The sequence below is a fragment of the Streptomyces sp. NPDC090088 genome (genome assembly GCF_044747345.1).
GTDB lineage: Bacteria > Actinomycetota > Actinomycetes > Streptomycetales > Streptomycetaceae > Streptomyces.
Genome location: NZ_JBIVDZ010000010.1, coordinates 283,594 through 511,438, shown reverse-complemented (window position 1 = coordinate 511,438; position 227,845 = coordinate 283,594). Strand labels below are relative to the sequence as shown.

Here is a 227,845-nt window from a genome sequence, read left to right as displayed (position 1 = left end):
CGTCAGGACCGTGGACGCGCGGGGTTCGGGTCCGTCCACCGTCATGCTCTCCGGACCCGATGCGAAGACACTGAACTATCGTTCAGAGATTGACAAGACGAGTACGCAGTTCCGTTACAAACGGTTTACTTTCCTGAGCCGAACCGGGCATACCGCGCCCCGCCCGGCACGTAAAGCAGTACATGTGTTCAGCTATCCCTGTGCGCCAAGGCGACGGCTCCGACCTCGACGCGCAGCCCGTCCCGGGCAAGCCCGGGAGCACACTGCGCCAGCCAGGACACCTCCCGCTCCCCCACCCGGTCCCGCAGCACCTCTCCTGTCACGTCGAGGACGTGGTCGCTCACCTCGACATGCAGGGTGCGGATCTCGACGACGTCCCCCCAGCCGTAGCCGCGCGCCGCGAGTGCGGCACAGAGCGCGGCACAGGCCGCCTCGACCTCGGCCTCCAGGCGGGAGGGCGTACGGCCGTCACGCAGCCGCCCGTGATGCCCGAAGCTCTCCAGCCGGTCGGCCGCGACCGCCCCGTCCGGTCCCAGGCTCCGGTGCCGCACCCACCCGGGCGCGCCGGAGGGCCGTCCGGGGTTCCGCGGCTGTCCGGCGCTCCGTGCCAGCCGGTACAGCTCCACGAACAGGTCCATGCCCGCCCGCATGTCACGATCCGGGTCCAGCAGCCACTGCGTCTGCAGACCGTCGCTCACCGCCATGAACAGCTGGGCGGTCGCCTCCCGCTCGGCCTCCCCCAGCGCCTCCAGGTCCTCGGCCAGCACCGCCCGCACGTGCTCCCGCGCGGCCTCGTACCGGTCCACGAACCACCCGTGCGCCGGATGTTCGGGATCGGCCGCCTCCGCCACCAACGTCGCGAACAACCGCACCAGCCCCGGCTGCGACATGTTGTACGCCACCAGGTTCTGGAAGTAGCCGGCCGCCTCGGCCGGCCGGCTCTCCACCGGGAAGAGATCCCTGTCCAGGCGCTCGCGCTCCTCCAGTACGGCGATCAGCAGGGCGTCCTTGCTCCCGAAGTGGTGCAGGATCCCCGACGCCGACACCCCGGTCTCCGCCGCGATGTCCCTGAGCGACGAACCCCGGTAGCCCTGCACCGCGAACCCGGCCAACGCCGCGGCCAGGATCTCCGCACGCCGAGCCTCCCCCTTGGCATAGACACGGCGACCCACCGGAGACGCATCCTCCGCCACACCCACTCCCTCTCCCGCCGACCCCGAACGCGCTCCCCACGGCACGCCGCCGCGGACACAGCGCTGTTCAGGTTTGACCCGACCGCTCCACCATAACGCTGTACAGTCATTCAGCGTCTATGTGAAGTCTCCGCCTGGGTCACGGGTCGCCGAAGCCACCGCTGCCGAGACGCACCGGCACGAGGGAGACGGCCGGGACGGTGACGACGGGTTCCATCGCCCCGACGGCTTCGGTCTCATCGGGAGTTTTCACCACTGCGCGGGAACGCGCGGACCGGGTCCCCGCCGCCGCAGAGTCCCTGCGGCGGCGGCCCCTTTCAACCGCCGGCGCCCGAACGGGGCACCAGGGCAACCGCGCCGACCTCGACACGCACACCGTCATGTGCGAGGTCGGGGGCGGCCTGCGCCAGCCAGGAGACGTCCCGGCCGCCGGTCCTGGCGCTCAGCACCTCGCCGGTCACGTCGAGATACGAGCCGGCCAGGTCGACGTGGAGGGTCCGCACCTCGACGACGTCGTCCCAGCCCGCCCCCCGCCGGGTGAGCGCCGCACTCAGCGCGGCGCAGGCCGCCTCGACCTCCGCCTCGTAGGACGTGGGCACCCGGCCGTCCGCCAGCCTCCCCTGGTGCCCGTAGCTCTCCAGCCGGTCGGCGACCGCGGCACCCTTCGGCCCCAGCCGCACCTGCCGTATCCGCCCGGGCTCCGCCGTCGCGGTGGGCCCGGGCTCCGCCTGGTGCGCCGCCCCCGCATGCTCCCGGTACCGCTTGGCGCGGACGTAGAGGTCGACGAAGAGGTCCATTCCGGCCCGCATGTCACGTTCCGGGTCGAGCAGCCACTGCGTCTGCAGACCGTCGCTCACCGCCATGAACAGCTGGACCGTCGCCTCGCGCTCCGCTTCCCCCAGCAGGGCGAGATCCTCGGCCAGCACCGCCCGCACATGCTCCCGCGCGCCCTCGTACCGCTCGACGAACCACGCGTGCGCCGGGTGGTCCGGATCGGCCGCCTCCGCCACCAGCGTCGCGAACAACCGCACCAGCCCCGGCTGCGACATGTTGTAATCGATCATGTTCCGGAAGTAGTCGGCCGCTTCGTCCGGTCGGCTTTCCACCGGATGAAGCTCTTTGTCCAACCGCTCGCGTTCCGCGAGAACGGCGGTCAGCAGCGCGTCCTTGCTCCCGAAGTGATGCAGGATCCCCGACGCCGACACCCCGGTCTCCGCCGCGATGTCCCTGAGCGACGAACCCCGGTACCCCTGCTCCGCGAACGCGGCCAACGCCGCGGCCAGGATCTCCGCACGCCGAGCCTCCCCCTTCGCGTACACACGACGCTCCACCCGTGACCCGCCCTCCGCCACAACCGTCCCTCCATGTTCGGCCGCCGACCACCGACAGCCACACTCATTCAGTCAGTATTGCGGGAATAGAGCTGAGCAGATCGCCCCCGGCAGCCGCCACCAGGCCCGATTGTGTCCGCTCCTGGCATCTTCCGCCCACTGCACAGGTTCCCCAGCGGGTGTGGTGGCGGGAAGGTGCGAGCGAGATCCACAAACCGGCGGAGCGTCGTGCCCGGCAGGCCGCTCCAGCAGCACCGTGCAAGCGGGCAGGACACCGTCCCATCGGTCGTGACCACCGCCGGCCTCCTGGGCGGCGGCCTCCTCCGCGGCGAGCAGGGTCGGCAACAGTACTACGTCGACTTCGAGGATCGTCTCCAGGGAGTGCGGACGGACGGCTGTGGCGCCGCCGACCTTGCTGGAGCGCTCACTGTGGAGCGTGAGCCGCCCGGAAAGTCGGAGCCACCAGCGTTCACGGTGCGGACCTCACCGCACCTACCCTGCGGGGACGGTCGGCGGTTGCGGGATCGGCGCGCGAAGCCGCAACCGTCCGTACGGGAGCGGGACATGAGGCGTACGGAGGGCCTGCTCGGCGGCGTCGCGCAGGTGCTGCGGGTCGTCGATCAGGTCGATCAGCCGCACGCCCGGTGGCAGCGGGTGGACGAGGTCGTCGGCATCGAGCAGACCGACGCGGTCGCCGTCGGGAGCGGCGTAGCTGACGAAGCGCACGAGGGGGTTCTCCGGAATCGGGGTCGGTGACGGTGCTAGGGGGCCTGGTGCAGTTCGGCCGAGGCCGCGACGATGGCGCCCCAGCCCTGCGGCGGCGTTCCCGGCAGGGGCCTGCCGGAGGTGGCGATACGGCCCAGGACGCGCTCGGCGCAGGCGTCGGCCTGCGTGAGCAGACCGGGCAGGTCGGCGCCGGTGAGGTGGCCGTCGCGTTTGGCGAAGCGGCCGGCGACCAGGACGTGACGGACGTCGCCGGGGGTGGTCTGGAAGACGAGGGTCGCGGCCGGGTCCAGGTGCGGGTGCTGGGAGAGACCCGGGCCGCCGGTGACGATGACGTCGGCCTGCTTGCCGGGGGTGAGGCTGCCGATGCGGTCCGCCATGCCGACCGCGTCGGCCGCGTTGACGGTGGACCAGCGCAGCGCGTCGTGGGCGGTGATCGAGACGGCGGTGGGGTCGCCGCCGCCGAGGTTGAGAGCCTCGGTGTCGGCCCAGCGCTGGAAGGCCAGTCCCATCCGGGTCTGGGTGAACAGGTCGCCGGTGTTGAGGGAGACGATGTCGCAGGACAGGGTCGGCTCGATGCCGTGACGGCGGGCCGCGGCGAACGCGGGCCGTCCCATGCCCATGTTGAGTTCGGTCTCCACCGAGATCGACAGCTTGGCGCCGTGGTCGGCCATCAGCCGCCACTCGTGGTCGGTGAGGGTGTTGCAGTGCACGTGGACCTGGTCCGGGCCGAGCAGCCCCGCGGCGGCGAGTTCGCCCACCCCGGTGGGCAGGGACCACACACAGCCGGTGTGCATGACGATCAGCGCGTCCCGCTCCCGGGCGGCCATGATCTCGGCGCGGGTGGTGTCGAAGGGCAGCGTGCCGTACTCGGTGAGCGCGGCCCCCAGGGTCACCAGCGCGTCGCGGCTGGAGAAGTGGGTGTCGGCGACGCGCGCGAAGTCCGAGACACGGGCGGCGTGGTCGGCGAAGTGCGGCGGCTTGGCGGGGTTCGACTCGAAGAAGCCGTAGCCGAAGACCGCGCGGACGCCGCTCTCGCGGAGGCCGGCGATCGCCGCGTCCGCGTGCTCGGGGGTGTTGTTGCAGTGCGAGAAGTCCAGGATCGTGGTGACGCCCGAGTTCAGCGCGTCCAGGGCGCCCAGCCGGTTGCCCAGGCGTACGTCGTCGGGCTCGAAGGCGGGCGAGACACCGAGGCGGACGCCGAAGAGGTAGTCGATCAGGGTCCAGTCGGCACACAGTGCCCGCAGGGGCGTCTGCCAGGTGTGGCGGTGGGTGTCGATCATGCCGGGCGCCACGACGTGCCCCGTCACGTCCACGATCTCCGCCTCGTCGACGGCCAGTTCCGGCGCGACCGCGACGATCACCCCGTCCTCGATCAGTACGTCGCCTCGCGTCAGGGTCCCCAGTCGCGGGTCCATGGTGAGAACGGTGCCGCCGCGCAGCAGAATGCGGTCCTGGGCCATGCCGATGACTCCCTTGTCATCCGAACGTCGTGTGAACCACGGGGGCCGTGCCTTCCGTGGCCTCACCTCACCAGGGAGCCCGGCGGGGATCATCAGCCAAAACGGTTCTGAACCGGTCGTGGCCGACGGGTTGACGCAATCCGCCGCGATCACGTAGACGGACGGGGAGGGATGGAGGTACGCGATGGACATCCGGGCCCTGCGCTATGCGGTGACCCTGGCCGAGGAACTGCACTTCGGCCGGGCGGCCCAGCGCCACTACATCAGTCCCCAGCCCTTCGGCCGCCACATCCAGCGCCTGGAACAGGACCTGGGTGCCATGCTCTTCGACCGCACCAGCCGCCGCGTCACGCTCACCCCTGCCGGAGAACGGCTCATCGCCCAGGCCCGCACCCTGCTGACGGCCCTGGACTCGCTCACCGACCGGCACGCGGAGGGCCCGGCCGACCCACGGCACCTCACGCTCGGTGTCCTGGGCTTCGGCCTGGCCGAACGCGGCACGGATCTCGTCCAGGCCGTGCACGCTCTCGATCCCGCGATCGCGTTCTCCTACGCCGAGCTGGACCTCGCCGACCAGTACGACGCGATCCGCGGCCACCGGGTCGACGCCGGCATCGTCCAGTACGTCGGCCCCGTCGACGGCCTCGTCTTCGAACAGGCGCTGACCCTGCCGCGGGTCGCCGTCGTCCCCGCCCGCTCCGCGCTCGCCGAAGCGGACCGCCTGACCGAGGCCGACGTCGCCGACAGCGCCTGGCTGCCCACCGCCTTCCCCAGCTCCGCCACCGCGGCCTGGTCAGGGCCCGCCGCCGACGGAGCTCACCACCGCGACGCCCTGCGCAGCCCCGCCGCCATCCCCGCGGCGGTCGCGACGACCGGCAGACTCGCACTGCACGCGGATGCCGCCGGACGCTTCTACCCGCACCCCGGTGTCCGCTTCGTCCCGCTCGACGGGCCGCCCGTACAGATCGCACTCGCCACCCGCGCCGCCGACGACCGGCCCGCCGTCACCGCCGTCCGGCAGGCCGCCCGGCACCTGCGCGCGCAACCCGACGGTTGCCTCACGCACCAGGACCTGGATCAGCCGGTGGTGTAGCCGGTTTCCAGGAGTGCCAGTGGTCCTTCTCGGCCACAGCCTGGGCTCATTCGCCGCCCAGGACCACCTGCTGCGTCACTCCACGCCTAGGCAGATCCCGCCGTCTCAAGCAGGGGCGGTTCGTGTGTCGCCCTTCACTCAAACGTGTGTCGACGTAATGAGCTTCTGATTTCTCGGGTAGGTGCGGGCGAACCGAGTCGTGCCAGACGCCGTAGATCGTGTGCGCTTCGCCGTGGTCACGGCTGTCACTCTCGGGCGCACGCCAAAACCGCCATCCGCTACGCGGACTCGGCACACGCGCGTCTGGGAGACGCTGCCGAGGGGCTCAAGAAGAAAATCGATGGAGAACCGGCGGGCACGATGCTGGGATGGCGCGATGCAACATGACGCGTCGGTGGTCGTGGACCGGGGCCAATACGAAGATGCGGTCACGCCCTGGGAGCAAGAAGCCTGGCGAGACGCTGCCCTCGGATGGGCTGAGCGCGAGCTTGCCGCTCGCGGCCTACGCGAGACAGGGCAACGAAGAGTGCGGCTACGACCGTGGTCCGTTCTGGTGCGTCTGCCGGTCGAAGAACACAACGCCGTATGGTTCAAAGCCAACCCGCCTGCCAGCGCCTTCGAGGCGACGCTGACCGCAGCCCTGGCCCACTGGGTGCCGCAGCACGTATTGGAACCACTCGCCGTCGACGCCGACCACGGCTGGTCGCTGCTTCCCCACGGCGGCGAGCTCTTCAGGGACGTACTCAACCGCAGCCCCGCCGATCCACGAGTCTGGGAAGAACTGCTGGGCCAGTACGCGAGCATGCAGCACACGCTTGTTCCGCACGCTCACGAGATCGAACTGCTCGGTGTCCCCAGCGCACGCACCACTGCGCTTCCTGACGTCTTCGACCGGCTCATCACGGAGAACACCACACTTCAGCCGGACGACCTCAAGAGGCTGTATGGACTCCGGCCGCGCCTCGTGGACTGGTGCGCTGAACTCGCCGACGTAGGCATCGCTGACTCCCTCGACCATTCCGACCTGCACGACGGCCAGCTGTTCAACCCAGCGCCAGGCCGATTCACCTTCTTCGACTGGGGCGACGCCGCGGTCTCCCACCCGTTCTGCAGCTTCCTGGTCCCGGCCCGCGCAGCCAGTGCGCGATACGGGTCCGAAGTGCTGCCACGGCTACGGGACGCCTACCTGGAACCCTGGACGGGAGAAGGTCGGACGAGCGCAGAACTGCGACGCGCGGTGACTCTGGCATGGCGACTGAGTGCTCTTGGCCGCGCGTGCTCCTGGGGCCGCCTCTTCCCCGGAGCAACCACAACCACAGGCGGCGCGGAAAGCGCCAACTGGCTGCTGCAACTCTTCACCGAACCACCGATCTAAATATCGGGGCCGCCAGCCACCGGTGACCGTGGTCATCACCGGCAGGCCGAGGGTGTCGACCGCGATGTGTCTTCTTGCGGCCGTTGATTTTCTTGCCGGTGTCATAGCCCCGGCCAGTCGTGATCGACTCTCCCTTCGCCCCTCGATCAAGGTCAACTGCCATGATTCACTGCGAAGTTGATTCATACCCTGCCCTCCCATTCCAGGAGTCCACATGAGTCAACCGCCACGGCTGAGGCTGTCAACAATCTGCCTCGCCGCACCTGACGCCCACGAGCTGGCCACCTTCTATCGCCAGTTCCTCGGCTGGCCCATCGAGCGCCAAGAGTCCGACTGGGTGAAGCTCAGCCCGCCCGAAGGCGGCCCCGGACTCTCATTCCACACCGAAACCTCCTGCGCCAGACCAGTCTGGCCCGCCAGCCCCGGTGACGAGCAGATGATGATCCACCTCGACATCGAAGTCGACGACCTCGACAGCGCCGCAGCCCACGCGATCGCCTCAGGCGCCACCCTCGCCGAGCACCAAGCTCAAGACGACGTACGCGTTCACCTCGACCCAGCCGGACACCCGTTCTGTCTCTGGGTACGCACGTGACCCACGACTCGGCCCGGCGCCCCCGCCAGGCCACCCGGACGACCGCACCACGGCTACGTTCCCAGGCCCACCGAGTGAACGACGCCGCAAGTCACCGGGCGGCCTTGGCCGGCTCGCGCCGACGACCTCCCGGACACTCCGCCTGCTCGCCCGACTGCATCGCAGCCACCGTCTGTCGGGTCCGCCGACGCCTCCGCCGTGAGCTTCCGTCAACTTGAAGTCGCAGGTCAAAGGGCTGGCGTGACGGTCGTTCGGGGTACTCGCGCTGGCCGTGGGCGGAAGTCCACATAGTGGATATCCGGCAGGGGATGGGTTCGGTTCCTGCTTCAAGTTGATGGACTGAGAATCCCCGTCTGAAATGAAGATGATCAGTAGTCGATCAGACCTCTAGCCTGACGTTCGTGACCTCACCTGCCTATCCTCCAAAGCCTGTGCCCGGTGACGGCATAGCGATCATCTCTCCTTCGTCTGGATTGCCCGGGCTCTTCCCTCTTCCGTACGAGCTGGGGCTCAAGCGTCTGCGTGAGGATTTCGGCCTCGAACCAGTGGAGTACCCGACCACTCGCAAGATGGGCTCCACACCCAGGGAACGCGCCGACGACATCCACGCCGCGTTCGCCGATCCCTCGGTCAGGGCGGTGATGGCCAGCATCGGTGGCGACGACCAGATCACCGTGCTTCCTTTGCTGGACCGCGAGCTGATCCGCGCCAACCCCAAGCCGTTCTTCGGCTCAAGTGACAACACCAACCTGCTGCTCTTCCTGCATAACCTAGGCATCGTCGCCTACCACGGCGCCTGCGTGATGACCGAGATCGGCCGCCCGACAGCACTCCATCCCTCCACCGCCGAGTCGGTGCGCGCGGCCCTGTTCACCTCGGGCCCCTACGAACTCCGCCCTGCCAAGCGTTACCGCGACACCGCCCGCGACTGGGCCGACCCGGCCACCTTCGAGACGGAACCGGACTCGCAGCCCGCCGACGGCTGGATCTGGCATCAGCCCGACCACGATGTCACCGGCCGTGCCTGGGGTGGCAACCTGGAAATCCTGTCGTGGTTGCTGATGGCCGACCGCGAGATCGAACGCGATCCCGCAGCTTACGAGGGCGGCGTGCTGTTCCTGGAGACGTCAGAGGAAATGCCGAGCGGGGAGGAGGTCTTCCGGATCCTGCGCAACATGGGAGAGCGCGGCCTGCTTGCGCGCTTCCCAGCCCTGTTGATGGGCCGCGCCAAAGCATGGTCCTTCCAGCAGCCGAACAACGAGGAGGACAAGCGGCGCTACGCCGTTGAGCAGCGCGACGCGGTGCTGCGTGCGCTGGCCGCGTACGCCCCACACACCATGGCGGTGTTCGACGTCGACTTCGGGCACACCGATCCCCAACTGGTGATCCCGTACGGCGGAACGGTCAGCGTGGACGGCCCCGCGCAGCGGATCACGGTGACGTACTGACGGCTCTGAACATCCTCAGCTGACGACAAGGGGCGAGAAACAGGCTCAGACGCCTGCTCATGAGGGTGATGAGCGACCAGTTCACGTGCGCCTCGGAATGCTGCGGAAGGCAGTCTTCTGCTCGCCCCTGCATCTCAGCGTTGCGCGTCATCCGGGGCACGCAGGCTGGTCAGCTCGGAGGTCGCCGCGAGTGAGGGCTTGAAGTAGCGGCGGGCTTCTCCGTCTTCTGGTGCCTCGGCTTCGCTATCAGCGGGGAGGCGCCCGGGCCGGGGTCTGGGAGGGGGTTTGACGGTGAGGCGCCGGCGCAGGTGGAGGTTCTCGGCGTACAGGTTCGCCGTGACGGTGGCCAGGGCGTCGAGCCGGCCCTGGAGTTCGCGTGCGTGGCCGCGGACCTGGGTGAGCTGGGTGCGCAGGGCGGTGATGGTGTCGTCGCGTGCGACTTCACTGGGGGTGCGTCGGATCGGACGGGTGACCTGGGCATTCCATTCGGCGAGGACGCCGGTGGCGCGGTGGACGGTGGCGTGGCTGACGCCCGCTTCGCGGGCGAGGTTCTCCTTGGTGAGGGCGCCGTCGGTGCGCTGGGGCTGTCCGGCCAGGAGGCGGGCCATGGCGGCGCGGAGGCTGGCGCCGGAGGCCGGGGAGACGGTCATGCACAGGTCCTGGGTGAGGGCAGTGGTGATGGGCTTGATGTCGTCGAGGCGGGCGCGCAGGGCGGCGCGGCGGGCGGCCAGTAGGCGGCGGTCGCGCAGTCGTTCGGTGAGGTCGTGCTGTTCGGCCAGCCAGATCGGGGCGTGGGCCGCGGTGACGGCGGAGTTGCGGCAGCGGGCGGGCTGGCAGGCGCCGATCAGTGGTGCTCCGCGCTCGGCTTCGGGCAGATGGCGGGTGCACTCGGCCTGCTCCGCCTGCCACAGACAGTGGTTGAGGGTGCCGAAGTGCAGGTCGGGGAGTTCGCTGCGCAGCACGTCGGCCGCGGTGCGGGGGTCGGCGGCAAGGTCCAGGTGAGCGGGTTGGCAAGGTTGGCGGTGACCCCTTTCCAGAACGCCCAGGATTCGTTCCGGGCGGGGACGGCCTGTCCGTGCCAGAGGCGGCGTGCGTCGCGAACGGCGACGAAGGACGCCTGGCCTGGACGACGGCCGTGATGATCCAGGCGAAGGCCAGGGCCGGTATGAGCAGGATCAGGTCGGCTGTGGCGGAGCCGAGGATGATGCGGAAGGCGGCTTTGTAGCCTTGGGTCGGCGCCGGCGCGGCCCTGTCCGTCGGCCCGATCTTCGTCACCAGCCCCAGGCCGCCGCGAGCAGGATTCCGAGCCAGAGCACCTGGATCATGAGGGGTTCTCCTTGCTCGCGGGTGGTTGGGGGCTGGTGAGGTGCGCGTTGGCGGTGGGTTCCCTGATGGTCTCCAGGGCGTGCCAGCAGGTAGTTGTCCTCGCCGTCGACGTCGTGGCATTCGAGGTTCTGCGGCTCGAGATCCTGTTTGCAGGGCGCGAGGATCGATGGGCGTGGTGTAGCCGCGGATGATGCCCTCGCGCTCCCTTCGTCCCCCGGCCCTCTTGCCGGTGAGTCAGTCCTGGGCGAGCCGGTCGAGGAACTGGCCGGCCAGTTCCAGGCCGGTGCGGAGGGTCTCGGTGTCGTCGGCGAAGCCGATGCGGACGGTGTGCTCGATGTCGAAGGCGGCGCCGGGGGTGAACATGACGCCGGTCTCCTGAAGGAGGCGGGTGCAGAACTCGTAGGAACCGAGCGTGGCGCTGTAGCGCAGGAGCGCGGTGGTGCCGGAGGCCGGTCTGACGTAGGTGATGTCGTCGCGGCAGGTGACCCACTCGTCGAGGATGGCGAGGTTGGTGCGGGTGATCCGGTGGGAGCGGGCGAGGATGGCGTTCTTGTTCTCCAGGGCGACGCAGGCCAGGAGGTCGTCGACGCGTCCGACGCTGATGGTGGTGTAGTCCCGGTGGGTGGCCACGTCGGCGAGGAGGGGGGTGGGGCCCACGATCCAGCCCAGGCGCAGTCCGGCCAGGGAGTAGGGCTTGGACATGCTGCCGGTGGAGATGCCGCGCTCGTACAGATCGGCGATCGAGGCGGTGAAGCCGTCGCCGTCCTGGTCGACGCCGCGGTAGACCTCGTCGCACAGCACCCACGCCCCGGCTCGTTCGGCGATCTTGGCGATGCGGGCCAGTCCGGCTTCGCCGATGAGGGCGCCGGTGGGGTTGTTGGGGTTGTTGACGGCGATGAGCCTGGTGTCGGCCGAGACCACGTGGTCGAGTTCGTCGAGGTCGGGCAGCCAGCCGTTCTCCTCGCGCAGCGGCAGCCGGGTGACGCGGGCGCCGTAGCTGTCGGGGATGGAGTAGTGCTGCTGGTAGGTGGGGACGACGGCCACGATGTGGTCGCCGGGTTCGACGAGGGTGGCGTGCACGAGGGCGTTCGCGCCGATCGCGCCGTGGGTGATCAGGACGTTGTCCGGGCCCTGGCTGTCGTAGAGGCCGGCGACGAGGCCGCGCAGGCTCGGGCTGCCGGGGATGGGACCGTAGGTGAGCGGGGTGGCGTCGAGTTCGGCGAGGATCTCCTCCCGCCGTCCCGACATCTCCAGCAGTTCGCCGGCGGTCAGGGAGCGGACGCAGGTCTCGGCGAGGTTGTAGCGGCAGGTCTCCTCGTAGTCGTTCATCCACTGCTCGACGGCGAACGGGCGGATCTTCACCAGGGCTGTCCCTTCGTCATGACGTTGTCGCTGTGCAGGGCGGCCCAGGCGACGGCCGCGTCCTCGATGCCCAGCCCCACGGACCGGAAGTACACCGGCCGCTCGCCGCTCGGGCCCTGGGCGTGGCCCGCCAGGAGGCCCGACAGGTCGCCGCGTACGGCGGCGGGGTCCCAGCCGTCAGCGGCGGCGCGGGTCAGGTCGGCGGCGACGTGCAGGGTGGTGAGCGCGTCGACGTAGACGTCGAGAGCCCTGACAGCGGCGGGCGGTATCTCGCGGGCGCCAGGTGCGTTGGTCGAGATCGAGGTGACGACCGTGCCGGCGGGCAGGGTGGCGGGGTCGACCACATCGCCGGCGGCCGAGGTGCACAGCATCACCAGGTCCGCACCCGTCACCGCGTCCTCAAGGCTCGCCGCGGCCCGGACGTCGTCGCTGGCCTCGTCGATGCCCCTCGGGGAGAAGGCGCGGACGGCCATGCCGGGGCGCAGGCGGCGCAGGTAGCGGGCGTGCGCACGGCCGACCCGCCCGTACCCGATGACGGCCGCGGTGCGGGCGCCGGGCGGCAGGAGCAGGTCGGCGGCGAGCACGGTGGTGGCCGCGGTGCGCTCGACGGTCAACTCGGAGGCGTCCAGCAGCGCGAGCGGCTGCCCGGTGGACAGGCTCACGAGCATCGTCCACGCCGTGACCACGGCGGGACCGGCGGGGGCGGGCAGGTACGGGGAGACCTTGACCGAGTACACGTCGGCATGGGGCAGGACAGCCGGGTAGTGGATGACGTCACCGCCGCCGGGCAGGTCGACCGTGAACTGGCCCGGAGGCGGTGCCGCATGGAGGGAAGGGGCCCTGAAGGCGTCACGGAGAGCCGCGAGAACGGCCTGCTCGGAGACGCGGGGAGAGCTGATCACACGCATAATGAGCAATATATTGCCCATTCGGCCGGGTGGCAACTTTTTTGCGCACTATAGTTCTCACCATGAGTCGTGAGAGCACCCCCGACGGCCAGGCCACGCAGGAGTTCGTCACCCGCATCGGCAGACGCGTCCGCGCGCTGCGCAAACAGCGAGGCTGGGGCGTCCAGCAGCTCGCCGACACCGCCAGACTCAGCCGGCGCATGCTCACCGACATCGAGCTCGGCCACGCCAACCCCAGCCTCGCCACCGTCGACCGTGTCGCCCGCGCCCTCGACACCGACTTCGCCACCCTCGCCCTGCCCGAGACCGACGCTCCCGGCACGCAAGCCGAAGGCACGCTCGTGTGGGAGGCCCCGGACGGCAGCACCGCCCTCCTGCTGGGCGCCACCGACAACCCGCGCGCCGAACTATGGCGCTGGACCCTCGCCCCGGGCGGCCGTTACGACGCCGAACCCGACCGGCCCGGAGCGCAGGAGATCCACCACGTCCTCGCCGGCCGTCTCACCCTCGTGCTGGAAACCGGACCGCAGGTGGTGGGGCCGGGACAGAGCGCCACCATCCCCAGCGACCAGCACTACGCCTACCTCAACGAGCACACCCGACCGACGGTCTTCATGCGGGTCGTCAGCGGCGCCTGACACCGTGGGCCAGATCAGCAGCTGCAACAACAGCGACGGCACCGCCGACTTCGTCATCGACTCCAGCGGCTACTACGCCTGGCCAGACCACCGACTCCTACCTGCACACGGTGTACGACGAGCCCGCGCCGGTGGTCACCATCCTCCGCTGAACGGCCGTCCCCGCACGCGAAGGACTGCGTGGGTCGCGGCGGGCGCTCCCCCGGGCGCGGCCGGTCACTCGGAGTCGTACCAGAGACGAATGAGCTCGCCGTCGGCGGAGGAGGCCATGGCTCTGTTGTCCGGCCCGAAAGCGAGCGAGGTGACCTTCTGGAGACCGATCTTGACGGCGGTCACGTCGCCGGTCGCCAGGTCGCACAGGTGGAACGCGGTGTTGCCGCCCGCGGCGAGGGTTGCGCCGTCTGGGCTGAACAGGGCTGGGTGGCGGGCTCTGCCGCCGGTCAGGCCGGGTACGGCGACGCAGTGTCCTGACGCGAGGTCCCACAGGACGATGCTCGCCGTGTCTCCTCCGACGCCCGCCAGTGTCCTTCCGTCCGGGCTGAAGGCGAGTGAGCTGATGCCGGCGTCCGGATGCGTGAGGGTGCCCACAGGGGTGCCGGCGGCGGCATCCCACAGCGACACCGTCGCGCCGGCCCCGCCGACCGCCAGCGTCGTCCCGTCGGGGCTGAACGCGAGGCAGGTCGTCGCCTGGGCACTGACGGACTCCAGCGCGACGGTCTGCAGGCCGGTGCCGACGTCCCAGAGCCCCACCGTCCTCTTCGCGCACGCGGCCAGTGTCCTGCCGTCGGAGCTCAGGGCGATCGTCTTCGGGTGGCTGATCTTGATCTTCCGGACGGCCTCGCGGTCGCCGGTGGTGAGATCCCACAGCCACACGGCCCGGCCCGCCCCTGCCAGCACCCTGCCGTCGGCGCTGAACAGCGGATCCACCGGATTGACGTGGCCGAGGAGGTGCGCCACATGGCGGTTCTCGGTCAGGTCCCAAAGATGCAGGTCCCTGCTGGCACTCGCCATCTTCGTGGCACCGGGGCTGAGCGCGACGGTGTGCAGGCGCTTCGCGAACGGCGGTGTGAGGCTGACCGGCCCGGACGCCTGCCGTGACGCGACGGGCATCGTGGTGTTCCCGATGCTCATCGCGGTCTGCGGGCGGGTGGCTGTCAGGGTTCTTCCCGGGATGGTGTTCGCGGCGGTCCACGTGCGGGCCGTCGGCAGGCCGTCCAGCAGTCGCAGCGCCTCGGGCAAGGTCGCACGACGGGACGGGTCCTTCTCCGTCAGGGCCTGGATGAGCGGTCCGAGGCGGCCCGCGTGTGTCATCACGGGAAGCGGCCCGACCAGGATCGCGGTGACGGTGCCGGTCCGGGTCTCCTTTGCGAACGGTGAGTACCCCTCCACCGCCTCGAAGAGGCTCACCCCGAGGCTGAACAGATCGGAAGACGGGTCGCCGGACCTGCCCTCATGGCGCTCCGGTGCCATGTAGGGCGCGGACCCGATGACCACGCCGGTGCGGGTGAGGCCGCCGTCACGGTCGCTCTTGGCAATCCCGAAGTCGGTGAGCAGCGCCCGCCCGTCTCCCTCGTTGATCATGATGTTGTGCGGCTTCACGTCCCGATGGATGATTCCGGCCTCGTGCGCGAAGCCCAGAGCCGACAGCATCTGTCCGGCCACCGCGGCAACCTGGTCCACCGGCAGGGCGGCCCCGAGGAGTTCGGCCAGCGAGCGACCGCGGACGAACTGCATCACCGTCCACGGCATGCCGCGTTCGATCACGACGTCATGGATGGTGACGATGTTGGGGTGATCCGCCAGCGCGGCTGCGTTGCGTCCTTCGAGGACGGCCCGATCCAGGAACTCCTGCTGATGGATGGGCGGTATCAGGTCCAGGGACACCTCTTTGATCGCGACCGTCCGATCGAGGCGGGTGTCGTACCCCTCCCAGATCGTCCCCATGCCGCCGGAGGCGATCCGCCGAACGAGCAGGTACCGTCCGCCGCCGATCGCCTCTCGCGCCGCCTCGTCCGTCACTTCAGCCTTCTCCCCCTCGTCACCGCTGTCGTCGTCCAGCGGTGGGCAGCCCGCGCGGGGCGATGCCCCGTGCCGGTCCATCGTCCTGGGGGCCGCCCGGCGGATCAAGGCGCGGGGGTGTCGGTGATGCCAAGGCTCCGCTGCCCGGCCCCCACGTCTGCGGCACGGCCTTTCCGTCGGCACCGCCACTCGGCATGGCCACGGGCCCGCCCTTCGGAAGGAAGGGCGGACTGCGCGCGGCAACGGTGGATGTACGGGTTCCGGGCCAGCCGACGGAGTCAGGTCAGGCCTTGCCCCTGCTGATCACCCACTCGCCGTGGATCCAGTTGCCGACCCGCTCGTAGCCGGAGCGGAAGGAGCCGAGCCAGTTCAGGGTGAGGTTCGCCTCGGCGGTGGACTTGACCGCGGTGTAGCTGGAGGGGTCGTCGGCCGAGCCGCCCGTCGTGTTCTTGGCGATGGCCGGGAAGGGGTAGGTGGGCCGGGACGAGGTGACCTTGCCGGTGCTGTCGACCGTCGAAGTCAGCAGGCTGGCCGGGGCTTTGCCCTGGGTGACCCAGTCGGTGATCGCGGTCAGCGCGTCCAGCTTGTCCGGGCCCTGGCCGCCGCCGCAGTGGGCTACGCCGGGGAGCAGGAACAGCCGGGCGAAGCTGGTGGTGGCCGCCTCTCCGCCCATGACCCTCTCAACTGCCCTGTAGTAGGCCATCGTTCCGACGGCCGGGATGTGCTGGTCGCCCAGCCCGTGCCAGAGGATCAGTTTGCCGCCGGCCTTCTTGAAGGCGATGAGGTCGGGGTCGGTGGCGTCGTAGATGCCCGCGCCCAGCTCCATGACCTTCTTGTAGTAGGCGGCTGTGAACTTGATGTCCTTGTAGGTGAGGGCGGGCTGCGGGCTGTCGAAGATCTGGTAGCGCAGGGTCTCGCGCACGAAGCTCTGGTCACCGGTGGAGCCGGTCGCCGAAGTGGGCACGATGATGCCGGCCCAGTTCAGCTCCGAGCCGCGCAACTGGTAGCCCGGGTAGAGGAGTCGGCCGTGCTCGTCGGTGGGGCCGGAGTAGATGCGGCGCACTGTGGTGACCTGGTCGGAGGTCAGGCAGTAGTCGTCGGACGTGGAGGTCTGCCCGGCCTTGCACCGGATGCTCGCCGGGTCCCAGGTGCAGGCCAGCGGGTCGGCGATGATGCCGTCGGCCGGGGCGCCGCAGCCCTTGAGGACGGCGGCGTGGATGGGGGCGAGGTCGGCGGTGGTGATGGTGGCCGGGCCGCCGTCGAGGTACACGGACTGGGCGGTCCAGGCGTGCGAGAAGGTGTTCAGCGCGGTGAAGTTGTTGGCCGGGGCGCCGGCGACGATGCCGTCGAAGTCGGCCGGGTAGCGCTGGGCCTCGGTCAGTGCCTGGTGGCCGCCCTGCGAGCAGCCGTCGAAGTAGGAGTGCGTGGCCGCCCGGCCGTAGTACTGCTCGACCAGGACCTTGGCGACCTGGGCGAGCAGGTGGTCGGACTTGTAGCCGAAGTCCGCGCGCAGGCTCGGGTCGGTGGAGAACAGCCCGCCGCCCTGGGAGTGGCCCTCGTCGCTGGAGCCCACCGCGAAGGCGCCGTCCGTCAGCGGGACACAGCCGTAGGACGCGGCGGCGTTACCGGTGTTGACGCTGCCGCACAGGCCGCCGCAGCCCAGCTGCAGGTAGTTCGCCTGCCAGCCCGTGTCGGGCAGCCGCAGCTCGAAGTGGATCTGTGGGGCGATGACACCCTGCACATCGCAGTACCCCCAGTTGCCGAGGGTGTTGCCGCTCGCGGCGACCTCCGCGGCCGAGCCGACCTCGAAGGGCACCCCGGGCACGGCGGCCGCCAGGTCGAGGGACGTCACGCCCGAACACGTCATCGCCGGGGCGATGCCGGAGGCGGTGGTGGCCGCGTTGACCGCCGCGGCGGAACCGGAGGTGGACGCGCTGCCGGGCGTCGCGCCGGCGAGGGCGATGCCAGCCCCGGTCACGAGGGCGAGGGCGGCGGCCAGGGTGGCCATGAAGGCGGTGGACTTCCACCGGCACCATCTGGGGAGCATACGCATACTCGGTCTCCGTTCGATCGCTGAGCCGAGGCGAGTGACCGTCGCGGCGCTGCGCGGGGCACCCTCTTCGGGCTGCCTGCCCCGGAGCACACCGCCACACCTCGCGGCCCCCACCCGGCCCCTGGCAACTGCGGCTTCACAGGGGCGGTACGGCGAGGACCGTAGTCTCGCGATCTACAAGGACGCAAGATTGGTCAACGAAATTGTTGACGATTCTGGGCGGTGGGACGGCCGGTTCCACCGACGCCTGCCAGGCCTCACACTGTCAACCCGCGCGGCGCGCAATCTGAGGATTCGCGGCGAACACGGTGAGTACCGCGGGCCCTGTTGCGGCGAGTGAGAAGGGGACACGCCCTCCTGCTAGCGTCCTGCGGTGATCTCTCTGGGGGAACCAGCCTTCTTCACCCGCCTGCGCGACGCGCGACGGGTGCTCATCGCCGGTGCCGGCGGCGGCTTCGACGTGTACGCCGGACTGCCGCTCGCACTCTCGCTCCGGGCCGCGGGCAAGGAGGTGCACCTGGCCAACCTGTCCTTCGCCGACCTCTACGGCCTGGACCTCGACGTGTGGGTGGACCAGGACGTCGCGGCCGTCGGGCCCGAAACGCCCCTGCGCGGCGACTACTTCCCCGAACGGACGCTCGCCCAGTGGCTCGCGACGCAGAACCTGCCGTCGACCGTGTACGCGTTCCCGAGCATCGGGGTCGGTCCGCTGCGGGCCGCCTACCGGACGCTGATCACGCATCTCGGCGGGGTCGACGCGGTCGTGCTGGTGGACGGCGGGACCGACATCCTGATGCGCGGCGACGAACACGGCCTCGGCACCCCGGAGGAGGACATGGCGAGCCTGGCCGCCGTGAGCGGGCTCGACGAGGTCCCGCAGCGGCTGGTGGCCTGCCTCGGCTTCGGAGTGGACGCCTACCACGGCGTGAACCACTCGCTCGTACTGGAGAACCTGGCCGCCCTGGACCGGGACGGCGCCTATCTCGGCGCGTTCTCGCTGCTCGGGGCGGGGCGGGAGGGCGCGCTGTATCTCGACGCGGTGGCGCACGCGCAGCGCCACACCCCGAGCCACCCGAGCATCGTGAACGGCTCCGTCGCCGCCGCCGTGCGCGGTGACTTCGGCGACGTCCGGTTCACGGAGCGGACCAAGGGCGGCGAGTTGTTCATCAACCCGCTCATGGCCCTGTACTTCTGCGTGGACCTGCCCGGACTGGCCCACCGCAACCTCTACCTCGGTCTGCTGGAACGGACTTCGCTGATGCGGCAGGTGAGTTCGGTGATCGAGGAGTTCCGCAGCACGCTGCCCCGCCAGCGCCCGCCGCGGGCGTTCCCGCACTGACGATGGTCAGCTCTTCCCCGTCCCGTCGAGGCGGCCGGCCACTGCCCGAGGGCGCCGACCCAAGCCAGCGTCAGGGCTGTTGCGGTGCGGACGGCGCCGGCGATGACGTCCTGCGGGCCGAGGCCACACAGGTCGGTCAGGGAGCCACGCGGGCGGCGGGGTTGCTCGCGGTGCCGGAGCCGGAACCCTGGCGGGAGAGCCGCGGCGAGGCAGGCGCTGAGCGGGCGGTGGTACTCGGTGAGGAGGGACGAACGGCCGTCCGGGCCGGGAGACGGTGGCCGAGATCGTCGCACGTACCGACCCCTGGCGGGCGGAGTGGCTTGCCGGCCGTGGGCGGATCGCGGGGCAACGGCCTGCGGGAGTTCTGTGTTCGCCCCGGTCGACCTAGCGGCGGACCGCCGAGATCAGTCCGCCGGGCCGCTCCTCGTGCCGCGGCGGGGTGTTGATGGGGCGGCCGTAGGCGGCGGCGCGCTCGCGCAGGGTGTGGGTGTCGGCGTCCCAGCCGTGCCCGGCCAGCCAGGCGACCGGGTCGTCGGGCATCTCCGAGACCCACATGGACGCCGCGGATCCCGGCTCGGCGTCCGCGCCGAAGCGCTCGATCACGCCGCGCGAGCCCAACGTCAGACCCATCCGACTGCCCGGCGCCGACTGCGCGCCGATGCGGGCCAGCAGTAGCTCCACCGCGTCCTCGGGGAGGTAGATGAGCAGCCCCTCGGCGATCCACACGGTCGGCTCGGCCGGGTCGTGCCCCGCCGCGGCCAGCGCGCCGGGCCAGTCCTCACGTAGATCCACCGGGACGGTGATCCGCTCGCAGCGCGCGACGGCCCGCTCCTGGCGCAGCACCGAGGCCTTGAAGTCCAGTGGAACGGCGGTGTCGACCTCGAACAGCCGGGTGCCCTCGGGCCAGTCCATCCGGAAGGCCCGGCTGTCCATGCCGGCCCCGAGCAGCACGACCTGCCGGACCCCGGACGCGGAGGCCTGCTGCAACAGCTCGTCGAGGAACTTCGTCCTGATGACGATGGAGAACGCCACGCCCAGCCAGCGGCGGCGCGCGGCATCGCCGTCGGGCAGCGGCGGCGAGGAGGGCCACAGGCCGCCTGCGGCGGCGAAGGCCCTTGCCAGTGGGTCGTGGAACAGCGCGTTCTCGCGCGCGGTCTCCAACGCCCTTACTCTGGCCACCCCCACGGCTGTGGCCCACACTCCGGACGGCCGTGTCCGCTCCTGCTCATCAGTCACCACGCCAGCCTAGGCGATCGATTCCAGGGGCCCGCCGGGGCCGGCGGGTCGTCGGTCATGCGGTCGCCTGGGCAGGGAGGGACTCGCCCGTGAGGTGTTCGGCCTCCCGCCACAGACGGGCCGCAGCGGCCTTGTCCCGGCCGGGGCGCGGCACTGCGACGGGCTTGGCCGGGCCGACGACCGCCCAGCGAGGACCGTAGTAGCCGCCGGGGGTGGCGCCGGGGTCGGCCGCGGCGTAGAGCAGGGGTTCGGCGCCCTGCTCGGGTCCCTGGGAGGGGACGATCCTGTAGGCCAGGGCTTCGATCAGGCCGGGGCGGCCGCCGTTGAGGTTCGGGCCGGAGGTCATCAGGTTGGTGCGGGTGTAGCCGGGGTGCGCACCCGTCGAGAGCAGGGGCCAGCCGCGCTCCGCGGCGAGGCCGGCCAGGCGGGTCATCAGCAGCAGGTCGGCCAGCTTCGACTGGGCGTACGCCCGGGTCGGGCTGTAGCGGCGGGCGGACTGCAGGTCGTCGAAGTCGATCCGTGCCCGGGTCGCCACGCCGCTGCTCATCGTGGCGACCCGCGGCGCGGGGGCGGACAGCAGCAGCGGCAGGAGCCGGACCGTGAGGGTGAAGGGGCCGAGGAAGTTGCTGGCCAGCTGCAGTTCGAAGCCGTCGACGGTTTCCGTGCGCGCGGGCACGTTCATCACGCCGGCGTTGTTGACCAGCACGTCGAGCGGACGGCCGTCGGCGATCAGACCGTCGGTGAACGCCCGCACCGAGGACTGGTCGGCCAGGTCCAGGCGGCGGACCTCCGCCCGGGCGCCGGGGTGTGCGGCCAGGATCTCCGCCTTCGCCTGCTCCCCCTTCGCCTCCGTGCGTACGGCGAGGACGACGTCGGCTCCTGCCGCCGCGAGGCGTCTGGCCGTCTCCTTGCCCGTGCCGCTGTTCGCGCCGGTGACGACGGCGAGCTTTCCCTGCTGGTCGGGGACCTGGTACATGACGAACTCCATAACGTACTGCCGGTATCTTGCCTTGCGACCAACGTAACGTACCGACGGTCCGCTAGTAAAGTACCGTTGGTCCGTAAGTCGGGGAGGCGACTTTCCAGCGAGCGCGAACCGATGAGCAGCGCAGCGAGCGGCGGCGGATCCTCGATGCCGCGGACGCGATGCTGACCGAGATGACCGTGGCCGAGCTCAGCCTCAGCGCCCTGAGCCGCCGGGTCCGCCTGGCCAAGGCCGACGTCCTGCGCCACTTCGAGTCGCGCGAGGCGGTCCTGCTGGAGCCGCTGGCGACCCAGGTCACCGACTGGGTCGCCGAGCTGGAACGCCAGGCCGTCCCCACTGGCGGCGGCAGCAGGGAGCGCGGCGACCGACTCGCCGATCTCCCGGCCTCCTCGATGGCACGCCGGCCCGTGCTGTGCGACCTGCTCGGCTCGCAGGCCGCGGTACTGGAACACAACATCTCCGCCGAGGTCGCGATCCGGCACAAGCAGACCGCCCGGAAGTCCCTGGGAAACCTGGTCGCTCTCGCCGGCCGGTACCTGCCGGAGCTCGGCGACGACGGCGCCGCGACCCTCGTGGAGACGACACTCCTGATGGCCGTGGCCGCCCGGCCGCGCAGCCGTCCCCCGCAAGCCGTCCTCGCCGCCTACGCCTCCGATCCCGCTCTGGCGGCCATGCGTATCGACTTCACCGGCACCGTGCGCCGGACGGCAGAGGTGACCGCCTCCGGCCTCCTCGCCCGCAAGGAGACCCCGAAGGCGACCACCGCGGCGACCACCACCTGAACGCGCACCGGACGCCCCGGACCCGGAGGCAGGCACAGGCACTCATCTACAGGAGGCGTCCGGTGTGGCGCGAGATGTCATGAATGTGCCGCATTAGCGTTTGCGGCATGACTGAATCCTCATTTCAGGACGACGTACTGGACGGACTCGGCGACCACGACCTCAACGAGATCGCGAGTCTCCTGGGCACCGACACCGGCGGGGCGCGCGAGGCGGTGGCCGAGACCGCCGGCGCGATGAGCAGCCATCTGCGGCAGAAGGCCGTCGCCGACGACGATGACGCCGAGGAAGTGCGCGAGGCCATCGCCGGAGTGGCCGAACCCCCGCTCCAGGGCGTGGCAACCCTGGGCGGCGGCCTCGCCGGGGGCCTGATGGCGGGCCTGCTCACCAAGATGAGCAGGCCCGTCGCCCAGGCGGTGTCGAAGAAGACCGGCATTCCCGCCGCGAACGTCGACCGGATCATCAGGGTGCTCATTCCCGTGGTGATGGCCGTCTTCGCCAAGCGCGCGGCCGCCACCAAGGGCGCTGCCCCGGGGGCGGCCCCCTCAAGCGGCGCGGCTCCCGGCACAGGCTCGGGTGGCCTCGGGGAACTGCTGGAGCAAATCCTCGGAGGCGGAAAGCAGTAGTCGTCCCGGGCCGGAGAACAGGCAGGCAGACCGAGGTGACGGGCAGACCGAGGTGGTGGACATCCGCCCCGCATGACCCACCACTCGGGTGCCGTCGGCCACCAGCCCCAAGTCACGGCGGGGCCGGGCGAGGTGATGAGTGATGAACGCCGGCTTCGCACCACCGCAGCACTCGCCTCGCGGCGCCAGCCAGCATGCAGACGACCGGTGGAGCCCAGCTACCGGTAGCGGCGCAGGGCGTGGGCGTTGTCGCCACGGGCGTTCAAGGCGAGGACCTCGGCAACCGCTTCCCTGACGTCGGCGATCAGGGCGGCGGCCGGCGCTCGGCCGCCGCCATCAACCTGATGGCATCGAGCAGTTGGGCCGGTACGACGCCCTTGCCGAGGAATCCGCTCGCTCCGGCCCTGAGTTCCTCGACCACGAATTCGTCGACCTCGAAGGTGGTCGGGACGAGCACGTTCACGCCGGCCAGGTCCTCGCCCCGGCCGATCAGCCTGCCAGGTCTCGTCGTCCGAGGCCATCGCCGCGCCGTTGCCCCAGTCGTCGGCCTCGGTGAAGGCGGCCGGCCGCTCGCGGTCACGCAGGAGATCCGCCAGGCAGGGTTCCGGGTCGGGCAGGCAGGACAAGGGCATGTCGGTGCGGAAGTGGCTGCGGCCGACGCACCGGACCGGGCGGAGCGATCCCGGCCGCCGGCGGGGTCCTTGGAGGGTTCGGTGCAGGTGCCGTAGGAGCCCTGGGTCTCGCCCCCGAGGGGGCGTGCTCGGAGGAGAGGATGGCCTTGGCCTGGCGCCGGACGTGGTTGCGAGCCGGGCGAACTGCATCGCCGTGACATGCTCGGCCGCGTCCCGTCGGCGTTTCTCGCCGCCCCTGTAAGAGCGCTGCGTAGCGCCGAGTTGGCGACGGTCGTACGGGAACCTTCCCCGGCCGCGGAGCGGACACCACGCCTGGCCGTACGCCAGAGCCCGAGCCGCGCTGCGGGACGCCGGCGCCTCGCGGCGACGGCCGCGGCCACGCCGGCCGGACCGGGTGGCGCAGTTGGGACATGTCGCAGTCGCGACATCGTGGGGTCGTGACATGCTCATCCGCTCGGCAGATTCTTTCGGACAGCGCGTGATCAGGCGTTGCACGAGAGGTGTGTGGCTGATGGCATGGATCCGTCTGACGGCGGCGATATCGACGACACTGGTGCTGACCACGGGAGGCCTGTCGTCGGCCTCCGGGCGGGCGTCCTCCCCCGGTACGGCCGAGGAGGTGGGCGCCGCCAGGCCGGCGTCCACCGTGAGGCTGGTGACCGGTGACCGGGTGACGGTGACGCCCGGCGGCGACGGCCGGCGCACCGCCTCGGTGGTACCCGGTCCGGGCCGCCGAGGCATCGTCTTCCGCACGTACGAGCAGGACGACGGCGCCATGACCGTACTCCCGTCCGACGCGGCGGAGTTGGTCGCCGCCGGGACGCTGGACCGGCGCCTGTTCGACGTCACCGCCCTCATCGCCCAGGGCTACGACGAGGCCGGCACCTCGGCGCTCCCGCTGATCGTGTCCCCCGAGCCGGGCGACGCGGCGGCCGGAGGGGCGGCGAGCCGCAAGGCAGCGGCGGCGACCGCGGACCGGCTCACCGCGTTCCACACGGCGTCCGTGCCGGAGCGCCGGCTGGAGAGCATCGACGCGACAGCCCTGCGGGTGGACGACGACGACCTCGGCGCGTTCTGGAAAACCCTGCGCCCCGCGCACACGGCCCGGCTCGCGCAGACCCCCCGGGTGTGGCTGGACGGCAGGGTGGCACCGGCGCTGGACCGCAGCACGGCGCAGATCGGCGCGCCCGCCGCCTGGAAGGCCGGTTTCGAGGGGCAGGGCGTCAAGGTGGCCGTCCTGGACACCGGTGTGGACGCCGGCCACCCGGACCTGGCGGGCCGGATCGCCGAGTCCAGGGACTTCTCGGACAGCGGCAGCGTGACCGACCACTTCGGGCACGGCACGCATGTCGCGTCGATCGTCGGCGGCAGCGGAGCGGCGTCCTCCGGTACTCGGCGCGGGGTCGCGCCGCGGGCGGACCTGCTGATCGGCAAGGTGCTGGGCGACGACGGGTACGGCTCCGAGTCGCAGGTCATCGACGGCATGGAGTGGGCGGCCGCGGAGCACGCCAAGGTCGTCAACATGAGCCTGGGTTCGGACGCGCCCACGGACGGCACCGATCCCATGAGCCAGGCCGTCGACACCCTGTCCGCCTCCGGGCAGACGCTGTTCGTGGTCGCCGCGGGCAACGCCGGTGACCAGGGCGCGTCGACCATCGGTTCGCCCGGTGCGGCCGACGCCGCGCTCACCGTGGGTGCCGTGGACCGGGACGATTCCCTGGCGCCCTTCTCCAGCCGCGGCCCGCGCCTGGGTGACAAGGCCGTGAAGCCCGACGTGACCGCGCCCGGCGTCGGAATCGTCGCGGCCCGCGCCTCGGGAACGGCCATGGGCACCCCGGTGGACACCTACTACACGGCAGCGTCCGGGACGTCGATGGCCACACCGCACGTCGCAGGCGCCGCCGCCCTCCTCGCCCAGCGGCACCCCGAGTGGAGCGGGCCACAGCTGAAGGACGCGCTCATCAGCACCGCCCACCTCGTGTCCGGCACCAAGGTGACCGAACAGGGCGGCGGGCGCATCGACATCGGCGCGGCCATGGGGGCCCTGACGGCCACCGGCTCCGTCACCCTGCCCGCGCTCCAGACCGCCGACGCGGGCGGACCGCGGCAGGTGGCGACCCTCCACTACACCAACGAGAGCGACCACGCTCTCGACCTCAAGCTGTCGGCGTCGCTGAACCGCGACAACGGTGTCGCCCTCGCCGACGGTGTGATCACCCTGGGCTCCGGCACCGTCCGTCTCGCCCCCGGTGCCTCGGCTGACGTCCCGGTCCTCGCGGACGGCGCGGACGCCGCACGAGGCGCCTACTACGGCTACGCCACCGCGACCGGCCCTGACGGCACCACGCTCGCCCACACCACGCTCTCCCTTGTCGTGCACGCGCCTCTGCACCGGCTCACCGTGATCGCCAAGGACCGCGACGGCAAGGTGATACCGCAGGCCGCCCCGACGATCTGGGGAGCGGACGGCTTCGCCCAGTACACCAGCCTGGACCCGGCCGTCGCCGTCGTCGAAGAGGGCACCTACCAGGTCAGCTTCGGCACCCTGGACAACGCGGCCGACGGCCAGGAGCTGCGCGAGGTGATCGACCCGCAGGTGCGGGTCACCGAGGACTCGACCGTCACCCTCGACGCGTCGAAGGTGACGGAAGTGAAGATCCGCACCCCGCGCCCGTCCGAACAGCACGGCGCGCTCAGCTATCAGACGTACCGTCGGATCGACGGAAACGGCCTGATCCAGGGTGTCATGTACTTCGACATCGCCAAGCGGATCTACGTCAGTCCCACCGCGCAGGTCACGGACGGCACCTTCGAGTTCGCCTCCCGCTGGCAGCTGACGGCCCCGCAACTGACCGCCACGGCACAGGGAAGTCCGCGGTCCTTCACCCCCTACTACCTGCCGACGTCACCGGTGTTCGACGACAAGGGCGTCCAACTGACCGCCGTGGACGCCGGCACGGGCACCGCCGCCGACCTCAAGGCCGCCCACGTACGCGGCCGACTGGCCGTGATCCGCTACGACTTCGGTGACGACACCGCCCTCGCGCGGGCCGCCGCCGACGCCGGCGCCAAGGCGCTGATGCTCGTCATGCCGGAGGGCTTCTATCCGTGGACACGCTGGAGCCCGGACGGAACACGCCTCGCCCTGCCCGTCATGCGCGCGGGCAACGCGGACGGCACCGCGATCCTGAAGCGGAGCGCGCGGACCGCCACCCGGATACGGTTCACCGGCACGGTGCGCAGCCCCTACCTCTACGACGTCATGCAGGTGTCCCGTCAGCGCGTGCCGCAGCACCTCGTGCACACCGTCTCCGGACAGGAGAGCGCGGTCGTCCACGCCACCTACGCCCGCACCGGCGCCTCCGACTGGGCCAGCGAACAGCGTTTCGCCTGGCGGCCCTACCAGGACACCGCCTGGAACCAGTACACCCGCAACGTGCCGGTGGGCCGGGAGCGCGTGGAATACGTGACGGCCGGCGACACTCTCTGGAACCACGTCGTCCATCACGACACCGTCCTGGACCAGGACTTCCCGCTCCAGGCCGGCATGCGGGACGCGACCCACACCTACCGGGCCGGACAGCGTTCCACGGAACGGTGGTTCACCGCTCCGGTCCGCCCGTCCGTCCCGGACGGCGTGGCCGGCTGGCCCGCCTCCACCAGGTACGGCGACACTCTCTCCCTCTACGTCCCCGACTTCACGGACGCCGCCGGACACTGGTCCTTCGCGGAGAGCGACAGCCTCGGCGGCGTCGGCACCCGTGCGTCCGGCACGGGCGACACCTCGGTCGCCGACCTTTACCGGGACGGACAGCGGGTCGCCCATTCCGACACCGGCGCGTGGGGCGCCTTCGAGGTGCCGGCGGGGCGGGCCGGCTACCGGCTGGATCTGACGACGGGACGCGACTCGGACGACTGGCGCTTCGGCACGCGAACCGAGACCTCGTGGTCCTTCGGCTCGGACACCACCACGAGCCCCGCGCTCCTTCCGCTGCTCCAGGTCGACTACTCGGTCCCCGTCGACGCCGAGAACGCCGTCGGCCCGCAGCGCACCCACACGCTGGGGTTCGACGTGCGCATGCCCGACGGCCTGCCGGCCCCGCACGGCACGAAGCTCACGGTGCAGACGTCCTACGACGACGGCAGGACCTGGGTGACGGCACGGACCTCCCCAACTCCCGGAAGGGGAACGGGCGGACATTTCACCGCGACCGTCGAACGGCCGTCCCGGGTGCGCGGCGACGCCTGTGTCACACTGCGGGTCACAGCGGCGGACGACGCCGGGCACAGCGTCCGGCAGACGATCGACCGCGCCTTCCTCCACCGGGGGTCCGCCACGCGGCACTGACCCGGTGAGGCGGCGGAACGGGAAGCGGCGGCCGCCGGTGCGCACGGCACCGGCGGCCGCCGCCACGCGAGGGACGGAGAGGGATCGCCGATGCTGGAGGCGGCAGGGCTGACGGCCCTGGAGGAGACGGTGTACCGCCTCCTGGTCGGAGCGGTCACGGCCTCGGCTCGCGAACTGGCGGAGCAGAGCGAACTGCCGCACGCCACGCTGGAGGCGGTGCTGGCAGGCCTCACCGGCAAGGGTCTCGCCAGCCCCACCGATCACGTGCCGCCCCAGTACTCCGCCGTGCCACCGGACGTGGCGCTGCTGCCCCAGCTGCAACGGCGTACCGACGAACTCGACAAGGCTCGCAGCACGGTCACCGACCTGCTGGATCTGTACCGCAGCGCCCGGCGCCGCCAGGACGCGGGCCAGCTGATCGAGGTGATCACGGGCGCCGAGTCGCTGCGGCAGCATCTCCGGCGGATGCAGGACAACGCCAGGCACGAGATGCTCTGGTTCTGCAAGGCCCAGTACGTCGCGATGCCGTCGGGCAGCAACCGCGCGGAGTACGACGCCCTGGCCCGCGGGGTGCGCTACCGCGTCCTGTACGAGCAGGCTTTCTTCGACGACGACCACGCCGTGGACAACGTGATCGAGGGGGTGCAGGCCGGGGAGATCGCCCGCAGCGTGCCCCATCTGCCGCTGCGGCTGGCCGTGGCCGACCGGGCCATCGCCATCTGCCCGCTGGTGCCCGGCGGCCCCCAGGGCTCCCCCGGTGAACCCACCGCCGCCCTGGTCCGCGAGAGCAGTCTCCTGGACGCGCTCACCTCGCTTTTCGAGCGCTACTGGGAGACCGCGGTCCCCCTCGACGTCAGCGCCGCGGGCACGATGCCGGACGCCGCGGCCGTACAGGCGGGCGACCCGCTGTCCGGCACCGACCGGCGCATCCTCTCCCTGCTGGTGGCGGGTATCGCGGACAAGGCGATCGCCAGTCAGATGGGGCTCAGCCGGCGCACCATCCAGCGCCACATCCAGCGGATGATGTCCCTCGCCGGGGCCACGACCCGTATGCAGCTCGCCTGGCAGGCGGCCCGCCGCGGCTGGCTCTGAACGGCCGGCGGCACCGGTGCCTCACCCGGCGCCGATCGGGCCGCACATCAGGTTGCCGGGTTCGCAGGGGTCGTCGCTGGTCCAGAACTGGGTCCACAGCGCGGCGAACTCGGGGCGGCTGAGGTAGCCGTCGGCATCCTGGTCGAGCCGGTCGAAGACACCGCCGGTCTCCACGGGCCGTCCGTGCCAGGTGTCGACCAGGCGCTGGTGCTCGCCGCGCGAGATACGTCCGTCGGCGTTCTCGTCGACCGCGTCAAAGATGGTGTCGGCGGTGGCGGTGACGGCTTCGGGGATGGTCGGCAGCAGGTCCACCATGGCGAGGAGGTCGTCCATGTCGATCCGGCCGTCCCGGTCCGTGTCCACGGTCTCCGACAGATGCCGCCACCAGCCCTTCAGCACGCCGTCCACGCGCCCCGCCAGTTCCGATCCCTCCCTCACCCGCGGCAGCCGGCTCCAGCGGTCGGCCAGGGCCGCGAAGTCCGCCTCCTCCAGATAGCCGTTGCCGTCCGCGTCGAACGCCTCGAACATGGCCTGGAGCTTGGTCCGCTGGAACTCGCTGGACATCACATGCCTCCTCACGCGCAGTGCTGAGGACATGCTTTCCGCGGCCGGCCGCCCCTCAACGGCGCTCGCGCTCACCACGGCCGGGACCCGCGCGCCCGCGCGCCCGCCCGGTGCGCCGGGCGCCGGTTTGCCCGCGGCGAACCGAGGAACGGTTCCCCGGCGGCCGTACACCCGTCCCGGGCCGTCGCCGATTCCGTACCCTTGCGGCATGCGCATGCGCCCCACGCTGAGCTGGACCCCCGCCGCGGACCTGCCGCCGGGCACCACCGACCTGGAGCCGGTCGTCGACGCACTGGGCGCCGGCGGTGTGCTGGTGCTCAGCGGGGCGGGCATCTCCACGGAGTCGGGCATCCCCGACTACCGGGGCGAGGGCGGGAGCCTGAGCCGGCACACACCGATGACCTACCAGGACTTCACCGGGAGCGCCCCCGCGCGCCGCCGGTACTGGGCGCGCAGCCACCTCGGGTGGCGCACCTTCGGGCGGGCCCGCCCCAACGCGGGACACCTGGCGGTGGCCGCCTTCGCCAGGGACGCCCGTGTCTCGGGTGTGATCACCCAGAACGTCGACGGTCTGCACCAGGCCGCGGGCAGCGAGGGCGTCGTGGAGCTCCACGGCAGCCTGGACCGGGTCGTCTGCCTCTCCTGCCGCGCCTTCAGCCCGCGCCGCGAGCTCGCCCGGCGCCTGGAGGCCGAGAACCCCGGCTTCGACCCGGTGGCCGCCGGGCTCAACCCCGACGGTGACGCCGACCTCACCGACGCGCAGGTCGGCGACTTCCGCGTCGTGCCGTGCGCCGACTGCGGGGGCATCCTCAAACCGGACGTGGTGTTCTTCGGCGAGGCGGTGCCGCCACAGCGCGTCGAGCACTGCCGGCGCCTGGTCCGGGAGGCGGCCTCGCTGCTGGTCCTCGGCTCGTCGCTGACGGTGATGTCCGGGCTGCGTTTCGTCCGTCAGGCGTCGCAGGAGGGCAAGCCGGTGCTGATCGTCAACCGGGACCCCACCCGGGGCGACCCGCACGCCCTCACCCGGATCGCGCTCCCGCTGGGACCGGCCCTGACCACCGTCGCCGACCGGCTCGGCATCCCGGTCGCCGGCCCGGCCGCCTGAGCCACCGCCCGACGGGCATCCGCAGCCGCGGGTGAAGGGCGGACGTGGCGCATCACGAGGAAGGTCCAGCGCCGGGGCGTCGTCCTGTCCGCGCGCCTGTCGAAGGAGGAGAGCCCGGGACACGGTCCGGTGGTGGCAGGACGACGGCCACGAGTACGACGACTCCCCGACCCCCGAGGCCTCAGAACGTACAAGAGCAAAGCCCCGGCAAGGGCTCCCATGACGGAAGGCGGTGTGCGGGCCATTGAGGCCGGTGGAGTCGGGCCGGCCGGCGGCAGCAGCCGCCCCGCCCACCAGTTCCTGGCGATCGGCCCGGAGGCGGCCTGGCTGGTCGAAGCCGCGGAGGCGGGCACCCGGCAGCTTCGGGCGAAGACGGCCGACGCCGTTGTCCTGGCCAAGCTCCACGGGGCCGCCGATTTCGAGGGCGCTCTTGGCACTGCGGCGACGGTCGGGCTTCCTGCGGTTCACCGAGAGCGACCTGCTGTCGATCCTGCACCACCGGGACGAGCACGGGCGCACAGAGCCGATCCGCCGCGGCAAGACCCACATCCTGCAGCCGGGAACCTCCGCCCGGTCCGGGTTCACGACGCCGTGATCCGCCCTGGACTCAGCCGGCACCGTCGGCAGGACCGTCCTGCCAGCCGGGCAACGCCAGCTCGTCGTCGCGAAGCGACCACACCGGCCGCTGCCCGGACGGCGGTCCGGCCAGGACCCGCAACTGCTGGGGGCGGTATTCGTCGCGCGCGTCCTCGACGCTGAAGCCCGCCGAGGCCAAGACCTGGGCGATTGCCTGCATCATCGCGGCGCCGACCACCCTGGAATGCCTCAGGACCGACTCGTCCAGCTGCTTCAGCCGAAACGCCCGGCTCGCACAGGCCCGCAGACGCGGGCTTGCCTGCCAGGCCACGAACACACCGCCCGCCGCGTCGGCTCCGTCGTCGATGTCCACCTCGGCGCCACCTGCCAGGACCGGGTCCAGTCCCGGCGCGATCACGGGCAGGCCCGCAGCCGCCAGCTCGCCGCGGACCTTCCACGCGAGCGCCTCCAGGGCCGCGGACTCTTCAGCACCCACTCGTTCGAACACCCGCTCAATCTAGCCAACCGCACCGAAGGATCTCGCGCTGGCTGACACCGCAACCGCCCCCGCCGGGCCCAGACTCGCCGTCCCTGCCTCCGGCGTCGCAGCCACGACCGGTACCGCATTCGACGAAGCGACCGCCCTGACGCTTGCGCCTGAAACTGCCTCGCATCCGCCAGGCGACAGCTGAGGTCATCCCCACCGCGAAAGCGCGGCGACGGGGGCCGGCCGAGGTCGGCCGCGCGATCCTGGCCGAGGAGGCCCCCAGCCGGGACACAGCCAACCGCCGCACCCAGGCAGCCTTCCCGACCGGCAAAACCTTCCACAACTGGAACGAGGAACCCTCCTCGATGCCCGTCCCGACCCACACCCCATTACAGACGCGCTGGAACAGGTCGCCCTACGGGCGCATCATGTCAGCGCGGTCGGGCCCTCCGGCACCGGAATGCCGCACTTCTGCGAGGCCCTCAGGCAGGCAGCCGTCAACGCCGGGATGACCGTCGCCCGGTTCACCATCGAGGACCTCCGCGTGTTGGTACGACGGCACCGCATCGACGACTCCGTCTCGAAGGCCATCAGCCACATCACCCGAACCGACCTGGTCATCGCTGACGACATCGCCCTCCTACCGAACGATCGCCAGCTCGGATGCCGAGTTCCACCGCTGTCTGTTTGGCCTGCTTGCCGGCGCGGATCAGCGCGATGGCGCGCCCGGAACTCCGGAGGACAGGGCCGAGGCATGACTGCCGGCCTTCCGTGACGGGCTGTCAGGCAGCCACCAGACACGTGTGCCGAGTTGGCGTCGGTGTTGCTCTGCTCGGCTGGAGACGGTAAGGCATAGAGTCATGCAGGGATGGAAGAGGGTTGCAGTCGTTCTTGTCGCGGTGGTGTGCGCGGCGGCGGCCATTGGATTGACCGCCGTCGCCTTCGCCGTAGATCTGGAGACAGCGAATCAAGTCGCCTCCATTGTGGGCGCGTTGGTAGGGCTAGCAGGCTTCGTGGTGAGCGCATGGGCACTGCTGAGATCGGCGCGTGAGACTGTTGAGGCGAGCAATGGGGCAGTAGCGGCCGGCAACGACATCGGCCGTGTCGTGAAGGGCAACAACAATCGAGCCACCGGGGCATTGCCGACGCCACCGAGTGCGGCTGGCTTGGGCACGAGTAGCAAGGCAGACGGGCTCGGAAGCGTGGCAGCAGGGGGCAGCATCGGCGAGGTCATTGGCGGAGACGGCAACACGACGTGAGTCCTTTCGGCAAGAAGGTGAGTGCCTCCAACGACTCGGCGGCGGCCGGTGGTGACATCGGGTTCGTGATTCGAGGCGACAACAATCAAGTCCAGGTCACCCCTTATCCTGCGGAGTTAGTCGCTGGAGTGACTGAACCGGTAGTTCCGGGCAGACCGATCTCTGAATGTCATCCGCTGGACCTAGAGGTTCACCACGCGATCGAAATGGGCACGCCGTCGAGTTCCGTGCTGCCCGTCTACGTGCCCCGACCGCACGATCTGCGGCTGCGGACCCTCGTCGAGGAGGTGCGCGCCGGTCACAGCCGGATGATGATCCTCGTCGGCGGGTCCTCGACGGGAAAGACGCGCGCCTGCTGGGAGGCCGTGCAGCCATTGGCCACACAACCGGAGTGGCGGCTTTGGCACCCCTACAATCCTGGGCGTGTTGAGGCGGTCCTCAAGGAACTGCGCCACGTTCAGCCTCACACCGTGATCTGGTTGAACGAAACACAGCATTACCTGGCTCCTGCACATGCAGGGGAGCAAGTCGCCGCCGAGGTGCGCGCGCTGCTGTCCGATCCTGCCCGCGGCCCCGTCCTCGTCCTGGGCACATTGTGGCCACGCTACTGGGACAACCTCACCGCGCTGCCTGACGAAGGCGCTGAAGACCTGCACACCCAGGCACGTGAACTCCTCGCAGGACGTGATCTACGAGTCGCGGAGTCCTTCACCGAAGCTCAGTTGGTGGCGGCCCGAGCTGCCTTCGATACCGACGAACGGCTGTCGCTCGCGCTCGATCAGACCACTGACGGCCGCATCACCCAATTCCTGGCCGGCGCGCCCGAACTCGTGAAGCGCTACGAGAACGCCCCGGCTCCCGCGCGAGCCGTACTGGACGCGGCGATCGATGTACTGCGACTCGGCTGTGGTGTCCACGTGCCGATGGGACTGCTCGAGGCCGCTGCCCCCGGTTACCTGGACAAGGAAGAGTTCGACTCTCTCAGCGATGACTGGCTCGAACAAGCGCTGGTCTACGCAGCTCGCACTGTTCACGGTGGCACGGCAGCCCTACGGCCGGTTCGTCACCATCCTGGTCGCCCCCGTGCCGCGGACGGCCCCCTCTATCGGCTGGCCGACTACCTACTCCAGTACGCACAAAACGGTGATCAGCCCAAGCGATGTGAACCACCCGAGCTTTGGGACGCTCTGGTTGCCCACACGAGAGATTCGCAGGAACTACTGAAGATCGAAGAGGAAACACGCAGCCGAGGCATGCAGCGATCGCACTGCTGAGGGCAGCCGAGAGCGAGGACGGCGCATCCGTCCAGAGACTAATCCGAACCCTAATTGTCGACAATGAACGGTACGATCTTGCTAAACCCTACCTACAGCGAGCAGCAGAGCTGGGGTCAAGTGAGACATGGTGGACTCTCACAAAGTACGGGGATCCGGAGCAGCAGATCGAAGCACTTCGACGACTAGTGGAGTCCTCCAACCGCAACAGCATGGCCGACCTGGCACCAAGGCTTCACGAAGAGGAGATGGCTAACCGAGCCATCGAATGGTTGACGCCTGGCGCAGAACGCGGTGACACAAGCTCGTTAGGAGCCCTCGCCTTTCTTCTTCAGTCGACGGATCGAAGCCATGACGCCATTCAGTTGTTGACCCCTCACGCCGAGGGCAACGCAGAAATCGGCAGCATGCTCGCCCATCTACTCGAGGACGCAGGCAAGAACGACGAGGCGATGCGACTACTTCAACAGCTGGCGACTAGCGGAGATTGGCATATATCAACCTATTATGCGGAATTGCTGGTCAGGGAGGGGAAACACGAGGAGGCCATCGAAGTACTGTCTCATAGTTTTCAAAGGGACGGCAGCGGAGCCTACCGGGATCTCGCAGATCAGCTTGAACACAACGGACGCCTTGACGAGGCCTATGACGTTCTTGTCCAAGCAGTGCGGCTCAACTACGGCAAAGCACTGCGGAGGCTGGAGGAGATGTCGGAGCGACATGAGCTCCTCGAAGAGTTTACTCACACTCTGACCGACCTCATCACCGATCCATCGATCGACCCTCATCGCGTGGTGGATGCTCGCTTCACATTGGCTCAGACACTTGCACAGGCAGGGCGGCGCCCCGAAGCTTCCGCAGTATACGAACAGTTGAACCGCGACGGATACCCGCATGCCAGAAGCAGGCTGTCCGACATGTATGCCGATCATGGTCTCATCGATGAGGCAATCACCCTTTGGCGTGCTGAGGCTGAAAATGGTGCCGCTGAACCACAGTACAAACTCTTCGAGATTCTGCACCAAGCCGGTCACACACAGGACGCTCGGAAGTGGCTCCGTCGCAGTGCCGAGCAAGGGCTTGATATCGCTCTACGGACGTGGCTCGAACATGTCGCCCTGGGCCAATACACGAGTGAAGACAAAAATCTCCTCCTCAGCCTCGCCCTGGATGAGCAGCGGACGGTGCTGCGCCACATCGCGAACGACCTCCGCTGCTCAGACACTTTGCGCCTGGTCGCCCCACACATCAGTCGCATGAAGGGAGCCATTCCCTGGCGCGCCCTCCAAGACGCGGGTCTCACCAAGGAGGTACGGGAATGGGCATGGAATCAGGTCCAGCTCAACTCCCACGACGCCTTCCGTACGCTACTCAATGTCCTTGAGAGGCAGGGCTGCCACTCTGACGCGGTACAGCTCGCCCGTTACGGTTTGACGTCCTCCGGAGGTCCAGCCCAGGCATGGACATGGGAGGAGATCTCGCAAACCGCTACCAGCGTCGCCCGGCGAAACACCACGGCAGACGCATGACCAGCTCACACAACTCCTCTACACAGTAAAATGGTGGCGAACCGACATGGAATCCGGCACCCATCGGGACGCCGGACGAATGAACCGTCGGTCGGACCGGCGGTCATTGCACCCGGCATCCGACGGTCTCACCCAATGCGGTTGTCTCAGCAGATCAGAGTGCAAACGCTGTCGAGGTACGGATTTCTACTTTCGCCGGGGAGAGTAGAAACTGCTCGACCCGGCGTTTCCACGGTTCGGCCGATTGCCGTGCCCGGTCCGACGGTCGATCCGGTTCCCTTTCCCGCGCGGGCGGCCGTCGAGCGCTCGCCGCACCGGAACATGCCACAGGTGGGGGCCGTCTCGGGGACACGGAGAGCGCGCAGAGGGGTGTCGAGGCGGCGGCCGCTCAGAGGTGGTCGTCCAGGAACTTCCGTACCTCGGCGGTGGTCATGGGCCCCGTGCTGTGCGCCACCGGCCCTCCCTCCTTCAGCAGGACGCAGGACGGGGCTCCGGTGATCCCGTATCGCTCGGTCGCGGCCGGACAACGTGTGATGTCGGCGCGGACGACCGTCAGACGGCCCGTGTAGTCGTCGGCGATGCCACCCACGACGAGGTCCATCGCCCGGCAGGGCTCGATCGCCTTGGGCCATGTCCCGGTGAAGTATGCGAGGACCGGAACTCCGCTCATCCCGAGGATGAAATTGAACTCCGCGTCCTCACGGGGCCGGTGAACCCGCTTCGTCATGGAAGCTCCTGACCTCACGTACGTTCCTCCATTGCATCCCCATCATCCCTCGCGCGGTGTGCCAGGCCGACCTGGTCGGTGGTTCGGCTGACCTGCCGGAAGGGAGGCACGGGGTCGTCGCAGAACCATGATGGTCCCCGGCTGCAGCCCACCGCGTGCCCATGGGTCGGCTCGTGCCAGGACAGCGCCCTCTACGACGACATGGAGCCGTTTTCCAGGGCACAGCGAGCCGGTACGCATCGTCCACCGGATGCAGTGGAACCGTATCCGCCACCGCGCTTCCCGGAGACAGCGCCCCCGACGGGCCGCCCGAGGCCTTGTCCGGTCTTCGCATCAGCACCCGGTGTCAGCCGGCCGATACCGGTCTTGCCCGGGCCGCATCGGCCAGCTGACGGCGCTGACGGCACCGAGAACGGGGCACGATTCCTGGACCGCTCGCAGACGCCGGTCGTGGGCGGTCGAAGTACGCGTCAGCCGACCCGAAGACCGACCGCCAGCGTCAGTTCGAGGACCCGGTGTGGCGATGCGAGATCCGGAAAGAGTTCCCGCAGCTGCGACATCCGGTAGCGGACCGTCTGGGGATGGACGAACAGCGCGGCCGCCACCTCGTCCCGCCGGCCCTGGTGCAGTAGCCACGCCCGCAACGTCTCCTCCAGCCGCCGTGCGGTCGTCACAGGCAGGGTCCGCAACGGTGCGAGGGCTCGGGCACGCAGGTCCGCGAACGCGTCCACGTCGGCGCTCAGCACCAGCTCGGGCAGGTGGTCCTCGGTGTCGCGCACGTCGGAGGAGAGGGAGCGCGCGCGTACGGCTCGTGCGTACGAGGCGGACGCACGAGTCCATGGCCGGGCCGGGCCGACCACGGCGGTGCGGTCGGTCAGCTGCCGCAAGAGATGTGACCGGTCGGCATCGGGGACGAGCAGCACACCGGTGGCGTCCGGCAGATCGTCGAGGACGAGAGTGCTCGGGTCGAACGCGCGGTAGGCAGGCCGGGCCTGGGCGGCGGGCAGCAGGACCGCGGTCAGCGAAACCGGAGGCTGCCACCCGGCCCGTTGAGCAGAGGCCAGCAGCACGTCCGGGCTCGCGCCGGCGAGGAGGTCGCGGGCCAGCTGCTCCAGGTGACGCTCGTGATCCCTGCCCCGGGCGGCCAGTTCGTCGGCGTGGCCCGCGGCGCTCGCGGCGGAGAGCTCGTCGATGTACGCGAAGGTCAGCTCGGCGAACTTGGCGACCTCGGCGGCGGGCAGACCGGCGGGTACGGCACCCGCCGCCAGGCACCGCCAGGCCACGCGGGCGCCTACGCGGTAGGCGCTGAGCAGGGCGTCCATCGAACGGCCGTCGCGCACCTCGCCGCGGCCGAGCTCGTAGGCCGCGTCTCCGCCGTCGCCGCCTGTGGCGTTCCCGCTCGCGAGGTCCAGGTAGTGCCCCAGGGCGGTGCGGACGGCTCGGCGGATGGTGGCGCCCATGTGGCCCGTAAGGGCGTTGGCGTAGGGAGGGACCTCGTCGATGATCGCCTGGACGACCTCGTCGGCGGTGGCCTTCAGCCCGGCCCGAAGCACGGTGACCGTCGTCTCGTCCAGGGCCAGTTCGCTGGCCCTCCGGATCACATGGTTCACGTTTTATTCCCTGCGAACAATTCTACCGTTCAGATTTACGTCCTGCGGTCAGGACCTTACGCCCTGAGGCACAGCAAGCTGGAACCATGACGAGTACAGCCCTCCGCAGCAAGGCGTGGAAACTGCTGGAGATGGTCACGACGCCGCTGCTGCCGTCGGACTACCTCGACCTGGTCAGCCCGCTGCGTGCGGGCGCCGACCTGCGGGGGCGCATCGAGGCCGTGCACCCCGAGACGGGTGACGCCGCGACCATCGTGATCAGACCGGGGCGGGGCTGGCGCGGCCACACCGCCGGTCAGTACGTGCGGATCGGGGTCGACGTCGACGGGGTGCGCCTGTGGCGTGCCTACTCCATCACCTCGCCGACGAACCGCCAGGACGGCCGCGTCACGATCACCGTGAAGGCGATCCCGGACGGCAAGGTCAGCAACCACCTGGTCCGTCGGGCGGCACCGGGCACGCTGATCCAACTCGACCAGGCGACCGGTGACTTCGTGCTGCCGCAGGCCAAGCCCGCCAAGGTGCTCTACCTGACGGCCGGCAGCGGCATCACGCCCGTGATGGGCATGCTGCGCGACACCGAGTTCGACGACGTCGTCATGGTCCACTGCGCGCCGCAGCCGCACGACGTGATCTTCCGCAACGAACTGCACGACCTGGTCGCGGAGAAGAAGCTGCGGCTCACCGAGGTCCACACCGCCACGGACGGCATGCTCGACATCGCCCGTCTCGGCGAACTCGTGCCTGACTGGGCGGAGCGCGAGACCTGGGCTTGCGGGCCCGCGGGCCTGCTCGACGCCGCCGAGGAGCACTGGACCGAGCACGGCGTCCAGGAGCGCCTGCACACCGAACGCTTCCGTCCCGGCATCGTCGTCACCGGCGACGGCGGCGAGGTGACGTTCAGCGCCACCGGCAAGACCGTCGACGCGGACGGCGCCACGCCGTTGCTGGACATCGGCGAGGAGGCCGGTGTGCTCATGCCCTCCGGGTGCCGCATGGGCATCTGCTTCGGCTGCGTCACGCCGCTCAAGGCGGGCGCCGTCCGCGACCTGCGCACCGGCGACATCACCGAGGCCGAGCCGGGCGTCCTCATCCAGACCTGCGTGTCCGCCGCCGCGGGCCCCTGCGACATCGAACGGTAGGAACACCTTGACCGCCATCGACCCCACCGCCCACCTGACCGCGGAGCAGATCGAGGAGCTCGGCCGCGAGCTGGACGCGATCCGCGACGAGGTGATCGCCGGCCGCGGCGAGAAGGACGCCGCCTACATCCGCAAGGTCATCGGCGCGCAGCGCAAGCTGGAGCTGGCCAGCCGGGCTGTCCTGTTGTTCTCGATCTTCCCGCCCGCATGGCTGATCGGCACCGCCGGGCTGTCTGTGGCGAAGATCATGGACAACATGGAGATCGGCCACAACATCCTGCACGGCCAGTGGGACTGGATGCGGGACCCGAAGATCCACTCCACCACCTGGGAGTGGGACCACGTCTCGCCGGCCGAGCAGTGGAAGCACTCCCACAACGAGCTGCACCACACGTACACCAACGTGATCGGCAAGGACAACGACCTCGGCTACGGCATCATGCGCGTCGACGAGGACCAGCGGTGGCACCCGTTCCACCTCGGCCAGCCGCTGTGGAACTTCATCAACGCCTGCTTCTTCGAGTACGGCATCGCGGCCTACGACCTGGAACTCGGCAAGAACCTGCACAAGCGCCGCCGCAAGAACCCGGAGTTCCGCGCGCGGGCCAGGGCCGTGGGCCGCAAGATCCGCAAGCAGGTCCTCAAGGACTACGTGATCCACCCGCTGCTGTCGGGCCCCTCCTTCCTCCCCACGCTCGCCGCCACGTTCACCGCGAACCTGGTCCGCAACCTCTGGTCCCACTCGGTGATCATGTGCGGGCACTTCCCCGAGGGCGTTCAGGTCTTCGAGCGCCGGTCGATCAAGGGCGAGACGCGTGGCCAGTGGTACCTGCGCCAGATGATGGGCTCGGCGAACATCAGCGGCAGCAGGGCCATGCACTTCATGACCGGCAACCTGTCGCACCAGATCGAGCACCACCTGTTCCCGGACCTGCCGAGCAACCGGTACGCCGAGGTCGCCGTGAAGGTGCGCGCGCTGTTCGAGAAGTACGAGCTGGAGTACGTCACCGGGCCGCTGCCCAAGCAGGTGTTCTCCGCGTGGCGCAAGGTCGTCCGGCTCTCGCTGCCGAACAAGAAGCCCAAGGTCAAGACGCCGGATCGCGAGCAGGAGCTCGTCGCGGCCTGATTCCCGGTAGCGGTTCGGATCCTTCGGCCGTACCGGCGCCACCGCCGGGTCCGGTGAGATCCGTTGCGTACGGTGGGCGGCCGCGGCGTCAGACCACACGACACAGGATCCGGGCAGGCCGGTGTCCGGCCGCGCCGCCTGGACGTGCGCCAAGAGCTCAGCACACACCCTGGTCTCCGTCGGCGTGGGCCGGACGCGACGGCGCTGGACGGCGAGACCGTGGTGTACGTCGCCGGCGGCGACGGCACCGCGCATCTCAGCTTCGCCGCGACGCAGTCCCGCGCGCTCTCCCGCCCTGTGTCGATGGCCGGCCCGGCTGGTCGGGCGAGTACCCCCCTCCCCGGATCTGCCGTCCGAAGCCCACGGCCCGTCCGTCCGTGCGGTTCCAGTTCTGAGGCGGTGTCAGGTCTCGCACTGATCGCCGCAAGCGGGACCGCCCCGAGCCTTGTGGCGTACCGGCCTCCCACCTAGACTCGCCAAAGTGAAGTAAGTTCAGTTCAGGTAATGGTAGCGGGGCGGGGATTCGGGAGCAGACTCGTGGTGGGTTCGTTGGACGGCAAGACCGTGCTCGTCACCGGTGCGGGGCAGGGGATCGGGCGGGCGATCGCCGTGGAGATGGCCCGGCAGGGCGCGTCCGCGGTGGTCGTCGCCGACCGGGACGAGAAGACGGCCTGCGAGGCCACGGAGCTGGTGCGGGCGGCCGGAGCGCGCGCCGAGGCGGTCGTCTGCGATCTGCGCGTCCGGGACGACATCGCGGACATGGTGGCGCACGCGGCGCGATGTTTCGGGGGTCTCGATGTCCTCGTCAACAACGCGGGGGTGATCGAGACGGCGTTCACGGCCGCGCCGGAACGCGGCGTCGACTCGCTCCCGGAAGAGGTATGGGATGCGGTCTATGAGGTCAACCTGAAGGCGGTTTGGCTGACGACCAAATTCGCCGCGCCGTATCTGCGTCGCTCCTCGCGCGGGCCTGCCATCGTCAACACGGCGTCCGTCTCCGGTCTCACCGGGTTTCCCAACGCCCCCGCCTACGGCGTGACGAAGGCCGGCGTGATCCATCTGACCAAGGTCACCGCCGTCGACCTGGCCCCGGTGCGCTGCAACTGCTTCTGCCCCGGGGTCATCGACACCCGGCTGACCCAGGAATACCTCTCCGCCGCGCCGGACCGTGACGCCATGGAGCACGAACTGACCTCACCGCAGCTGGTGGAGCGGCTCGGACGGCCGGAGGAGGTCGCGAGGCTGGCGTGCTTCCTGGCCTCCGACGACGCCGCGTTCATCACGGGGTCGTCGTATGTCATCGATGGTGGCGCCCTCGCCTGGCTCGGCGTACGGGACTGACGACCGTCGGACGGACCGAGGAACACCGAGAGGATCGAGGGGCCCATGCAGGCGAGACTGACCGGGAAGACGGCGCTGGTGACGGGTGCGACGGGAGGCATCGGCGAGGCCGTCGTGCGACGGCTCGCGGCCGAGGGCGCGACGGTCGTGGTGACCGACCTCGATGTCGACGGCTGCGAGAAGTTGGCCGACGAGGTCGGGGGCGGGGCGCTGGGGCTGGCCCTCGACGTCTCGGACGAGTCGGCGTGGCGCGATGCGGTGGCCCAGGCGACCAGTGTGCTGGGCGAGGTGTCCGTGCTGGTCAACAATGCCGGCATCGCCACGATGCACACGGTGGAGAGCGAGACCATGGATTCCTGGGACCGGGTCCTGGGCGTGACGCAGACGGGGGTCTGGCTCGGCATGAAGCACGTCGGCCCGTCGATCGAACGTGCCGGTGGCGGCTCGATCGTCAACGTCGCGTCGATCTTCGGCACGGTCGGCGGCTTCGGCGCCCAGTTCTCGTACCACGCGGCGAAGGGTGCCGTACGGCTGATGACGAAGAACGCCGCGCTGCACTGGGCCGAGCGCGGCGTCCGGGTGAACTCCCTGCACCCGGGGTTCATAGAGACGCCGCGTTCACGGGAACTGTGGCGCGGGACACCCCGGTTGACGGCGATGGTCGAGGGGACACCGCTCGGCCGGCTCGGTACGCCCGAGGAGGTGGCGGCCGCCGTCGCGTTCCTCGCCTCCGACGACGCGAGCTTCATGACCGGCTCGGAGCTCTACGTCGACGGAGGCTGGACGGCGCGTTGAGCCGCCCGCTCGACGGCCTCAGGCACCGGCGGCCGCGTACCGGTTGACTCCGCCGGCCTCCGTGCACCGGGCCTGCCCGCGGGCCACGAGCACGTCCAGGTGCGCGGCCGTCTCGTTGACGGCGAGCATCTGGTCGAAGGCGCCCAGCTCCGCGAAGGCGACCTTGCGCCGGGTCCACCCCAGTTCCCCCGCCACCTCGTGCGCGGTGCGCGTACGGTCGCCGAGGGCGGCCAGGGTCTCGCCGAGCCGGTCGTCGTGGTGGGTCAGCAGCTCCCCGACCCGTGCGTGCACACTGTCGCCGACCGGGCCGTGGGCGGGCAGCAGCCGCGCGTCGGCGAGCGTCGTCATCAGGTGCAGGGAGTCGAGGTAGTCGCCCAACGGCAGTGCAGGGCCGCCGAGTTCGAAGCCGATGGACGGGGTGATGTGCGGCAGGACGTGGTCCCCGGAGAACAGCAGTCCGCGCGCCCGGTCGAGGTAGACGACGTGCCCCTGGGTGTGGCCGGGGGTGGGGATCACCGTCAACCTCGCGTCCCCGAAGCGGAGTTCCTCCGCCCGCAGCCAGCGGTCCGGTGCCTCCCACACGGTGGCGTCGAAGTCCCCGCGGTACATGGCGGTGAGGCGCTCGACGAGATCGTGGGCGCCGGCCCGGCGCAGTGTGGCGAGCGAACTGACCGGTTCGTCCGTGCGCAACTCCCCCAGCAGCTCCAGGCCGCGCCGCTCGCGGGCGCCGAGGTAGACCCGGGAGCCCAGCAGCCTGCGGAGTTCGACGGCCTGGGTGTAGTGGTCACGGTGGATGTGCGTGACGAGGATATGGCTGATCTCGCCCAGGTCGTGGCCGAGTTCGGCCAGGGCGTCCTCAAGGGCCTTGCGCGACTCCGGGATCGACCAGCCTCCGTCGATCAGCACCAGTCCGTCGTCCGTGAGTCCTTCGAGCGCGTAGACGTTGACGGCCCGCAGTCCGTCCTCCGGCAGCGGGAGGGGAACGCGGTGGACGCCGGGGTGTACGGTCTCGGGTCCGCCCTGCGCCCAACGGCCGCGGTCGAAGCGGGGGGTGCGGGTCGTGGGGGTGGTCATGCATCTCCTTGCCGGTGTTGTCCGGGGTGTGCGGCGAGCCCGGTGTGCAGGTCGTGGGCGAGCCTGCGGGCTCCCGAACGGTCGAGCTTGCCGACGGTCGTCTGCGGCAACTCGCTGACCGTGAAAGCGAATTCGGGCCATTTGGCCTTGGAGAGGCCGGTGCGGGCGAGGTGGGCGGTGATCTCGTCGAGGCCGAGTTCACCGCTGCCGTCCTCGACCACGACGAGCACGGCGGCGCGTTCGCCGAGGAGCGGGTCGGGTACGGGGGCGACGCAGGCGCGGGCCACGGCGGGGTGTGCGGCCACGGCACGTTCGATCTCGGTGATGTCGAGGTTGCGTCCGCCGCGGATGATCACGTCCTTCTCCCGGCCCATGACGGTCACCGTGCCGTCCGCACCGGTCACCAGCAGGTCTCCGGTCGGGAAGTAGCCGTCCGGGGTGAGGGCCGGCGGCTCGACCTTGCCGTCGCGGGCGTAGCCGAGGAAGAGGGAGGGGCCGCGGACCTGGGCCTGCCCGGTCTCCCCGGGCCCCAGGATCCTGCCGTCCGCGGCGACGGCCCTGAGGTCGGTGCCGGGGAACGGCCGTCCGTCCCGGCCGAGGCGGATCTCCTCGGGGTCGTCGGGCCGGGGCGAGGTGTGCCCGAGGCACTCGGACATGCCGAAGACGCGCAGGATTCTCGTGCCCAGCGAGCGCTCGGCGCGGGCGAGCGCGCCCTGGTCCATCGGCCCGCCGCCGACGGTGATCGAGCGGACTCCGTCGAGGATCCGCGAGCCGGCGGCAGCCGAGCCCATCTGGAGGGCCATGGTCGGCACGCACATGGTCCACCGGACGTCGTATTCAGCCATGCGGGAGAGCGCTTCCTCGCGGTCCCAGCGGCCGGACAGGACGAGCGGTCCACCCAGCATGAGCGCGAGACAGACACCGAAGCAGTAGGCGGCGGTCGAGGAGAGCGGCACGACGGCGGCCACGGCGTCCCCGGCGTGCAGGCCGTTGACGTCGATCGTGCACGAGCACGCGTACCGCAGGGCGCTCTCGGACTGTACGACGCCCTTGGGCCGGCCGGTGGAGCCGGAGGTGAGGCCGATGACGGTGCCTCCGGACCAGCGGGAGACATCGCGGGGCCCTCGGCCGGCGCGGACCGCCCAGCCGTCGAGGGCCTCGGCCGACCGTGTGTCCGGCAGGGCCCGGTCCGCGTGCCACTCCTCGACCGCGGACGGTTCGGCGATCAGGACGTCCGGCCTGATGTCCTCGACGGCGGCGGTGAACTCGGCCCGGGTCGTGTGCCGGTTGACCAGGGCCAGAACACCGCCCGCCCGGCCGACGGCGAGGGTCGCCGCGACGGTGCGCCACGAGTTGTCGGCCTGGAGGAGGACGGTGCCGCCCTGTGTGCCGTTCGGGGTGGTCCCGGAGGTACCGTCCGGGCTCATCGCCTCGGCCAGCTCCGCCGCCCGGCGCAGGAGATCGCGCGCGCCGTGGCGTCCGTGATCGTCGACGACCGCGGTGAAGTCGGCCTGTTCGGCCCGTTCGTGGAACTCCCGCACTGTCTGTCGCATCCACTTCCTCGCCTCGTTGCGAAGGGATTCATTCAGTTCAGGGAAGGCGGTGGGCCGCGCCGGCGCGCTCAGCCGCCGTACATCTCCATCTCGCCGCCCATGACGGCGATCCGGCGTCCGCGCATGTCGCCGACCTGGGCGACGGCCGCCGCCCACTCCGGGCTCCGCAGGGCCTCGCGCAGGTCCTCGGCGCTGTCGAAGCCCAGGACGGACACACCGTCCCATCCCTCGGAGCGTGGTTCGAGGGCCGTGTCGATGTCGGTGTGCCGCCAGGATCTGAGGCCGGGCAGGTGCCGGGTGAGTTCGGCGTGTTCACCGCGCCACCATGCGATGAACCGTTCGTGGGTCCACTCGGGCGGCCGGGCGGCCAGCAGGACGAGGTTGTACATGGTGCCCCTCCTCGGGCATCGCGCCATTTCAGGTGAACAGGACCGCGGGCGAGCGCCCGATCAGCAGCCGTCGTACCCGGCCCTGGTCGTCCAGCCGGGCGGAGGCCACGAACGTCGCCTCGGGTGCACCGGACCTGCGCACCTCGCCGAGGTACAGCTCGTCGAGGCCGACGGTGGACGCGGTGAGCAGGTGGTGGGTGCGGACGCCCACCGTGCGCTGGGCGAGGTACCCCTCCAGCGCGGCCCGGCCGCCGTGGAAGTCGGTGCCGGTGTCGCCTCCGGTGGAGAACAGGATGGAGAAGGAGAAGTCGTCGCTGATCAGGTCGAGGATGCGGTCGGCGTCGTCGCTGTCCAGGATCCCGAACCAAGTGGTCAGGAACGGGGCGGCGGACGTGGACGGGGCGCTCACGGCCGGTCCACGAGGTCGAAGTCGGGCGTGAAGAAGGACTGGTAGCTCGCCATCAGTCCGCCGGCCGACACCTGTACGGCGGACAGGAACGCCCCCGTCGTCACGCCCTCGTCGACGACGAAGCCGTACGCCGTCTCGACGTCGCCGTCGACCGCGTACCGCACGATCTCGTGCCTGCGGTCCACCGCGTTCCGCCCGGCGATGTAGCCCGCGAAGTCCTCGCGGGAGGTACCCGTGCGCTGCCCGCCCGGGAGGGAGATGAGGAACCGGAAGCCGGGTTCCAGGAGTTCGAGGGCCTTTTCCGGGTCCTGGCCGTCCATTCTGGCCATGTATTCGCGAAGCACCATTGCTGATCGCTCTCTCTCAGCGCCATGAGCCGACAGGCGTGAACCACATGAAGCAACCTGAGTTCAGTTCAGTTTGACTGTAAGGCCGCTGCCCTGCCGCCGACAATGGGCAGGACGTGACCTTGTGGCGCGGGGCTACTCCGCGACCATCCGCACCACACACCCTTCGATCATCTCGCTGATCTCCGACAGCGGGATCGCGCCTGTCGGGCGGTACCACCGCCAGACGCTGACGATCATCCCGAGGACCGCGAGTCCGAGGGTGTGGGCGTCCCGGACCGGGAAGGCGCCCTTCGACATGCCGCGCATGAGCAGGCTCGTCCAGTCCCGCTCGACCATCTGCACCAGCTGGCGGGCCGCGACCCGCTCGGTCTCCTCGCGCTTGGACTTGCGGGGGTTGGCGAGCAGCGACATGTTGGCCTGCAGGATGCGCATCTGCCGGATCTCCTGCTCGCTCACCGCGAACGCCGCCCGGACGGCGGCGCGCAGCTCCTCCACGGGGTCCGTCTCCTCGCCCGTGGCCTCGACGAACTGGTCGTGCGAGCGCTGGAGCTCCAGACGCATGATGGTGAGCAGGCAGTGGGCCTTGGACTCGAAGTAGTGGTAGAGGGCCGTCTGCCCGATGCCCACCCGGTCCGCGACCTCCGACCACTTGGTGTTCTCGTAGCCGTCCTCCCCGAACCGCTCCACGGCGGCCACGAGGATCGCCCCGCGCTTCGACCTGGGCCCCTCCTCCGGATCCACGATCCGTGCCCTCGCCATCGTCTCTCCCTCTCCTTGACGGACCGTACCGATCACCGTCCGGTCGTCCGAGACTAGACCCAAGTTCAAGTCGGGTACGAATCGAGGTCCGGGCGGATCCGTCACGCACCGTCCCGCCGGACCGCGCCGGGTCGCTCGGGCCCGGGACGCGGTGGCTCGGGCGGCGCGGCCTCGTGCCGGGAGAAGTCGGGGCGGCGCCCGGCGAGGAACGCCGCCACTCCTTCCCGGCCCTCCGAGGACACCGCGGCGGCGGCCAGCTGACGCGCCTCCGCGTCGAGGTGTTCGGCCAGCCCGATGGAGAACGCCCCTCGGACCAGCCGTCGCGTCGCCCCGTACGCGACCGTGGAACCGTGCGCCAGGTCGCCCGCCGTCCGCACCGCTTCCGCCATCAGCCGCTCCGACGAGACGACCCGGCTCACCAGACCCATCTGCACCGCCTCGGCAGCCGTGACACGGCGATTGGTCAGCAGCAGGTCCGCGGCCCGCTGCGGTCCGACGAGCCGGGGCAGCGACCAGCTGACCCCGGCGTCCGGCGTGTACCCGATCGCGGTGTACGCGGCCGTGAAGCCGGCGTCGGCCGCCGCGAGACTCACGTCCGCCGCCGCCATGAGCCCCAGCCCGGCGCCCGCGACGGCCCCCTGCACGGCGACCACCAGCGGGGCGTCCAGCCCGGCGAGGATCCGCAGTGCCCCGTGGAGCGCGTCGGTGACGTCCGTGAGGTGCGCCGCGAGGCGTTCTCCGGGCAGCGCGGCGAACTCCTTCAGATCACCGCCGACGCAGAAGGACCGTCCCCGCCCGGTGAGCAGCACCGCCCGCGCCCGCGCCTTCTCGCACTCCCGCGCGGCGTCGAGCAGCCCGCGTGCCATCGCCAGGTCGATCGCATTGCCTGCCCCACGACACATCTCCACCCGCGCCAGCCCGTCACCCACCACCTCGACCGAAACCCGCATCGCATCGTCAGCCCTCATCGCGCCGTCCACCCGCCGTCCACGGTCAGGACGTGCCCGGTGCAGTACGACGACGCGTCCGACGCCAGATAGAGCAGTGCCCCGTCCAGTTCCCCCTGCTCACCGCCGCGCCCCAGCATGGTGCCGCGCTCGACCCAGCGGCGGGACCGCTCGTCGGCGAACAGCCCTTCGGTCATCTCCGAGCGGAACCACCCGGGCGCGAGCGCGTTGACCCGCACCCCCGTCGCGCCCCACTGTCCGGCCAGTTCCCGGGTCAGCCCGACGAGCCCGGCCTTGGACGCGGCGTAGGCCGCACCGCCCAGCGGGGCGCCGGAGACCAGCCCCAGGACGGACGAGACGTTCACGACCGAACGCGAACGACCGGAACCGGAAGGCGGGACCTCGGTCAGCAGCCGTGCGAGGTGGAAGGGGGCCACGAGGTTCACGGCCAGGACGTCCGCGAAGTCGTCGGCGCTCTCGTCCGCGGCGTGTACGGCACCGGGCGCGCCCGCGTTGTTGACGAGGACGTCGATACGTCCGCTCTCGTCCAGTGCCGTCTCCATCAGCCGCACGCGGTCCGCCTCCTGTGAGACGTCGCAGCCGACGGGATGGATACGCGGGTCCTCGTCGGCGATCCGCTTCAGCTTCTCCAGGCGACGGGCGGCGGCGTAGACGGTCGCGCCGGCCGACGCCAGGACGGTGGCGAACCGGGCCCCGAGGCCGGACGACGCCCCGGTGACCACGGCGGTCCGCCCGTGCAGCGAGAACAGCTCCGCCACCGGATGGGGGGCGGGGCTCACTCCTCCACCCCGATCGGCAGCACGGTCGCCCCACCGTCCAGGACCAGCGTCTGTCCCGTCATCCAGGAGGAGGCCCCGGAGGCCAGGAAGAGGGCCGCGTGGGCCACGTCCTCCACCGTCCCGAGTCTGCGAAGCGGCAGCCTGGCCGTGAGGATAGGCTCCCTCGGTTCCCAGACCGCCCGGGCCAGTTCGGTCTTGATCAGGCCGGGTGCGATCGCGTTCACCCGCGCCTTCGGTCCGAGTTCGTAGGCGAGTTGCCGGGTCATGTGCAGCATGGCCGCCTTGGTGGCGTTGTACCAGCCGATGTGGGGGTCGACGACCAGTCCCCCGACGGAGGCGATGTTGACGACCGCTCCCCCGTGCTCGCTCATCCACGCCCGCCAGGCGCATCGGGTCCAGGCGACCATGCCGTACTGGTTGACCCGGACGGTCTTCTCGGCGCGCGGCAGGTCGAGGTCGAGGAGGTCGCCCATGTAGGGGTTGGTGGCCGCGTTGTTGACCAGGATGTCGAGCGCGCCGAGGCGGGACACGGTCTCCTCGACGCAGCGCTCGGCGTCCTCGGGCTCCCCCGCGTTGGCGACGACTTCACGGACCTCGCCGTCCCCCTTGACCCGCAGCAGTTCCTCGCGCGCCGCGGCCAGTCCGGCCGGCTTCCGGGCGGCGATGACCACATGGGCGCCCGCCTCCCGGTAGGCCCGGGCGATGCCGAGGCCGATGCCCCGCGAGCCGCCGGTGATCAGGGCGACCTGCCCCTGGAGTTGCTGTCCGTTCACGCCGATTCCTCCGGGTACTTGGCCAGTTCACGCCGTGCGACCGTCCGTAGATGCACCTCGTCCGGTCCGTCGGCGATCCGCAGCGCCCGGGTGATCGCGTACAGCCGTGCCAGTACGGTGTCGTCGCTGACCCCCGCGGCGCCGTGTGCCTGGACGGCCCTGTCGACCACCCGGTGGGCGACCTCCAGTGCGGCCACCTTGATCGCGGCGACCTCGGTGCGGGCGGCGGCGTTGCCCGAGGTGTCCATCAGCCAGGCCGCCTTGAGGACCAGCAGCCGCAGTTGCTCGATCTCGATGCGGCTGCGGGCGATCCATTCGCGCACGACGCCCTGTTCGGCGAGCGTGCCGCCGAAGGCGGTGCGGGTGAGAGTCCGGCGGCACATCAACTCCAGTGCCCGTTCGGCGAATCCGACCGCGCGCATGGCGTAGTGCATGCGTCCGGGACCCAGGCGTCCCTGGGCTAGTGCGAATCCCTCTCCCTCGCCGCCCAGCATCGCCGACGCCGGCACCCGTACGTTCTCGAAGAGCACGTCGCCGTGGCCGCAGCGGTCGGTGTAGCCGAACATCGGCAGATCGCGCAGGACAGTGATGCCGGGGGTGTCGCGGGGGATCAGCAGCATGCTCTGCTGCCGGTACGTCGGTGCGTCGGGGTCGGTGACTCCCATGAGGATGATCAGCCGGCAGTCCGGGTCGAGGATCCCTGACGTGTACCACTTGTGTCCGTTGACGACGTACTCGTCGCCGTCCCGGGTGATCCGGGTGCGGATGTTGCGCGCGTCGGAGCTGGCCACCGCGGGCTCGGTCATGGCGAAGCAGGACCGGATCTCGGCGGCCAGCAACGGCCGCAGCCAGCGCTCTTGTTGCTCCGGTGTGCCGAAGAGGGCGAGCAGTTCCATGTTGCCGGTGTCGGGGGCGGAGCAGTTGAACACCTCGGGCCCGATCACCGACCGTCCGGCCAGCTCGGCGAGCGGCGCGTATTCGAGATGGGTGAGGCCCGCGCCCAGGCCGCCGTGTGCGAGAAAGAGGTTCCACAGGCCTTCGGCGCGCGCCTTCTCCTTCAACTCACGCATGACCTGGGGCAGTTCGTGTGGGTCGCCCGCCTCGGCGAGCTGCCGATCGTAGACGGGTTCGGCGGGCAGGACGTACTCCTCCATGAACGCGGCCATGCGCGAACGGAGTTCGTCGGCCCGAGGGGAGAGTCCGAAATCCATGGTGGCGCTCCTTCAGGGCCGTCGGGCGAGGATGTGGCCGGCTGTGCGGATCATCTCCGCGATGGTCGGCGGCAGCCGTTCCTGGTCGGGGTCGTGGTGCTTGCCCTCGCGGTGCCGGCGCAGGTTGTGGCCCATGATCGCGGCCATCTTGGTGCGGGCCAGGGCGCGGAACCAGTCGAGGGCGGGTGGTTCGGGACGGCCGTCGAGATAGGCGGTGAGCAGTTCTTCCTCGTCGGGCAGGCCGGGGACGGCGCGGCCCAGCCGGGGGAAGTTGCGGTGGTCGGTGAAGAGGAGGAACCAGGCGAGATCGATGCGGGGGTCGCCGTATCCCCAGATCTCCCAGTCGACGACGGCGGCCGGTCGTGCGCCCTGGCACAGGACGTTGCCGAGGCGGAAGTCGCCGTGGACGAGGGCGGGTGGCACGCTGTCGGGGATGCGGGCCGCCAGGGCTTCCAGCACGTTCTCGGCTCCGGGGCGGAGTTCGGACGGCACGGCGCGCATGGTGCGGCTCCATCGGTCCAATTCCCCTGCCGGGTGCAGCGGTTCGGCGGGCTCTGTCCTTCTCCAGTCGTGCAGGTCGCGCAGCACGCCGGCCAGGGCCAGCATCCGCGTCCGGCACAGTCCGGGATCGAGCCGGTGCTCGTCGAGGACCGGCTCGATCGCCTCGCCGGTGACGAACTCCATGGCGAACCAGGCGGGTTCGTTCTCGTCGACGGCGATGACCCCGGGCACGGGTACGGGTGAGCCGGCGAGCGCGCGCAGCACGCGGGCCTGGCGCAGCACGTCGTTGCGGCCGACGGGGCGTTGGCCCGGTGGCACGGCTTTCACGACGTACGAGACCGGTCCCGCCGTGATGGAGTACGTGAGGCCCGAGTGGCCGCCGGGCAGGGTGCGCAGGTCCCCCGGTGTCGCGCCGGGGTGTCGCTCCGTCAGTCGCTCGCGGACCCGTCGCGCGAGTCGGGTCACCTCGGTCGTGGTGGTCAACGTCCGGCTCCCTTCGGTTCCTTGGGCAGGCCCAGCACCCGCTCGGCGAGGATGTTGCGCTGGATCTCGTCGCTGCCGCCGGCGATGCGGTAGCCGGGGGCGCCGAGCAGGTGCTCGGTCCAGGCGAACGTGCCCCACTCCCCCGTGTCGGCGGCCAGTCGCGGCCCGAGGAGTTGCTGGACGAGGTCGGTGGTGGCGCGCATCGTCGCGGTGGCGTGGAGCTTGCCGACCGAGGCCTCGGCTCCCGGTTCGCGGCCCGCCGCCAGCGCCGACGTCACGCGCAGCCCGGTGAGCCGCTGGACGAGGGTGCGGACGAACAGGTCGGCCGCCTGCTGCCGTTCGCCGCCGGTGAGCGGGCGGGGCAGGTGCCGGGCGAGGTCGAGGGCGCGGTCGGCGTTGTCCAGGCCGAGTCCGCCGGAGTCGAGGCGCTCGGCGGCCAGCACGGTCAGCGTGACCCGCCAGCCCTCGCCGACCGGGCCGATCCGGTCGGTGTCCGGGACGAACACGTCGTCCAGGTAGACCTCGTTGAAGCTGGAGCCGCCGGTCATCTGCCGGATCGGCCGCACGGTGACCCCCGGCGCGTCCATGCGGACCAGGAACACGGTGATGCCCGCGTGTCCGGGCACGTCCGGGTCGGTGCGGCAGACGGCGACGCCCCAGGTGGCGACGCGTGCGCCGGAGGTCCAGATCTTGTGGCCGTTCAGGATCCAGCCGTCGCCGTCCCGCACGGCGCGGGTACGGACGGCGGCCAGGTCCGAGCCGGCCTCGGTCTCCGAGAACAGCTGGCAGGCGAGTTCGTCGGTGCGGAGCATGGGGCGCAGCCAGCGCCGCCGCTGCTCCTCGGTGCCCCAGACGCGGACGGCGGGGGCGACGAGCTGCTGGGTGACCGGGAAGATCTCGGTGCGCCGTGGCACGTCGAAGGCCGACTCCTCGGACCGGTACAACTGCTCGTAGTGGGCGGGCAGTTCGCGGCCCCCGTACTCCGGCGGCCAGGCGAGCGCGCCCCAGCCCTGGTCGTGGCGGGTGCGTTCCCAGTCCCGTGTTCGATCCGTCCGGGCGCGTTCCTCGGCTTCCGTCCAGTTCTCGAAGACGGCCACCGAGTCGTCACCGCTGCCCCACTCCTCATGTGCGGGGCGCGCCGGTGCCACGCCCTTGAGCCAGCTGCGGGCCTCGGCGCGGAACTCGTCCGGGCCGGGTATGCCGTCCATGGTCCTCCTTTCAGCGGGTCAGCACGGTGCAGGCGCTGACGCCCGGCGCCCCGTAGACGTGGGTGAAGCCGGTCGTCGGCTCGTTCGGCACCTGCCGCTCGCCGGCCCGGCCCCGCAGCTGCTGGACGACCTCGTGGATCTGGCGCAGGCCGGAGGCGCCGATGGGCTCGCCGTTGGCGATGCACCCGCCGTCGGTGTTGACGGGGAGCGAGCCGTCGATACGGGTCGCCCCGAAGGGGATCAGCGACTCCTGTTCGCCGTGCTCGCAGAATCCGCACTCGGCCAGGTGCATCACCTCGGCGCCGCTCTCGGTGTCCTGGAGCTGGCACACGTCGATGTCGGCAGGCCCCAGTCCGGCCTCCTCGAAGGCGTGTTGTGCGGCGTCCGCGCTCACGCTCGTCGGGGTCCCGGGCGGTGCCCAGGGGCTGAACACCTCGAAGGAACCGAACCGGCGGGTCCGTACGACGGCCGCCCGCAGCGCGATCGGTGTGGCGTCGAGTTCGCGGGCGGCGGCGCGACCGCACAGGACCAGGGCGACCGCGCCCTGGCCGGGCGAGCAGAACATGTACCGGGTCAGGGGGTCGTTGACCATGCCGGACGCCAGGATCTCCGCCGCGTCGAGCGGCTTGCGGCGCCAGGCGTGCGGGGTGAGCACGCCGTTCGCGTACGCCTTCTCGGCGACCAGCGCGAGGGTGTGGGCGCTGATGCCGTGGTCGTGCATGTAGCGCTGGATCTTCATGGCGAAGAACTGTGTGGTCACCATCAGTCCGTCGCGACCGTAGGCCTCGTCGAGCCCCCAGTCGGCGGGCCGTGGGTCGAAGGCGCCGCGCGGGTGTTTGTCGAAGCCGACGGCGAGGGCCACGTCCGCCGCCCCGGACCGGATCGCGTTCGTGGCCGCGACCAGCGCGCTGCCGCCGGTCGCGCAGCCGTTGCGCACGTTGGTGAACGGCACTCCCGTCAGGCCCAGTTCGGCGACCAGTGTGTCCGCGTTGCCGCTGGCGTCGCTGCCGCCGTAGGCGGCCCGTACCCGCGACCACGGCAGACCGGCGTCGGCGAGAGCGGCCCGTACGGCCCGCACGGCCAGCTCCCGGCCGCTCGCCTCCGTACGGGCGAAGGAGGTGATCCCGACGCCGCAGACGAACACGTCCGCTCCGCTCATACGACGGCTCCCGCGGCCCTCGGCACCCCGTCCCCCGCCGTGACGGTGAGCGGCATGCCGATCTCGGCTTCCTCGGGCCGGATGTCAAGGGCGGCCAACACCCGTACACCCTCAGGCAGTTCGACGTATCCGACGGCGAACGGCGTGAATCCGTCGGCGGGCGGCGTGTACGGCGGCGACTTGGGCGCGTACCGCTGCACGGTCCAGGTCCACAGCGTGCCCGAGCCGGAGAGCACGACCGGTTCGGCCGGGCCCCCGCAGCGCGGGCACGCCGGGCCGGCGGGGTAGACGGCCACCGCGCAGTCCGCGCACCGGGAGCCGTGCAGCCGGCCCCCGGTCCGCGCACCGGCGTTCAGCGGCCCTTCCACTGCGGTTCCCGCTTGTCCAGGAAGGCCGACACGCCCTCCGCCGCGTCCTCGGAGTTGAGCATCACGCCGACCGCGAGGTGCTCCATGACCATCAGCGACTGGATGTCGGCGTCGAGGCTGCGGTCGATGGTCATCTTGGTGATCCACATGGTGAACGGGCTCTTGTCGATGAGCTGGTCGGCGAACTCCTCGACCGTGGCGTCCAGCTTGTCGGCGGGCGCCGAGGCGTTGATGAGGTCGAACTCGGCCGCCTCGATGCCGGTGAGCAGCTTGCCGGTGAGCATCAGCTCCTTGGTCTTGCGGACACCGATCATGCGCGGCACCCGGTAGATCGGGCCGGCGCCGCCGAACAGCGCGCGGCGGATGTGGAAGTCCCCGATCAGCGCGTCGTCCGCGGCGATCGCGAAGTCGCAGGAGATCATCAACTCGAAGCCGCCCGCGGTGACATGGCCTTCGAGGACGGCGATCGACGGGGTCCTCATCGAGTAGAGCCGGTCGCAGACCTTGGCCGACAGCACGGCGACGTCGATGGCGTTGGACCTGCCGACGAAGTCGGCCTTGAGGCTGTCCAGGTCGAACCCGGAGCAGAAGGTGTTGCCGCGGCCGCGCAGTACCAGGACGCGCAGTTCGGGGTCCGCGTCGACCTCGGTGATGATCTCGTCCAGCCGGTTGAGGATCGGTACGGTCACGCAGTTCTTCTTGTGCGGGCGGTTCAGCCAGACCCGCGCCACGTGACCGTCCCGCTCGAACTGGATCTCGTCCTCGACTGCCATGAGCTCCTCCAAACTGAACTGAATTGAGTTCGATTCTGTGGGCAGTGGTTGCCCCTGTCAATGGACCGGTGAGCGGCGACCGCTCCGAGCGATCAGCCGGTACGGCCGGTGCGATCAGCCGGTACGGCCGGTGAGGCCGAGCAGACCGGCCAGGCGCAGCCGGTGGTCGTCGCCCGTGCCGAACAGCGCCTCGTCGGCCCGCGCCCGGCGCAGGTAGCGATGGGCTGGGTGCTCCCAGGTGAAGCCGATCCCGCCGTGGAGCTGGACGTATTCCGTGGTGGCCAGCCGGTAGGCGCCGGTGCAGGCCACCGCGGCGGCGCTCGCCGCCACCGGTACGTCCTTCGTCCCCGACACCGCCCGCCCGGCGAGGCAGGCATTCGCATACACCGAGGCCGACCGCGCGCCCTCGGCCTCGACGAGCAGATCGGCCAGCCGGTGCTTGACCGCCTGGAACGAGCCGATGGCCCGCCCGAACTGGGTCCGCTGGGACACGTACGCCAGCAGGGCGTCCAGGGCATGCGCGGTGCCGCCGACGTGCTCGGCCGCCAACCCCACCCGCCCGGCGTCGAGGACGGCGTCGACGATCTCCGCCGCCTGTCCGGACTCCCCCACCGGTTCGGCGGGCTGCCCCCGGAGACGGACGAGCGCCTGGCGGCGTGTGGGATCGAGGACCGGGCGGGCGATACGGTCGCAGGTCGCACCGTCCGGCTCGCAGGCGAACAGCCGCTCCCCGTCCGGTGCGCGTGCCGCGACCAGCAGCAGCTCGGCACCCTCTCCGTCGGGCACGAAATCGGCCTCGCCGCGCAGCACCCAGCCGCCCGGGCCCCGCTCGGCGGTCACGTCCGCCGGATGCAGGAAACCGGCGACCGTCGCCGTGAGCGCGCCGGTGGCGAGGCCCGGCAGCCAGCGCGCGCAGGCCTGCCGGTCGCCGCCGGCGAGCACGGCATGTCCAGCGAGGACCACCGTGCTGAGCAGCGGGGCGGGGCACAGCGCCCGGCCGCTCTCCTCCAGCGCCACGGCGAGGTCCGTGAAGGTGCCGCCGGCGCCGCCGTACTCCTCGGGCAAAGCCAGTCCGTGCACGCCGATCTCGGCGGCGAGCCGGTGCCAGAGCGCCCGGTCGTGTCCGCGCGGACTCTCCGCCTGCTTGCGGACCTCCTCGATCGCACAGGTCTCGGTGAGCAAGTCCCGGAGAACTGCCCGCAGTTGGCGCTGCTCATCGGTCTCCACCAGAAGCGAGGGATCGGCATCGAGCCGGAACATCCTTTTCTCCTTCCATCGCACCGCCCCAGGGATGCGCGGTCGGGCTCGCGAGGAAGGCCGGCCACGAACGACTCGCGGCCGCCCGCGACGGACGGGCCCTCACGCCGTGAACCGCCCGCCATTGGCGAGCAGCACGGCCCCCACCAGGTTCGCCGCCTCCTCGCTCGCCAGAAACAGGGCGACATCGGCGATCTCCTCCGGCGTCGCGTACGGACGGACGCGTGGATCGGCGAACCCTCGGCGAAGTGCCGCGGGAGTCCGTGCCGCCATGCCGGTCTCGGTCGGTCCCGGCGCCACCGTGTTGACGCGGACACCGAAGGCGATGGCCTCCTTGGCGACGGACTGGCTCAGCGCGTGCGCGCCGGACTTCGAGGCCGCGTAGTGCGGATATCCGGCCTGCGTGTCGAAGGCCGAGGAGGAGCCGACGGTGACGACGGCCCCGGATCGGCGTGGCGCCATGGCCCGCAGGGCGGCGCGCAGTACGTGGAACGTGCCGTCCAGATTGACGCGCATCACGTTCCGCCAGGCCTCGTCGCCGAGTCGGGCCGTCACCTCCGGCGGCCGGTCCGCGACCAGCGCCTCGGCGATCCACTCCTTGGCCGTGGGGTCGTCGACCCCGGCCGCGTGCACCAGGACGTCGAGCCGGCCGTGCCGTCGTACGATCTCGCCGAACGCGGCGTCGACCTGCCTCGGGTCGGCCACGTCGACGGTCAGCGGCTGCGCGCCCGGCAGTTCCTTCGCGACGGATTGCGCCGCGGGTCCGTCGACGTCTGCCGCGAAGACCTCCGCCCCTTGCGCGGCGAGTCGCCGGGCGACCGCCGCCCCGATGCCGGATCCCGCGCCGGTGACGAGCGCGATCCGCCCGTCGAAGCGCCCCGTGTGCTCGCCACCCATACGCGGTCACCACCCCATCCCGGGTAACTGAACTGACTTCATTTTTGTTACTGTCACGCGTATGTCAACAGGCAGGACGAGAGCACTGCGACTGACCCGCTGGGGCGGCCCGCCGATCCTCACCGAGACGGCACGGCCCGTCCCCACGGGCGAAGAGGTCCTGATCCGGGTGGAGGCGGCCGGCCTCTGCCGTTCCGACCTCCACGTGATCGACGCGCGCGAAGACGATCTCCCCTATCGCCTTCCCTTCGCCCTCGGACACGAGGTCGCGGGCCGGGTGCTGGAACGCGGTCCGGCAGCAGGAGGGCCGGCGGTCGGCGAACGCGTGGTCGTCTACGGCCCCTGGGGCTGCGGGAGTTGCGCGCATTGCGCCGCCGGAGCGGAGAACTACTGCGACCGGCGCGCGCTCCTGGATGCCGGGCATGCCGGTACGGGGGCGGGGCTCGGGCGCGACGGCGGGATGGCCGACCTGATGCTCGTGCCGTCCGGTCGGCTGCTGGTCCCGGTGAACGGCCTGGCCGCCGTGCAGGCGGCGCCCCTTTCGGACGCCGGGCTCACCGCGTACCACGCCGTGGCCACCGTCCGGCCCGCCCTGCGCGATGAGGCGAGTGCGAGCGTGGTCGTCCTCGGCGTCGGCGGGCTCGGGCACCTGGCCGTCCAGGTTCTGCGCGCCACGACGAGCGCGCAGGTGCTGGCCGTGGATGTACGGGAGGAGGCCCTCGCCCTGGCCGCCGAGTGCGGTGCGCACTTCACCACCCTGCTGCACCCCGGCACGGCGGCGGCGCTCCGGAAGCGGACGGGCGGGTCCGGGGCGGCGGCGGTGCTCGACTTCGTCGGCGGCCCCTCCACTCTGGGCCTGGCGGTGGACGTGCTGCGGGCGGGCGGGGAGCTGGCCGTGGTGGGCAGCGGCGGCGGGGAGCTGACGGTCCGCAAGCCCGGCGCGCTGCCTCCCGGAACGCGGATCTCGTTGCCCTTCTGGGGGACCCTGCCCGAGCTGGAGGCCGTGGTCGGCCTCGCGCTCCAGGGCTCGCTGAGGGTGCGCGTCGAGCGGTTCGCCCTGTCCGACGCGGCGCGGGCGATCACGCGACTCCGCTCGGGCGAGGTGCGGGGGCGCGTGGTCCTGGTCCCCGACTGACAGGCCCCGGCCCCCGCCCGACAGCACCCCGGCCCCTGCCCGACAACGTCCCGATCCTCGGCCGGCGCGGCCGAAACCCATCTCGTCGCAGCCCGCACCCGCACCCCTATCGACTCCAGAAGTGAGTTCAATTAGTGTCGTGCCCCACACTCGGCAACGTGAAGGCGGTGGGACCCGCTATGGGTGCGGAGACAGTGGATCTGCTGGTGATAGGCGGCGGTATGGCCGGGCTGTCGGCCGCCGCGAGGGTGGCCTCCGAGGGCGGCACCGTGGTCGTGGTGGAGAAGGCGGAACGCACCGGCGGTTCCGCGCGCTTCGCCGGTTTCGTTTGGACGACCCCGAGCGTCGAGGAGATGCGCCGGGTCAATCCGGACGGCGACCCTGAGCTGGCCACCGCCCTGGTGGACGGGTTCGCCGACGGGGTGGCCTGGATCCGGTCGCTCGGCGTGGAGTGCCGGCCGCCGGTGCCCGTACTGGGTTTCGGCCGGGGGCACCAGGTCGACACGAACCACTACCTGGACACGTGCGAGCGACTGATCCGCGACCGGGGCCAGGAGGTGCTGACGGGTACCTCGACCCGCTCACTGATCACGGAGAACGGCGTGGTCAAGGGTGCGGAGTGTGTGCTGCCGGACGGTTCCTCGCGCCGGTTCGGCGCCACCTGGACCCTGCTGGCGAGCGGGGGTTTCCAGGGCGACCGGCACCTGCGCGCGGAGCATGTCCACCCGCACGCCGCGGACATGGGGTTGCGGGCCAACCCGGACAGCCGGGGTGACGGTCTGGCACTCGGGCGTACGGCGGGCGCGGCGTTCGGCCCGAAGGACGCGGGGTTCTACGGGCACCTGATGCCGGCGGGCGTCTCCCTCGCCGATCCGGCACGCTTCGTCGACCTCGCCCTCTACTACAGCGAGCACGCCCTGCTGTTCGACACGACGGGCGAGCGCTTCGTCGACGAGACGGCCGGGGACCATCTGACCACCATGGCGCTGCTCGAACGCCCGGAGGCCCGCGGCCTGCTGGTCGCCGACGCGCGCGTGCACCGCGAGTGGATCAGCGCCTCGTACGTGGAAGGCATCCCCGGCGTGGACAAGTTCCAGCTGTGCCATCGCGCCGGCGCCCGCGCGGCGGTGGCGGACAGCCTGGACGACTTCACGTCGATGCCCGAGGAGTGGGGCTATCCCGGCGCCACGATCAGGGACCGTATCGAGGAGTTCAACGCCGCCATCGGCGCGGGCGGCACCACGACGCCCGGCCGGCTCCTGGACCGCCACCCCCTCGACGAACCACCGTTCTACGTCGTCGAGGCGGCCCCGGCGATCACGTTCACCTTCGGCGGCCTGCCGATCGACGCCCGGGCACACGTCCTGTCCGCAGGATCCGACGGACGGACCCCGGTCCCGGGTCTGCTCGCGGCCGGCGCCGACGCGGGCGGGCTGTACCGGCGCGCGTACGCGGGCGGCCTCGCCCCCGCGCTGGTGTTCGGCCTGGCGGCGGCACGGACCGCGCTCACCGGAACACCGCCGGCCGTCGGCGGCTGAACCCCGTCGCCCGCCGGGCACCGGCGTCCGCCACGACCGCGCGTCACAAATCCCGTGCACGAGGCTTGCCCGCTCGGCACCGGAATGCCTAGCTTACTGAATTGAGTTCACTTTGACTCTGCGGTTCGTGAGGTGATCATGCAGCTCGCACGCCTGGCGCGAACACGCTCTTTTCCGAAGGAGGGGCTGTGAGTCAGTTCCTGCTCGTCCTGGTCAGCGGCGTGGCCAGTGGAGCCGTATACGGTCTCCTGGGCCTCGGGCTGGTCATCATCTACCGGGCCACGGACGTCGTGAACTTCGCGATGGCCTCGCTCGCGACCCTGGGCCTGTACGTGGCGGTCTCACTGCACGACCGCGGTGTGGCGACGCTGCTGGGCGTCCTCGCCGCCGTCGCGATCACCGTGGCGGCGGGCCTGCTGGTCCGGGAGACGGTGATTCGGCCGCTGGGCCAGGGGCAGTTGTTCTCCGCCCTCGTCGTGACGATGGGCGTGTCCCTGGTCGCCGAGAGCACGGCCGGATCGATCTGGGGCGACCAGCCCAGGGCCTTTCCCAACCTGGTCGACGGGTCCGTGCGCTGGTCCGGCGCCGCGGTGCCGGTGCAGAGCCTCCTGACCATCGCCGTCGCCGCCGGGGCCATGGCCCTGGTCGGCTATCTCTTCGCCCGCACCACACTCGGCTCCGCCATGCGCGCCGTGGCCGAGTCCGCCGACACCGCCCGCGTGGTCGGGCTGAGCGCGCAGCGCCTGGCCAGGATCTCCTGGGCCCTGGGCCTCGGCCTCGCCGCGCTCGCCGCCTGTCTGTACGCGCCCCGCGCCGGCCTGGTGCCCACCGCGCTCGTCGCGCCCCTGTTCCGGGCCTTCGCCGGCATCTTCCTGGGCGGTCTGACCAGCATGTACGGCGCCGTCATCGGCGGGCTGACCATCGGCGTCCTGGACAACCTGGCGGCGAACTACGTCTCCGCCAGCTTCCGGGACACGTTCGTGTTCTCGTTCACCGTGCTGGTCCTGCTGATCCGTCCGCAGGGCATGTTCGGCACCCGCACCTTCCAACGGGTCTGAGGAGTCACGTCCATGGTCTTCAACCGTTCCCTCCTGGCGAGGGCCGCCCTCGGCCCGGCGGCCGGTGCGCTGCTCATGGTGGTCATGGCCGCCGGCGCGATCCCCGCGTACCAGATGTACTCGGTGGGGCTCGCGGCCGTGTACACGATCGTCGTGCTGTCGGTCGGCCTGCTCGCCGGCTGGTCCGGCATCTGGTCGGTGGGCCACCCCGCGTTCTTCGCCATCGGCGCCTACTTCGCCGCGTACGGCAGCGGTCACGACTGGTCGCTGGAGGCGGTGGTCCTCGGTGCCGTCGCCACCGGCGCCGCCCTGGGCGCCTTCCTGGGATACGCGGGTGCCCGGTTCTCGATGCTCTACATCGCCCTGCTGACCCTCGCCTTCACCACGGTGACCCTGGAACTGGTCAACCGCTGGAGCGGTGTCACCGGCGGCGACCAGGGAGTGCCGGTGGTCCAGCTGCGCAGCGCGCTCGGTCTGGGCACCGTCCTGGGCGGTGGCACCGGGGCCCAGTACCTCGCGGTCGGGGCCGCCGCCGTCGTCCTCGCGCTGGCCGTGCCGGCCGCCGCCTCGGGGCTGCGGATGCGACTGGTGGCCGCCAAGTCGCACCCGCTGGCCGCCCGTACGATCGGCATCGCGCCGGAGGCCCAGTCCTCGCTGTCGTTCGCCGTGAGCGGGGCGTGCACATGCTTCGCGGGCGTGCTGCTCGGACTGCTCACCGGGTTCGTCAGCCCGGAACCCTTCTCCCTCGCCTTCGGTATCTCGCTGATCGCGGCCTGTGTGCTCGGCGGGGTCGGCACGATCGTCGGCGCGGTGGCCGGCGGGATCTATCTCACCTGGAACCCTTCGCTGTCGTCCGCCGTCGGGCTGCCCCAGCCGGTCGTGCAGGGCATCGTCCTGATCGGAGTGCTCCTCTTCCTGCCCGGTGGAGCCGTACCGTTCCTCGCCAAGCCCGCCCTGCGCGTCCTGCGCCGCCTGCCGCGCCGACCGGACTCCCAGGACCCGTCACCCTCACCAGCACCGGAGGACCTGGCACCGGTTGCGCCCGCGTCCGAGGCCGCGGACGGCGACCCCGTGCTGCTGCACCTGGAGCACGTGTCGGTCTCGTACGGCGGTCTCAAGGCCCTGGAAGACGCCTCGCTGACGCTCCGGCAGAACGAGGTCCTGGCCGTCATCGGTCCCAACGGGGCCGGAAAGACGACCCTGTTGAACGTTCTGTCGGGACTGATCGGCAACGGCCGGGTGAGCGGGACCGCCGACTTCGCCGGGCGCCCCCTCCTCGGGGCCAGGGCCACCGCACGGCGGCGGCTGGGCATCGGCCGCACGTTCCAGCACGCGGAGGTCTTCTCCGAACTGACCGTCGCGGAGAACGTCCTGTGCACCCGCCGCCGTATCACCGTCCGGCATCGGGCCGAGGTCGCGCGGCTGCTGCGTTCCGTCGGTCTGGCGGACGTGGCCGACCGCCGCCCCGCCGAGCTGCCGTTCGGGCTGCGCAAGCGTCTCGACCTGGCCCGTGCCCTGGCCGAGCGACCGAAGCTGCTGATCCTGGACGAGCCGTTCGGTGGCCTCGACACGGCTGAACGCGCCCTGCTGGCAGGGCACATCCGGCGGCTGCACTCCGAAGGCACGGCCGTGGTGGTCATCGACCACGTCCTCGACGACCTCTTCTCCGTCGCCCACCGGGTGCTCGCCTTCGACTTCGGCCGCACGATCGGCGAGGGCACCCCGGACGCCGTGCTGCAGGACCCCAAGGTCCGCTCGTCGTACCTGGGCACCGTCGGCGGCAGGTCCCGGCCACCCGAGCACACGGGCGAACGGAGCATGGTGCGGCTGCACGGGGTCGGTCACGCGTACGGCGGCGTGACCGCCCTGCGCGACATCGAACTCGACGTCCGCCAGGGCGTCGTGCTGGGCATCGCCGGGGCCAACGGGGCGGGCAAGAGCACGCTGGCCGGCATCCTGCACGGCTCGCTCGCACCGACCCGCGGAGGCCGCGAGACGACCGGAACCGTGCGCACCAGCCTGGCGCCCGAGGGCCGGGCCCTGTTCAAGACGCTGTCCCTGCGCGAGAACCTCGAAGTCGCGGCGTACGCGGCGGGCATCACCGGTCCGTCGCTGCGCGAGCGGCTGGAGGAGACGGTGCAGTGGCTGCCGCCCCGGCTGCGCGACCGCATGTCCGCCCCGGCCGGCGCGCTGTCCGGCGGGGAACAGCAGATGCTCGCCATCGCCCGGGCCCTGATCGTCGGCCCGGACGTCCTGATCGTCGACGAACCGGCGCTCGGCCTGGCCCCGGCCCTGGTCGACGAGGTGTACGACCGGCTGGCCGGCCTGGCCCGCGACGGCCTGACGGTCGTCCTGCTCGAACAGCTGCTGAGCCGGGCCATGTCCGTGTGCCACGAGGTGGCCGTACTGCACGAGGGCGTCGTCGCGGCCCACGGGCGGCCGGGCGACCCCGCGTTCGAGGCCCTGGCCGAAGCGGCCTACTTCAACGGCGGCCCGGCAGCCGCCACCACCGCGGCGGCCACCGCCCGCACTTCCTGAGTCAAGTCGAAACCCGTTGTGAACGAGGTGGATTGTGTACCGGACAACAAGAAGGCTCCGCCGTGCCGCGGGAGCGACAGCAGCACTGGCCGTGGTGGCGCTGACCGCCAACGCGTGTGCCGGCCAGAACTCCTCCGGAGCCGCCGGCGGCAGCTCGTCGGAGATCCACATCGGGGCGTGGCTCCCGCTCACCGGTGCCACCGCCACGTACGGCGTGGCCGAGAAGGCGGGCGCCGACGCGTACTTCAAGATGGTCAACGCGCAGGGAGGGATCAACGGGCGCAAGGTCCTGTGGACCGTCAAGGACAACGCGGCCGACCCGCAGCAGACCGTGCAGATCGCCCGTGAACTGGTCGGCCAGGACAAGGTCGTGGCCATCGTCAACGCGAACGGCACCTCGCAGGCGGAGGCGGCCTTCCCGTTCGTGCTGAACCAGTCCAAGGTCCCCGTCCTCAACGAGGTGGGGGGCGCCGAGAACTGGTACAAGCCGCCGCGCCCGGGGCTGTTCGGCACGCAGACCCTCTACGAGGACCAGGCCGCGGCGGTCGCCGCCTGGGCGGTGCAGGACGGTGCGAAGAAGATCCTCGTCGTGCACAGCGACCCGGCCGCGTTCGTGGACGTGGCCAAGCAGGTCGAGCCCGTCGCGAAGAAGGTGAACCCGTCGGTCGAGGTCGACCGGCTGCCGGTCAAGTACCAGACCACCGACTACACACCCGTGATCAGCAAGGTGAAGTCCGCCGAACCCCAGGCCGTGATCCTGATCCTCACCTCCCCCGAAGCCGCCGCCTTCCTCAAGGAGGCGAAGCTCCAGGGGCTCTCCCTGCCCACGTACGCGTACGCGCCCGTCGCCGCCGAGTCGACGATCTCGCTCGCCAAGGACGCCGCCGAAGGCCTCAAGGCGGTCCAGCTGGTGAAGCCGCCGTCCGACAAGGACCCCGCCGTCCAGGAGTTCCGGACCGCGATGGCCAAGTACGAGCCCGGACAGACCGCCGGCTTCCTCGCCCTGTGGGGCTGGAGCAACGCCAAGGTGTTCGCCCAGATCACCAAGACCATCAAGGGACCCGTCACGTCCCAGGCCATCACCGCCGCCTATCAGAAGGCGTCCAAGGTGGATCCCGGGGTGTCGCCCGTCATGAACTTCAGCACGACCAACCATCTGGGCACCCGCAGCGTGCAGCGCGTCGTCGTCAAGAACGGCGTCTGGACATCCGTCGGCGACTTCTACACACCACCCGCGCGCGACTGAACGCGACGTGTTCCGAGGCCAGGGCCGCGCCCCGGATCGTCTCCGGCCTGCGGTGAGAGCCGCAGGCACACCATGGAGGGACGACGGAAGGTGCCGTCACAAGGACCGACGTGAGCGACGACCGGACGCCGCCGGACGGGAAGGAACTGGCATCGGCCATAGGGAGCGTGCCCAGGGCGGGGAACGGGGCAACCGACCGCGCGCCGGTCGCCTCGGCGTCCGGCAGCGCGTGCGGCGCGTGCCCGTGAAGGACGCGACCACTCACACGCCATGCTGCTCCGTCACGACCGCGGGTGACGGACCGTCGCAGTCGGCCGTTGACTGTGCCGGTCGGACACACCGACCATCGGCGTCGTCCAGCACGCCGGCCGCACGACGCTCCACGGTTCTCCTTCCGATCGATGGTCGGGACTTGGCGGCCGTCATCGGTCCGGTCGAGTCATCGGAATCTGAGGGTTTTGAGCATGTCTTCGAACCTGGTGAAGGCGGCCGAAGGGTTCTGAACCTGAGTAAGGTCGATCGTGGTCCATGCCACCAGCGGCCTGCCGGGGGCATCGACGACCGCGACCCGGAATGCGTAATCCGGCTGGAGCCCGAAGCAGTCCTTGTCGGGGTCCGCACGGGCTGTCGGACAGCCGAACGATCCATCCATCGGCTCATTCGTGGTACCGGTCAACAGTGTCGCCGCCCGGCCACCAACGGTCGCGGTCTCCTCGTCCCGCCAGTTGGCGTGGTACCCGGCCTGCTCATGCAGATATGCCACGTAGTCACTGTAGGTGGCGGGCGGCTTCCCGGGTCTTCCGTTGCCGCCCGGCCGGGAGGCGGGGACCGTGATCGTGAGCGGCGCCATGAAGGAGCGGCTTGTGTACGTACGCAAGGCACACGCACCCGCGGCGGAGACCGATATCCGACGAGCGCGCGTCAACCGCATCCGCCCCCTCCGCCCCCAAGGTCGTGAGATACGACTCTGAAGTCACCGCTTCGGACACGGCAGAGCCACAACGCACACATCGATCCCACTGGCCTCCGTGCCGCACGACGTGATCTGCAAACGACGTGCCCGGCGTACGCACGAACGGCACCGCAGCACGATCACGAAGAGGCCGTACGGACGGCAGAGGCGCTCCGACTGCCCTCCCGGGCCGGGTACCGCAGACGCCCGAGACCAAGGTTCCTGATCGGATGATCGCATCGGGGACGGTGTACGACGGCAGGACCTCGCGGCAGCTCGGGGCCGCCGAAGCCGACGAGCTGTTCCGCAAGCCCCGTTGCCGCAGCCTTTCGTGCTCGCGCGCGTGGAGTCCGGCTCGGGTTCTCCGCCGGGTGACAGCCTCGCGGACACGTTGGGCAGTGCGGGGGCGGACCATGTGATCCCCGCGGAGCCGAGGGTACCGACCGACGGCCCCTCGGCGGCTGTCACGGATAAGAGGTGGTGCGGGCGACATGGGCGTGAAGCAGGCGGGGCGATGATTCGAAACCGTGGCGGGAGTAGGCAGAGATCGCACGGGGGCTGGAGTGCACGGTGACGCGTTCGAGCCCGAGCTCCCGAGCACGATCCAGGACCGCGTCGATGAGCCGGCCGCCCAGGCCGCCCTCGCGTTCGCCGGGAACGACATACACGCACTGCAGATCGCCTGATACCCGTTGCAGGTGGCGCGGGCTGGGCACCCGCGGGAGGACCGCCAGCCAGGCCATGCCGACGATCACCTCATCGCGCACCACGACCATGCAGCGATGCGACGACGCGTTCTCCCTCGCCCACGTGACGAAGTGCCGCACGAACTCCGCACGCCCGGTGACGGGAGCATCCTGGTTCTCCAGGACCCACTGCCACCGGAGTTCAGCGACGACGTCCAGTTCACCGGAGACGGCCGGACGGATGACGACGTTGTTGTCCACCCGCGCATTGTGCGGTCATCCGGCCGCCGCCGTCATCACCGCACCACGGCCTGCATCCCGCGCCCTGGGTGGTCCCCGTTCGAGCCGCCCTCCGGAGTCACTTCACGACGCCTGATCTTCACGAATCAAGCGCGAACTGGCGCCGGTGGAAGTTGCCGGGTCCAGGGTCGCCCGCATGGCTGAGCCCTCCTTTCTGGCCGCCCGCCGAGGCACCACCACGGTGGGCACTCGGCACGGGCCGGGCAGTATGCCCACCGAGAGTCTGGATCCGAAGGCCGGTGCCTCGCAGGTGGACCGGGTGTGTCGGGATCAGTCGGACGCCTGGGCGGTGGCGGCGACGCGGAAGCCGACGGTCGAATAGCGGCCGGACGAATCGCGGCCCTCTCCGCGGTAGACGGCGGTGCAGCTGTTGAGGTTGGCGTACCAGGAGCCGCCGCGGACGGCGTTGACCTGCTGGCCCATCTCCCCGCCATGGGTGGCGGTGATGACCGAGGTGGTCCACTCCCAGCAGTTGCCGCACAGGTCGACGACGCCGTCCGTGCTCGCCCCGCCCGGGTAGGTGGCGACGGGCGTGGTGTAGCCGCCGGTGGCGGTCAGGGCGTCGTAGACGTCGGTGTAGATGAAGCCGGTACGACTGGCGGTGACGTTCCAGCCGGCGACGGTTCCGGTGCTGCCGATGGAGAGGATCTCGGAGATCGGGAAGCTCTGCCCGTACAGGTCGGATCCGGTGGCGGTGTAGGTGGCCGACTCGTCTCCGTGCTCGGCGAGTTCGTAGGCCGCGCAGACCGCGTTGTAGTTGTAGTTGCTGGTCAGGGTGGGGGCGTCGTAGACGGTGCCGGAGTCGTCGCCCCAGGGATAGGTGAGCGCGTCGGGGCTCGAGGCGGCGTTCTCCCATTCGGCTTCGGTGGGCAGGCGGAAGGTCCAGCCGTCGGCGTCCGTCTGGGCGTCGAGCCAGGCGCAGTAGGCCGTGGCGGAGTCGAGGGAGACCGCCAGCACGGGGTGGTCGGCCTTGCCGTCGGGGTAGGTGTCGCCGTCCCAGTAGTCGGGGGTGTCGTGGCCGGTGTCGGTGGCGAAGTCCAGGTACTGGGCGTTGGTGACCTCGTAGACGCCGAGCCAGTAGGCGGTGTCGATGGGCGAGGACTCGCCCGAGCCCGCCGTTCCGGAGAGGTCGGTGGCGAAGACGAAGGACGGGTTGGCGGCGATCGCGGCCAGCTCCTGGCCGGCGACGGTGGCCGTGGTCGCCGTCGCGGCGGCGGCGCGGGGCGGTCGTACGAGGGTGCCCGCAGCGGTGAGGCCGAGCAGGGTGAGGAGGGTTCGTCTCCTGATGTTCGGGGCGGTAGCGCGCATGGCGGCTCCTGAGGATGGTGTGTCGCGTGTCCCTACGCACCGCCGATGGTCCATCAACAGCCCTAATCTGTCGACACTTTGACCGTAACAGTCGCCTGAGTGTCCGCTGTGCCCGGCAAAGGGTCGACAGCAACACCGCCTGGGCCACGCCGAAGGACCTCAGTGTCCGAACAGGCTCAGTGCTTCCTGGATGAAGCCCCTGTACGTCTTCGTCTTCGCATCCAGGTGCTGGCCGCCCGCCAGGATGAGGTTGTGCAGGTAGTAGGCGCCGCTCTGGTCCGGCAGGTACTTCATCGAGAACACGCGGCGGACGATGGACTCGTCGCCGAGTCCCGCCTTCCGGTAGGCGGCGATCGACGCCTCGACCGCCGCTTCACTCTGCGCTGTGGGGTCGTCGAGGTGAGCGGGGTCCTGTGATCCGAGGATCAGGTCCAGGGCCTTGTCGTGCTTGCCGTCCACCAGGCGTGCGTAGCGGAGCGCGACGACCGGGTGCGCCGAGCCCAGCTTGCCGTCGGGAGGCAGCGGATAGTCCAGCAGGTAGTAGTCGGCGGCATCGGGGAGGACGGTGATTCCCCGCAGGAGCTTGCCGTCGGGCAGGTAGGAGCGCGGGCGGTCGCGCCAGCGACCGATCACGACGACCTTGACGTTCTCCTTGAGCAGCTTGGGAATGACGTCCTTGCCCAGCATCAGCTGGTGGTTCGTCGCATCGCGCGGGTATTCGTTGGTGTAGACGGCCTCGAACAGCACAAGGCCGCCGATCTCCTTGAGGTTGTTGCCGGCGCTGGTGAAGGCGTTGCCGCCCGACTGGCTGTAGGCCATCACCACCGGCTTGTCGACGGCGAGGTTGTCGGCGTCCAGTGTCGTGCCGTGGGTGTAGACGGTTCTGACGGCGTTGGCCGTCAGCTCGTCGAGCTTGGGCCGCAGGAGGACGCCGCCGTCGCCGCCGTTCATCAGCGGCACCAGCAGCACGTGGTTCTCGTCGTGGATGGCCCGCTCGAAGCCGAGGGGGACGTCCCAGTACTGAGGTACCGGATCCTTGCCGGGGAGATAGGACAGCACCCCCCTGAAGTGGTGCAGGGGGCCGGGCAGCGCGGCCGGGTTGCCGCGGAATGTCTTGCGCAGTTCGACATAGGGGCCGAGCAGCTTCTCGTACCGGTCGTCGGTGAGCGGCTCGGTCAGCAGTCTCGCCAGGATCTCCAGCCCCGACTGCAGGTTGTTGTCCGGGGTGACGACGGAGACACCGTGCAGCGAGGACCGTAGCCCGGTCAGGCTGTTCTCGTAGTAGATCGCGCCGTAGTCGGCCGGCATGATCATGATGGCCGGCTTGATCCGGGGAAGGCGGTACGTGCTGGCGGGCAGGACCGCGTACCAGACCAGCGGGTGGCCGCCGAGGCTCGCCAGGGCCCGGATGGTCCGGTCGGTGCCGCGCAGGAGGTTCATGGCCTGCGCCCAGGCCGAGCGACCGTGCAGGGCGTTGTAGAGGTCGGTGATGTCGACGAACCGCACGTTCAGCCCCACGGTGGAGCCGGTGACGTCCAGCAGCGGGTGGAGCGCCGGAATCCCCTTCGGGCGGCCGAGGGGGTCGTACGCAGGACCCTTGCGCCAGCCGAGCGGTACGAGCCTGCCGTCTGGCGTGACCGTGAACTCCTGCTGGATGCGGAGCAGCGGGTAGGTCGTGCGGTCCACGTCGACGCTCGCGTCGATCACCAGGCGCAGCCAGGCGGTGTCCGGCGCGAGGTCGACCGTGAACCCCGTGGACCCCACGGGCACCGGCAGGGGCTGACCCGCACCGGCGCCCTGGGCCCGCGTCTCCACCGTGGCCGTCCACTTCTGCAGCAGGAAGTGCGTCCACAGCCGTACGGCGGGGTTGGCGTTGACCACGGTCAACCGCACGGCGTCACCGGGCCCCGTCGGGCTCGGGGCACCGGGCGCACAGGCCGCTGCGATCACCGCCCGCATCCGTCGCCGTCACAACTGCCGCCCCGTCTTGGGGTCGTAGGTGACCTCGACGGCCACCACCTGGTCGGTGGGGAGGACTTCGGTCCACTGGTCGAAGATCTGGTAGGGGTCGGCGGGACGGAAGCCGCCGTCCAGGGGGTCGAAGCCGGTCTCGAAGACCCTTTCGGCGGCGAGGGTGCGGGTGATGTCGGTGTTACGGGCCTGGAGTTCGGCGGCGAGCGCCTGGAGGACCCAGCCGATCGACTTGCCCTGCCAGTCGGCCGGGTCGCCGGACTGCCAGGTGTAGTCCTTGTCCAGGGCCGCGTCGCCTTCGACACGGGCGCTGGACAGCCAGCCCAGGGCGTCGAGTTCATGGCCGGGACGTACCGGCAGCACGGCTTTGACCCAGGAGGCGTTGAGGAACTCGTTGCGCCGCTCGTCGCCGTCGGCCTGGATCAGCCAGCCCAGGGAGCTGCCGGTGGGTGCGGGCGGGGTGTTCTCGGTGATGAGGTAGTCGACCCGGTACTCCAGCTGGTCCTGGGGCGTCGAGGTGGTGGCGCGCGGCGGGTTCACCGCGCCGGTGCGGCTGAAGCGGCTGGTGACCGTGGCACCGCCGACGGGATCGCCGGAGGTGGCCTCCCAGTCGTGCGGCGGCACCGGGTAGCGGCCCACCGAGTCGGCCCCCGGCCATACGGCCGGGGCGGCGCCGGCCGGCGGTGTGTGCTCTTCGCCGGACGTACCCGTGGTGGGCGCCGGGTGCCAGTAGTCCGGCTCGACGAAGTACAGCATCTGGTCGACGTCGAACATGCCGCGGATCAGTTCGGCCGACAGGTGCCGCTTCGCGTCCTGGCCCGGGAACAGGTCGAGCTGGCCGATCAGGTCGGAGAAGACGCTGTGCCGCTCTTCCTTGCGGAGGTCCTCGGAGTCCCGCTGCCGGACCTTGGAGATCAGATCCAGCCGGTCGTGCACCGCCTGCGCGTACGCCGCGCGCTGCACCTTGGCCACCTCGCGCTCGTACACGGCGAGTTCGGCGAGGTACTGCTGCAGTGCGGGGTCCTGCTCCGGTGGCGGCGGCTCCCAGACGAGCGCGAGAGTGAACGCGACGTACGGGCCGCCCCCGAAGTGCACGTTGGTGCAGTTGACACGGAACCGGCCGGACGTGGGGTCCAGTACCTCGTAGGTGGCGAGGAACTTGGCGACCTGGCCGTTGCTGGTCGTCGCGGAGACCTTGCGGATCTCGCTGCCGGGCGCCGTGCTGAGTTTCCAGCCCGGGCCGGGCGGCGGCGCGGAGTACTCGAAGTGGGCGACGACGTACTCGTCCTCCTCGCCCCGCCACAGCCGGTCCCAGCCGTCCTCCTTCACCCAGTCGGCATCCTGGTGCGGGGCGTTCTTGCTGTCCGCGGTCTGCTGGATCGGGTAGTTGTCCGAGTACGTGACGTGCGCCTGGGCGAGGGGGGCGGGTTTGACCGGCTGCTTGAGAGAGGTCAGGTCCGGCGCGGGCACGACATGCACGAGTTCGCCCAGCCCCAGTGCGCGGCCCGGGTCGCCGACGAACACCTGCCAGCTCAACTGGGTGCCGATGTGCTGGAGTTGGACCCCGACCTTGCGCATCTTGCGACGCAGTTCGTAGTTGATGAGCTTGTCGGTGGTGTTCTGCACCACGTACCGGCGGCTTGAGGTGTCGGTGGTCTCGGTGACCGTCTTGAAGGTGGTCTTGAAGTTCCGGGTGATCTCGCTGCCGGCCTTGGAGCTCTGGGTCCGGGAGTGTTTGTGGCTGACCTCGGAGGACTTGTTCGTGGTGTTCTTGGTGCTGTAGCTGGCGCTGACGTCGGCGTGCACGATGCCGACATAGTTGGCACTGGCGTTCGACGTCACGCCCAGCGAGGTCTCGTTGGCGTTGGACTCCTTGACCGCGTCGGCGAGGTCGGTCTGGTCGGTCAGCTCCTCCTCTGTCTTGTGGGTGGACGTCTCGGACTGCTCGGCGGTCCTCTCGACCAGGGTGCGCCGGGTGGAGGTCTCCACCACCTCGACGGTGCCGCCCGGACTCAGCCACAGGTGGCCGACCGGTGTGCCGAGGAAGGTGTCGAACTCGAAGAAGTACTCCCGGAAGAGGTTGACCAGGCCGACCGGCGACAGGATGCCGTCCGTCGGCGGTAGGTTGCCCCACACCGCCAGCGGGGCCAGCGGCGCCAGGGGCCCCTCGCCGAGTGTGAGCCGTCCCGGGCCGTCCCCGCCCAGCGCTCCCTTCGGCAGCGGTGCGCCGAGCGCCGCGGCGGCCCGCGCGGTGGAGGCGTGGCCGAGCCAGCCCGGCAGGGGCTGGTAGACGCCGAACAGCTCGCTCGCGTACGGGACCGTACCCGCGAAGTCGCCGACCGGGCGGCCCGGGCCGGGGCCGGGCGCCGGGGCGGGGGCCGACAGGGTACCGACGTTGTCGCTCGGCCCCGAAGCACTGGTCGCGAAGGGCTTCACCGACCAGGGCCGGCCTGCCTGAGACTGCGTGACGAGCAGCAGTTCACGGTTCTGCTGGGCCTGCGGGGCGACGAAGGAGACCGTCTGGGTGCCCGTCCCGCTCACCGCACGTCCCACGTATTGGCGGCTGATCCCGTCATCGGTCTCCAGGAAGGTACCGGCCAATGCCGGTACGCCGGGGAACAGAGCGGGGTCACGCACATCCGCGTCCGCGGGCAACGCCAGCGCGACCCGCTGCCCCGGCAGCAGGTCGGTCGGCAAAGTCGGTTGGATCGTGTACGACCACACCTGCAGCCAGGACCCCGCCCCCGGTGCGGTGAGCGGAACCCGGCCCGTGAAGGTGACGACGAGTGTCATGACAGTTTCTCCCCCAATTCACACGCACAAACGGTCAATTTGCGCGTAAGTGCAGCCGGCACTCGTTCCGGGTGACCCACCGCCCACCACAAGGAGGAATCGAATATGTGACAATCTCCTAATCGGCCGCACGCCGGAAGGAAGATTGGGCGCGGAGTCACGTTAAAATCGATACCATGAATTGGTATCGATCCGAGAGCATTTCTGCGGATCTCCCTTAAATCTTCATACCCCCTTGGGCCTGCGAAGAACGGGGCATGCACGGGGTGGCTCTCAACCGCCCCGCTGCCTCCGGCACGCGCCCCCTTCAACTTCGGCTGCAGCGTTGGTCAGAGTCATTCGCGACCCTGAATTCCTTGCCGAGGGTGATCCGGCCGCTTTGAGGAGACCGTGACGTATCGGTGCGGGTCCTCACCCCGTTGTCGGACTGGGTGACACCGTGCTGTTCGCCGGCGGGGTGAGGACGACCTGCGGCTGGCCCGCGACTGCGGGCGGTGGGGTCAGGTCCTGGGCAGGAAGATTGGGTGCGGTGGTTTCCTGGACGAGAACCTGGTCGAAATCGACCAGCCCGGTCTTCTCCACGGCTGTGATGTGGTCCAGCACGATGCTGTTGGCCTGGTCGGCCAGAGCGCGCACCAGCGAGTTCCTCGTGGTGGTGAGGACGGCGGCGATCGTGGTGAGGAACTGGCCGTTCGTCGCGCGCACGGTGGTGGCCATGTCGGTGTCGAACTGTTTGCCGTGCTCCGTGTTCAGCCGGGACGTGAAGCCCTGCTGTTGAGGCGAGGGCTGGTCGGGCAGTGCGATGCCCAACTGATCGGCCGCGTCGCGGCAGGCGGCGTCCAACGCGGCGTCTCCGTCGACCAGGTGCTCCCCAGCGCTCCTGACCGCCTTCGTCGTCCCCTTCCGCAACGCCTTCTGACCGACGGGGTACTCCCACAGTCCGGCCGAGCGCACCTTGACCACGAAATCCCGGTCGGCCGCCGTCAGCGGCCCGGTCGCCGGGGTGGCGACGACCCGCTCGGGTGCGCTGCTGACCTTCTGGACTCCGAGCATGGAGGGGTAGAGGAGGGAGCCGAGGGTGATGCTGAGCGCACCGCCCACAAAGAGAGTTCCCGCCGCCGTCCGTGAAACGAGCACCGTGTCTCCTGATCCGGTTTATCGGATCCCGCACACAGGGACGTACGGATGCGCGGCCTCCGCAGATCCTTTTGGGCTCGTCATGGATTGGTAAAAGGATCGGTGATCGGCGAGCGTCTGACGAACCGCCGGTTCACTTGTGTCCGCTCAGCGGCGCGAAGTAGGGCCGTTCGGCCCTATCCACGGCCGGGGTAGGGACTGTTGGGCCCTATCGGGGCCGGGTGCCTCGTGGTCGATCATGGAGCGACGGTCGGAAAGGGCCAGGCCCATTCCCGCACTTCTGGTCCTTCCCGACTCGCCGACGACACCAACTGACGGAAGGACGCCGTTCGGTCGACGGGACATCGCAGTCTCCTAGGTGATCTGCGGGCGGACGAAGACCGGCTGACCGACCTCCGCCGCGGCGGTGAAGTATCCGTCGCGGGCCGGGGCGTCGAGGAAGCGGTCGTCGGAGCGGCGGTCGTAGACCGTCCTGCCGACGTGGCCCAGGTTCTTGGCGCGCGCGAGTTCGCCGACGATGTGCTCCGAGGAGGACATGGGGCGGGGTCGAGAGCGCCCGGGCGAGCGGCAAGGCTCAGGTGCCTTGCTCCGGCGTCGGGGGCAGCGGGTCCAGGACCGGAGGAAGGCATGCGGGTGGCAGGGATCGATGACACCGTCAGCCGCCTTCTCGATCCGGCGCGTTCGTCGGGCGTCACGCCGCTGCGGGCCGCCCAGCAGTTCGCCGGAACACGGCTCGCTGCCACCGCCCGGTAGCCGCGCGCCCCCGACGGCCGGGGCAACGGCGCCTTCGGCCGCTCCTACCGCGCACCGGGAACCCGGCATCGAGCCCCGGGGCTCACTCGTCGTTGACCCAGCGCATCAGTCGGCGCAGCGGGTGGAAGCCGTCGTGGGAGAGGCCCGGGGGCATGCCGCCCGCTCCGCCGAGGGAGACCACGCGCTGTACGCCGGCGCAGGCGAGGGCGTCGCGCAGGTCGGCCTTGCGGCCGGCGGGGTACACGCCGACCGTCTGGGTGGCGACCCCGGCGTGGGCGACGGCGTCGGACAGCGCGGCGACCGGGACTACGTTGACGATCTTGCCGTCGGGGTGGAAGTCCACCGGCTCCGGGGAGCGTACGACCAGGCCGTGGCCGTCGTATCCGCCCCACACCCGGTACTCGGGCGCCAGGGACCGCAGGACGTCGATCTCCTCGCGGAGCCCCGCCGGGACCCGGGGACCGTCGGCGGAGCTGAACTCCCTGGCCACGCCCAGGCGTTCGCAGAGCAGGGCGGCGTAGCGGTCGGCCTCCTCCTCGGTTCCCTCGACGAACTGGAACCGGCTGGCCACGCACGCCTGCTGGTTGAAGAAGGTGGCGTCGGCGGCGCCCGCGTCGGTCGCCTGGGCCAGAGTCTCGGCGGAGGCGAAGGCCTCCCTGCCGATCAGGGAGATGGACGTCTTGGGGTCGAAGGAGACGAGTTCGAACCCGGGACCGACGTACTTCAGGGCGCCCCTGATGGTGGCCTCGCCGCCCCAGGCGACGAGCTTGTCGAAGAACTGCGGGCGGAACAGCACGCTCTCCACCGACTCGTCGCCGCCGCGCCAGTACACGGCGGAGAACGAGCGCACCACGGGATGGCCGGGGGCCACGGCGGCCATGGTGCGCAGGATCGCGGTCGCGGTGAACAGGTCGTTGGAGGGGAGTTTGAGGAGGTTGACGCCCTTGGTGAGGGCCCCGCGGACGACGGTCTGGGCGGCGACGCCCGGGGCGTTGCCGGCGATGATGTGCACCAGGCGGGGCGGGAACGCGCGGGTCGCCGCGATCCGGCCCTCGGGCAGCCGTACCTCGCGCCAGCCGTCCAGTACTTCCGTGCCGCCGAGTTCGTGGTCGATCTGGGCCTGGAGGGCGGGCTCGCGGAAGCTGCGCCACAGGGCGGCGTAGGCGCGTTCGAGCACCTCCTCGGGGAGGGTGCTGACGTGGACCATGCGGTCGAGGGCCTCGGCGAGCAGGCCCTGCCGGTCCGACCTGAGCGCCTCGCCGGTCTCCACCAGCAGGTCGACGATCTCGGCGGCGGGGACGTGGAAGGCGGGGCCGGGTTCCGTGCGGGGCCACACCAGGCGGTCGAGGTCGAGGGTCGGTGCGGTGAAGGCGCCCCGGCCGTGCGGGGTGCGCGGGCTCTCGTCGACCTCGCCGCGGATCACATGGACGACGGCCACGGCGCCGTCGAGTGCGGTGCCGCTCATCCGTGGATCATCCCCCGTACGTAGGAGTCGAGCGTCGCGGCGCAGGTGATCTTGTCGTCGCCGCCGAGTTCGCCGTAGCGCCGGATGTCGGGCAGCACGGCCGGTCCCGGCCTGCCGCAGTCGCAGGGCGAGAAGTCCACGGAGACCTTGTCGCCGCTGATGAGTCCGCCCCAGCGACCGGAGAGGGAGACGTCGAGGAAGGCGAACCGGCCTTCCGTGACGCCGTGTTCGGAGTTCAGGAGCGTCTCGCCGGCTTGGTCGAGGACGAGCGGGATCACCCATGGGGGCACGTGGTAGCGGCCGTTCTCGCAGGCGAGGCAGGAGCCCTGGAGTTCGGTCATGCCGTAGCTGCGCACCCGGCGTACGCCGTCGTAGAAGGCGGCGAACTGCTGCTGGTAGTCGTCGGGCAGCGCGCGGCCCTTGTTGCCGCCGCCGCTGAGCACCAGGGTGTCGGGGTGCAGGCCGCCGTCGGCGACGCCCCGCGCGCGCAGGGCCTGGATCAGGGTGAACTGCTGGTTGTTCATGCCGGCGATCAACAGCGGTTCGTCGCGGTGCGCGAGGATGTCGTCGACGATCGCGGTCAGCGCGGCGTCCAATTCCTGCTCGCGGGCGGCCGACGCGGTCTCGAAGGAGCTGATCTCCCCTGGGGTCGCGGTGCCCTCGGCCATCCGCCGGCGCAACAGGGCGCTGCCCATCAGCTCGGACACCTTCAGCGGGGCCTTGGTGAGCAGCCGGGTCTCCCCCGGGCGCGCGAAGACGTCCGCGTGCCAGCGGAAGCCGTCGATGGAGCGCATCGGGCCGCTCGCCGGGGCCAGCAGGTAGCCGCGGCGGGTGGGTTTCGGGGGCAGCGGGTCGGGCCAGCAGGTGAGGTTCTCCAGGACGGCGTGCAGGAAGTCGAGGTCGTCGGTGTCACAGTTGAGGAAGGAGACCTTTCCCGAGGTGCCGCTGGTGATGTAAGGGCGGTGGCCGGCCGCGGTGATGCGGTCGGTCCACTCGTCGATGTCCGTGACGCCCTCGACGTCGACGTCGCCGGGTTCGACCACGGAGACGGTCGAGTACCAGCGCAGGAGCCGGTCCCACCGGCCGTTCTCGATGAGGGAGACGGGGTACGACTTGTAGCTCGTGTGGGAGAAGAGCAGCGGTACGAGGTCGGGGAGAGCGGTGATCTCGTGGACGCCGGTCTCCTGCGCCCGGGTGCGCAGCAGCGGGATCCGCTCGCGGTGGGCGGTGAAGGCCTCCCGCGCGGCTTCCAGTTGCAACTCCCGCACTTCCTGGGCTGGTTGACGGAATGTGTCGCCGGACCGGACCAGGGCCCGGATCTGTTCGCGTGCGCTGGGCACGGCATCCACCTCATTCGGTCATGACGCGGGGTTCTTGGTGAGATAGGAGGACTCGAGCGCGTCGAGGTCGGCGCGCAGTTCGGCCGGGGTGCCGGCCATCTCGACGCGGCCCCGGCGCAGGACGTAGACGCGGTCGGCGATGCCGAGCACCTTGCGCACGTGCTGTTCGACCAGGAGCGCGCCGAGACCCTGGTCGGCCGCCTCGCGGACCACGCGCAGGAGGCGGTCCACGACGAGGGGGGCAAGGCCGAGGGAGAGTTCGTCGGCGAGCAGCAGCCTGGGCGCGCGGCCCAGGGCTCGGGCCAGGGCGAGCATCTGCTGTTCTCCGCCGGAGAGCATGCCCGCGCCGATCCTGAGCCGTTTTCCGAGTTCCGGGAACAGGGACAGGGCCTGGTCGGTCCGGACCCGGCCGACGCGCAGGTTGTCCGTGGTGTCGAGCCCGCTGAAGACGGCCCGCTCGCCGACGTAGGCGAGGCCTTCGCGGGCGCGGCGGTGCAGGGGTGCCCGGCCGGGGGCGCCCAGCCAGCGCAGTTCGCCGCTCATGGGGGCCAGTTCGCCCGCGAGGACGCGCAGGGTGGTGGTCTTGCCCGCGCCGTTGGGTCCGAGCAGGGCCACGACCTCGCCGGGGCGGACCTCCAGGTCGAGGTCGCGCAGTACCGGCCGGGTGCCGTATCCGGCGGACACGGCACGGGTCTCGATCAGGGGATGTCCGTTGTCGTGCACGGGCGTTCTCCTGTCAGCCGGCCGACGCGGCCGTCAGGATCTTGCGAACGTCGACGAAGGTGGATCCTGACTTCGCCCACTCGATCTTGCCGTCACGGATGGTGAGTTCGGTGGCGGTGGTGTTGTGGATGCGGTTGAGTCCCTTGATCGGCAGTGCCGTCGACGCCTTCCAGTTCAGCGGCGGGGTGAGGCCGCCGGTGCTGATGCCCTGCGCGGTGTTCAGCTCCTTGACGAGGGCCTCGGCCGAGATGGCCGGCAGCTTCTTGACGGCCTCGGTGAAGACCGTGAACGCCACCCAGGTCGTCTCGTTGGCGCCGTTGGAGGTGTCGATGTCCTTGTCGCCGGAGGCGGCCTCGGTGAAGCCCTGCCACGCCTTGTCGGAGACCGGCGGGTAGTAGCCGGTGATCACGGCGCCCTCCAAGGGGCTGCCGCTGCCGCCGGTGCTCGCGGCCAGGTCGGGGGTGAGGTTGCCGACGACGCTGCCGAGTTTCGTCTTCGCCCCGGACTGCACGTACGCCTTGACGAACAGGTCGGAGTGGGTGCCCAGGATGACGCTCACGCAGTCGCTGCCCTGGGTGGCGGCGGCGACCTGCGGAGCGAGGTCGGTGGCCGTGACCGGCACCTTGAGGTCCTTGGGGGCGCTCCCGCCGACGGAGGTCGCGCCGAGGGTGAGGAACTGCGAGACGATGGCCGCCGCCGCGAGGTCGTAGCGGACGCCGGAGATCTTCTTGCAGCCCGACTGCACCAGTTGCCGGCCGTGCGCGGCGAACACCGCGGGCGTGCCGCCGTTGACCGGGTACGACAGGGGGTTGGAGAACTCGGCGGCCGAGACGCCGGTCCCGCCGAGGTAGGGGATGCCGGCCTTCTGGAGGATCGGCATGTAGCGGTCCCCGGCCAGGCTGTAGGAGCCGACGACGGCCACGACCTTGTCGGCGACCGCCTGCTGGGCGCACTTCTCCGCCTCGTCGGGATCGTTCTTCTCGTTGCAGGTGATGACCTTGAGCGGGGCGCCCTTGATGCCGCCGTTGGCGTTGATCCACTTCTCGTAGGCCTGTGCGGTGAGCCGGACGCCGGGCTGGGCGCTGCCCTGGGTGTCCTCCGGGTTCCAGACCATCACCTTGACGGGCGTGCCCTTCAGCGACGAGGTCTCGGCGGAGCTGTCGGAGGCCGACCCTCCCCCGCAGCCGGCGGCGAGCAGGGCTCCGGTGACGGCGAGTGCGCCCGCAGCGGCGGTTCTGTGTCGGCGTGACTGGTTCATGGTTCCTCCGCGAGGGTGCTGGGCCGAGATGCCGAACAGCATGGAGGCGGCGGATTGTTTAGTGAAGTACTCTGGACACAATTATTTAAATAATTACTCTGTCTGTCTGGAGGTGCCACAGATGGACGACATCCTGCGTTTCGCACTGCTGGGACTGGGCCTCGGTGCCCTGTACGCGCTCACCGCGCACGGCATCGTGCTGGTCTACCGGGGTTCCGGCGTGCTCAACCTCGCCCACGGGGCGATCGGCATGGCCGGGGCCTACCTGCAGTGGGAACTGGCCACCCGGCACGGCATGCCGTACTGGCCGGCCGCCGCCTGCGGGGTCGCCGGCTCCGCGCTGCTCGGACTGCTGACCCACCTGCTGGTGATCCGGCCCCTGCGCCGGGCCTCCACGCTGGCCCGACTGGTGGGCACACTGGCGGTGTTCATCGTGCTCACCGCCGTCGCCGTCCAACGGTACGGCGACAGCCTGCAACTGGTGCCGGGCAAGCTGCCGACCCGGCTGCTGACGCTCGCCGGGGCGACGGTCTCCGAGGACCGGCTCTGGCTGCTGGGCATCGCGGTCGCGGTGACCGTGGTCCTCCATCTCGTGTACCTGCACACGCTGTTCGGCCTGGGCACCACCGCGGTCGCCGAGCACGAGGGGGCCGCCGCCGCGCTCGGCTGGTCCCCCGGCCTGGTCGCCGCCGCCAACTGGGCACTGGGCTCGGGACTCGCCGGGCTGACGGCCATCCTGATCGTGCCGGTCATCGGACTGTCGGTGACCGGGCTGACCACCCTGCTGCTGAGCGCGCTGGCCGCCGCCCTGGTCGGCCGGTTCACCTCGTTCCCCGTCACGCTGGCCGGCGGCCTGGGCATCGGGGTCGTGCAGTCGGAGCTGACCCGGTTCGGCTCCGGCGTCACCGGGCTCGCCTCCTCCGTGCCCTTCCTCTGCATCGCTCTCGTGCTGGTGGTCCGCGGCCGGGCACTGCCGCTGCGGGGCACCTTCCTGGACCGGTTGCCCGCGCTGGGCACGGGCCGGGTGCGTCCGGTGCCGCTGGCCGCCGCCGTCGTGGTGGGGCTGGTCCTGGTGGCGGTCTCCTCGCCGCTGTGGGCCGACGCGATCACCAACACGCTGGTGCTCTGCCTGATCATCCTGTCGATCGTCGTGGTGACCGGCTACGCGGGGCAGGTCTCGCTCGCCGCCTACGCCCTCGCCGGGACCGGCGCCTTCATCGCCGGGCACGCGGCGGCCGACTGGGGCTGGCCCTTCGAACTCGCCCTGCTCGCGGGTGTGATGGGGACCGTGCCGATCGGGCTGCTGTTCGCGCTCCCGGCGGTCCGTACCCGCGGGGTGAACCTCGCCATCATCACCCTCGGGCTCGGCACCACCCTGGAGGCGATGGTCTTCCAGAACACCGATCTGTCCACGACACCGGGCAGCGACGGCATCGCGGTCGGCAAGCAGACCCTCTTCGGCATCGCCGTCTCCGGGGTCGACCATCCGCAGCGCTACACCGCCGTGGTCCTGGTGGCCTTCGCCGTCACCGCGCTGGCGGTCGCCAACGTGCGGCGCGGCCGCACGGGCCGCCGACTCGTCGCCGTACGGGCCAACGAACGGGCCGCGGCGGCCCTCGGCATCGACGTCCGCGCGGTCAAGCTCTACGCCTTCGGCCTGTCGGCGGCGATCGCCGCGCTCGCGGGCGTACTGATCGGTTTCCGGTCGACGTCCGTGGTCTTCGCCGACTTCGCGAGCTTCGACTCCATCACCGCGCTCGGACTCGCCGTCATCGGCGGGATCGGCTACCTCGTCGGCCCGCTGTTCGGTGCCACGTTCGCCGCGGGCACGGTCGGCGCCCGCTTCGGGGACCTGCTGCTGCCGGGGTTGAGCGACTGGATGCAGCTGATCGGTGGGATCGTGCTGGTGCTGACGCTGGTCGGGAACCAGGACGGCATCGGGCGCGAAGTCGGCGGGCAGGCCAGGGAACTTGAGCGCAGGCTGCGCCGGGGGCGCCCGGCCGTCCCGCCCGAGCCGAGCGAAGAGGAAGGGGAGCTCCAAGTGACCCGTGCCGCGCAGCTCCCCCTGCGGGTGCGGGAACTGACCGTGCGCTACGGCGGTGTCGTCGCGGTCGACAGGCTCTCCTTCGACGTCGAGCCCGGCCGGGTCGTCGGCCTCATCGGGCCGAACGGCGCCGGCAAGACCTCCGCCATCGACGCCGTCACCGGCTTCACCCGGGCCGCGTCCGGCACCGTGCACCTCGGCGACCGGGACGTGACCCGGATGCCGGTGCACCGGCGGGCCGGGGCCGGGCTGAGCCGGTCCTTCCAGTCGCTGGAGCTGTTCGAGGACATGACCGTCCTGGACAACCTCTACGCCGCCTGCGACCGGCCCGGGCCGTGGGCAGGCCTCACCGACCTGGTGCGCCCCGGCAGTCGGCCGCTGCCCGCCCATGTGCTGGTCGCCGTGCGGGAGTTCGGGCTTCAGGACAGCCTGGACCGGCCGGTGGGCGACTTGTCGTACGGGGAGCGGAGGCTGCTGGCCATCGCCCGCTCGGTGGCGGCGTCGCCGTCCGTGCTCCTCCTCGACGAGCCGGCCGCCGCCCTGTCGGACGACGAGACCCGGGAGCTGGCGCGGCTGGTGCGACGGCTCGCCGACGAGTGGGGCATGGGGGTGCTGCTCGTCGAGCACGACGTCGACATGGTGATGAGTGTCTGCGACGAGATCGTCGTGCTCGACTTCGGTCGCCGGATCTGCGCCGGCACCCCCCAGGAGGTGCGCCGGGACCCGGCGGTGCGGGCGGCCTACCTGGGCGACCTGGAGCCGGAGGCGCTGTCCTGAGGCCGGCTCACGCGTCGCGCAGGTCGGCGACGTAGGGCTGGTGGGCCAGGAGGCCGCCGTCGACGCGCAGGGTGTGGCCGGTGATGAACGCGGACTCGTCGGAGGCGAGGAAGACGACCGCCGCGGCGACGTCCTCCGGCCGCCCCAGGCGCGGGGTGAGGTGGTGGCGCAGCATCGCGTCGCGGATGCCCGCGTGGGCCGAGCCGGAGCTCGCCGGGGTGACGATGAACCCGGGCGCGACGGCGTTGCAGCGGACGCCCTGCTTGCCGTACTGGGTCGCGACGTACTGGGTGAGGTTGATCAGCGCGGCCTTGGACGCCCCGTACGCCGGATTGCGCAGGTCGCCCGCGAGTCCGGCGCCCGAGGAGGTGTTGATGATCGAGCCGCCACCGCGCGCGATCAGGTGCGGTACGGCGGCCTGGATCGCGACCATCGTCCCGCGCAGGTTGATCCGCATGGTGTCGTCCCAGACGGCCGGGTCGGCCTCGGTGACGGCGAGGTCCTGACGGGCCGCCAGCCGGGTGGCCGCCGCGTTGTTGTGCAGGACGTCGAGGCCGCCGTACGTCTCGACGGCCGCCGCCACCATCGCCCGTACGCTGTCGATGTCACCGAGGTCGACGGCGACGGTGATCGCGGAGCCGCCGGCGGCCCGGATCTCCTCCGTGACCACCTTCGCGCCGTCCGGGTCAAGATCGGCCACGACCGTGCGGGCGCCCTCGGCGGCGACGCGGCGGGCGGTGGCCGCACCGATGCCGGAGGCGGCCCCGGTGACGATCGCGATCTTCTCGTCGAGTCGTCCCATGGCACGAACCGCCTTTCTCAGTCGGAGAGTTGGCTGTCGGAGAGTTCACTGCCGACGACGGACACGAAGGACACGCATTCGCCGGGTCCGCCGCCGAGGTTGTGGGTGAGGGCGAGTGAGCGGCCCTCGGCCAGCGTCCGCACGGTGCGCTCCGGCGGTGCCTCGCCGCGCAGTTGGAGCCAGGCCTCGAACATCATGCGCAGGCCGGAGGCGCCGATGGGGTGGCCGAAGGCCTTCAGGCCGCCGTCCGGGTTGACCGGCAGCGAGCCGTCCAGGTCGAAGGCGCCGCTGGTGACGTCCTTCCAGGCCTGGCCGCGCTCGGCGAAGCCGAGGTCCTCCATCAGCACCAGTTCGGTGGGCGTGAAGCAGTCGTGGACCTCGGCGAGGGCGAGTTCGGTACGCGGGTCGGTGACACCCGCCTGCCGGTAGGCCTCCTGGGCGGAGGCGACGACCTCGGGGAAGGTGGTGAAGTCGTACTCCGGGTCGAGCAGGCCGTCCGCCGGGCCGGCCACGAAGGACAGGGCCTTCACGAAGATCGGCTTGTCGGTGTACCGGTAGGCGTCCTCGGCCCGGACCACGATCGCGGCGGCCGAACCGTCCGAGACGCCCGAGCAGTCGAAGACGCCGAGCATGCCGGCCACGATCGGCGCCGACCGGATGCGCTCCAGCGGCACCTCCTTGCGGAACTGGGCACGGGGGTTGCGGGCGCCGTTGACGTGGTTCTTCCAGGCGATGCGGGTGATGACGTCCTTCAACTCGTCCTCCGGCAGGCCGTACTTGGCGGCGTAGGCGGGGGCGAGGAGGGAGAAGTTGGCGGGGGCGGTGATCTCGCCGCGGCTGTCGTCGCCCGCGCCGGGGATCGCGGTGCCGGAGAGGCCGGACATGCCGGAGTCCTTGAGCTTCTCCACGCCGACCGCCATCGCCGTGTCGTAGGCGCCGGAGGCGACCGCGTAGCAGGCGTTGCGCAGTGCCTCGGAGCCGGTCGCGCACATGTTCTCGACGCGGGTGACCGGCTTGTTGGGCAGCCGCAGGGCCCGGCTCAGGGTCAGCCCGGACACGCCGGAGGCCTGGGTGCCGAACCAGAACGCGTCGATGTCGTCGAGGGTGACACCGGCCGAGGCGACGGCCGCGCCGACCGAGTCGACCAGCAGGTCGTCGGCGGACTTGCCCCAGTGCTCGCCGAACGGCGTGCAGCCCATGCCGACGATCGCGACCCGGTCGCGGATTCCGTGCGAGCCCATCAGGCCGTCCCCTCGTTCTCGTCCTCGCCCAGGCGCACCGGGCGGGCCTTCCAGAAGTAGTTGTGGATGCCGGACGCGGTGACCGTGCGCCGGAAGGTCATCTCCACCCGGGCGCCGATGACCGCGTCCGCCTCGGTGGCGTCGGTCAGCTGGCAGCGGAACCGGCCGCCGCCGTCGTAGTCGACGACCACGACCAGCATCGGCGGGCTCGGCGTGTAGGCCAGCCGGTCCACGGTGAAGGTCGCCACCGTGCCCTGTACGGCGTCCATGGGTTCGTCGGTCATGGCGTCGACGGCGTGGCAGGAGGCGCACACCCGGTCCGGCGGCAGCTGGCGGGTGCCGCACTTCTCGCACCGGGCCGCGACGAAGCCGTACTTCCATCCGGTACGACGGTGCGCGGGCGGGGCGTACGGCGGCTCGGGGTCGGGCCGGCGGGGTGGTTCGCGGTCGAGGAGGCCGCGCCAGGAGAGGTAGGTGGCGTACGGCATCGGGGGGCTCCCCGCGGTGATCTGTGCGGCGACGGGGCGCGCGCCGCGGTGCGCCGGGAGGGCGTCGGTGGTGCGCAGCAGCAGGACTCCGGCGCCGTCGCCGAGGACGAGGAGCGCGATCAGCTCGCCGGGGCGGGCGCGGTCGAGGACGTCGGCGAGGAGCAGGCCGGGCTGGGCGGTGCCTGCGTTGCCGATGGTCCCGGTGAGGTCGGCGGTGACCGTCTCGGGCCGTACGCCCGCAGTGCGCCGCACTGTCGCGCAGGCGCGCGCGTGCAGGCCGGAGACGACGAGGTGGTCGATCGCGGTCCGGTCCAGGCCCGCGTGGTCGAGGGCTGCGGTCAGCGCCTGGTCCGCGAGGGAGACGTAGATCTCCTCGGCGAAGCGCTCCTCCCAGACCCGGGAGGCGGGGGCGCCGGGCAGCCGCCAGCGGTCGAGGATCTCGTCGCTGACGGTGTCGTGGGCGAGCAGTTCGGCGAGGACGGGGGTGCCGTTGCGGTGGCCGCCGAAGACGAACGCCGCCGCGCCGTCGCCGCCGGCCACCTCCTCGGCGCCACCGGGCAGGCCGGTGCGCAGGTCGGAGAGGACCGCCAGGGTGGGGACCGGGGAGCGGGCGGCGGTGACCAGCGCGCCGAGGCCGGAGCGTACGGAGCCGGCCATGTCGGCGGCGAGGACGTGCGGGTCCAGGCCGAGGGCCGCGTGCACGGCGGTCGCGTTGGTCTTGTCGAGGTAGGCGGGCGTCGCGGTGGCCAGGAACAGCTGGCCGATGCGCGGGCGCAGGTCGCCGCGGGCCAGGGCCGTGCGGGCGGCCTCCACGGCCATGGACGTGGTGTCCTCGTCGTAGCCGGCCACGGCGCGGGTGCCCTTCGCGGCGGGCGTGCCGAGGGCGGCGGCGACGTCGGCCCGGGCGAGGCGGTGGTACGGCACATGGGCGCCGTATGCGATCAGTCCGGCCATGTCAGCGTCCTCCCTTGGCTGAGTGTTCGAAGACCGCGGCGAGGCCCTGGCCGCCGCCGAGGCACATGGTCTCCAGGCCGTAGCGGGCCTGGCGGCGGTCCAGTTCGCGCAGCAGGGTGGCGAGGATGCGACCGCCGGTGGCGCCCACGGGGTGGCCGAGCGAGATGCCGGAGCCGTTGACGTTGAACCGCTCGAAGTCGGCCTCGGTCAGGGCCCATTCGCGGGTGCAGGCCAGCACCTGGGCGGCGAAGGCCTCGTTGAGTTCGATCAGGTCGATGTCGGCGAGCTTCAGTCCCGCGCGTTCGAGGGCCTTGGCGGTGGCGGGCACCGGGCCGATGCCCATCGTCTCGGGTGGCACGCCGACTACGGCCCAGGAGACCAGGCGACCCAGCGGGCGCAGGCCGAGTTCCGCGGCGCGTTCGGGGTGGGTGACGACGCAGATCGCGGCGCCGTCGTTCTGGCCGCTCGCGTTGCCGGCGGTGACGGTGGCCTCGGGGTCCTGGCGAACCAGTACCGGGCGCAGTCGCGCGAGTTTCTCCAACGAGGAGTCCGGACGCGGGTGTTCGTCGGTGTCGACGACCGTCTCGCCCTTGCGGGTGCGTACGGTGACGGGCACGATCTCGTCGGCGAAACGGCCCTGTTGCTGCGCCGAGATCGCGTTCTGGTGGGAGCGCAGGGCCAGTTGGTCCTGTTCCTCGCGCGGGATGCCGTATGCGCGCCGCAGGTTCTCGGCCGTCTCCAGCATGCCGCCGGGGACCGGGTGGTTGACGCCGCCGGAGGTGACCCGGCCGCGGGCGAGCCGGTCGTGCAGCATGGTGCCGGCGCCGCGTACGCCCCAGCGGGCGTCGGTGGTGTAGAACTCGGCCTGGCTCATGGACTCCACGCCCCCGGCCAGGACCAGGTCGCTCGCGCCGGTCTGCACCTGCATCGCGGCCGTGATGACGGCCTGGAGGCCGGAGCCGCAGCGGCGGTCGAGCTGGAGTCCGGGCACCTCCACGGGCAGTCCGGCGTCGAGGGCGGCGACCCGGCCGATGGCGGGGGCCTCGCCGTTGGGGTAGCACTGGCCGAGGATCACGTCGTCCACGGCCGTGGCCGGGACGCCGGTGCGGTCCAGGACGGCCCGGACGACGGTGGCGGCCAGTTCGGTCGCCGTGACGTCCCGGAACACTCCCCCATAGCCCCCGACCGGGGTACGTATCGGTTCGCAGATGACCGCGTCACGCATCCGTCATGCCTTTCGTCAGCCCGTCTGGTCGTTAGCTCGTCGGCGGGGATCACATGTACCGGCCGCCGGTGACCTCGATCACGGCTCCGGTGACGTAGCTCGCCATACCGGAGGCGAGGAAGAGGACGGTCTGGGCGACCTCGGTGGGTTCGCCCGCGCGGCCCAGCGGGATCTCGGCGAGCTTCGCGTCCCAGGCCGCCCGCGGCATCGCCTCGGTCATGCCGGTGCGGATCAGACCGGGCTGTACGGCGTTCACCCGGATGCCCGCCTTCGCCAGTTCCTTGGCGGCGGCCTTGGTCAGGCCGACGAGTCCGGCCTTGGCGGCGCTGTAGTTGGTCTGCCCGAAGTTGCCGACCTTGCCGGCGATGGAGGAGATGTTGACGATGCTGCCGCCCTGTCCGTGGGCGCGCATCGCCTCGGCCGCGTACCGGGTGCCGTTCCAGGCACCGGTGAGGTGCACGTCGAGGACGGCCCGGAAGTCGGCGACGGGCATCTTGCGCAGGGTCGCGTCCCTCGTGAAACCGGCGTTGTTGACCATCACGCCGACCGGCCCGAAGGCGTCGGCGCAGTGGGCGACCAGCGCGGCCACCTCGTCCTCGTCGGTGACGTCGCAGCGGATGGAGGTGGCCGTCACGCACTCCTTGCCGAGGCGTTCGGCGGCCTGTGCCGCGGCGGCCCCGTCGATGTCGCCGATGACGACGCGAGCGCCGGCGGCACCGAGCACTGCGGCGATCTCGTAGCCGATGCCCTGTGCGCCGCCGGTGACCACGGCGTTTCGGCCCTCCAGCATTCCCATGCGGCCCGCCCCTGACTCGTCGCTATTCCTCTTAAATAGATAACCTATTATGCTGAAACTATCAACCGTGCGACGGGCCGGCCGGACAGGGAGGCAGACCAGGTGGACATCAGTTATCCGCCGCAGACCGAGGCGTTCCGCACCGAGGTCAGGAGCTTCCTCGCCGAGGAGCTGCCACCGGCCTGGAAGGGCATCGGAGCCCTGGACGAGGAACCGGCCCGGGCCTTCGCCCGCGACTGGCGCCGACGGCTCGCCCGGCGCGGCTACCTCTCGCTGACCTGGCCCGAGGAGTACGGCGGCCGTGGCCTGTCCAAGCTCCACCAGGTGGTGCTGATGGAGGAACTGGCGCTGGCGGGTGTGCCGTTCGGGCTGCCCCAGGACACCTTCGGCGTGAAGATGCTGGCGAACACGCTGCTGCGCTGGGGCACGGAGGAACAGAAGCGCCGCTTCCTGCCGCGCGTCCTCAGCGGCGCGGACACCTGGTGCCAGGGCTACTCGGAGCCGGACGCGGGCTCGGACCTGGCCTCCCTCACCACGCGCGCCGTCCGGGAGGGCGACGAATGGGTGATCGACGGCCAGAAGGTGTGGACCTCGGGCGCCCACCACAGTGACTGGATCTTCGTCCTGGCGCGCACGAACCGGGACGCCCCCAAGCACCGGGGCATCTCCTTCCTGCTCGTGCCGCTGGACCAGCCCGGTGTGGAGGTGCGCCCGTTCCGCATGATGAGCGGGCAGCTGCACTTCAACGAGGTCTTCTTCAACGGCGCCCGCACCCGTGCCGGTCTGGTCGTCGGCGGCGTCGACAACGGGTGGGCGGTCGCGCAGAGCCTGCTGGGCGTGGAGCGCGGGGAGGAGGCGGCCACCAACCCCGTGCTGTTCCGGGCGGAGGTGGAGCGCCTGGTCGAGCTGGCCCGCCAGTACGGGAAGGACCGGGATCCGGTGATCCGGCAGCGCATCGCCTGGTGCTGGTCGAAGGTAGAGATCATGCGCTATCTCGGGTACCGGATCCTCACCGGCTGGCTCAAGGGCGCCGAGCCGGGCCCCGAGACGTCGATCGCCAAGCTGTACTGGAGCGAGTACCACACCGAGGTCACCGACCTCGCCATGGACATCATGGGCCTGCACGGTCAGGTGCCGGTGGGGCGGCCACCGCTGCGGACGTATCGCGCCGACGATCCGGGCGCCGCCAACTCCTCGGCGTCCTGGTCGACGACGTATCTGATCGCCCGTTCCGGGACGATCTACGCCGGTACCTCGCAGATCCAGCGGAATATTCTGGCGGAGAAGGTGCTGGGGCTGCCGCGGGAGCCGAGGGCGAGTGCGGGTTAGTCCGCGGAGTGTGGGGCCGTAGGCCGTGGGTCGTCTGCTGCTGCGTCGTGGCTGGTCGCGCAGTTCCCCGCGCCCCTTTCGGGGCGCTGCACTGAGCGCTGTTCGAAGGTTCCTAGCTCGGGCACTGGGCGTGGGCCCGTGCCTGGGCGCCAGCCTGCTTCGAGTTTGCGGGGGCCTACGCCGTCCGGGGCCCAGATGTGGCAGCTGTTCATGACCCAGGCGCTGGAGCGCGGGTCGTTGGCCGACGGGTCGGGGGCGTGGCGGTTGCGGGCGGAGATGGCCGACTGGACGACGGCCGGGCCGAGTGCACGGGCCAGTTCGTGCAGGTGTGTGCAGCCGGAGACCCCTCGGAAGCGTTCCTGGACGGCCCGGTTGTAGCCGGCGGCGACGCTCAGCCCGACCAGGCCGTCGAAGGCGGGGGCGATCAGCGGACACTCGGCGTGCGGGAAGTCCCGCATGCCCGCCTCGGCGGCCGTGATCACCATGTCGGCGAGGCGCACGCGCACCGACAGCACCATCCGGTGGACGACTCCGCCCGGCGGCTCCTCCCACGGCCGTTCGTCACGCAGTTCCGCCTCGACCGAGATCTCGCCGCGGTCCTCCTCGTAGGCGGAGAAGGTGACGGTGCGGCGGTGCAGGGGGATGGCCGCGCGGGTCACGACGCGACCTCGGGAACGGCTTCTCCGAGGGCCGCGAACTCGGGTCTGCGGCGCTCGATGAAGCTGCGCACGCCCTCCCGGTAGTCGGGGGCACGCTTGGCGGTGGCCAGCAGCGCGGCGGCGCTGTCGCGGCTCTCGGTGAAGGTGCGGGCCTGGTCGTCGGCCAGCTGTCGCTTGATGAGGGACATCGCGTACGGGCTGGCGGTGCGGGCCAGTTCGGTCGCGTAGGCGAGCGCCGAGGAGAGCAGGTCCTCGGGTGCGGCCAGCCGGTTGACCAGGCCCATGGCAAGGGCCTCCGTGCCGGTGATCCGGCGCGAGGACAGCAGCAGGTCGGCGGCGTTGCCGTAGCCGACGAGCCGGGGCAGGAGCCAGGACACCCCGTCCTCGGCCACCAGGCCGCGGGCGCTGAACGCGGCGGCGAGCTTCGCCTCGGGCACGGCGAACCGTACGTCGCACATGACCGCCTGGTTGAAGCCGATGCCCGCGCAGGCGCCGTTGATCGCCGCCACCAGGGGTTTGGGGAAGGTCATGGGCCGGGTGCGCGGCGGCAGGCGGTCCGTGGGCCAGGGGCGGGCTCCGGAGGACGCGCCGTCCAGCACGCTCATGTCCATGCCCGGGCAGAAGCTGCGGCCGGCGCCCGTGAGCACCACGGCCCGTACCGCGGGGTCCGCCTCGGCCCGGTCGAACAGCTCGTTGTAGAGCAGTTCCATCTCCAGGGTCCAGGCGTTGTGCCGCTCGGGCCGGTTCAGGGTGAGCAGCAGGACCCCGTCGTCGGTGAGTTCGGTGAGGATCACCGGGGTCGGTTTCTCGGTCATGGGGTCACTCCCGTGAATCCGTCGAGCAAGCTTAATAGATAGATGAATCATCTATATCTCACGGAGGCCGGAAGAGGCCAGACCGCCCCCTCCGACCACCGGTCGATCCACCCTTGACCTGGTACCCTCGATGCACTAAGCAGATTCATTTTGCTATTTACCTGGCGACACACGAGGAGAGTCCACCGTGGCCGAGGCAGCCGCAGCAGAGACGCCGAGCACGCCCGTCCGCGCCCCCGGCCGTATCGGACGCCAGGTACGGGTCCCGAAGACCGCCGAGCTGGTCGCCGGCCACCTGCGCCGGCAGATCGTGCGGGGCGAGCTGCAGCCGGGCGACGCGCTGCCTCCGGAGTCGGGCCTGATGGAGCAGTTCGGCATCTCGCGGCCGACCCTGCGCGAGGCGTTCCGGGTCCTGGAGTCGGAGTCGCTGATCACCGTGCGCCGCGGCGCCCACGGCGGCGCTCGGGTGAGCGCCCCGGACGCGGACGTCGCCGCGCGGTTCGCCGGCCTGATCCTGGAGTACCGCGGCGCCACCCTGGGCGACCTCTACCGCGCGGCCGCTCTTATCGAGCCGCAGTGCGCCCGCCAGCTCGCCGGCAAGCACACGGTGGAGGACATCAAGCGGCTGCGGGACGCGGTCGCCGCCGAGAAGACCGTCCTGGAGGACCCGCTGGGCCTGGTCCACGCCCAGGACGCCTTCCACGCCCTGCTGGTGGAGCTCACCGGCAACCAGACCCTGATCCTGCTGTGCGGCATGCTGCGCAACATCATCGACCGGGCGAACGCCTCGTACACGGCGGGCGCCGCCGACCCCGAGGCCCAGAAGGCCCAGGCCCTCAGGGGCCACCGGGCCCATGTGCGCCTGGTCGGCCTGATCGAGGCCGGCAAGGCGGACGAGGCCGAGAAGCTCTGGCAGCGCCACATCACCGCAGCGGACGACGTGGTGAACGGAGCGGGCCCGAAGACCGTGCTGGAACTCATCGACTGACGCTCCCCGCGGAGTCACGCCACGGCACCCCCTTGCCTCCAAGAAACAGTTAGATAATTATAGGAGGCGTACCGATTAGCTCTGGGGTCCGGAGGCGACGGGCATGGCCGAACAGCGCAAGCGCATCTTCGACTGCGACCAGCACATGTACGAGGAGCGGGACTCCTTCACCCGCTACCTCCCCAAGGAGTTCCTCGGTGCGGCCGTCGCGCCGGTGACGCTGCCGGACGGGCGCGAGGTGATCCTCGCCGGGGACCGGATCGTCGTCTGCCTGGAACCGGAGTTCGGGCAGGTGTACCGGCCCGGTTCGCTCAAGGAGATGCTCAAGGCCATGTCCTCGGGCAACCCCGAGGAGACCTACCAGTTCGAGCCGATGCACGAGTCGTACCAGAACCGCGAGGCCCGGCTGCGGGTCATGGACGAGCAGGGCCTGGACCAGTCGATCATGTACCCGGGCGGCTGGGCCCTGGTCGCCGAGGAGTACGTGAAGGGCGTCGAGCCGCTCTACGCCAACTACCACTCGTTCAACCGGTACATGAACGAGGTGTGGGGCTTCGACCACCAGGGCCGCATCTACGCCCCCGCCCTGCTCTCCCTGCGCGACCTCGACCACGCGGTCAAGGAACTGGAGTACGTCCTGGAACAAGGCGCCCGCTTCATCCTGCTGCCCACCGGGCCGGTGTACGGCCGCTCCCCCGGCGACCCGTACTTCGACCCGTTCTGGAAGCTGGTCAACGACGCCAAGGCGAGCGTCTGCTACCACATCAGCGAGTTCTACTACAACTCGCAGGTGGCGCCCGCGTGGGGCTACGACCCGAACCCGATCCACTTCCGGATGTCGGCCTGGCAGTGGCAGAACACCTACGGCCAGCGCCCGATCGAGGAGACGCTGTCCGCGCTGATCTTCGACAACCTCTTCGGGCGCTTCCCCGACATCAACGTCCTGGTCTCCGAGTTCGGCTCCGAGTGGGTGCCGCACTTCGTCCGGCACATGGACAAGAGCCGGGGCATGGGCCGCAACGGCCCGTGGATCGGTGGTCAGTTGGACGAGCGGCCCAGCCAGGTCTTCCGCAAGCACGTGCGCGTGGTGCCCTACCCGGAGGACGACATCGTGAACGTCGTCCGGCGGCTCGGCCACCACGAGTCCATCGTGATGGGCTCCGACTTCCCGCACGCGGAGGGCCTGGCCGAGCCGGCCGACTTCCGCAAGCTCATCGCCGAGCTCGACGAGTCCGCGCAGGACGACATCATGTTCCACAACGCCCAGCAGCTCATTACCCGCTGAGCCCCGGCCACGAGAGAACCCGCCTGGCGGCGGGCCCGGTCATCGGACCAGGCCCGCCGCCAGGTTCGCGATGTCGGCGATCAGGGCCGTGCCACGCGGGGAGTGGTCATAGCCGGCCAGCGGGTAGCCGTTGCTCAGGCACGCGAAGGACAGGCCGGACTCCGGGTCCATGAAGCCCAGTTGGTAGGCGGCTCCGGCGCTGCCGAACAGCGCCGGCGAGCCGGTGGACGGCAGGCTGCTTCCCGCGTCGGGTCCGGCCACGGTCACGAACAGCCCCATGCTGGTACGGCGTTCGCCGCCGCCCCCGTAGATCTGCTCGCCGTACGGATGTTCCGTGAGCCGGATGCGGGTGCCCTCCGCGACCGCCTCCGGCTTCCACAGGCCCGAGTGGGTGAGTGCCTGGAAGAACAGGGCGACGTCGGCGGCGGTGGCGACCAGGGCGTGGCTGGGCTCGCCGGCCGCCAGGACCTGCGGGTCGGACAGGTACCAGGGTCCCCAGGGGTCGGGTTCCTGGCCGTCGTCCGTGCGGTCGGTGGCGAGCATCGGGGCGACGCTGCCCGGCTGCCGGTCCACCGGCACCCCGAGTTCGATCGAGGACAGGCCGAGCGGCTGCGTGATCCGTTCGCGCAGGTAGTCGGCGAAGGCCAGGCCAGTGCGCCGCTCGGTGATCTCGGCGATCAGCCAGGCCGCGGAGGTGAGGTGGAACTGGAAGCGGCTGCCCGGCGGGTAGTCCAGCCGCCAGCGCCCGAAGGCGGCGAGCCGCTGCTCGCGGTCGAGCGTCTTGGGGTGGCCGAGCGGCGCGAAGGGGAAGCCCGCGGTGTGGGTGAGCACCTGTTCGACGGTCACCGGCTCCTTCCCGTTCGGCGCGAACTCCGGGATGATCGCGGCCACTTGTTCGCCGGTGTCCAGCAGTCCGTCGCCGATCAGTTTCCAGACGGCGCCCGCGACGATCGACCGTCCGACGGACTGGAGGATGTAGCGGGTGCCGGGGTCCGCGTCGCCGTAGATCTCGAAGGCGACCAGCCGACCGTCGCGGGCGACGGCGACCTGGGCGGAGGGCAGGGGGCCGTCCTCGACCTCCCGGCGGATCCGGCTCAGCAGGACGTCGAGTCGCTGCGGGTCGACGGCGTCAGGCACGTGATTCTCCTTCTTCGTACGGCTCCCGCAGCCGGTGGCGCAGCACCTTGCCGTTCGGGTTGCGGGGCAGCTCGGACACGAACCACCAGCGCACCGGGACCTTGTAACCGGACAGCCGGGCGCGGGTGTGGGCCCGCAACTCCGCCGGGTCCGGCGGGGCTTCGGGGTCGGACGGCACGACGAAGGCGACGACGGTCTGGCCGAGTCGCTCGTCCGGGGCGCCCGTGACGGCCGCGTCCGCGACGTCGGGATGGGCGGTCAGGACTGTCTCGACCTCCAGCGGGTGGACGTTCTCACCGCCGCGGATGATCATGTCGCTGCCCCGGCCGGACAGGTAGACGTACCCGTCGTCCGCCACCCGGCCCAGGTCGCCGCTGTGCAGCCAGCCCTCCGGGTCGACGTGGAAGAAGTGGTCGGCGCGTGCGTGGATCTCGCCGATCCCGTCGGGACCGGCGCCGCGCACCCGCAGCTCCGTGCCGGGGGCGGCCCGTCCGACGGAACGCAGGAGTTCGGTGCGTCCGGCGACGGCCTCGCGATGGTCCTCGGGCGTGAGGACGGTGATCGGCGAACCCTCGGTCTGCCCGAACATGTTGAGCATGCGGACGCCGGGCATGGCCTCGTACGTCCGCCGCAGGGTGTCGGGGCGGACGGGCGCGCCGCCGTACTGCAGGGTCCGCAGGGTCTCGTGGCGGGCCTGTCCGGCCGTGTGCAGGGTCTCCAGCATCGCCGGGACCATGCTGGTGTGGGTGATGCCGAGGTCTCGGAGCAGGGTCCAGCCCTCGACGGTGAAGCGGGGCAGGCCGGTGATCAGGGCGCCGGCGGCGAGGGCGACGGCGATGTTGCCGAGGCCGGCGATGTGGTGGAAGGGCGCGCTGCCGCCGTAGAAGCTGTCGGGGTCGAGCGCGCACAGCCGGCCGTTGACCCGTGCCCGGGCGGCCAGGCGGCGCTGGGTCATGGGGACGGGTTTGGGCCGGCCCGTCGTGCCGGAGGTGTGCAGGACGGTGGTGAGTTGCTGTGGTGCGGCGGTCAGGTCCCGTCCGTGCGAGGGCAGTTCACCGACCAGGCGCAGACGGGACCCGGAGAGACGGACCACCTGATGGGCGAGTTCGGCGAACTCGGGTTGGGCGACGAGGACTTGGGAATCCAGTGCGTCGACCACCGCGGCGATCTCGGGTGCGGTCATGCGGACGCCGAGCGGAGCGAGGGGGTGGCCGGAGCCCGCGCCGCCGATCACCAGCGCGAGGGCGTCGGCGGAGGTGGCGACGAGCGCGGGTACCGGGGTGCCGGGGGCCAGGCCGAGGGTGTCCAGCCAGTCGGCGGCGCCGCCCGCCCGGTCGAGGAGTTCCCGGCCGCTCCAGGTGAGGTCGCCGAAGCGGACGGCGGGGCGGGCATGGTCGTAGGCGCGGCTCACCAGCCCGGTCCAGGTGTCGTCGGTACCGGTCACCGGCTCAGGGCTCCAGGCGGGCCGCCGCGGTTCCGGTGACCACCTCGACGCCGTTCTGGTTGACGGTGCGCAGGGTGAAGCGGGCGACCGGGCCGGCCTCGGTCTCCTCGACCGACTCGACGGTGGCCGTGGCGGTCAGGGTGTCGCCGGGCCAGACCTGGGCCTTGAACCGGACGCCGTAGCGCAGCAGGGCTTCGGCACCGACCCAGTCGGTGAGGACCCGGCCGGTCATGCCCATCGTCAGCATCCCGTGGGCGAACACACCCGGGTAGCCCGCCGTCGCGACGGCGAACCGCTCGTCGGTGTGCAGGGGGTTGAAGTCGCCGGAGGCACCGGCGTACTGCACGATCCGGGTGCGCTTGAGGTCGGCGACGAGGACGCTCTCGCGGGTCTCGCCGACCTTGACGTCGGTGGCGCTCAGGCCGGTCATCGGGCGTCCTTCCGGGTGGCGGGGCCCTCGGGTACGACGGCCACGGTGACGGCACTGACGACGGGTTCGCCGTCGGCGTCCCGGTACTCGGTGATGCGTTCGCTGAACAGCAGCCGGCCGGTGCGGCCCTGCTTCTCCCACTCCCGGCCCAGGACCGTGTGGGCGTGGAGGGTCTCGCCGGCGCGCACCGGGCGGTGGTACTCGAAGTGCTGTTCGGCGTGCAGCCCGCCGCCGCCCTCGGGCATCGTCCCGGGGCCGCCGCCCGACCCGAACCACTCCTCGTCCGGCTTGGGACGCAGGTGGTAGCCGGGGTCGTAGTGGGCGCTCGCCATGGTGAAGGTGGGCGGCGCGAGGGCTCCCTCACCCTGGTAGGCCGGGTTCTCGTCGCCGATGGCGCGGGCGAACATCATGATGTGCCCGGCCTCGACGGGGAACGGCTGACCTGACATCTTCGTTCTCTCCTCGGTCAGTACGGCAGGAACGCGTCGCGGGTGGCGTCCTCGGGGTCGAAGTCCGGCGGCAGCCCCTCGAACTGGGGCTCCCGCTTCTCCGTGAAACTCGCCACGCCCTCACGGAAGTCGGGTGAGCCCGCGAAGAACTCCATGGCGGAGTAGGAGCGGGCGAGGGCGTCGGTGAAGGTGCGGTCGAGATCGCCGTAGACCTGGTGGCGTACGACGGCCATCGCGCGCGGGGAGCAGTTGCGGGCGATGTCTCGGGCGTAGGCGCGGGCGGCGTCGAGCAGGTCGTCCGGTTCGACGACGCGGCTGACCAGGCCGAGAGCCTTCGCCTCGTCGGCGTCGAAGACCCGGCCGGACAGCAGCAGGTCGAGCGCGTTCTCCACGCCGACCACGCGTGGCAGGACGTACGGCAGGTTGTACTCGCCGGCCAGGCCGCGGCGGGTGAAGGCGGTGGTGAAGCGGGCGCCCCGGGCGGCGAAGCGGACGTCGCAGATGAGGGCCTGCACCAGGCCGATGCCGGCGCAGGCGCCGTTGATCGCGGCGATCAGGGGCTTGGGCATGTCCCGCTTCACGTACATGGGCACGCGGGCGTGCAGGCCCAGGGACTGGCCGGGCTGGGAATTCTGCTCCAGGCGCCGCATGTCCATCCCTGGGCAGAAGGCCCGGCCCGCCCCCGTGATGATCACGACGCGGACCGCCGGGTTGCGTGCGGCCTCGTCCAGGAGCGCGAAGAAGCGGTTCTCCATGGGGATGCTCCACGCGTTCCCGCGCTCGGGCCGGTTGAGGGTGAGGGTGGCGACGCCGTCCTCGTCGACCTCGTACAGCACCGGATCGTTCTCGGCGAACTCGTCGGGCATCGCGTCACTCCTCCGTGAGCGGTTCGATGGGGTCGCCGACGCCCGGCCGTTCCCCGGAGATGGTCACCACCACCTGGCCGCGGGCGCAGACGCGGCCGTCGGCGATCACGTCGACGTCGGCGAAGTGCACCCGGCCGCCGCGCCGGACGCAGCGGGCGCGGGCGACGGCCTCCGCGCCCCGGGCGGGCGCGAGGTACTGCACGGACATCGACACGGTGCTGAGCCGGCTCCCCTTGGTGAAGTCGTGCCCGGCGATGACGGCGCCCGCGCCGGCGGTGTCGATGAGCGCGGAGATCACCCCGCCGTGGAAGACGCCCTCGTGGGCGGAGAGTTCCTCGGCGTAGGGCAGCAGCATCTCGACACCGTCCGGGTCCCAGCGCACGATGCGCATCCGGCAGCGCCGGTTGAAGGCGACCCCGCGCTCCCAGCGCACGCGGAACCACTCCCGGCGTTCCCGCTGTTCCTGGTCGGTGAGGGCCCTCGCAGCGACGGTCATGCGCTCGCCTCCGGTCTCGACCCGACGATCGGTCGATATAGTTACATGATTTGGCTAGTTAGGCAATCATGACAGCACCACATTCGGACCCCTGTATGTATTATTTATATAACTCATTCATCTGTGTCGAGGAGGCCCCGCGATGCCGACGACCGCCCTGGCCGGAGTCCGCGTGCTCGACCTGTCCCGCATCCTCGCCGCGCCCCTCGCCACCCAGTTGCTCGCCGACCTGGGCGCCGAGGTCATCAAGATCGAGCGGCCCGGCACGGGCGACGACTCACGCACCTACGGGCCGCCGTTCGCCCCCGGGACGGACACCGCGGCCTTCTACCTCTCCTGCAACCGCAACAAGCGGTCGGTCACCGTCGATCACGCCACCGCCGAGGGACAGGCGATCCTTCGCACGCTCGCGGCCCGCTCCGACGTCCTGGTGGAGAACTTCCGCGCCGGGACCCTCGCCAAGTACGGGCTCGACCACGAGAGCCTGCGCGAGATCAACCCGCGGCTGGTGTACCTGTCCGTCACCGGCTTCGGCCAGAGCGGGCCCTACGCCGAACGGCCCGGATACGACGGCATCTTCCAGGCCATGTCCGGCCTGATGAGCGTCTCCGGGCACCCCGAGGAGCCGATGAAGGTCGGCATCAGCATGGTCGACATCCTCACCGGGCTCTACGCCGCCACGGCGGTACTGGCCGCCCTGCGGCACCGGGACCTCACCGGGGAGGGCCAGTTCATCGACCTCTCCCTGCTGGACTGCGGGCTGGCCTCGCTGTCGCACTTCGCGATGAACTACCTGGTCTCCGGCGAGGTCCCGGAGCGGCGCGGCAACGGCGGCTACGGCGGGATCCCGTCCCAGGCGTTCATGTGCCGGGACAAGCCGCTGTTCCTCGTCGCGGGCAACGACAAGCAGTTCGCCGCCTTCTGCGCGGCGGCCGACCGCACCGACCTCCTCCAGGACCCCCGGTTCGCCACGACCTCCGCCCGGATCGCGTACCGCAAGGAGATCCTCCCGGTGCTCCAGGACATCCTGCGCACCCGGCCCCGCGACGAGTGGCTGGCCGTACTCGACGCCCACGACGTGCCCGCGGGCCCCTACAACGAACTCCCCGAGGTCTTCGCCGACCCGCAGATCCGACACCGCGGCATGCTGGCCGAGGCGGCGGGACTCCCCCTCCTCGCCAACCCGATCCGGCTCTCGGCGACCCCGGTGGAGGGGTACACCCCGCCACCGGAGCTGGGCGAGCACACCGCCGAAGTCCTGGCCGAGCTCGCGGGTGTGACGGAAAGTCAGCTCCACGGTCTGCGGGCCCGGGGAGTCGTCTGAGGTCACCGCGGGTGTGCCCCGCCGTTCCCGCGGGCCCGGGCAACCGGCGATCGCCCCACACGGCACGACGGCAACTGCCACACTTGCGTCGGGCACGTAGACGGTGCCGACCGGGGGAGGCGGAGCATGGACCACGACCGCTCATGGGCGGCACTCGCCAGGGACGTACTCGGGGTGCTGCCGGCGCTCGTCGGCGCGGACGCTCCCCGGATCACGGCGGACATCCACCGCGCGCTCGCCGCCTCGTCCCGCCCCGGCGGAGCCGAGGAACTGCGCCGCGTCCTGTACGCCGACGCCCGGGTGCGCTCCTGGATCCAGTCGCGTCCCGGCCGGGACCAGGAACGGGACACGTCTCCGGGCAACAGCGGGTACCAAGGGCTCGCGGGTGGGGGGTTCGCCGCCGCAGTGCCGGCCCCCCGGTACGTGTGCAGGACCCCCGGGTGCACGAGCACCGACTCCTGGATACGCGGGTTCATGGGCGACCCGGTACCGCGCTGTTCCGTGTGCACCCGCGTGCTCAGCCGTGAGACACAGTGAGGCACGGTGCCGACCTTCTGGAGCGCTGCCGCCGGCAAACTCGTCGAGCGCTGGCTGGCCGCGGGGCTGGCCGCGGCGGTGTACTGGCTGCTCATGCTGCTCGCCTGGGCCGACGGACAGCCGCACCCGAGGCAGGCCCTCGCGGACCGGCTCGATGCGGTGGGCACGATGCGCCCCGGCGAACAGATCACGCTGCTTCTGGTGGCACTGATCGCGCTTGCCGGATCCGGTGCGCTCATCCGGCAGCTGACGCTTCCCGCCCTGCGCTTCATGGAGGGGTACTGGCCCCGGTTCCTGTCCGGAGTGAGCGGCTGGCTGCGGCAGCGGCACAACAGACGACGTGCCGCCGATGCCGCCGCGTGGAGGCCGCTCCAGACACGTCTTGAGGGAGGTCCGTCGGCCGCCGGCCAACCTCCGCTCAGTGCCCGGGAACGCGCCGACCACGCCAGGCTGGAGGCCCGGCTTCGCTGGAGCCCGCGCGACCCGGCGCTGGCCATGCCGACGCGCGTCGGCAACATACTGCGCTCCGCGGAGGCCGAGCCGCAGCACAAGTACGGCCTGGACGCGGTGATCCTGTGGCCGCATCTGTGGACCCTGCTCCCCGAGACCCTCCAACGGGATCTCGCCGTCGCCCGGAACCGGCTGGACGCCACGGTCGCGGCCGGACTGTGGGCGGTGCTCGTGCTGCCCGCGGTGTACTGGACGCCGTGGGCGCTGTCCGCGCTGCTCTTCGTCCTCGGTGCCTGGGGATGGTGGCTCCCACGTGCCTGCCTGGACTACGCGGTCCTGTTGCAGGTCGCGTTCGACCTGCACCGTCAGCAGCTGTACCGCGCCCTGCGCCATCCGCTGCCCGCGACCGCGGCGGACGAACCCCTCGCGGGGCTTCGGCTGACGGCTCACGTGTACCGCGGCTCCGACGACCCCACGCTGGTGTTCGACCCCGGCACCTGAGCCGGACACGGGCCTACGGCCCGAAGTGCACGAAAGGCGCCCACGCGTACGGCTGGGGATGGGACCGGCGTGTCTCCCGGACCGCGAGGTGCAGACCGAGCGCGGGGTCGAAGGCACTGCCGTGCAGAGCCGCCAGCCGGTGGAACTCCGTCGCCACGGCCGCGGAGACGCCGTCGCGTACGGTCCACCGGGTGCCGACGACGTGCGGGAAACCCACGGCCTGCAGCAACCCGGCCAGATGCGTGTGCTCGTCCGCCAGCGCGAGGTGGCCCACCGCGGTCTGGCAGGCCGACAGGAAGGCGAGCTGCGCCTTGTCCAGGGACAGATCTCCCAGGTCGGACAGTCCGAGGCGGCGGCCGCCGGACGCGTAGTCGTGGGGCACCAGACTCGCGCTGTCGGCGATCTCGATGTTCTGGGTGCCGTGTCCGGCGAAGTGGAACCACGCGTGCCGCGGGATCTCCTGGAGGATCCGCTCCTTCGTGGCCTGGGCGCCGAACAGCACGGTGCAGCCGGGGCGGTGTCCCCTGATCCCGGCGACCTCGCCGGGTACCTGGGGCAGGGCGGCGGTGCCAGGGGTTTCCGGTGCCACCACGAGAAGGCCCCCGGCACCCCCGCGTACGGCGTCGGCCCGCCGGGCGGCCGTGGCCAGAGCGCGCAGGGTGGGAGCGTACGAGGACACCACGCGGTCGATGGCACCCGCGCCCGTCGACCCGTCGTACATCGAGCGGTGCTCGCCCGCCGCGTGCAGCGGCAGGAAGGACATCAGGCCGGTCGGGCACCACCAGATCCTCGGCCAGGGCGTGCCCGCGGCAGGCGGCCCGGTCAGACCGAGGGCGTCGAGCACCGGACGTACGGTGGTGTTCCACAGCCAGCGCAGAACTCCCGGAACCGCGACATGCTGGGCCTTGTACAGGTCCTCGGGCGGGCACGCGGGATCCTGGGCTCGCTGGACGCCCCAGAGGAAGGTGCCGGTCTGGCGGACGAGCGTGGCGTGGTCGAGTCTCGGCAGCGGGACGACCGTGACCGCCCCGTCCCGCACGAGCAGCGCGTCGCACCGGAGTCTGCCGGTGTTCACGACGACCACGGTGCGGCCGTCCGCGGCCGCGGCCCACGAGGCGGGCGACGGGTCGTCGGGCGGGGCGGGGAGCAGGAGGCCGCGGCCCTTCTCCAGCAGTTCGAGCGCGCGTACGGGGTCGCCGGCGCCCAGGGCGCCGGCGGCGGCGTCCGCGGCGAGACCGAAGAAGGCGCCGATGTGGCGTTCCCGCGCGTCCCGGCCGCCCCGCGGTGCCGCGGCGCCGACCAGCAGCTCGATTCCCCGCGCGTACGCGCGCTCGGCGGCGGCCCAGTCACCGGTAGTGGCGTGCAGGCGCCCCAGCTGCGCGGCGGCGGAGGCCCGGCTGCTGGGCGAGCGGCCGTCACCGGCCTCGACGACCGAGCGCAGCAGGGTTACGGCTTCCGCGTGCGGGCCGGGCCTGCCGTCGGCGGCGGCCCGCAGGGCCAGGCAACGTGCCAACGCGCAGGCAACGGTCTCGTAGGTGTGCCGACCGGGGGACTCCCGGCCGTACGCGGCCCGTAGCAGGGCCTCCGCCTCAGCGAGGTGGTCGGCCGTGCCCGGCTCGTGCCCACCGGGCTGCTCATGCTCCTGCAGCAGGGTCAACGCCAGGTTGAACGAGGCGAGTTCGTGGGTCTGGCTGTTCGCCGGCGCCGAGGCGAGGATCTCCCTGAAGATGCGGCGCGCCCTGCGCAGGGCCTGCGGGCGGTCGCCGCCGTCATGGCCGCGGACGACCAGGGCGAGGTTGTTGAGCGCGAGTTGCTGGTCCGGCCCGGGCGGCAGGGCTTCGACTGCCGCGTCCAGCACGGCCATGGTCTCGGCGTACGCCTGGTTCCGGCGGTCGGTTCCGATGACGAGGGCGGCCTGGAGCATCAGCCCGTTGCCGAGGTGGAGCAGGGTGATACCGCGCATTCTGCTGCCCGGCGGTGACATTTCCTCCGCCTGCCGAAGCTGTCCGACGGCCTCGGTCAGGTCGGTGGGGTCGCCGGTCAGCTCGTAGCGTGCGATCAGGATGCGTCCCAGGCTGTTCAGCAGATCGGGGACGACCGTGCCGGTCGCGGACGCTCCGTCGATGGCCTGGCGGGCGTGTTCGAGGGCCTGTTGCAGGACGGACTCGTCGCCGGTGGCGAGGTGGCGCTCGTAGAGCGTGTCCGCGAGGTCGCTCTGGTGGGCGGTGCGACCGGAGTGGCCCGCCGGCAACGTCCCGACGGCGGCGGCGAGGGCGTCCTGCGCGGCGTCGAGGTCGGCGGTGGTCCCGGTGTGCCGGGCACGCAGCATGAGCAGTCTGCCGTAGGCCGCGAGGACCGCCTCGCGGCCGTCCTGCTCGGGGAATCCGGTGACCGCGATGCGCGCGCTGTCGATCGCCTCGTCGAGCACGTCGAGGTCGTGCCCGTACACGTAGTGGTCGGCGAGGACGTTCGCCGCGGTCGAGTGGACGTAGGGCGCCGCGGCACTCCACGGCAGCAGCGCACGGATCGCCTCCCGGCACGCGGCCGCCGCCTCCGGCAGGCGGTTGTCCACCCCGGCCGAGGTACGGGTACGGAGGATGTCCGCGCGCTGGGTCAGCAACCGGGTGCGCTGCGGATCCCCGGCCACGACCCTGCGCAGCGCCTCCGCGTTCGCCTCCTCCGCTGCCTCCAGGTCCCGGAGGTCGCCCGTAGCGTCGTACCGGTCGAGGTGGGCGGTGCAGAGGTTGTGGGCATGCGTGTGGCCGAACAGGTCCTCGGCGGGACCGGCGGCCACGGCCTCCGTGAGGACCGCGACCGCCTTGTCCAGGCGCCACAGCTCCCCGGGATCGAAGGCGTACCTGCGCCGGAGCGCGGTGCCGAGCAGCCCGAGGGCGTCGTGTCGTCGCGTCCCGTTCCGGGGCCACTCGTCGAGCGCCCGGGTGAGCAGCTCGGCCGCCTGGTCGAGCGGGACGGGGCCGGCGGACGCCCCGCTCTCCATCAGTTGCTCGGCGTCGGCCACCGTCCGCGACACGCGGAGGATGGCGTCGTGCGCGGGGGCGTCCAGCATGGCGAGTGCGTGCGCGACGTGCGTGGGAACCTCTCGCGGCAGCACACGGGCGACCTTGCCGAACAGGGTGAGGGCCAACTGTGCGTCCTCGCCGGCGACTTCCTCGACGGCGAGGGCCCGGTACTCGTAGAGCCAGGCGACCGCGGCGACGCCCTCGGGGGTGGGTCGCTCGGAAACGGCCCGTGCGGCCTCCGCTGTCGCCTCCTCGGTGAGGACGGCTGCGGTCTCCCCCGCCCGGAACCGCGCCAGCCGCTCGTGTACCCGGGCGAGCGCCGTGACCGGATCGAGCACCCCGTCGTGCCCGGAAGGATCGGACATGGCGTTCAGTCGTTCATCTCCCAGATCCCGAAGGGCAGTTCGTCCCCGAACCGCCATAACCTGCTGTCCGGTCCGGTCAGCATCTGCTCCAGGTCGGGGATCCAGTCGCGCAGCGCCTGATGCGTCGACGGGCGCCACGCCCACAGGAAGTCGATCATGTCGTCGGTGACCATCTCCAGCTTCTGGTCGTCACCGCCGCCCCCGCGGAAGCGGTTCATGAAGCGTTCCTGGGCCGCCGCGTCGCCCGTCTGCTGGAACCACACGACGGCGTTCATCGTCAGCATCTGGCTCACGTACTCGACCAGTGCGAGCAGGTTCTGCGGTGTCGGCTCCTTCCCCACCGCGAACAGCACCCCGTGGTAGAAGTCGGGGAACAGCGGAGGGATGTCGCGGCCCACGGTCCCGCGCGGCGCGACGGCGGGCTCGAACTCCTCTTCGTCGATGTCCGGGTAGTAGTGTCCCGCGGTCTGCCCATGGGGCCCTGGTGCCGACGACATCATCTTGCGTACGACGGTCACCAGGAGCCACACCAGTCCGATGACAACGAGCAGCACAAGGAAATCCATCGCCTGTCCCCCTGACGCGACGAATACGGTTCACTCACTATGAGGCACTACGTCCCCCTGACGTACACCACTTCGACGTAATTGCCCCCGCTCCCGGGAATCCCACGAGGACAGCCGCCCTCACCCGAGCAGCGTCCGGCCACCCTCCAGCATCAGGGTCGCCCCGGTCAGATAGGCCATGTCGTCGCTGACCAGTGCGGCCACCGCTCGGCCGATGTCCTGTTCCGGGTCGCCCATGCGCCCCAGCGGGATGCCGGCCAGTACGCGTTCGGCCTTGTCCGGGTGGGTGGCGAGGAAGTCCTCCGCCGCCGGGCTCAGGGCGGCCGGGCAGACGACGTTCACCCGGATCCCGTAGGGGCCCCACTCCCGTGCGGCCACCCGGCTCAGCCCTCTGATCGCCTCCTTGGCCATCGCGTAGGCGGCGAAGGTCGCCTCGCCCTGCACGGCGGCCGAGGAGCCGAGGTTCACCACGCTGCCCCGGCTGGCCTTGAGGTGGGGCAGCGCGGCCCGCATGGCGTGGAAGGTGGCCAACGGGCCGCTGCGGTAGGTCAGTTGCAGGTCGTCGCAAGAGGTCTCGGCGAGGGGGCGTTGTACGGAACTCTGCGCGTTGTTGACGAGCACGTGCAGGCCGCCGAACTCCCGTACCGTCTCGGCGATCATGTACTCGACGTCGTCGCGCACGCCTACGTCCCCGACCACGGTGCGGACCCGCCCGCCGCGCTCGGCGATCTCCCGGGCGGTGTCCTTCAGGGTGGTCTCGGTGCGACCGCTGATCACCACCGCCGCGCCCTCCGCGGCCAGTGCCAGCGCGATGCCCCGGCCGACCCCCTGCCCGCCGCCGGTGACCAGCGCGGTCCTGCCTGCCAGCCGTGCCATCACGTCTCCTTCCAGAAGGCCGCCCAGGAGGGGAAGGCCGTCGGCAGGGCCGGACGTCCGGCACCCTGCCAGCCTTCGAAGCCGACCGCCTGCGGGCGTTCGGTCACGTCCGCCGCGTACCAGTGCTGTTCGCGGCGCCGGGAGAAGTACCATTCGCCGTCCACGCGCGCGTAGTCGTCGAGGTAGCGGATGGCCATGACGATCCACCGCTCCCCCACCTCGTGCTCGGCCCGGCAGTACACGGACCCGGTGGCGGTGTCCCGGCCGGTGAACTCGACGCGGTGGCCGCAGATCTGGTGGACCGAGCGGTGGAAGCCCCGGACCAGCGGCTCGATGTACGACCGCAGGGCGTCCCGTCCCCGCCCGTGGCGGCCCATGTCGACGTCGGGGCGGAAGCAGCCCACCCAGGCGTCGAGATCGCGTCCGTCCACGGCGAGGGCGTAGCGGACGGGGAGTTGCTGGATCGCGAGCTGGGACTCGATACGGTCGAGGCGGTCGTCCGGGGTGCTCATGGGCGTGGTTCCTTCGGCAGACCGAGCACCTGTTCGCCGATGATGTTCCGCTGGATCTCGCTCGATCCGCCGTAGATCGTCTCCGCGAGGGAGAGCAGGAAGGAGCGCTGGCGCGCGTCCAGGCCGTAGTCCGCGCCGACGATCTGGCCCGCCGGTCCGGCCAGCTCCATGGCCAGGTGGCCGAGTTCCTGGTGGCGGGTGGAGGCGTAGAGCTTGGCGGTGGTGGCCTGGGCGCCCGGGGTGCGGCCCGCGACGAGTTCGGCGACGGTGCGCAGGTTGGTGGTGCGCATGATGCGGACCGAGATCCACGCGTCCGCGATGCGGCGGCGCAGCATGGGGTCGTCCAGTGCGCCCCGCTCCCGGGCCAGGCCGATCAGTGCCTCGGCCTCCCGCTCGAAGGTGAGCTGCTGGGGCAGCAGGGTGGCGCCGCGCTCGATGCCGAGCGTGGCCATGGCGGTGCGCCAGCCCTGGCCGACCTCGCCGACGACCATGTCCGCGCCGGTGCGCGCACCGGACAGGAACACCTCGGCGAACTCCTCCTGCCCGGCCAGGTTGCGGATGGGCCGGATCTCCACGCCCGGCTGGTCGGCCGGGACGAGCAGCATGGTCAGGCCCTTGTGGCGGCGGGAGTCCGGGTCGGTGCGGGTGAGGACGTAGAGCCAGTCGGCGTGCACGCCGAAGGACGTCCACACCTTCTGCCCGTCGACCACCCACTCCTCGCCGTCGCGCTCGGCCCGGGTGCGCACGGACGCCAGGTCGGAACCCGCGCCGGGTTCGCTGAAGCCCTGGCCCCACAGCTCCTCCACCGCGAGGATCGGCGGCAGGAAGCGCTTCTTCTGGTCCTCGGTGCCGGCCTGGAGCAGCATCGGGCCGAGCAGGTCGAGGGCGTTGCCGGTGGCCCGGTAGGGGGCGTCGGCGCGCGCGTACTCGTACTCGAAGACGATCTCCTCAAGGAGGCCGAGCCCCCGGCCGCCGTACTCCCGCGGCCAGCCGACGCCCAGCCAGTTGCCGGCGGACAGCTCACGGTCCCAGGCGAGCCGGACCTCCCAGGCCGCGCCGTCCACGGGGCCGCCCACGCCCCGGTGTGCGGCGAACTCCCCCACGAGGTGGTCCGCCAGCCAGTCCCGCAGTTCGTCGCGGAAGTCGCGCACGGCGGGCCCGAAGTCCATCTCCATGCCAGCTCCTTTGCAGGTGATCGGATGCCAGTGATCAGGTGCCGACCATCAGATGCCTGCGATCGGGGCCCAGTGATCGAATGCCGGTGGTCGGATGCCGCTGCTCAGATGCCGAGGCGGGTGGCGAGCAGTTCCCGGTGGTAGGACGGTGGGCCGAGCAGCGTCTCGGAGCTCTTGGCCCGCTTGAAGTAGAGGTGGGCGGGGTGTTCCCAGGTGAAGCCGATGCCGCCGTGGATCTGGATCGCGTCGCCGGCGACCCGGGTGAACGCCTCCGAACAGAAGGTCTGGGCCAGGGCCGCCGAGACGGCGGTCCCGGTCTCGTCCCCGGCCTCCAGCGCCCACAGTCCGGCGTAGCAGGCCGAACGGGCCGACTCGATCTCCACGAGCATGTCGGCGCACTTGTGCTTGATCCCCTGGAAGGTTCCGATGGGTCGCCCGTACTGCTCGCGGATCTTCGCGTAGGCCACGGCCGAGTCCAGCGCGGCGGCGGCTCCCCCGACCTGTTCGGCGGCCAGCAGTACGGAGGCGGTGGCGAGGGTGCGCTCCAGGACCGGCCACGCGGTGCCCTCGGTGCCGAGCAGCCGGGCGGGGGTGCCGGCGAACTCCACGCGGGCCTGTTTTCGGGTCTCGTCGAGGGTGGCGAGGGGGGTGCGGGTCAGGCCCGGCGCGCCCGCGTCGACGGCGAAGAGGCTGATGCCGCCGGGGGTGCGGGCGGCGACCAGCAGCAGGTCGGCGACGTGGCCGTCGGGGACGTAGGTCTTCGTCCCGGTCAGCCGCCAGCCGGTGGCCGTCTCCTGGGCGGTGAGGCGGATGCCGGGCGCGTCCCAGCGGCCGGTGTCCTCGGTGAGCGCCAGGGTGGCCACGGTGTCGCCGGTGGCGATGCCGGGCAGCAGGTCGCGCCGGGCCCGCTCGTCGGGGCAGCGCAGGAGTGCCTCTGCGGCGAGGGCGACGGTGGCGTACAGGGGTGCGCAGAGCAGCGCGCGGCCCGCTTCCTCGAAGACGACGCCGAGGTCGACGTAGCCGAAGCCGGAGCCGCCGTACTCCTCGGGGACGGCGAGGCCCTGCACGCCGAGTTCGCCGGCCAGCCGCCGCCAGACGGCCGGGTCGTGGCCGCGCGGGTCGGCAGCCAGTCGGCGCACGGCAGCCTCGTCGGAGTGCCTGGCCAGGAACGAGCGGACGACCGTGCGCAGTTCGTTCTGTTCGTCGCTGAAGGTGAGATCCATGCTTGTCGCGCACCTCTCGATACAGTTAGATAATTATAGTATCCGCACTGATTACACCAGGAGGGTGACGTGACCGATCCCTACGCGCCGTTCACGGCTCTGACCTTCGAGCGGCCCGCGCCCGGCGTGCTGCGCGTCGTACTCGACGCTCCGCCGGTGAACGCCGTGGACCCGCGGATGCACGGTGAACTGGCCGATGTCTGGCGGGTGATCGACCGCGACGAGCAGACCCGCGCGGTGCTGGTCCAGGGGGCCGGCCGGGCCTTCTCGGCCGGCGGGACCTTCGACTCCATCGAGGCGATGACCGAGGACTACGGGGTGCGGGCCCGGGTGATGCGCGAGGCCCGGGACATGGTGTACGGGGTGATCAACTGCTCCAAGCCGGTGGTCTCCGCGATCCATGGTCCGGCCGTCGGCGCGGGTCTGGTCGTCGGCATGCTGGCGGACGTCTCCGTCGCCGCCCGCAACGCGAAGATCGTCGACGGGCACACCCGCCTCGGGGTCGCGGCCGGGGACCACGCCGCGATCTGCTGGCCGCTGCTGTGCGGGATGGCCAAGGCCAAGTACTACCTGCTGACCTGCGAGACGCTCACCGGCGAGGAGGCCGAGCGGATCGGCCTGGTCTCGAAGTGCGTGGCCGACGAGGACGTGCACACCGAGGGCCTGCGGGTGGCGACCGCCCTGGCCGCCGGTCCGGCCGGTGCCATCAGCTGGACCAAGCGGTCCCTCAACCACTGGTACCGCACGGCTCAGCCGATCTTCGAGGCCTCCCTCGGCCTGGAGTTCTTCGGGTTCGGCGGGCACGAGGTGGTCGAGGGTCTGGCCGCCCACCGCGAGAAGCGCACGCCGGACTTCGAGGGCGTGGCCGCCAAGCACCCGCTCGATCTGTGACCCCGCCCGCCGCCCCGCGTATCGCCTATCGCTATCGCTATCGCCTATCGCGCATGGAGAGGAATCCCGGTATGACACCGCAACGCGCTGAAGTCGCGCCCCTGGTCCGTGGGCTGACGTACGAGGAGATGCCCGTGGGGCAGGTCTTCCGGACCGCCCGGCGCACCGTGACCGAGACCGACCTGGTCAACTTCGTCACCTGGGGCGGCTTCACCGAGCCGCTGTTCTGGGACGCCTCGCACGCCGCGGACGGCGGCTACACCGGGCGCCTCGTCCCCGGCGCGCTCACGTACTGTCTCGCCGAGGGACTGGTGCTGCAGACGAACGTGCTGCACGGCACGGGGCTGGCCTTCCTGCACATGGAGTTGGACGTGCTGGGCCCGGTGTACGTCGGCGACACGCTGTACGCCGTCGTGGAGACCACCGCCTGCCGCCCGTCCGCCAAGCCCGGCCGGGGCGTGGTGACCAGCCGCGTCACCGTCCGCAACCAGCGCGACGAGGAGGTGCTCGTCTACACGCCGGTGCGGCTGATCCGCGGCAAGGACTACGAGGCCTACTACGGGGCTCAGAGCGGCTGAGGCCGGGAGGGGGCCGGCACCAGGGTCAGCCCGGGTGTCCGGCCGGTTTCGGGGACCTGGTGCGCGCCGCCGCCTCCGAAGGCTTCGCCGTGCACCCAGTCGGACGGCATCTCGGGGCACGGGGGCCGCTCGTGGTCCGGGACCGCCATCGCGTACAGGCGGGTGTAGCGGAACTTGGCCTCCACGTTGTCCAGCACCGACCAGTACTCGTAGCCACACACGTCCACGCCCTGGGCGACGACTCCGGCGAGCCAGGTCAGCCGGGCGCGGAGCAGGGCGCGGCGGCGGGCGTCGTCGGCGTGGCCGGTCTCGTCGACCAGGTCGAGGTCGCCCATGCCGTTGTCGACGACCGCCAGCGGTGGCAGCAGGTCGCCGTAGAGGTCGTGGAGTCCGGCGACGGCGTCGGCGAGGCCCTCGGGGAGGATGGGCCAGCCGTACGCGGTCGTCTCGACGTCGTCGAAGGGGATGACCGCGAAACCGAGGCCCATCAGCAGGCTGTTCACCTCGTTCAGGGGGCCCAGGCACTTTCCGGCGGGCAGGGCGCGCGGCAGGTTCTCCGGAGCGGTGACGCGGAACGGCGTGTGCCAGGACAGGCCGAGGACGTCCTGCGCGGTGGCGATGGTCTCCAGGTCGCCGGGGTGGACGCAGCCGGTGGCCTCGACGGGGGCGATGTCGTCCTCGGTCACCATGTGCTCGCCGAGCAGCAGCGGGTCGAGGAAGAGACGGTTGGCCCAGTTCTCCAGCCGGGCCAGGGCGATCCGGTCGAAGGGGTCGTCGGTGGCCGCGTAGCCGCCGGCGAGGGTGACCGTCGTGCCGATCCTGCCGTGTGCGCCGGCCGCGCGCAGCGCCTGCGTCGCCAGTCCGCTGCCGAGCAGAAGGTGGTGCACGGAGCGCAGTCCCGCCCGGCCGATGGCGCGGTTCGGCGGGTACAGTCCGGCCACGTGGTCGGCGAGCGTAGGGCTCGCGAGGTCGGTGGAGGTGATCCAGCCGTCCACCCGGTCGCCGAAGCGGCGCCCCATCTCGGCGGCGTAGGCGGCGAAGTGCTGGGCGGTGTCCCTGGCGAGCCAGCCGCCGGCCTCCTCCAGCCAGGGTGGCAGTGTCAGGTGCAGCAGGGTGAGACGGGGCCGCAGGCCTCGCGCGAGCAGGCTGTCGAGGGCCCGGTCGCAGCGGTCCAGGGCGTCCCGGTCCCAGGTGCCGGGGCCGTCGGGCTGGAGCAGCGGCCAGCCGGCGACCACCCGGTGGGTGCCCGGGGCGGAGGCGACCAGTTGGTGGATGTCGTCGGTCCACCGCCCGAAGTGCCCGCCCCGTTCCGGCTCGGGCGGCGGCGGGGCCGCGAGGATGTCGGCGGTGGCGACGCCCCAGTCGACACCGCGCAAGGACTCGTGCAGCAGACCACCGCTCATCGTGACCGTCCAAGCGATGAATGGTTTAACGCATTCAGCTGAATGCCCGCCGTCCGGACGCTAACACCTCGGGCGGGGCACGACAATGTTTCGGCCGGATTTCATCTTGCCGCGAGAAGGGCGGCGGCCCGTCCAGGACCAGGTCACCTGGGCTCCCAGCGGGCCCCGCTCGAACGCCGGGTCACGCCGCCCTCCTTCGAAGCGCGTTCCGCGCACGCGCGGCCCGGCCGCCGCCCTACTCGGATCTACTCTCCGAGCGGACGGAACTCCTCGTCCCGCCACCACGGATAGACGGGTGGCAGATCCGTGCTCACCCGGCCCGGGAACCGCGGCGGGCGCTTGGCGAGGAAGGACTCCACACCCTCCCTCGGGTCGGGGCCGCCGCCGATCTGGCTCATGATCCGCGAGTCGAGCCGGTGGGCGGCCATCGGCTGCGGTTCGCCGAGCATCCGCCACATCATCTGCCGGGACAGCGCGACCGAGACCGGCGCGGTGTTCTCGGCGATCTCCCGCGCCAGCGCGTATGCCGCGGGCAGCAGCTCCTCGGGCGGGTGCACCGAGCGGACCAAGCCGGCCGCCAGCGCCTCGTCGGGCCCGAAGAGCCGCCCGGTGGCCACCCACTCCATGGCCCGCTGCATGCCCACCGCACGCGGCAGGAACCAGCTCGCCGCGGATTCCGGCACGATGCCGCGCCGGGCGAAGACGAAGCCGAACTTCGCCGTCGTCGAGGCCAGCCGGATGTCCATGGGCAGGGTCATGCTGGCCCCGACCCCGGCCGCCGGCCCGTTGACCGCCGCGATCACCGGCTTGGTGCTGGCGAAGATCCGCAGCGCCACCCGGCCCCCGCTGTCCCGGTGCCGGGCACCGGCCTTGCGGTGGTCGAAGGAGGAGCCGCCGGTACTGACGTCGGCACCCGCGCAGAATCCCCGGCCGGCGCCGGTCACGACGATCACGCGGACGTCGTCGTCGGCGTCGGCCGCGTCGAGGACGTCGAGGAGGTCCTGCATCATCCGCGGGTCGAAGGCATTGAGCTTCTCGGGCCGGTCGAGGGTGACGGTGAGGATCCGGTCCGCCACCTCGGCCCGTACGGTCTCGTACCGCTGCTGCGCCATGCGCGTCCTCCGCCACCCGTCGACCGGTTCTCATTGAGCTTAATTAGTTATAGCATTCAACTCTACTTACTCGTTAGTGATCTGCGGCGGTGGAGATGACGGAGCTGACCGATCTGCTGGTGACGGCCGTCGGGCCGGTCCGGCTGGTGGAGTTGAACCGGCCCGGGCAGCTGAACGCCATGAGCGAGGAACTGCACACCGGGCTCGCCGGTCTGTGGGACGACCTGGCGGCCGACCCGGAGGCGCGGGCCGTCGTGGTCACCGGGCGCGGGCGGGCCTTCAGCGCCGGGGGCAACTTCGAGATCATGACCCGGGTCCAGCGCGACGCCGCCTTCCGGGAGCAGCAGGTCGAGGAGGCACGCCGGATCATCACCGGCATGCTCCGCTGCCCGCTGCCGGTGATCGCGGCCGTCAACGGCCCCGCCGTGGGCCTCGGTTGCAGCCTGGCCCTGCTCAGCGACCTGGTATTGGTCGCCGACGACGCCTACCTCGCCGACCCGCACGTCCAGGTGGGGCTGGTGGCGGGTGACGGCGGCGCGTTCGTGCTGCCGTCGCTGGTCGGCGCGGTCCGGGCGAAGGAGCTGCTGTTCCTCGGCGAGCGGGTGAGCGCTGAAGACGCGGTCCGCCTCGGCATCGCCAACCGTGCCGTGCCGAAGGACAAGCTCCGGGACGAGGCCATGGACCTGGCCGGACGGCTGGCCGCGCTGCCCGCGCAGGCGCTGCGTGAGACCAAGCGGGCGGTGAACCGGCACCTGGAGCAGGCGCTGGACACCGTGATGGAGCCTGCCCTGCTCGCGGAACGGGACTCCATGCACGCGCCGGACCACATCGCCGCCGTCGAGCGGATCATCGCCGCGCGCGGCCGTCGCTGAACCGGAGAGGAGGACACGGTCATGGACTTCGCGTTCAGCGCGGAGCAGGAGGAACTGCGCCGCACCGTACGGGCGTTTCTCGCGGACACCTCGCCCGAGTCCGAGGTACGACGCCTCATGGAGACACCCGAGGGCTTCGACCGGGACCTGTGGCGCCGGATGGGCGGCGAACTCGGACTGCAGGGGCTGGCCGTCCCCGAGGAGTACGGCGGCGCCGGCTGCGGTCCCGTCGAAGTGGGCGCCGCACTGGAGGAGATGGGCCGCGCCCTGCTCTGCGCCCCGTACCTGTCCTCGACCGTACTGGCCACCACCACGCTGCTGCGCTCGGCCGACGAGGAGGCCCGCAAGCGCCTGCTGCCGGGCCTGGCCTCCGGCGAACTGGTCGCGACGCTGGCCCTGACCGAGGACTCCGCCCGCTGGGACGCGGCCGGGGTCGCGCTCACCGCCCGCGAGAGTGCGGGAAGTTGGCGGCTGACCGGGCACAAGACGTTCGTACTCGACGGAGCCACCGCCGACATCGTGCTCACCGTGGCCCGGACCGCCGACGACGGCATCGGGGTGTTCGTGGTGGACGGCGACGCGGCCGGGCTCACCCGGGAAGCGCTGCCCACGATGGACCCGACCCGCCGCCAGGCACGCCTGGACTACCACGAGGTACCGGCCGAGCGGCTGCGCACTCGCGGCGACGGCTGGGACCTGGTCGCCGAGGTGCTCGACCGGGCCGCGGTGGCACTGGCCGCCGAGCAGGTCGGAGTGGCCTCCCGCGCCCTCGACATGGCGGTGGAGTACGCCAAGGTGCGGCACCAGTTCGGGCGGCCGATCGGCTCCTTCCAGGCCGTGAAGCACCTGCTGGCCGACGTGCTCCTGGAGGTGGAGTCGGCGCGTGCCGCCGCGCACTTCGCGCTGCTCGCGGCCGAACAGGAGGACCCGCGGCTGCCGGCCGTGGCAAGCCTCGCCAAGGCCTTCTGCTCGGATGCCTGCCTCCAGGCGACGGGCCAGAACATCCAGGTGCACGGCGGTATCGGCTTCACCTGGGAACACCCCGCCCACCTGTATCTCAAGCGGGCGAAGACATCACAGCTGCTGTTCGGCGACCCCGCGTACCACCGCGAACTGCTGGCACAGCGCATCGGCATGGACGCGGTCGAAGGAGCGGCATGAAGGTCGACGGCAAGCTCAACGTGTGGAGCACCGCGGAAGTGGTCGAGGAGGCCCGGCACCACGAGAAGACCGGCTACGACGGCCTGTGGGCGTCCGAGTCCAAGCACGACCCCTTCCTGCCCCTGCTGCTGGCCGCCGAGCACACCGGCCGGCTGGAGGTCGGCACGGCCATCGCGGTCGCGTTCGCCCGCTCACCCATGCAACTCGCCTACACCGCGCACGACTTGCAGAGCTACTCCGGCGGCCGTTTCGTCCTCGGCCTCGGCAGTCAGATCAAGCCGCACATCGAGCGCCGGTTCGCCATGCCGTGGAGCCGGCCGGCGGCCCGGATGCGGGAGTACGTGAGCGCGCTGCGCGCCATCTGGGCCGCCTGGAACGAGGACGAACGGCTCGACTTCCGGGGCGACTTCTACACGCACACGCTGATGTCCCCGTTCTTCTCTCCCCCGCCCGCCGTAGGCGGTGCGCCGAAGGTGTTCGTGGCCGCCGTCGGCGAGGCGATGACCCGGGTGGCGGGCGAGGTGGCGGACGGACTGCTCGCGCACGGTTTCACCACGGAGCGCTACCTGCGCGAGGTCACCCTCCCCACCGTCGAGGCGGGTCTCGCGAAGTCGGGCCGTAACCGCGCCGACTTCGCCCTCTCCCACCTGTTGCTGACCGCCACCGGCCGGACGGAGGAGGAGATGGCCCGCGCGGTGGCGGGCACCCGGCAGCAGATCGCCTTCTACGGCAGCACCCCCGCCTACCGCGGTGTCCTGGAACTGCACGGCTGGGGCGAACTCGGCGACGAACTGCACGCGTTGTCGACGTCCCGGCGCGAGGACAAGTGGGAGGCGATGACCGCTCTCGTCGACGACGAGGTCCTCGACACCTTCGCCGTGGTGGCGGAGCCGGACCGGGTGGCGGGCGAGATCCGCGGGCGGTACGGGGCCCTGGTCGACCGGGTGTCCTTCTACACCGCCTACGAGATAGACGCCGAGGTGTGGGAACCGATCGTGCGGGAGCTGCGCACCGCTTGACGAGGCCGTGGAGCCGGTCAGCCGAGCAGGTCCAGGACCGTCGTCATGGACCTGCTCTGCAGCAGGTAGTCCTCGGCCTCCTGGAGGTGGATCCGCCACAGGTCCTCCGCGGCCTCGGACCGGTGGGCGGCCACCAGGTCGACGAGCGCGACATGGGCACGGAAGCCGCGGCGGTTGGCGCGGACGTTCTCCGGGCTGCCGGCGTCGAGGTCGACATGGGACCAGTTGGCCTGGTCGATGATGTGCCGGACCATGCCGTTGAGCACGCCGAGGGTCTGGTTGCCGGCGAGTTCGACGACGAGGGCGTGGAACTCCATGTGGGCGCGGATGAAGGCCGAGGGGTCGTCCATGAGCCCCTCGGCCTCGGCGACGGCCGCCCGCAGCCGTGCCAGGTCCTCGTCCGTGCGCCGCTCGGCGAGCAGGCCGGCGCACGGCGCCTCGATCACCGTACGGGCGTCGTAGACGTCCTTGAGGGTCGTGCCCCGGTATTCGAGGACCACCCCGGCGTACCGGGCCGCCACCGTGCCCTCCGGGATCTGGACCCGCGCCCCGCCCCGGGCGCCCCTGCGCACGTTGATCAGGGACTCCGACTCCAGCACCCGGAACGCCTCGCGCAGCGTCGGCCGGGACACGGCGAACTGCTCCATGAGGGCGGTCTCGGACGGCAGCGACTCACCTTCGGCCAGCTCACCGCGGACGATCATCCGGCGCAGCCTGGCGGCCACCAGCTCGGCCATCTTGGGCACCCGTACCGGTGTGTGCGTCAACGTGCCCACCTCCGCCCTCAGTGAGTGTGCTCCGGCACGAAGTACGGCAGGGTGATGTCGTCCGTGAGCGGCCGGAAGTCCGCACGCACCCGCATGCCGATGACGACGGTCTCCGGGTCGCCGGCGTCAACGTGGGACAGCAGGGTGCCGCCCTCGTCCAGGTCGATCACGGCGAGCGCAAAGGGGGTGTCGAAGCCGGGGCCGGGCGCGCGGTGCACCACCGTCACGGAGTAGACCGTGCCCCGGCCTGCGCTCGGCGCGTACCGCCAGTCCCGGGACAGGCAGCCGGGGCACGCGGGTTCGGGGGTGAAGAAGCGCAGGCCGCAGGCCGGGCAGTGCGGGATCACCAGTTCGCCGCGCCGGGCGGCGGCCCAGAAGGGCTCGGACAGGGCGGTGGGCACGGGCACCGGGCGACCGGTCATCGCAGCCTCCCGAGGACGCTCATCTCGTAGTGCTGGGCGCCTGAACCGGCGTTGCCGACGACCGCGAGCTCGGCGCCGTCGACCTGGTGCACGGCGGTGCCGCGCAACTGCCGTACGGCCTCGACGACTTTGAGGGTCATCTGCTGGGTTCCGTTCCACGCGTACGCGAGGCAGCCACCGTCCGGGTTGACCGGGTGCTTGCCGCCGACGGCGAGGGCACCGGAGGCGGCCAGCGGGCCGCCCTCGCCCTCGCCACAGAGACCGAGGATCTCCAACTGGCGGATGATCTCGAACGAGTTGGGGTCGTAGAGGGAGAACACGTCCACGTCGTGCGGCCCAATGCCGGCCATCCCGTAGGCGCGGGTGGCCGCGTCCCGGCCGAGCTGTCCGACCTCGCGGTGCAGCGCGGGGTTGGCGTAGGCGGCCTGGTGGTACTCCATTCCGCCACCGAGGACGGCGACGGGTGGGCGCGGGAGGTCCCGAGCGCGTTCGGCGGTGGTGACCACGAGCGCGGCGCCGCCCTCCCCCACGATGCAGCAGTCGAGGAGGTGGAAGGGCGTGGCGACCATGCGGGAGGCGAGCACGTCGTCGGCGGTGTAGGGGCCGCGCCCGTACATCATCGCCTCAGGGTTGGTGGTGCCGTTGTTGCGGATGGTCGCGGCGACCTCGGCGAGCTGGCGGGAGGTGGTGCCGTACTCGTGCATGTGCCGGGCGGCCACCAGCGCGAACTGGGCGACGACATAGCTGCCCCAGACGTCCGCGAACTCCAGCGGCACCCCGGCGCCGACCGGGCCGGTCCCGCGCGAGACCAGTTTGCAGCCGCCGACCACGACGGTGTCGGCGTATCCGGCGCGGATCGCCGCCGCGGCCTTGAGCAGGCCGCGCGAACCGGCGTTGTCCAGCATCGAGTCACTGGTCCAGCGCAGGTCGCGGCCGAGGAGCCGGGCCCAGGAGCTGCCCTCGCCGGGTACGCCGCCGGGGCCGGGCCAGTCGACCTGGGCGCCGTCGACGTCGGCGGGGGTGAGCCCGGCGTCCGCGATCGCGCCGGTGACCGCTTCGAGGGCGAGGTCCATGGCGTCGCGGTGTGGCAGGGACAGCGCCTGTTCGGTGGCGTGGACGCCGACGACGACGGGCCGCCGGTCGGTCGCGGTCACCGTCCCGCGCCGAGCTGCTCGCCGCCGGGGTAGCCGCCTCCGCCGAAGCGCTCGTCAAGGGCGTCGTAGTCCTTGGCGTGGTCCTTGGTGCGCGGCAGCGTATCGACGAACTCCACCGTCTTGGGCTTCTTGTACGAGGCGATGCGCGCCCGGCAGTGCTCGATCAGGTCCTCGGGGGTGACCGGGTCCGCGTCCGGGTGGAGGACGACGACGGCCTTGACGTCCTGCGCCCAGCGCTCGTTGGGGACGCCGATGACGGCCGCCTCCCTGACCGCCGGGTGCGCCTCGACGCAGTTCTCCACCTCGGCCGGGAAGATGTTCTCGGCGGCGGACTTGAGCATCCGGGTCGTGGTGCCGAGGAAGCTGATCGTGCCGTCGGCCTCGCGGCGGCCCAGGTCGGTGGTGTGCCACCAGCCGAAGCGGAAGCGCTGTTCGTTGGTCTCGGGGCGGTTCCAGTACCCGAGGTGGACGAGGTCGCCGCGGACGCAGATCTCGCCGACCTCGCACTCCTGCCCGGCCGAGTCGAGGATGCGGACGGCGGTGAAGGGACCGGGGCGGCCCGCGTTGCCGAGTCCGCTGTCGCCGTACGCGCCGGTCACGGCGAAGCCGGTCACCTCGGTCTGCCCGTAGCCGCGGCCCTCGCCGCCGCCGTTGCGGGTGAAGCGGCTGGTGTCGGTGGGCACGGTGCCCTGCCACAGCGGGGCGGCGACGCTCGCCCGCAGGTGGGACAGGTCGTGGCCGGCCTCGCGGTTCAGCTCGACCAGCTGGGCGATGGTCGGGGGCATCAGGTAGGCGTGGGTGCACCGTTCAGCCGCCAGCAGCGGGAGCAGTTCCTCGGCGACCACGCGTCGCACGATGACGTTCTTGCCGCCGTGCACGAAGGCCGGGATGCCCCAGAACTGGTAGTTGCCGATGTGGAACATCGGGCCCGCGCCGAGGAAGGCGGTCTCCCGGCCGATGTCGCCCATCCAGGCGGCACTGACGCCCATGGCAAGGAGGTTGCGGTGCGAGAGCATCGAGCCGGACTGCCGTCCGCTGATCGCCGCGGTGTAGATGACCAGGAGCGCGGAGTCGGGGTCGACGTCGGCGGCCGCGTCCCCGGGCGCGCCGGAGGCGAGGAACGACTCGTAGGTGCTGGGTCCCTCGGCATCGTGCCGCAGCCACAACGCCCGGTGGCTGTCGCCGATTTCGGCCCGCGCCTTGCCGACTGTGTCGCCGATCTCCGCGTCCTGCCAGACGATGACCCGGGGGTCGAAGTCCTTGATGGCGAAGGCCATTTCCGGGGCGGCCCAGCGCCAGTAGCCGGGGCAGACCATGGCGCCGATCTTGGCGGCGGCGCCGAGCAGCTCCCAGATACGGAAGGAGTTCTGCCCCAGCCACAGGATCCGGTCGCCGGGTCCGACCCCGGCATCCGTCAGGGCGTGGGCGAGGCGGTTGGTGCGCTCGTCCAGCTGCGGCCAGGTGAGCCGGACTTCGCCGTCCACCAGGGCGACTTGGTCCGGGTAGGACCGCCGGTGCTCGCGGATGAGGTCGCCGAACGTCAGGCGGCGGGCGGAATCCATCTGAAATCGCTCCTGTGAGGTGTCGTCAGACTCGGGCCGTTCCGGGTGCGGTTGTACGTCGACCGTGACCACGGGTGCCTCCTCGCGCGCCTCGACCATCGACCTCCACGTGACTAAATAGCTAACCTATTCAGCGAAGACAGTCAATAAAGAAAGCCCCAATCACAGACCCAGCGAGCGACCCACGATCTCCTGCATGATCTCCGAAGTGCCGCCGAACACCCGCTGCACCCGGCTGTCCCGCCAGATGCGGGCGATCTCGTACTCGTTGACGTAGCCGTAGCCGCCGAACAGCTGCATGCAGCGGTCGATCACCTCCCAGCAGGTCTCCGTGGTCCAGTACTTGGCCGCGGCGGCCTCGTCGGCGGTCAACTGCCTCTGGACCAGCGCCATCGTGCAGCCGTCGACGTAGACCCGGGCGGCGGAGAGCCGGGCCCTGATGTCCGCGAGCGCGAACCGGTTGGCCTGGAACTGCCCGATCGGCCGGCCGAAGGCGGTGCGGTCCTTGGCGTACTCCAGCGTCACCTCGAAGGCACGCTCGGCCGAGGCCAGCGCGGAGACGGCGATGGCGAGCCGTTCGGTGGGGAGGTTGCCCATCATGTGGTAGAAACCGCGCCCCTCCTCCCCGATCAGGTTCTCGGCCGGGACCCGGACCCCGTGGAAGAAGAGTTCGGCGGTGTCCTGGGCCTTCATGCCGACCTTGTCCAGCTTGCGGCCCCGCTCGAAGCCCTCCGCGCCGCGCTCGACGACGATCAGGCTGATGCCCTTGTGCCCGGCGGCCGGGTCGGTCTTGCAGGCGACGACGACCAGGTCGGCCAGGATGCCGTTGGTGATGAAGGTCTTGGAGCCGTCGATCACCCACTCGTCGCCGTCCCGGCGGGCGGTGGTGCGGATGCCCTTGAGGTCGGATCCGGCGGCCGGTTCGGAGAGGGCGAGCGCGCAGATGGTCTCGCCGCTGGTCACGCCGGGGAGCCAGCGGGCCTTCTGCTCACGGGTGGTCAGCCGCGTCAGGTACGGCGGGATGACGTCGTTCTGCAGCCCGAGCCCGATGCCGACCGAGCCGGTGGCCGCCATCTCCTCGGCCATGATGGCGTTGTAGCGGAAGTCCCGGATCCCCTGCCCGCCGTACTCCTCCGGGAACTCCCAGCCGACGAGCCCGGCCTTGCCCGCGGCGGTCCAGGCGGCCCGGCTCACCTGTCCGTCCCGCTCCCACTGTTCGGCGTACGGGGCGCATTCCCGCAGGTAGTAGGAGCGGGCCAGGTCCCGGAACTGGCCGTGCTCCTCGGTGAAGATCTCTCGGCGCATCCTCGGCTCCCCACTCAGGCATCTCGCTTATTCAGCTGAAGTAGTTATACGATAGCGCTGATTCCGATCCAGGCCAGGGAGGGCGCGTGAGCGTACGGGAGAAGGTGGCGCTCGTCACCGGGGCGGGCCGCGGCATCGGCGAGGCGATCGCCGACGCGCTGGCCGCGCACGGAGCCGCGGTCGCCGTCTGCGACGTGGACGCGGAGGCCGCCGCCGAGGTCGCCGCCTCCCTCGCCGAACGGCACGGCGTCCGCACCGCGGGAGTCGGCGCGGACATCTCCGACAGCGCGGCCGTGCGGACGGCCGTCGAGCAGGTGACCGCCACGCTCGGGCCGGTGGACGTGCTGGTCAACAACGCGGCCGTCGACGTCATCGGCCGCTTCGTCGACAGCGACGAGGAGACCTGGGACCGGATCATCGCCGTCAACCTGCGCGGCACGATCACGGTGACCCGGGCCGTCCTCGACCCGATGATCGAGCGCGGCGGCGGCCGGATCGTCCACATCGCCTCGGACGCAGGCCGGGTCGGCTCCTCCGGCGAGGTGGTGTACTCCGCGACCAAGGGCGGCGTGATCGCCTTCGGCAAGGCCCTCGCCCGCGAGGTCGCCCGGCACGGCATCACCGTCAACTGCGTCTGCCCCGGCCCCACCGACACCGCGCTGCTCGGCCAGGTCGCCGAGTACAGCCGGAAGATGTACGACGCCACCGTGCGGGCGATCCCACTGCGCCGGGTCGCCCGGCCGGACGAGATCGCCGGTGTGGTCGCCTTCCTCGCCTCCGACGACGCCGCCTACATGACCGGGCAGACGCTCTCGGTCAGCGGTGGCCTGACGATGGTGTGAGGTGAGCGACGTGCTGCGCGTCGAAGTACGCGACCGGGTGGCCGTGTTCACCCTGGACCGGCCGGAACGGCTCAACGCCGTCGGCACCGAGACCGTCGGGCTGCTGCGGGACGCGCTGGCCCGGGTGCGCGAGGACGACGACGTACGCGCCCTGGTGCTGACCGGTGCGGGCCGGGCCTTCTCGGCCGGTGCCGACCTGGGCGAGATCGAGTCGTTCACCACTCCCTGGCAGTTCCGGGCCTTCGTGGGGCGGCTGACGGAGACGTACGCGCTGCTGGCTGACTTCCCCAAGCCGTCGGTGGCGGCGATCCACGGGTTCGCGTTCGGCGGCGGTCTGGAACTCGCGCTCGCCTGCGACCTGCGGGTGGCGGAGCGCGGGACCCGCCTGGGGCTGCCGGAGATGAAGCTCGGCGTGCTGCCGGGCGCGGGCGGCACCCAGCGGCTGCCGCGGCTGCTGCCGCCCGCGATCGCCAAGCAGATGATCCTCACCGGCGAGCCCCTCGACGCCGAACGGGCCCACGCACTCGGCCTGCTCAACGAGCTGACCGAGCCGGGCGGGGCGCTCAAGGCCGCCGAGGCGCTGGCGGCCCGGCTCGCCGCCGGAGCCCCTCTCGCACTCGCCGCAGGGAAGCGTCTGATCGACCGCGGCCTCGGCATGGACCTGACGGCGGCCGTCGCCTACGAGCGGGAGACCGTCTCGGTGCTGTTCGCCACCGAGGACCGCGCCGAGGGGCTACGGGCCTTCCGCGACCGGCGTCCCGGGGAGTTCCGCGGTGTCTGACCGACCAGGGAGGTGGGCCGTGCGGCCACTGGAGGGCTTTTCCGTCGTCGAGCTCGGCATGTGGGTGGCCGCTCCGGCAGCCGCCACCATGCTGGCGGACTGGGGCGCGGACGTGATCAAGGTGGAGGCGCCGGCCGGTGACCCCAACCGGTACACGCTGCGCCATGTCGGCCAGGACATCGACAGCGCTCCCCCGTTCGAGACGGACAACCGGGGCAAGCGCAGCGTGGTACTCGACCTCAGGTCCGAGGACGGCAAGGCCGCCCTTGAGCAACTGCTCGCCCGCGCCGACGTGTTCGTCACCAACCTCCGCCCGGGCGCCCTGGAGCGGCTCGGTCTCGGCCCCGACGGGATCCGCACCCGCCACCCCCGTCTCGTCGTCGGCACGCTGACGGGGTACGGCTGGACCGGCGCCGAGCGCGACCGGGCCGGGTACGACGTCTCCGCCTTCTGGGCCCGGCCCGGCATCGCCGCCATGCTCAATCCGGCCGGCGAGCCCCCGCCCGGCATCCGCCCCGGCCTCGGCGACCGCACCGCCGCCGCCAACCTGGTGGCCGGTGTCCTGGCCGCGCTGCTGCGCCGGGCACGCACCGGCGAGGGCGGCGTGGTGGACGTGTCGCTGCTGCGCTCCGGGGCGTACGCCAACGGCAACGACCTGGCCCTGCAGAACTTCTTCGGCAAGCGCGGCCGGACCCGGCCCCGCACCGAGCACGAGTCCCCGCTCTACAACTGCTACCGGACCGCCGACGGCCGCTGGTTCTGGCTGGTCGGCCTGGAGGGCAACCGGCACTGGCCCGGGGTGGTCAAGGCGCTCGGCCGGGAGGACCTGGCCCAGGACGAGCGGTTCGCCACCGGCAAGGCCCGGCGCGGCCACGTACGTGAGCTGATCGCCGTCTTCGACGAGGAGTTCGCGCGGCGGCCCCTGGCGGAGTGGGCGGAGCGGTTCGACGCCGAAGAGGTGTGGTGGGCGCCCGTGCAGACCCTCGCCGAGGTGGCGGCCGACCCGCAGGCCGAGGCGGTCGGGGCGTTCGTGGAGCAGCCCGGCATGGGTGACGCGCCGCCGCTGCGGACCGTGGCCACGCCGGTCGCCTTCTGGGGCGTGGACGACAAACCGCGCGCCGGCGCACCGGCGCTGGGCGAGCACACCGACGAAGTACTCGACGAGCTGGGCGGAACAGGGAGGTAGGGCGTGGGCATCCTGGACGACAAGGTCGCCATCGTGACCGGCGGGGGCCGGGGTCTTGGCCGGGCGCACTGTCTGGCGCTCGCCGAGGCCGGGGCCACCGTGGTGGTCAACGACCTCGGCTCCGGCATCCACGGCGAGCGGACCGGCGACTCCCCCGCCGACGAGGTCGCCGCCGAGATCACCAAGCTCGGCGGCCGGGCGGTCGCCAACCATGCCTCGGTCACCGACTGGGGGGCGACCGAGGCCATGGTGGCGGACACCGTCGCCGAGTTCGGGCGGCTGGACGTCGTCGTGAACAACGCCGGGATCGTGCGCGACCGCATGCTGTTCTCGATGAGCGAGGCCGAGTTCGACGCGGTGATCGCCGTGCACCTGAAGGGTACGTTCGCACTGACCCGGCACGCCTGCGCGTACTGGCGGGAGGCCGCCAAGCGGCGCGAGCCGGTCGCCGGCCGCATCATCAACACCACTTCCGGCACGGGCCTGTTCGGCAACCAGGGCCAGTCCAACTACGGCGCCGCGAAGGCGGGCATCGCCGGGCTCACGATCCTCACCGCGCTGGAGATGCGCCGCTACGGCGTCACCGCGAACGCCATCTCGCCCATCGCGGCCACCCGGATGACGGAAGGCCTGGAGGTCGGCACCGACCTCCGGGCCACCGACGGCTTCGACCCGCGCGACCCGGCCAACGCCTCCGGTGTCGTCGTCTATCTGGCCTCCGACGCCGCGTCCTGGCTGACCGGGCAGGTGCTGCGCATCGAGGGCAACCGGCTCAACCGGCTGGAGGGCTGGACGGTCTCCGGCGTGTACCCGAGCCGTTCCGGCGAGGCTCTCACTCCCGAGGAACTCATCGACGCCGTACCGCGGTTGTACGGCGCGGCGCCCGCCGGCCGGGCCACCGGAGCCGGTCAGTGAAGGCTCAGGACGCCGCTGCCCTGGCCCTGCGCGCGACTCTCGGCCCGATGCTCGTCGCCCACGGCTGGAACAAGGTCGCCGGTCCGGGCGGGCTGAAGGGCACGACGGGCTGGTTCGAGGCGCTGGGGCTATGGCCCGCCGCCCTGCACGCCCGGATGGCGGCGGGCACGGAGCTGGCCGCGGGGGTGGGCATCACGCTGGGCGTGGCCAACCCGCTCCCCGCCGCGGCGGCCGTCGGCCTGATGACCGTGGCGGCCCGCACCGACCACCGCGGCAAGGGCTTCTTCGTCTTCAAGGGCGGCTGGGAGTACGTGGGCGTGGTGGGCGGCGCGGCCGTGGCACTGGCCGCGCTCGGCAACGGCCGGTACTCCGTGGACGGCCTGACGGGACGTCAACGCTCGGGATCCGGATGCGCGTTGCTCGCCGCCGGACTGGGCGTGGCGAGCGCCGCCGCACTGCTCGCGGCCTGCTACCGACCCGAAGAGAAGCCGGACGAAAAGCCGCACGACACAGACAAGTAGCGAGCGAGGGAGGCGACATGGACGCGGAGGACTTCACCGCGGTGCTGTCGGAGGTCCGGCGGTTCGTCCGGGAACGCGTCGTGCCGCTGGAGGCGGAGATCGACGAGAAGGACGAGATGCCTGCGGACATCCGGGAGTCGGCGAAGAAGATGGGGCTCTTCGGCTTCGCCCTGCCGGAGGAGTACGGCGGCCTCGGGCTGTCGATGTACGAGGAGGCCCAGCTGATGTTCGAGCTGGGCTACACCACGCCGTCGCTGCGCTCGATGTTCGGTACCAACAACGGCATCGCCGGGCACGTCCTGATGGTCGGCGGCACCGCGGGGCAGAAGGCCGAGTGGCTGCCGAGGATCGCGTCCGGCGAGGTGCTGGCCTCCTTCGCCCTCACCGAGCCGGACGCCGGGTCGGACCCGTCGACGCTGACCACCCGGGCGCACCTGGACGGCGACACGTGGGTGGTCAACGGGACCAAGCGGTACATCACCAACGCCCCGCTCGCCGACGTCTTCATGGTCTTCGCCCGCACCGACCCGGACGCTCCGCGTACCCGGGGCATCTCCACCTTCCTGGTCCCGGCCGGCACCCCGGGCCTGACGGTGGCGCCCCGGGACCACAAGATGGGCCAGTTCGGCGCGTGGACGGCCGACGTGTACTTCGACGACGTGCGGGTGCCGGCCGAGGCCCTCGTCGGCGGCGAGGCCGGCCTGAACCGGGGCTTCAGCACGGCGATGGGCTGCATCGCGCACGGACGCGTGCACATCTCGGCCCTGTGCGTCGGCATGGCCGAGCGGCTGGTCGACGAGTCGGTGGAGTACGCCCGTACCCGCAGGCAGTCCGGGAAGCCGATCGGGTCCTTCCAGCTGGTCCAGGGGCTGATCGCCGACTCGATGACCGACTACTACGCCGGCCGCGCCACCGTCCTGGAGGCCGCCCGCGGCTTCGACGCCGGCACGGACACCAAGATCGGCCCGTCCTGCACGAAGTACTTCGCCAGCGAGATGGTGTGGCGGGTCGCCGACCGGGCGGTGCAGATCCACGGCGGTGCGGGCTACATGCGCGGGGTCGCCGTCGAGCGCTTCTACCGGGACGCCCGGCTCTTCCGCATCTACGAGGGCACCAGCCAGATCCAGCAGGTGATCATCGCGCGGGCACTGCTGGGCGACGCGACTCGCGGTTGACGCGACACGAGGTTGAATCGAACACCAACTCGCCTTTTTTTCAAGGAGTTTGCGATAACCTCCGGGGCACCGACACTCGTCGCGCACGCCTCATCCGTCACGCGGAAACCCGGAACTGAACCTTTCCATGTCTGCTCCACATCTCGACCGGTCGCACGCGCGCGCCTACGCCGCCCTCGGCCTGGAAGCACCGCCCCCGGTCCCGCTCCGCACCGGCGATCCCGTCCGGGTGGGGCCCTACGCCCTCGTGTCGGTCCTCGGCAGCGGCGGGATGGGCCGGGTCTACCTGGGCCGCGACACCCAGGGCGGGCCGGGCCCGGCCGCCGTCAAGGTGATCCGCCCCGAGTACGCGGAGGACCCGAAGTTCCGCCGGCGCTTCGAGCGGGAGGTCGGCGCGCTGGGCCGGGTCCGGGGAGCGCACACCGTACGGCTGATGGGGAGCGGGCACGAGGGGAACCTGCTGTGGGTGGCCACCGAGTACATACCGGGGCCCACACTGGAGGAGGCCGTCGACGGGCGCGGGCCGCTCGACGCGGCCGCGGGCTGGCGGCTCATGGCGGACCTGGGCCGGGCGGTCGAAGCCATCTGGCGGGCGGGGATCGTGCACCGCGACCTCAAGCCGTCCAATGTGATCCTCGCCGCGGACGGCGCCCGGGTCATCGACTTCGGCATCGCCCATGCCGCCGACGCCACGTCCATCACCACGACCGGACAGCACGTGGGCACGGTCGCCTTCATGTCGCCGGAGCAGGTGCGGGGCCACGAGGTGACCGCCGCGTCCGACGTCTTCACCCTGGCGTCCACGCTGACGTACGCGCTCACCGGTGCGGCGCCGTTCGGTGAGGGCACCGGCGTCGACGTGCTGCACCGGGTGGCCTTCGACCCGCCGCGCGAGGAGCTGCTCGCCAAGGTGGCGGACCTCGACCCGGACCTCGCCGCGTACCTGCGGCAATGCCTGTACAAGGACCCCGAGTCACGTCCGGCACCGGACGCGGTGTTCCGGACGGCGATCGGCCACCAGCTGGCGGCGCCCCCGGACGACGGCGGTCGAGGAACTGCCCGGCCCGCTCCGTCCGGCCCGCCGGGCGAACCCGCCCGGCGGCCCGCCGCCTTCGCCCGGCCGTCCGGGCCCGACGCGTCCGGTCCCGCGGCCGTGGCACCAGCGGGGGAACCGGTCACCGACCCGCCCGGCCCCGGACTCCCCCGCAGCCGCCGGGGCCGGGGCCGGGACATCGTGCTGGCCGCCGCCGTGGCCGCGCTGGTCACCGGAGGTCTCACCATGGCGCTGCTGGACCGGGGCGGCGACTCCCCCGCGTCCGCCGCGCCGGCGTCGCCGTCCGTGACGACGTTGTCGGACAGTCCGCGCGCCGACTCCGGCCTCGAACCGAGTACGGTGTCCGCCACACCCCGGGCCTCGGCATCCCGCTCCGCCGCCGTCTCCGCCACCACCGCCGCCCCGGACTCCGCCGCGGCCGAGACGCACGATCCCAGGACGCTCGACATCCGCTCCGCCGCCTGCCGGACCGCCTTCGCCCCAGGAGCGCACGGGGGCTGTGTCGCCGCCCTCCAGTACCTCCTCGGCGGATACGGCTACCTCGTACCGGTCGACGGCGACTTCGAGGCACGGACCCTCGCCGCCCTGAAGGTCTTCCAGACGTCGGCCGGACTCGCGGCCGACGGCAGCGTCGGCTCGGAGACCAAGGCGATGCTGTACAGCAGGCCGCGCGGCGCCGTCCGCAGCGGCACGCTGACGGTGACCGAGACCGTCAACGGCGTCGCGACCGCGCGCTGCCTGGACGCCGACACCGGTACGGCGACCCTGAAGCAGCAGACCGTACAGATCTGGGAGTGCACCGGCGCGCCCCACCAGCAGTGGGCGCTCTACCCGCTGCCGGGCCGGGACGCGCAGTACGTCGCCGTCAACCGGAGCACGCACCGCTGCCTGGAGGCGGATGCCGCCGGTGTCGGCCAGAACGGCCACGGCATCCACAGCACCGCCTGCGACGGGCTCGCCGTGCAGCGGTGGAGCCTGGGCAGCTCCGGAGTCCCCGGCGCCCAGGCCCTGGTGAGCGTGCCGGACGGCTTCTGTCTGGACGCGGAGGCCGCCACCTCGGGCCAGGACGGCCAGCGCGTCCAGGCGTGGAGCTGCGCCGGCAACGGCAACCAGGCCTGGCACTGGGGCTGACGGCCGGCCGGTTCAGATCCCCAGCCGGTCCAGCAGCCGCTCGTGGTAGACCGCCGGTCCCCCGAAGAGCAGCTGCGAGGACTTGGCCCGCCGGAAGTACAGGTGGGCGGGGTGCTCCCAGGTGAAGCCGATGCCGCCGTGCACCTGGATGTTCTCCATGGCCACGCTCAGGTACGCCCGGGAGCAGCAGGCGTGGGCGACGGCCGCCGCCACCGGGAAGTCCGCGGCACCCTCGGCGGCCAGCAGCGCCGCCTCCCGTGCGGCCGCCTCCGCGAGTTCGACCTGGACGAGCATGTCGGCGCACTTGTGCTTGACCGCCTGGAAGGAGCCGATGGGCCGGCCGAACTGCTGTCGGGTGCGGGCGTACTCCGTACTCGTCTCCAGGCACCGGCGTGCCCCGCCGGCCTGCTCGGCGGCGAGCGCGACCGTGGCGGTGTCGAGCACGTCGGCCATGAGGCGCCCACCGGCTCCCTGCACGCCGACGAGGGTCGCCGGCACGGTGTCGAGGGTCAGGCGGGCCATCGCCCGGGTGGCGTCCAGGGTCTCCATCGGCTCGGCCGCCACGCCGACGGCCGCGCGGTCCACCGCGAAGAGGGAGGGTCCGGCGACCGTGCGGGCCACGACCAGGAGCAGATCCGCCGTCGTACCGTCGATGACGAAGCACTTGCGGCCGGTCAGCCGCCATCCGCCGGCCTCGTCCGGTACGGCGCGGGTGGAGATGAGGACGGGGTCCCAGGAGCCGTGGTCCTCGGCGACGGCGAGGGTGGCCGTCGTGGTCCCGGCCGCGATGCCGGGCAGGTGGCGGGCGCAGGCCTCCCGGTCGCCCGAGGCCAGCAGGGCCTGGGCGGCCAGCACGACGGTGGCGAAGAAGGGTGCGCAGAACAGGGCGCGGCCCATCTCCTCCAGGACGACGCCGAGTTCGACCGGCCCGAAGCCGTCGCCGCCGTACTCCTCGGGGATGGCGAGCGCGGGCAGGCGCAGCTGGTCGGCGGCCTGGGCCCACACGTCGGGGTCGAAGCGCGGTTCGCTCTCCATGAGCTTGCGTACGGCGTCCTCGGGCGACTTGGTGTCGAGGAACTCCCTTACGGCCGAGCGCAGTTCGCTCAGCTCCCGGTCGTCGGCGGTCATGCGCGCACCTCCTTGGGCAGGCCGAGGACGCGTTCGGCGAGGATGTTCTTCATGATCTCCTCGGTGCCGCCGAGGATGCGCAGGGCCGGGGTGGCGAGGAGCAGTTCGGTCCAGGCGTACGTGCCCCACTGGCCGGTGTCCGCGATCGCGCGCGGTCCGAGCACGTCGGCGACGAAGTGGGCGGCCCGGGTGAGGTTCTGACCGTACATCAGCTTGGACACGGACATCTCGGGGCCGGGTGTCGCCCCGGCGCGGAGCCTGCGCAGGGCCCGGTTGTTGAGGTGCTGGGTGGCCATGGCGTCCACGAGGAGTTCGGCGAGCCGGCCGCGCAGGGCGCGGTCGTCCCAGGTCCAGGTGGCCCGCATGAGCGCCGAGAGCCGGTCCGGGGAGAGTGCGGCGGCGACCGGTCCCGCGCCCTCGCTGCCGACGGTGGCGCGTTCGTTCATGAGGGTGGTCAGGGCGACGGTCCAGCCGCCGTCGACCTCGCCGAGGCGGTGGTCGTCGGGGACGCGGACGTCGGTGAGGAAGACCTCGTTGAAGTCGGCGCCGCCGGTCATCTGCCGCAAGGGGCGGACCTCGACGCCCGGGGCGTCCATGGGGACGAGGAAGGCGCTGATGCCCTGGTGCTTCGGGGCGTCCGGGTCGGTCCGGGTGAGGGCGAGCCCGATGCTGCTGTGCTGGGCGACGGACGTCCACACCTTCTGCCCGTTCAGCACCCACTCGTCGCCCTCGCGGACCGCCTTGGTGGCCACGCTCGCCAGGTCGGAGCCCGCGCCGGGTTCGCTGAACAGCTGGCAGGCGATGGCGTCGCCGCGGTACATCGCGGGCAGCCAGCGTTCCTTGATCGGGGGCTGGGCGTGGGCCAGGATCGTCGGGCCGATCATGCCGAGGCCGATCACACTGAGCACGCCGTTGTCGGGGACGGTGTACTCGGACTCGATGGCGTCGTAGAGCAGGTCGTGGACGGGGGTCAGGCCCCGGCCGCCGTACTCGGGCGGGCCGGTGATCCAGCCGAGGCCGTTCTCGTGGCGGACGCGTTGCCAGGCTCTGGCCCGGTCCACCTCCTCCCGCTCCTCCTCGGGCGGCAGGCTGCTGAAGTAGGCCATCGAGTCGTCGCCCTCGCCCCAGGTGAAGGCGGTGCGGTCGGGGGCCTTCGTCGCGTGCGCGTCGAGGAAGCCGCGCACCTCGGCGGCGAAGTCCTGCGTGTCTTGGTCCATTGAGGGCTCCGGTCAGGTGGACAGGATCGTCACGGCCGACACGCCCGGCGCGCCGTACAGGTGGGTGTAGCCGACTCGCGGGGTGCCGGGGATCTGCCGGGATCCGGCGGTGCCGCGCAGTTGGAGGACGATCTCGTGGATCTGGCGCAGTCCGGACGCGCCGATGGGTTCGCCGTTGCCGAGCAGGCCGCCGTCGGTGTTGACCGGAAGCCGGCCGCCGATCTCGGTGGCCCCCTCGGCGATCAGGCGTTCCTGCTCGCCGTCCTTGCAGAGGCCGTTCTCGGCCATGTGGATGATCTCCGATCCGGCGTCGGTGTCCTGGAGCTGGGCGACGTCGACGTCCTCGGGGCCGATGCCCGCGTGTTCGTACGCCTCCCGGGAGGCGTCCACGGTCGGGCTCTCCACCGCGTCCCCGACCGGGAAGGAGGGGCTCTGCACCTCGAAGGCGCCGAGCCGGCGGCTGCGCAGGGCGGTGGCGCGGATCCGTACCGGCGTCGAGGTGTACTTGTGGGCCTGGTCGGCGCGGCACAGCACGACGGCCGCCGCGCCCTCGTCCGGTCCGCAGTACATGTACTGCCGGAGCGGGTGGTTGAGCACCGGCGAGGCGAGGATCTCCTCCTCCGACAGGGGGGTGCGGCGCCACGCCTTGTCGTTGGCGGCGGCGTTGCGGAAGTTCTTCGCGGCCACCCGGGCGAGCGTCCGCTCGCCGATGCCGTGGTCGTGCATATAGCGGTTGATCTTCATGCCGAAGAAGTGGGTGGTGAGGAAGAGCCCGGTCTGTCCGTACCAGGTGGGGATGCCGGCCACGGACGGGTCGGCGGCGAACGCGCCGCGCGGGTGCTTGTCCATGCCGATGGCGATGGTCAGGTCGTGTTCGCCGGTCTCGATGGCCCGGGCGGCCAGTGCCACCGCCGTACCGGCCGTGGCGCAGCCGTTGAACACCCCGCGCAGCGGCACGCCGGTCAGGCCGAGGCGGGCCACGATCGCGTCGGGGTTGGCCACCTCGTAGCTGCCGATGTAGCCGCCCTGGATCTGCGGCCAGGTCACGCCCGCGTCGGCGAGCGCGAGGCGGACGGCGTCCGCACCCATGTCCATGGCGGGCTTCCCGGGGAACCTGCCGAACGGGTGGAGTCCTACCCCGATGACGACTGCCTCGGTCACGATGTCCTCTCCTCGTCCGGGGCGAACGCGAACGTGACGACCTCGGTGCCGTCCTCGCGCACGGTGTACGGCACGAGGGTCAGCCGCATGGCCTGGCCGATCCTGAGCCGCGCCGGGTCGGGTTCGGTGAGGCGGGCCTCGACGAGCAGTTCGCCGGGCAGTTCGACGTATCCGACGGTGTACGGCTCGAAGCCTTCGGGGCCGTCGTAGGGCGGGGCGGGCGGCCGGAAGTTCTGGGTGGTGTACGTCCACAGGGTGCCGCGGTCGGCGAGCAGCCGTTCCTTCGTGTCCGTGCCGGCGCAGCGCACGCAGTCCGGGGCGGCGGGGAAGCTCACCAGTCCGCAGGCGGAGCAGTCGGATCCGATCAGGCGCGGCGTGTCGCCCGCCGTGAACAGGCCTTCGGCGACCGGGATCTGTCGGGTCGTCATGCCGGGCATCTCAGGCGCCCTTCCGGTTGCCGAGCGCGTCCGCGTTGGGGGCCGCCTTGGCCACCAGGTTGGGGACGGCGGAGGTCAGCTCGTCCTGGGTCCAGCGGGATGCGGCGCTCGCCGTGGGACCGCCCACCCAGCCCTCCAGGACGGTGACGCGGTTGCCGACGACGCCGAAGACGCGGCCGGTGACCTCGCGGGAGGCGGCGGAGCCGAGCCACACCACCAGCGGGGAGATGGCCTCGGGGGTGAGGTCCTGGCTGGTCGCGGCCTCCCGCATCATCTCGATGTCGTCGGTCAGCCGGGTGAGCGCGGTCGGCGCGATGGCGTTCACCGTCACGCCGTAGCGGGCGAGTTCGGCCGCCGCGATGACGGTCAGGCTCGCGATGCCCGCTTTGGCCGAGCCGTAGTTGGACTGGCCGGGGTTGCCGAAGACACCGGAGGGGGACGTCGTGTTGATCACGCGGGCGTCGTTGCTCCGGCCGGCCTTGGCCCGCTCGCGCCAGTGGGCCGCGGCGTGGTGCAGGGTGGCGAAGCTGCCCTTGAGATGGACGGCGATCACGCTGTCCCAGTCCCGCTCGGTCATCGACACGATCATCCGGTCGCGGAGGATCCCGGCGTTGTTGACCAGCACGTCCAGCCCGCCGTAGGTGTCCACGGCCTGCCGGACGAGGCGGCCGGCTCCCTCCCAGGACGCGATGTCGTCCGTGTTGGCGACCGCCTCGCCGCCGGCGGCGACGATCTCGTCCACCACGGCCTGCGCGGGCCCCGCCGAGGCGCCCGCCCCGTCCCGTCCCCCGCCGAGGTCGTTGACCACGACCCTGGCTCCCTGCGCGGCGAAGGCCAGGGCGTGCGCCCGGCCGATGCCGTTACCGGCGCCGGTGACGACCACCACCCGGCCGTCGACCACTGCTTCCGACATTCTCAACTCCTCGGTGACGAAGACGAATCGGCCTCGGCGAGCAGCACCCGCGGGTCCTCGCTGCCGCATGCGCAGCGACCGCTTGCCACGCGCCCCTGGATACCGAGCGCGGTTTCGGCCAGCGGCGAGGTGCGCAACTCCCCCGCGGCCACGTGCAGTTCCCCGTCCCGCTCGCCGACGCGCCACTCGGCGGCGTTGACGTGCGCGCCGGCGCGCTCGGGGCACTCAAGGGCGAGGGCCGGACCGACGGCGGCCAGCACACACGCGGGCACCCCCGCACCGCGCAGCACCGGTACGGCGGCGGGCCGGGCCAGCACGACCCGCGTCGGGCGGAACATCTCGCCGATGTCGGCGGTGCCGGACAGCCCTTCCAGCGTCTCCGCGGACAGGCCGATCACCGCGTCGGGGTGGAGTTCGCGGTGGAAGACCGTGGTGCGGCGGTGGTCCCAGCCCATGGCTTCGGCGATGCCGTAGGTCACCCGCAGGGTGCACAGGGCGCCGATCACCGCCTGGCCCCAGAAACCCTCGAAGCCCGACGCGGTCAGCAGGGCCCGTTGCCCGGGTGCCAGGCCGTGCCCGCGCAGCCGCTCGGTGGCCCAGGCCGTGTCACGGGCGAGTTCCGCCCAGGTGAGTCCGGTCTCCCGGACGCCGTCGGGGGTGGGGAAGCGGACGAGATAGGCGAGTTCGGGCCGTTGCAGTTCCCGGGCGTGGGCGAGGGTGTCGGCGCGGGCCATCAGCTCTTCACCACCCGGGGGAACTTGGCGACGCTGGTCATGGTCTGCAGCAACTCCTCTTCGGTGCGCAGGTCGAGCACCGGTTTGACCCCGGTCCGCTCCCGCACGGCCTCGATCAGCCGCCCGGCCAGCGCGTCGGGATCGCCGGTGAGGTGGGGGTCGTAGCCGACCCGGAGGCGGAGTTCGTCGACCTCGCGTCCCTTCCGGACGATCTGGAACACCCCGGCGACCGTCTCCGGCTGGTCCTCCACCGCCTGCCAGATGTCCCGCAGTACGACCGCCCGGCCGCGCACCACGGTCTCGTCGCCGCGCCGGCCTGCCACCCACATCCGGGCGTGGGTGCGCCCGCAGCCGCAGGTGTCGCGGGAGAGGCGGACCAGGTCCTCGCTGCGGTAGCGGATGAGGGGTGCGGCGCGGTTGTCGAGGTCGGTGGCGACGAGTTCTCCGAGGTCGCCGTCGGCGGCGTCGTGCCAGCCGTCCTCCGTGACCTCGACGCACTCGGGGAAGACGGTGTCCTCCCACAGGTGGAAGCCGTCGTGCTCACGGCACTCCCAGGCCGTGCCGGTGTCGGCGGCGCTGGTGTACTCGTAGACGTCGATGCCCCAGTCGTCGCGGATCCGGGCGCGCATCCTGCGGCTGAGCGGCTGGCCGGCGCAGGAGGCGCCCTTGAGGGACGAGAACGCCTCCCGCAGGTCCGTGCTCTCGGCCAGCCGTTCCAACTCCACCATCTGCGGATACATCATCTGGAGGTAGGCGGGGCGGTAGGTGCGCAGGGCGTCGACGACCTCCTGCATCCTGCCCATCCAGGTGTCCACCTCGATGACCACGGCGCCCAGCGCCTGGTAGCCGGCGTCCATGAGGTTGCGGAAGGTGCCGGGCGGGCTGAGCACCCGGTCCCCCGGCCGGAGTCCGAGCTCCCACAGGTCCCGCACCTGTGCGGTGACCAGGGGCGGGGCGCCCTGCCAGATCTCGGCGAAGAACTCCGGGTCGCCGGTGGTGCCCGAGCTGGAGGAGACGGAGGTCAGTTCCTCGACGGGGACGCAGAGCAGCCCCCCGAAGGGGTCGCCGGTACGGGCCCGGTGGGCGCGGACCATGTCCTTGGTGATGAACGGCACCCGGTCCCGGAAGTCCTCCAGGCAGCGGATGTCTCGGGGGTGCACCCCGTGCCCGTCCCACAGCTCGCGGTAGAAGGCGGAGCGGCCGTAGGCGTACTCGACGAGCTCCAGGACCTGTTCCTCCTGCCGCGCCTCCAGGTGGTCGCGCGGCATGGTCTCCACCAGCGGCTCGAAGTACCTGTCAGCGGTGTCCCGATCACCGGCCATGGCGCCTCCTCGCGGCTCAGCTGCCCAGATCTTCCAGCTATCAGCGCAATCAGTCAACCAATTCGACTGATTAAGCGATCGGGCGCGATCTCGACCCCGTTCACGTCTTCCCTCCGCACGCTCCCCCACCTAAAATAGCTAACTGATTGCATCCATTCAGTCGAAGGAGCGCCATGCCCAAGCTCTGGGTCAACTCAGGGGACTCCCATGTGATGGAACCCGCCGACCTGTGGACCGAGGCGCTGCCGCCCCGGCTGGCCGCCCGGGCGCCGCGCAGCGAGCGCGGCGAGAAGTACGAGGTGCTCTACATCGACGACCAGCGCGTCGACCGCCAGCTCGGCGACTTCATGGACGCCATGCGACCGCCGGGCGCCTGGGACCTCAAGGTCCGGCTCAAGGACCTCGACCAGGAGGGCGTGTGGGGCCAGCTGGCCTTCCCCTCCATGGGATTCTGGCTCGTCTCCATCACCGACCGCGAGCTCGCCCGGGAGACCGTGCGCGCCTGGAACGACTGGGCCTACGACGAGGTCCTGTGCAGGAACAAGCGCGTCATCACCCCCGCCTGCGTCTCGACCGCGAACATCGAGGACGCGGTCAAGGAGGTGGAACGGGTCGCCGAACTCGGCTTCCAGGCGGTGTTCCTGCCCTGCTCGACCCGGCCCGGCGAGGAGTACGCGCTCGACCGCTGGGAGCCGTTGTGGACGGCGGTGGAGCGGGCCGGCCTGGTGCTCGGCTTCCACATCGGCACCGGCGCCGAGACCGTCGTCTTCCGCGGTCCGGGCGGCGCGGTGGTCAACTACATGGAGACCACCTATCCGGGCATGCGGGTGATCTCCCACATGGTCGCGGGCGGCGCCCTGGACCGGCATCCGAACCTGCGGATGCTCATCGCGGAGGGCGGCGCGGGCTGGGTGCCGGCCATCGGCGACCGCATGGACGAGGCCTACCGCCAGCACGGCATGTTCGTCCGCCCGAAGCTGAGCCGGCTGCCCAGCGAGATCATCAGGCAGCAGGTCTACGCCTCCTTCCAGCACGACAAGAGCTCGGTCGAGATCGTCGAGTCCACCGGCTACCGGAACGTGATGTGGGGCGACGACTACCCCCACCTGGAGGGCACCTACGGCCACACCCAGTCCACGCTCCACGACCTGTTCGACGGAGTGCCGGACGACATCCGCGACCGGGTCACCCGCGGCACGTTCAACGAGCTGTTCCGCCTGCCGGAGCAGACTCCCCAGGAGGCGGCCGTCTGAGCGGCAGCACCCCCGGGACCGCTCCCCCCTACCCCGAGGACCTGGAGCGGCCGGGACTCGTGCGGACAGGCCGGTCGACGTTCGTCCGGCCGGTGCGGCCCGAGGACGCCGACCGGCTGGTCGCCTTCGTCGCCGGTCTGTCCCGGCAGACCCTCGCCTACCGCTCCCTGGGGCCCGTGGTCCGGGTGCGCGACGACGTCATCCGGCGCGGCGCGCACGTGGACTACCTCAACGAGCTGGCGCTGGTCGCCCTTGCGGGGGACGACATCGCGGGGCTCGTGCGCTACGTCCGCGACCCTCGGGAACCGGAGCACGCCGAGGTCACGTTCACCATCCGGGACGACCACCAGAGCGAGGGCTTCGGCCGGCTGCTCCTGGAGCACATCGCGGCGGCGGCCCGCGCCCGTGGCATCCGGGTCCTGGAGGCCGACGTCCTCGCGGACAACACCCGGATGATCAACGTGTTCCTCGGCTCCGGCTTCCGGGTCGAGGCCGGGCCGCCCGGCCAGATCATCCACTTCGAGATCGCCGTCGACCCGCAGGCCCAGGCCCTGGCCCGGGCCGAGCGCCGCGAGCAGACCGCGGTACGGCGCTCCCTGCGGCCCCTGCTCGAACCGCGGTCGGTCGCGGTGATCGGCGCCAACCGCGAGCCGCTGACCATCGGCCACGAGATCGTGGCCAACCTGCGGCGCGGCGGCTTCACCGGCGGCGTCTTCCCGGTCAACCCGCACGCCGGACAGGTCGCCGGGGCACGGGCGTACGCGGATGTCCGCGACCTGCCCGAGGCACCGGACCTGGCCCTGGTCGCCGTCCGGGCCGAGGCCGTGCCCGAAGTCGTACGGGACTGCGCCGAGGCCGGGGTCAAGGCGGTGGTCGTCGTCTCCAGCGGCTTCGGCGAGACCGGTCCGGCCGGCCGGGCCGCGGAGCGCGAACTTGCCCGGTTCGCGCGGGCGTCCGGGATGCGGCTGGTGGGCCCGAACTGCATGGGCGTGGTCAACACGACGCCGGCCGCGCGGCTCGCCGCGACCTTCTCCCCCGCCCTGCCGACGCCCGGCCGGGTGGCGATGTCCAGCCAGTCGGGGCCGCTCGGGCTCGCCGTGCTCGACCATGCCCGCAGGCTCGGGCTCGGCTTCTCCGGCTTCGTGTCGGTCGGCCACGCCGTGGACGTGTCGACCAACGACCTGCTCCGGTGGTGGGAGGAGGACCCCGCCACCTCCGTGATCCTGCTGCACGTCGAGACGTTCGGAAATCCGCGCCGCTTCGCCCGCATCGCCCGCCGCGTCGCACCCCGCAAGCCGATCATCGCCGTCCACCCGGGCGGCCCGGCGGACTCGGCGGTGAGTTCGCTGTTCGCCCAGTCCGGGGTGATCCGCACCCGCGGTCTGCAGGAACTGTTCGACGTGGCCCTGCTCCTCTCCCACCAGCCCCCGCCACCCGGTGACCGCGTCGCGGTGATCACCAACGCGGGTGGCCCGGCGGCGCTGACGGTCGGCGCCTGCACGGCGAACGGCCTGCGCGTGCCCCCGCTCGGCGAGCGCACCCGGCAGCGGCTGGGCCGCGTTCTCGCGCCCGGCGCCGAGATCGGCAACCCCGTCGACCTCACCCCGACGGCGACCGCCGCCCACTACCGGCAGGCCCTGGACGCAGCCCTCGCCGACGACGGCATCGACGCCGCGATCGTCCTGTTCATGCCGCCGCTCGCGGACAAGCCCGACGAGGTGGCGTCGGCCATCCTCGACGCGGCCGCGACGGTGCCCGAGAAGCCGGTGGTGACCAGCTTCCTGGGCAGCGCGGGCATCACCGGCCCGCTGCGCCGGGACGGGCTGGCCGTACCGTCGTACACCTTCCCGGAGGCGGCCGCCGCCTCGCTCGGGCATGCGGCGGCCTACCAGGCCTGGCGCTCCACCGCCGCGGGCGTCGTCCCGGACCTGCCGGGGTGCGACGTCGACCGGGCGCGTTCCCTGCTCACCGGAATCAGCGAAGGCACCAGTACGGCGGCCGAACTGCTCGCCGCCTACGGCATCCCCGTCCACGACCCCGGCCCGGTCCCGGGTCCGCGTCCGGGTCCGGGTCCGGGTCCCGACGCGTTCCTGTCCGTCGGCTCCGATCCGGTCTTCGGCCCGGTCATCTCCTTCGGCCTCACCGGCGGCTACGCCGACCTGATGGCGGACGTCGCCCACCGGGTCACCCCGCTCAGCGACCGCGACGCACGGGAGATGGTCCGCTCGCTGCGGGCGGCTCCGCTGCTGGAGGGCAGGGCGGGCGCACCCGGCGTGGACCTGGCCGCCCTGGAGGAGACGGTGCTGCGGCTGTCGGCGATGGTCGAGGACCTCCCCGAGATAGCGGCCCTCGACCTGCGTCCCGTACGACTGCTGCCGCCCGGCGCCGGGATCGCGGTGACCCACGCGACGGTCCGCCTGGCGCACGACACCCCTGGAGGTTCCCGGTGAAGGTGGGCATCTACTTCGACCTGCGCAATCCCCCACCCTGGCAACAGAACTGGTCCCGGCTGTACGGCTTCGCGCTGGAGATGTGCGAGGAGGCGGACCGGCTCGGCCTGGACTCGGTGTGGTTCTCCGAGCACCACGGCTTCGAGGACGGCTACCTCCCCCAGCCCCTCACGATGGCCGCCGCTGCCGCCGCCCGCAGCCGCCGGCTGCGCCTGGGCACCGCCGTCGTGGCCGCGCCGCTGCACGCCGCCCCCGAGATCGCCGAACAGGCCGCCCTCGTGGACATCCTGAGCGACGGCCGCCTGGACCTCGGGCTCGGCACCGGCTACCGGGTCCCGGAGTACCGGCTGTACGGCGCGGACCTCGGCAAGCGCTACACCACGACTGATCAACGAGTACGGGAGATACGGGAGTTGTGGGCCTCCGGCCGGGTCACCCCCGTCCCGCTCCAGGACCCGCTGCCGATCTGGCTCGGCTATCAGGGCCCGCAGGGTGCCCGGCGGGCCGGGCGTCTCGGCACGGGTCTGCTCTCGCTCGACCCGGCGCTCCTCGCGCCGTACCGCGAGGGGCTGGCCGAGAGCGGGTACGACGGGGCGGCGGCCCGGATGCAGGGCTCGTTCACCACCTTCGTCACCGAGGACCCGGAGGCCGACTGGCCCGTGGTGCGCAGACACCTCTCGTACCAGTGGGACAGCTATCGCCGCTACATGGTGGAGGGCACCGACCGGCCCGAGCCCCGCCCCATCGACCCCGACCGGTGGCGGGAGACGGGGCTCGCCGCGACCGGCGTCGGCCAGTTCCTCTACGGCACGCCGGAGACCGTCGCCGAGGCCGTCAGGTCGTACGTGAAGGGCCTGCCGGCCGAAGGGGTCTTCCTGTGGGCGTCCCTGGCCGGGATGCCGGAGGACATGGTGGCCCGCCAGGTCCGGCTGATCGCGGGAACGCTGCGGCCGTTGCTGGCCGATGTCTGACGTTCCTTCGCTTTGACGTTCTGATGTGTTCCGGCGTTCTGATACGAGGAGCTGTGCGATGTCGACAAGATCCGGTGCCACGCAGGCGGCGGCCTCGGAGTTCCAGGAACCGCCGCGCACGCCGGGCGGCGTCGCCCTGTGCGGTGCCTGTCGCGGCGCCGGCTCCTGCCGCCTGGGAGTCGAGCGGGAGCGGCTCGACGAGGACGGGGTGGCCTGGTTCGACCTCAGCTGCCCACCGGACCAGGAGGGCGGCCCGAACGTCGCGCACGGCGGCTGGACGGCGGCCGTGCTGGACGACTGCCTCGGCCATCTTCCGCTGCTGCACCGGGTGTTGAGTGTCACGGCCGAGCTGACCGTGAGCTTCGTCAAGCCGGTGCCGGTGCGGCACCCGCTGCGCGTGCGGGCCTGGGTCGAGCGGCGGGAGGGCTCCCGCTGGTACATCGCGGGCGAGCTGGTGCTGCTGCCGACGCGCGCGGTACTGGCCCGGGCCTCCGGGATCTGGGTCACCCGGGACCAGGGCCACTTCGCACGGCACGAGCGCTGGCTCGCGGAGCAGGCGGAGGCTCAGTAGCCGCGCAGGCCCATGGTGCGGGCGATGCCGTTGCGCTGGATCTGGCTGGTGCCGCCGGAGATGGTGGCGACGATCGACTCCCGGTAGCGGAAGCTCATCACGCTCTCCGTGGAGAAGCCGTGCCCCGCGCACACCTGCATGCCGAGCCGGGCGGCGGCCACATAGGTCTCCGACCCCTTCAGCTTGGCCATCGAGCCCTCCCGGGTGCAGGGCCTGCCCTGGGCGAGCAGCCAGGCCGCGCGGTAGGCCAGCAGCCGGGCCGAGTCGATCTCGGTCTGCAGGTCGGCCATGGCGTGGGCGAGGACCTGGAAGTTGCCGATCGGACGTCCGAAGGCGTGCCGGGTGCGGGCGTACTCCAGCATCTCGTCCAAGGTGGCCTGGGCGGCGCCGAGATACCCGCCGCTGATGATCACCTTTTCCAGTTCGATGTTGGAGAGCATCACCTTCCAGCCCTCGTCGCGGGGGCCGACGAGGTTCTCCTTGGGCACCCGGACGTCGTTGAGGAACACCTCGTTGGTGCCCAGGATGTGCCGGGCCAGGGTCGGCGTCCGGCGCACCTCGACGCCCTCCGTGGTCGGGTCGACGAGGAGCAGGCTGATCCCGCCGTGCTTGGGTTCGCGGGGCCCGGTGCGGACATAGGTCGCGATGGTGGTGTGGGGCAGCCCGGCCCCGGTGCACCAGGCCTTCTGGCCGCGCACCAGGAAGTGGTCGCCGTGGTCCTCGGCGCTGGTGCGCAGCGCCGCCGCGTCGGACCCGCTGTCCGGCTCGCTGAGGCCGACGGCCAGCCGGTGGCGGCCGGTCATCACCTGCTCACGGATGAAGCGGCGCTGCTCCTCGTCCCCCCACCGGAACACGGTGATGCCGGGGATGAGCACCCCGATGTAGCACATGGCCACGTCGAAACTGGCCCGCCCGAGTTCCTCGGCTATGAGGATGAGCTCCAGCGGTCCACCGCCGTCACCGCCCTCCTCCTCGCCGAAGGGCAGCGAGAACCAGCCGAGGTCGGCCATGCCGCGGAACAGCTCGGGCGGTACGACGCCTTGCTCGTCCCACTCCTTGGCCTTCTCCGCGGGGCACACGTCGGCGACGAACTGCCGTGCCGTCGCGCGCAACAGATCCTGCTCGTCGGTCAGTCCGAAGTCCACGGCCACCCCTGAGAACGATCAGCGAATTCATCTACCTAATTTCACTATGTTAGTTGATTCAGGTCGGGACACATAGAGGTCATCGCCGGCGGGCGGGCACAAGGGGCTGGCCCCAGGTGCGGGTGGTGGTGATCGATGCCGGATGAGGCAGTGCCGCCGTCCACCGCCGGCGGCAGGCGGTGGACGGCGGCGGTACCGCGGGGCCCTGGGTGTGTCAGATGCGGTCGCGCAGCCGCCTCTCGCGGCCGTAGAGGCCGACGACGAGCAGGATCAGTCCGCCGGTGATCATGTCCTGGGAGGCCGAGGACAGCTGGTTGGCGCTGAGGAGCAGGGCGACCACCGACAGCACGAGCGCGCCGAGCACCGTACGCCAGTAGTCGCCGCGACCGCCGAACATGGTGCCGCCGACGATGACCGCCGCCAGGGACTGGAAGAGGTAGGGGTCGCCGATGGTGACGTTGCCCGAGCCCGAGTAGCCCGCGAGGAGGATGCCCACGCAGGTGGCCAGTACCGCGCTGGCGACGTAGGCGTAGATCCAGGTGCGGTTGACCCGTACCAGGGCGAGCCGGGCGGCGGGCTGGTTGACGCCGGTCAGGTAGAGGTTCCGGCCGGCGCGGGTGCGGGTGAGCACCAGGCCGATGACGATCGCCACCACCGCCCAGATGACGACCACCGGCGGGATGCCGATGCCGAAGGTGGTGCCGTTGGCGGCCGTCAGCCTGCCCAGCCACGCCGGGGCGACCCCGGTGGCGGAGCCGTTGATCCACTTGAGCACCAGACCGGACAGCAGCGCGCTGACGCCCAGCGTCACGATGAGCGGCTCGACCTTGAAGCGGTACGACAGCACTCCGTTGAGGAGGCCGCCGAGCACGCCGACGGCCAGCGCGACCGCCACCGCGGCCCCGGTGGACCAGTGGTCGGTGCCGCACAGTTCGGCGATGATGACGTTGCCGGCCGAGATGAACGCGGCGATCGAGAAGTCGATGCCGCCCACCAGGACGACGATGGTCTGTCCGGCGCCCGCGAGGCCCAGCAGCGAGGCGTTGACGAGGATGGCGTAGAGCACGCGCTGCGAGCCGAAGCCTTCGATGGTGCTCAGGCCGTAGACGTACAGCGCCGCCAGGGCGAGGAGTTGGAACAGGGGGAACCGGCGCTGCCACTCGGTGAGGGTGTGCAGCAGGGGCGTCCCGCCCGCTCCTGTCGCCGGGTCCGCGACCGCGGTGTCTGTGGTCATGCGACGGCCCTCCTGCGGGCGTTGGTCAACACGGCGCCCACGACCACGGCGAAGAGCAGCATGGCGCCGTAGATCGCGGTGGACCACAGGGTGGACACCTTCACCACGTTGAGCAGGTTGTTGATCAGGTAGATGCTCGCCGCGCCGAGCAGCGAGCCCTGGAGGGAGCCCCGGCCGCCGGCCAGCGAGGTGCCGCCGAGGGCCACGGCGGCGATGGCGAGCAGGGTGTACTGCGCGGACATGCTGGCCGCGCCCTCGCTGATGAGGGACATCAGGGCGATTCCGGCGATGCCCGCGTAGAGGCCGCCGAGGGAGTACGCGGCGATGCGGACCTTCGGCACGTTCACTCCGGCGGAGAAGGCGGTGGCGTCGTCGCCGCCGACCGCGTACAGCGCCTTGAGGAACGGCGTCCGGGACAGGCCCCACCAGATCAGCAGCGGGGCGCCGATGGTCAGCAGCGCGCCGGGGACGGGGCCGAAGGAACCGGCCAGGTCCTTGGTCCACGAGGTGCTGCCGGAGGGTACGGTGTCGCCCTGTACCTGGGTGGCCAGGCCGCCGATGACGATGTTGGCGCAGAGCGTGGCCACCACCGGCTGGAAGCGCAGTACGGCCACGAGGACGCCGTTGACCGCGCCGATCGCCGCGCCGATCGCCAGGCAGACGGGGATCACGACGAAGGGCGAGGTCAGGCCGTTGGGCAGCAGGTTCGCCACGATGACGATGTCGATCAGGGTCAGCAGCGGGCCGATCGAGATGTCGATGCCGCCGCCGCCCGAGAGGATCGCCGGGGTGCTGGCCATCGCCGCCACGGCCAGCGGTGCGAAGGACGCGAGCACCGCCGCCCAGTTGTCGTAGGCCAGGAACGCCGGCTGCAGGGCGGTGTTGACCACGAGCAGGAGCAGCGCGAGGAGTCCGGCGAACGCGTACGGGCGCTTGCCGAGCTGGCTCCGCAGGAAGTCGAGGGCATTCATGCGTCACCATCCGGGGAGGCGGAGCCGGCGACCGATGAGGTGACCGTGCGGCCGAAGAACGCGGCGACCAGGGACTGGCGGGACAGGGACGGGCGGTCGAGGGTGGTGGAGTGCGAGCCCTCGCGGAAGACGAGGACGCGGTCCATGAGCTCGATGTGCTCGTCGACCTCCGTCGAGAGCATGACGACCGCGACACCGCGCGCCGTCAGCTCGTCCAGGAGCGCGTAGATGTCGCGCTTGGCGCCGATGTCCACGCCCCGGGTGGGGTCGTTGAGCAGGAGCACGTCCGGGCGGCGGGCGAGCCAGCGGGCGATGACGACCTTCTGCTGGTTGCCGCCGGACAGGGTGGTGATGGGGTCGGACTCGCGGCCCATCCGGACCTTGAGGCCGGACCGGTACTCCGCGAAGCGGCCCAGCGCGGAGGCCCGTGACAGCAGCCCGAAACGGGTGTCCTTGTCCTGGGTGGCGGCCGAGAAGTTCTCCCGGACGGAGAGCGTCCCGAACAGCGCCTCGCCGCGCCGGTCACGCGGTACATACCCGATGCCGGCCGCCGCCGCCCGCTGCTCGGAGCGGATCTCGGTCTCGCCGCCCACCTCCACGCGCGCGACGGACCCGGCACCCGAGGGACCGTGCCACAGCGCCTTGATGAAGGCGTCCTGACCGTGGCCCTCAAGGCCGGCCAGGCCGACCATCTCCCCGGCCCGCAGCTCGAAGTCGACCGGGTCGGCGTCCGGCCGGAGCCTGACCCCGCGTACCCGCAGCAGTACCGGCGCGTCGGCGGCGGGGCCGCTGCGGTGGGCGAGCGTGCCGCCCTCGGGGATGTCGGTGAGGTGTTCGGCGCCGGTCATCAGGCGCACCAGCTCGGCCGTGGTGGCTTCGTCGGCGTCGAGGGTGGCCACCGACTCGCCCGAGCGCAGCACGGACACCCGGTCGGAGATCGCGTCGACCTCGTCCATGCGGTGGGAGACGAACAGCACGGCCATGCCGGCCGCCTTGCGCCGGGCGATGGCCTCGAAGAGCCGGTCCCGGGTGGCCACGTCGAGCGCGCTGGTGGCCTCGTCCAGGATCAGCACCCGGGGCTCGCGGACCAGCGCGCGGGCGATGCCGCAGGCCTGCCGGTCGCTCAGCGAGAGCTGTTCGACCGGGGTGTCCAGGTCGGGCGCCGCGCCGAGCAGTTCGCCCAGTACGGCGCCGGCCCTGGCCCGCTTGTCCGCCTCGGAGATCCGCCGCCGGAAGACGCCGTCGGCACCGAGCCAGACGTTCTCCAGCACGGAGCGGGGGCCGACCACCAGAACCTCCTGGTAGACGGCCATCACCCCGGCGGCGATCGCTGCCGCCGGGCCGCCGAGGCGGACCGCACGGCCGCCGACCTGGTAGCCGCCGGAGTCCGGGGCGTGCACCCCGGTGAGAATCTTGACCAGGGTGCTCTTCCCGGACCCGTTCTCGCCCATCAGGGCATGGACCTCGCCGGCCAGAAGCCGGAGCGAACAGGACCGCAGGGCCCTGGTCGCTCCGAACGACTTGGCGAGACCGGTGACTTCGAGGGCCACCTGGCTCTGCTCGCTCAACGTACTTGCTCCCTACGAGCCGAAGAAGCCGTCGATGTAGCTCGTCTCCGCGAATGTCTGGCCGACATCGCCCACCGTGATGGTGGAGGCGTCGCCGGTCTTGAAACTCGACTTCGAGAACTTCGACAGGTTGTCGCTCGTGACGAGCGGCGGGTTGATGACGATGTCCGAGGCCTTGACCCCGTCACCGTCGAGCATGTGCTTGGCCACCTGGACGACGGCCTTGGCCAGTCCGTCGGCCGGGTTGTACAGGCCGACGCCCTTGTAGCTGCTCTCGTTGGCCGCCCAGTACGCGACGCCGCCCTTGGTGAGGCCGTTGTCGGCGACCGGCGCCACGGTGACGTTGGACTTCTGGAAGGCCGAGATGATGCCGGTGGTCATCGGGCCGCCCTCCAGGACGCCGCCGATGGTCTTGGTCGGGTTCGCCGCCAGGTACTGCTGGACCTTGGTCTGCGCGGTGGTGGGCGAGAAGTCGGTGTAGATCGAGTCGTCCAGCGTGATGCCGGAGCACTTCGCCAGCGCGGCCTTGGCGCCGTTGAAGGTGTCGGTGTCGATCGGCACGCCCTTGATGCCGTGCACGCCGAGGATCGCGCCCTTCCCGCCCATCGACTTCGCCAGGGCGGCGGCCTGCGCCTCGCCCGCCGCGAAGGCGTTGGGCACGACGTTGACGGTGTTGGCGTCGGCCACGTTGTTCAGCACCGAGATCGACGGGATGCCGGCCTTGGCGGCCTTGTCGACGACCGACTCGAAACCGGCGGCCAGCGGCTGGTAGATGATCAGGTCGACCTTGTCGGTGATCAGCTGGTTGAACTGCGAGATCTGGTTGGTGACCTCGTTGGTGGACACCAGGTCGATGACCTTGTAGCCCTGTGCCTTGAGGTACTTCTGCAGCGCGGTGTTGATCAGCGTCTGGTAGGGGTTCACCAGCTGGGACTCGGAGATGCCGACGGTGATCGTGCCGGACTTCTTGCCCTCCCAGTTCGCCCACGCGCTCTTCTGCACGGTGCCGGAGTAGCCGCTGTACGCCGCTTCGTACTCCGAGCCCAGGGCCTTGATCAGACCGGCCGAGTCGTTGAACTTCGCCGCCGGGACGGTCCCGCAGGACGAGGACGAGGAGTCGGAGCCGGCACTCGTGCTGTCGGTGCTCTTCTTGCTGCAGCCCGCCGCGGTGACGGTGAGCAGGACCGCGGCACAGAGAGCGCCCGAGATCCGGACTGTGCGGTTGCGGTGCGTCGTGGCGGTGGCCGCGGTCGCTGGTCTTGCGGTCATCGTGGGGACTCTCCTTTGAGCCTGTGCGAGTCGGCGCCGGGGTCATGGAGCGAAACGGCCCGACTAAATTGCACGGCAGCGTAAGAAGTGCCCGAAACGACGTACAAGGTCCGCAGTCATCGAGCCTGGGGATGGGAGGTATACCGGCCCGGTGCACACCCCCCGCCCGGCGCGGGCCGAACCCGCCGTCCCGCGCCACGGAGAACGCCGCTCTCGTTGCGATCGCGAACGCCGGCGTCGACGTCCGTGAGGCTCCTTCGCTACTCCTGGGATCGGCCGCGGAGCGTCGCGAGGGCCAGCAGTGCCGAGAACAGTGCGGCCGAGCCGCAGACCACGAAGCCGACCGAGTAACCGTGGCCGAGGGCTTCCAGGGCGAGCGGATGCAGTTCGGCCAGCTTCGGTGACGCCGCCGAGGCGCCGTTCACCGCGAGGGGGCCGCCCTCTTCCAGTACGGCCGTGCCCGCGCCCTTCAGTGCCTGCGGCAGCGCGGAGTCGTTCAGGGAGTCGGAGAAGCCGCTTGCCGCGCGGCTCAGGGCAACCGCGCCGATGACGGCCGGGCCGAGGGTGAAGCCGAAGTCCCGCAGCAGGTTGGTGGTGGCGCTCGCCATGCCGGCCAGGTGCACCGGCACGGTGTTGACGGCCGTCGCCGTGATCGACGAGACGGTGATCGCGAAGCCGAGGCCGACCAGACCGAGCGGCAGGATCAGCGAGGTGAAGGCGGTGTCGGTGATCGGCAGCGTGGCCGCCCAGTAGTCGCCGGCCGCGATCAGCAGCAGCCCCGCGCCCAGCAGCAGTCCCGGCGCGACGGTTCTGAGCAGCCGTTCCGTCAGCGGCAGCATCACCAGGGTCATGCCGTTGAGCAGGACGAAGGCCATGGCCGTCCGCATCGGCGCCTGGTCCTGCACCGGGCCGAGCCGGATGCTCACGGAGTAGGCGGTGCCCAAGAAGGCGAACATCCCCACCACGGCCACGACCGAGGCCACCGCGAAGGCGCGGTTGCGGAACAGGTCGAGGCGGAGGAGCGGGGACTTGGCGCGCTTCTCGGCGAGGACGAAGGCGGCGAGAAACACTGCCGCCAGGACGAAGGCGATGACGATCGAGGGCGAACCCCAACCGTCCGTGGGGCCCTGGATGATGGCGTAGAGCAGGGAGAACAGGCCCAGACCGATGGTCAGTTGGCCCGCCAGGTCCAGTGACCGTCCTTCGGGGGCACTGGAGTCGACGACGAAGAGGGAACTGACGACGGCACTGACCGCGGCCACGGCGAAGACCACGACGAAGGACCACCGCCACGAGCCGTAGGTGGCGGTGACGCCCCCGAGCAGGGGGGCGAGGAACCCGCCGGTGGAGAGCAGGGCGGCCCACATCGCGATGACCCGGGCCCGTTGCGCGGGCGAAGTGGTGCCGGCGGCCAGGATGGCCAGCGAGGTCGGGAACAGGCACGCGGCACCCAGGCCCGCCAGGGCCTGTCCGGCCCAGAGCTGGTGGACGCCGGAGGCGGTGGCGCTGACCAGCTCGCCCACGGCCAGCAGCGCGGCGCCGCCGATCAGCAGCCGCTTGCGGCCGAAGAGGTCGCCGAGCAGGCCGAAGGTCAGCTCCAGTACGGCGACCGGCAGCAGGAAGGCGTCGGAGATCCAGGTGAGCTGCGAGCCGACCGGGTGCAGGTCGGACTGGAACAGCCCGTTGAGGGTGGCCGGTATGGCCAGACCGATCTGGGCGAGGCAGACGGCGAGGAGACCGGCGACCAGCGTGCCGGTGGTCAGACCGCGGCCGACGGCCGTTCTGGTGGAAGGTTCGGTCGTCATGGACACAGCGCCTCCTGAGGTGTGCGAGCCGGGGATGAGGTGAGGGTGATTCGGGATCAGCGGGTACCGGTCAGCCGGCCCGGCCGGTAGTCCGTGAAGGCGGCGCCGCCGAGGTCCAGTCGCTCCGCGCTGTGCTGGAGTTCGGCGCTGGTGGCGGAGTTGTCCCAGCGTCCGGTGTCCAGCCGGTGTTCCACGGCGTGCAGCCCGGCGACGACTTCGGCGGTGGTGAAGTTGCAGTGGCTCTGGCGTGCCACATAGGCCTGTCGCAGCAGCGCGGAGTCGCCGGCCCCGCGCACCCGGCCGGCGAAGGCCGACTCCTGCTCGACGGGTACGAGTTGGTCGGCGGTGGTGTGGAGGTCGAGGAGCGGCACGGCCAGTGACTGTCCGGCCGTGGAGGTCCGCTTCAGATGAGCCACCGCGGCCGGGTCGGCCGAGACGTCCGCACCGCGGGTGAGCCGGTTCAGGTCCGTGCGCAGGTCGAGCCCGGCGTCGCGGTAGAGCGCCTTGACCTGCTTGGCATGGCTGGACTTGTGCAGCAGGCCGGCGTAGTCGACGCCCTTGTTCCAGGATGTGTTGCCGCCGGCGGACTGCTCCACCGACCAGCGCGCCGGGACGATGAAGCCGAGCAGGCCCTGGGCCAGCCATGCGTACTGCTGCTGCTCCTGGCCCGCGAAGTCGTCGGGCGCGGACGGCTGTTGGCCCGGAGCCCAGTCGGTCAGGTTGAGGAAGGCGGCGGCCAGGGCGATGCGGGCGCGTCCCGTGGGGGTCTGCTGTGCCGTCTCCACGGCCTGGGTGAGCCGGTCGGCCAGCGCGCCGGCGTCGGCCTGGCCGTCCAGGTTCACGAGCTTGTCGGCGTCGGCCGGGTCGAAGAACGTGGCCAGGGTGTACTCGGCGTCCAGCTGGTAGTTGTCCAGGTCCACGCCGCCCGCGACCAGGCCGCACAGACCGAGTGAGCCGTCGACGCGTCCCGCGCCGTCGCGGGCGATCTGGGCGTTGACGAGGCCGCCCATGGACTGACCCACGGAGATGACCCGGGTCGGCGCGCCGACCTGCCGGCGGAACGCGGTGAGCGTGGCGAACTGGTCCCGCTCGGCCGAGTCGAGCGCCCACATCGAGCCGTTCGGGTCGTAGGAGGAGCCGACGAGGGCGTAGCCGGCGTCCAGCAGGGCCTGGCGCGCCGCGGCCGACGGGGCGTCGGCCGCGGTGGTCGGTCCGAAGCCGTGGCTGAAGAGCAGCAGGGTGCCGTTCCACCGTGCGGGTTTGTCCGCGATCCAGGTGGCACCGTCGGACAGGGTGCCGGAGTAGTGATCGGCGGTCGTGGCCTGGGCACCGGTGGCCGGTCCGATCAGGGTGGTCGCGAGGGCGGTCGCACAGGCGGCGGCAAAGGTCGAGAAACGGGGTCGGGACATGACGGCGGCTCCGCGAATCGAGGGGGATCGAGGGGGGGATCGAGGGGGACCGAGTGGGGGCGCGAGCGGAAGAGCGCTGCGAATGTAGGGCTCTTTTTTCATCGCCGTCAATGGACTGCCCAATATTGAGTCAGGCGGTGACGCGTTCCGGGCGCACGGGTTCGGGCGCGGATCAGTCCGGCGTCAGGGTGTCGAGCGGCCGGCCAGGCCGCGGAAGACGGTCTCCGCCGCGGCGGCGGGCCAGTCCCCCGGCAGATGCTCGGCGGGCAGATGCGGGTCCCGTCGTACCAGGTCACACCAGTCGGTGTGCGGCAGGAGCCGGACCGCGAGTGCGTCACCGGAGACCGCCGCGGGCAGCGGGTCGGTGCGGTCCCAGCGCTCCAGCGGCGCCCGGTACCGCGCGCCGCTGACCGGCACGTCGAAGGCCTGCTCCGGTACCTCGCGGACGTCGGCGCGGGCCGGGCCCACCCACAGGCCGTTCCGCAGAGGGCCGAAGCCCGCCCGCATCAGCCGGGAGCGCAGGTCGTGCCGTTCACGGCTTAACGCCTCGGGCAGCGAGAAGCCGACCATCGTCCACCGGCCGTCCCAGTCCCGGTTCACCGCACCGGTGCGCCAGACGCGGTCCCTGCCGTCGGCGCTCCAGCAGACCGCGTCCGACCATCCGGTTCAAGGTGGTCCGCACCGGCGCCACCCGGATCATCACCGCGTTCCGTTGTCGTTGAGCCCCCTGTGCGGGCAGGTTCTATTCGGGGAGCCGTTCCAGCGTCTCCGAGATCCCCGCCAGGCCGGCCACGTCGATCAAGGCCTGCGCGAGCACGGAGCGGGGCTCGCGGGCCGGGAGGACCAGGCCGATGCGCTCGGTGCGGACGGGCCGGACCAGGGGTACGGCGCGCATGCCTGCGGGGACTCCGAAGACATGGAGCCAGGCGTGCGGTACGACGCTGGCCCAGTGTCCGGCTCTGACCTGTGCGAACAGGGACGCGATGGAGTCGGTCTCGACTCGCGGTGTCACGGTCACTCCCACGGTTTCGAACACGGCGTCGAGCACTTGGCGGCCCTGCATCATGGGGTGCAGCAGGCACAGGGGGTACTGGGCGGCCTCCTCCCAGGAGATCTCGGCGGGACCGGAGCCGGGGGCGGTGCGCTGGGTCAGCAGGACATAGCGTTCCTGGTAGAGCGGCAGGAACGTGAAGTCGTCCGCGGCGACCGAGCTGTGGTAGGTGACGGCGGCGTCGAGTTCGTACGCGCGCAGCCGGTTCACGATGTCCACGGCCTGCAGATCGGCGAAGACCTGGACGGTCGTCAGCGGGTTGGCCGCGCAGAACGGCTGGGTCAGCAGTGCGACGGCCGTGGACGCGGTCGGGACGGTGCCGATGCGGAGCCGGCCGGTGAGTCCGGCTCGCAGTGCCTGGATCTCGCTCTGCATCGCGTCACGGTCGGCGAGGATGCGCTGAGCCCACAGGACGACCCGCTCGCCCTCCGGTGTGAGGCCGTCGAATCGGCGTCCTCGCTGGACGAGCGGGATGCCGAGTTCGTCCTCCAGCTTGCGGATGCCCTCGGACAGGGTCGGCTGGGAGACGTAGCAGGCCTGGGCCGCCTTCGCGAAGTGGCGGGCGCGGGCGAGGGCGACGAGGTATTCGAGTTGGCGCAGCAGCACGCCTCAATGATCCCCCGCGGCCCGCCGTGCGGCGCCGGTCACGCGGCCGTGATCGGCGGCGCCTGTCAGCCGATCGGAACTACCGCTTTGACCTGCCCGGAAGCACTGCCGAAGAGTGGGCGGGAACAGTGGGCGGGGTGTGCCTGACCCGCGCGGGTCCCAGGGGCGTGGTGTGCGATGCGGGATGTCGGCGAACCGGATGAGGCCGAGCTGTCGGTGACGGCTCCCAAGACGTGGGCGACCGGTGCGCCCGCCGTCGTGCACGCCTTGCGGTACGCCCTTGGGCAGACCTCGCCGAAGCGCACCGCGCTGACCCTGCTGAACATCAACCAGACCAAGGGCTTCGACTGCCCGGGCTGTGCCTGGCCGGAGCCCGGGCCCGACCATCGCCACCGCAACGAGTACTGCGAGAACGGCGCCAAGCACATCGGTGACGAGGCCACCTCCCGCCGGGCGACCGCGGACTTCTTCCGGCAGTACTCGGTGGACGAGCTGAGCCGGAAGTCGGACTACTGGCTCAACCAGCAGGGCCGGCTGACCGAACCGATGGTGCTGCGCGAGGGCGCGACCCACTACGAGCCGATCGGCTGGGACGACGCCCTGGGCCTGCTCGCCGACGAGCTGCACGCCCTGGACCACCCGGACGAGGCGCTCTTCTACACCTCGGGGCGGCTGGCGAACGAACCGGCCTTCCTGCTCCAGCTGTTCGCGCGGGCCTTCGGTACCAACAACCTGCCGGACTGCTCCAACATGTGCCACGAGTCCAGTGGTTCGGCGCTGAACGAGACCCTGGGCATCGGCAAGGGCAGCGTCAGCCTGGACGACCTGTACGACTCCGACCTCGTCTTCGTGGTGGGGCAGAACCCCGGCACCAACCACCCGCGCATGCTGTCGGCGCTGGAGGAGACCAAGCGGCGCGGCGGGCGTGTCGTCGCCGTCAATCCGCTGCCCGAGGCGGGACTGCTCCGCTTCAAGCACCCGCAGAAGGCACGCGGGATCATCGGCCGCGGCACGGACATCGCCGACCAGTTCCTGCAGATACGGCCCGGCGGCGACCTGGCCCTGTTCCAGGCGCTGAACCTGCTGCTCCTGGAGGCCGAGGAGAAGGAGCCGGGCACCGTCCTGGACCGGGACTTCATCGAGGCGCACACCACCGGCTACGACGCCTTCGCCGAGCGCATCCGGGAGACGTCCTGGGACGCCGTCCTGGAGGCCACCGGCCTGAGCCGGGACGAGATCGAGCAGGTGCACGAGCGGGTGCTGGCCAGCCGCGGTGTCATCGTCTGCTGGGCGATGGGGCTGACCCAGCACAAGCACGGCGTGCCGACCATTCGCGAGGTCGTGAACTTCCTTCTGCTGCGCGGCAACATCGGCCGCCGGGGCGCGGGCGTGTGTCCGGTCCGGGGGCACAGCAACGTGCAGGGCGACCGGACCATGGGCATCTGGGAACGCATGCCCCAGCCCTTCCTCGACCGGCTGGGACGGGAGTTCCGTTTCACCGCGCCGACCCAGCACGGCCTGGACTCCGTCGACTCCATCCGGGCCATGCTCGACGGACGTGCCAAGCTGTTCGTCGGAGTCGCGGGCAATTTCGTGCGGGCGTCGCCCGACAGCGAGGCCACCGAGCGGGCGTTGCGCAACTGCCGTCTGACGGCGCACATTTCGACGAAGCTCAACCGCTCCCACGCGGTGTGCGGACGCACCGCGCTGATCCTGCCGACGCTGGGGCGCAGCGACCGTGACGTCCAGGCCGGCGGCGAGCAGTTCATGACCGTCGAGGACTCGATGAGCGAGGTCCACGCGACCCGCGGCCGGCTCGCCCCGGCCTCCCCGCACCTGCTCAGCGAGGTGTCGATCATCAGCCGGCTGGCCCGCCGGGTCCTGGGCTCCGGACCGGACATCCCCTGGGCGGACTTCGAGGCCGACTACGACCTCGTCCGCGACCGTATCGCCCGAGTCGTCGACGGCTTCGGGGACTTCAACGAGCGGGTACGGCGTCCGGGCGGCTTCCGGCTGCCCAACCCGGTCAACGAGAAGGTGTTCCGCACCCCCGCCGGGAAGGCCGTCTTCACCGTCAACGACTTCACGATGCTGCAGGCACCGCCGGGCCACCTGGTGCTGCAGACGCTGCGCTCGCACGACCAGTGGAACACCATCCCGTACGCGATGGACGACCGATACCGGGGCATCAAGGGCGGCCGGCGTGTCGTCCTCGTCAACCGCGCCGACCTCATGGATCAGGGCCTCGACGACGGCGGTCTCGTCGACCTCGTCAGCGTCTGGACCGACGGCTCCGAGCGCCGCGCCGACGCCTTCCGTGTGGTCGCCTACCCGACGCCCCGGGGCTCGGCGGCCGCCTACTACCCGGAGACCAACGTCCTGGTGCCGCTCGACAGCGTCGCGGACATCAGCAACACGCCCACGTCGAAGAGCGTGATCGTCCGCCTGGAACGGGCCGCCGACCCGACACCGGCGTAGCTCCTGCCCCGCCGGCGTCCACAGACGTCTCCTTGTCACGTCGGCACCAATCCCACCCTCTCGGGACTCATGTCCCGCAAAGAGAACAGTGATCTTGCCGAACGCCCCTTTCCCGCTGCCATATTCGAAAGCCCCTTCGGAGGTGGCAGTGACGCAAGAGGCAGCAACATCGCGGGCCCGGCAGGCTCCGGCGCGTGCGTTCGACCGGACCGTCGAACGCATCGCCGACCTGGACGCCCGTCGGGCGCTGGCGGTGGCTCCGGGCGGGCCGAGAAGACGCGGGGAGTTCGGCGCGAGGGAGCGGATCGAACGGCTCCTGGACCCGGGCTCCTTCACCGAGACCGGTCTGTTCGTCCGGGCCAGAGCCGCCGCGGACGACGTCCGCCGGCCCTACGGCGACGGGGTGGTCACCGGACACGGCACGGTCGACGGCCGCCCGGTCTGCGTCTTCGCGCAGGACTCCACGGTCTTCGGCGGCAGCATGGGCGAGGCCTTCGGGGAGAAGACCGTCGCGCTGATGGACCTCGCCCTGAAGACCGGCTGTCCGGTCGTCGGGCTCAACGACGGCGGTGGCGCCCGCATCCAGGAGGGCGTCGCCTCACTGGCCCTCTACGCGGAGCTGGTCCGCCGCAACGTGCAGGCGTCCGGCGTGATCCCGCAGATCTCGGTGGTCCTCGGCCCGTGCGCGGGCGGAGCCGCCTACTCCCCGGCCATCACCGACTTCACCGTGATGGTGGACGGCGCCTCGCACATGTTCGTCACCGGGCCGGACGTCATCGAGGCGGTGACCGGCGAGCGCACCACCGCCGAGGAACTGGGCGGCGCCCGGGCCAGCAACACCGTCAACGGCAACGCCCACTTCCTCGCCGCCGACGAGGAGGACGCCCTGGAGACCGTACGCGACCTGCTGTCGTACCTGCCGGCGAACAACCTGGAACGTCCCCCGCAGTACGCCCCGCCGGCCGCCGTTCCGGACGGCGCACAGCTCGATCTCGTCGTCCCGGACCGGCTCGGGCAGGCCTACGACATGCGCGACATCCTGCGTGCGGTGGTCGACGACGGTGAACTGCTGGAGATCCAGGAGCTGTTCGCGCCGAACATCATCTGCGCGCTGGCCCGCGTCGAGGGCTGTTCCGTCGGTGTCGTCGCCAACCAGCCGCTGCGCGCCGCGGGTGTCCTCGACATCGACGCCTCCGAGAAGGCGGCGCGCTTCGTACGGTTCTGCGACGCGTTCGGCATCCCGCTGCTCACCTTCGCCGACGTGCCCGGCTATCTCTCCGGCGTCCGCCAGGAGCAGGCCGGGATCATCCGGCGCGGTGCCAAACTGCTCTACGCCTACGCCGAGGCGACCGTGCCGAAGGTCACCGTGGTGGTGCGCAAGGCGTACGGGGGCGGGTACGCGGTGATGGGCTCCAAGCACCTGGGCGCCGACATCAACCTCGCCTGGCCCACCGCCCGCATCGCCGTCATGGGCGCCGAGGGGGCGGTGGGGTTGCTGCACCGGCGTGAACTGGCCGCCGCCGCCGATCCCGAGGGGCTGCGCGCCTCGCTGATCTCCGCGTACGAGAGCACCCACGGCACCCCCTATCTCGCCGCCGAGCGCGGCTATGTGGACGCGGTCATCGCCCCGCGGGACACCCGCGGCCATGTCTGCCGGGCCCTGCGTGCACTGCGCGGCAAGCGCGCCCCGATGCCGGAGCGCCGGCACGGCAACATCCCGCTCTGAACCGGTCCGAACAGTCCGAACAGTCCGAACAGTCCGAACGGAAACCGAACAGTCTCTACGGACCGACCGTTCCGACCGGACCGACCGGACCGACCGCTCCGGCCTGCCGGCCGACTCCGTGACGTGAGGAGCCATCCCCGATGCACAGTCGCCCCCAGCCCGCGATCCCGTACCGAACCCTGCCTGAGTACGTACGGCACTGGGCCCGAATCGCTCCCGATCACCGGGCGTTCACCTTCGTCGACCATCCGGGCCCGCACTCGCGCGGTGTCCACCGCACCCTCACCTGGAAGCGCCTGGACACCCGGGTGCGGGCGCTGGCCGCCCGGCTCGCCGAGGAGGCCGGGCCCGGGGAGCGGGTCGCGCTGCTGTGCCCGCAGGGGATGGAGTACGTCACCGCGTTTCTCGCGACACCGGCCGCCGGTCTGGTCGCCGTACCGCTGTACCCGCCCGGTCTGCGCGGGCACGACGACCGGCTGGCGGCCGTCCTCGCGGACGCGCGTCCGGCGGTCGTCGTGACGACGAGCCCGTTGCTCCGCGAGGTACGGGCCTTCTGCGCGGACATCCCCGTGCGGATCGTCGTCGCGGACGAGGTGCCCGACGCCGCCGGGGACCGGCCGCCCGCCGCGCCCGACGAGACGGCGATCGCCTATCTGCAGTACACCTCCGGCTCCACCCGCACTCCGGCGGGCGTGGAGATCACCCATGCGAACGTCGTCGCCAACGCCCGTCAGGCGCTGGGCGCCTACGGTGCCGACACGCGTTCGGTGACCCTCGTGGGCTGGCTGCCGCTCTACCACGACATGGGGCTCGTGCTGAGTGTCGCCGCCCCGGTCGTGCGGGGGCTGCTCTCGGTGGTCATGGATCCGGGCGCGTTCCTGCAGTCGCCCGTGCGCTGGCTGCGGCTGCTCGCGGCGCATCCGCGCGCGCTGAGCGCCGCGCCCAACTTCGCCTACGACTACTGCGCCGCCGCCGTCACCGAGGCGGAGAAGGCGGACCTGCGGCTGGACGGCGTCGTCGCCCTGCTCAACGGCAGCGAGCCGGTCCGCCCGGGCACGGCCGACCGTTTCCACGCCGCCTTCGCCGCGCAGGGGCTCGCCCCGGAGACCCACTGTCCGTCGTACGGGCTCGCGGAGGCCACCGTCTTCGTCAGTGCCGCCCGGCCCGGTCAGCCGCTCCGCCGGTTCGCGCTCGACCGCGCCGCCCTCGCGGGCGGAAAGGCGCTCGCCGCGCGCCCCGACGACCCCGGGGCCGTGCTGCTGACCGGCTGCGGGACCCCGGCGGGCCAGCGGATCCGCGTCGCCGACCCCGTCTCCCACGCCCTGCTGTCGGAGGGCGAGATCGGTGAGATCTGGGTGCAGGGCCCCAACGTGGGGCGCGGCTACTGGAACCAGGAGGAGCAGTCCCGGCGCGTCTTCGGCGCCAGGTTCGCCGGCGCCGGGGAGGCCCCGGGTGACTGGCTGCGCACGGGGGATCTGGGGACCGTGCTGGAAGGGCAGTTGGTGGTCACCGGACGGCTGAAGGACCTGATCGTCGTCGACGGCCGCAACCACTATCCGCAGGACCTGGAGGCCACGGCCCAGGACGCGCATCCGGCCGTACGCCGCGACCGCCTCGCCGCCTTCGGTGTGCCCGGGGTGCAGGGCGACTCCGGTGAACGGGTGGTCGTCGTGGCGGAGCACACGCGGGCCACGAACCTGGCCGAGATCGACGTACCGGACCTCGGTCGGGCCGTGCGCGCGGCGGTGTCCTCCCGGCACGGGCTCAGACTCGCCGACGTCGTCCTGGTCCCGCCGGGCGCGGTGCCCCGTACGTCCAGTGGCAAGGTGTCGCGGGCGCTGACCCGGGCACGGTACCTGGCGGGCAGCTACGCCGCGGAGAACGCGCGATGAGGGCCGTCGAGGCGCACGCGCTGCGCCGGGTGATCGCCGAACGGCTGGCCGTGTGGACCGGCACGGCCGTCGAGGACGTCCCGATGGACCGGCCGCTGGCGGACCTCGGCATGTCCTCGCGGGACGCGGTCGTCCTGGCCGGGGAGCTGTCCCGCGCGCTGGGCCGGGAGCTGCCCGTGACGCTGCTGTGGGAGGCGGCCACCGGCGACGCCCTGGTGGCGCGTCTGTGCGAGACCGGGGCCGAGGAGGTCGCTCCCCCGGTGCGGCCAGGGCTGTCGGACGAGCCCGTCGCGGTCATCGGCGTCGGCTGCCGGCTCCCCGGGGGCGTGCACGGGCCGGACGACTACTGGCGGCTGCTGAGCGACGGCGTCGACGCCGTCCGGCGGGTCCCCGAGGACCGGTGGCGCGACTTCACCGCGTTCCCGCCCGCCGACGCGCCCGTGTACGGCGGCTACCTCGACGACATCGCCGGGTTCGACGCGGACTTCTTCCGCATCACCCCGCGCGAGGCCGCGGTCATGGATCCGCAGCAGCGGATGCTCCTGGAGGTCGTCCACGAGACCCTCGACCACGCCGCCGTTCCGGCCGCCTCCCTGGCCGGCACGCGGACCGGCGTCTTCGTCGGTGTCTCGGCCCCCGAATACGGCCGGCTCACCGGCGCCGAGGCGGGCGCCGTCGATCCGTGGGCCCCCGCCGGGGCGGCGCTCAGTGTCACCGCGGGGCGGCTGGCCTATGTGCTGGACACCCGCGGGCCGAGCATGGCCGTCGACACCGCGTGTTCCTCCTCGCTGGTCGCGGTGCACCAGGCGTGCGTCAGCCTGCGTACGGGCGAGAGCGACACGGCGATCGCCGCCGGGGTCAACCTGCTGCTCTCCCCCACCGTGTCCGTCGCGTTCCAGCGGGCGGGCGCTCTATCGCCGGACGGGCGGTGCAAGCCGTTCTCCGCGGCGGCGGACGGCATCGGGCGCGGCGAGGGCTGCGCGGCCGTACTCCTGAAGCGGCTGTCCGACGCCGAGCGGGACAGCGACCGCGTCCTCGCCGTCGTCCGGGCCACGGCCGTCAACTCCGACGGCCGCTCCAACGGCCTCCTGGCGCCCAACCCGGCCGCTCAGAAGGCGCTTCTGACCGCCGCCTACACGCGGGCCGGGCTCCACCCGGCGGACGTCGACTACGTCGAGGCGCACGGCACCGGTACCCCGCTCGGCGACCCGATCGAGGCGGGCGCGCTCGGCGCGGTGCTCGGCCCGGGCCGCGACCCCGACCAGCCGCTGCTGCTCGGCTCCGCCAAGGGCAACCTCGGCCACCTGGAGAGCGCCGCGGGCATCGCGGGGCTGGTGAAGACGGTGCTCGCCCTGCACCACGACACCGTCCCACCGTCCCTGCACTGCGCCGAGGGCAGCGCTCTGGACGACGCCCGGCTGCGCGTGGTCACCGAGTCCGAGCCGTGGCCGCGCTACAGCGGCACGGCCACCGCCGGGGTCTCCGGCTTCGGATTCGGCGGCACCAACGCCCATGCGGTGCTGGAGGAATGGCACCCCCCGGGGCCGCCGCCGCACCCGGCCGACGACCCGGCCGCCCGCCTCCACCTTCTCTCCGACCTCGACGCCGGACGACTCCGGGACACCGCGGGCCGGCTCGCCGCCTGGCTCCGTACCCCCCGGGGGAGCGCCGCGCACTCCGCGGACGTGGCGCGCACCCTCGCCGGGCGGGCCGGTCGCGGACCCGTCCGCGCCGCCGTCGCCGCCCGCGACCACGGCGAACTCGCCGACGCGCTGGAGGCGTTGGCCCAGGACCGAGGCCATCCACGGGTCGCGTCCGGCGACCGCGACCGCGTCGGGCGCGGCCCGGTGTGGGTGTTCTCCGGGTACGGCGGCCAGTGGACCGGCATGGGGCGCCGGCTGCTGGCCGAGGAGCCCGCCTTCGCCGCCGCCGTGGAGAAGGTAGACGCCCAACTGGCCACGGAGTGCGGCTTCTCCCTGTACGACCATCTGGCGTCCGGGGGTGACCTCGAACGTCTGGAGGTCGCCCAGCCCGTCCTGTTCGGCCTCCAGGTCGCGCTCGCCGAGCTGTGGCGCGCGCACGGTGTCGAACCCGCCGCCGTCATCGGCCACTCCATGGGCGAGGTGGCCGCCGCGGTCTGCGCCGGGGCCCTGGACCTCTCCGACGCGGCACGGGTGGTCGCCGCACGGGCCCGGCTGCTCAGCCGGCTGCACGGTGGCGCCATGGCCGTCGTGGACCTCGACGACGGCGAACTCGGCTCCTTGCGACGGGACTTCCCCAACGTGTACGTCGCCGTGCACTCCTCACCCGGCCAGAAGGTGGTCACCGGCGAGGAGCGCGAGGTGGCCCGGCTGGTACGGCGGCTGGAGCACGAGGGCCGGGCCGCCCGGGTCATGCGGGTGGTGGGCGCCGGTCACTCTCCCCAGGTCGACCCGCTGCTGCCGGAGTTGGCCCGGGCCCTGGCCGATGTACGGGGCGGACGGCCGCGGGTGCCCGTCTACTCGACCGTCCTGGACGACCCGCGCGGCGCGTGTGTCTTCGACGCCGCCCACTGGGCCGAGAACCTGCGCCGGCCGGTGCGTCTGGACCGGGCCGTCGCCGCGGCCGCGGCCGACGGGTACACCGCCTTCGTCGAGATCTCCCCGCACCCCGTGCTGGCCCATGCCCTCACCGACAACGTGCCCGGCGCGCTCGCCCTCGGCACCCTGCGCCGCGACGCCGACGACTCCGCCGCGTTCCTGACCCGGGTGGGCGCCCTGTACGCCGGGGGCGGGCGGCTGCCGATGCCGTCGGGTCGCGTCATCGACCTGCCCGCGCCGCGCTGGCGGCACGTCCGCCACTGGTGGACGGACGGGCGCGCGACCACGGCGGACGACGCGCCGCCGGTGCCCGCTCAAGAGCACTCCACGCCCGAGGACACCTCGGTCCGCGGGCGCCTGTGCCACCACATCGCCGTCGTCACCGGCCACCCGCGGCACCGCGTCACCCCCGCCACCGCCCTGGCCGACCTCGGCCTGGACTCGCTGATGGCCGTCCGCGTCCGCACCGCCCTGCAACGCGAGTTCGGCACCGAGGTGGCCCTGCGCGACCTGTTCGGCGCCGCCACGGTGCAGGACGCGGCCGACCGCATCCACCAGTCGCTCCCCACCGGGGACAACTCCCCGCTGCGACCGCTGCGCGTCGCCGGTTCCGGGGCCCCGCTCTTCCTCGTGCACGCCGCCGGCGGTACGACCGACGTCTACCGCGCACTCGTCGAACGCCTCGGTGACGAACGCCCCGTGTACGGGCTCGAACGGCTCGAAGAGGCACCCACGGTGACGGAGAAGGCACGCCGGTACGCCGAGACCATCGCCGCCGCCCACCCCGACGGGCCCTGCCTGCTGGGCGGTTGGTCCTTCGGCGGCTTCGTCGCCCAGGAGACGGCACGCCAACTGACCGCCGCCGGGCGGGAGGTGGAGCTGGTCGTCCTCCTCGACTCCGTACGGCCCCTCCCCCTGCCCGGCCGCACACCGGCCGACCGGATCCGCGCCCACTTCACCGGCTTCGCCGAGCACGTCGCCGACGTCTACGGGGCCCGGCTGGACCTGCCGTACGACGACCTCGTCGCGACGCAGGACGAGGCCGCGCGCGTCGACGCCGTCCTCGGGGCCCTGCGCGAGGTCGCCGACGTGCCGCCGGCCGCTCTGGAGCACCAGCGCTCCTCCTACCTGGACCTGCGGATCGGCGAGGCCCACGAGCCGGGCGGCTACGACGGCCGGGTGGTCCTGTTCCGGGCCACCGAGCCCGCACCGCACACCGTGCACGACCCGGCGTACGAACGGGACGACGAGGCGCTGGGCTGGGACGAGGTGTGCCCGCGCCTGACGGTCGTACCGGTCGAGGGCCACCACCTGTCACTGCTCGACCCGCCGCAGGTCGACGGGATCGCCACCCGTCTGCGGCGGGAGGCCGCCGAGCAGACCCGCTGAGCAACCCGAACAACGAGGAGCCGCCATGTACCCCCGCACCCCCGCAGTGTCCCGGCGCGCGGTCACCAGGGCCGCCGCAGCCGCGTCGCTGGCCGTGCTGTTCGGCGCCACGGCCACCACCCGCGCGCGGGCGGCGACCCGGCTCGGACCGCGCACCCTGGACGTGTCGGTGTCCTCCGCCGCCCTGGGCCGCAGCGCGCCGGTACGGCTGATCCTGCCGTCGTCCTTCGACACCCAGCCCGGCCGGACGTACCCCGTCCTGTACCTGCTGCACGGCGCCCACGACGACTACACCTCCTGGACCCGCGAGACGGACATCGAGGCCTTCACCGCGGACCGGGACCTGATCGTGGCGATGCCGGACGCGGGCCCCACCGGCATTCCCACCGTGTGGCGCAGCGGCACCGACTACGAGACCTTCCAGGTGAAGGAAGTCCCGGCGCTGCTCGCCCGCGACTACCGGGCCTCCGGTGTCCGGGCCGTCGCCGGGGTCTCCACCGGCGGATACGGCGCCATGGCACACGCGGCCCGCCACCCCGGGATGTTCACGGCGGCGGCCTCCTACAGCGGCATCCTCGACACCGTCGCACCCGGCGTACCCCCGATCTTCGACGCCATCGTGGCCCGCGAGAACCTGGCGTTCCTCTCCGTCTGGGGCAACCCGGTACTGAACTTCCTCACCTGGCGCGACTTCAACCCGCGGGCCCGCGCCGCGGGGCTGCCCGGCACCGGCCTGTACGTCTCCAACGGCAGCGGGGTGATCGGCGGCGACGGCGACGTGTACCCCGAGGCGCTGGAGAGCGCCCTGTGGCCCTCCGCGCACAGCTTCACCGACACCCTCGCCCGGCTCGGCATTCCCGTCACCACCCACTACTACACCGGCGGGGAGCACAGCTGGGCCTACTGGAAGCGGGAGTTCACCGCGTCCTGGCCGCTGCTCGCCCGTGCGCTGGGAGTCCCGGAGTGACGGCCGTGCCGTCGGGGCACGGAACGGAGCGCAGGAACCGCTCGTCCAACACTGGACATCCCGCTCGCCCCACCGGGCACAGTGTGGGCGTGAACCGGTTCCGGGTGAAAGGAGTGTCCGCGATGGCCGTCCCAACCCCCCACGACGGTCCCACCGGCACGGCACCGCCCCGTGTCCCGGCCGATCTGGCCGAGTTGCTGCGCGCCCAGCTCGAAGAGGTCGCCGACGAGGTGGAGGAGGAGGTCCGCAACCAGGTTCCGGAGTACGCGGGACCGGCCGACGGGATCTACCGCCGCAACCTGCGGGCCGGGGTCGTGACGGCGCTGACCCTGTTCGTCGACCACATCACCGACTCCCCCGGCCGGGTGGACGCCATCGCGGCGACGTACTACGAACTCGGCCGCGCCGTCGCCCTGGAGGGCCGCAGCCTCGACGCGCTGCAGTCCGCGGTGCGCATCGGAGGGCTGCACGCCTGGCGGCTGGTGGGCCGTACGGCGGAGGAACTCGGCCTGGACTCCCCGGTCGTCGCCGCGCTGGGCGAGCTCGCGTTCCGCACCGTGCACGAGGTGGCCGAGGCGGCCGCGGCCGGGTACGCGGAGGGTCAGCTGCGCAGCGCGGACGAGGTGGAGCGGCGCCGCGGACGGCTGCTCGACCTGCTGCTGCGCGACCAGCCGGCCTCCCCGCAGACCGTCCGGGAACTGGCGCACGGCGCGCGGTGGCCGCTGCCCCAGTACGTCACCGTGGTCGCGCTCGCCGCCGCGCCGGACCAACGCGACGAGGACCGGCCCCTGGTGGGGTCCGACGCGCTCGTGGACATGGAGTCACGGCCACCGCGGATACTGCTGCCGGACCCCGACGGCTCCGGCCGCTTCGGCGGACGGGCGTTCGCCCTCGCCCTGCGGGGCCGCCCGGCCGCGATCGGCCCGGCGGTTCCCCTCGCCGAGGCCGCGCAGTCGTTACGCTGGGCCGTCCGCGCCCTGGGGCTGATGGGGCGCGGCATCCTGCCCCGGCAGGGCGTGCTGCGGTGTGCCGACCACCTGTCCACCCTCCTGCTGCACAGCGACGAATCCCTGCTGGCGCAGTTGCAGTCACGGGCTCTGACACCGCTCGACGCGGTCTCCGAGGGGCAGCGCGCACGGCTCGCCGAGACCCTGCTGGCCTGGCTGCTCAGCGGGAGCAACGTGGCCGACGCCGCCGCCCGGCTCCACGTCCACCCGCAGACGGTCCGCTACCGCCTGCGCCAACTGGAAAAGCTCTTCGGCGACGCGCTTCAGGACCCCGGCACCCGCCTGGACCTCATTCTGGCCCTACGGGCCGAAGCACTGCGGAACCAGGAAAACCTCACCCCGTGACTACCTTTTCCCGAGGTTTTTCCGACTCACCTGGGCAACAAAAAGCGAAGAACTTCTGAATCACCGTTCATAACACCCCGTCAGTGAACGCGAATACGTTCGGGACCGTCCTTTTCCGCAGGCGCGTCACGCGCCCGAACCGCAAAGGATCCCCATGCGTATCCGCTTGTGCCTCGCCGCGCTCTCGCTGGTCGGCGGGGCCGGACTGGCCTCCCTCTCGACCTCCACGGCGACCGCCGCCACCTGTACGGACATCGACGTCGTCGCGGCCCGCGGGACCTTCGAGCCGGGCACCCTCGGCACGATCGTCGGCGACCCGGTGTATTCCGCCCTGCAGAAGAAACTGACGGGCAAGAACCTGTCCGGCTACAAGGTGGACTATCCCGCGGACCTTTCCCTCACCTCGGCCGCGCAGGGCAACGCGGACCTGGTGAACCACGTCACGAGCCAGGCCGCCGCCTGCCCGAACCAGCGGTTCGTTCTCGTGGGCTATTCGCAGGGCGCGAACGTCGTCGACAACTCGATCGGAATCAGCAGTGCCGGCGCGCTCGTCGGCAGCCCCATCGTGGCCACGATTCCCGACGCGCTCGAACCGCGGGTCGCCGCGGTGCTCCTGTTCGGCAACCCGATCCGGGCCCTCGGCAAGAGCGTCACCGGTACCTACCAGAGCCGCACCATCGACTTCTGCGCCCAGGGCGACCCCGTCTGCGAGAACGGCGGGGACGACGTCCTCGCGCACCTCGGCTACACGGCCGACGCCGACGCGGCGGCCGCGTTCGCCGCGGGCAAGGTCTGAGTACGGCGGGCCACGACCGTGGGGCCCGGGAGGATTCCTCCCGGGCCCCACCGCTGTGCGTGCCGGTGCTACTCGGGGTCTTCGGCGAAGCGCGCGAGGGTGCCGGAGACTGGTTCGGGCCGTCCGTCGTTCTGTACGGGCGCGGCGGTGAGTACGTCGAGGTGCTGGTAGCCGTCGGCGACCACCGGGTGCAGGTCGGCCGGGATGCGGCCGGCGAGCAGTCCGTCGCCCGCGAGCACGGTGAGCGTCGGGTCGGCGGTCAGCCCCTGCGGATGCACGACGAGCTGCTTCACCTGCGGCGAGGTCGCCAGTTCGAGGTCGGTGATCAGCTTGGTGGGGAAGTACTGCTCGGTGAAGTCCAGCGGCTGCTCGGCCAGGCTGCGGGCCAGTTCGTGGATGTCGGTGACCTCCTTGTCCGCGTCCGTGAAGGGCGTGCCGTCGGCCGACCTGTAGCCGGGGTCGTCGGCGGCGCCGACCCGGTCGTAGTCGCGCCAGGTGTACAGCGGCCCGTGCGGCAGGGCAGGGATGGCCTTGTACTCGACGCCGAACAACTCCGGTTGTTTCGTACCGCCGTTGGCCGCGGGGAAGTTCTTGTCGGCGATCGGCCCGCCGTCGAAGAAGCCGACGCTGCTCTGCAGGAACGCCAGCGGTTCGGAGTTGTCGTCCATCAGGGCGCCGAGCACCGCCGCGTTGGTGAGCCGGAAGTCCTTCACCGCGGGTGAGCCGGTGAGGAAGGTGGCGGCGTCCTTGGAGAACAGGAAGCGGTTGGTCGCCTCGATGTCGGTGTTGGAGGGCAGGTAGCCAGGCAGGTCGGCCTCACCGCCCGGATCCTGTACGGTGCCGAGGCCGGCGATGGCCAGCAGGTTCATGGTCTCGGGGTTGAGCAGGACGGGGGCGGACAGCGTCCGCGACAGCACTCCGCTGTCGAGTCCGGCCTGCACGACGCCGTAACCGAGGCCGACGTCGGGCAGGCCGGTGTCGTCCGGGATGCTGCCGCTGAGGTCGCCCAGCGAGGTGGAGACGGTGGTGTCGAGGGCGAAGTAGCCGGCGCACTGGTTGTACCCGGCGTCGCTCGTGGTGGCGGGGTCGCCGTCGAAGTCCGCGGTGGCGAAGTAGCCGGTGATCACCCCGCCGAGCGAGTGCCCGCCGCACAGCACCTTCCGCTTGCGCACCCCCTGGTCGGGCAGTTCGGCGGCGAGCAGGTCGTACTGGTCCCGGACGGTCTGCCCGATGCCGAGCCGCGCCATCCACCCCAGCCGGTCGTTGCCGACGTACCCGGCGAAGGTGCGACCCCCGACCTGCTTGCCCCGGTAGTAGTAGTCGACGGCGGTGTGCTGGTCGCCGGAGGTGATCCCGGTGTGGTCCTCCAGACAGTTGGAGCGCCGGTCCAGCGCCCAGAACTCGATGTGCCGGCCCTGCTCGGCGGCGCGCGCCACGGTGTCGCGGGCGACGCTGTCGAACGCTCCGGCTCCTTCCAGGATGCCCGGCTGGGCGACGAGGATCCGGTCGGCGTCGGCCGACGCCGCGGGTCCGTCGGTGGCGCGGTAGCGCAGGTACGACAGCCAGTCGCAGGCCGCCGGACGGGGCCCGAAGGAGGCCGGCAGCGGCACCTTGACCCGCACCACCGACTCGCTCACGCCGTCGACCGGACCCGACGACGCCACGGCCGTCTCGGTCCGCGCGCCCGCCCCGTGTGCCTGCGGGGCGGCTGCGGTGAACGCCCCGGTGGTCAGCAACACCGCCAGAGCGGCGCTCTGCCACGTTCTTCCTCTGCTGCGGCTCGTGTTCATAGGCCGGACCGTAGGGCCGCGAGGACCGCGCGCTCGGGCCGTGCTCACAAGAACGCAGCAACCGAAGGCTTCCTTGTCACCAGCGGCGAAGCCATCGGTGAGCTGTCAGCGCGGTGACAAAGACCGGTCTCGTTTCGTCACTCCAGGGCAGAGCCACGGTGCCGTGCCGCACCCAAGAATCCCTGGTACCAGCCGGCCACATCCGCGGTGAAGGGAGCGACGGTGGGACGTGCGCGCTTGTTCGCGCTGCTGGGGCTGCTGACGCTGACCGGTTTCGTCACGACGCTCGACAACACGGTGGTCAACGTGGCGCTCCCGACCGTGCAGCGTGAACTGGACCTGACGGTCGCGGACCTGGAGTGGGTGGCGAGCAGCTATGTGCTCGGCTTCGGCGCGCTGCTGCTGCCCGCGGGGCGGCTGACGGATCTGTTCGGCCGCCGCTCGGTGGTGGCCACGGGGATCGTGGTCTTCACGGCGGCCTCGGCCGCGGCGGCGCTCGCCGACAGCGGGGGCACGCTCATCGCGGCGCGGACGGTGCAGGGTGTGGGCGCCGCGCTGGTCGTTCCGGCCTCGCTCGCCGTCGTGGCCGCGGATCTGCCGGCGCACCGCCGGTCCACGGCCGTCGGACTGTGGACGGCGGCCCTGGCGGTGGCACTCGCGCTCGGCCCGGTGGTCGGCGGGTTCGTCACCCAACGGTGGTCCTGGGACTGGGTGTTCGCGCTCAACGTGCCCTTCGGCCTGCTGACGCTGCTGCTGGTGCCCGCGATCCCGGCCGGCTCCACGGGATCGGCGCGCGGCGGACTGGACCTGGCGGGCGTGGGCTGGTCCGTCCTGTCGTTGTACCTCCTGACCTACGGGCTGGTGCGCGGTGGCGAGCACGGTTTCACCGCCGCCCCCGTACTCGTCTGTCTGGGCGTCGCCGCGGTCGCCGCCTGGGTGTTCGTGGTCGTCGAGGTCAGGGCCGAGCGACCGCTGGTCGACCTGCGGCTGCTGCGCGACCGCTTCCTCGGCGGCGGGGTGCTCGCGCAGATGCTGTGGGGCGTCGGCGTCAACGGCGTGTTCTTCTTCACGGCCCTCTACCTCCAGCGCGTCCTCGGCTTCTCGCCCACCGGGGCGGGCCTGGCCTTCCTGCCGCTGGCGGCTGCGCTGCTGCTGTGCACGCCGCTCTCCGAGCGTGCCGCGCGGACCCTGGGCGCGCATGTGTCGATCGCCGCGGGGCTGGGGCTGGTGGCACTCGGGCTGCTGTACGTGTCGGGGACGGGGCTGCGGGCTGGCTACTGGGACGTGCAGCCGGGGCTGCTGCTGATCGGGGCGGGCTCGGCGCTCACCACTCCCCTGACGGTGCGTTCGCTCATCCGGGTACCGCAGGACCGTACGGGCATGGCCACCGGCCTCCTCAGCGCGGCCCGCGAGGTGTCGGGGGTCTTCGGCGTGGTCCTGGTGGGGGTGGTGCTCACCCGTCGCGAGGCCTCCGCACTGCGCGCCGGCGCGGAACCACGCGGAGCGTTCCTGGAGGGCTACCACCTCGGCCTGCGCCTCGCGGCGTGCTGCGTCCTGACCGGCGCGCTGGTCGCCCTCCTCACCCTGCACCGCCGCGGCCGCCACCGTCGGACGGTGGCGCGGGGGCGGCTGCGGGTGGCCGGGAGCGGCCGGAAACCACAGGTCGTCCCACCGTCCGAACTCCTGCGTGGCGAGATCCTCGGCGAGTGAGGCGACGCGACCGCTGCCGGGGGCGAGGGGAGCGGCCGTACTGATCGGTGCGGCCCTCAACCTTGCCGACTCCGGGTCGCGGGGCCGCCCGAACAGGGTCGGAACGTGTACGCGAGGACGTGCTCGGCGGCGCATTCCGCGCCCTCTTCGGCGTCCCGGTGCAGGACACTACGGGTCACTCGGCGTCTGGACCTCCGTCGCGGATGCCTGGGCTCGGTAGGCGGCGAGAAGCCGACGCAGCGCGTCGATGCCCTCCTTGGTGCGCGCCGGTCCGTCAGAGGTGACCTGATGGAATACCAGGCCTTCGAGGGCCGCGAAGACGATCTCCGTCATCTCCTCGGGCACGTCGAAGCAGGCCAGCGCCTCGCGGACGGCATCGCGGTAGGCGTCGTAGAGCGTGTCGACGTGGCGGCGCAGTTCCGGGCGCCGGTTCGATTCGAGCTTGAGTTCGTACTGGAAGGCCTGCACATCGGGGTCGGCCGCGATGAAGTCGGCCAGGGTCGCGGCGAAGTCCTCCAGTCTGCCGCTGGCGGGAACCAGCGAGGACGTGTCGATGCTGCGCGTGACGCACCACCGTAGGGCCTCTTCGAGCAGGGTGTCGCGTGAACCGAAGTGGTGGGCGACCAGTCCGTGCGTGACGCCGGCTTCGGCGGCGACGGACCGGTAGGTCAGTTTCCGCAGGCCGCCCTGGGCCACCACGCTGACGGCCGCGGCCAGGAGCGCGTCGCGCCCTTCGCCGTAGCCGGGCCTGATGTCCCGGCCCACCTCACCGTCCTGTTCCGACGCGGCGGTCACGTACCCCTCCTGTGCCTGTGTGATCCTCCGACCCCAATCTATCCTATTGACAAGTTATCCAGATGGATAGATTCTCGCTGTGCCGTACGCCCTCTATCCACTGGAGTCCCCATGGCCGTCCCCGAAGGATTGAGCACCACCCCGTTCGCTCCCCGCTACGCCGACCGTGTCGAGGAGTGGATCGAGGTCTACGGCAACGCGGTTCCGCTGGCCATCGGCGACCCGGCCGAGGAGTACGAGGCCGTCCGCACCGCCGTCGGCGCCTCGGAGTACTCGATGCTCTACAAGTGGCACGTCGAGGGCGAGCAGGCCGTCGCCACCGTCGACGCCGCCTTCTCACGGAGTGTCAGCGGGCTCGGCGCCGGGCGAATCGCGTACGGGGTCGTGGTCGACGCGGACGGCATGATGCTCGACGACGTGACCGTGGCCGTCCTCGCGCCCGGCCATGTGGTCGTCACCGGCGGCAACCCCACCACCCAGCAGGCGCTGGCCGCCCACGCCCCCGCCGGCACGACGGTCACCGAGCGCCGCGACGAGTACGCCGTCCTCACCCTGCAGGGCCCGCGCAGCCGCGCCGTCCTGCGGCGCCTCACCCACGCCGACGTCTCCAACGAGGCCTTCCCCTATTACACCTTCCTCCAGGACACCCTCGTCGCGGGCATCCCGGCGCAGGTCAGCCGGCTCGGCTTCACGGCCGAACTCGGCTACGAGATCCAGGTCGGGCGGAAGCGCGCGCTGGAGCTCTGGGACGCGGTCCTCGAAGCCGGGGCGGACCTCGGCATCCGGGCCTTCGGCGCGCTCGCCCTGCTGACCTGCCGCACCGAGGCCGGGATGATCATGGGTGAGCTGGAGTACGACCACACGGTCACGCCGTTCGAGTGCCGGATGGGCTGGGCACTGGACTTCGACAAGGGACCCTTCCAGGGCCGGGACGCGCTGCTGGCCAAGAAGGACAGGGTGACCGGACGTGTCGTCAGCGTCGTCGTGGACGCCGCACCGGAGGCCGCCGAGGGCGCCCGGCTGGAGCTGGACGGCCGGGACGTCGGCTACGTGACGATGGCGATGCCTTCCCCGGTTCTCGACGGCGCCACCCTCGGGCTGGCCCGCGTGCACCGCGACGCCGTGAAGTCCGGCACCGCACTGACCGCGGTCGCCGCCGACGGCTCCACGGCGAGCGCCACGGTCCGGCCCACGCCCGTGTACGACCCCGAGCGCGCCCGCGTACGGGCCTGAACCAGGAGGCCAGAGCCATGCAGCGCTACATCGTGACCATGAGCTGCCCCGACCAGCCGGGCATCGTGCACGCGCTCTCCGCGGGGATCAACGAGAGCAAGGGCAACATCCTGGAGAGCGCGCAGTTCTCCGATCCCGGCACCGGGACCTTCACCGTACGCGTGCTCCTGGAGACCCCGCGGGCCGATGCCGAAGGCCTGCGGGACGGGCTTGCCCTGCGTCTGGCCCGCTTCGACCCCGTACTGTCCCTGCGGCCCGAGGAGCAGCGCCGGCGGGTGCTGCTGATGGTGTCGAGGTTCGACCACTGCCTCGTCGACCTGCTCTACCGCTGGGACCTGGGCGAACTTCCCGTCGACATCCCGCTCGTCGTGTCCAACCACCCCGACCTGGCCCCCGTCGCGGAGCGGTACGGGATCCCGTTCGTCCACCTCCCCGTCACCCGTGACTCCAAGCCGGAGGCGGAGGCCGAGCTGCTGCGGCTGGTGGCTGAGCACCGGGTCGACTTCGTGGTGCTCGCCCGGTACATGCAGGTCCTCTCCGACGACCTGTGCCGCAAGCTGTCCGGCCGGGTCATCAACATCCACCATTCCTTCCTGCCCGGCTTCAAGGGCGCCAGGCCCTACCACCAGGCTCACGAACGGGGCGTCAAACTCATCGGCGCCACCGCCCACTTCGTCACCGCCGACCTGGACGAGGGTCCGATCATCGAGCAGGACGTCGTCCGCGTCGGACACCGCCACACCGCGCCGGAGCTCGTCTCGATCGGCCGGGACGTCGAGCGGATCGTCCTGGCCCGGGCGGTTCGGCTGCACGCGGAGGACCGCGTCGTCCTCACCGGCTCCCGCACCGTCGTCTTCTCCTGACGACCGCGCCGGGAAGCCCCTACCGAGAGGCCCGTACGACATGACCACCGCGACACTGCTCGACGGCAAGGCCGCGGCAGCCGGCATCAAACGTGAACTCGCCGAGCGAGTCGCGGCGTTGAAGCTCCGAGGCATCACCCCCGGCCTGGGCACCGTTCTGGTCGGCGACGATCCCGCCAGCCACTCCTACGTCGGCGGAAAGCACCGTGACTGCGCCCGGGTCGGCATCGCGTCGATCCGGGTGGAGTTGCCCGCCACCGCCGTCCAGGCCGACGTCGAGGCCGCCGTGCTCCGGCTCAACGCCGATCCGGCCTGCACCGGGTTCATCGTCCAACTGCCGCTGCCCGCCCACATCGACACCCATGCGGTCCTGGAGCTCATCGATCCGGCCAAGGACGCCGACGGGCTCCACCCGGCCAATCTGGGCCGCCTGGTCCTGGGCATTCCGGGGGCGCTGCCCTGCACCCCGCGCGGCATCATCGACCTGCTGCGGCGCAACCAGGTGCCCATCACCGGGCGGCAGTTCTGTGTCATCGGCTGCGGTATCACCGTGGGCCGCCCGCTCGGCCTGATGCTGACCCGCAGCACCGAGCACGCGACCGTGACCCTGTGCCACGAGGCGACCCAGGACACCGCGGCCCACGCCCGGGTCGCCGACGTGGTCGTGGCCGCGGCCGGCGTGGCCCATCTGGTCCAGCCGGACTGGATCAAGCCGGGCGCCACGGTCCTGTCCGTGGGCATCACCCGGACCGTGGAGGGCATCCTCGGCGACGTCCACCCGGACGTCGACCAGGTCGCCGGCTCACTCGCGCCGCCGGTCGGCGGGGTGGGACCGATGACCCGCGCCATGCTGCTGACCAACATCGTCGAGGCCGCCGAACGCGGTTCGTCATGACGCACGGCTTCACCTCCCGGGCCGACGCACGACGGCGGCGCCGCTAGGCACGACCGGCGTAGCGCCCGTAGCACTCCACCGGGTCCCCTTCGTAACTCCACGGCCAGGGCGTCACCAGCCCGTCGACGGCGGAGAAGACCGGGCCCGCCTCACGCATGCGGCCCGCCCTGCTCAAGGCGTAGGCGAGCAGCCCCAGATCGGCCACCGCGGCCGCGTGGCGCAGCCGGCCAGGGGGCATCCCATGGGCCAGGGCCTGGTCCAGCCATCGCGCGGTGTGCGGTTGCGCCCAGTACTGGCCGATCCCCAGCGCCCGCGTTCCGCCGGCGTCCAGGTCCCGGTGGTACTGCCGGACCGCGGCGGCCAACGGCAGGCACGACGTCGGCGCGCCCGGCGGCATGACCGCGACGACGTCGTCGAGGAAATCCCGCAGCGCGGCCTGGCTTCCCTGCTCCTCCGGGGAGAGGTAGCCCAGGATCTGCAGATGCGCCTCTCTGTGCCATGGGTCGCGGGCGTGGATCTCCTTCCAGATGGGGGTGAGTTCAGAGGTCGGCCGCCGGAGAATCCGTACCGCCGCCAGCGCTCCCACCCAGGGGGTCGGATCGCCCGGGCGGATCTCGGCGGCGCGGCGGCAGGTCGCCAGGGCGCCCCACGGATCGGTGGCCAGCTCCGACCAGGCGGCCAGGACCAGCGCGTCCGGATCGCTCGGCCGACGCTCACGCCAGGCCCGGGCCAGCGCGGGCACCGCGTGAGCGAGGACGCCGACCCGGTGCGAACGGCGGTCCCAGTCGTCTCCCGTGTCCCTCAGCAACCGCTCCACCTGGGCGACGGCGAGATCCTGCGGACCGATGCCGCGCGTGGCGGCGACACCTCTCAGCACCCGGCCCAGCGGAACGTCGTCGAGTTCGGGGGCGAGGCGGGGTTCGTGTGCTCTGCGGCTGAAGAGTGCCATGGCCGGGTCAGCGTCTTTCGTGGGTGGCTGGGCCACGCTCGTGGGTGATGTCCAGCATGCGGAATCTCCGAATATCTTATTTGAGGCCAAACGATATGATGGGTGCGGAGCAGTCGTCACGGTTCACGGACCCCGAGGCCGGTTCGTGAACCCAGGAAGGAGCCCACCGTGCGCGCACTCGTCATCCAGCACGACCACGCGACCGACCCCGGCCCCGTCGGGGCCCGGCTCGTGGAGCGCGGATACGATCTGACCGCCATGACGGTGGTGCCCGAAGAGCACTACCTCACGCCCGACGTGACCTTCGACTTCCCCTCCCCCGACGGCTGGGACCTGGTCGTGTCGCTCGGCGCCCCCTGGTCGGTGTACGACGAGTCGGCGATCGGCACCTGGATCGGCGGCGAACTGGCTCTCCTCCGCAAGGCCCACCACTCGGGCGTCCCGATACTCGGCGTCTGCTTCGGCGCACAGGCCCTGACCACCGCGCTCGGCGGCTCGGTCACGGCATCGCCGCGCCCCGAGATCGGCTGGGTCGAGGTCGACACCGACGATCCAGCGATCGTGGGCCCCGGCCCGTGGTTCCAGTGGCACTACGACCGCTGCCTGCCGCCGCCCGGGGCCCAGGAACTGGCCCGGAACTCGGTGTGCACCCAGGCGTTCCGGCTCGGACGCAGCCTGGGCGTGCAGTTCCACCCCGAGATCACGGCCGAGACGGTCCGCCTGTGGCTGGCGCTCGACGGTACGGAGCAGTGCCTGCGCCAGGGCGTGGATCCCGGCGAACTGGTTGCCCGGACGCGGGAGTTGGAGGAAACGGCCCGGACGAACGCCCGCCGCCTGGTCGACGGGTTCCTCGACCGGGTGGCACTCGCGGCGGACTGACCGGTTCCCGGGGGAGCGGGAACCGGTCGGCCACACCGGGGGGACGGAACTCTCAGCCCCGGGCCGTCGCCCCGTCGCGGGTCACGCGGGCGGCGACGACGCCGAGGATCAGCACCGCCGGAACCGTGGCCTGGAGCCAGATGGCCGTGGTCCGGTCGCCGCCGATGAGCGTGGTGAAGTTCTCGACGATCAGCCAGATGGCACCCGCGATGCCGAGCGCGCCCAGGACAGGGGCGATCAGCGTGTTCCACGGGCGGGTGTCAGCGCCGGAGCGGCGGAAGAACATGACCACGGACACCGAGGTCAGGAAGTACAGCAGCATGATGCCGAGCACCGCCACACCGCTGAACCAGGAGAAGAGGGTCAGCACCGGGTCCTTGCCCAGGATCGCGAACGGCATCACCAGCAGCACGGAGATCGCGGTCTGCGCCAGGCCGGCCGCCCAGGGCGAGTGCCGCCGGTTGATCGCGGTCAGGCCGTGCGGCAGCAGCCCTTCGCGGCCGAGGGAGAAGAGATAGCGGTTGGCGGAGTTGTGGAAGGCCAGGATGCCGGCGAAGAGAGAGGTGGCCAGCAGGATCGGCAGCACGTCGTTCGCCCAGCCACCGAACACGTCGGCGATCGGCGCGAAGACGAACGAGGTGGCGTCCCCGCTCCGCAGCGCCCTGCCCGCGTCGGCGGTGGCCCGGGACGCACCGTGCGCGGAGATCAGCATCCAGGACACGAAGGCGAAGAAGCCGGTGACCACGGCGACCGACAGATAGGTGGCCCGGGGAACGGTCTTGCGGGGCTCGCGGGCCTCCTCGCCGTAGATCGCGGTGGCCTCGAAACCGAACATCGACGCCACGGCGAACATCAGCGCCACCCCCGGAGCGCCCTTGAGCGCGGCGGACGGTGAGAAGCTGTCCGTGAAGCCGAGCCCGGCGGGCCCGCCGCCCTTGACGAGAGTCACGAAGGCGAAGGCGATCAGGATGCTGAACTCCGCCAGCACGAAGACCGCGAGGATCCTGGCACCCATTTCGATGCCGGATGCGCCGAGAACCTGGACGATCACCATGGTGACCAGGGTCCAGACCCACCAGGCGACATGGACGCCACCGTAGTACTCGACCAGGCCGCTCACCGTGGCGCCGTACAGCCCGTACATGGCGGCCTGGACCGCACAGTAGGCGAAGAGGGCGACACCGGCGCTGCCCGAACCGGCATGGCGGCCGAGCCCCTTGCCGATGTAGGTGTAGAAGGCTCCGGCGTCCACGACATGCCGGCCCATCGCGACGAATCCCACAGAGAAGAGCAGGACGACGAGGCCGGCCGCGAGGTAGGCGGCCGGGACGCCGGCACCGTTGCCGATGCCGACGGCGATGGGCACGGCTCCGGCGATACCCGTCAGTGGCGCCTGGGCGGAGAGAACGAAGAAGAGAATGCCCAGGACACCGAGAGAGTCGGGCTTGAGCCTGCCTGCCATGGATGCGTCTTGAGCGGTTTGTGTGGAGACCGCGGTCTGACTGTCCACTCGAATCACCTACCGGGGACGGAGAGGGGCGGGATTTCGTTTTAGGCCAAACGAGTTGCCTCATGCTGGGCGGGAACTATCCGTTTGGCAAGGGGTTTGGCCCACATCCGTTCGGCGATTCCCCTCCGGAGCCACGACGCACGCCGCGCGACGGCCACGTGCGCACGCCCCGGCAGCCGGACACGGAACCGGACACGGAAAAGGGACGACGGCCCGGAGGCCGGGCGGCACGCGTGATGGCGCGCCGGCCGACGGACCGGGCGTCGCCGGCGATCGCGGCCCGGCTACCCGCGCACCGTGATGGCCTGCAGCGGGCAGACCTCGGCCGCCTCGTACAGCTCCTCGGCGTTCACCTCGTCCACGTCGGCCGTGTACACGTCGGTCGCATGCGCCCGCAGGGACAGGCGTCCGTCGTCGTCCAGCGCGAACAGCTCGGGGGCGGCATAGACGCACTGGCCGTGGTCCTGGCACTTGTCGAGGTCGACTTCGACCTTCATGGCAGCTCCTGTTCTCTCGCGGGGAGGGGGAAATCAGCGGAAGCGGACGGGGAGGTGGGTGATGGTGCGCAGGAACTCGGTGTGCGCGTAGGCGGGTTCACCGGCGAGTTCGACACCGGCGAACCGTTCGGTGATCGAGCTGAAGACGACGTCGGCCTCGGCGCGGGCCAGGACCTGGCCGGCACAACCGTGCATGCCGGAGCCGAAGGCGAGGTGCTGGGCGGCGGCGACCGGGCGGGTGTGGTCGAAGGTGTCGGGGTCGGCGAAGACCTCGGGATCACGGTTGGCGGAGGCGATGAGCAGGGCGAGGGCCTCTCCCGCGGGTACGGTCGTGTCGCCGACGACCGTGTCCCGGGTGGCCAGGCGGACCACCATCGACTCCGGGGTGTCGATGCGCAGGATCTCGTTGATGATGCCGGGCCGCGCCCCGGGCTCGTCGCGGTACGCGGCGAACAGCTCGGGCTTCTGGGTCATCAGCCAGATGCCGTGATTGATGAGGTGCTTGACGTCGAGGTGGCCGACGGCGAAGAACAGGAAGATCGTGTGGACGACCTCCTCCTCGGTCATCCGCCCCTCGCTCCGCGCGGCGACGAAGGCGTCGATCAGGCCCTCGCCCGGGCGGGCACGCTTGTCGGCCACGAGCCGGCGGATGTGTTCGGCGAACCAGGCGAGGGCCTCCGCCGTACCCGTCGCCTCCTCCTCGTTGCCGCCGGGGCCGAGGCTGAGCCCGATCTCGTAGGTCTTGCGCTGAATGGCGAGCATGTCGGTCGGTTCGATGCCGAAGATGTGACAGACGGTGTCGAAGGTGCACTTCAGAGCGAGCCCGTCGGCCACGTCCAGGACGCCGTCGCCCTTCTCGACCTCGTCGAGTACGGCGGCCACGGAGGTCCGCATCACCTCGGCCCACCCCTCGACCGCCTTGGGCGTGAACCACCGGTTGGTGATCCGGCGCAGCCGGGTGTGGTCGGGGGCGTCCTTGCCGAGCATCGTGTCGTGGATCGGGTCGGCGGGCCCGAAGTCGAGCTGTTGCACGCTCAGCGTGGGGTTGCGGATCAGCCGGGCGACGTCCTCGTAGCGGGAGACGACGTAGAGGCCGGTCGAGTGCCGGTGGACGGGATGCTGTTTCCGCAGCCGTGCGTAGTAGGGGTACGGGTTCGCGCGGAAGCCGGGGTCGCGGAAGGGCAGCAGATCCTCGGTCGCGGACGCGGGTCCGGCGGCGGTCACGGTCATGTCGTGGCACTCCTCGTAGGGGATGCGAGCGAGAAGAGGCGAGAAGGGGCCACCCCGGAACGGGCGGACGGCGGCCCTACCCCGCGAGAATTATCCACTCGGATAGTTTCGTCAATACTTCGCGCCGCCGCAGTCGACTCTTTACTTGTTCGGAATCAAACGAGCCCCCGCCGCTGAGCGACGAGGACCCCTTCCGACCTGCTATTTCGTACGGTCCAAGGCGAGTGGGACTACTCCCCCTCTTCCCTCTTCCGGGTGAGCAGGGACCGCAGTTCCTTCAGCGCGGCCTCGGTGACCTCCGGCTCACCGAGGACCAGCTGGTGCAGTACCAGCCCTTCGAGCGCCGCGAAGACCAGCCGGGTCAGGGCAGGGGCGGCTCCTTCGGGCAGCATGCGGGACAACTCCCGCTCCGTGGCCTCGAAGTACTCGTTGTACAGCGCGCGGATCTGCGAGAGCAGCTCGGGCCTGCGCCGCGATTCGAGCATGAGCTCGTACTGGAACAGTTGCATGTCCGGGTCACGGGTGACCATGTCCGACAGCCCCGCCGCGAAGTCCGCGACGTCGCCCGTGCCCGGTTCCAGCGCGCTCGTGCTCGCGCTGGTGCGCACCGCATGGGTGAGGGCAGCCTCGATCAACGCGTCCCGCGAGCCGAAGTGGTGCACCACCAGACCGTGCGTGACACCCGCCTCCTGCGCGACGGCACGGTAGGTGAGCTTGCGCAGGCCGCCCCGGGCCACCACCCTGACGGCCGCGTTGAGCAGCGCCTCACGACCGGTCCCGTAGTCCACCCGCTTACGCGGCTCGGCGGCAGGCACCCTGGAGGAATCGCTCATGAGCGCGACCCTACCCGCACTTCGAACGACACAAGGCGGCCCGTACGGGGCCGCGCGCGGGGTGCCCATCGACGTACGTCCTCTACCGGTTGCCGCGGGATTCCCCGTCGGCGTCCGGGCCCCGGGACACGCGGGCACAGCGGGTCCGCCCGCCTCAGCGGAACGGAAGGCGCCGGTCCTGTCGTCTCACTCCCGACTCCCGCACTCACCGCGGGTGCCGATCCCCCGCCGGAACACGACTCGACCGAAGGGCGCACCGATGGCCGCACCGACCCCGGCACCGGACGGCCTCCCGGCCGGATCGGTGCCGCCCGAACTCGTCGGCCGGTTACGGCGGCAACTCGCCTTCGTGGCCGATGAGGTGGAGAACGAGGTCCGAAGACAGGTACCCGAGTACGCACAGACGGAAGGCGCCCTGGAAGGCCGGCTGCGCACCGGTGTGGTGGAGGCCCTGACCTTCTTCGTCGAACACGTCGCCGGCCCGGGCGAGGAGCGGGCGGCGATCAAGGCGACGTACTACGAGCTGGGACGGAGCACCGCTGCTGCGGGCCGGAGCCTGGAGGCGTTCCAGTCCGCGCTACGGGTCGGCGGTCTGCACGCCTGGCGCCTGATGGGTCGGACGGCGAAGGATCTGGGGCTCGACTCGGCGCTCCTGTCAGCCCTGGGCGAGCTCGCCTTCCGCACCCTCCATGAAGCCGCGGAGGCCGCCGCCGCCGGATACGGGGAAGCCCGGCTGCGGGACTCCGGGGAGTGGGAGCCACGTCGCCGACAGCTGCTCGCGCTGCTGCTCGGTGAGCGGCCCGCGCCGCCGGACCGCGTACGGGAACTGGCCCACGGCGCGCGGTGGGCCGTACCGGAACAGGTCGCGGTTGTGGTGTTCACGACCGATCCCACCGATGTGGAGCACGCCCCGCGGACACCTGCGGGAGCCCTGGCCGATCCGGACGCGCACCCACCCCGGCTGCTGCTGCCCGCCCCCGACGGCTCCGACCGCTTCGACGACCGGGACCTCGCCCTGGCATTGGGTGACCGTCCCGCGGTGCTCGGCCCCACTGTTCCGCTCGCGCAGGCCGCGCAGTCGCTGCGCTGGGCCAGGCGCGCCCTGGACCTTGCGGAGCGCGGCCTCCTGCCCGGCCAGGGGCTGTTGCGATGCGCCGAGCATCTCCCGGCGCTGTTGCTGCGCAGCGACGAGCCGCTCCTGGCCCACCTCGCGGCCCATGCCCTCGCTCCGCTGGAGGCGGTGCCGGAAGCACACCGCGACCGGCTGAGGGAGACCCTGCTGGCCTGGCTGCTCGGCGGGAGCAACGTCCCCGACACGGCGGCCCGGCTGCACGTTCACCCGCAGACCGTCCGCTACCGGCTGCGGCAGCTGGAGCAACTCTTCGGCGACGGACTGCACACGCCGGAGACACGGCTGGCGCTCGTCCTCGCACTGCAGGCCGACCCCACCGGCTGATCCTTCTGCGGGCGCCTCCCGATCTCCACGTCACCGGGTCGGCGCGGCGTTCCCCAGTGAAGTCAGGCCGGATTCGACGAGCTTGGCCGCGCGGCGGACGTCGGCGGTCACCGCCTCCTGGATCTGTGGCGGCGTGTGGGCGCCGTCCAGATGTCTCCCGAGGCTCTGGAACTGGATCGACCACAGTCCGAGCAGAGCGGTTGCCGCGATCTGCGGTTCCGGGTCGTCCGGACTTCCATGGGTGCGCTGGGCCAGCGCCTCGGCCGCGACGGCGACCAGCCGGTCGGTCATGTCCCGGTGGTAGGCCCTCAGTGAGGGCGCGGACCTGGTCAGCGCGCCGAAGCGCCTGATCATGGCGGTGGCGTGGACGGGGTCGTCCTGCGCGGCGATCCAGGAGGTCATGGCGCGCAACTCGCCGGAGAGGATCCGCAGTACGGCCTCGACCGGAGTGTGGTCCGGGTCGGCCAGGCCGGCACGCAGGGCGGCCATCGTGGTCTCGCCCCGGTCCAGGATGAGCGATTCCTTGGTGGGGAAGTAGTTGAAGACCGTCTTCTCCGAGACTCCGCAGGCCTGGGCGATCTCTGCCACGCGGACAGCGTCGAAGCCGCGCTCCAGGAACATGCCGGTCGCGGTGTCGGACAGGCGTTGCCGCAACTGGCGCTTCTTCCGCTCCCGCAAGCCGTCCGCCTCGGGCTCCGCGGCCTCCGGGTGCCAGGCCGTCCAGTCCACCGTGCTCATGGCGCCAGCGTAGTACAGCAGCAGAATATTTACTGCTACTGTAATTTTTCAGTGGCTGTATTTTCCTGCTTCCTCGTGACCGCTACAGGAGCACCATGAGCGCCATCCACATCGTCCGCGACTACCCGCACTCCCCCGCCAAGGTCTGGCACGCCGTCACCGACCCCGGGCTCATACCGCTGTGGACCGCGACCGGAGCCGGGGCGCGCCCGGAAGGTTTCACCACCACCGTCGGCGCCCGGTTCCAGTTCATCGCCAAGCCCAAGCCCGGCTGGAGCGGCATCGTCGACTGCGTTGTCCTCGAAGTGGACGAGCCCCGGCTGCTGCGCTACTCGTGGACCGACCCCGGCGGTAGCGAGACCACCGAGGTCGCCTACCGCATCGAACCCCATGGCAAGGGAACGCGATTCACCTACGACCACACGGGCTTCACGGGTGTGGGCGGGTTTCTGATGACCCAGGTCCTGGGCCACGTCCGGAGGAGGATGCTGAGTGCCGGCCTGCCCGCCGTACTCGACGACCTGGACAAGGACTGACCGGAACAGCCACCCGCCGTCCTCAACCTGCCGCCCTGAGCAGCGACTCGACGAGCCCGCGTGCCCGCCGTGCGGGCCCGTCGGCGCCGAGTGACTGCACGGAGGCGTAAACCCCCTCCATGACAAGGAAGATCTGGTCCGCGAGGACGTCCGACGGAGCGAGTTCGCCGATCTGCCCGCGGACCCACGCCTTGGTCCCGACGGCCAGCGTGTGCGCCTTCACCGACGCGTCCGGCAGTTCGGCCATCGCCATCAGGAAGGGGCAGCCCCGGCAGTACTCGGGTTGCACCTGCTCGACGAGCGCGTCGAACAGCGACAGGATCCGGTCGTCGGGCGAGCCTTCGGCCGTCACGTCGAGGAACCACTGCTTGTAGAGCCCACTGGCGCGTTCGACGTACGCGGCGACGAGATCGTCCTTCGACGCGAACAGGCGGTAGAGGGTCGTGGGCGCCACACCGGCCGCCGCGGCGACGGTGTCGACGCCGGTGCCCTTGATGCCGTGCCAGTAGAAGAGGTCGTGCGTCACCGTCAGGATGTGTTCCCGCGTCTCCTGGGCAGTGCGTCTCATGGACCCGTAGCCTACTTGTTAGGGAACCATCCCTAACAAGTAGGGAGTTCGCATGATCGTCGTGACTGGCGCGACCGGAAACGTAGGGCGCGAGGTGGTCCGCCTGCTGGTCGACGGGGGTGAGCAGGTGAGGGCCCTCACCAGGGATCCGGCTACGGCGACGGTGCCGCCCGGCGCCGAGGCCGTGGCCGGGGACCTGACCGACCCGTCGTCCCTGGCGCCGGTACTGGCCGGCGCGGAGGCGTTATTCCTGCTGAGCGGCTACGCACCGGAGGTCTTCGCCGAGGCGCAGAAGGCCGGCGTACGTCGCGTCGTACTGATGTCCGGCGGCTCGGCCGAGACCGGTGACCGGACCAACGCCGTCGCCCGCTACATGATCGACACCGAGGACGCGCTGCGTGCGTCCGGGCTCGCGTGGACCATGGTCCGCCCGCGCATGTTCATGACGAACACGTTCCAGTGGCTGCCGATGATCAACGCCGGTGCGGTGCGGGCGCCTTGGCCGGATGTTCCCGCCGCCGTCGTCGACCCGGCCGACATCGCCGCCGTCGCCGCGAAAGCGCTGGTCTCGGCGGACCACGAGGGCCGCGTGTACCCGGTGACCGGCCCGGAGGCGCTGCGTCCGGGAGACCGGGTCCGTATCCTCGGCGAGGTACTCGGCCGCGAGATCCGCTACGAGGCCCAGCCCGACGACGAGGCCCGCGCGGAGATGCTCGCCCAGATGCCCGAGCAGTACGTCGACGCGTTCTTCAGCTTCTACTCCGGCGGAAAGCTGGACGAGGCAACCGTGTTCCCGTCCGTCGAGGAGGTCACCGGCCGGCCGCCCCGCACCTTCGCGGACTGGGCCCGGGCCAACGCGGCGCGATTCCGCTGAGCAGGCTGGTCGTCGCGGTCCGCCGGCCCGGCGGACCGACGCGCAGGCAGTGTTCTACGAGCCGCTGACACCGGAACCGCGGGTGGGTCAGTCGGTGACCTGGACGACGGTGGTGGCTCCGGCGGGCACGGTGGGTGTCGCGTAGGTGTAGGTGACGCCGTTGACGGTCTTGGTGCGGGCCTGCTGGGGGACGCCGTTGACGGTGAGCTCCTTGTGCGTGCCGGGGAAGCGGGCCTCCCAGGTGTAGGCGCCCTGCCGGGAGTTGTTGGTCAGGGTGGTCTTCGTCGCGCCGTCGTGGCGCACGTTGACCGTGCCGGTGCCGATGGGCACGTCCGCCACCTGGAGCCACTTCATCCCCGAGGGCAGCCGGGACTGGGTGGTCACCTGGTGGTCCGCGGCGTTCGGGGTGATGCCCATCAGGCCCTCGACGGTCTGGCTCACCAGGGTGAAGGACACCTCGGGGTAGTCCCCGTTGGGGCCCTGCCTCGCGTTGACGTGCTGCTGTTCGCGCTCGCCGTAGATCTTCTTCATCCACCACCAGGCGGTGTCGGCTCGGTTGTTGCGGAAGAACATGTCGGGCAGGTATGTCGTGGACTCGATGTTGGGCGAGCCGTCCGGGCCCAGCTCCTGCGCCTGGATGTAGTCGAGGTAGGCGTCGTTGCGCGGGCCCGGGTCGATGATCTGCTTCATCGGCATGAAGACGCTGTTCTCCTTCCCCCAGCCGGTGACCGGGGTGCCGGAGAGGGTGTAGGCGCGGACCATGGCGGCGCCGCTGCCGGTGCCGCTCCAGGTGTCGTTGAAGTAGGCCTTCAGGTCGGCGGCCTTGCGGTCGTACTTCTTCGCCAGCGTGGTGTCGCCCTTGCCGCGCGCGAGCACGGCCATCGCCAGGTAGGCCTGGTATTCGGAGGCGATGCCGTCGCCGGCCTCGGCGAGCCCGTCGCCGTCCTGCTCGTTGTAGCTGGCCGCGCCGGAGAAGATGCCCTTGCCGGTGCCTTCGGCGACCTTGACCTTCGCGTTGGGCACGGCGCTGTCGTGCAGGTCGATGAAGTCCTCGGTGGCGTGCCGGTAGAAGTCCCACAGCACCGGGTCGTCGACGTATCCGCGGTCCCCCGTCCACAGGTAGGCCTGGGCCGCCTTCTCGACGAGTTCGAAGGTGGCCGGGACCTCGCGCACGAAGTCGTCCGGGCCGCGGTAGTCGATGCTGAGATACGTCCGGGCGTCGAAGTTGAGGGACCACACGGGGAAGTACTTGTGCTCGGCGGTCGCCGACGCCGCGTACGAGCGGAGCATCGTCTCGTTCTCGGTGTCCAGGCCGATGAGGTGGGCGCCGGTGAGCTGGTGGGTCATGTCACGGGAGTAGTAGGCGCTGCGGTTGGCGTATCCGGCCCAGTAGGTGGGCCCGTACGGCGCGGTGCCGGTGCCGCTGGTGTGGTTCTCGTCGGCGTTGACCGGGCCCACCGTGCCGGGCAGCTGCACCCAGCTGTTCGCCTTCCGCTCGGCCCAGTCGAACATCGCCACGACCTCCGGGTCGGACGAGGCGACCTTCGGGTCCGCGGGCGCGGCCGGGGAGATCATCAGGTCGTCCGCGTTGACCCATGCGGTGCCGGAACCGAAGACGATCTCCAGCCGGTCGCCTGCCTTCAGGTCGACGCGACTGATGGTGTAGCGGGCGTAGGCGCGGCGCTCCGGCAGTTCGACCGTACCGACGGTCTCGCCGTTGCGCCGGACCGTGTACGTACCGCCGGTCCCGGCGCTGCCGATCCACGCGGAGAAGTCGTAACTGCCGTCGCGGGGAGCGGTCAGAGTCTGGCTGGCCCACTTCCCCGCACCGGCGTCGAGATAGAGAAAACGGCTGCCGCTGTGGACGTTCCCTTCACCGACCCCGGCACCGGAGCTGAAGGTCCAGCCCACCCCGCCATTCTCGAAACCCGGGTCCGACAGCGCGAGTTGGGGGGCGGTGGCACCGGTGCCGGACGCGGAGACCGCTCCTCGACCGGGCGCCGCCACGGCCGACAGTGCGGGGGTCGTCGACATGAGGAGGGCCACGGCGGTGAGCAGCACGAGCCTTGAGGGCTTCATCGGAACTCCCGGTCTTCGGTGACGTCGGGTGGGGCGGCCGAGTGGCGGCAAGCTAGCAGGGGCCGATGAGGCGGTTCAATGGTCATGCAGAAGATACGTGCAAGTCATGCACCTTATCTTCCGACAGAAGGAGATGACTTTTCTGAAAGTTTTCTATCACTCCCTGCAAGTGCTACTGACCGCTTGCCAGCTTCCAGCCGCGTCACGCCTTCGTCGTGGATGACCGTCCGCGCAGGACCCGTGAGGCGGTCGAGCGGGCCATGGCGGAGTTGGTCTCCAACCCGTGCTTCCCCGGCGGAATGCATGAGCTGGGCTTCGTTCGTCGGGATCAACGCTGGTGATCCGCGCGAGCACCGCGCCGTCGAAGAAGGAGTGACCCGGCCCTCGGGTCCGCGGTCACGGACTCCCCCGACGGCCCCAGTCCCCTCAGTCCCGAACCCTGCGCAGATATCGGGTGAGGGTTCGGCCGGGAATCGATCCGGAGGGAATGCGGCCGACGGGGACCCCGCCCATGGCCTCGTAGAAGGGCTCGGCGTTCGGGTCCGCGTCGATGGTGAACCGGGTGAATCCCAAGGCCTGGGCGGTCTCGACGGCATGGGTGAACAACAGACGGCCGACGCCCTTCCCGATCGCGCGCGGGTCGACGAACATCATGCCCAACACGCCCTGCGGCGGGTCACCTTCCAAGGTCGTGAAGCCCACGATTCCGTCGACTCGCTCTGCCACGGTCGTTCGGCGGGTGCCGAGTTCCGCGTCGGTGAGCGTCAACTCCGCACGGCACAGGGCGAGAAACTCAGCGTCGTATCCCCAGTGAGCCTTGGAACGCAGCGCAAGCTCGGACAAGAACCCTGCTTCCCCGGATCGCGCGGACCGGATCGAGATGGTCACTCAGCACCTCCACAGACCCTTTGTCGTCATCCCATGATCCAGGCGAGCGGCTTCCGGGAACAGACGGCCCCACCGGACAAGCCCCGCGAGGACGCGTGCGGCAAGCGCGAGCGTCCCGAGACGAGGACCGGCAGGGCACGTCGATGACGGGTTCGGTCAGTGGGGTGTGGTGCGCAGGTCGATGCCGCGGAGGTGGGCGTCGGCGGTCACGAGCCGGGTCGCCATGCGTGACAGCAGCTGCCGGTCGGTTCCGGGAAGCGGCTCGGCACACTTCTCGATGCGCTCGGCGAACTCGGTGGCGACCTGCTCGGCGAGTTGTCGGCCCGCATCGGTGATCGACACCTGGAACGAGCGGCGGTCGGTCTCGCTGGCCGTGCGGGTGACGAGTCCGCGGCGCTGGGCGCGGTCCACCAGGCCGCTGATCGAGGACTTGTCGAGGCAGAGGTGCCGGCCGAGCTGGTTCATGGTCGGCTTCCGGTCCCGCAGGATCCCGAGCAGCCGCGTCTGCACGACCGACAGGTCGTGCCGCCCCGCGACCTCCGTCAGGGCGCTGTGCACCAGGAACGACAGTTGGGCCAGGGCATCGACCAGCCCGAGGTCCTCGACCGCGGGCGACATGTCAGGGGATGACGTCATGTCCCGATCCTACTTGCGAAGGTACGTGGCACCTACTATTTTGATTTGCGTCACGAACTAAATCCTTCGCGGCACACACTAAATCCTTCGCTGCACGTACCAAGACCGAGGAGAACGGCCATGGAGATCCGCGCCGCCGTCGTCAGCTCGTTCGACAAGCCGCCCCGCTACGAGCCGTTCGACCTGCCCGCCCCGTCCGACGAGGACCAGGCGCTGGTCGACGTCCTGGCGGTGGGCCTGCACCCGAGGGTGCGTACCGGCGCATCGGGCAGCCACTACACGAGCACCGGGAAGCTGCCGATGGTGCCCGGTGTCGACGGGGTCGGCCGAGGCGAGGACGGCCGGCTGCTGTACTTCGTCGCCGACGACGACGTGGTCGGCCCGATGGCCACCCGGACCGTCATCGACCGCCGCCGCAGCGTCCCGCTGCCCGACGACGCGGACGTCGTGAAGATCGCCGCGGCCATGAACCCGGCGATGTCGTCCTGGGTGGCGCTGCGCCGCCGCGTCCCGATCGAGACCGGGCAGTCGGTGCTGATCCTCGGCGCGACCGGCAACGCCGGACAGATGGCCGTCCAGGTCGCCAAGCGCCTCGGGGCCGGCCGGGTCGTCGGCGCCGGCCGCGACCGGGCCCGGCTGGCCGCCCTGCCGGGAATCGGCGCGGACGCGACCGTCGCGCTCACCGACGACGCCGACGCCACCGCCGCGGCGCTGGCCGCCGCCGCCGCCGCCGAGGTCGACCTGGTCCTCGACTACCTGTGGGGCAGGCCCGCCGGGGACGCGATCATGGCACTGCTGCGGGCCCGCGCCGACCGCGGGCGCGCCCTGAACTGGATCCAGATCGGCGCCGTGGCCGGTCCCACCATCGAACTCCCGTCGGTCGCCCTGCGCTCGGCGAACCTACGGCTGCAGGGCAACGGCCAGGGCGCGGTGTCGACCAGGACCTACCTGGAGGAACTCCCGGCGCTCGTCGAGGAGATCGAGAGCGGCGGCCTCGCCGTCACCGCCCGGCCGGTACCCCTCGCCGAGGTCGAAACCGCCTGGACCGCACCCGAGGCCCCGGGCGTGCGCACCGTCCTGGTGCCCTGACCCCGGCAACGCCCCGCCAGCGGGTACTCGTCCGCCCCGACGGATACGTCGCCGCCGTGGTCGACACCGCCGACCTCGACGCCCTCGCGACCGAGCCGCACGCGGTCGGCATCCGCCCCGTCTCCGTGGAGAAGCGGCTCGCGACCGCCCGGCGCGAACCGCAGTCGCCGACCCGCCAGGTCCAGCGCGACCTGCACAATGTCCGCCGACACGGCGGGATCAGCGCCATCGCGGCCCGCTCGAACCCGCGCAGGGCTCCGTACCGAAGGCATCCTGCAGCTTCGGCAGCATCTACGGGTCAGAACGTCCCGCACGCCTACCCCTTGGCTCATGCGACCCCTGGATCACGGGCATCCGCCCTGCGGATGCCCTGCGGTCCGTCCGGCACCGGCACCGGCACCGGCACCGGCGCCGGTGGATCGGCAGGACACCGACAGATATGTCATGTTCACGCCTTGACGGTCTTGGTATAGACCTTTAGCTTTCACGGTGTCAGGTCATCCTGACGTGCGTCCAGTCGGCCTCCGCCACACGTACGTGTCCTTTCCGGAAAGGCTCCCCCACCCCCCATGGCTGCTCGCTCCTCCCTCCTCACCACCGCGTTACGCGGCACTCCTCTCATGGCTCTGCTGGCCCTGCTGCTCATCCCGTCGACCGCCGCACCGGCGACAGCCGCGACCACGGCAGCAGCGACCACGGCAGCGGCCGCGACCGGCCCGGTCACCGGCCTCGCCGGCAAGTGCCTCGACGTCGCCGGTGCCAACTCCGCCGACGGCACCCCGGTGCAGCTCTACGACTGCAACGGCACCGCCGCCCAGCAGTGGACCCTCGGTGCCGACAACACCCTGCGCGCCCTGGGCAAATGCCTCGACGTCACCGCCAACTCCACCGCCGACGGCGCCAAGGTCCAGCTGTGGTCCTGCACGGGCGGCGCCAACCAGCGATGGACCGTCACCGCCGCCCACGACATCGTCAACCCGGCGGCGAACAAGTGCCTCGACGTCACCGACCGGTCCTCCGCCAACGGCGCCCGGATCCAGATCTGGAGCTGCACCGGCTCCGACAACCAGAAGTGGAACGCTCCCGCTCCGGCGGATCAGAGCGGCGAACAGTGCTGGGCCACGCACTACGGCCCCCAGCCACCCGGCGCCCTGACCGCCAGCGGCGAGGTCTTCGACAACAACGCCGACACGGTCGCCACCTCCCTCTCCCGGCAGCCTCAACTGCCCTTCGGCACGCTGGTCCAGGTCACCAACATCGCCAACGGCCGCTCCCTGACCGTGCGGGTCAACGACCGCGGCACGTTCGTCCAGACCCCGCAGGAACCCAAGTGCCTCGATCTGACCGACGGCGCGTTCAGCAGGCTCGGCGGCGTTCTCGACCCCGACGCCGGACACATCGTCGTGACCCAGAAGGTCCTCGGCTGAGTCGGCACCGCAACAGGCCCGGTCACGCTCCCCCACCCCCCTCGGCTCGCGACAGGAGCAGCTCCCCCATGCGTCCTTCTCTCCTCATGTCCCGGCTCCGCGGGCGCTCCGCCCTCGGCCGCCTCGCCATCGGCGTCGTCCTCGCCGCCGTCCTGTCCGCCGTGTTCGCCGTCGCCCCGGCCCAGGCGGCGACCGGCCGGATCACCGGGCTGGCCGGCAAGTGCGTCGACGCGGCCGGCGCGAGCAGCGCCAACGGAACGGCCGTGCAGCTCTACGACTGCAACGGCACCGGCGCCCAGAGCTGGTCCGACAACGGCGACGGCACTCTGCGCGTCCTCGGTAAGTGTCTCGACGTGGTCGACCGCGGCACGGCCGACGGAGCCCCCGTCCAGCTCTGGGACTGTTCCGGCGGAGCGAACCAGCAGTGGGTCGTCACCGCCGCCCACGACATCGTCAACCCGGCCGCCGACAAGTGCCTCGACGTGACGGGCAACAACAGCGCCAACGGAACCCGGCTGCAGATCTGGACGTGCACCGGGGGCGCCAACCAGAAGTGGAACGCCCCGGCCGGTAGTGGTGGCGGTACCCCGTCCGGGTTCGTCGTCAGCGAGGCGCAGTTCAACCGGATGTTCCCGAACCGGAACGGCTTCTACACCTACCAGGGCCTGACCGCCGCGCTCAGCGCGTACCCCGGCTTCGCCAACACCGGCAGCGACACCGTCAAGAAGCAGGAGGCCGCCGCCTTCCTCGCCAACGTCAGCCACGAGACCGGCGGACTGGTGTACGTCGTCGAGCAGAACACCGCCAACTACCCGACGTACTGCGACTGGAGCCAGTCCTACGGCTGCCCGGCCGGCCAGGCCGCCTACTACGGCCGGGGCCCGATCCAGCTCAGCTGGAACTTCAACTACAAGGCGGCCGGCGACGCGCTCGGCATCGACCTCCTCAACAACCCCTGGCTGGTCCAGAACGACTCGGCCGTGGCCTGGAAGACCGGCCTGTGGTACTGGAACACCCAGACCGGCCCCGGCACGATGACGCCCCACAACGCCATGGTCAACGGTGCGGGCTTCGGCCAGACCGTCCGCTCCATCAACGGCTCCCTGGAATGCGACGGCCGCAACCCGGCCCAGGTCCAGAGCCGCGTCGACGCCTACCAGCGCTTCACCTCGATCCTCGGCGTGTCCCCGGGCGGCGACCTGTACTGCTGATCACTTCCGAGCCGCCCCGCACGGTCGGGCAGCCGAACATCAGGCCCGAGGCGGAGCACTAGCGTGGACGGATGGCGACTGTGAACCTGCGTCATTCCGTCCGCGCGATCATCCTCGACGAGGACGACCGCGTCCTTCTCTGCCGGTTCGCCATCCCCAAGCCGGCGGGAACCGTGGTGTGGGCAGCTCCCGGCGGCGGGATCGAGCCGGGCGAGACGCCGTATGCCGCCCTCCGTCGTGAACTGCGTGAGGAGATCGGTCTAGCGCTCAGGGCCGATCCGCCGCATGTCTGGCACCAGGAGGTCGTGGCGCCCGATCACGCCGAGGGCTACGACGGGGTCGTCAACGACTACTTCCTCGTACGCACGGTCCATTTCCGTCCGCGCGGGACACTGACCGACGACCAGCTCGCCGCGGAGAACATCAGCGAACTGAAGTGGTGGCACCCTGACGAGGTCGTCTCCTATGCCGGTCCCGACCTGTTCTCCCCGCGCGACCTCGCAACCCCCTTGACGGCACTGATCACCTCCGGCGTTCCGGCCGCACCGGTGCGGCTCGGGCTGTGAACGGGCGGTTTCGCGGGGCCGGGGATCGGGGGCCGACGGCTCACGCGTCGCGGAGTCGGAGGGCGAGCAGGCCGGCGAGGAGTGCGGCGGCGGCCCAGGCGGCGAGGACGCCGAGACCTGCCCAGGGGCCGATGGGCAGGTCGGGCCGACTGGTGGTGGCCTGGACGGCGAGGCCTGCGGTCATGGGTCCGATCTGCTGAAGGCGGCGGTGCCAGCCGGGGTCGGTGACGACGGCGGCGAGAATCGGGAAGAGGTAGAGCAGGCCGAGGACGGTCCCGATCGCGGTGGCGGAGTCCCGGACGGCGGTGGCGATGCCCAGGCCGAGCAGGGCGATGAGGGCGAGGTAGAGCACCGACCCGACGACGGCCCGCAGTACCGGGCCGTCGGCCAGGGACAGTGCGGGCAGGCCGTGGTCGGGGCCGACGCCGTTGCCGGGCAGGATGCTCCGCCCGGCGAGGAAGGACGCGAGTACCGCCACGGTTCCGGCGGCCAGCACCAGACCGGTGAGCACGGCCGCCTTGGCCGCCAGGACGTGCGGCCGCCGGGGGATCGCGGCGAGGCTCACCCGGATCGTGCCGGTGCTGTACTCGTCGGCGACGGCGACCACCGCCAGGACGGCGACGGCCGTCTGGCCCAGCTGGACGCCGCCGAGGCAGATCCTGACGGGGTCGAGGTCGCAGCCGGTGGCGCGGCAGGTGCTGGCCGCCGCCGTGGCCGCGCTCGCGACGGTCGTCAGGGCGATGGTGCCCAGCAGCAGCCAGATCGTGCCGGACAGAGTGCGCACCTTGGTCCATTCGGCGTGCAACGCCTCGCGCGGGCTCATGCGTCCCTCCGGCGCAGCCGGTGGACGGCGAGGCCGAGGGCGAGCACTGCGTAACCGCACAGGACGGTGAAGCCGGCCCAGGGTGCGAGGGGGAAGTAGCCGTTGGACGGTGTGTAGGGGCCGTCGACCTGCGGGTACTGCGGGGCGGTCTGTTGGACGGCGAAGGCGGCCGCCGGGGTGACGCGCAGCAGCCATTGCGCGGCTGCCGTCGGTACCGCGGACGTGACCGCCAGGAAGTAGGGGAGGACGACCGCCACGACGACGGCGGTGACGACCGCGGCGCTGCGCCGCAGCAGGGCGCCGAGCGCGAGGGCGAGAACGGCGGTGAGGGCGAGGACTCCCGCGGTTCCGGCGATCACCTGCGCGGTCGTGAGTGCCGTGAGCGGGGGGATCCGCGCTCCGTTGGCGCGCAGGATCCGGCTGGAGACCGGGACGGCGAGTCCGGCGGCGAGGAGCCCGGCGGCGAAGGTGACCGCGCCGGTCACGAGGGCCTTCGCGGCCAGGACCCGGCCCCGGCGCGGGTGTGCGGCCAGGGTGGTGCGGATGAGCGGCCGGCGGTACTCGCTGGTGATGAAGAGGGTGGCCACGACGATCATCGGGATCAGACCGGCGAACCCGCCGATGAGGGCGCGCTGGATCTGTGTCCCGGGGTCCGGCCGGGGTGCGATGTCGCCGGAGCCGGTCACCGTGAACGTACCGCCGGACCGGGTGAAGCCGGCCGCGCGGTGGTGGCGGTCCCAGTCGGTGTCCGAGGCCCCGCCGACGGTGTCGCCGCGCCAGGAGCCCGATTCCCGCCCCCGCAGGCCGACTTGGTCGAAGACCCCACTGGCCTGGGTGAAGTGGCGGGCCGATCCGCTGCCGAGCCCCTGCTCGATCTGGACGTCGAAGGGCGAGGTGACGAACAGCCCGACCTCGACCGTCGCAGGCAGTTCGGGCAGCGTTGCCGTGCCGACCGTGGTCCACCGGGAGCCGTCGTCCGACTCGGCGCCGGTGAGCGTGGCGCCGGAGCGGGTCAGCCGCAGCCAGCGCGGAGAGGACGCGGAGACGAGGGTGTGAGGGCTGCCGGCCGTGTCGTGGGTGTAGTCGTACTGCATCCGCACGCCGTGGCCGCCGGTGACCATGACGGCGGCGTACCGCGAGCCGGGCGTGGTGCCGTCCTTGATGATGATCCCGGCCTTGGACCAGGGTTCGACGCCGGGGACGATGGCGTCGGAGTCGGACCGCGGGTAGGTGATGATGCCGGTCAGCGAGGTCACGCGGGCGACGATGCCGCCGTCGCCGGTCAGGGACTTGTGCACGAGGGTGAACTTGTCGAGGACCTGTTCGCCGTCCGGTCCCACCGTCTCGGCGGGACTGGTGCAGGTCCGGCCCGGGGCGGCGTCGCAGACCGACTTCGAGGCCGCCGCGGCGAGCACCCCGAACACCAGGGTGACCAGTACGGCGGCGGCCAGGCCGAGGCGCCAGGCGGGCACGGTACGGAACTTGGTCCACTCCGCCCGGAGCAGCCGCGCGAAACCGTCCCGCTCCGCCGCGTCCACCGCGGTACCGGTGTCGACGGTGGCGGTCATCGGGTCCTCCGGACGGAGGCGGAGGTGAACTGGGCGGCCTCGCGGGTGAGGTCGAAGTACGCCTCTTCGAGGGTGGCCCGCTCCGTGGTGACCTCGGCGAACGGGACCGCGTGCGCGTGCAGGAGCGACACGACGGTCTCGGCGGTCGGTCCGGACGCGGTCAGGACGTCGTGACCGAGGACGGTCACGGCGGCACCGGCCCGTTCCAGTACGGCGGCCGCCGCGTCCGGCGCCGAACTGCGCAGCCGCACCCGTCCGTCGGACGCGGCGGCGATCAGCTCGCCCAGGCCCGTGTCCGCGAGGACGCGGCCGCGCCCGACGATCACCACATGGGTGGCCACGTCCTGGAGTTCACTCATGAGATGGCTGGAGACCAGTACGGCGCGGCCCTGCCCGGCGAGTTCGGCCAGTAGCCCGCGGATCCACACGATGCCCTCGGGGTCGAGGCCGTTGAACGGCTCGTCGAGGAGGATCACGGCGGGGTCGCCGAGCAACGCGGCGGCGATGCCCAGCCGTTGCCGCATGCCCAGCGAGTAGCCGCCGGCCCGGCGGCGTCCCGCCGTGGACAGCCCGACCTGGTCGAGGACCTGGTCGACCCGGCGGGCGGTCAGATTCTGGGAGTGGGCCAGCCACAGCAGGTGGTCCCGGCCGCTGCGGCCGGGGTGCAGCGCCGAGGCGTCCAGCAGCGATCCGACGTGGCGCAGCGGGTGCCGCAGCCGACGGTAGGGCCGCCCGCCGACCAGGGCGCTGCCCGCGTCGGGGGCGTCCAGGCCGAGGATGACCCGCATCGTGGTGGACTTCCCAGAGCCGTTGGGGCCGAGGAACCCGGTGACGTGCCCGGCCGTCACGGTGAAGGACATGCCGTGCAGGGCCACCGACCGGCCGTAGCGCTTGTGCAGTTCGGCGACTTCGATGGGTGGTGGAGTCATGACCGACGTTCTAGGCAGCGGGCAGTAACACGGACGGAACCGCCGCTGTCATGTCGTTGTTAGGTCGGACCGGTCATCCTGGAGACCGCACCGGGGGAGGCACCCAGGGGGCGGGCACCTGCGGGGGGGGAGGGCAGGAATGAAGGGCACATCACGTCTGGGACTGCGGGGCCACGGCATCCGGCTGCGGTTCACCGTCCTGTACATGGCCCTGTTCCTGCTCTCCGGTGCCGCCCTGCTGGGCATCACCATCGCGGTGTTCGTGCGCAACACCAAGGCCACGGTGCCGTTCGACGGGCGGCGGTCGCCGGCCGCGGAGCGGCACATCGCGGCCCTGCAGGCCCAGGTGCACCAGTTGCAGGACCAGCAGCTGCGGCAGCTGCTCATGGGGGCGGCGGTCGCGCTGGTCGTGATGGCCGTGGTGTCGCCGCTGCTCGGCCGTACGGTCGCGGGCCGGATGCTGCGGCCGTTGCGGACGATCACCGCGGCGACGCGCCGGATCACCGCCGACGACCTGCACCGGCGGTTGGCCGTCGCGGCTCCGCACGACGAGGTGAAGGACCTCGCCGACACCATCGACGGACTGCTGGAGCGCCTGGAGGCCGCGTTCGACGCACAGCGGCTGTTCGCCGCCAACGCCTCCCACGAACTGCGCACCCCGCTGGCCACCATGCGCGCCGCGCTGGACGTGGCCATGGCCAAGCCCGGTCCCGTTCCCGCCTCGACCACCGCCCTGTCCGACCGGCTGCGCGCCGAACTCGACCAGATCGACCGCCTGCTCGACGGACTGCTCACCCTGGCCCGCACGCAGCACGGCACACCGCAGGACCTCGCCGAGGTTCCGCTGGCCCGTCTGGTGTCCGACGCCCTCGACGTCCGCGCCGCCGATGTCGCCGTGATCGAACTGACCGTCGACAGCCGGCTCGACGACCGGGTGTGGATCCGCGGCAGCCGGGCGCTGCTGGCCCTGATGGTCGACAACCTGATCGACAACGCCGTCGCCCACAACCACCCGGGCGGCTGGATCCGGGTCGGGGTGGCCGGCGACGAGGCCGATGCCCGGCTGCTCGTCGAGACCGGGGGAAGCGTGCTCGACCGCGAGCAGGTCGGCCGGCTGGCACGGCCGTTCCACCGGCTCGGTGTCGACCGTACCGGCGGCGCGCACGGCTCCGGTCTCGGTCTGTCGATCGTCTCCGCCGTCGCCGCCACCCATGGCGGAAGCCTCGACCTGCACGCCCGGCCCGAGGGAGGGCTGCGCGTCACCGTCACGCTGCCCCGCTCGGCCGTACCCGCCGGATCGTCACGATGAGGGTGCTCGTGGTCGAGGACGCCCGGGCGCTGGCCGCGATCGTGGCCGAGGGCCTGCGCGACCAGGGCATGGCGGTGGACCTCGCGTACGACGGCCTGGACGCCGCGGCGAAACTCGACCTCAACGCCTACGACGTCGTCGTCCTCGACCGCGATCTGCCAGGGATCCACGGCGACGCGCTCTGCCGGCTGATCACCGAGCGCCATCAGCGGGCCATGGTGCTCATGCTCACCGCGGCCGACACCCCCGCCGATCGCGTCGCGGGCCTGTCCGTGGGCGCCGACGACTACCTCACCAAACCCTTCCACTTCCCCGAACTCGTCCTGCGCATCCACGCCCTGGCCCGCCGCCAGCCCGCCGCCCGGGCCCGCACGCTGCGCGCGGCAGGCATCGAACTCGACCCGATCCGCCGCACCGCCACCCGCGACGGCGAACTCCTCGAACTGTCGGTCAAGGAGTTCGCCCTCCTCGAAGCGCTGCTCCGCGCCAGCCCCGCCCACCTCAGCACCGAGGATCTGCTCGAACAGGTCTGGGACGAACACGCCGACCCGTTCACCAACACCGTCACGGTCACCGTCGGACGGCTGCGCCGCAAACTCGGCCAACCCCCCGTCATCAGCACCACACCCGGCGTCGGTTACCGCATCACACCACGCTGACGCGGTACCGCGGGACGCCCTACAACCAAGGCACGATCCGGCGAGTCTCATCTCATAACGGGTGGAGGCGCAGATGACCGAGCGCGACGCTGGGTGGGAGGTGCCGACGGCGAGCCGGGCTCGCGGCGGGGCCGGTCGCGTAGCCGCGCTGCTGCGGATCCGTCCGGAATCGTGGCTGCTGGCCCCTCGGTGGACCGCGGCCCGCATGACCGGCGCGGGCTTCCTGATGTTCGCCACCGTTGCCGGGATCACGGGATGGAAGGCCGGCCAGGAGTACCGGCTGCTGTCGGACCTCCGGCACCACGGCCGGCGGATCGACGCGACCGTGGTCAAGATCAGCGGCCGGTCGGAAGAGGACTGGGTGAGCGCCGTGACCGGGCGCTACGACACAGGGTCCGGAGCGGTGGAAATCTACATCGATGTCCCGTCCACGTCGGCGACCGATCCGGGACCGGGAAGCCGGATACCTGTCGTGTTCAACCCGTCGCACCCCACCGAGGTCCGCCACATCGCCTACCTCGACGGACGCGACGCCGACGGAAACCGAGAGGCATCGATCGGCACCGGCCTCCTCGCGGCGGGCTTCCTGGTGGGCACCGTCACCGTGGTGGTGCGCACGAATCGGCAGACACGGGCGGTTGAACCGGGCAGCTGACACTACGGCCGGCGGGGGCTCGATGATCAGATACGTTCACCATCGGCTGATGGACGCCGCTATGGCGGTGTGCGCCAGCGGCCTTCGGGGTACGCGGGATACCTCCCGTGGACGACCCCGGAATGATCCGGCCCATCGACCGCTCCTTCCGCCACAACCTGGTCAGCAAGTCCTTCCACTACATGCCCCTGGTGCCGGGCCCTGGACTGGCTGATCCGGGCCGGCATCGCGGCGCGCTGGGAGAAGAAGCACGGCGTGCTGCTGTGGCGGGGGTATGTGCCGGACAGGCCGTGGGAGCTCTCGTACTCCAGCTCTGAGGCTGCTGTTCAGCGGTGATCGTTCAGTCGCGCTGTACGACGATCATGGCCATGTCGTCGTTGAGCCGGCCGTCGGCGTAGGCCCGGACGTCCGCGGCGAGCCGTTCGACGAGCGGGCCGGGCGCCTTGTCCGCCCAGACCGCGGCGCGCTCGGCGAGCGGATAGAAGTCGCCGGCCGCGTTCCGGGCCTCGCTGACGCCGTCGGTGTACAGGACCAGCCGGTCGCCGTGCTCGAACGGGAAGGTGGCCGGCAGGTAGCAGCCGTCCGCGCTGTCCGTGTCGGCGGGCCCGACACCCAGGCCGAGCGGCGGCGACGGTTCGGGGACCGTCAGCAGGCGTGCCGTCCTGGTACGCCCTGCCAGCAGGAGGGGCGGCGGGTGCCCGCAGCTGATCAGGTGCAGCACGGGCGCGCCGTCCGGGATGTCGATGACGGCGGCGGTCACGAAACGCTCGGCGGCGTCCTCCTCAGGTTCCGCGAACTCCGCGAGTCCCCACCGGACGGCGTCCTCGATGTAGGCGACCAGTTCCGGCAACGGGATCCGGCGGTGTGCGGCGGCGCGGAAGGCGCCCAGCACGATCGCCGTGTCGCTGATCGAGGGAAGTCCCTTGCCGCGGACGTCCCCGATGAGGATCCGGGTGGAGCCGGGGATCCGCGCGGCGGCGTACAGGTCGCCGCCGATGGCCGCGTCCGCCTCGGCGCTGCGGTAGTGCGAGGCGAGGGTGACGGGGCCGGCCCGCTGCGGCAACGGCCGCAGTACGACGCGCTGTGCCGCGTCGGACACCGAGCGCACCCGGGCCAGCTCCCGTTCACGCCGGTCCCGTAGGCCGGTGAAGAGGACGAAGAACGCGCAGACGGCGAGGAGCGCGGAGAGCTCGACGAGGACGCTCTCGGTGGTCAGCGTCCGCCGCTCCACGCCCGCGACGACCAGTGCGAGGACCGCCAGCGTCCCGATCAGGGCGGTGGTGCGCGGCCCGGTGCCGACCGCGGTGACCGCCACGGCGACCACGAGAAGGTGGGCGAGGTGGATGTCCGGCGGCAGGAACCCGTCGGCCACCGGGATCGCGATGATCAGCAGGACGGGTCCGGCCAGCCACAGCGGCCCCGGCGCGGAATGCCGCCACGCCCGCAAGGTGTCGACCACAGGCGTCGTGATGATCGCAACGTTCACGTCCTGCTCCGTACTCGTCGTTCTCCCCCACCATTAGCACATGGCGACGCGTCTCCCATTCCCGGGCGCGGCCTCCTGTGAGCGTGCGGCTGCGCTCGGTGGCGTCGGCGGGGTGGGACGCGCGCCCCTCGGATCGTGACGGTCCCGGATCCGAGGGGCGCGCGTCGGGTCACTTCAGGTGCCGGGTGAAGAACTGCGCCGCGGCGTCCCCCGCGAACTGCGGGACGCCGGTGTGGCCGCCCATGTTGGCGTGCAGGGACTTCTCCTTGGAGCCGAAGGCGTCGAAGAGGTCCAGGGACGCCTGCCGGTCGTTCCCCTCGTCGTCCCACTGCAGCAGGACGTGCAGCGGAATGGTGAACTGCCGGGCCTCCTCGAACATGGCGCGCGGCACGAAGCTCCCGGCGAAGAGAGCGGCGGCCGCGATGCGCGGCTCGACGACGGCGAGGCGGACGCCGATGGAGATCAGTCCCCCCGAGTACCCGACCGGGCCGCCGGTCTCCGGCAGCGACAGGAGGGCGTCAAGGGCGGTCCGCCATTCCGGGACCGCCTTGTCGACGAGCGGGAGGACGAGTGCGTCGATGATCTCGTCGCTGACCGGCTCGCCGGATTCCACGGCCCGGCGCAGGTCGGCGCGGGACTGCTCGACGGCGGCCCAGCGGGGCCGGTCACCGCTCCCGGGGAGCTCGATGGTGGCTGCGGCGAAGCCGTCCGCCGCGGCCCGCCTGGCCCGCGCCGCCAGTCGGGGGTACATCCTGCGCACCCCGAGTGGGGGGTGGCCGAGCAGGATCAGCGGGACCGGCGCGGACGCGACCGCCGATGCGGGTGTCCACAGGATGCCGGGGATCTCGCCGAGGGTGAACTCACGTTCGCGGACACCGTCGTCGAGATGCTGTTCGGAAGTGAAGTGAAGGGCCGAGGGAAGGTCCATGGTGGTGCCTTTCGGGAGCGCTCGTGAAATGGCGCTCCCGGACGACCTGTCGCCCGACCGTGACCCCGGAGGGAAGCACCCATGTCGATTCGTTCACGGGTACCACCTCCTCGTTCTCTCGCACGGCCTCCGGAAAGGTAGCAACGACCAACACGGTCCGCCAACGGGTTTTCGCGGAGGCTCAACGATCCGTGGGGACGGGGCTGTCGTGGGCCGGGTCCAGGCCGGTCATCAGCTCCGCGAAGGCCTGGGCGGCCGTCGGGGAGGTGAAGAGGCGGTCGAGGCGGGCCCGGGCCAGGTTGCGCAGGAACGGGCCGGAGTCCGTGTCGTCGCCGGCGTCGTGGACCGTGCGGGTCAGCCAGTGGGAGAACTCCTGGTCGTTCCAGACGCGGCGCAGGCAGCGCTGAGAGTAGGTGCGCAGTCCGGTGTCGTCGTGGTCGCGGACGTGGTCGCGGACCGCGCGGGCGAAGAGATCGGCGTCGTACAGGGCGAGGTTCATGCCCTTGCCGCCCATCGGGGACACGATGTGGGCGGCGTCCCCGACCAGGAACAGGCGGCCGTACTGCATGGGGTCGTGGACCAGGCTGCGCAGCCGGAAGGTCTCGCGGTCGGTGATCGGGCCGGCGGGGAGGCCGGGGTCGGCGAGCCTGGTGCGCAGCGCGTCCCAGACCCGCCGGTCGGGCCAGGCGTCGGGGTGGTCGTCGGGCGGGCACTGGAGGTAGTAGCGGCTGCTGTGCGGTCCGCGGGGGAAGTGCGCGGCGAAGCCCTGTCGGCTGACGGCGAGCAGGGGGTGGGCGGGGGGCGGGGCGTCCGCGAGGACGGTGAGCCAGCCGATGCCGTGGTCGAGGGCGTGGGCGGTGAGGACGCCGTCGGGGACGGCGGTGCGGGTGACGCCGTGATCACCGTCGCAGCCGGCGACGAAGGCGCAGGTGATCGCGTGCGCGGTGCCGTCGGCGGAGCGGTAGCGGACGGTCGGGTGGTCGCCGGTGAGGTCGTGCAGGGAGACGCCGGCCACCTCGTAGCGCACATCGCCGCCGTCGGCGAGGTGGGCGGCGGTGAGCTTCTGGACCAGGACCTGCTGGGGACAGAGCCGGGCCCCGGGGCCTTCGGAGCCGTCACTGTCGTCGACGAGCCGGCTCTCGCCGTCCACCCGGAACTCCAGGATGCCGTCGTGCGGCGGACCGGCCAGCACCAGGTCGGCCAGCCCCCAGGACTCGAACATCCGCACGGCGCGGCTCTCCACGATGCCGGCCCGCTGCCGCTGCGCCACGTACTCCTGGCTGCGGCTCTCCAGGACCACACAGTCGACGCCGGATCTGCGCAGCAGATTGGCGACGGTCAGCCCGGCCGGACCGGCGCCGATCACCACGACCGTCGTGGACTCCGGTGTCTCATCCAACTCGCGCTCCCCCATGGCCACTTGGCGCCTCCGCACGTCAGCCTAGCCGGATCCGGCGGATGGCGAGGCGGCGTGCTCCGGATCGGGGCGGCGCCGTCGGGCCCGCGCCGGCCACGCGGCTTGCCGGACGGCCGGCACCCTCCCGACCCCGGCAGTTCAATGGCTGTTACACGGATCACTGTGCCGTCGGCCGGTGGCGGGTGAGATGATCACAGGGTGGGGACGGGAAGCACTCGTTCGGCGCCGGACGCGCCGACCCGCCACGCCGCGATCCGGCGTTCCTGACCATCGAGTCGCCCTTCCGCGTCCCCGGAAGAAGGGGAAGAAGAGTGTCCGTGTTCCAGCGCATCCTGGTGGCCGTCGATCCCAGCCCCGCCCGCCACTCCGCCGTGCGGCTGACCGGCGAGCTGGCGCAGCTGGCGAACGCCGAGGTCCGCGTCATACACGTCATCGCCTCCGCCGCCTCCATCGCCGCGGTCGTCCCCCTGGAGGAGGACACCGAGGCCCAGGCCGTTCTCGACGAGGCGCTGACGGCGCTGCGCGAGCAGGGGGTCAAGGCCGAGGGGACCCTCGTCCGGGGGCTCACCACGCAGGTCGCGGCCGCCATCTCCGAGACGGCGGAGGAGTTCGGCGCCGATCTCATCGTCCTGAGCCCCCACCACCGGGGTGCCGTGGAGGCGCTGTTCGACCCGCGCGTCAGCGACGCCGTCGCGCACCACACCAACACGGCGATCCTGCTCGCCCCGGAAGGCAACCAGGAGGCCTGACCGGCCAAGCCACCACCACCTGGGGGGCCCGCCGCGGACGTCCGATCCGCGGCGGGCCCCCGGGCGTTCGGCGGTACGCCGATGCGGCCTCCGCGCGTCACTTCTCAAGGCCGAACGCCCGGCGGAACTCCTTTCAACGCCGTAGCACCGGAGACGAAGAACCTCCTACCGGCGCCGCCAGGGCAGGGCTTCGCGCTCGTCGCTGTCGGCGTCCATGCGCTGGAGGGCGGCGTTGATCGCCTCGCCGATCTCGGCGAACTGGGTCACCTGCTCCGCGGTGAGGGCGTCGAAGACACCTCGGCGGACCGCTTCCACATGGCCGGGCGCCTCGCGCTCCAGGAGGCGTACGCCCTCCTCGGTGAGCACGGCGAGCTGGTTGCGCCGGCTGGCGGGGTCCTCACGGCGGTCGACGTACCCGGCCTCCTGGAGACGGGTCACGGCGTGCGTGAGGCGGCTTCGGGTGATCTTGAGGCGTTCGGCCAACTCGGACATGGTGAGCGAGTACTCCTCGACCGACGACAGGTTGGCCAGCAGGGTGTAGTCCGCGTGCGTCATCCCCGCGTCGCGGCGCAACTGCCGGTTCAGGTGGTCGGACAGGTGGGTGGAGAACTGGACGTAGGCGAGCCACGCCCGTCGTTCCTCGGGGGTCAGCCAGCGGGGCGTCGTCGCGGTCATGGCCCCACCTTAACGATCCACGTTTGAATGTTCACACCTTGACCGGGGGTCTGCTCATCCAAGCCGTGGATGAGCCGGATACGGGATTCGGATCGCGTGAGGGATGGCGACCGGGCCGACGGACGCCCCATAGTCGTCCGTACCCCGCACGTCGCTGTCCGGACCAGCCGCCGGTGCGCGGGTTCCTCCCCGCATGCCGTGCGCCTTCCGTGGCGTCCCCGACGGCATGCCCACTCCGCTCGTTCGCCGTCCCTGGAGTCGCCATGCCCGGTTCCGTGCCCCCGTCCGCCGTCGTGGCGGAAGACGCCGCCGCGTCACCCGTCGCCGTGTCGGGACCCGCGCATCTGCTGCGGGTGACCCTGCTGATGGCGGGCAGCTGTCTGCCGATCCTCGGCGCGGTGCTGATCGCGCCGGTGCTGCCGAAGATGCAGGACGCCTTCGCGTCCGTACCCGGCGCCAAGGCGCTGGTGCCGCTCGCACTGACCGTGCCGGCGCTGGCGCTGGCGCTGCTGGCGCCGTTCGCCGGGGTGATCGTGGACCGGCTGGGCCGTAAGCGCCTGCTGGTCGTGGCGACCCTGCTGTACGCCGTGTTCGGCACCGCCCCGCTGTGGCTGGACTCCCTCGGCGCGATCATCGCCAGCCGTGCGCTGGTCGGTGTCGCCGAGGCCGCGATCATGACCTGCTGCACCACGCTGATCGGCGACTACTACTCCGGGCAGCGGCGGGTGAAGTACCTCGCCCTGCAGACCATGTGCGCCTCCGCCTCGGCCACCGTCTTCTTCGTGCTCGGCGGCGCGGCCGGGTCGGCGGGCTGGCGGGTGCCGTTCTGGGTGTACGCGGTGAGTCTCGTCCTCGCGCCGCTGATGGCCTCCGCGCTGCCGAGCCCGGCGACCGGCGGTACGTCCGCGGCGGGCGGCTCCGCCGGGCGCCGACGCTCGTTCCCCTGGCGGCAGTTGGGCGGGATCTGCGCCCTCACCTTCTTCGGGGCGATGGTGTTCTACACCGTGCCGGTCGAGATGTCGTACCTGCTCGACGACCTCGGGGTGAAGAACTCCGGCGTGATCGGGCTGGCCACAGCTCTCGCGAGTGCCGCCACGGTGGGCGGTGCGGTGACCTTCGCGCGGCTGAAGAGGTCCCCCGATCCGATGCTGCCCGCCGTGCTCGGCGTCTGCGCGGTCGGGTTCGGGGTGATGTTCCTGGCGGGGAGCGCTCCGTTGCTGGTCGTCGGGGCGGTCGTCAACTGTGTGGGTACGGGGATGCTGCTGCCGGCGCTGCTCACCAGCGCGATGTCGCGGCTGGCGTTCGAGGACCGGGGGCGGGGGACGGGGCTGTGGATGGCCGCGTTCTTCGGTGGGGAGTTCGTGTGTCCGCTGGTGCTGCTGGGAGGGGAGTCGGGGGTCGGCTCGCTCGCCGGTGCCGTGGGGTTGCTCGGGGTGGCCTGTGCGGTGGTGGCGGGTGCGTTGTTCGTTGCGCGGAGGCGGGCGGGGGCGGTGGATTCCAGGCCGTTGCCTGAGCAGTTGGCGTAGGACGGGAGGCGCCTATGGATGTGCCGCAGTCGTATCGATGGCGACTGCGGCGCCGTGGGGGCTGATCGCGCAGTTCCCCGCGCCCCTAAAGGGGCGCTTTGGGGGCCGGTGTCAGTGTCGCGCCGATCTCTGCTGCCTTTTCTCTGAGCCAGATGTGGGCGGCGTCCTGGGCGTGGACGGGGTGCCACCACATGGCTTCCTGGACGGGGACGGCCTCGAAGGGGCAGGGAAGGACGCGTACGGCGGCGGAGGGGGCGACCTTGCGGATGAGGCGTTCCTGGATCATCGCGACGCGGCGGGTGCCCTCGACCATGTACGGGAGCAGTTGGAAGGTCTGTACGGAGACCTCCACCCGGGGGCTGATGCCGAGCATGCTGAGCTGGCGGGCGGCGGGGGCGTCGTACGGGCGCTGGTAGACCGCCCAGGGCAGTTGCGCCAGGTGGTCCAGGGTGAGGGAGGTGCCGACCTCGGGGTTGTCGTCGGCGACCATGCACAGCCAGCGGTCCTGGTGGAGGTCGACGGCGGGGAAGCCGTCGATGATGCCGTGCGGGAGCAGCAGTCCGTCGATGGTGCTCAGGGTGGTGGCGGGGTTCTCCTCGACGTTCGGCGGGGTGTGCCGGAAGGTGAGGCGGATGCCCGGTGCCTCGCGGTGCAGGGCGCGCGCGAGGGGGGCGCCGAAGACGGCCGCGCCGTAGTCGGAGGCGAGCAGGGTGAACTCGCGGGTCTCCGCCGCCGGGTCGAAGTCGGGCTGGCTGGAGAAGACACGGTCCAGCAGGTCGCAGGCGGTGGCGCTGCGGTCGCGCAGGGAGGCGCCGAGCGGGGTCAGCTCGTAGGTGTTGCCGGCGCGGGCGAGCAGTTCGTCGTCGAAATGACGGCGCAGCCGGGCCAGCGCCGCGCTCATGGCGGGCTGGCTCAGTCCGACGCGTTCGCCGGCGCGGGTGACGTTGCGTTCCTCCAGCAGCGCGCGCAGGGCGACGACCAGGTTGAGGTCGAGTCGGGAGAGGTTCACCGGGTACCGCCTAGCCAGTCGAGGGCCGTCCAGAGCCATCCATGCCGTCGATTCGGCACATCCACAGGATCTATTTCCGTGATCCGCCGAACAGGGCCACAGTAGACCGCAACCCCGCTGGAGGAAATCTGATGGCAACGCTCGCGCAACCTGCCGGCCCGTTCGCGCTCGGCACGTTCTCCGTCCCGGGCCGGGAACCGTTCCCCGGTCTGCTGGCCCGGGAACAGGTGCTCGACCTGGGCAGAGCGCTGGACTGGGCGCCGACCGGCCTGCGTGCCGTGGTGGAACGGTGGGAGGAGGCCCTCCCCGTGCTGCACGCCCTCGCCGACGACGTGACCCTGGACTGGCGGCCGCTGGAGGGTCTGCGGGTGCACGCGCCGGTCGAGCCCCGGCAGATCTTCCAGTCCGGCGCCAACTACCGGCAGCACGTGATCGACCTGGAGGTCGCCCACCGCTCCCCCGACGACCCGCGCACGGTCGAGGAGGCCCGGGCGGAGATCGCCGCGGTGATGGACCGGCGGGCGGCCGAGGACCTGCCGTACGTCTTCGTCGGGCTGCCGACGACGATCTCCGGGCCGTACGACGATGTCGTGCTCCCCGACTGGGCCGAGCAGCCGGACTGGGAGCTGGAGCTGGCGGCCGTCATCGCCCGGCCCGCGTACCGGGTGCCGGTCGAGGAGGCCCTGGAGTACGTCGCCGGATACACGATCGCCAACGACCTCACCGACCGCGCGACCGTCTTCCGCCGGGACATGAAGGCCATCGGCACGGACTGGCTGCGCTGCAAGAACGCGCCGGGGTTCACCCCGCTCGGGCCGTGGCTGGTGCCGGCGGCCTCGATCGCCGACCCGGGTGATCTGCGGGTGACGCTGAAGCTGAACGGCGACACCATGCAGGACGAGTCGACGAAGGACATGCTCTTCGGGATCGCGCGGCTGGTGTCGTACATCTCGCGGACGGCCCGGCTGCTGCCCGGGGACCTGGTGCTGACGGGCAGCCCGGCCGGGAACGGCATCCACTGGGGGCGGCTGCTGCGGGACGGCGACGTGATGGAGGGGTCCGTGACCGGGCTCGGTGCGCAGCGCACCCGCTGTGTGAAGGAGTCGGAGTGAACCGGCTGGATCCGGAGGGCGCGATCGCCGAGGCCGCCAAGGCGTACTCGAACTGGGGGCGTTGGGGCGCGGACGACGTGCTCGGCACCCTGAACTTCCTGGACGAGGCCAAGCGGCGCGAGGGGGCCGCGCTGGTGCGGCGGGGGGTCAGCTTCTCCCTGTCGCAGGCCTTCGACATGGACGGCCCGCAGAAGGGCTGGCGGCGCCGGACCAACCCGGTGCACACCATGCTGGACACCGGTACCGACGCGGCCCTCGGCAACCAGGGCTTCCCGCACGGCATCGGCGGCGCCGACGACGTGATCGCGATGCCGTTGCAGTGCTCCACCCAGTGGGACGGGCTCGGGCACATCTTCGACCACGGCAAGGCCTGGAACGGTCGGGACGCGGCGCGCACGGTCACCTCCGACGGCGACCTCGTCACCGGCATCGAGCACATGGCGCCGTATGTCGCGGGGCGCGGGGTGCTGCTCGATGTGGGCCGAGTGGTGGGCACCGACGGGGAGTTGGCGGACGGGTTCGCCATCACCGAGGCGCATCTGACGGCTACCGCCGAGGCCCACGGGGTGACCGTCGGCCGCGGGGACATCGTCCTCGTGCGCACCGGGCGGCTCGCCCGGGCCCGGCGGGAGGGCTGGGGCGAGTACGCGGGCGGGCCCGCGCCGGGGCTGTCGTTCACGACCGCCGGATGGCTGCACGGCACCGAGATCGCCGCGATCGCCACCGACACCTGGGGGTTCGAGGTGCGGCCGAACGAGTTCGAGAACGCCTTCCAGCCGCTGCACCAGGTCGCCATCCCCAACATGGGTCTGCTGATCGGCGAGATGTGGGACCTCGACGCGCTCGCCGCGGACTGCGCGGCCGACGGCGCGTACGCGTTCTGGCTGACCGCCGCTCCCCTGCCCATCACCGGGGCGGTCGGTTCGCCCGTCAACCCCATCGCCGTCAAGTAGCCCCGCACGGCCGCTGTCTCCCCCCTCTTGGCCCCTGCCCCGCGTCGGCGCGGGCCACAGAGCCGCATCCACGCCGCCCGAAGTCGCGCGGCCCAACCCCGGGAGGTATCCCCCGACATGGCTGACCGCCTCACCCCTACCGTCCTCGTCGTCGGCGGAGGCACCTCCGGTAACGCCCTGACGGTCCTGCTGCGCCGGGCCGGGATCGCCGTCGATCTCGTCGAGGCGAGCCCCGACTGGAAGGCCGCCGCCGGCTCCGGCATCACCCTGCAGGGCAACGCGCTGCGGGTGCTGCGCGAGGTCGGCGTCCTGGAGGACGTCGAGAAGGACGGGTACGCGGCCGACGGGGTCGCCGTCCTCGCCCCCGACGGCACGGTGATCCACGCCCACGAGGAACTCCGCACCGGCGGAGACCAGTTGCCCGCCCACATCGGCATGCGGCGGCCCAGACTCCAGCAGCACCTGATCGACCGGGTGCGCGCCTCGGGCGCCGGCGTCCGGCTCGGCACCACCGCCACCGCGTTCGAGCAGGACGGCCAGGGGGTGGACGTCACCTTCTCCGACGGCACGAGCCGCCGGTACGACCTGGTGGCCGGCGCCGACGGCCTGCACTCCGCGACCCGCCGGATGATCGGCATCACCGACGAGCCGGAGCCCGTCGGCATGGGCATCTGGCGGGCCCCCGCGCCCCGCCCGGCCGGCGTCTCCCGCACCGAGATGATCTACGGCGGGCGCTGTTTCATAGCCGGCTACTGCCCGACCGGCGAGGACACGGTCTACACCTACCTCGTCGAACCGGCCCGCGACCGCGCCACCATCGACCCGGCCTCGTACGCGGACGAGATGCGGGCGCTCAGCGAGGGCTACGGCGGCGCGTGGAAGGAACTGCGCGAGGCGTTCACCGATCCCTCGGTCGTCAACTACACGTGGTTCGACCGGCATTTGGTGGAGGGGCCGTGGCACCGCGGCCGGGTGGTGCTGGTCGGCGACGCCGCGCACGCCTGCCCGCCCACCTTCGCCCAGGGCGCGGCGATGTCCCTGGAGGACGTCCTGGTCCTGGCGGAGCTGCTGACCGGCCTGGACGGCTGGGAGGCCGAGTCCCTCGACCGGGCGCTCACCGGCTACCACGCCCGGCGGCTGCCCCGGGTGCGCCTGGTCGTCGACGCCTCCTGCCAACTCACCGACTGGATGCTCGAAGGCCGGCGCGACGCGGACGTGCCCGGGCTGATGGGCCGTACGCTCACCGCTCTCAAGGAACTGCCGTGACCGACCCCGGGTCGACACCGACCATCGACGTGCACGCCCATCTTCTGCTCCCGGACGTGGAGGAGGCCGTCGCCGGGCGGCCGGGGCTGGCCGAGGCCCGCGCCCTGGACGCCCGCCGCAACGGACCGGCCGCGCTGGCGGTGAACGGGCCGATGGTCGGGCAGCGGGTGCCCCGGCTGACGGATGTCGCCGTGCGGCTGGCCGCGATGGACGCGCAGGGCGTGGACGTACAGCTGGTCAGCCCTTCGCCGTCGCACTACCACTACTGGGCGGACGCGCAACTGGCCGACCGCGTCTGCCGGTTGGCGAACGAGGGCACCGCCGGGCACTGTGCGAAGGCCCCCGACCGGCTGTACGGCCTCGGGCTGGTCCCGCTCCAGCACCCGGAGCTGGCGGCGGAGTTGCTGGACGCCGCGCTGGCGCAGGGGCTGCGGGGCGTGGAGATCTCCTCGCACGCGCCCGGCCGTGAGCTGTCGGACCCGGCCTACGAGCCGCTCTGGGCCCGGGCGGAGGAGACGGGGGCGCTGGTCTTCCTGCACCCGTTCGGCTGCACGCTCGACGAGCGTCTGGACCGGTGGTACCTGTCCAACACGGTCGGCCAGCCCACCGAGAACGCCGTCGCCCTCTCGCACCTGATCTTCTCGGGTGTCCTGGACCGCCATCCAGGGCTGAAGCTGATCGCCGCGCACGGCGGCGGCTATCTGCCGACCCACCTGGGCCGCTCCGACCACGCCTGGCGCACCCGCCCCGACGCCCGGGACTGCGCGCGGGAGCCGAGCAGCTACCTGAAGCAGCTGTACTTCGACTCCCTCGTCCACGACCCGCACGTACTGCGGGAGTTGGTGCGGGTCGCGGGCGCGGACCGGGTGCTGCTCGGCTCCGACTTCCCGTTCGACATGGGCACCGAGGACCCGCTGGGCGCACTGCGGGCGGCCGGCCTGCCCGACCCCGACTTCCATGCCGTCCGCGGCGCCACCGCCGCCGTACTCCTGAACCTCTCCTGAGGAGGAACCCCCATGGGCAACCGTCTGCTCACCCACCTCCGGCACGTCGACCTCGCCGTGCCCGACTACGACAAGCAGCTGGACTTCTACGCCGGCGTCTGGGGTCTCACCAAGGTCGCCGAGGACTCGGGCATCTCCTTCCTGGCCGCCGAGGGCTCGCCCGAGCAGTACGTCGTCCGGCTGCGCAGGGCCGACGAGAAGCGGCTCGACCTGGTGTCCTACGGCGCCGCCTCCACCGCGGACGTCGACACCCTCGCCGAGCGACTCCTCGCGGGCGGCGTGCGGTTGATCTCCCAGCCGGGCAAGGTCGACACCCCCGGGGCCGGTTACGGCTTCCGGTTCTTCGACGTGGACGGCCGCACCATCGAGGTCTCCGCGGACGTCGAGGTACGGCAGCACCGCAGGATCGAGGAGAAGGAGTCGATCCCGGTCAAGCTGTCGCACGTCGTGCTCAACTCGCCGGACCTGGACCGGACCCGCGCCTGGTACGAGGAGCACCTCGGCTTCCGGCTCTCCGACACCCTGAGCTCGCCGCACATGGGCGAGGTCATGCACTTCATGCGGATCTCCGACCAGCACCACTCGATGGCGATCGCGAAGGGCCCGCACACCTCGCTGCACCACGTGTCCTTCGAGATGCGCGGCATCGACGAATACATGCGCGGCTCGGGCCGGGTGATCCGGGCCGGCTTCAAGAAGGTCTGGGGTCCGGGCCGGCACATGGCCGGTGACAACACCTTCACCTACTTCCTCGACCCGCACGGCAACACGGTCGAGTACACGACCGAGCTGGAGCTCCTCGACGAGGACACCTGGCACCCGAGCGTCTACGACTTCTCCAAGCCCGAGGTCACCGACCAGTGGGGCACCGCGAACCCGATGAACGAACTGGTCGCCAAGGAGTCGTTCAACGACGTCGACCGCGGTGTCTTCGTGGCCCCGCCGGTCTGACCTCCCCGAGTTCCGGGGGCGCGGCGATCCCCTGTCACCGCCCTGACCGCCCGCCGCGCCCCCGGGTCCCCGCCACCCGCTCTCCCGACGACAGGACCTCCCATGCGTTTCGCCACGTACGAGTACCGCTCCCGACGCCAGGTGGCCGTCGTCGACACGGACGGCACGCTGTATCCGCTCCCGGGTGTCGGCTCGCTGGCCGCGCTGCTCGGGGCGTGCGGAGGGCTGCCCGAACTCCTGGAGGCGGGTGCGGCGATGCTCGACGTCCCGGCCGGGCCGGACGTGTCGGAGGTACGGCTGCTCCCGCCGCTGGAACCGCCCACCGTGCGGGACTTCGTGACCTTCGAGGAGCATGTCGAGGGCGTACGGCGCTCCATCGACGGCGACGCGGGCGTGCCGGAGCAGTGGTACGCGGCGCCGACCTTCTACTTCACCAACCCCTACGCGGTGTACGGCCCGCACGACGACATCCCCGTGCCGCCCGGTTCGCGGGTGCTGGACTTCGAGCTCGAGGTCGCCGCGGTGATCGGCACGGAGGGCCGCGACCTCACCCCGGAGCAGGCCCGCGAGCACATCGTCGGCTACACCGTCTTCAACGACTGGTCCGCCCGCGACCTGCAGTCCGCCGAGATGAAGGTGAACCTCGGCCCCTGCAAGGGCAAGGACACCGCCACCACGCTGGGCCCGTACCTGGTCACCGCCGACGAGTTCGAGAAGTACCGGGACCCGGACGGCTTCCTGCGGCTCGCGCTCACCGCCTCGGTGAACGGCGAGGTGGTCGGCGAGGACCTGCTGTCCAACATGAGCTGGACCTTCGAGGAGATGGTCGCCTACGCCTCGCGCGGCACCTGGGTGCGCCCCGGCGACGTGCTCGGCTCGGGCACCTGCGGCAACGGCGGCTGCCTGGCCGAGCTGTGGGGGGTGCGGGGCAGGCAGGACCCGCCGCCGCTGAAACCCGGCGACACCGTCACCCTCACCGTCGAGGGCATCGGCAGCGTCTCCAACACGGTGGCCGCCGGGGCCGATCCGCTCCCGCTGCCGGCCGCCCGGCGCCGTACCCGGGAGCGGCCGTGACCCGACGGTCGACCCGGACCTCGTCAACGCCGGCAAGGAGACCGTGACCGTCCTGCCGGGCGCCTCCTTCTTCGACTCGGCGCTGTCCTTCGGGATGATCCGGGGCGGGCGCATCGACACGGCCGTCCTCGGCGCCATGCAGGTCTCCGCCCGCGGCGACCTCCCCAAAGGGAGTGCACCCTGCCGCTGATCGGCGAGCACTGCGTCCACCGGATCATCACCGACCTCGGCGTCCTGGACGTGACCGCCGAGGGACTGGTGCTCGTGGAGTGCGCGCCGGGGGTGACGGCCGACGAGATCGCGGACCGTACGGACGCGCCGGTGCTCCGGGGGTCGTAGCCCGCGAACGCCCGACTCCGCTACGAGAGCGGCATGACCTTGCGGTAGGCGAACACGACGACCGCCGCGACCGCGACATGCATCAGGAGCAGCGCGCCGACGCCGATCGCGCCGCCGTTGTCGTAGAGCAGGAAGTCGGGCACGAAGGACACCACGACGACGGCCGGCACCAGCCACCGCACCAGCGCCTCGGGGTCCGTCGCCGCCTTGCGGACGACGGCCCAGCCGAGGGCGCCTATCAGCGTGCCGACCGCCGTGAGGAAGATGTACGACCCGGCCTTCAGCGGCTGGAAGTCGTCCGGCGCGCCGGCGGCTAGGGCGATGAGCGAGATCACGGTGTTGACGATCGAGGCCACCACGATCGCGGCGAGGACACCTCCCGCCACGACGAGCGGGCCACGGCGGACGGCGACTGCCTCAGAGGTAACGGACACGGCGAACTCCAGGGGAGGGCATGGGGGGGACACGCCCGGAAGGGGCGCGCGCTTGAAGAATCAAACGGAGACGGGGACCAGTCTCGCCCAGCCCATTTGAAGTCTCAAGCTTTTGCCCCTGTCGGTCTCCTGTCGGCCAGTGCCCGCTGTGCGGGATCGCGGCCGGCTCCACGCCGTTCGCCGCGAGTTCGGGAAGGTAGGACAGGTCGGACAGGTCGGACAGGCCGGCCATCGACTCGAAGATCCCGCGTACCGCCTGCTGCGGCACCTTGTGCCGCAGGCTTACCACGACCAGTTGACGGCCACCTGCCGCCGGGCCGGGTTCACCCCCGACGTACGTGGCCCAACTGGCCCTGGGGACAGTGCGCGGGACCGCCTTCCGGACGCTCACGGACCGTGCCGGCATCGTCGAGCCGGCGCTGGTGTGCCGGAGCGGTGCGCAGGAGCCGCAGGTGGCGGAGATCCCGCGCATCGCGGCCGGGTAGGGCGGTCAGGCGCCGACGTACTGTGCGAGGTGCTCGGCGGTGAGGGTGGCGCGGGCGGCGACGAGGTCGGCCGGGGTGCCCTCGAAGACGATCCGGCCGCCGTCGTGTCCGGCGCCGGGGCCGAGGTCGATGATCCAGTCGGCGTGGGCCATGACCGCCTGGTGGTGCTCGACGACGATGACCGACTTGCCGGAGTCGACCAACCGGTCGAGCAGGCCGAGGAGTTGCTCGACGTCGGCGAGGTGCAGACCGGCGGTCGGCTCGTCGAGGACGTAGACGCCGCCCTTGTCGGCCATGTGCGTGGCCAGCTTGAGGCGCTGGCGCTCGCCGCCGGAGAGGGTGGTGAGGGGCTGGCCGATGGTGAGGTAGCCGAGGCCGACGTCGGTGAGCCGCTGGAGGATGCGGTGGGCGGCCGGGATGTGCGCCTCGCCCGCGGCGAAGAACTCCTCGGCCTCGGCCACCGGCATCGCCAGCACCTCACTGATGTCGCGGCCGCCGAGACGGTATTCGAGGACGGACGCCTCGAACCGCTTCCCGTCGCACTCCTCGCAGGTGGTGGCGACGCCGGCCATCATCGCCAGGTCGGTGTAGATCACGCCGGCACCGTTGCAGGTGGGGCAGGCGCCCTCGGAGTTGGAGCTGAACAGGGCGGGCTTGACGCCGTTCTCCTTGGCGAAGGCCTTGCGGATCGGTTCGAGCAGTCCGGTGTAGGTGGCCGGGTTGCTGCGCCGGGAGCCGCGGATGGCGCCCTGGTCGACGGAGATCACTCCGGCGCCGGCCGGGATCGAGCCGTGCACCAGGGAGCTCTTGCCGGAGCCCGCGACGCCGGTCACGACGGCCAGGACGCCGAGCGGGATGTCGACGTCGACGCCCTGGAGGTTGTGGGTGGCCGCGCCCCGGATCTCCAGCGCTCCGCTGGGCTTGCGGACGCTCCCCTTGAGGGCGGCCCGGTCGTCGAAGTGACGGCCGGTGATGGTGCCGCCGGTCCGCAGGCCTTCGACGGTGCCCTCGAAGCAGACGGTGCCGCCGCCCGCGCCGGCGCCGGGACCGAGGTCGACGACGTGGTCGGCGATCGCGATGACCTCCGGCTTGTGCTCCACGACGAGGACCGTGTTGCCCTTGTCGCGCAGCCGCAGCAGGAGGCCGTTCATGCGCTGGATGTCGTGCGGGTGCAGGCCGGTGGTGGGCTCGTCGAAGACATAGGTGACGTCGGTGAGCGAGGAGCCGAGGTGGCGGATCATCTTGGTGCGCTGCGCCTCGCCGCCGGAGAGGGTGCCGGCGGGGCGGTCGAGGGAGAGATAGCCGAGGCCGATCTCCACGAACGAGTCGAGGGTGTGCCGGAGCGTCTCCAGGAGGGGCGCCACCGAGGGCTCGTCCAGACCCTTGACCCAGGCGGCCAGGTCGCTGATCTGCATCGCGCAGGCGTCGGCGATGCTGATCCCGTCGATCTTCGAGGAGCGGGCACCCTCGCTGAGGCGGGTGCCGTCGCAGTCGGGGCAGGTGGCGAAGGTGACCGCCCGCTCCACGAACTCGCGGATGTGCGGCTGCATCGACTCCTTGTCCTTGGAGAGCATCGACTTCTGGATGCGCGGGATCAGACCCTCGTAGGTCATGTTGATCCCGGCGATCTTCATCCGGGTCGGCTCGCGGTGCAGGAAGTCCCGCAGCTCCTTCTTCGTGAACTTGCTGATCGGCTTGTCCGGGTCGTAGAAGCCGGACTCGGCGTAGAGGCGGGAGTTCCAGCCGCCGCCCTTGTAGCCGGGGACGGTGATCGCGCCCTCGTTGAGGGACAGGTTCTCGTCGTAGAGCTGGGCGAGATCGAGGTCGGTGACGGCGCCGCGGCCCTCGCAGCGCGGGCACATGCCGCCGGTGATGCTGAAGCTGCGGCGTTCCCTGACCTTCTGCCCGGCGCGTTCGACGGTGACGGCGCCCGCCCCGCTGATGGAGGCGATGTTGAAGGAGAACGCCTTGGGCGAGCCGATGTGCGGCGTGCCGAGGCGGCTGAAGAGGATCCGCAGCAGGGCATTGGCGTCGGTGGCGGTGCCGACGGTGGAGCGGGGGTCGCCGCCCATCCGCTGCTGGTCGACGATGATCGCGGTGGTGAGGCCGTCGAGGACGTCGACCTCGGGGCGGGCCAGGTTCGGCATGAAGCCCTGGACGAAGGCGGGATAGGTCTCGTTGATCAGCCGCTGCGACTCGGCGGCGATGGTGTCGAACACCAGGGAGCTCTTGCCCGAGCCGGAGACGCCGGTGAAGACGGTCAGCCGGCGCTTGGGGATCTCGATGCTGACGTCCCTGAGGTTGTTCTCGCGCGCGCCGTGCACGCGGATCAGGCCGTGGCTGTCGGCCACATGCGGCTCGGACGTCTGCGTCTCGGTCTTTCTGGCCATGCTCAAACCCACTCCAAATGCCGCGCGAGGCCTCCGTCGATGGCCGCCACGCTAGCCGGGCGGCACCGCGAACGCTTCTCCATTCCTGACGGGATCGCCTACGGGCACGACGCGCCCGCCCGGCCGGGGGTGGCTAGGCTGGCCCTGCCGGGGAAGGGCGGTGCCATGGATACCGAGTCCCTGATCAGGGCCGCGATCGAGGAGCACTGGCGGGCGTCGGAGCGCGGGGACGTCGCCGCCGAGCACGCCGTCTACACCAGCGACGCGATCCTGGACTACCCGCAGTCGGGCGAGCGTTTCCGGGGCCGCGAGACGATCGCGGCGCAACGCGGTGGGCACCCGGCCGACCGGCACTTCACCGTGCTGCGCATCACCGGCCACGCACAGGTGTGGGTGAGCGAATGCGTGATCACGTACGACGGCGAGCCGTCGTACTCGGTGAGCGTCATGGAGTTCGCCGGTCGGCAGGTGGTGCACGAGACCCAGTACTTCGCCGGCCCCTTCGGCGCACCCGCGTCGCGGGCCGCGCTCGCCGAGCCGATGCCGGGGCGCACCATCGCGGAAGCCTGACTTCCGGCTCCACCACGCCCCGGGACCGACGACCTGGTCGCTCTACGGCGTCCGCTCAGCCGAACCACCGGGTGAGGGCCGTTTCGAGCGGGCCGCCGTCGGCCGTGGACCAGGCGACATAGCCGTCGGGCCTGATCAGCAGGGCCTCGGCGCCCGCCACGTCCTCGTCGGTCTTCGCCGCGACGTGCTCGACCCGGTCGGACCGGTGGCCCACGGACCGCTGCCTGCCGTCGAGCGAGAGCAGCAGGCCCCGGCCGGAGTGCATCAGCCGGCTCACCCGGGTCGGGCCGGACTCGGTGGTCAGCTCCAGGTCGATCATCCGGGGGCCGACACCGGGATACCGGGTGTCGAGGCCGGACATCACGCCCGAGAGGTGGCGGTTGGTGTCGGGCAGGCGCAGCAGTTCGGTCGTGAGGGCACGGACCGCCGCGATCTCCTCGTCCTGGCCGGGATTCATGAGCACGGCCTGGGCCCGGGTGTGCTCCAGCACCCGTGCCGCGACCGGGTGCCGCTCGTCGTGATAGCTGTCCAGCAGGCCGGCCGGTGCCCAGCCGCGTACCTCCGCGGCCAGCTTCCAGCCCAGGTTGACCGCGTCCTGGACGCCCAGATTCACGCCCTGGCCGCCGATCGGGGCGTGGATGTGCGCGGCGTCCCCGGCGAAGAACACCCGCTCCTCGCGGTACCGCTCGACCTGCCGGACGGCGTCGGTGAACCGGGACGCGGCCGACAACTCGCCCAGTTCGGTCTCCCGGCCGTACACGGCGTGCAGCACCTCGCGCACCTCCTCGGGGGTGACGGGTGCCCGGCGGTCCGGGCCGTCGCCGGAGAGCCTGCCGAAGATGAGCCGGTGACGGTCGCCGTCGAGGGGAGGAGGTGCGGGATGCTGAATTGACTTCCGTTCCCCGGGCTAAAGCCAAGGGATTCCTACCACGGTCGGCTGACCGTCTCGGTGGGTTCCTGCTTCACTGCGCTGGGCCGGTACGAGTACTGGTCTTACCTGCGCTCCGCAGGCTGACACCGCCAGTCCGGCGGCCTTGGCGACGTTGATCGCCGCGTTGATGTCCCGATCGAGGACGGCCCCGCAAGCCCCGCATTCCCACACACGAACGTGCAGGGGCTTGGGGCCGTCCTTGACGCCACACTGCGAGCAGACCTGAGAGGTCGGCTCGAACCGCCCGATGCGGCGGAAGCTGCGGCCGAACTTCGCGGCCTTGTACTCCAGCATCGTCACGAACGCGGACCATCCCGCGTCGTGGACGGACTTGGCCAAGCGCGAGAGCTGGTGGTGGAACTCGCGCCGTGCGTCGGTCACCTGCGCGTGAGCGCGGGCGACCTTGATGCGGGCCTTGTCCCTGTTCTTCGATCCCTCGACCTTGCGGGACAGGCGACGCTGCTCCCTCTTGAGTTTCTTCTCGGCCCGGCGCAGGAAGCGCGGAGCGTCGGTCTTCGTGCCGTCGGGAAGCTCTTGTAAGCGGGGCCCTGGTCGCTCGCGTTCTTGCGCCACTTCACCTCGGCCCAGAACATCTGGCCGTCCCACTCGCCGCCCCGCATCAGGGCTGCCACATCGCGCTGCGCGAGGTGGCCCATACCTGGACCGGAACTGCCTGGTTTGCCGAGGGTGATATTGCCGACTGCTTCGGGAGCCTCGATCATCAGATCCTGCTCCCAATTCTTGGCGAGAAGATCCGAGACAAGCTTTTTCTTCGGCTGGTGCGCAACATGCTGACAGCCGGATACCTGGAAGACTGGAGATGGGGAGCCAAACTCTCCGGAGCATCGCAAGGCGGTGTGGCCTCGCCGGTCCTGTCCAACATCTACCTGCACAAGCTGGACGAGTTCGTCGAGAAGGTCTCGTTCCGGAATACGCCCGAGGGGAACGCCGGGCACTCGACCTCGAATACCTCGCGGTGGCCAATGTGCTGGCAAGGGCACGCCGGCGCGGTGACCGGGCCGAAGCCCGCAGACTGCGTCAGCAGATGCACAGTTTGCCAAGCTCCGATCCAGGCGATCAGGGCTTCAGGCGGCTGCGCCATGTCCGCCATGCAGATGACCACCTGCTCGGGTTCACCGGGCCGAAGGCCGAAGCCGAGGAGATCAAACAGCGGTTGGCAGATTTCCTGCGTGATGAACTCAGGCTGGAACTCTCCCAGAGTAAAACGCTGATCACCCATGCTCGCACCCAGGCGGCGCGGTTCCTCGGCTACGAGATCACAACCCAGCAGAACAGCAGCAAAGTCACCCGCAGCCGTCGTGCGGTCAACGGGCAGATCGCGTTGCGCGTCCCGCTGGACGTACTCAAGGTCAAATATTCCCCCTACCTTGCACACGGGAAACCCGCGAAGCAACCGGCCCTGATGAACAGCGACGACCACGCAATCGTCTCCACCTTCGGGATCGTCTACCGGCTGCACCGCTTGCGGTGGGTCATGGAGACCTCGATGCTCAAGGCCCTGGCAGGCAAGCACCGTTCAACAGTGTCGAAGATGACAGCGAAATACAAGGTCACCGTCGAGACACCGACCGGACCCCGAATCGCCTTCGAGGCCCGCATCGAACGGAAGAGCAGGAAACCACTGGTAGCACGGTTCGGTGGGATTCCACTCCAGCGGCAAGAGACGGCGGAACTCTCCGACCGTCAGCCGGTGCGAGTGGACTATCCACAGAAGGAGCTCATTTCAAGGCTCCTGGCGGATACCTGCGAGATCTGCGGAAGCAAGGGCAACGTGCAAGTGCATCACGTCCGCGCGCTAAGGGCTGTCCCGTAACCCCTGATCGGGAGCCGCGTAGCGCCCCTTCGTCCTAGATCCGCGTTGGGTGGGAGGCGGAGGAGCAGCGCACAGGAGAGGCTTCGCTCACTCAACGCCATCTCGTGACTGCGCTGGTCCCAGACCTCTACGATCGCCCAAGCCGCAGCAGGGAGTGTCAGCGAGATGGGGGGCGCGGTTTTGGGTGCACTCAAACGGGCGTTTTGGGCGGTCGACCGCTATTTGTCGGGCGATCGGCCTCCCATACGGCCACGCGGGCGGTTCCTGCGTCATCCGGTGCTCTGCGGACTCGCCGGCGCCGTCTTTTCCGGTGGCCTCTGCGCTTCGACGATTGGAAGGGTGGATCTGCAGGTCGCCCTTTTGACCTTGGCGATGGGTATTTTTTGGGGTCTCCTCGTCATAGGCGAACGGAAGCGTTTGGATCACTACGGCTACCCGTGGAGGAAGGGGAGCGACGACTGAAGTATTGCCTCGGCGCCCCTGGCCAGGGGTGAGATGATCTTGATGTAGCTGGTGTGATCACGGCGTCGAAGCCGTCCTGGATAGCCCCGTTCAGCGGGCTGAGCCCGCGCTGTTTCGGCAAGCCGGTGGCCGTAGTGCGTCGTGAGATCGCGAAGGATTCGCGGCGCGGGCGGCCGTGGGGCCTGCCGTTGGAGGACAGGGTTCTTCTGGTCACGGCTTACTGGCGCACGAACCTGACCATGCGCCAACTGGCCCCGCTGTTCGGGGTGTCCAAGTCGGCGGCGGACCGGATCATAGATCGCGTTGGGCCCTTGCTTGCCCTCCAGCTCCGCAAGCGGTTCGCGAAGGGCACCGTGCTCATCGTGGACGGCACCCTGGTGCCCACCCGCGACCACACCGTCGCCGAGCAGTCCAAGAACTACCGGTACTCCACCAACCATCAGGTCGTCATCGACGCCGACACCCGCCTCGTCGTGGTGGTCGGCCAGCCCCTGCCCGGAAACCGCAACGCCTGCAAGGCGTGGGAGGAGTCCGGAGCGAAGGCCGCCGTCGGCCGCGCCACCGTGATCGCCGACGGCGGCTATCCGGGCACCGGGCTCGTGATGCCCCACCGCCGCCGCAGGGGCGGGGAGTTGCCCGACTGGAAGCAGGCCCACAACAAGTCCCACAAGCAGGTCCGCGCTCGCGTCGAACACGTCTTCGCCCGCATGAAGACCTGGAAGCTGTCCGGGCCGCTTTGCGGCGTCCTTGACTGGGGAAAATTCTGACGGCGGCCTCGGCTTGGGTGACGTCGAAGGATCTTGGTGCGGTTGAGTCCGTGTGGAAGCTTGGCGCGAGGGCTGGGGCAGGCGCCCTGGACTGTTGCCTCTGAGCACGCGAGTCAGATTCTTAAGTTGGCTGTGCCCTCACCAGGCCGGGGTCGTTTGGCGATGACGGTCTCCGAGGGGGTGGCTTTATGGATGTGCTGGTCGAGAGAGTCGCTGGACTTGACGTGTCCAAGGGCGATGTGAAGGCCTGCGTCCGGGGGCCGATCTCTCAGGGTTCACGACGCTATCGGGATGAGGTCCGCACTTTCACCACGATGACCAGGTCACTGCTGTTGCTGTCGGACTGGCTGGCCGAGCAGGACGTCCAGCTGGTGGTCATGGAGGCAACAGCGGACTACTGGAAACCCGTGTTCTACCTGCTTGAGGAACGGTTCGAGGTCTGGCTGGTCAACGCCCGGGACATCAAGCGGGTGCCAGGCCGCAAGACCGACGTCTCCGACGCCCGTTGGATCGCCCAGGTGGCCCAGCACGGGCTGGTCTCTCCGTCCTTCGTGCCACCACCGCTCATTCGTCGTCTTCGTGACCTCACCCGGCAACGCACCAGCCTGGTCCGAGAGCGTTCCCGCGCGCTGAACCGGCTGGAGAAGGTACTCGAGGACGCGGGCATCAAGACCTCGCTCGTGCTGACCAAGACGCTGAGTATGTCCTCCCGCGCCATGTTCGAAGCACTCATCGCCGGTGAGCGTGACCCGGTGGTGCTGGCCGATCTGGCCGTCGGGAAGGCCCGCTCGAAGATGACGGACCTCCGCGAGGCCCTGACCGGCCGCTTCGAAGACCACCACGCCTTCTTGACGTCTCAGGCCCTGGCCCACATCGACGCCATCGATACGCAGATCGCCGCGTTCGATCAGCGGATCGATGCCGAGACCGCGCCCTTGCGCCGACAGCGCGATCTCCTGGTCACCATCCCCGGTATCTCCACCCGCCTCTCACAGGTACTGATCGCTGAGACGGGCGCCGACATGACACGCTTCTCCACCGCAGCCGCTCTGGCGAGCTGGAGTGGCGTGGCTCCCGGAAACAACCAGTCAGCGGGGCGAAGTTACTCAGGCACCACGACGCACGGCAACGTCTGGCTGAAGGGCGCCCTCGGCGACGCGGCTGCCGCCGCGGCCCACACCAAGGGCACCTACCTCAACGCCCACTATCGCCGGCTGATCAGACGCATGGGCAAGAAGCGCGCACTCGTCGCGGTCATGCACAAGATCGTTATCGCCGCATGGCACATGCTCACTAACGACACCGACTACCAGGACCTTGGACCCAGCCACTGGCAACAGCATCCGCACCAGGTCAAGCGCCGGCAGCAACGGCTCATCGCCGAGCTAAGCGCCCTCGGGGTCGATACATCCGGCCTCGCAACCGCTTGACCTCCCACACCCCCAGCCCTACAGCCGGGGCAATCAACCATGCCCTCGTACGGCCATTTTCGAGTCAGATCCTCCGCGACTGCCGCCTCAAAGGCGACGGCGTGCACCACGCCATGCTCGGCATCGCAAGACTGCACAACCTCGCCCTCGCCGGGTGAGCCGCGCCCGCCCACGGAAACGGCCCTCGTGTCCCACACTCCGAAGATCATTTGCGGGACAGCCCTTAGCCGACCTCGCACATGCCGGATGGCAGACCTCCGACTGGGCGCGCGTCATGCTGCATCGGCGTCGCAAAACTGTCGTGGCATGCGATACCTGCCACGACCGAATCTACTCAGAACGGCCTGCCAAACCATTCACGCCGTAATCATTGGAGAGCCGGATGACAGGGAAACCGTCATGTCCGGTTCGGCGGGAGGCCGCGCGGAAAAGGACTCGCCTCGGTGAGAACCTCGCTGCGCGGCCCGCCCATCCGCCTGGCTGCACGGCTTCCGACGGGCGGCTCGCACCGCGCCGCTTCCCACCTCGTCAACGATCACCTCGCTACGCTACGTGATCGGCTGACGGACCCCCCATACCCTTCTGGCTGGCACAGGACCCGGCGAACGTATGTGGTCACGGCACTAGCCGCGGTCTCCCACCGCAACCACCTTCACTCATCAGCGTTCTGAAAGTGCACCGGCGCGCTCACCCCGGCCGCGCACAGTGCTCGGGCGGACTCGGCGGCCAGTCCCGCCGCCCAGCCGCCGGGGGCGGCGTTGGCTACGGTGGCGTTCTCCCGTTCCCCGGCCGATGACGGCGAGTGTCGTACGGCCCGCCGCCATCGGCTGATACTGCCGTCGGGTCCTACTGGGCGCCCTCCTTCACCAACCGCCACTGCTGGCAGTTGTAGCCGGTGTTCGACCACTGGTCGGCGATCGCGCCGTCCGCCGTGGAGTTCTGGTAAATCTCCAGGAGCCGGCCGCTGTTGACGTTGGTCCAGTAGCCGTAGCCGGAGTCGGTCGGGTTCATGGTCCATCGCTGCGAGGCGGACCCGTTGGACGAGTTCTGCACGACCGCGGCACCGTTCGCCGTGGACGCCCCGCTCACGGTCAGCAGCTTGGCGCTGTTGAGGTTGGTGAGTGTGTAGCCGCCCGAGGCGGACGCAGCGATCCGCCAGACCTGGGTCGGGTCGCCGGTGTCGCCCCACTGCCCCGTCGGGGCGCCTTCGGTCGTCAGAGCCGACGTGGTCTCCAGGTACTTACCGCTGGTGCGGTTGACCAGCTTGAACTCCCCGTCCGCGGCCACGCCCGACTGGTAGACGTCGATGGCGTCGAGTTCCGCGTACGTGCCGTTGTAGCCGAAGGTGATCGTGTTATTCCCCGCGTTGAGGTTCGCGGTGAACTGTGCCCAGCCGTAGCGGTTCCAGTCGACGGTGGCCGGATAGCTGAGGGTGGTGGCGGTACCCCCGTTCACGCTCACAGTGTGGGTGCTGGTGGCGCCGGTCCCGTTGTCGTAACGGACGTTGACCGTGTAGGTCCCGGCTGTGGGGACGTTTACATGGGTGAAGGAGACCTTGCTGTCGGAGTAGTTGATGTTGCCCACCTTGCTGCCCGAGTCCGCGTCGATCTGGGAGACCAGCGTGGTGTGCGTGAGCGTGGCCCGCTCGGCCTCGTAGTGGTGCGCGTTGAGCGGGATCGATCCGACCCGGATGTCGTTGTAGGTGGTGGTCCGGTTCTCCACGTCGGTGGCCTGGAACAGTGTGTTCCCGTCCACGCTGGTGTCGAAGGCCTGGGCGAAGCCGGCGAAGTAGCCGCCCTGGGTATCGCTCGCGTCGTAGGTCACCGCGTAGGGCAGCCGTTCCCATGGCCCCTGGCCGAGGTTGTAGTTGACCATGAAGTTCTGACCGCCGCTGATGTTTCCGGAGGAGTCCAGTCCCCATTTCGAGGAGACGATGACCATGCCGTTCGGACCGCCCGCCGGGACCCACTTCACGAAGGGCGAGGATCCGATGCCCCGGCCGTTGGCGAGCTTGATCGGCGTGCCGAGGTCGTTGGCGGTCCAGGTGATGCCGTCGTCGGAGAACTTGTAGTAGACGACCGCTGTGTTGAGTGACTGCGAGGGACGGTTGACGACCTCGTAGACCGCCATGTACTTCCCGTTCGGCAGCGCGGTCACCGTGATCATGCCGGGTCTGTCGCTGCTGTTCGGGATCGCGGCGACGTTGCCCTCCGCGCCCCAGGTGGCTCCGCCGTCCGTCGACACGTGATAGGAGACCGCCTGCAGAACGCCGTTGGCCTTCTGCCGCTCGTCCGAGAAGTAGCAGACCAGGTCCCCGGCCGCGTCCAGGCCGAGCGACGGCTCCCACACCGTGGTCGTGGTGGAGGTCGGGCTCGGGTCGTAGACGGCCGGTCCGCCGCTGTCCACGGTGCTCAGGTAGGACCAGGTCACGCCGTGATCGGTGCTCTTGTAGACCACCAGCCGGCTGCTGGACTTGTCCGACGGCATGATGTTACCCGCCAGCAGAATCGTTCCAGCAGCGAGGCCGCCGGTGGCCTGGGGTACCTCGTACAGGAACGGCTGCGAGGTCTTGATCAGCGTGGAGAACGTGTTCCCGGGCACCACGTCGCTCAGGTGCGTCCAGGTCGCCCCGTTGTCGTCACTGGAGTAGATCGGGTACACCTGCTTGCCGTTGACCCAGACCAGCTGGTCGTAGGTCACCAGGATGCGGCCGTTGCTGGAGCCGCCGTGCTTCAACACGATGATCTTCGCATAGGTGGTGCCGGCGGGGTCGAAGGAACTCCCGGCGGCGGGTGAGTACACCAGGGAACCGTTTCCGGTGGTCACGGCCCACGAGGCGCCGGGCACCGCGACCAGAGCCACGCAGGACACGAGAAGGAGGAGCCACCGCAGGGCGGCGCGCCCCCGGGGCAGAGAGGAACGTTCAGACAGGCGCATACGAGTCCTCATCAGAGGGTGGGGTGGGTGGGCGCGGCCTCGCGGAGCGCTCCGCGGGCGCGGACGACGGCCGACAGCGCGCGGCGCCGGACCGGAAGCGGCGCGGGGGCGAGGATCACCCGACCACCACGCTTGGTTCCATCGTTGTACTCAGGTGTCCCGTGAGCGTCAATAGATCTGCGCGACCCGGTCCGATCAGTCGCCCATGACGACAACACGGCCACCCCCGGCAACCGGCCGCAGCCCAACGGCACCGGTCCACCGCCCGTCCACCACGCCGTCAACCCACCGCAGAACTCGGCCAGGCAAGCGGCACTCCAGCCCGACCCGCCCCGAACCTCTGGGCGGAACGGGCGACACGCGCGGTCTGACTCAGCCCGCAGGCGGCGTGGCCCGGGTGGTGCTGGTGCTCTCCCTGACAACAAGCTCCCAGCCACAGCGGATGTCGCGCGGCGGGGCGGTGCTGTCGGAGGTCATGCGTTCGACCAGGGCGGACACCGCCTGCCGCGCCATGCCGGCGTAGTCCGGTCGGACGGTGGTCAGGGTCGGGATGGTGAAACGCCCTTCGTCGATGCCGTCGAAACCGGCCAGGGCGAAGTCGTCCGGTGCGTGCAGGCCGCGGTCGTGGGCGGCGCGCAGGGCGCCGATGGCCAGGACGTCGGCGAAGCAGTACAGCGCCTCGGGCCGCTCGCCCCGCGTGAAGATCTCGGCGGCGGCGCGGGCTCCGGCTTCTTTGCTGTAGTGAGCGCCGGGGACAGCCGGGGCCAAGGCCTCGTCGAAGGCCAGTCCCCGCTCGGACAGCGCTTCCCGGTACCCCTTCAGGCGCTGCACCGCGGTGGCCGTGGCATGGGGGGCGTGGTCCTGGCGACCGATCACCGCGATCCGACGGAAGCCCTGGTCCAGGAGGTGGCCGGTGAGCGCTCGGGAGGCGGCGGCGTTGTCGATCGCGACATGATCGACCGCGACGTGTCCGAAGACGGCGTCGGGCTCGCGCTCGCCCAGCAGCACGATCGGCATGGACCTGGTGCGCTGGCCGAGTGCCTCCCCAGGAAGGGCCAGCGGCGACATGATGACCCCTTCGATGAGCGGATCACGCAGATGCTCGGCGGCGCCGAGTTCCGCTCCCGCCTCGCCTCCGGTGTCCTCGATCAGCAGGGTGTAGCCGGCCTGCCGGGCCGCGCCGATCATCGCGGTGGCAACCTCTGCGAAATAGGGGTTGCCCAGGTCCGGCACGGCCAGCGCGATCACCTGGGAGTGTCCGGTGCGCAACCTGCGGGCCGACAGGTTGGGGCGGTAACCGATCTCCTCGATCGCCTGGTGCACCCGCGCGGCGGTCCGGGCGGACACCCTGTTCTCGACGCCGCGGAGCACGTTGGACACCGTCTTGATCGACACCCCTGCCCGCGCCGCGACATCGTGCAAGGTGGGCTGGGCCATCTGATCCTCCGGACTCGTTCTCGGTCGTGGTCGCCGTGGTGGCGCAGTCGCCCGTGACTCGGCACGGCCCCGGCGGCCGCTGTCCGTCCAGGCCCGCCGCCTCAAGGTACCGCCCCCCGGGTCACCCCGAGCCCGGATGTTTCGGCAGGAGGTCGTTCAGGTGTCGATAGCCCATTGACGTGGCCGCCAGAGCAAGAGTACAACGTTGGAACCTGATAAGCCGACCGACGCTCCCCACCGGGCCCGGGCGGCAGAATCCGCAGGCACGGGCCGTACTCCGGCACTGGCCGGGGCCGCTTCTTCGTCCCTGAAGCTTCGCCAGTACCCGTGCCGTGCGCACTCGTTGCCGCACACCCTGCGGCAACGAACTGCGCGCGGGCCACTCCCCCACTGAACACACGTCACACGCACCCGTACGCCCGCCTGCCCAGCTGAGGTCAGCGGCGGCCAAAGGAGACCCGCATGTCATCCAACAGTTCCAGCCGCAGAGCTGCGGCACCTGCCGCCGGTACATCCCGCCGTTCCCTGCTGCGGCTGCTCGGCGCGGCCGGGATCGGAGCCGCCGCCACCGGCGCCCTCAGCGGCTGCGCTCCCGGCACCTCGGCGGCCCCGAAGTCCCTCGGCTCGACCGCACCCGCGAACGCGAAGGGCACCGCCACCCTCTGGTTCCGCGACGACGATCTCCTGAAGGTGTTCCGCGGTGTAGTGCCCTCGTTCAACAAGAAGTACCCGCACGTGACCGTGAAGCTCGTCGGCGTCGACATCGACACCAAGCTGCCCCCGGCGCTGATCTCCGGTGCCGGCGTACCGGACGGCTCGTTCTTCGGTGACGGCAGCGTGCTGGGCCAGGCCGAGCACCTGACCGACCTCACCTCGCAGCTGGCGAAGTACCGCGCCGACACCGTGCAGTACAAGCTGGACAGCAACACCAGCGACGGCCGCCTGGTCGGCATCCCCTGGGACACCGACCCGGGCCTGCTCTACTACCGCGAGGACATCCTGGCCGGCGCCAAGGTCGACCCCGCCCAGCTCACCTCGTACGACGCCCTGCTGGACGCCGCCCGGGAGATCAAGGGCCGCGACCCCAAGGCCCGTCCGATCCCGCTGGAGCAGGATCCGAACCTGGCCACGCAGTGGCTGATGATGCTGGTCAACCAGCAGCAGGGCACCGGCCTGGTCGATGCCGAGGGCAAGCTCACGCTCGACACCGATGCCTTCCGGACCGCGCTGACCTGGATCAAGAAGGTCGTGGACGAGGGCCTGGGCGCCCGCAGCAAGTTCGCGGGCACCACCCAGATCGCGCAGGCCGACGGCGGCACGGTCTCCCTGGTCCCGTGGGCGATCTGGTACAACTTCCTGGTCCAGGGCACTTTCAAGAAGAGCACCGGCAAATGGCGGGTGACGCAGCTGCCCGCGTGGACGCCGGGCGGGGCGCGCTCGGGTGTCATGGGCGGCAGCTCCTTCGTCATCCCCGCCAAGGCGGCCAACCCGGATCTGGCCTGGCTCTTCTACGAGCACGCGGTCTACAGCCCGGAGGGCTACCGGGCCGTGTTCGGCAGTAACAGCGTCTACCCCAACGGCCTGAACACCGCGCTGCCGTCGGTGAAGTCCGCGCTCGACTCCGCCACCGCGCTCTTCAAGCCGCTACCCGGCCTCGGCAACGAGTCCCTGTGGGAGGTCGGCACCAAGGCCTCCCTCGCCATCCCGGCGGGATACCGCATCCCGGCCTGGTTCAACCAGGCCGCCACCACGTACCTCGGCGCGAACCTGCAGAAGCTGATGGACGGGAAGATGAGCGTCGACGAGGTCGTCAAGAAGTCCGCGTCCGACATCCAGACCAACCTCATCGACCGGGCCTGACCGCCATGGCGAACCTGACGTGGAACACGCGGGTGCCGGAGGCCGGTGCCCGCCTCCCGGCACCGCGTGGCCGACGCACTGGCGTCCGCTCGGTCCGAGCCCGCCGGGAAGGCTGGTGGGGACTCGGACTGATCGCGCCGTTCCTGCTGCTCTTCGCCGCCTTCACGGCATACCCCCTCGTCTACGCCCTGGAGCTCAGCTTCAGCAACTGGCACGGCGCGGGCGCGCTGCGCTGGGTGGGCTGGTCGAACTACAGCTACCTGCTGGGGGACCCCGGCTTCTGGTCCTCGCTCGGCAACACCGGGCTGATGTGGCTCCTGATCGTGCCCGCCCAGACCCTCGGCGGGGTCGCGGTCGCCAGCCTCCTGACCCGCTCGCGGCTCAGGTTCAAGAAGGCCCTGCGCACCGTCGTCGTCCTGCCCTACGTGACACCGCTCGCCGCGATGGCCCAGGCCTTCCTCCTCATCTTCGACGACCAGTTCGGCCTGCTGAACCGGATACTCGGCGCGCTCGGCGGCCCCCAGATCGGCTGGCTGACCACGACCGCCTGGGCGAAGCCGGCCATCGCCCTCTTCATCCTGTGGAAGACCAGCGGCTACGCGCTGATCATCATGCTGGCCGCGGTGCAGGGCATCCCGCCGGAGGTGTACGAGGCGTCGGCCCTCGACGGGGCCGGCCCGCTGCGCACCTTCTTCTCCGTCACGCTCCCGCTCGTGCGCCGCGCCGTCGGCTTCTTCCTCGTGATCTCCACCCTCGGTGTCTCCCAGATGTTCCTGGAGCCGTTCATGATGACCAAGGGCGGTCCGTACAACTCCTCGACCACCTCGGGCCTGTACCTCTACCAGCACATCTCGGCCTCCGACCTCGGCACGGGCGCGGCGAACTCCTTCCTCCTGGTGGTCCTCGTCCTCCTGCTGTCACTGGTCGCGGTCCGTGTCCTGCGCTCCCGGGAGGACTGAGCCGATGACCTCCATCCTGACCCGCCGCACGCCCGCCGTCGCCACTCCCGCGCCGGCCACCACTCCCGCGCACGCCACCGCCCCCGTGCCGGCCACCGGATCCGGCCCGCGCCTCGTCCGCACCGTGCTCGGCTATGCCTGCATGCTGCTCACCGCGGTCGCCTTCCTGCTCCCGATCGTCTGGATGGTCGCCTCCTCATTCAAGACGGGCACGAGCATCCTGAACGACCCCCTCGGCTTCGACCCCGCCACGGCAACCTGGCGCAACTGGACCGGGATGTTCGGCAACACGCCGATCCTGCGCGCCCTGCTCAACACCGGCATCGTGGTCGCCGGCAAGGGCGGGCTGCTGCTCGTCTTCAGCCCACTGGCCGGCTACGGATTCGCGAAGTTCGACTTCCCCTTCAAGAGCGCCCTGTTCGGGCTGGTGCTGCTCACCCTGATGCTGCCGACGCTGGTGCTCATCATCCCGCTGCTGCTGGAGATGAGCCAGCTGAACTGGATCAACTCCTTCCAGGCTCTGATCCTGCCCGGCTCGGTCGACGCCTTCAGCGTGTTCTGGATGCGGCAGGCCATCAGCGAGATCCCCGACGAACTGCTGGACGCCGCGCGGATCGACGGCTGCGGACCACTGCGCGCCTTCTGGTCGGTGGTGGTCCCCGTACTGCGCCCCGCCCTCGCCGGCCTCGCCGTACTGTCCCTGTTCACCATCTACAACGACCTGGTCTGGCCGATCGTCGCCATCAACGACCAGCGGCACGAGACGCTCGCCGTCCTCCTCGCGGGCCTGTCCTCGAACGTCAGCGGCGCGCAGGCCGGCGTCAGCAGCGCCGACATGTGGGGCCAGCTGATGGCCGCCTGCACCTTCGCGACCATCCCGACCGTGCTGCTCTTCATGGTCCTGCAGCGCCACTTCATCCGCGGCCTGCTCGCCGGCAGCAGTCGCTGACCACCCGCGCCCGTCCGCCTGCCCGCCCCCCCCATCGCCGAAGGAATGGCTCCGAACGTGACCACACGGCAGCACGCTCACCTCACCGTCCATCCCCTGTTCGACGTCGGCGAGATCGATCCGCGCGTCTTCGGCAGCTTCGTGGAACACATGGGCCGCTGCGTCTACTCGGGGGTCTACGAACCCGGCCACCCCACCTCCGACGAAGCCGGCTTCCGCGGCGACGTCGCCGCCCTGGTCCGCGAACTCGGCGTCAGCATCGTCCGCTACCCGGGGGGCAACTTCGTCTCCGGCTACGACTGGCGCGACGGCATCGGTCCGGTCGCCGACCGCCCGACCCGCCTCGACCTCGCCTGGCGCTCCCTGGAGCCGAACCTGGTCGGCATCGACGAGTTCCTGCCCTGGACGCGCAGAAACGGCATCGAGCCCATGATGGCCGTCAACCTCGGCACCGCCGGGCCGAAGGAAGCCGCCGCACTGGTC

Annotated in this window: 197 protein-coding genes and 7 pseudogenes (1 of these 204 cut by a window edge); 92 read left to right on the top strand and 112 right to left on the bottom strand. The window is 71.2% G+C overall.

Annotation, left to right across the window (positions count from 1 at the left end; translation table 11 throughout):
* Nucleotides 1–188 precede the first annotated feature (188 nt).
* From ACIPSJ_RS41945 to ACIPSJ_RS41930, 4 genes are all read right to left on the bottom strand, one after another.
* Nucleotides 189–1,172, bottom strand: coding sequence for a TetR family transcriptional regulator (locus ACIPSJ_RS41945; RefSeq protein WP_401353886.1), 984 nt, complete (start codon nt 1,170–1,172; stop codon nt 189–191).
* 338 nt (nt 1,173–1,510) lie between these two features.
* Nucleotides 1,511–2,512: a TetR family transcriptional regulator gene (locus tag ACIPSJ_RS41940; protein ID WP_401353884.1), complete on the bottom strand. Its 1,002-nt coding sequence runs from the start codon at nt 2,510–2,512 to the stop codon at nt 1,511–1,513.
* A 504-nt stretch (nt 2,513–3,016) separates the two neighbouring features.
* Nucleotides 3,017–3,250 (bottom strand): hypothetical protein, encoded by a 234-nt coding sequence (locus ACIPSJ_RS41935; protein WP_401353882.1) that lies wholly within the window; start codon nt 3,248–3,250, stop codon nt 3,017–3,019.
* A 35-nt stretch (nt 3,251–3,285) separates the two neighbouring features.
* Nucleotides 3,286–4,710 carry an amidohydrolase family protein gene (locus ACIPSJ_RS41930; RefSeq protein WP_401353880.1) on the bottom strand — a complete coding sequence of 475 codons (1,425 nt, stop codon included), beginning with the start codon at nt 4,708–4,710 and terminating at the stop codon, nt 3,286–3,288.
* A 184-nt stretch (nt 4,711–4,894) separates the two neighbouring features.
* Here ACIPSJ_RS41930 and ACIPSJ_RS41925 point away from each other — a divergent pair, with 184 nt between their 5' ends.
* The 4 genes from ACIPSJ_RS41925 to ACIPSJ_RS41910 all read left to right on the top strand — a co-directional run bounded on the left by ACIPSJ_RS41925 (nt 4,895) and on the right by ACIPSJ_RS41910 (nt 9,221).
* Nucleotides 4,895–5,803: a LysR family transcriptional regulator gene (locus ACIPSJ_RS41925; RefSeq protein ID WP_401353878.1), complete on the top strand. Its 909-nt coding sequence runs from the start codon at nt 4,895–4,897 to the stop codon at nt 5,801–5,803.
* A 376-nt stretch (nt 5,804–6,179) separates the two neighbouring features.
* Entirely contained in the window at nt 6,180–7,178 is a 999-nt protein-coding gene (locus tag ACIPSJ_RS41920; RefSeq protein ID WP_401353876.1) for an aminoglycoside phosphotransferase family protein, read from the top strand.
* 214 nt (nt 7,179–7,392) lie between these two features.
* A complete protein-coding gene (locus ACIPSJ_RS41915) occupies nt 7,393–7,773 on the top strand; it encodes a VOC family protein (RefSeq protein WP_401353874.1) in 381 nt (126 codons plus the stop codon).
* 401 nt (nt 7,774–8,174) lie between these two features.
* Entirely contained in the window at nt 8,175–9,221 is a 1,047-nt protein-coding gene (locus ACIPSJ_RS41910) for a S66 peptidase family protein (RefSeq protein ID WP_401353872.1), read from the top strand.
* 134 nt (nt 9,222–9,355) lie between these two features.
* Here the strand turns inward: ACIPSJ_RS41910 and ACIPSJ_RS41905 are convergent, their stop codons facing one another.
* From ACIPSJ_RS41905 to ACIPSJ_RS41895, 3 genes are all read right to left on the bottom strand, one after another.
* Complete coding sequence (locus ACIPSJ_RS41905; RefSeq protein WP_401353870.1) at nt 9,356–10,183, bottom strand: hypothetical protein; 828 nt, start codon at nt 10,181–10,183, stop codon at nt 9,356–9,358.
* A 598-nt stretch (nt 10,184–10,781) separates the two neighbouring features.
* On the bottom strand, nt 10,782–11,909 hold the full coding sequence (locus tag ACIPSJ_RS41900; protein ID WP_401353868.1) for an aminotransferase: 1,128 nt from the start codon (nt 11,907–11,909) through the stop codon (nt 10,782–10,784).
* Complete coding sequence (locus ACIPSJ_RS41895) at nt 11,906–12,817, bottom strand: ornithine cyclodeaminase family protein (RefSeq protein WP_401353866.1); 912 nt, start codon at nt 12,815–12,817, stop codon at nt 11,906–11,908. The genes ACIPSJ_RS41900 and ACIPSJ_RS41895 overlap by 4 nt, the downstream gene beginning before the upstream one ends.
* A 62-nt stretch (nt 12,818–12,879) precedes the next feature.
* Between ACIPSJ_RS41895 and ACIPSJ_RS41890 the strand changes: the two genes are divergently transcribed.
* Nucleotides 12,880–13,455 (top strand): helix-turn-helix domain-containing protein, encoded by a 576-nt coding sequence (locus tag ACIPSJ_RS41890; protein ID WP_401353864.1) that lies wholly within the window; start codon nt 12,880–12,882, stop codon nt 13,453–13,455.
* Nucleotides 13,456–13,671: 216 nt separating this feature from the next.
* On the opposite strand, the gene ACIPSJ_RS41885 is transcribed toward ACIPSJ_RS41890, so the two are convergent.
* Nucleotides 13,672–15,474: a WD40 repeat domain-containing serine/threonine protein kinase gene (locus ACIPSJ_RS41885; protein ID WP_401353862.1), complete on the bottom strand. Its 1,803-nt coding sequence runs from the start codon at nt 15,472–15,474 to the stop codon at nt 13,672–13,674.
* Nucleotides 15,475–15,757: 283 nt separating this feature from the next.
* Nucleotides 15,758–17,527 (bottom strand): tannase/feruloyl esterase family alpha/beta hydrolase, encoded by a 1,770-nt coding sequence (locus tag ACIPSJ_RS41880; RefSeq protein WP_401353860.1) that lies wholly within the window; start codon nt 17,525–17,527, stop codon nt 15,758–15,760.
* A gap of 373 nt (nt 17,528–17,900) precedes the next feature.
* Here ACIPSJ_RS41880 and ACIPSJ_RS41875 point away from each other — a divergent pair, with 373 nt between their 5' ends.
* A complete protein-coding gene (locus ACIPSJ_RS41875) occupies nt 17,901–18,866 on the top strand; it encodes a DUF1152 domain-containing protein (RefSeq protein ID WP_401353858.1) in 966 nt (321 codons plus the stop codon).
* A 384-nt stretch (nt 18,867–19,250) separates the two neighbouring features.
* On the opposite strand, the gene ACIPSJ_RS41870 is transcribed toward ACIPSJ_RS41875, so the two are convergent.
* Nucleotides 19,251–20,066, bottom strand: a complete 816-nt coding sequence (locus tag ACIPSJ_RS41870) for a class I SAM-dependent methyltransferase (protein WP_401354060.1) — start codon at nt 20,064–20,066, stop codon at nt 19,251–19,253.
* 91 nt (nt 20,067–20,157) lie between these two features.
* A complete protein-coding gene (locus tag ACIPSJ_RS41865; RefSeq protein ID WP_401353856.1) occupies nt 20,158–21,078 on the bottom strand; it encodes an SDR family oxidoreductase in 921 nt (306 codons plus the stop codon).
* Nucleotides 21,079–21,260: 182 nt separating this feature from the next.
* Here ACIPSJ_RS41865 and ACIPSJ_RS41860 point away from each other — a divergent pair, with 182 nt between their 5' ends.
* Nucleotides 21,261–21,869, top strand: a complete 609-nt coding sequence (locus tag ACIPSJ_RS41860) for a TetR/AcrR family transcriptional regulator (RefSeq protein WP_401353854.1) — start codon at nt 21,261–21,263, stop codon at nt 21,867–21,869.
* A 107-nt stretch (nt 21,870–21,976) separates the two neighbouring features.
* Nucleotides 21,977–22,495 carry a DUF937 domain-containing protein gene (locus ACIPSJ_RS41855; RefSeq protein WP_401353852.1) on the top strand — a complete coding sequence of 173 codons (519 nt, stop codon included), beginning with the start codon at nt 21,977–21,979 and terminating at the stop codon, nt 22,493–22,495.
* Nucleotides 22,496–22,817: 322 nt separating this feature from the next.
* Here the strand turns inward: ACIPSJ_RS41855 and ACIPSJ_RS41850 are convergent.
* Nucleotides 22,818–22,991 (bottom strand): annotated as a pseudogene (locus ACIPSJ_RS41850) (DNA-binding response regulator); the annotation flags it as partial.
* 647 nt (nt 22,992–23,638) lie between these two features.
* Between ACIPSJ_RS41850 and ACIPSJ_RS41845 the strand changes: the two are divergent.
* Complete coding sequence (locus tag ACIPSJ_RS41845; RefSeq protein WP_401353850.1) at nt 23,639–27,475, top strand: S8 family peptidase; 3,837 nt, start codon at nt 23,639–23,641, stop codon at nt 27,473–27,475.
* A gap of 90 nt (nt 27,476–27,565) precedes the next feature.
* On the top strand, nt 27,566–28,567 hold the full coding sequence (locus ACIPSJ_RS41840) for a helix-turn-helix domain-containing protein (RefSeq protein WP_401353848.1): 1,002 nt from the start codon (nt 27,566–27,568) through the stop codon (nt 28,565–28,567).
* Nucleotides 28,568–28,588: 21 nt separating this feature from the next.
* Here the strand turns inward: ACIPSJ_RS41840 and ACIPSJ_RS41835 are convergent, their stop codons facing one another.
* Nucleotides 28,589–29,164: an EF-hand domain-containing protein gene (locus ACIPSJ_RS41835; protein ID WP_401353846.1), complete on the bottom strand. Its 576-nt coding sequence runs from the start codon at nt 29,162–29,164 to the stop codon at nt 28,589–28,591.
* 175 nt (nt 29,165–29,339) lie between these two features.
* Here ACIPSJ_RS41835 and ACIPSJ_RS41830 point away from each other — a divergent pair, with 175 nt between their 5' ends.
* Nucleotides 29,340–30,236 (top strand): NAD-dependent protein deacetylase, encoded by an 897-nt coding sequence (locus ACIPSJ_RS41830; RefSeq protein WP_401353844.1) that lies wholly within the window; start codon nt 29,340–29,342, stop codon nt 30,234–30,236.
* 430 nt (nt 30,237–30,666) lie between these two features.
* Complete coding sequence (locus ACIPSJ_RS41825; RefSeq protein WP_401353842.1) at nt 30,667–30,831, top strand: hypothetical protein; 165 nt, start codon at nt 30,667–30,669, stop codon at nt 30,829–30,831.
* Between the two features lie 12 nt (nt 30,832–30,843).
* On the opposite strand, the gene ACIPSJ_RS41820 is transcribed toward ACIPSJ_RS41825, so the two are convergent.
* Complete coding sequence (locus tag ACIPSJ_RS41820; protein ID WP_401353840.1) at nt 30,844–31,320, bottom strand: hypothetical protein; 477 nt, start codon at nt 31,318–31,320, stop codon at nt 30,844–30,846.
* A gap of 322 nt (nt 31,321–31,642) precedes the next feature.
* Here ACIPSJ_RS41820 and ACIPSJ_RS41815 point away from each other — a divergent pair, with 322 nt between their 5' ends.
* The 4 genes from ACIPSJ_RS41815 (at nt 31,643) to ACIPSJ_RS41800 (ending at nt 35,361) form a co-directional block, all read left to right on the top strand.
* Nucleotides 31,643–32,074, top strand: a complete 432-nt coding sequence (locus ACIPSJ_RS41815; RefSeq protein ID WP_401354058.1) for an ATP-binding protein — start codon at nt 31,643–31,645, stop codon at nt 32,072–32,074.
* Between the two features lie 85 nt (nt 32,075–32,159).
* On the top strand, nt 32,160–32,558 hold the full coding sequence (locus ACIPSJ_RS41810) for a hypothetical protein (RefSeq protein WP_401353838.1): 399 nt from the start codon (nt 32,160–32,162) through the stop codon (nt 32,556–32,558).
* The gene (locus ACIPSJ_RS41805; protein WP_401353836.1) at nt 32,555–33,832 is read left to right on the top strand and encodes a hypothetical protein; all 1,278 of its coding nucleotides are present in this window, start codon (nt 32,555–32,557) and stop codon (nt 33,830–33,832) included. The genes ACIPSJ_RS41810 and ACIPSJ_RS41805 overlap by 4 nt, the downstream gene beginning before the upstream one ends.
* Before the next feature lie 212 nt (nt 33,833–34,044).
* A complete protein-coding gene (locus ACIPSJ_RS41800; protein ID WP_401353834.1) occupies nt 34,045–35,361 on the top strand; it encodes a tetratricopeptide repeat protein in 1,317 nt (438 codons plus the stop codon).
* A gap of 388 nt (nt 35,362–35,749) precedes the next feature.
* On the opposite strand, the gene ACIPSJ_RS41795 is transcribed toward ACIPSJ_RS41800, so the two are convergent.
* Both ACIPSJ_RS41795 and ACIPSJ_RS41790 read right to left on the bottom strand, forming a co-directional pair.
* Nucleotides 35,750–36,088, bottom strand: coding sequence for a thioredoxin family protein (locus ACIPSJ_RS41795; RefSeq protein WP_401353832.1), 339 nt, complete (start codon nt 36,086–36,088; stop codon nt 35,750–35,752).
* A gap of 470 nt (nt 36,089–36,558) precedes the next feature.
* Nucleotides 36,559–37,698 carry a helix-turn-helix domain-containing protein gene (locus tag ACIPSJ_RS41790; protein ID WP_355727322.1) on the bottom strand — a complete coding sequence of 380 codons (1,140 nt, stop codon included), beginning with the start codon at nt 37,696–37,698 and terminating at the stop codon, nt 36,559–36,561.
* Nucleotides 37,699–37,784: 86 nt separating this feature from the next.
* Here ACIPSJ_RS41790 and ACIPSJ_RS41785 point away from each other — a divergent pair, with 86 nt between their 5' ends.
* The 4 genes from ACIPSJ_RS41785 (at nt 37,785) to ACIPSJ_RS41770 (ending at nt 42,102) form a co-directional block, all read left to right on the top strand.
* On the top strand, nt 37,785–38,840 hold the full coding sequence (locus tag ACIPSJ_RS41785; protein ID WP_401353830.1) for a ferredoxin reductase: 1,056 nt from the start codon (nt 37,785–37,787) through the stop codon (nt 38,838–38,840).
* A gap of 7 nt (nt 38,841–38,847) precedes the next feature.
* The gene (locus ACIPSJ_RS41780; protein ID WP_401353829.1) at nt 38,848–39,966 is read left to right on the top strand and encodes a fatty acid desaturase family protein; all 1,119 of its coding nucleotides are present in this window, start codon (nt 38,848–38,850) and stop codon (nt 39,964–39,966) included.
* A 537-nt stretch (nt 39,967–40,503) separates the two neighbouring features.
* Nucleotides 40,504–41,307, top strand: coding sequence for an SDR family NAD(P)-dependent oxidoreductase (locus ACIPSJ_RS41775; protein ID WP_401353827.1), 804 nt, complete (start codon nt 40,504–40,506; stop codon nt 41,305–41,307).
* A gap of 45 nt (nt 41,308–41,352) precedes the next feature.
* A complete protein-coding gene (locus tag ACIPSJ_RS41770; RefSeq protein ID WP_401353825.1) occupies nt 41,353–42,102 on the top strand; it encodes an SDR family NAD(P)-dependent oxidoreductase in 750 nt (249 codons plus the stop codon).
* A gap of 18 nt (nt 42,103–42,120) precedes the next feature.
* Here the strand turns inward: ACIPSJ_RS41770 and ACIPSJ_RS41765 are convergent, their stop codons facing one another.
* The 17 genes from ACIPSJ_RS41765 to ACIPSJ_RS41685 all read right to left on the bottom strand — a co-directional run bounded on the left by ACIPSJ_RS41765 (nt 42,121) and on the right by ACIPSJ_RS41685 (nt 57,013).
* Nucleotides 42,121–43,176 (bottom strand): MBL fold metallo-hydrolase, encoded by a 1,056-nt coding sequence (locus tag ACIPSJ_RS41765; protein WP_401353823.1) that lies wholly within the window; start codon nt 43,174–43,176, stop codon nt 42,121–42,123.
* Nucleotides 43,173–44,729, bottom strand: coding sequence for a class I adenylate-forming enzyme family protein (locus tag ACIPSJ_RS41760; RefSeq protein ID WP_401353821.1), 1,557 nt, complete (start codon nt 44,727–44,729; stop codon nt 43,173–43,175). Before ACIPSJ_RS41760 ends, ACIPSJ_RS41765 begins: the two co-directional genes overlap by 4 nt.
* Nucleotides 44,730–44,797: 68 nt before the next feature.
* Nucleotides 44,798–45,118 carry an EthD family reductase gene (locus tag ACIPSJ_RS41755; protein WP_355721404.1) on the bottom strand — a complete coding sequence of 107 codons (321 nt, stop codon included), beginning with the start codon at nt 45,116–45,118 and terminating at the stop codon, nt 44,798–44,800.
* Between the two features lie 28 nt (nt 45,119–45,146).
* Nucleotides 45,147–45,527, bottom strand: a complete 381-nt coding sequence (locus tag ACIPSJ_RS41750; RefSeq protein ID WP_359218502.1) for a nuclear transport factor 2 family protein — start codon at nt 45,525–45,527, stop codon at nt 45,147–45,149.
* Nucleotides 45,524–45,856 (bottom strand): nuclear transport factor 2 family protein, encoded by a 333-nt coding sequence (locus tag ACIPSJ_RS41745; protein WP_359218500.1) that lies wholly within the window; start codon nt 45,854–45,856, stop codon nt 45,524–45,526. The genes ACIPSJ_RS41750 and ACIPSJ_RS41745 overlap by 4 nt, the downstream gene beginning before the upstream one ends.
* A gap of 153 nt (nt 45,857–46,009) precedes the next feature.
* On the bottom strand, nt 46,010–46,636 hold the full coding sequence (locus ACIPSJ_RS41740; protein ID WP_355721413.1) for a TetR/AcrR family transcriptional regulator: 627 nt from the start codon (nt 46,634–46,636) through the stop codon (nt 46,010–46,012).
* Nucleotides 46,637–46,737: 101 nt separating this feature from the next.
* A complete protein-coding gene (locus ACIPSJ_RS41735) occupies nt 46,738–47,604 on the bottom strand; it encodes an enoyl-CoA hydratase/isomerase family protein (RefSeq protein WP_401353818.1) in 867 nt (288 codons plus the stop codon).
* Complete coding sequence (locus ACIPSJ_RS41730) at nt 47,601–48,383, bottom strand: SDR family NAD(P)-dependent oxidoreductase (protein WP_401353816.1); 783 nt, start codon at nt 48,381–48,383, stop codon at nt 47,601–47,603. The genes ACIPSJ_RS41735 and ACIPSJ_RS41730 overlap by 4 nt, the downstream gene beginning before the upstream one ends.
* Nucleotides 48,380–49,156: an SDR family oxidoreductase gene (locus ACIPSJ_RS41725; RefSeq protein ID WP_401353814.1), complete on the bottom strand. Its 777-nt coding sequence runs from the start codon at nt 49,154–49,156 to the stop codon at nt 48,380–48,382. The genes ACIPSJ_RS41730 and ACIPSJ_RS41725 overlap by 4 nt, the downstream gene beginning before the upstream one ends.
* A complete protein-coding gene (locus ACIPSJ_RS41720; protein ID WP_401353812.1) occupies nt 49,153–50,367 on the bottom strand; it encodes an acyl-CoA dehydrogenase family protein in 1,215 nt (404 codons plus the stop codon). Before ACIPSJ_RS41720 ends, ACIPSJ_RS41725 begins: the two co-directional genes overlap by 4 nt.
* A 12-nt stretch (nt 50,368–50,379) precedes the next feature.
* Nucleotides 50,380–51,351 carry a phosphotransferase family protein gene (locus ACIPSJ_RS41715; RefSeq protein WP_401353810.1) on the bottom strand — a complete coding sequence of 324 codons (972 nt, stop codon included), beginning with the start codon at nt 51,349–51,351 and terminating at the stop codon, nt 50,380–50,382.
* A complete protein-coding gene (locus ACIPSJ_RS41710; RefSeq protein ID WP_401353808.1) occupies nt 51,348–52,559 on the bottom strand; it encodes an acyl-CoA dehydrogenase family protein in 1,212 nt (403 codons plus the stop codon). The genes ACIPSJ_RS41715 and ACIPSJ_RS41710 overlap by 4 nt, the downstream gene beginning before the upstream one ends.
* Before the next feature lie 10 nt (nt 52,560–52,569).
* The gene (locus tag ACIPSJ_RS41705) at nt 52,570–53,718 is read right to left on the bottom strand and encodes a thiolase family protein (protein WP_401353806.1); all 1,149 of its coding nucleotides are present in this window, start codon (nt 53,716–53,718) and stop codon (nt 52,570–52,572) included.
* A complete protein-coding gene (locus ACIPSJ_RS41700) occupies nt 53,715–54,086 on the bottom strand; it encodes a Zn-ribbon domain-containing OB-fold protein (RefSeq protein ID WP_401353804.1) in 372 nt (123 codons plus the stop codon). Before ACIPSJ_RS41700 ends, ACIPSJ_RS41705 begins: the two co-directional genes overlap by 4 nt.
* Nucleotides 54,071–54,859, bottom strand: coding sequence for an enoyl-CoA hydratase/isomerase family protein (locus ACIPSJ_RS41695; RefSeq protein ID WP_401353802.1), 789 nt, complete (start codon nt 54,857–54,859; stop codon nt 54,071–54,073). Before ACIPSJ_RS41695 ends, ACIPSJ_RS41700 begins: the two co-directional genes overlap by 16 nt.
* Before the next feature lie 114 nt (nt 54,860–54,973).
* A complete protein-coding gene (locus ACIPSJ_RS41690) occupies nt 54,974–56,119 on the bottom strand; it encodes an acyl-CoA dehydrogenase family protein (protein ID WP_401353800.1) in 1,146 nt (381 codons plus the stop codon).
* A 99-nt stretch (nt 56,120–56,218) separates the two neighbouring features.
* Nucleotides 56,219–57,013 carry an SDR family NAD(P)-dependent oxidoreductase gene (locus ACIPSJ_RS41685; RefSeq protein WP_401353798.1) on the bottom strand — a complete coding sequence of 265 codons (795 nt, stop codon included), beginning with the start codon at nt 57,011–57,013 and terminating at the stop codon, nt 56,219–56,221.
* Nucleotides 57,014–57,074: 61 nt separating this feature from the next.
* On the opposite strand from ACIPSJ_RS41685, the gene ACIPSJ_RS41680 reads away from it, so the two are divergent.
* The 5 genes from ACIPSJ_RS41680 (at nt 57,075) to ACIPSJ_RS41660 (ending at nt 64,528) form a co-directional block, all read left to right on the top strand.
* The gene (locus tag ACIPSJ_RS41680; protein ID WP_401353796.1) at nt 57,075–58,148 is read left to right on the top strand and encodes an alcohol dehydrogenase catalytic domain-containing protein; all 1,074 of its coding nucleotides are present in this window, start codon (nt 57,075–57,077) and stop codon (nt 58,146–58,148) included.
* A gap of 179 nt (nt 58,149–58,327) precedes the next feature.
* Complete coding sequence (locus ACIPSJ_RS41675; RefSeq protein WP_401353794.1) at nt 58,328–59,686, top strand: FAD-dependent oxidoreductase; 1,359 nt, start codon at nt 58,328–58,330, stop codon at nt 59,684–59,686.
* A gap of 188 nt (nt 59,687–59,874) precedes the next feature.
* Complete coding sequence (locus ACIPSJ_RS41670) at nt 59,875–60,744, top strand: branched-chain amino acid ABC transporter permease (protein WP_355721450.1); 870 nt, start codon at nt 59,875–59,877, stop codon at nt 60,742–60,744.
* A gap of 12 nt (nt 60,745–60,756) precedes the next feature.
* Nucleotides 60,757–63,282: an ATP-binding cassette domain-containing protein gene (locus tag ACIPSJ_RS41665; protein ID WP_401353792.1), complete on the top strand. Its 2,526-nt coding sequence runs from the start codon at nt 60,757–60,759 to the stop codon at nt 63,280–63,282.
* 91 nt (nt 63,283–63,373) lie between these two features.
* On the top strand, nt 63,374–64,528 hold the full coding sequence (locus tag ACIPSJ_RS41660; RefSeq protein ID WP_359218468.1) for an ABC transporter substrate-binding protein: 1,155 nt from the start codon (nt 63,374–63,376) through the stop codon (nt 64,526–64,528).
* 439 nt (nt 64,529–64,967) lie between these two features.
* On the opposite strand, the gene ACIPSJ_RS41655 is transcribed toward ACIPSJ_RS41660, so the two are convergent.
* The 11 genes from ACIPSJ_RS41655 to ACIPSJ_RS41605 all read right to left on the bottom strand — a co-directional run bounded on the left by ACIPSJ_RS41655 (nt 64,968) and on the right by ACIPSJ_RS41605 (nt 79,214).
* On the bottom strand, nt 64,968–65,291 hold the full coding sequence (locus ACIPSJ_RS41655; RefSeq protein ID WP_401353789.1) for a hypothetical protein: 324 nt from the start codon (nt 65,289–65,291) through the stop codon (nt 64,968–64,970).
* Nucleotides 65,292–65,944: 653 nt separating this feature from the next.
* Entirely contained in the window at nt 65,945–66,427 is a 483-nt protein-coding gene (locus ACIPSJ_RS41650) for a GNAT family N-acetyltransferase (RefSeq protein WP_401353787.1), read from the bottom strand.
* Between the two features lie 309 nt (nt 66,428–66,736).
* Nucleotides 66,737–67,774 carry a formylglycine-generating enzyme family protein gene (locus tag ACIPSJ_RS41645; RefSeq protein WP_401353785.1) on the bottom strand — a complete coding sequence of 346 codons (1,038 nt, stop codon included), beginning with the start codon at nt 67,772–67,774 and terminating at the stop codon, nt 66,737–66,739.
* A gap of 159 nt (nt 67,775–67,933) precedes the next feature.
* Nucleotides 67,934–69,667 carry a hypothetical protein gene (locus tag ACIPSJ_RS41640; protein ID WP_401353783.1) on the bottom strand — a complete coding sequence of 578 codons (1,734 nt, stop codon included), beginning with the start codon at nt 69,665–69,667 and terminating at the stop codon, nt 67,934–67,936.
* A 75-nt stretch (nt 69,668–69,742) separates the two neighbouring features.
* On the bottom strand, nt 69,743–72,538 hold the full coding sequence (locus ACIPSJ_RS41635) for a hypothetical protein (protein ID WP_401353781.1): 2,796 nt from the start codon (nt 72,536–72,538) through the stop codon (nt 69,743–69,745).
* Nucleotides 72,539–72,949: 411 nt separating this feature from the next.
* Complete coding sequence (locus tag ACIPSJ_RS41630) at nt 72,950–73,639, bottom strand: DUF4142 domain-containing protein (protein WP_359218635.1); 690 nt, start codon at nt 73,637–73,639, stop codon at nt 72,950–72,952.
* 390 nt (nt 73,640–74,029) lie between these two features.
* Entirely contained in the window at nt 74,030–74,212 is a 183-nt protein-coding gene (locus ACIPSJ_RS41625; RefSeq protein ID WP_359218456.1) for a hypothetical protein, read from the bottom strand.
* Between the two features lie 298 nt (nt 74,213–74,510).
* A complete protein-coding gene (locus tag ACIPSJ_RS41620) occupies nt 74,511–75,893 on the bottom strand; it encodes an acyl-CoA reductase (protein WP_401353778.1) in 1,383 nt (460 codons plus the stop codon).
* Nucleotides 75,890–77,233, bottom strand: coding sequence for a hypothetical protein (locus ACIPSJ_RS41615; protein WP_401353776.1), 1,344 nt, complete (start codon nt 77,231–77,233; stop codon nt 75,890–75,892). The genes ACIPSJ_RS41620 and ACIPSJ_RS41615 overlap by 4 nt, the downstream gene beginning before the upstream one ends.
* 18 nt (nt 77,234–77,251) lie before the next feature.
* Nucleotides 77,252–77,956 (bottom strand): ABC transporter ATP-binding protein, encoded by a 705-nt coding sequence (locus ACIPSJ_RS41610; protein ID WP_401353774.1) that lies wholly within the window; start codon nt 77,954–77,956, stop codon nt 77,252–77,254.
* Between the two features lie 13 nt (nt 77,957–77,969).
* Entirely contained in the window at nt 77,970–79,214 is a 1,245-nt protein-coding gene (locus ACIPSJ_RS41605) for an ABC transporter substrate-binding protein (protein ID WP_401353772.1), read from the bottom strand.
* Nucleotides 79,215–79,242: 28 nt separating this feature from the next.
* Between ACIPSJ_RS41605 and ACIPSJ_RS41600 the strand changes: the two genes are divergently transcribed.
* A complete protein-coding gene (locus ACIPSJ_RS41600) occupies nt 79,243–82,035 on the top strand; it encodes an ATP-binding cassette domain-containing protein (RefSeq protein ID WP_401353770.1) in 2,793 nt (930 codons plus the stop codon).
* Between the two features lie 7 nt (nt 82,036–82,042).
* Here ACIPSJ_RS41600 and ACIPSJ_RS41595 read toward each other — a convergent pair whose 3' ends face one another.
* Genes ACIPSJ_RS41595 through fabG form a run of 5 tightly spaced genes read right to left on the bottom strand, consistent with a single transcriptional unit; the run spans nt 82,043 to nt 87,541 of the window.
* Complete coding sequence (locus ACIPSJ_RS41595) at nt 82,043–82,837, bottom strand: SDR family NAD(P)-dependent oxidoreductase (RefSeq protein WP_401353768.1); 795 nt, start codon at nt 82,835–82,837, stop codon at nt 82,043–82,045.
* A gap of 17 nt (nt 82,838–82,854) precedes the next feature.
* A complete protein-coding gene (locus ACIPSJ_RS41590) occupies nt 82,855–84,078 on the bottom strand; it encodes an acetyl-CoA acetyltransferase (RefSeq protein WP_359218441.1) in 1,224 nt (407 codons plus the stop codon).
* Complete coding sequence (locus tag ACIPSJ_RS41585; RefSeq protein ID WP_401353766.1) at nt 84,078–85,520, bottom strand: OB-fold domain-containing protein; 1,443 nt, start codon at nt 85,518–85,520, stop codon at nt 84,078–84,080. The genes ACIPSJ_RS41590 and ACIPSJ_RS41585 overlap by 1 nt, the downstream gene beginning before the upstream one ends.
* Nucleotide 85,521: 1 nt before the next feature.
* Nucleotides 85,522–86,745, bottom strand: a complete 1,224-nt coding sequence (locus tag ACIPSJ_RS41580) for an acetyl-CoA C-acetyltransferase (RefSeq protein WP_401353764.1) — start codon at nt 86,743–86,745, stop codon at nt 85,522–85,524.
* A 49-nt stretch (nt 86,746–86,794) separates the two neighbouring features.
* Entirely contained in the window at nt 86,795–87,541 is a 747-nt protein-coding gene (fabG, locus tag ACIPSJ_RS41575) for a 3-oxoacyl-ACP reductase FabG (RefSeq protein ID WP_401353762.1), read from the bottom strand.
* A 102-nt stretch (nt 87,542–87,643) separates the two neighbouring features.
* Between fabG and ACIPSJ_RS41570 the strand changes: the two genes are divergently transcribed.
* Complete coding sequence (locus ACIPSJ_RS41570; protein WP_401353760.1) at nt 87,644–88,870, top strand: acyl-CoA dehydrogenase family protein; 1,227 nt, start codon at nt 87,644–87,646, stop codon at nt 88,868–88,870.
* Here ACIPSJ_RS41570 and ACIPSJ_RS41565 read toward each other — a convergent pair.
* Together ACIPSJ_RS41565 and ACIPSJ_RS41560 are read right to left on the bottom strand one after the other, a co-directional pair.
* The gene (locus ACIPSJ_RS41565) at nt 88,867–89,529 is read right to left on the bottom strand and encodes a DUF2889 domain-containing protein (RefSeq protein WP_401353758.1); all 663 of its coding nucleotides are present in this window, start codon (nt 89,527–89,529) and stop codon (nt 88,867–88,869) included. The two genes, ACIPSJ_RS41570 and ACIPSJ_RS41565, sit on opposite strands and share 4 nt — an antisense overlap.
* Complete coding sequence (locus ACIPSJ_RS41560) at nt 89,526–90,344, bottom strand: enoyl-CoA hydratase-related protein (RefSeq protein ID WP_355721501.1); 819 nt, start codon at nt 90,342–90,344, stop codon at nt 89,526–89,528. Before ACIPSJ_RS41560 ends, ACIPSJ_RS41565 begins: the two co-directional genes overlap by 4 nt.
* A gap of 187 nt (nt 90,345–90,531) precedes the next feature.
* Here ACIPSJ_RS41560 and ACIPSJ_RS41555 point away from each other — a divergent pair, with 187 nt between their 5' ends.
* Both ACIPSJ_RS41555 and ACIPSJ_RS41550 read left to right on the top strand, forming a co-directional pair.
* Entirely contained in the window at nt 90,532–91,332 is an 801-nt protein-coding gene (locus ACIPSJ_RS41555) for a FadR/GntR family transcriptional regulator (protein ID WP_401353755.1), read from the top strand.
* Between the two features lie 103 nt (nt 91,333–91,435).
* The gene (locus ACIPSJ_RS41550; RefSeq protein ID WP_401353753.1) at nt 91,436–92,617 is read left to right on the top strand and encodes an amidohydrolase family protein; all 1,182 of its coding nucleotides are present in this window, start codon (nt 91,436–91,438) and stop codon (nt 92,615–92,617) included.
* A gap of 39 nt (nt 92,618–92,656) precedes the next feature.
* Here ACIPSJ_RS41550 and ACIPSJ_RS41545 read toward each other — a convergent pair whose 3' ends face one another.
* From ACIPSJ_RS41545 to ACIPSJ_RS41520, 6 genes are read right to left on the bottom strand one after another with little or no spacing between them, the layout of a single operon-like run.
* Complete coding sequence (locus ACIPSJ_RS41545; RefSeq protein WP_401353751.1) at nt 92,657–93,754, bottom strand: serine hydrolase domain-containing protein; 1,098 nt, start codon at nt 93,752–93,754, stop codon at nt 92,657–92,659.
* Nucleotides 93,747–95,198, bottom strand: coding sequence for a class I adenylate-forming enzyme family protein (locus ACIPSJ_RS41540; RefSeq protein ID WP_401353749.1), 1,452 nt, complete (start codon nt 95,196–95,198; stop codon nt 93,747–93,749). Before ACIPSJ_RS41540 ends, ACIPSJ_RS41545 begins: the two co-directional genes overlap by 8 nt.
* Before the next feature lie 4 nt (nt 95,199–95,202).
* Nucleotides 95,203–95,628 (bottom strand): MaoC/PaaZ C-terminal domain-containing protein, encoded by a 426-nt coding sequence (locus tag ACIPSJ_RS41535; RefSeq protein WP_359218419.1) that lies wholly within the window; start codon nt 95,626–95,628, stop codon nt 95,203–95,205.
* A complete protein-coding gene (locus ACIPSJ_RS41530; protein ID WP_401353747.1) occupies nt 95,625–96,077 on the bottom strand; it encodes a MaoC family dehydratase N-terminal domain-containing protein in 453 nt (150 codons plus the stop codon). The genes ACIPSJ_RS41535 and ACIPSJ_RS41530 overlap by 4 nt, the downstream gene beginning before the upstream one ends.
* 17 nt (nt 96,078–96,094) lie before the next feature.
* On the bottom strand, nt 96,095–96,943 hold the full coding sequence (locus ACIPSJ_RS41525; protein WP_359218415.1) for an enoyl-CoA hydratase-related protein: 849 nt from the start codon (nt 96,941–96,943) through the stop codon (nt 96,095–96,097).
* A gap of 4 nt (nt 96,944–96,947) precedes the next feature.
* Complete coding sequence (locus tag ACIPSJ_RS41520) at nt 96,948–97,439, bottom strand: PaaI family thioesterase (RefSeq protein ID WP_359218413.1); 492 nt, start codon at nt 97,437–97,439, stop codon at nt 96,948–96,950.
* A 142-nt stretch (nt 97,440–97,581) separates the two neighbouring features.
* On the opposite strand from ACIPSJ_RS41520, the gene ACIPSJ_RS41515 reads away from it, so the two are divergent.
* From ACIPSJ_RS41515 to ACIPSJ_RS41505, 3 genes are all read left to right on the top strand, one after another.
* Nucleotides 97,582–98,763, top strand: a complete 1,182-nt coding sequence (locus ACIPSJ_RS41515) for a CaiB/BaiF CoA transferase family protein (protein ID WP_401353744.1) — start codon at nt 97,582–97,584, stop codon at nt 98,761–98,763.
* A gap of 126 nt (nt 98,764–98,889) precedes the next feature.
* On the top strand, nt 98,890–99,300 hold the full coding sequence (locus tag ACIPSJ_RS41510) for a hypothetical protein (RefSeq protein ID WP_401353742.1): 411 nt from the start codon (nt 98,890–98,892) through the stop codon (nt 99,298–99,300).
* Between the two features lie 6 nt (nt 99,301–99,306).
* Nucleotides 99,307–100,251 carry a hypothetical protein gene (locus ACIPSJ_RS41505; protein ID WP_401353740.1) on the top strand — a complete coding sequence of 315 codons (945 nt, stop codon included), beginning with the start codon at nt 99,307–99,309 and terminating at the stop codon, nt 100,249–100,251.
* A 13-nt stretch (nt 100,252–100,264) separates the two neighbouring features.
* On the opposite strand, the gene ACIPSJ_RS41500 is transcribed toward ACIPSJ_RS41505, so the two are convergent.
* The 6 genes from ACIPSJ_RS41500 to ACIPSJ_RS41475 all read right to left on the bottom strand — a co-directional run bounded on the left by ACIPSJ_RS41500 (nt 100,265) and on the right by ACIPSJ_RS41475 (nt 107,988).
* Complete coding sequence (locus tag ACIPSJ_RS41500) at nt 100,265–103,636, bottom strand: CHAT domain-containing protein (protein WP_401353738.1); 3,372 nt, start codon at nt 103,634–103,636, stop codon at nt 100,265–100,267.
* A gap of 5 nt (nt 103,637–103,641) precedes the next feature.
* A complete protein-coding gene (locus ACIPSJ_RS41495) occupies nt 103,642–104,202 on the bottom strand; it encodes a hypothetical protein (RefSeq protein WP_401353736.1) in 561 nt (186 codons plus the stop codon).
* A gap of 120 nt (nt 104,203–104,322) precedes the next feature.
* On the bottom strand, nt 104,323–105,078 hold the full coding sequence (locus tag ACIPSJ_RS41490; RefSeq protein ID WP_401353734.1) for an SDR family NAD(P)-dependent oxidoreductase: 756 nt from the start codon (nt 105,076–105,078) through the stop codon (nt 104,323–104,325).
* Nucleotides 105,078–105,590 carry a nuclear transport factor 2 family protein gene (locus tag ACIPSJ_RS41485; protein WP_359226356.1) on the bottom strand — a complete coding sequence of 171 codons (513 nt, stop codon included), beginning with the start codon at nt 105,588–105,590 and terminating at the stop codon, nt 105,078–105,080. The genes ACIPSJ_RS41490 and ACIPSJ_RS41485 overlap by 1 nt, the downstream gene beginning before the upstream one ends.
* The gene (locus ACIPSJ_RS41480; protein WP_401353732.1) at nt 105,587–106,765 is read right to left on the bottom strand and encodes an acyl-CoA dehydrogenase family protein; all 1,179 of its coding nucleotides are present in this window, start codon (nt 106,763–106,765) and stop codon (nt 105,587–105,589) included. Before ACIPSJ_RS41480 ends, ACIPSJ_RS41485 begins: the two co-directional genes overlap by 4 nt.
* A 104-nt stretch (nt 106,766–106,869) precedes the next feature.
* Nucleotides 106,870–107,988: an acyl-CoA dehydrogenase family protein gene (locus ACIPSJ_RS41475; protein WP_401353730.1), complete on the bottom strand. Its 1,119-nt coding sequence runs from the start codon at nt 107,986–107,988 to the stop codon at nt 106,870–106,872.
* A 69-nt stretch (nt 107,989–108,057) separates the two neighbouring features.
* On the opposite strand from ACIPSJ_RS41475, the gene ACIPSJ_RS41470 reads away from it, so the two are divergent.
* A complete protein-coding gene (locus tag ACIPSJ_RS41470; protein ID WP_401353728.1) occupies nt 108,058–108,879 on the top strand; it encodes an enoyl-CoA hydratase/isomerase family protein in 822 nt (273 codons plus the stop codon).
* Between the two features lie 71 nt (nt 108,880–108,950).
* The gene (locus ACIPSJ_RS41465) at nt 108,951–109,457 is read left to right on the top strand and encodes a MaoC family dehydratase (RefSeq protein WP_401353726.1); all 507 of its coding nucleotides are present in this window, start codon (nt 108,951–108,953) and stop codon (nt 109,455–109,457) included.
* Here the strand turns inward: ACIPSJ_RS41465 and ACIPSJ_RS41460 are convergent.
* A complete protein-coding gene (locus ACIPSJ_RS41460) occupies nt 109,445–110,860 on the bottom strand; it encodes a family 1 glycosylhydrolase (RefSeq protein WP_401353724.1) in 1,416 nt (471 codons plus the stop codon). The two genes, ACIPSJ_RS41465 and ACIPSJ_RS41460, sit on opposite strands and share 13 nt — an antisense overlap.
* A gap of 245 nt (nt 110,861–111,105) precedes the next feature.
* On the bottom strand, nt 111,106–111,972 hold the full coding sequence (locus ACIPSJ_RS41455) for a crotonase/enoyl-CoA hydratase family protein (protein WP_401353722.1): 867 nt from the start codon (nt 111,970–111,972) through the stop codon (nt 111,106–111,108).
* A 95-nt stretch (nt 111,973–112,067) separates the two neighbouring features.
* Between ACIPSJ_RS41455 and ACIPSJ_RS41450 the strand changes: the two genes are divergently transcribed.
* From ACIPSJ_RS41450 to ACIPSJ_RS41440, 3 genes are read left to right on the top strand one after another with little or no spacing between them, the layout of a single operon-like run.
* The gene (locus ACIPSJ_RS41450; protein WP_401353720.1) at nt 112,068–112,844 is read left to right on the top strand and encodes an enoyl-CoA hydratase/isomerase family protein; all 777 of its coding nucleotides are present in this window, start codon (nt 112,068–112,070) and stop codon (nt 112,842–112,844) included.
* 21 nt (nt 112,845–112,865) lie between these two features.
* Nucleotides 112,866–114,005: an acyl-CoA dehydrogenase family protein gene (locus tag ACIPSJ_RS41445; protein ID WP_401353718.1), complete on the top strand. Its 1,140-nt coding sequence runs from the start codon at nt 112,866–112,868 to the stop codon at nt 114,003–114,005.
* The gene (locus tag ACIPSJ_RS41440; protein WP_401353716.1) at nt 114,002–115,024 is read left to right on the top strand and encodes an LLM class F420-dependent oxidoreductase; all 1,023 of its coding nucleotides are present in this window, start codon (nt 114,002–114,004) and stop codon (nt 115,022–115,024) included. Before ACIPSJ_RS41445 ends, ACIPSJ_RS41440 begins: the two co-directional genes overlap by 4 nt.
* Before the next feature lie 17 nt (nt 115,025–115,041).
* Here the strand turns inward: ACIPSJ_RS41440 and ACIPSJ_RS41435 are convergent, their stop codons facing one another.
* The 5 genes from ACIPSJ_RS41435 to ACIPSJ_RS41415 form a co-directional block, all read right to left on the bottom strand.
* A complete protein-coding gene (locus tag ACIPSJ_RS41435) occupies nt 115,042–115,800 on the bottom strand; it encodes a FadR/GntR family transcriptional regulator (RefSeq protein WP_401353714.1) in 759 nt (252 codons plus the stop codon).
* An 8-nt stretch (nt 115,801–115,808) separates the two neighbouring features.
* Nucleotides 115,809–116,213 (bottom strand): Zn-ribbon domain-containing OB-fold protein, encoded by a 405-nt coding sequence (locus ACIPSJ_RS41430; RefSeq protein ID WP_359226335.1) that lies wholly within the window; start codon nt 116,211–116,213, stop codon nt 115,809–115,811.
* Nucleotides 116,210–117,367, bottom strand: coding sequence for a thiolase family protein (locus tag ACIPSJ_RS41425; protein ID WP_401353712.1), 1,158 nt, complete (start codon nt 117,365–117,367; stop codon nt 116,210–116,212). Before ACIPSJ_RS41425 ends, ACIPSJ_RS41430 begins: the two co-directional genes overlap by 4 nt.
* Nucleotides 117,364–118,929: an AMP-binding protein gene (locus tag ACIPSJ_RS41420; RefSeq protein ID WP_401353710.1), complete on the bottom strand. Its 1,566-nt coding sequence runs from the start codon at nt 118,927–118,929 to the stop codon at nt 117,364–117,366. Before ACIPSJ_RS41420 ends, ACIPSJ_RS41425 begins: the two co-directional genes overlap by 4 nt.
* Before the next feature lie 162 nt (nt 118,930–119,091).
* Nucleotides 119,092–120,234, bottom strand: a complete 1,143-nt coding sequence (locus tag ACIPSJ_RS41415; RefSeq protein WP_401353708.1) for an acyl-CoA dehydrogenase family protein — start codon at nt 120,232–120,234, stop codon at nt 119,092–119,094.
* Nucleotides 120,235–120,320: 86 nt separating this feature from the next.
* Between ACIPSJ_RS41415 and ACIPSJ_RS41410 the strand changes: the two genes are divergently transcribed.
* From ACIPSJ_RS41410 to ACIPSJ_RS41380, 7 genes are all read left to right on the top strand, one after another.
* Complete coding sequence (locus ACIPSJ_RS41410) at nt 120,321–121,076, top strand: glucose 1-dehydrogenase (RefSeq protein ID WP_401353706.1); 756 nt, start codon at nt 120,321–120,323, stop codon at nt 121,074–121,076.
* Between the two features lies 1 nt (nt 121,077).
* Nucleotides 121,078–121,857, top strand: coding sequence for an enoyl-CoA hydratase/isomerase family protein (locus ACIPSJ_RS41405; protein WP_401353704.1), 780 nt, complete (start codon nt 121,078–121,080; stop codon nt 121,855–121,857).
* A gap of 19 nt (nt 121,858–121,876) precedes the next feature.
* Nucleotides 121,877–123,043, top strand: a complete 1,167-nt coding sequence (locus ACIPSJ_RS41400) for a CaiB/BaiF CoA transferase family protein (RefSeq protein WP_401353702.1) — start codon at nt 121,877–121,879, stop codon at nt 123,041–123,043.
* Nucleotides 123,044–123,046: 3 nt separating this feature from the next.
* A complete protein-coding gene (locus ACIPSJ_RS41395; RefSeq protein ID WP_401353700.1) occupies nt 123,047–123,958 on the top strand; it encodes an SDR family NAD(P)-dependent oxidoreductase in 912 nt (303 codons plus the stop codon).
* The gene (locus ACIPSJ_RS41390) at nt 123,955–124,479 is read left to right on the top strand and encodes a DoxX family protein (RefSeq protein ID WP_401353698.1); all 525 of its coding nucleotides are present in this window, start codon (nt 123,955–123,957) and stop codon (nt 124,477–124,479) included. The genes ACIPSJ_RS41395 and ACIPSJ_RS41390 overlap by 4 nt, the downstream gene beginning before the upstream one ends.
* Before the next feature lie 17 nt (nt 124,480–124,496).
* Nucleotides 124,497–125,654, top strand: a complete 1,158-nt coding sequence (locus ACIPSJ_RS41385) for an acyl-CoA dehydrogenase family protein (protein ID WP_401353696.1) — start codon at nt 124,497–124,499, stop codon at nt 125,652–125,654.
* 127 nt (nt 125,655–125,781) lie between these two features.
* The gene (locus tag ACIPSJ_RS41380; protein ID WP_401353694.1) at nt 125,782–127,839 is read left to right on the top strand and encodes a protein kinase; all 2,058 of its coding nucleotides are present in this window, start codon (nt 125,782–125,784) and stop codon (nt 127,837–127,839) included.
* A 12-nt stretch (nt 127,840–127,851) separates the two neighbouring features.
* On the opposite strand, the gene ACIPSJ_RS41375 is transcribed toward ACIPSJ_RS41380, so the two are convergent.
* Genes ACIPSJ_RS41375 through ACIPSJ_RS41345 form a run of 7 tightly spaced genes read right to left on the bottom strand, consistent with a single transcriptional unit; the run spans nt 127,852 to nt 134,751 of the window.
* Entirely contained in the window at nt 127,852–128,967 is a 1,116-nt protein-coding gene (locus ACIPSJ_RS41375) for an acyl-CoA dehydrogenase family protein (protein WP_401353692.1), read from the bottom strand.
* Nucleotides 128,964–130,184: an acyl-CoA dehydrogenase family protein gene (locus tag ACIPSJ_RS41370; RefSeq protein WP_401353691.1), complete on the bottom strand. Its 1,221-nt coding sequence runs from the start codon at nt 130,182–130,184 to the stop codon at nt 128,964–128,966. The genes ACIPSJ_RS41375 and ACIPSJ_RS41370 overlap by 4 nt, the downstream gene beginning before the upstream one ends.
* Nucleotides 130,185–130,196: 12 nt before the next feature.
* A complete protein-coding gene (locus tag ACIPSJ_RS41365; RefSeq protein ID WP_401353689.1) occupies nt 130,197–131,345 on the bottom strand; it encodes a thiolase family protein in 1,149 nt (382 codons plus the stop codon).
* The gene (locus ACIPSJ_RS41360; protein ID WP_401353687.1) at nt 131,342–131,773 is read right to left on the bottom strand and encodes a Zn-ribbon domain-containing OB-fold protein; all 432 of its coding nucleotides are present in this window, start codon (nt 131,771–131,773) and stop codon (nt 131,342–131,344) included. The genes ACIPSJ_RS41365 and ACIPSJ_RS41360 overlap by 4 nt, the downstream gene beginning before the upstream one ends.
* A gap of 10 nt (nt 131,774–131,783) precedes the next feature.
* A complete protein-coding gene (locus ACIPSJ_RS41355) occupies nt 131,784–132,695 on the bottom strand; it encodes an SDR family oxidoreductase (protein ID WP_359226307.1) in 912 nt (303 codons plus the stop codon).
* Between the two features lie 2 nt (nt 132,696–132,697).
* Nucleotides 132,698–133,429: a hypothetical protein gene (locus ACIPSJ_RS41350; RefSeq protein WP_401353685.1), complete on the bottom strand. Its 732-nt coding sequence runs from the start codon at nt 133,427–133,429 to the stop codon at nt 132,698–132,700.
* A complete protein-coding gene (locus ACIPSJ_RS41345; RefSeq protein WP_401353683.1) occupies nt 133,429–134,751 on the bottom strand; it encodes a phenylacetate--CoA ligase family protein in 1,323 nt (440 codons plus the stop codon). Before ACIPSJ_RS41345 ends, ACIPSJ_RS41350 begins: the two co-directional genes overlap by 1 nt.
* Before the next feature lie 173 nt (nt 134,752–134,924).
* Between ACIPSJ_RS41345 and ACIPSJ_RS41340 the strand changes: the two genes are divergently transcribed.
* From ACIPSJ_RS41340 to ACIPSJ_RS41325, 4 genes are read left to right on the top strand one after another with little or no spacing between them, the layout of a single operon-like run.
* Complete coding sequence (locus ACIPSJ_RS41340) at nt 134,925–136,004, top strand: amidohydrolase family protein (protein WP_401353681.1); 1,080 nt, start codon at nt 134,925–134,927, stop codon at nt 136,002–136,004.
* A 59-nt stretch (nt 136,005–136,063) separates the two neighbouring features.
* Entirely contained in the window at nt 136,064–138,454 is a 2,391-nt protein-coding gene (locus tag ACIPSJ_RS41335) for a GNAT family N-acetyltransferase (protein ID WP_401353679.1), read from the top strand.
* Nucleotides 138,451–139,425 carry an LLM class flavin-dependent oxidoreductase gene (locus ACIPSJ_RS41330; RefSeq protein ID WP_401353677.1) on the top strand — a complete coding sequence of 325 codons (975 nt, stop codon included), beginning with the start codon at nt 138,451–138,453 and terminating at the stop codon, nt 139,423–139,425. Before ACIPSJ_RS41335 ends, ACIPSJ_RS41330 begins: the two co-directional genes overlap by 4 nt.
* A 58-nt stretch (nt 139,426–139,483) precedes the next feature.
* Nucleotides 139,484–139,996 (top strand): PaaI family thioesterase, encoded by a 513-nt coding sequence (locus tag ACIPSJ_RS41325; protein WP_401353675.1) that lies wholly within the window; start codon nt 139,484–139,486, stop codon nt 139,994–139,996.
* On the opposite strand, the gene ACIPSJ_RS41320 is transcribed toward ACIPSJ_RS41325, so the two are convergent.
* The 9 genes from ACIPSJ_RS41320 to ACIPSJ_RS41280 form a co-directional block, all read right to left on the bottom strand.
* On the bottom strand, nt 139,990–141,141 hold the full coding sequence (locus ACIPSJ_RS41320; RefSeq protein WP_359226293.1) for an acyl-CoA dehydrogenase family protein: 1,152 nt from the start codon (nt 141,139–141,141) through the stop codon (nt 139,990–139,992). The two genes, ACIPSJ_RS41325 and ACIPSJ_RS41320, sit on opposite strands and share 7 nt — an antisense overlap.
* A gap of 214 nt (nt 141,142–141,355) precedes the next feature.
* Nucleotides 141,356–142,375, bottom strand: a complete 1,020-nt coding sequence (locus ACIPSJ_RS41315) for an ABC transporter permease (protein WP_401353672.1) — start codon at nt 142,373–142,375, stop codon at nt 141,356–141,358.
* Entirely contained in the window at nt 142,372–143,346 is a 975-nt protein-coding gene (locus tag ACIPSJ_RS41310) for an ABC transporter permease (protein ID WP_401353670.1), read from the bottom strand. The genes ACIPSJ_RS41315 and ACIPSJ_RS41310 overlap by 4 nt, the downstream gene beginning before the upstream one ends.
* Entirely contained in the window at nt 143,343–144,914 is a 1,572-nt protein-coding gene (locus ACIPSJ_RS41305; protein ID WP_401353669.1) for a sugar ABC transporter ATP-binding protein, read from the bottom strand. Before ACIPSJ_RS41305 ends, ACIPSJ_RS41310 begins: the two co-directional genes overlap by 4 nt.
* A 12-nt stretch (nt 144,915–144,926) precedes the next feature.
* Nucleotides 144,927–146,183 carry a substrate-binding domain-containing protein gene (locus ACIPSJ_RS41300; RefSeq protein WP_401353667.1) on the bottom strand — a complete coding sequence of 419 codons (1,257 nt, stop codon included), beginning with the start codon at nt 146,181–146,183 and terminating at the stop codon, nt 144,927–144,929.
* 260 nt (nt 146,184–146,443) lie between these two features.
* Entirely contained in the window at nt 146,444–147,988 is a 1,545-nt protein-coding gene (locus ACIPSJ_RS41295) for an MFS transporter (protein WP_401353665.1), read from the bottom strand.
* Between the two features lie 56 nt (nt 147,989–148,044).
* Nucleotides 148,045–149,397: an alpha/beta hydrolase gene (locus ACIPSJ_RS41290; RefSeq protein ID WP_401353663.1), complete on the bottom strand. Its 1,353-nt coding sequence runs from the start codon at nt 149,395–149,397 to the stop codon at nt 148,045–148,047.
* Between the two features lie 183 nt (nt 149,398–149,580).
* Nucleotides 149,581–149,997: a PaaX family transcriptional regulator C-terminal domain-containing protein gene (locus tag ACIPSJ_RS41285; protein ID WP_401353661.1), complete on the bottom strand. Its 417-nt coding sequence runs from the start codon at nt 149,995–149,997 to the stop codon at nt 149,581–149,583.
* Nucleotides 149,998–150,139: 142 nt separating this feature from the next.
* A complete protein-coding gene (locus ACIPSJ_RS41280; RefSeq protein ID WP_401353659.1) occupies nt 150,140–151,054 on the bottom strand; it encodes a LysR family transcriptional regulator in 915 nt (304 codons plus the stop codon).
* Between the two features lie 177 nt (nt 151,055–151,231).
* Here ACIPSJ_RS41280 and ACIPSJ_RS41275 point away from each other — a divergent pair, with 177 nt between their 5' ends.
* From ACIPSJ_RS41275 to ACIPSJ_RS41245, 7 genes are all read left to right on the top strand, one after another.
* The gene (locus tag ACIPSJ_RS41275; RefSeq protein WP_401353657.1) at nt 151,232–153,532 is read left to right on the top strand and encodes an FdhF/YdeP family oxidoreductase; all 2,301 of its coding nucleotides are present in this window, start codon (nt 151,232–151,234) and stop codon (nt 153,530–153,532) included.
* A gap of 148 nt (nt 153,533–153,680) precedes the next feature.
* A complete protein-coding gene (locus ACIPSJ_RS41270; RefSeq protein ID WP_401354056.1) occupies nt 153,681–155,258 on the top strand; it encodes an acyl-CoA carboxylase subunit beta in 1,578 nt (525 codons plus the stop codon).
* Nucleotides 155,259–155,398: 140 nt separating this feature from the next.
* Nucleotides 155,399–157,150: a fatty acyl-AMP ligase gene (locus ACIPSJ_RS41265; protein ID WP_401353655.1), complete on the top strand. Its 1,752-nt coding sequence runs from the start codon at nt 155,399–155,401 to the stop codon at nt 157,148–157,150.
* On the top strand, nt 157,147–161,118 hold the full coding sequence (locus tag ACIPSJ_RS41260; protein WP_401353653.1) for an acyltransferase domain-containing protein: 3,972 nt from the start codon (nt 157,147–157,149) through the stop codon (nt 161,116–161,118). Before ACIPSJ_RS41265 ends, ACIPSJ_RS41260 begins: the two co-directional genes overlap by 4 nt.
* 25 nt (nt 161,119–161,143) lie before the next feature.
* Nucleotides 161,144–162,085: an alpha/beta hydrolase gene (locus ACIPSJ_RS41255; protein WP_401353651.1), complete on the top strand. Its 942-nt coding sequence runs from the start codon at nt 161,144–161,146 to the stop codon at nt 162,083–162,085.
* A gap of 122 nt (nt 162,086–162,207) precedes the next feature.
* Nucleotides 162,208–163,437: a PucR family transcriptional regulator gene (locus ACIPSJ_RS41250; protein WP_401353649.1), complete on the top strand. Its 1,230-nt coding sequence runs from the start codon at nt 162,208–162,210 to the stop codon at nt 163,435–163,437.
* A 154-nt stretch (nt 163,438–163,591) separates the two neighbouring features.
* Nucleotides 163,592–164,233 (top strand): cutinase family protein, encoded by a 642-nt coding sequence (locus tag ACIPSJ_RS41245; protein WP_401353647.1) that lies wholly within the window; start codon nt 163,592–163,594, stop codon nt 164,231–164,233.
* A 68-nt stretch (nt 164,234–164,301) separates the two neighbouring features.
* Here ACIPSJ_RS41245 and ACIPSJ_RS41240 read toward each other — a convergent pair whose 3' ends face one another.
* On the bottom strand, nt 164,302–166,023 hold the full coding sequence (locus ACIPSJ_RS41240; protein ID WP_401353645.1) for a hypothetical protein: 1,722 nt from the start codon (nt 166,021–166,023) through the stop codon (nt 164,302–164,304).
* Nucleotides 166,024–166,245: 222 nt separating this feature from the next.
* Here ACIPSJ_RS41240 and ACIPSJ_RS41235 point away from each other — a divergent pair, with 222 nt between their 5' ends.
* Nucleotides 166,246–167,733, top strand: coding sequence for an MFS transporter (locus ACIPSJ_RS41235; protein WP_359225038.1), 1,488 nt, complete (start codon nt 166,246–166,248; stop codon nt 167,731–167,733).
* 168 nt (nt 167,734–167,901) lie between these two features.
* Here ACIPSJ_RS41235 and ACIPSJ_RS41230 read toward each other — a convergent pair whose 3' ends face one another.
* Nucleotides 167,902–168,528 carry a TetR family transcriptional regulator gene (locus ACIPSJ_RS41230; protein WP_359225034.1) on the bottom strand — a complete coding sequence of 209 codons (627 nt, stop codon included), beginning with the start codon at nt 168,526–168,528 and terminating at the stop codon, nt 167,902–167,904.
* Between the two features lie 111 nt (nt 168,529–168,639).
* On the opposite strand from ACIPSJ_RS41230, the gene ACIPSJ_RS41225 reads away from it, so the two are divergent.
* From ACIPSJ_RS41225 to ACIPSJ_RS41215, 3 genes are read left to right on the top strand one after another with little or no spacing between them, the layout of a single operon-like run.
* Nucleotides 168,640–169,761: an aminomethyltransferase family protein gene (locus tag ACIPSJ_RS41225; RefSeq protein ID WP_401353642.1), complete on the top strand. Its 1,122-nt coding sequence runs from the start codon at nt 168,640–168,642 to the stop codon at nt 169,759–169,761.
* Between the two features lie 17 nt (nt 169,762–169,778).
* On the top strand, nt 169,779–170,624 hold the full coding sequence (gene purU / locus ACIPSJ_RS41220) for a formyltetrahydrofolate deformylase (RefSeq protein WP_401353640.1): 846 nt from the start codon (nt 169,779–169,781) through the stop codon (nt 170,622–170,624).
* A 40-nt stretch (nt 170,625–170,664) separates the two neighbouring features.
* Nucleotides 170,665–171,519, top strand: coding sequence for a bifunctional methylenetetrahydrofolate dehydrogenase/methenyltetrahydrofolate cyclohydrolase (locus tag ACIPSJ_RS41215; protein WP_401353638.1), 855 nt, complete (start codon nt 170,665–170,667; stop codon nt 171,517–171,519).
* Between the two features lie 43 nt (nt 171,520–171,562).
* On the opposite strand, the gene ACIPSJ_RS41210 is transcribed toward ACIPSJ_RS41215, so the two are convergent.
* Nucleotides 171,563–172,468: a hypothetical protein gene (locus ACIPSJ_RS41210; RefSeq protein ID WP_401353636.1), complete on the bottom strand. Its 906-nt coding sequence runs from the start codon at nt 172,466–172,468 to the stop codon at nt 171,563–171,565.
* Nucleotides 172,469–172,636: 168 nt separating this feature from the next.
* Here ACIPSJ_RS41210 and ACIPSJ_RS41205 point away from each other — a divergent pair, with 168 nt between their 5' ends.
* Nucleotides 172,637–173,347 carry a type 1 glutamine amidotransferase gene (locus ACIPSJ_RS41205; RefSeq protein ID WP_401353634.1) on the top strand — a complete coding sequence of 237 codons (711 nt, stop codon included), beginning with the start codon at nt 172,637–172,639 and terminating at the stop codon, nt 173,345–173,347.
* Nucleotides 173,348–173,399: 52 nt separating this feature from the next.
* Here ACIPSJ_RS41205 and ACIPSJ_RS41200 read toward each other — a convergent pair whose 3' ends face one another.
* The 4 genes from ACIPSJ_RS41200 to ACIPSJ_RS41185 form a co-directional block, all read right to left on the bottom strand.
* Entirely contained in the window at nt 173,400–174,857 is a 1,458-nt protein-coding gene (locus tag ACIPSJ_RS41200; RefSeq protein ID WP_401353632.1) for an APC family permease, read from the bottom strand.
* 284 nt (nt 174,858–175,141) lie between these two features.
* The gene (locus ACIPSJ_RS41195; RefSeq protein ID WP_401353630.1) at nt 175,142–175,354 is read right to left on the bottom strand and encodes a ferredoxin; all 213 of its coding nucleotides are present in this window, start codon (nt 175,352–175,354) and stop codon (nt 175,142–175,144) included.
* A gap of 33 nt (nt 175,355–175,387) precedes the next feature.
* Nucleotides 175,388–176,584 (bottom strand): cytochrome P450, encoded by a 1,197-nt coding sequence (locus ACIPSJ_RS41190; RefSeq protein WP_401353628.1) that lies wholly within the window; start codon nt 176,582–176,584, stop codon nt 175,388–175,390.
* Between the two features lie 230 nt (nt 176,585–176,814).
* Nucleotides 176,815–177,417, bottom strand: coding sequence for a TetR/AcrR family transcriptional regulator (locus tag ACIPSJ_RS41185; protein WP_401353626.1), 603 nt, complete (start codon nt 177,415–177,417; stop codon nt 176,815–176,817).
* Nucleotides 177,418–177,676: 259 nt separating this feature from the next.
* On the opposite strand from ACIPSJ_RS41185, the gene ACIPSJ_RS41180 reads away from it, so the two are divergent.
* Nucleotides 177,677–178,873, top strand: a complete 1,197-nt coding sequence (locus ACIPSJ_RS41180; protein ID WP_401353624.1) for a PucR family transcriptional regulator — start codon at nt 177,677–177,679, stop codon at nt 178,871–178,873.
* Nucleotides 178,874–178,903: 30 nt separating this feature from the next.
* Here ACIPSJ_RS41180 and ACIPSJ_RS41175 read toward each other — a convergent pair whose 3' ends face one another.
* On the bottom strand, nt 178,904–179,611 hold the full coding sequence (locus tag ACIPSJ_RS41175; protein WP_401353622.1) for a TetR/AcrR family transcriptional regulator: 708 nt from the start codon (nt 179,609–179,611) through the stop codon (nt 178,904–178,906).
* Nucleotides 179,612–179,706: 95 nt separating this feature from the next.
* On the opposite strand from ACIPSJ_RS41175, the gene ACIPSJ_RS41170 reads away from it, so the two are divergent.
* Complete coding sequence (locus ACIPSJ_RS41170) at nt 179,707–180,147, top strand: SRPBCC domain-containing protein (RefSeq protein WP_401353620.1); 441 nt, start codon at nt 179,707–179,709, stop codon at nt 180,145–180,147.
* 22 nt (nt 180,148–180,169) lie between these two features.
* Here ACIPSJ_RS41170 and ACIPSJ_RS41165 read toward each other — a convergent pair whose 3' ends face one another.
* Nucleotides 180,170–180,715 (bottom strand): TetR/AcrR family transcriptional regulator, encoded by a 546-nt coding sequence (locus ACIPSJ_RS41165; RefSeq protein ID WP_401353618.1) that lies wholly within the window; start codon nt 180,713–180,715, stop codon nt 180,170–180,172.
* A 52-nt stretch (nt 180,716–180,767) separates the two neighbouring features.
* On the opposite strand from ACIPSJ_RS41165, the gene ACIPSJ_RS41160 reads away from it, so the two are divergent.
* A complete protein-coding gene (locus ACIPSJ_RS41160) occupies nt 180,768–181,589 on the top strand; it encodes an NAD(P)H-binding protein (protein WP_401353616.1) in 822 nt (273 codons plus the stop codon).
* A gap of 87 nt (nt 181,590–181,676) precedes the next feature.
* On the opposite strand, the gene ACIPSJ_RS41155 is transcribed toward ACIPSJ_RS41160, so the two are convergent.
* The 3 genes from ACIPSJ_RS41155 to ACIPSJ_RS41145 all read right to left on the bottom strand — a co-directional run bounded on the left by ACIPSJ_RS41155 (nt 181,677) and on the right by ACIPSJ_RS41145 (nt 185,192).
* Nucleotides 181,677–183,668: a hypothetical protein gene (locus tag ACIPSJ_RS41155; protein WP_401353614.1), complete on the bottom strand. Its 1,992-nt coding sequence runs from the start codon at nt 183,666–183,668 to the stop codon at nt 181,677–181,679.
* A 426-nt stretch (nt 183,669–184,094) separates the two neighbouring features.
* Entirely contained in the window at nt 184,095–184,556 is a 462-nt protein-coding gene (locus ACIPSJ_RS41150) for a GNAT family N-acetyltransferase (RefSeq protein ID WP_401353612.1), read from the bottom strand.
* Between the two features lie 156 nt (nt 184,557–184,712).
* Nucleotides 184,713–185,192, bottom strand: a complete 480-nt coding sequence (locus tag ACIPSJ_RS41145; protein WP_359224995.1) for a MarR family transcriptional regulator — start codon at nt 185,190–185,192, stop codon at nt 184,713–184,715.
* A gap of 120 nt (nt 185,193–185,312) precedes the next feature.
* On the opposite strand from ACIPSJ_RS41145, the gene ACIPSJ_RS41140 reads away from it, so the two are divergent.
* The 5 genes and pseudogenes from ACIPSJ_RS41140 (at nt 185,313) to ACIPSJ_RS41120 (ending at nt 189,485) form a co-directional block, all read left to right on the top strand.
* Nucleotides 185,313–186,281, top strand: coding sequence for a zinc-binding dehydrogenase (locus tag ACIPSJ_RS41140; protein ID WP_401353610.1), 969 nt, complete (start codon nt 185,313–185,315; stop codon nt 186,279–186,281).
* A gap of 620 nt (nt 186,282–186,901) precedes the next feature.
* A pseudogene (locus ACIPSJ_RS41135) lies at nt 186,902–187,369 on the top strand (lectin); the annotation flags it as partial.
* A 63-nt stretch (nt 187,370–187,432) separates the two neighbouring features.
* Nucleotides 187,433–187,708 carry a septal ring lytic transglycosylase RlpA family protein gene (locus ACIPSJ_RS41130; RefSeq protein ID WP_401354054.1) on the top strand — a complete coding sequence of 92 codons (276 nt, stop codon included), beginning with the start codon at nt 187,433–187,435 and terminating at the stop codon, nt 187,706–187,708.
* An 86-nt stretch (nt 187,709–187,794) separates the two neighbouring features.
* On the top strand, nt 187,795–188,919 hold the full coding sequence (locus ACIPSJ_RS41125; RefSeq protein WP_401354052.1) for a glycoside hydrolase family 19 protein: 1,125 nt from the start codon (nt 187,795–187,797) through the stop codon (nt 188,917–188,919).
* A 71-nt stretch (nt 188,920–188,990) separates the two neighbouring features.
* Entirely contained in the window at nt 188,991–189,485 is a 495-nt protein-coding gene (locus tag ACIPSJ_RS41120; RefSeq protein WP_401353608.1) for an NUDIX hydrolase, read from the top strand.
* A 40-nt stretch (nt 189,486–189,525) separates the two neighbouring features.
* On the opposite strand, the gene ACIPSJ_RS41115 is transcribed toward ACIPSJ_RS41120, so the two are convergent.
* The 3 genes from ACIPSJ_RS41115 to ACIPSJ_RS41105 are packed head-to-tail and all read right to left on the bottom strand — an operon-like array spanning nt 189,526 to nt 192,805.
* Entirely contained in the window at nt 189,526–190,308 is a 783-nt protein-coding gene (locus ACIPSJ_RS41115) for an ABC transporter permease subunit (protein WP_401353606.1), read from the bottom strand.
* On the bottom strand, nt 190,305–191,876 hold the full coding sequence (locus ACIPSJ_RS41110; protein ID WP_401353604.1) for an ABC transporter permease subunit: 1,572 nt from the start codon (nt 191,874–191,876) through the stop codon (nt 190,305–190,307). The genes ACIPSJ_RS41115 and ACIPSJ_RS41110 overlap by 4 nt, the downstream gene beginning before the upstream one ends.
* A complete protein-coding gene (locus ACIPSJ_RS41105; protein WP_401353602.1) occupies nt 191,873–192,805 on the bottom strand; it encodes an ABC transporter ATP-binding protein in 933 nt (310 codons plus the stop codon). Before ACIPSJ_RS41105 ends, ACIPSJ_RS41110 begins: the two co-directional genes overlap by 4 nt.
* 139 nt (nt 192,806–192,944) lie before the next feature.
* Between ACIPSJ_RS41105 and ACIPSJ_RS41100 the strand changes: the two genes are divergently transcribed.
* From ACIPSJ_RS41100 to ACIPSJ_RS41085, 4 genes are all read left to right on the top strand, one after another.
* Nucleotides 192,945–194,114, top strand: coding sequence for a sensor histidine kinase (locus ACIPSJ_RS41100; protein WP_401353600.1), 1,170 nt, complete (start codon nt 192,945–192,947; stop codon nt 194,112–194,114).
* Nucleotides 194,111–194,773 carry a response regulator transcription factor gene (locus ACIPSJ_RS41095; protein WP_393796388.1) on the top strand — a complete coding sequence of 221 codons (663 nt, stop codon included), beginning with the start codon at nt 194,111–194,113 and terminating at the stop codon, nt 194,771–194,773. The genes ACIPSJ_RS41100 and ACIPSJ_RS41095 overlap by 4 nt, the downstream gene beginning before the upstream one ends.
* Before the next feature lie 73 nt (nt 194,774–194,846).
* Nucleotides 194,847–195,428 carry a DUF3592 domain-containing protein gene (locus ACIPSJ_RS41090; RefSeq protein WP_401353598.1) on the top strand — a complete coding sequence of 194 codons (582 nt, stop codon included), beginning with the start codon at nt 194,847–194,849 and terminating at the stop codon, nt 195,426–195,428.
* Between the two features lie 107 nt (nt 195,429–195,535).
* Nucleotides 195,536–195,745, top strand: a complete 210-nt coding sequence (locus tag ACIPSJ_RS41085) for a hypothetical protein (protein ID WP_401353596.1) — start codon at nt 195,536–195,538, stop codon at nt 195,743–195,745.
* 23 nt (nt 195,746–195,768) lie between these two features.
* Here ACIPSJ_RS41085 and ACIPSJ_RS41080 read toward each other — a convergent pair whose 3' ends face one another.
* The 3 genes from ACIPSJ_RS41080 to ACIPSJ_RS41070 all read right to left on the bottom strand — a co-directional run bounded on the left by ACIPSJ_RS41080 (nt 195,769) and on the right by ACIPSJ_RS41070 (nt 199,256).
* Complete coding sequence (locus ACIPSJ_RS41080; protein ID WP_401353594.1) at nt 195,769–196,914, bottom strand: PP2C family protein-serine/threonine phosphatase; 1,146 nt, start codon at nt 196,912–196,914, stop codon at nt 195,769–195,771.
* 169 nt (nt 196,915–197,083) lie between these two features.
* Nucleotides 197,084–197,842 (bottom strand): alpha/beta hydrolase, encoded by a 759-nt coding sequence (locus ACIPSJ_RS41075; protein ID WP_401353592.1) that lies wholly within the window; start codon nt 197,840–197,842, stop codon nt 197,084–197,086.
* 181 nt (nt 197,843–198,023) lie between these two features.
* The gene (locus ACIPSJ_RS41070) at nt 198,024–199,256 is read right to left on the bottom strand and encodes a 4-hydroxybenzoate 3-monooxygenase (protein ID WP_401354050.1); all 1,233 of its coding nucleotides are present in this window, start codon (nt 199,254–199,256) and stop codon (nt 198,024–198,026) included.
* A 320-nt stretch (nt 199,257–199,576) separates the two neighbouring features.
* Here ACIPSJ_RS41070 and ACIPSJ_RS41065 point away from each other — a divergent pair, with 320 nt between their 5' ends.
* Nucleotides 199,577–200,008 (top strand): universal stress protein, encoded by a 432-nt coding sequence (locus tag ACIPSJ_RS41065; protein ID WP_401353590.1) that lies wholly within the window; start codon nt 199,577–199,579, stop codon nt 200,006–200,008.
* A 165-nt stretch (nt 200,009–200,173) separates the two neighbouring features.
* On the opposite strand, the gene ACIPSJ_RS41060 is transcribed toward ACIPSJ_RS41065, so the two are convergent.
* A complete protein-coding gene (locus ACIPSJ_RS41060; RefSeq protein ID WP_401353588.1) occupies nt 200,174–200,683 on the bottom strand; it encodes a MarR family winged helix-turn-helix transcriptional regulator in 510 nt (169 codons plus the stop codon).
* Nucleotides 200,684–200,946: 263 nt separating this feature from the next.
* Here ACIPSJ_RS41060 and ACIPSJ_RS41055 point away from each other — a divergent pair, with 263 nt between their 5' ends.
* Entirely contained in the window at nt 200,947–202,209 is a 1,263-nt protein-coding gene (locus ACIPSJ_RS41055) for an MFS transporter (protein WP_401353586.1), read from the top strand.
* An 85-nt stretch (nt 202,210–202,294) separates the two neighbouring features.
* Here the strand turns inward: ACIPSJ_RS41055 and ACIPSJ_RS41050 are convergent, their stop codons facing one another.
* Nucleotides 202,295–203,218 carry a LysR family transcriptional regulator gene (locus ACIPSJ_RS41050; RefSeq protein ID WP_359224973.1) on the bottom strand — a complete coding sequence of 308 codons (924 nt, stop codon included), beginning with the start codon at nt 203,216–203,218 and terminating at the stop codon, nt 202,295–202,297.
* A gap of 131 nt (nt 203,219–203,349) precedes the next feature.
* Between ACIPSJ_RS41050 and ACIPSJ_RS41045 the strand changes: the two genes are divergently transcribed.
* The 7 genes and pseudogenes from ACIPSJ_RS41045 to ACIPSJ_RS41015 all read left to right on the top strand — a co-directional run.
* Nucleotides 203,350–204,330, top strand: a complete 981-nt coding sequence (locus tag ACIPSJ_RS41045) for a fumarylacetoacetate hydrolase family protein (RefSeq protein WP_401353584.1) — start codon at nt 203,350–203,352, stop codon at nt 204,328–204,330.
* Nucleotides 204,327–205,283, top strand: coding sequence for a cyclase family protein (locus tag ACIPSJ_RS41040; RefSeq protein WP_401353582.1), 957 nt, complete (start codon nt 204,327–204,329; stop codon nt 205,281–205,283). The genes ACIPSJ_RS41045 and ACIPSJ_RS41040 overlap by 4 nt, the downstream gene beginning before the upstream one ends.
* Before the next feature lie 117 nt (nt 205,284–205,400).
* On the top strand, nt 205,401–206,549 hold the full coding sequence (locus tag ACIPSJ_RS41035) for an FAD-dependent oxidoreductase (RefSeq protein WP_401353580.1): 1,149 nt from the start codon (nt 205,401–205,403) through the stop codon (nt 206,547–206,549).
* Complete coding sequence (locus ACIPSJ_RS41030; RefSeq protein WP_401353578.1) at nt 206,546–207,553, top strand: amidohydrolase family protein; 1,008 nt, start codon at nt 206,546–206,548, stop codon at nt 207,551–207,553. Before ACIPSJ_RS41035 ends, ACIPSJ_RS41030 begins: the two co-directional genes overlap by 4 nt.
* A gap of 12 nt (nt 207,554–207,565) precedes the next feature.
* Entirely contained in the window at nt 207,566–208,504 is a 939-nt protein-coding gene (locus ACIPSJ_RS41025) for a VOC family protein (protein ID WP_401353576.1), read from the top strand.
* A gap of 102 nt (nt 208,505–208,606) precedes the next feature.
* Nucleotides 208,607–209,578: a fumarylacetoacetate hydrolase family protein gene (locus ACIPSJ_RS41020; RefSeq protein WP_401353574.1), complete on the top strand. Its 972-nt coding sequence runs from the start codon at nt 208,607–208,609 to the stop codon at nt 209,576–209,578.
* Nucleotides 209,505–209,917 (top strand): annotated as a pseudogene (locus ACIPSJ_RS41015) (CoA-transferase); the annotation flags it as partial. The gene ACIPSJ_RS41020 and the pseudogene ACIPSJ_RS41015, both read left to right, overlap by 74 nt.
* Nucleotides 209,918–209,937: 20 nt before the next feature.
* On the opposite strand, the gene ACIPSJ_RS41010 reads toward ACIPSJ_RS41015, so the two are convergent.
* Entirely contained in the window at nt 209,938–210,351 is a 414-nt protein-coding gene (locus tag ACIPSJ_RS41010; RefSeq protein ID WP_401353572.1) for a DUF6069 family protein, read from the bottom strand.
* Between the two features lie 338 nt (nt 210,352–210,689).
* Here ACIPSJ_RS41010 and ACIPSJ_RS41005 point away from each other — a divergent pair, with 338 nt between their 5' ends.
* Nucleotides 210,690–210,836: a hypothetical protein gene (locus ACIPSJ_RS41005; protein ID WP_401353571.1), complete on the top strand. Its 147-nt coding sequence runs from the start codon at nt 210,690–210,692 to the stop codon at nt 210,834–210,836.
* Between the two features lie 5 nt (nt 210,837–210,841).
* Here the strand turns inward: ACIPSJ_RS41005 and ACIPSJ_RS41000 are convergent, their stop codons facing one another.
* Nucleotides 210,842–213,226: an ATP-binding cassette domain-containing protein gene (locus tag ACIPSJ_RS41000; protein ID WP_401353570.1), complete on the bottom strand. Its 2,385-nt coding sequence runs from the start codon at nt 213,224–213,226 to the stop codon at nt 210,842–210,844.
* Nucleotides 213,227–213,391: 165 nt separating this feature from the next.
* On the opposite strand from ACIPSJ_RS41000, the gene ACIPSJ_RS40995 reads away from it, so the two are divergent.
* Entirely contained in the window at nt 213,392–213,796 is a 405-nt protein-coding gene (locus ACIPSJ_RS40995) for a nuclear transport factor 2 family protein (protein ID WP_401353568.1), read from the top strand.
* 55 nt (nt 213,797–213,851) lie between these two features.
* Here the strand turns inward: ACIPSJ_RS40995 and ACIPSJ_RS40990 are convergent, their stop codons facing one another.
* On the bottom strand, nt 213,852–214,685 hold the full coding sequence (locus ACIPSJ_RS40990) for an FAD-dependent monooxygenase (RefSeq protein WP_401354048.1): 834 nt from the start codon (nt 214,683–214,685) through the stop codon (nt 213,852–213,854).
* 18 nt (nt 214,686–214,703) lie between these two features.
* A pseudogene (locus tag ACIPSJ_RS40985) lies at nt 214,704–215,258 on the bottom strand (zinc ribbon domain-containing protein); the annotation flags it as partial.
* A gap of 83 nt (nt 215,259–215,341) precedes the next feature.
* Here ACIPSJ_RS40985 and ACIPSJ_RS40980 point away from each other — a divergent pair.
* The 5 genes and pseudogenes from ACIPSJ_RS40980 to ACIPSJ_RS40960 all read left to right on the top strand — a co-directional run.
* A pseudogene (locus tag ACIPSJ_RS40980) lies at nt 215,342–216,546 on the top strand (reverse transcriptase/maturase family protein); the annotation flags it as partial.
* A gap of 530 nt (nt 216,547–217,076) precedes the next feature.
* Nucleotides 217,077–217,748 (top strand): annotated as a pseudogene (locus ACIPSJ_RS40975) (transposase); the annotation flags it as partial.
* A gap of 230 nt (nt 217,749–217,978) precedes the next feature.
* Entirely contained in the window at nt 217,979–219,220 is a 1,242-nt protein-coding gene (locus ACIPSJ_RS40970) for an IS110 family transposase (RefSeq protein WP_401353566.1), read from the top strand.
* A 65-nt stretch (nt 219,221–219,285) separates the two neighbouring features.
* Nucleotides 219,286–219,378: pseudogene (locus ACIPSJ_RS40965) on the top strand (IS5/IS1182 family transposase); the annotation flags it as partial.
* A complete protein-coding gene (locus ACIPSJ_RS40960; RefSeq protein ID WP_401353564.1) occupies nt 219,375–219,587 on the top strand; it encodes a hypothetical protein in 213 nt (70 codons plus the stop codon). The pseudogene ACIPSJ_RS40965 and the gene ACIPSJ_RS40960, both read left to right, overlap by 4 nt.
* A gap of 479 nt (nt 219,588–220,066) precedes the next feature.
* On the opposite strand, the gene ACIPSJ_RS40955 is transcribed toward ACIPSJ_RS40960, so the two are convergent.
* Complete coding sequence (locus tag ACIPSJ_RS40955) at nt 220,067–222,082, bottom strand: RICIN domain-containing protein (protein WP_401353562.1); 2,016 nt, start codon at nt 222,080–222,082, stop codon at nt 220,067–220,069.
* A 447-nt stretch (nt 222,083–222,529) separates the two neighbouring features.
* Nucleotides 222,530–223,594 carry a LacI family DNA-binding transcriptional regulator gene (locus ACIPSJ_RS40950; RefSeq protein ID WP_401353560.1) on the bottom strand — a complete coding sequence of 355 codons (1,065 nt, stop codon included), beginning with the start codon at nt 223,592–223,594 and terminating at the stop codon, nt 222,530–222,532.
* 462 nt (nt 223,595–224,056) lie between these two features.
* On the opposite strand from ACIPSJ_RS40950, the gene ACIPSJ_RS40945 reads away from it, so the two are divergent.
* The 4 genes in view from ACIPSJ_RS40945 to ACIPSJ_RS40930 are tightly spaced (at most 57 nt apart) and all read left to right on the top strand, a layout consistent with a single transcriptional unit that may run on beyond the window.
* Complete coding sequence (locus tag ACIPSJ_RS40945; RefSeq protein WP_401353558.1) at nt 224,057–225,454, top strand: ABC transporter substrate-binding protein; 1,398 nt, start codon at nt 224,057–224,059, stop codon at nt 225,452–225,454.
* A 5-nt stretch (nt 225,455–225,459) separates the two neighbouring features.
* On the top strand, nt 225,460–226,413 hold the full coding sequence (locus tag ACIPSJ_RS40940; RefSeq protein ID WP_401353556.1) for a carbohydrate ABC transporter permease: 954 nt from the start codon (nt 225,460–225,462) through the stop codon (nt 226,411–226,413).
* Nucleotides 226,414–226,417: 4 nt separating this feature from the next.
* A complete protein-coding gene (locus ACIPSJ_RS40935; protein ID WP_401353554.1) occupies nt 226,418–227,362 on the top strand; it encodes a carbohydrate ABC transporter permease in 945 nt (314 codons plus the stop codon).
* 57 nt (nt 227,363–227,419) lie between these two features.
* A protein-coding gene (locus ACIPSJ_RS40930) for an alpha-N-arabinofuranosidase (protein WP_401353552.1) crosses the window boundary here: on the top strand, nt 227,420–227,845 show its 5' portion. Its footprint extends 1,080 nt past the window's final position; 426 of the gene's 1,506 nt are visible here — the first part of the coding sequence; it begins with the start codon at nt 227,420–227,422; its stop codon lies off the right edge, out of view.

Excerpts from the sequence above, each read along its gene's own strand:
- ACIPSJ_RS41930 (WP_401353880.1), bottom strand. The coding sequence starts at position 4,710 with ATGGCCCAGGACCGCATTCTGCTGCGCGGCGGCACCGTTCTCACCATG.
- ACIPSJ_RS41925 (WP_401353878.1), top strand. The coding sequence starts at position 4,895 with ATGGACATCCGGGCCCTGCGCTATGCGGTGACCCTGGCCGAGGAACTG.
- ACIPSJ_RS41920 (WP_401353876.1), top strand. The coding sequence starts at position 6,180 with ATGCAACATGACGCGTCGGTGGTCGTGGACCGGGGCCAATACGAAGAT.
- ACIPSJ_RS41915 (WP_401353874.1), top strand. The coding sequence starts at position 7,393 with ATGAGTCAACCGCCACGGCTGAGGCTGTCAACAATCTGCCTCGCCGCA.
- ACIPSJ_RS41895 (WP_401353866.1), bottom strand. The coding sequence starts at position 12,817 with ATGCGTGTGATCAGCTCTCCCCGCGTCTCCGAGCAGGCCGTTCTCGCG.
- ACIPSJ_RS41890 (WP_401353864.1), top strand. The coding sequence starts at position 12,880 with ATGAGTCGTGAGAGCACCCCCGACGGCCAGGCCACGCAGGAGTTCGTC.
- ACIPSJ_RS41880 (WP_401353860.1), bottom strand. The coding sequence starts at position 17,527 with ATGCGTATGCTCCCCAGATGGTGCCGGTGGAAGTCCACCGCCTTCATG.
- ACIPSJ_RS41865 (WP_401353856.1), bottom strand. The coding sequence starts at position 21,078 with ATGTACCAGGTCCCCGACCAGCAGGGAAAGCTCGCCGTCGTCACCGGC.
- ACIPSJ_RS41860 (WP_401353854.1), top strand. The coding sequence starts at position 21,261 with ATGACCGTGGCCGAGCTCAGCCTCAGCGCCCTGAGCCGCCGGGTCCGC.
- ACIPSJ_RS41855 (WP_401353852.1), top strand. The coding sequence starts at position 21,977 with ATGACTGAATCCTCATTTCAGGACGACGTACTGGACGGACTCGGCGAC.
- ACIPSJ_RS41845 (WP_401353850.1), top strand. The coding sequence starts at position 23,639 with ATGGCATGGATCCGTCTGACGGCGGCGATATCGACGACACTGGTGCTG.
- ACIPSJ_RS41840 (WP_401353848.1), top strand. The coding sequence starts at position 27,566 with ATGCTGGAGGCGGCAGGGCTGACGGCCCTGGAGGAGACGGTGTACCGC.
- ACIPSJ_RS41835 (WP_401353846.1), bottom strand. The coding sequence starts at position 29,164 with ATGTCCTCAGCACTGCGCGTGAGGAGGCATGTGATGTCCAGCGAGTTC.
- ACIPSJ_RS41830 (WP_401353844.1), top strand. The coding sequence starts at position 29,340 with ATGCGCATGCGCCCCACGCTGAGCTGGACCCCCGCCGCGGACCTGCCG.
- ACIPSJ_RS41810 (WP_401353838.1), top strand. The coding sequence starts at position 32,160 with ATGCAGGGATGGAAGAGGGTTGCAGTCGTTCTTGTCGCGGTGGTGTGC.
- ACIPSJ_RS41800 (WP_401353834.1), top strand. The coding sequence starts at position 34,045 with ATGGCCGACCTGGCACCAAGGCTTCACGAAGAGGAGATGGCTAACCGA.
- ACIPSJ_RS41795 (WP_401353832.1), bottom strand. The coding sequence starts at position 36,088 with ATGACGAAGCGGGTTCACCGGCCCCGTGAGGACGCGGAGTTCAATTTC.
- ACIPSJ_RS41785 (WP_401353830.1), top strand. The coding sequence starts at position 37,785 with ATGACGAGTACAGCCCTCCGCAGCAAGGCGTGGAAACTGCTGGAGATG.
- ACIPSJ_RS41770 (WP_401353825.1), top strand. The coding sequence starts at position 41,353 with ATGCAGGCGAGACTGACCGGGAAGACGGCGCTGGTGACGGGTGCGACG.
- ACIPSJ_RS41765 (WP_401353823.1), bottom strand. The coding sequence starts at position 43,176 with ATGACCACCCCCACGACCCGCACCCCCCGCTTCGACCGCGGCCGTTGG.
- ACIPSJ_RS41760 (WP_401353821.1), bottom strand. The coding sequence starts at position 44,729 with ATGCGACAGACAGTGCGGGAGTTCCACGAACGGGCCGAACAGGCCGAC.
- ACIPSJ_RS41755 (WP_355721404.1), bottom strand. The coding sequence starts at position 45,118 with ATGTACAACCTCGTCCTGCTGGCCGCCCGGCCGCCCGAGTGGACCCAC.
- ACIPSJ_RS41745 (WP_359218500.1), bottom strand. The coding sequence starts at position 45,856 with ATGGCCAGAATGGACGGCCAGGACCCGGAAAAGGCCCTCGAACTCCTG.
- ACIPSJ_RS41740 (WP_355721413.1), bottom strand. The coding sequence starts at position 46,636 with ATGGCGAGGGCACGGATCGTGGATCCGGAGGAGGGGCCCAGGTCGAAG.
- ACIPSJ_RS41735 (WP_401353818.1), bottom strand. The coding sequence starts at position 47,604 with ATGAGGGCTGACGATGCGATGCGGGTTTCGGTCGAGGTGGTGGGTGAC.
- ACIPSJ_RS41720 (WP_401353812.1), bottom strand. The coding sequence starts at position 50,367 with ATGGATTTCGGACTCTCCCCTCGGGCCGACGAACTCCGTTCGCGCATG.
- ACIPSJ_RS41710 (WP_401353808.1), bottom strand. The coding sequence starts at position 52,559 with ATGGACGGCATACCCGGCCCGGACGAGTTCCGCGCCGAGGCCCGCAGC.
- ACIPSJ_RS41705 (WP_401353806.1), bottom strand. The coding sequence starts at position 53,718 with ATGAGCGGAGCGGACGTGTTCGTCTGCGGCGTCGGGATCACCTCCTTC.
- ACIPSJ_RS41695 (WP_401353802.1), bottom strand. The coding sequence starts at position 54,859 with ATGGCAGTCGAGGACGAGATCCAGTTCGAGCGGGACGGTCACGTGGCG.
- ACIPSJ_RS41690 (WP_401353800.1), bottom strand. The coding sequence starts at position 56,119 with ATGTTCCGGCTCGATGCCGATCCCTCGCTTCTGGTGGAGACCGATGAG.
- ACIPSJ_RS41685 (WP_401353798.1), bottom strand. The coding sequence starts at position 57,013 with ATGGGTGGCGAGCACACGGGGCGCTTCGACGGGCGGATCGCGCTCGTC.
- ACIPSJ_RS41680 (WP_401353796.1), top strand. The coding sequence starts at position 57,075 with ATGTCAACAGGCAGGACGAGAGCACTGCGACTGACCCGCTGGGGCGGC.
- ACIPSJ_RS41675 (WP_401353794.1), top strand. The coding sequence starts at position 58,328 with ATGGGTGCGGAGACAGTGGATCTGCTGGTGATAGGCGGCGGTATGGCC.
- ACIPSJ_RS41665 (WP_401353792.1), top strand. The coding sequence starts at position 60,757 with ATGGTCTTCAACCGTTCCCTCCTGGCGAGGGCCGCCCTCGGCCCGGCG.
- ACIPSJ_RS41645 (WP_401353785.1), bottom strand. The coding sequence starts at position 67,774 with ATGCGCGCTACCGCCCCGAACATCAGGAGACGAACCCTCCTCACCCTG.
- ACIPSJ_RS41635 (WP_401353781.1), bottom strand. The coding sequence starts at position 72,538 with ATGACACTCGTCGTCACCTTCACGGGCCGGGTTCCGCTCACCGCACCG.
- ACIPSJ_RS41625 (WP_359218456.1), bottom strand. The coding sequence starts at position 74,212 with ATGTCCTCCTCGGAGCACATCGTCGGCGAACTCGCGCGCGCCAAGAAC.
- ACIPSJ_RS41620 (WP_401353778.1), bottom strand. The coding sequence starts at position 75,893 with ATGAGCGGCACCGCACTCGACGGCGCCGTGGCCGTCGTCCATGTGATC.
- ACIPSJ_RS41605 (WP_401353772.1), bottom strand. The coding sequence starts at position 79,214 with ATGAACCAGTCACGCCGACACAGAACCGCCGCTGCGGGCGCACTCGCC.
- ACIPSJ_RS41600 (WP_401353770.1), top strand. The coding sequence starts at position 79,243 with ATGCCGAACAGCATGGAGGCGGCGGATTGTTTAGTGAAGTACTCTGGA.
- ACIPSJ_RS41595 (WP_401353768.1), bottom strand. The coding sequence starts at position 82,837 with ATGGGACGACTCGACGAGAAGATCGCGATCGTCACCGGGGCCGCCTCC.
- ACIPSJ_RS41590 (WP_359218441.1), bottom strand. The coding sequence starts at position 84,078 with ATGGGCTCGCACGGAATCCGCGACCGGGTCGCGATCGTCGGCATGGGC.
- ACIPSJ_RS41585 (WP_401353766.1), bottom strand. The coding sequence starts at position 85,520 with ATGGCCGGACTGATCGCATACGGCGCCCATGTGCCGTACCACCGCCTC.
- ACIPSJ_RS41580 (WP_401353764.1), bottom strand. The coding sequence starts at position 86,745 with ATGCGTGACGCGGTCATCTGCGAACCGATACGTACCCCGGTCGGGGGC.
- fabG (WP_401353762.1), bottom strand. The coding sequence starts at position 87,541 with ATGGGAATGCTGGAGGGCCGAAACGCCGTGGTCACCGGCGGCGCACAG.
- ACIPSJ_RS41560 (WP_355721501.1), bottom strand. The coding sequence starts at position 90,344 with ATGACCGAGAAACCGACCCCGGTGATCCTCACCGAACTCACCGACGAC.
- ACIPSJ_RS41550 (WP_401353753.1), top strand. The coding sequence starts at position 91,436 with ATGGCCGAACAGCGCAAGCGCATCTTCGACTGCGACCAGCACATGTAC.
- ACIPSJ_RS41535 (WP_359218419.1), bottom strand. The coding sequence starts at position 95,628 with ATGACCGGCCTGAGCGCCACCGACGTCAAGGTCGGCGAGACCCGCGAG.
- ACIPSJ_RS41530 (WP_401353747.1), bottom strand. The coding sequence starts at position 96,077 with ATGTCAGGTCAGCCGTTCCCCGTCGAGGCCGGGCACATCATGATGTTC.
- ACIPSJ_RS41525 (WP_359218415.1), bottom strand. The coding sequence starts at position 96,943 with ATGCCCGACGAGTTCGCCGAGAACGATCCGGTGCTGTACGAGGTCGAC.
- ACIPSJ_RS41520 (WP_359218413.1), bottom strand. The coding sequence starts at position 97,439 with ATGACCGTCGCTGCGAGGGCCCTCACCGACCAGGAACAGCGGGAACGC.
- ACIPSJ_RS41515 (WP_401353744.1), top strand. The coding sequence starts at position 97,582 with ATGCCGACGACCGCCCTGGCCGGAGTCCGCGTGCTCGACCTGTCCCGC.
- ACIPSJ_RS41510 (WP_401353742.1), top strand. The coding sequence starts at position 98,890 with ATGGACCACGACCGCTCATGGGCGGCACTCGCCAGGGACGTACTCGGG.
- ACIPSJ_RS41500 (WP_401353738.1), bottom strand. The coding sequence starts at position 103,636 with ATGTCCGATCCTTCCGGGCACGACGGGGTGCTCGATCCGGTCACGGCG.
- ACIPSJ_RS41495 (WP_401353736.1), bottom strand. The coding sequence starts at position 104,202 with ATGGATTTCCTTGTGCTGCTCGTTGTCATCGGACTGGTGTGGCTCCTG.
- ACIPSJ_RS41490 (WP_401353734.1), bottom strand. The coding sequence starts at position 105,078 with ATGGCACGGCTGGCAGGCAGGACCGCGCTGGTCACCGGCGGCGGGCAG.
- ACIPSJ_RS41485 (WP_359226356.1), bottom strand. The coding sequence starts at position 105,590 with ATGAGCACCCCGGACGACCGCCTCGACCGTATCGAGTCCCAGCTCGCG.
- ACIPSJ_RS41480 (WP_401353732.1), bottom strand. The coding sequence starts at position 106,765 with ATGGAGATGGACTTCGGGCCCGCCGTGCGCGACTTCCGCGACGAACTG.
- ACIPSJ_RS41475 (WP_401353730.1), bottom strand. The coding sequence starts at position 107,988 with ATGGATCTCACCTTCAGCGACGAACAGAACGAACTGCGCACGGTCGTC.
- ACIPSJ_RS41465 (WP_401353726.1), top strand. The coding sequence starts at position 108,951 with ATGACACCGCAACGCGCTGAAGTCGCGCCCCTGGTCCGTGGGCTGACG.
- ACIPSJ_RS41460 (WP_401353724.1), bottom strand. The coding sequence starts at position 110,860 with ATGAGCGGTGGTCTGCTGCACGAGTCCTTGCGCGGTGTCGACTGGGGC.
- ACIPSJ_RS41455 (WP_401353722.1), bottom strand. The coding sequence starts at position 111,972 with ATGGCGCAGCAGCGGTACGAGACCGTACGGGCCGAGGTGGCGGACCGG.
- ACIPSJ_RS41450 (WP_401353720.1), top strand. The coding sequence starts at position 112,068 with ATGACGGAGCTGACCGATCTGCTGGTGACGGCCGTCGGGCCGGTCCGG.
- ACIPSJ_RS41445 (WP_401353718.1), top strand. The coding sequence starts at position 112,866 with ATGGACTTCGCGTTCAGCGCGGAGCAGGAGGAACTGCGCCGCACCGTA.
- ACIPSJ_RS41440 (WP_401353716.1), top strand. The coding sequence starts at position 114,002 with ATGAAGGTCGACGGCAAGCTCAACGTGTGGAGCACCGCGGAAGTGGTC.
- ACIPSJ_RS41430 (WP_359226335.1), bottom strand. The coding sequence starts at position 116,213 with ATGACCGGTCGCCCGGTGCCCGTGCCCACCGCCCTGTCCGAGCCCTTC.
- ACIPSJ_RS41420 (WP_401353710.1), bottom strand. The coding sequence starts at position 118,929 with ATGGATTCCGCCCGCCGCCTGACGTTCGGCGACCTCATCCGCGAGCAC.
- ACIPSJ_RS41415 (WP_401353708.1), bottom strand. The coding sequence starts at position 120,234 with ATGCGCCGAGAGATCTTCACCGAGGAGCACGGCCAGTTCCGGGACCTG.
- ACIPSJ_RS41385 (WP_401353696.1), top strand. The coding sequence starts at position 124,497 with ATGGACGCGGAGGACTTCACCGCGGTGCTGTCGGAGGTCCGGCGGTTC.
- ACIPSJ_RS41380 (WP_401353694.1), top strand. The coding sequence starts at position 125,782 with ATGTCTGCTCCACATCTCGACCGGTCGCACGCGCGCGCCTACGCCGCC.
- ACIPSJ_RS41375 (WP_401353692.1), bottom strand. The coding sequence starts at position 128,967 with ATGACCGCCGACGACCGGGAGCTGAGCGAACTGCGCTCGGCCGTAAGG.
- ACIPSJ_RS41370 (WP_401353691.1), bottom strand. The coding sequence starts at position 130,184 with ATGGACCAAGACACGCAGGACTTCGCCGCCGAGGTGCGCGGCTTCCTC.
- ACIPSJ_RS41360 (WP_401353687.1), bottom strand. The coding sequence starts at position 131,773 with ATGACGACCCGACAGATCCCGGTCGCCGAAGGCCTGTTCACGGCGGGC.
- ACIPSJ_RS41355 (WP_359226307.1), bottom strand. The coding sequence starts at position 132,695 with ATGTCGGAAGCAGTGGTCGACGGCCGGGTGGTGGTCGTCACCGGCGCC.
- ACIPSJ_RS41350 (WP_401353685.1), bottom strand. The coding sequence starts at position 133,429 with ATGGCCCGCGCCGACACCCTCGCCCACGCCCGGGAACTGCAACGGCCC.
- ACIPSJ_RS41345 (WP_401353683.1), bottom strand. The coding sequence starts at position 134,751 with ATGGCCGGTGATCGGGACACCGCTGACAGGTACTTCGAGCCGCTGGTG.
- ACIPSJ_RS41340 (WP_401353681.1), top strand. The coding sequence starts at position 134,925 with ATGCCCAAGCTCTGGGTCAACTCAGGGGACTCCCATGTGATGGAACCC.
- ACIPSJ_RS41325 (WP_401353675.1), top strand. The coding sequence starts at position 139,484 with ATGTCGACAAGATCCGGTGCCACGCAGGCGGCGGCCTCGGAGTTCCAG.
- ACIPSJ_RS41315 (WP_401353672.1), bottom strand. The coding sequence starts at position 142,375 with ATGACCACAGACACCGCGGTCGCGGACCCGGCGACAGGAGCGGGCGGG.
- ACIPSJ_RS41310 (WP_401353670.1), bottom strand. The coding sequence starts at position 143,346 with ATGAATGCCCTCGACTTCCTGCGGAGCCAGCTCGGCAAGCGCCCGTAC.
- ACIPSJ_RS41300 (WP_401353667.1), bottom strand. The coding sequence starts at position 146,183 with ATGACCGCAAGACCAGCGACCGCGGCCACCGCCACGACGCACCGCAAC.
- ACIPSJ_RS41295 (WP_401353665.1), bottom strand. The coding sequence starts at position 147,988 with ATGACGACCGAACCTTCCACCAGAACGGCCGTCGGCCGCGGTCTGACC.
- ACIPSJ_RS41290 (WP_401353663.1), bottom strand. The coding sequence starts at position 149,397 with ATGTCCCGACCCCGTTTCTCGACCTTTGCCGCCGCCTGTGCGACCGCC.
- ACIPSJ_RS41275 (WP_401353657.1), top strand. The coding sequence starts at position 151,232 with ATGCGGGATGTCGGCGAACCGGATGAGGCCGAGCTGTCGGTGACGGCT.
- ACIPSJ_RS41265 (WP_401353655.1), top strand. The coding sequence starts at position 155,399 with ATGCACAGTCGCCCCCAGCCCGCGATCCCGTACCGAACCCTGCCTGAG.
- ACIPSJ_RS41260 (WP_401353653.1), top strand. The coding sequence starts at position 157,147 with ATGAGGGCCGTCGAGGCGCACGCGCTGCGCCGGGTGATCGCCGAACGG.
- ACIPSJ_RS41255 (WP_401353651.1), top strand. The coding sequence starts at position 161,144 with ATGTACCCCCGCACCCCCGCAGTGTCCCGGCGCGCGGTCACCAGGGCC.
- ACIPSJ_RS41250 (WP_401353649.1), top strand. The coding sequence starts at position 162,208 with ATGGCCGTCCCAACCCCCCACGACGGTCCCACCGGCACGGCACCGCCC.
- ACIPSJ_RS41245 (WP_401353647.1), top strand. The coding sequence starts at position 163,592 with ATGCGTATCCGCTTGTGCCTCGCCGCGCTCTCGCTGGTCGGCGGGGCC.
- ACIPSJ_RS41240 (WP_401353645.1), bottom strand. The coding sequence starts at position 166,023 with ATGAACACGAGCCGCAGCAGAGGAAGAACGTGGCAGAGCGCCGCTCTG.
- ACIPSJ_RS41225 (WP_401353642.1), top strand. The coding sequence starts at position 168,640 with ATGGCCGTCCCCGAAGGATTGAGCACCACCCCGTTCGCTCCCCGCTAC.
- purU (WP_401353640.1), top strand. The coding sequence starts at position 169,779 with ATGCAGCGCTACATCGTGACCATGAGCTGCCCCGACCAGCCGGGCATC.
- ACIPSJ_RS41215 (WP_401353638.1), top strand. The coding sequence starts at position 170,665 with ATGACCACCGCGACACTGCTCGACGGCAAGGCCGCGGCAGCCGGCATC.
- ACIPSJ_RS41210 (WP_401353636.1), bottom strand. The coding sequence starts at position 172,468 with ATGGCACTCTTCAGCCGCAGAGCACACGAACCCCGCCTCGCCCCCGAA.
- ACIPSJ_RS41195 (WP_401353630.1), bottom strand. The coding sequence starts at position 175,354 with ATGAAGGTCGAAGTCGACCTCGACAAGTGCCAGGACCACGGCCAGTGC.
- ACIPSJ_RS41190 (WP_401353628.1), bottom strand. The coding sequence starts at position 176,584 with ATGACCGTGACCGCCGCCGGACCCGCGTCCGCGACCGAGGATCTGCTG.
- ACIPSJ_RS41185 (WP_401353626.1), bottom strand. The coding sequence starts at position 177,417 with ATGAGCGATTCCTCCAGGGTGCCTGCCGCCGAGCCGCGTAAGCGGGTG.
- ACIPSJ_RS41180 (WP_401353624.1), top strand. The coding sequence starts at position 177,677 with ATGGCCGCACCGACCCCGGCACCGGACGGCCTCCCGGCCGGATCGGTG.
- ACIPSJ_RS41175 (WP_401353622.1), bottom strand. The coding sequence starts at position 179,611 with ATGAGCACGGTGGACTGGACGGCCTGGCACCCGGAGGCCGCGGAGCCC.
- ACIPSJ_RS41170 (WP_401353620.1), top strand. The coding sequence starts at position 179,707 with ATGAGCGCCATCCACATCGTCCGCGACTACCCGCACTCCCCCGCCAAG.
- ACIPSJ_RS41165 (WP_401353618.1), bottom strand. The coding sequence starts at position 180,715 with ATGAGACGCACTGCCCAGGAGACGCGGGAACACATCCTGACGGTGACG.
- ACIPSJ_RS41160 (WP_401353616.1), top strand. The coding sequence starts at position 180,768 with ATGATCGTCGTGACTGGCGCGACCGGAAACGTAGGGCGCGAGGTGGTC.
- ACIPSJ_RS41155 (WP_401353614.1), bottom strand. The coding sequence starts at position 183,668 with ATGAAGCCCTCAAGGCTCGTGCTGCTCACCGCCGTGGCCCTCCTCATG.
- ACIPSJ_RS41145 (WP_359224995.1), bottom strand. The coding sequence starts at position 185,192 with ATGACGTCATCCCCTGACATGTCGCCCGCGGTCGAGGACCTCGGGCTG.
- ACIPSJ_RS41140 (WP_401353610.1), top strand. The coding sequence starts at position 185,313 with ATGGAGATCCGCGCCGCCGTCGTCAGCTCGTTCGACAAGCCGCCCCGC.
- ACIPSJ_RS41125 (WP_401354052.1), top strand. The coding sequence starts at position 187,795 with ATGTCCCGGCTCCGCGGGCGCTCCGCCCTCGGCCGCCTCGCCATCGGC.
- ACIPSJ_RS41120 (WP_401353608.1), top strand. The coding sequence starts at position 188,991 with ATGGCGACTGTGAACCTGCGTCATTCCGTCCGCGCGATCATCCTCGAC.
- ACIPSJ_RS41115 (WP_401353606.1), bottom strand. The coding sequence starts at position 190,308 with ATGAGCCCGCGCGAGGCGTTGCACGCCGAATGGACCAAGGTGCGCACT.
- ACIPSJ_RS41110 (WP_401353604.1), bottom strand. The coding sequence starts at position 191,876 with ATGACCGCCACCGTCGACACCGGTACCGCGGTGGACGCGGCGGAGCGG.
- ACIPSJ_RS41105 (WP_401353602.1), bottom strand. The coding sequence starts at position 192,805 with ATGACTCCACCACCCATCGAAGTCGCCGAACTGCACAAGCGCTACGGC.
- ACIPSJ_RS41100 (WP_401353600.1), top strand. The coding sequence starts at position 192,945 with ATGAAGGGCACATCACGTCTGGGACTGCGGGGCCACGGCATCCGGCTG.
- ACIPSJ_RS41095 (WP_393796388.1), top strand. The coding sequence starts at position 194,111 with ATGAGGGTGCTCGTGGTCGAGGACGCCCGGGCGCTGGCCGCGATCGTG.
- ACIPSJ_RS41090 (WP_401353598.1), top strand. The coding sequence starts at position 194,847 with ATGACCGAGCGCGACGCTGGGTGGGAGGTGCCGACGGCGAGCCGGGCT.
- ACIPSJ_RS41075 (WP_401353592.1), bottom strand. The coding sequence starts at position 197,842 with ATGGACCTTCCCTCGGCCCTTCACTTCACTTCCGAACAGCATCTCGAC.
- ACIPSJ_RS41070 (WP_401354050.1), bottom strand. The coding sequence starts at position 199,256 with ATGGGGGAGCGCGAGTTGGATGAGACACCGGAGTCCACGACGGTCGTG.
- ACIPSJ_RS41060 (WP_401353588.1), bottom strand. The coding sequence starts at position 200,683 with ATGACCGCGACGACGCCCCGCTGGCTGACCCCCGAGGAACGACGGGCG.
- ACIPSJ_RS41055 (WP_401353586.1), top strand. The coding sequence starts at position 200,947 with ATGCCCGGTTCCGTGCCCCCGTCCGCCGTCGTGGCGGAAGACGCCGCC.
- ACIPSJ_RS41045 (WP_401353584.1), top strand. The coding sequence starts at position 203,350 with ATGGCAACGCTCGCGCAACCTGCCGGCCCGTTCGCGCTCGGCACGTTC.
- ACIPSJ_RS41035 (WP_401353580.1), top strand. The coding sequence starts at position 205,401 with ATGGCTGACCGCCTCACCCCTACCGTCCTCGTCGTCGGCGGAGGCACC.
- ACIPSJ_RS41025 (WP_401353576.1), top strand. The coding sequence starts at position 207,566 with ATGGGCAACCGTCTGCTCACCCACCTCCGGCACGTCGACCTCGCCGTG.
- ACIPSJ_RS41020 (WP_401353574.1), top strand. The coding sequence starts at position 208,607 with ATGCGTTTCGCCACGTACGAGTACCGCTCCCGACGCCAGGTGGCCGTC.
- ACIPSJ_RS41000 (WP_401353570.1), bottom strand. The coding sequence starts at position 213,226 with ATGGCCAGAAAGACCGAGACGCAGACGTCCGAGCCGCATGTGGCCGAC.
- ACIPSJ_RS40995 (WP_401353568.1), top strand. The coding sequence starts at position 213,392 with ATGGATACCGAGTCCCTGATCAGGGCCGCGATCGAGGAGCACTGGCGG.
- ACIPSJ_RS40970 (WP_401353566.1), top strand. The coding sequence starts at position 217,979 with ATGGATGTGCTGGTCGAGAGAGTCGCTGGACTTGACGTGTCCAAGGGC.
- ACIPSJ_RS40950 (WP_401353560.1), bottom strand. The coding sequence starts at position 223,594 with ATGGCCCAGCCCACCTTGCACGATGTCGCGGCGCGGGCAGGGGTGTCG.
- ACIPSJ_RS40945 (WP_401353558.1), top strand. The coding sequence starts at position 224,057 with ATGTCATCCAACAGTTCCAGCCGCAGAGCTGCGGCACCTGCCGCCGGT.
- ACIPSJ_RS40940 (WP_401353556.1), top strand. The coding sequence starts at position 225,460 with ATGGCGAACCTGACGTGGAACACGCGGGTGCCGGAGGCCGGTGCCCGC.
- ACIPSJ_RS40935 (WP_401353554.1), top strand. The coding sequence starts at position 226,418 with ATGACCTCCATCCTGACCCGCCGCACGCCCGCCGTCGCCACTCCCGCG.